The organism is Streptomyces sp. NBC_00076, from assembly GCF_045041235.1.
Classification (GTDB): Bacteria; Actinomycetota; Actinomycetes; order Streptomycetales; family Streptomycetaceae; genus Streptomyces.
Window position 1 is genome coordinate 57,672 of sequence record NZ_CP108242.1, and the last position, 228,464, is coordinate 286,135.

At 69.5% G+C, this 228,464-nt stretch carries 187 protein-coding genes, 1 tRNA gene and 28 pseudogenes (2 of these 216 cut by a window edge); 121 read left to right on the forward strand and 95 right to left on the reverse strand.

Annotated elements, in window-relative coordinates:
* Positions 1 to 1,812, forward strand: partial view of an SAV_2336 N-terminal domain-related protein gene (locus OHA64_RS00200; protein WP_405606342.1) — the end only. 3,054 nt of this gene lie to the left of the window's left edge; 1,812 of the gene's 4,866 nt are visible here — the last part of the coding sequence; its start codon lies beyond the left edge, outside the window; the stop codon is at positions 1,810 to 1,812.
* A 79-nt stretch (positions 1,813 to 1,891) separates the two neighbouring features.
* On the opposite strand, the gene OHA64_RS00205 is transcribed toward OHA64_RS00200, so the two are convergent.
* Both OHA64_RS00205 and OHA64_RS00210 read right to left on the reverse strand, forming a co-directional pair.
* Entirely contained in the window at positions 1,892 to 2,251 is a 360-nt protein-coding gene (locus OHA64_RS00205; protein ID WP_405606344.1) for a hypothetical protein, read from the reverse strand.
* 113 nt (positions 2,252 to 2,364) lie between these two features.
* On the reverse strand, positions 2,365 to 2,496 hold the full coding sequence (locus OHA64_RS00210; RefSeq protein WP_268978797.1) for a hypothetical protein: 132 nt from the start codon (positions 2,494 to 2,496) through the stop codon (positions 2,365 to 2,367).
* A 194-nt stretch (positions 2,497 to 2,690) separates the two neighbouring features.
* Here OHA64_RS00210 and OHA64_RS00215 point away from each other — a divergent pair, with 194 nt between their 5' ends.
* From OHA64_RS00215 to dmpG, 3 genes are read left to right on the forward strand one after another with little or no spacing between them, the layout of a single operon-like run.
* Positions 2,691 to 3,524, forward strand: a complete 834-nt coding sequence (locus OHA64_RS00215) for a 2-keto-4-pentenoate hydratase (protein ID WP_405606346.1) — start codon at positions 2,691 to 2,693, stop codon at positions 3,522 to 3,524.
* Complete coding sequence (locus OHA64_RS00220; RefSeq protein ID WP_405606348.1) at positions 3,521 to 4,516, forward strand: acetaldehyde dehydrogenase (acetylating); 996 nt, start codon at positions 3,521 to 3,523, stop codon at positions 4,514 to 4,516. The genes OHA64_RS00215 and OHA64_RS00220 overlap by 4 nt, the downstream gene beginning before the upstream one ends.
* Positions 4,513 to 5,529: a 4-hydroxy-2-oxovalerate aldolase gene (gene dmpG / locus OHA64_RS00225; protein ID WP_405606350.1), complete on the forward strand. Its 1,017-nt coding sequence runs from the start codon at positions 4,513 to 4,515 to the stop codon at positions 5,527 to 5,529. Before OHA64_RS00220 ends, dmpG begins: the two co-directional genes overlap by 4 nt.
* Before the next feature lie 175 nt (positions 5,530 to 5,704).
* Here the strand turns inward: dmpG and OHA64_RS00230 are convergent, their stop codons facing one another.
* Both OHA64_RS00230 and OHA64_RS00235 read right to left on the reverse strand, forming a co-directional pair.
* Entirely contained in the window at positions 5,705 to 6,355 is a 651-nt protein-coding gene (locus OHA64_RS00230) for an NAD(P)-dependent oxidoreductase (RefSeq protein WP_405606352.1), read from the reverse strand.
* Positions 6,319 to 7,011, reverse strand: a complete 693-nt coding sequence (locus OHA64_RS00235; protein WP_405606354.1) for a zinc-binding alcohol dehydrogenase family protein — start codon at positions 7,009 to 7,011, stop codon at positions 6,319 to 6,321. Before OHA64_RS00235 ends, OHA64_RS00230 begins: the two co-directional genes overlap by 37 nt.
* A 295-nt stretch (positions 7,012 to 7,306) precedes the next feature.
* Here OHA64_RS00235 and OHA64_RS00240 point away from each other — a divergent pair, with 295 nt between their 5' ends.
* The 12 genes from OHA64_RS00240 to OHA64_RS00295 all read left to right on the forward strand — a co-directional run bounded on the left by OHA64_RS00240 (position 7,307) and on the right by OHA64_RS00295 (position 20,261).
* Positions 7,307 to 8,158, forward strand: a complete 852-nt coding sequence (locus OHA64_RS00240) for an alpha/beta fold hydrolase (RefSeq protein ID WP_405606356.1) — start codon at positions 7,307 to 7,309, stop codon at positions 8,156 to 8,158.
* Positions 8,159 to 8,160: 2 nt separating this feature from the next.
* Positions 8,161 to 8,688, forward strand: a complete 528-nt coding sequence (locus OHA64_RS00245; protein ID WP_266802490.1) for a gamma carbonic anhydrase family protein — start codon at positions 8,161 to 8,163, stop codon at positions 8,686 to 8,688.
* A gap of 143 nt (positions 8,689 to 8,831) precedes the next feature.
* Positions 8,832 to 10,040, forward strand: coding sequence for an NAD(P)/FAD-dependent oxidoreductase (locus tag OHA64_RS00250; protein WP_405606358.1), 1,209 nt, complete (start codon positions 8,832 to 8,834; stop codon positions 10,038 to 10,040).
* 110 nt (positions 10,041 to 10,150) lie between these two features.
* Positions 10,151 to 12,454 carry a CoA transferase gene (locus OHA64_RS00255; RefSeq protein WP_405606360.1) on the forward strand — a complete coding sequence of 768 codons (2,304 nt, stop codon included), beginning with the start codon at positions 10,151 to 10,153 and terminating at the stop codon, positions 12,452 to 12,454.
* Entirely contained in the window at positions 12,451 to 13,980 is a 1,530-nt protein-coding gene (locus tag OHA64_RS00260) for an AMP-binding protein (RefSeq protein ID WP_405606362.1), read from the forward strand. Before OHA64_RS00255 ends, OHA64_RS00260 begins: the two co-directional genes overlap by 4 nt.
* Before the next feature lie 28 nt (positions 13,981 to 14,008).
* The gene (locus OHA64_RS00265) at positions 14,009 to 14,770 is read left to right on the forward strand and encodes a dienelactone hydrolase family protein (protein ID WP_405606364.1); all 762 of its coding nucleotides are present in this window, start codon (positions 14,009 to 14,011) and stop codon (positions 14,768 to 14,770) included.
* A gap of 113 nt (positions 14,771 to 14,883) precedes the next feature.
* Entirely contained in the window at positions 14,884 to 16,203 is a 1,320-nt protein-coding gene (locus OHA64_RS00270) for an SRPBCC family protein (RefSeq protein WP_405606366.1), read from the forward strand.
* A 30-nt stretch (positions 16,204 to 16,233) separates the two neighbouring features.
* Positions 16,234 to 17,337, forward strand: a complete 1,104-nt coding sequence (locus tag OHA64_RS00275) for an acyl-CoA dehydrogenase family protein (RefSeq protein ID WP_206341633.1) — start codon at positions 16,234 to 16,236, stop codon at positions 17,335 to 17,337.
* A 36-nt stretch (positions 17,338 to 17,373) separates the two neighbouring features.
* Positions 17,374 to 18,570 (forward strand): acyl-CoA dehydrogenase family protein, encoded by a 1,197-nt coding sequence (locus tag OHA64_RS00280; RefSeq protein WP_405606368.1) that lies wholly within the window; start codon positions 17,374 to 17,376, stop codon positions 18,568 to 18,570.
* Positions 18,571 to 18,601: 31 nt separating this feature from the next.
* Positions 18,602 to 19,129 (forward strand): aromatic-ring-hydroxylating dioxygenase subunit beta, encoded by a 528-nt coding sequence (locus tag OHA64_RS00285; protein WP_328643415.1) that lies wholly within the window; start codon positions 18,602 to 18,604, stop codon positions 19,127 to 19,129.
* Positions 19,126 to 19,950 carry an SDR family NAD(P)-dependent oxidoreductase gene (locus tag OHA64_RS00290; protein ID WP_165340141.1) on the forward strand — a complete coding sequence of 275 codons (825 nt, stop codon included), beginning with the start codon at positions 19,126 to 19,128 and terminating at the stop codon, positions 19,948 to 19,950. Before OHA64_RS00285 ends, OHA64_RS00290 begins: the two co-directional genes overlap by 4 nt.
* Positions 19,947 to 20,261, forward strand: a complete 315-nt coding sequence (locus OHA64_RS00295) for a non-heme iron oxygenase ferredoxin subunit (RefSeq protein ID WP_405606371.1) — start codon at positions 19,947 to 19,949, stop codon at positions 20,259 to 20,261. Before OHA64_RS00290 ends, OHA64_RS00295 begins: the two co-directional genes overlap by 4 nt.
* Before the next feature lie 78 nt (positions 20,262 to 20,339).
* Here the strand turns inward: OHA64_RS00295 and OHA64_RS00300 are convergent, their stop codons facing one another.
* A complete protein-coding gene (locus OHA64_RS00300) occupies positions 20,340 to 21,524 on the reverse strand; it encodes an FAD-dependent oxidoreductase (protein WP_405606373.1) in 1,185 nt (394 codons plus the stop codon).
* Positions 21,525 to 21,731: 207 nt separating this feature from the next.
* Here OHA64_RS00300 and OHA64_RS00305 point away from each other — a divergent pair, with 207 nt between their 5' ends.
* The gene (locus OHA64_RS00305) at positions 21,732 to 22,511 is read left to right on the forward strand and encodes an IclR family transcriptional regulator (protein ID WP_405606375.1); all 780 of its coding nucleotides are present in this window, start codon (positions 21,732 to 21,734) and stop codon (positions 22,509 to 22,511) included.
* 36 nt (positions 22,512 to 22,547) lie between these two features.
* On the opposite strand, the gene OHA64_RS00310 is transcribed toward OHA64_RS00305, so the two are convergent.
* On the reverse strand, positions 22,548 to 23,612 hold the full coding sequence (locus OHA64_RS00310) for an extradiol ring-cleavage dioxygenase (RefSeq protein ID WP_328643411.1): 1,065 nt from the start codon (positions 23,610 to 23,612) through the stop codon (positions 22,548 to 22,550).
* A gap of 391 nt (positions 23,613 to 24,003) precedes the next feature.
* Here OHA64_RS00310 and OHA64_RS00315 point away from each other — a divergent pair.
* From OHA64_RS00315 to OHA64_RS00325, 3 genes and pseudogenes are all read left to right on the forward strand, one after another.
* Positions 24,004 to 24,105 (forward strand): annotated as a pseudogene (locus OHA64_RS00315) (short-chain dehydrogenase); the annotation flags it as partial.
* Between the two features lie 88 nt (positions 24,106 to 24,193).
* A pseudogene (locus OHA64_RS00320) lies at positions 24,194 to 24,397 on the forward strand (hypothetical protein); the annotation flags it as partial.
* Between the two features lie 124 nt (positions 24,398 to 24,521).
* Positions 24,522 to 26,723: a SpoIIE family protein phosphatase gene (locus OHA64_RS00325; protein ID WP_405606377.1), complete on the forward strand. Its 2,202-nt coding sequence runs from the start codon at positions 24,522 to 24,524 to the stop codon at positions 26,721 to 26,723.
* A 46-nt stretch (positions 26,724 to 26,769) separates the two neighbouring features.
* Here the strand turns inward: OHA64_RS00325 and OHA64_RS00330 are convergent, their stop codons facing one another.
* Complete coding sequence (locus OHA64_RS00330; RefSeq protein WP_405606379.1) at positions 26,770 to 27,951, reverse strand: MFS transporter; 1,182 nt, start codon at positions 27,949 to 27,951, stop codon at positions 26,770 to 26,772.
* A gap of 135 nt (positions 27,952 to 28,086) precedes the next feature.
* On the opposite strand from OHA64_RS00330, the gene OHA64_RS00335 reads away from it, so the two are divergent.
* Positions 28,087 to 28,524, forward strand: a complete 438-nt coding sequence (locus OHA64_RS00335) for a MarR family winged helix-turn-helix transcriptional regulator (protein WP_405606381.1) — start codon at positions 28,087 to 28,089, stop codon at positions 28,522 to 28,524.
* Positions 28,525 to 28,619: 95 nt separating this feature from the next.
* Here the strand turns inward: OHA64_RS00335 and OHA64_RS00340 are convergent, their stop codons facing one another.
* Positions 28,620 to 29,003 (reverse strand): acyl-CoA dehydrogenase family protein, encoded by a 384-nt coding sequence (locus OHA64_RS00340; protein WP_405606383.1) that lies wholly within the window; start codon positions 29,001 to 29,003, stop codon positions 28,620 to 28,622.
* Positions 29,004 to 29,577: 574 nt separating this feature from the next.
* On the opposite strand from OHA64_RS00340, the gene OHA64_RS00345 reads away from it, so the two are divergent.
* On the forward strand, positions 29,578 to 30,480 hold the full coding sequence (locus OHA64_RS00345) for an alpha/beta fold hydrolase (protein WP_405606385.1): 903 nt from the start codon (positions 29,578 to 29,580) through the stop codon (positions 30,478 to 30,480).
* Positions 30,481 to 30,794: 314 nt separating this feature from the next.
* Here the strand turns inward: OHA64_RS00345 and OHA64_RS00350 are convergent.
* Positions 30,795 to 31,525 (reverse strand): annotated as a pseudogene (locus OHA64_RS00350) (IS6 family transposase).
* A gap of 45 nt (positions 31,526 to 31,570) precedes the next feature.
* Between OHA64_RS00350 and OHA64_RS00355 the strand changes: the two are divergent.
* The 6 genes from OHA64_RS00355 to OHA64_RS00380 all read left to right on the forward strand — a co-directional run bounded on the left by OHA64_RS00355 (position 31,571) and on the right by OHA64_RS00380 (position 37,334).
* Positions 31,571 to 31,867 (forward strand): TetR-like C-terminal domain-containing protein, encoded by a 297-nt coding sequence (locus OHA64_RS00355; protein ID WP_405606387.1) that lies wholly within the window; start codon positions 31,571 to 31,573, stop codon positions 31,865 to 31,867.
* Positions 31,864 to 33,477 carry a CocE/NonD family hydrolase gene (locus tag OHA64_RS00360; protein ID WP_405606389.1) on the forward strand — a complete coding sequence of 538 codons (1,614 nt, stop codon included), beginning with the start codon at positions 31,864 to 31,866 and terminating at the stop codon, positions 33,475 to 33,477. Before OHA64_RS00355 ends, OHA64_RS00360 begins: the two co-directional genes overlap by 4 nt.
* 46 nt (positions 33,478 to 33,523) lie before the next feature.
* Positions 33,524 to 34,156, forward strand: a complete 633-nt coding sequence (locus OHA64_RS00365) for an MMPL family transporter (RefSeq protein ID WP_405606391.1) — start codon at positions 33,524 to 33,526, stop codon at positions 34,154 to 34,156.
* Between the two features lie 305 nt (positions 34,157 to 34,461).
* Complete coding sequence (locus OHA64_RS00370; RefSeq protein ID WP_405606393.1) at positions 34,462 to 35,499, forward strand: amidohydrolase family protein; 1,038 nt, start codon at positions 34,462 to 34,464, stop codon at positions 35,497 to 35,499.
* A gap of 54 nt (positions 35,500 to 35,553) precedes the next feature.
* Entirely contained in the window at positions 35,554 to 36,333 is a 780-nt protein-coding gene (locus tag OHA64_RS00375) for an electron transfer flavoprotein subunit beta/FixA family protein (RefSeq protein ID WP_405623790.1), read from the forward strand.
* 32 nt (positions 36,334 to 36,365) lie between these two features.
* Positions 36,366 to 37,334, forward strand: a complete 969-nt coding sequence (locus tag OHA64_RS00380; RefSeq protein WP_405606395.1) for an electron transfer flavoprotein subunit alpha/FixB family protein — start codon at positions 36,366 to 36,368, stop codon at positions 37,332 to 37,334.
* Positions 37,335 to 37,401: 67 nt separating this feature from the next.
* On the opposite strand, the pseudogene OHA64_RS00385 reads toward OHA64_RS00380, so the two are convergent.
* Positions 37,402 to 37,632: pseudogene (locus OHA64_RS00385) on the reverse strand (pyridoxal-phosphate dependent enzyme); the annotation flags it as partial.
* Positions 37,633 to 38,452: 820 nt separating this feature from the next.
* Complete coding sequence (locus tag OHA64_RS00390; RefSeq protein ID WP_405606397.1) at positions 38,453 to 39,736, reverse strand: UvrD-helicase domain-containing protein; 1,284 nt, start codon at positions 39,734 to 39,736, stop codon at positions 38,453 to 38,455.
* Positions 39,737 to 39,799: 63 nt separating this feature from the next.
* Here OHA64_RS00390 and OHA64_RS00395 point away from each other — a divergent pair, with 63 nt between their 5' ends.
* The 3 genes from OHA64_RS00395 to OHA64_RS00405 all read left to right on the forward strand — a co-directional run bounded on the left by OHA64_RS00395 (position 39,800) and on the right by OHA64_RS00405 (position 41,838).
* Positions 39,800 to 39,985 (forward strand): hypothetical protein, encoded by a 186-nt coding sequence (locus OHA64_RS00395; protein ID WP_405606399.1) that lies wholly within the window; start codon positions 39,800 to 39,802, stop codon positions 39,983 to 39,985.
* A gap of 110 nt (positions 39,986 to 40,095) precedes the next feature.
* Positions 40,096 to 40,812, forward strand: coding sequence for a methyltransferase domain-containing protein (locus OHA64_RS00400; RefSeq protein WP_405606401.1), 717 nt, complete (start codon positions 40,096 to 40,098; stop codon positions 40,810 to 40,812).
* A 432-nt stretch (positions 40,813 to 41,244) separates the two neighbouring features.
* Positions 41,245 to 41,838 carry a hypothetical protein gene (locus OHA64_RS00405; protein WP_405606403.1) on the forward strand — a complete coding sequence of 198 codons (594 nt, stop codon included), beginning with the start codon at positions 41,245 to 41,247 and terminating at the stop codon, positions 41,836 to 41,838.
* Between the two features lie 37 nt (positions 41,839 to 41,875).
* Here the strand turns inward: OHA64_RS00405 and OHA64_RS00410 are convergent, their stop codons facing one another.
* Both OHA64_RS00410 and OHA64_RS00415 read right to left on the reverse strand, forming a co-directional pair.
* Entirely contained in the window at positions 41,876 to 42,133 is a 258-nt protein-coding gene (locus tag OHA64_RS00410) for a hypothetical protein (RefSeq protein WP_405606405.1), read from the reverse strand.
* A complete protein-coding gene (locus OHA64_RS00415; RefSeq protein ID WP_405606407.1) occupies positions 42,123 to 42,359 on the reverse strand; it encodes a hypothetical protein in 237 nt (78 codons plus the stop codon). The genes OHA64_RS00410 and OHA64_RS00415 overlap by 11 nt, the downstream gene beginning before the upstream one ends.
* A 406-nt stretch (positions 42,360 to 42,765) precedes the next feature.
* On the opposite strand from OHA64_RS00415, the gene OHA64_RS00420 reads away from it, so the two are divergent.
* Positions 42,766 to 42,993 (forward strand): hypothetical protein, encoded by a 228-nt coding sequence (locus OHA64_RS00420; protein WP_405606409.1) that lies wholly within the window; start codon positions 42,766 to 42,768, stop codon positions 42,991 to 42,993.
* Positions 42,994 to 43,378: 385 nt separating this feature from the next.
* Positions 43,379 to 43,948, forward strand: coding sequence for a DUF4232 domain-containing protein (locus tag OHA64_RS00425; RefSeq protein WP_405606410.1), 570 nt, complete (start codon positions 43,379 to 43,381; stop codon positions 43,946 to 43,948).
* A gap of 461 nt (positions 43,949 to 44,409) precedes the next feature.
* Here OHA64_RS00425 and OHA64_RS00430 read toward each other — a convergent pair whose 3' ends face one another.
* The 3 genes from OHA64_RS00430 to OHA64_RS00440 all read right to left on the reverse strand — a co-directional run bounded on the left by OHA64_RS00430 (position 44,410) and on the right by OHA64_RS00440 (position 46,115).
* The gene (locus tag OHA64_RS00430; protein WP_405606412.1) at positions 44,410 to 44,706 is read right to left on the reverse strand and encodes a hypothetical protein; all 297 of its coding nucleotides are present in this window, start codon (positions 44,704 to 44,706) and stop codon (positions 44,410 to 44,412) included.
* A gap of 30 nt (positions 44,707 to 44,736) precedes the next feature.
* Positions 44,737 to 45,417 (reverse strand): hypothetical protein, encoded by a 681-nt coding sequence (locus OHA64_RS00435; RefSeq protein ID WP_405623791.1) that lies wholly within the window; start codon positions 45,415 to 45,417, stop codon positions 44,737 to 44,739.
* 314 nt (positions 45,418 to 45,731) lie between these two features.
* Positions 45,732 to 46,115 (reverse strand): winged helix-turn-helix transcriptional regulator, encoded by a 384-nt coding sequence (locus OHA64_RS00440; RefSeq protein ID WP_405606414.1) that lies wholly within the window; start codon positions 46,113 to 46,115, stop codon positions 45,732 to 45,734.
* 105 nt (positions 46,116 to 46,220) lie between these two features.
* On the opposite strand from OHA64_RS00440, the gene OHA64_RS00445 reads away from it, so the two are divergent.
* Both OHA64_RS00445 and OHA64_RS00450 read left to right on the forward strand, forming a co-directional pair.
* On the forward strand, positions 46,221 to 46,841 hold the full coding sequence (locus OHA64_RS00445; RefSeq protein WP_405606416.1) for an NAD(P)-dependent oxidoreductase: 621 nt from the start codon (positions 46,221 to 46,223) through the stop codon (positions 46,839 to 46,841).
* Between the two features lie 81 nt (positions 46,842 to 46,922).
* On the forward strand, positions 46,923 to 47,321 hold the full coding sequence (locus OHA64_RS00450; protein ID WP_405606417.1) for a YybH family protein: 399 nt from the start codon (positions 46,923 to 46,925) through the stop codon (positions 47,319 to 47,321).
* Between the two features lie 130 nt (positions 47,322 to 47,451).
* Here the strand turns inward: OHA64_RS00450 and OHA64_RS00455 are convergent, their stop codons facing one another.
* The gene (locus OHA64_RS00455) at positions 47,452 to 47,847 is read right to left on the reverse strand and encodes a winged helix-turn-helix transcriptional regulator (protein WP_405606419.1); all 396 of its coding nucleotides are present in this window, start codon (positions 47,845 to 47,847) and stop codon (positions 47,452 to 47,454) included.
* Positions 47,848 to 47,901: 54 nt separating this feature from the next.
* Here OHA64_RS00455 and OHA64_RS00460 point away from each other — a divergent pair, with 54 nt between their 5' ends.
* The 5 genes from OHA64_RS00460 (at position 47,902) to OHA64_RS00480 (ending at position 52,765) form a co-directional block, all read left to right on the forward strand.
* The gene (locus tag OHA64_RS00460) at positions 47,902 to 48,534 is read left to right on the forward strand and encodes an NAD(P)-dependent oxidoreductase (protein WP_405606421.1); all 633 of its coding nucleotides are present in this window, start codon (positions 47,902 to 47,904) and stop codon (positions 48,532 to 48,534) included.
* Positions 48,531 to 49,532 carry an IS481 family transposase gene (locus tag OHA64_RS00465; RefSeq protein WP_405606423.1) on the forward strand — a complete coding sequence of 334 codons (1,002 nt, stop codon included), beginning with the start codon at positions 48,531 to 48,533 and terminating at the stop codon, positions 49,530 to 49,532. The genes OHA64_RS00460 and OHA64_RS00465 overlap by 4 nt, the downstream gene beginning before the upstream one ends.
* 546 nt (positions 49,533 to 50,078) lie before the next feature.
* Positions 50,079 to 50,867 (forward strand): HEAT repeat domain-containing protein, encoded by a 789-nt coding sequence (locus tag OHA64_RS00470; RefSeq protein ID WP_405606425.1) that lies wholly within the window; start codon positions 50,079 to 50,081, stop codon positions 50,865 to 50,867.
* Positions 50,861 to 51,898 carry a MerR family transcriptional regulator gene (locus OHA64_RS00475; RefSeq protein WP_405606427.1) on the forward strand — a complete coding sequence of 346 codons (1,038 nt, stop codon included), beginning with the start codon at positions 50,861 to 50,863 and terminating at the stop codon, positions 51,896 to 51,898. Before OHA64_RS00470 ends, OHA64_RS00475 begins: the two co-directional genes overlap by 7 nt.
* Positions 51,899 to 52,600: 702 nt before the next feature.
* A complete protein-coding gene (locus OHA64_RS00480; protein ID WP_405606429.1) occupies positions 52,601 to 52,765 on the forward strand; it encodes a hypothetical protein in 165 nt (54 codons plus the stop codon).
* Positions 52,766 to 53,113: 348 nt separating this feature from the next.
* Here OHA64_RS00480 and OHA64_RS00485 read toward each other — a convergent pair whose 3' ends face one another.
* Entirely contained in the window at positions 53,114 to 54,337 is a 1,224-nt protein-coding gene (locus OHA64_RS00485; protein ID WP_405606431.1) for an MFS transporter, read from the reverse strand.
* A 159-nt stretch (positions 54,338 to 54,496) separates the two neighbouring features.
* Positions 54,497 to 55,237, reverse strand: a complete 741-nt coding sequence (locus OHA64_RS00490) for a hypothetical protein (RefSeq protein ID WP_405606433.1) — start codon at positions 55,235 to 55,237, stop codon at positions 54,497 to 54,499.
* A 155-nt stretch (positions 55,238 to 55,392) separates the two neighbouring features.
* Between OHA64_RS00490 and OHA64_RS00495 the strand changes: the two genes are divergently transcribed.
* Positions 55,393 to 56,328 (forward strand): LysR family transcriptional regulator, encoded by a 936-nt coding sequence (locus tag OHA64_RS00495; RefSeq protein WP_405606435.1) that lies wholly within the window; start codon positions 55,393 to 55,395, stop codon positions 56,326 to 56,328.
* A 259-nt stretch (positions 56,329 to 56,587) separates the two neighbouring features.
* Here OHA64_RS00495 and OHA64_RS00500 read toward each other — a convergent pair whose 3' ends face one another.
* Positions 56,588 to 56,809, reverse strand: coding sequence for a hypothetical protein (locus OHA64_RS00500; RefSeq protein ID WP_405606437.1), 222 nt, complete (start codon positions 56,807 to 56,809; stop codon positions 56,588 to 56,590).
* A 280-nt stretch (positions 56,810 to 57,089) separates the two neighbouring features.
* Here OHA64_RS00500 and OHA64_RS00505 point away from each other — a divergent pair, with 280 nt between their 5' ends.
* The 3 genes from OHA64_RS00505 to OHA64_RS00515 all read left to right on the forward strand — a co-directional run bounded on the left by OHA64_RS00505 (position 57,090) and on the right by OHA64_RS00515 (position 58,189).
* On the forward strand, positions 57,090 to 57,368 hold the full coding sequence (locus OHA64_RS00505) for a hypothetical protein (RefSeq protein ID WP_405606439.1): 279 nt from the start codon (positions 57,090 to 57,092) through the stop codon (positions 57,366 to 57,368).
* 90 nt (positions 57,369 to 57,458) lie between these two features.
* Positions 57,459 to 57,608, forward strand: a complete 150-nt coding sequence (locus OHA64_RS00510) for a hypothetical protein (RefSeq protein WP_405606441.1) — start codon at positions 57,459 to 57,461, stop codon at positions 57,606 to 57,608.
* A 32-nt stretch (positions 57,609 to 57,640) separates the two neighbouring features.
* On the forward strand, positions 57,641 to 58,189 hold the full coding sequence (locus OHA64_RS00515) for a GNAT family N-acetyltransferase (protein ID WP_405606443.1): 549 nt from the start codon (positions 57,641 to 57,643) through the stop codon (positions 58,187 to 58,189).
* A gap of 45 nt (positions 58,190 to 58,234) precedes the next feature.
* On the opposite strand, the gene OHA64_RS00520 is transcribed toward OHA64_RS00515, so the two are convergent.
* Positions 58,235 to 58,633 (reverse strand): DUF4440 domain-containing protein, encoded by a 399-nt coding sequence (locus OHA64_RS00520; protein WP_405606445.1) that lies wholly within the window; start codon positions 58,631 to 58,633, stop codon positions 58,235 to 58,237.
* A 69-nt stretch (positions 58,634 to 58,702) separates the two neighbouring features.
* Positions 58,703 to 58,963 (reverse strand): annotated as a pseudogene (locus tag OHA64_RS00525) (ISKra4 family transposase); the annotation flags it as partial.
* 256 nt (positions 58,964 to 59,219) lie between these two features.
* Between OHA64_RS00525 and OHA64_RS00530 the strand changes: the two are divergent.
* Positions 59,220 to 60,008, forward strand: a complete 789-nt coding sequence (locus tag OHA64_RS00530) for a transposase family protein (RefSeq protein WP_405606447.1) — start codon at positions 59,220 to 59,222, stop codon at positions 60,006 to 60,008.
* 133 nt (positions 60,009 to 60,141) lie between these two features.
* Positions 60,142 to 60,681 carry a GNAT family N-acetyltransferase gene (locus tag OHA64_RS00535; protein WP_405606449.1) on the forward strand — a complete coding sequence of 180 codons (540 nt, stop codon included), beginning with the start codon at positions 60,142 to 60,144 and terminating at the stop codon, positions 60,679 to 60,681.
* Between the two features lie 33 nt (positions 60,682 to 60,714).
* Here the strand turns inward: OHA64_RS00535 and OHA64_RS00540 are convergent.
* Both OHA64_RS00540 and OHA64_RS00545 read right to left on the reverse strand, forming a co-directional pair.
* Positions 60,715 to 62,043 (reverse strand): annotated as a pseudogene (locus OHA64_RS00540) (NF041680 family putative transposase); the annotation flags it as partial.
* An 82-nt stretch (positions 62,044 to 62,125) separates the two neighbouring features.
* Positions 62,126 to 62,908, reverse strand: a complete 783-nt coding sequence (locus OHA64_RS00545; RefSeq protein WP_405606451.1) for a phosphotransferase enzyme family protein — start codon at positions 62,906 to 62,908, stop codon at positions 62,126 to 62,128.
* Between the two features lie 371 nt (positions 62,909 to 63,279).
* Between OHA64_RS00545 and OHA64_RS00550 the strand changes: the two genes are divergently transcribed.
* The gene (locus tag OHA64_RS00550; RefSeq protein WP_405606453.1) at positions 63,280 to 64,485 is read left to right on the forward strand and encodes an IS110 family transposase; all 1,206 of its coding nucleotides are present in this window, start codon (positions 63,280 to 63,282) and stop codon (positions 64,483 to 64,485) included.
* A gap of 44 nt (positions 64,486 to 64,529) precedes the next feature.
* On the opposite strand, the gene OHA64_RS00555 is transcribed toward OHA64_RS00550, so the two are convergent.
* Together OHA64_RS00555 and tpg are read right to left on the reverse strand one after the other, a co-directional pair.
* A complete protein-coding gene (locus tag OHA64_RS00555; RefSeq protein ID WP_405606455.1) occupies positions 64,530 to 65,054 on the reverse strand; it encodes a hypothetical protein in 525 nt (174 codons plus the stop codon).
* 85 nt (positions 65,055 to 65,139) lie between these two features.
* A pseudogene (tpg, locus tag OHA64_RS00560) lies at positions 65,140 to 65,653 on the reverse strand (telomere-protecting terminal protein Tpg).
* Between the two features lie 226 nt (positions 65,654 to 65,879).
* Between tpg and OHA64_RS00565 the strand changes: the two are divergent.
* The 4 genes from OHA64_RS00565 to OHA64_RS00580 all read left to right on the forward strand — a co-directional run bounded on the left by OHA64_RS00565 (position 65,880) and on the right by OHA64_RS00580 (position 67,992).
* A complete protein-coding gene (locus OHA64_RS00565) occupies positions 65,880 to 66,872 on the forward strand; it encodes a GTPase family protein (RefSeq protein ID WP_405606457.1) in 993 nt (330 codons plus the stop codon).
* Positions 66,869 to 67,174, forward strand: a complete 306-nt coding sequence (locus OHA64_RS00570) for a hypothetical protein (protein ID WP_405606459.1) — start codon at positions 66,869 to 66,871, stop codon at positions 67,172 to 67,174. Before OHA64_RS00565 ends, OHA64_RS00570 begins: the two co-directional genes overlap by 4 nt.
* Positions 67,175 to 67,186: 12 nt before the next feature.
* Positions 67,187 to 67,606: a hypothetical protein gene (locus OHA64_RS00575; protein ID WP_405606461.1), complete on the forward strand. Its 420-nt coding sequence runs from the start codon at positions 67,187 to 67,189 to the stop codon at positions 67,604 to 67,606.
* A 65-nt stretch (positions 67,607 to 67,671) separates the two neighbouring features.
* Positions 67,672 to 67,992 carry an MmcQ/YjbR family DNA-binding protein gene (locus tag OHA64_RS00580; protein ID WP_405606463.1) on the forward strand — a complete coding sequence of 107 codons (321 nt, stop codon included), beginning with the start codon at positions 67,672 to 67,674 and terminating at the stop codon, positions 67,990 to 67,992.
* A 132-nt stretch (positions 67,993 to 68,124) separates the two neighbouring features.
* Here OHA64_RS00580 and OHA64_RS00585 read toward each other — a convergent pair whose 3' ends face one another.
* Both OHA64_RS00585 and OHA64_RS00590 read right to left on the reverse strand, forming a co-directional pair.
* Positions 68,125 to 69,720 (reverse strand): NAD-binding protein, encoded by a 1,596-nt coding sequence (locus tag OHA64_RS00585; protein WP_405623792.1) that lies wholly within the window; start codon positions 69,718 to 69,720, stop codon positions 68,125 to 68,127.
* Positions 69,721 to 71,022: 1,302 nt separating this feature from the next.
* Positions 71,023 to 71,943: a LysR substrate-binding domain-containing protein gene (locus OHA64_RS00590; RefSeq protein ID WP_391171405.1), complete on the reverse strand. Its 921-nt coding sequence runs from the start codon at positions 71,941 to 71,943 to the stop codon at positions 71,023 to 71,025.
* A 98-nt stretch (positions 71,944 to 72,041) separates the two neighbouring features.
* Between OHA64_RS00590 and OHA64_RS00595 the strand changes: the two genes are divergently transcribed.
* From OHA64_RS00595 to OHA64_RS00605, 3 genes and pseudogenes are all read left to right on the forward strand, one after another.
* Positions 72,042 to 72,533, forward strand: a complete 492-nt coding sequence (locus tag OHA64_RS00595; RefSeq protein ID WP_361457111.1) for a GNAT family N-acetyltransferase — start codon at positions 72,042 to 72,044, stop codon at positions 72,531 to 72,533.
* A 27-nt stretch (positions 72,534 to 72,560) separates the two neighbouring features.
* Positions 72,561 to 73,400: pseudogene (locus tag OHA64_RS00600) on the forward strand (IS5 family transposase); the annotation flags it as partial.
* A 607-nt stretch (positions 73,401 to 74,007) separates the two neighbouring features.
* Positions 74,008 to 74,706, forward strand: a complete 699-nt coding sequence (locus OHA64_RS00605) for a transposase (protein WP_405606466.1) — start codon at positions 74,008 to 74,010, stop codon at positions 74,704 to 74,706.
* Here OHA64_RS00605 and OHA64_RS00610 read toward each other — a convergent pair.
* The 3 genes from OHA64_RS00610 to OHA64_RS00620 form a co-directional block, all read right to left on the reverse strand.
* A complete protein-coding gene (locus tag OHA64_RS00610; protein WP_405606468.1) occupies positions 74,627 to 75,349 on the reverse strand; it encodes a response regulator in 723 nt (240 codons plus the stop codon). The genes OHA64_RS00605 and OHA64_RS00610 overlap by 80 nt on opposite strands.
* Entirely contained in the window at positions 75,346 to 76,569 is a 1,224-nt protein-coding gene (locus OHA64_RS00615; RefSeq protein WP_405606470.1) for a sensor histidine kinase, read from the reverse strand. Before OHA64_RS00615 ends, OHA64_RS00610 begins: the two co-directional genes overlap by 4 nt.
* A 118-nt stretch (positions 76,570 to 76,687) precedes the next feature.
* Positions 76,688 to 77,203 carry a hypothetical protein gene (locus tag OHA64_RS00620; protein WP_266557461.1) on the reverse strand — a complete coding sequence of 172 codons (516 nt, stop codon included), beginning with the start codon at positions 77,201 to 77,203 and terminating at the stop codon, positions 76,688 to 76,690.
* A 588-nt stretch (positions 77,204 to 77,791) separates the two neighbouring features.
* On the opposite strand from OHA64_RS00620, the pseudogene OHA64_RS00625 reads away from it, so the two are divergent.
* Together OHA64_RS00625 and OHA64_RS00630 are read left to right on the forward strand one after the other, a co-directional pair.
* Positions 77,792 to 77,938: pseudogene (locus OHA64_RS00625) on the forward strand (IS5/IS1182 family transposase); the annotation flags it as partial.
* A gap of 272 nt (positions 77,939 to 78,210) precedes the next feature.
* Positions 78,211 to 78,717 (forward strand): NADPH-dependent FMN reductase, encoded by a 507-nt coding sequence (locus OHA64_RS00630; RefSeq protein ID WP_405623794.1) that lies wholly within the window; start codon positions 78,211 to 78,213, stop codon positions 78,715 to 78,717.
* Between the two features lie 65 nt (positions 78,718 to 78,782).
* On the opposite strand, the gene OHA64_RS00635 is transcribed toward OHA64_RS00630, so the two are convergent.
* Positions 78,783 to 79,400 (reverse strand): TetR/AcrR family transcriptional regulator, encoded by a 618-nt coding sequence (locus OHA64_RS00635; protein ID WP_405606472.1) that lies wholly within the window; start codon positions 79,398 to 79,400, stop codon positions 78,783 to 78,785.
* Positions 79,401 to 79,473: 73 nt separating this feature from the next.
* On the opposite strand from OHA64_RS00635, the gene OHA64_RS00640 reads away from it, so the two are divergent.
* The gene (locus OHA64_RS00640; RefSeq protein WP_405606474.1) at positions 79,474 to 80,430 is read left to right on the forward strand and encodes an NADP-dependent oxidoreductase; all 957 of its coding nucleotides are present in this window, start codon (positions 79,474 to 79,476) and stop codon (positions 80,428 to 80,430) included.
* A 57-nt stretch (positions 80,431 to 80,487) separates the two neighbouring features.
* Positions 80,488 to 80,919: pseudogene (locus OHA64_RS00645) on the forward strand (transcriptional regulator); the annotation flags it as partial.
* 97 nt (positions 80,920 to 81,016) lie between these two features.
* Here OHA64_RS00645 and OHA64_RS00650 read toward each other — a convergent pair.
* Positions 81,017 to 81,484 carry an ester cyclase gene (locus OHA64_RS00650; protein WP_405606476.1) on the reverse strand — a complete coding sequence of 156 codons (468 nt, stop codon included), beginning with the start codon at positions 81,482 to 81,484 and terminating at the stop codon, positions 81,017 to 81,019.
* A gap of 114 nt (positions 81,485 to 81,598) precedes the next feature.
* Between OHA64_RS00650 and OHA64_RS00655 the strand changes: the two genes are divergently transcribed.
* The 3 genes from OHA64_RS00655 to OHA64_RS00665 all read left to right on the forward strand — a co-directional run bounded on the left by OHA64_RS00655 (position 81,599) and on the right by OHA64_RS00665 (position 83,106).
* Positions 81,599 to 81,934 carry a winged helix-turn-helix transcriptional regulator gene (locus OHA64_RS00655; RefSeq protein ID WP_405606478.1) on the forward strand — a complete coding sequence of 112 codons (336 nt, stop codon included), beginning with the start codon at positions 81,599 to 81,601 and terminating at the stop codon, positions 81,932 to 81,934.
* A 73-nt stretch (positions 81,935 to 82,007) separates the two neighbouring features.
* Positions 82,008 to 82,196 (forward strand): hypothetical protein, encoded by a 189-nt coding sequence (locus OHA64_RS00660; protein WP_358620495.1) that lies wholly within the window; start codon positions 82,008 to 82,010, stop codon positions 82,194 to 82,196.
* A gap of 238 nt (positions 82,197 to 82,434) precedes the next feature.
* Positions 82,435 to 83,106: an ATP-dependent DNA ligase gene (locus OHA64_RS00665; RefSeq protein WP_405623795.1), complete on the forward strand. Its 672-nt coding sequence runs from the start codon at positions 82,435 to 82,437 to the stop codon at positions 83,104 to 83,106.
* Between the two features lie 554 nt (positions 83,107 to 83,660).
* Here OHA64_RS00665 and OHA64_RS00670 read toward each other — a convergent pair.
* Positions 83,661 to 85,130, reverse strand: coding sequence for an oxygenase MpaB family protein (locus OHA64_RS00670; protein WP_405606480.1), 1,470 nt, complete (start codon positions 85,128 to 85,130; stop codon positions 83,661 to 83,663).
* Positions 85,127 to 85,837 carry a polyprenyl diphosphate synthase gene (gene uppS, locus OHA64_RS00675; protein WP_405606482.1) on the reverse strand — a complete coding sequence of 237 codons (711 nt, stop codon included), beginning with the start codon at positions 85,835 to 85,837 and terminating at the stop codon, positions 85,127 to 85,129. The genes OHA64_RS00670 and uppS overlap by 4 nt, the downstream gene beginning before the upstream one ends.
* Positions 85,838 to 87,565: 1,728 nt before the next feature.
* Between uppS and OHA64_RS00680 the strand changes: the two genes are divergently transcribed.
* Positions 87,566 to 87,766 carry a hypothetical protein gene (locus tag OHA64_RS00680; RefSeq protein WP_405606484.1) on the forward strand — a complete coding sequence of 67 codons (201 nt, stop codon included), beginning with the start codon at positions 87,566 to 87,568 and terminating at the stop codon, positions 87,764 to 87,766.
* 191 nt (positions 87,767 to 87,957) lie between these two features.
* A complete protein-coding gene (locus tag OHA64_RS00685; RefSeq protein ID WP_405623796.1) occupies positions 87,958 to 88,050 on the forward strand; it encodes a DUF6207 family protein in 93 nt (30 codons plus the stop codon).
* Between the two features lie 35 nt (positions 88,051 to 88,085).
* On the opposite strand, the gene OHA64_RS00690 is transcribed toward OHA64_RS00685, so the two are convergent.
* Together OHA64_RS00690 and OHA64_RS00695 are read right to left on the reverse strand one after the other, a co-directional pair.
* The gene (locus tag OHA64_RS00690) at positions 88,086 to 88,466 is read right to left on the reverse strand and encodes a hypothetical protein (protein WP_405606486.1); all 381 of its coding nucleotides are present in this window, start codon (positions 88,464 to 88,466) and stop codon (positions 88,086 to 88,088) included.
* Positions 88,467 to 88,608: 142 nt separating this feature from the next.
* Positions 88,609 to 89,838: a serine hydrolase domain-containing protein gene (locus OHA64_RS00695; protein ID WP_405623797.1), complete on the reverse strand. Its 1,230-nt coding sequence runs from the start codon at positions 89,836 to 89,838 to the stop codon at positions 88,609 to 88,611.
* 226 nt (positions 89,839 to 90,064) lie between these two features.
* On the opposite strand from OHA64_RS00695, the gene OHA64_RS00700 reads away from it, so the two are divergent.
* A complete protein-coding gene (locus OHA64_RS00700) occupies positions 90,065 to 90,985 on the forward strand; it encodes a LysR family transcriptional regulator (protein ID WP_405606488.1) in 921 nt (306 codons plus the stop codon).
* 534 nt (positions 90,986 to 91,519) lie between these two features.
* Here the strand turns inward: OHA64_RS00700 and OHA64_RS00705 are convergent.
* The gene (locus tag OHA64_RS00705; protein WP_405606490.1) at positions 91,520 to 91,762 is read right to left on the reverse strand and encodes a hypothetical protein; all 243 of its coding nucleotides are present in this window, start codon (positions 91,760 to 91,762) and stop codon (positions 91,520 to 91,522) included.
* A 56-nt stretch (positions 91,763 to 91,818) separates the two neighbouring features.
* Between OHA64_RS00705 and OHA64_RS00710 the strand changes: the two are divergent.
* Positions 91,819 to 92,534 (forward strand): annotated as a pseudogene (locus tag OHA64_RS00710) (IS6 family transposase).
* 42 nt (positions 92,535 to 92,576) lie between these two features.
* On the opposite strand, the gene OHA64_RS00715 reads toward OHA64_RS00710, so the two are convergent.
* Together OHA64_RS00715 and OHA64_RS00720 are read right to left on the reverse strand one after the other, a co-directional pair.
* Complete coding sequence (locus OHA64_RS00715; RefSeq protein WP_405606492.1) at positions 92,577 to 93,557, reverse strand: tyrosine-type recombinase/integrase; 981 nt, start codon at positions 93,555 to 93,557, stop codon at positions 92,577 to 92,579.
* A 351-nt stretch (positions 93,558 to 93,908) separates the two neighbouring features.
* Positions 93,909 to 95,198 (reverse strand): MFS transporter, encoded by a 1,290-nt coding sequence (locus OHA64_RS00720; protein ID WP_405606494.1) that lies wholly within the window; start codon positions 95,196 to 95,198, stop codon positions 93,909 to 93,911.
* A 320-nt stretch (positions 95,199 to 95,518) separates the two neighbouring features.
* Between OHA64_RS00720 and OHA64_RS00725 the strand changes: the two genes are divergently transcribed.
* From OHA64_RS00725 to OHA64_RS00780, 12 genes are all read left to right on the forward strand, one after another.
* The gene (locus OHA64_RS00725) at positions 95,519 to 96,856 is read left to right on the forward strand and encodes an ACP S-malonyltransferase (RefSeq protein WP_405606496.1); all 1,338 of its coding nucleotides are present in this window, start codon (positions 95,519 to 95,521) and stop codon (positions 96,854 to 96,856) included.
* 120 nt (positions 96,857 to 96,976) lie between these two features.
* Positions 96,977 to 97,930, forward strand: a complete 954-nt coding sequence (locus tag OHA64_RS00730; RefSeq protein ID WP_405606498.1) for a 3-hydroxyacyl-CoA dehydrogenase family protein — start codon at positions 96,977 to 96,979, stop codon at positions 97,928 to 97,930.
* Positions 97,927 to 98,184, forward strand: coding sequence for an acyl carrier protein (locus tag OHA64_RS00735; protein WP_405606500.1), 258 nt, complete (start codon positions 97,927 to 97,929; stop codon positions 98,182 to 98,184). The genes OHA64_RS00730 and OHA64_RS00735 overlap by 4 nt, the downstream gene beginning before the upstream one ends.
* 17 nt (positions 98,185 to 98,201) lie before the next feature.
* Positions 98,202 to 99,344, forward strand: coding sequence for an acyl-CoA dehydrogenase family protein (locus OHA64_RS00740; RefSeq protein WP_405606502.1), 1,143 nt, complete (start codon positions 98,202 to 98,204; stop codon positions 99,342 to 99,344).
* The gene (locus OHA64_RS00745; RefSeq protein ID WP_405606504.1) at positions 99,344 to 101,332 is read left to right on the forward strand and encodes an amino acid adenylation domain-containing protein; all 1,989 of its coding nucleotides are present in this window, start codon (positions 99,344 to 99,346) and stop codon (positions 101,330 to 101,332) included. The genes OHA64_RS00740 and OHA64_RS00745 overlap by 1 nt, the downstream gene beginning before the upstream one ends.
* A gap of 12 nt (positions 101,333 to 101,344) precedes the next feature.
* The gene (locus OHA64_RS00750) at positions 101,345 to 102,703 is read left to right on the forward strand and encodes a class I adenylate-forming enzyme family protein (protein ID WP_405606506.1); all 1,359 of its coding nucleotides are present in this window, start codon (positions 101,345 to 101,347) and stop codon (positions 102,701 to 102,703) included.
* Positions 102,700 to 103,446 carry an SDR family NAD(P)-dependent oxidoreductase gene (locus OHA64_RS00755; RefSeq protein WP_405606508.1) on the forward strand — a complete coding sequence of 249 codons (747 nt, stop codon included), beginning with the start codon at positions 102,700 to 102,702 and terminating at the stop codon, positions 103,444 to 103,446. Before OHA64_RS00750 ends, OHA64_RS00755 begins: the two co-directional genes overlap by 4 nt.
* 48 nt (positions 103,447 to 103,494) lie before the next feature.
* Positions 103,495 to 103,851: an acyl carrier protein gene (locus tag OHA64_RS00760; RefSeq protein WP_405606510.1), complete on the forward strand. Its 357-nt coding sequence runs from the start codon at positions 103,495 to 103,497 to the stop codon at positions 103,849 to 103,851.
* On the forward strand, positions 103,848 to 109,373 hold the full coding sequence (locus OHA64_RS00765) for an SDR family NAD(P)-dependent oxidoreductase (RefSeq protein ID WP_405606512.1): 5,526 nt from the start codon (positions 103,848 to 103,850) through the stop codon (positions 109,371 to 109,373). The genes OHA64_RS00760 and OHA64_RS00765 overlap by 4 nt, the downstream gene beginning before the upstream one ends.
* Before the next feature lie 7 nt (positions 109,374 to 109,380).
* Positions 109,381 to 112,932: a non-ribosomal peptide synthetase gene (locus tag OHA64_RS00770; protein WP_405606514.1), complete on the forward strand. Its 3,552-nt coding sequence runs from the start codon at positions 109,381 to 109,383 to the stop codon at positions 112,930 to 112,932.
* Positions 112,925 to 117,097 carry an SDR family oxidoreductase gene (locus OHA64_RS00775; protein WP_405606516.1) on the forward strand — a complete coding sequence of 1,391 codons (4,173 nt, stop codon included), beginning with the start codon at positions 112,925 to 112,927 and terminating at the stop codon, positions 117,095 to 117,097. Before OHA64_RS00770 ends, OHA64_RS00775 begins: the two co-directional genes overlap by 8 nt.
* Positions 117,094 to 123,945, forward strand: coding sequence for an aminotransferase class III-fold pyridoxal phosphate-dependent enzyme (locus tag OHA64_RS00780; RefSeq protein ID WP_405606518.1), 6,852 nt, complete (start codon positions 117,094 to 117,096; stop codon positions 123,943 to 123,945). The genes OHA64_RS00775 and OHA64_RS00780 overlap by 4 nt, the downstream gene beginning before the upstream one ends.
* 94 nt (positions 123,946 to 124,039) lie before the next feature.
* Here OHA64_RS00780 and OHA64_RS00785 read toward each other — a convergent pair whose 3' ends face one another.
* The 5 genes from OHA64_RS00785 to OHA64_RS00805 are packed head-to-tail and all read right to left on the reverse strand — an operon-like array spanning position 124,040 to position 135,104.
* Complete coding sequence (locus tag OHA64_RS00785; RefSeq protein WP_405606520.1) at positions 124,040 to 125,137, reverse strand: beta-methylarginine biosynthesis bifunctional aminotransferase; 1,098 nt, start codon at positions 125,135 to 125,137, stop codon at positions 124,040 to 124,042.
* A complete protein-coding gene (locus tag OHA64_RS00790) occupies positions 125,134 to 126,150 on the reverse strand; it encodes a 2-ketoarginine methyltransferase (RefSeq protein ID WP_405606522.1) in 1,017 nt (338 codons plus the stop codon). The genes OHA64_RS00785 and OHA64_RS00790 overlap by 4 nt, the downstream gene beginning before the upstream one ends.
* Positions 126,143 to 126,445 carry a hypothetical protein gene (locus tag OHA64_RS00795; protein WP_405606524.1) on the reverse strand — a complete coding sequence of 101 codons (303 nt, stop codon included), beginning with the start codon at positions 126,443 to 126,445 and terminating at the stop codon, positions 126,143 to 126,145. The genes OHA64_RS00790 and OHA64_RS00795 overlap by 8 nt, the downstream gene beginning before the upstream one ends.
* Before the next feature lie 21 nt (positions 126,446 to 126,466).
* Positions 126,467 to 127,981 carry an amino acid adenylation domain-containing protein gene (locus tag OHA64_RS00800; protein ID WP_405606526.1) on the reverse strand — a complete coding sequence of 505 codons (1,515 nt, stop codon included), beginning with the start codon at positions 127,979 to 127,981 and terminating at the stop codon, positions 126,467 to 126,469.
* A gap of 28 nt (positions 127,982 to 128,009) precedes the next feature.
* Entirely contained in the window at positions 128,010 to 135,104 is a 7,095-nt protein-coding gene (locus OHA64_RS00805; RefSeq protein WP_405606528.1) for an amino acid adenylation domain-containing protein, read from the reverse strand.
* A 148-nt stretch (positions 135,105 to 135,252) separates the two neighbouring features.
* Here OHA64_RS00805 and OHA64_RS00810 point away from each other — a divergent pair, with 148 nt between their 5' ends.
* Positions 135,253 to 136,029, forward strand: a complete 777-nt coding sequence (locus tag OHA64_RS00810) for a thioesterase II family protein (RefSeq protein WP_405606530.1) — start codon at positions 135,253 to 135,255, stop codon at positions 136,027 to 136,029.
* A 48-nt stretch (positions 136,030 to 136,077) separates the two neighbouring features.
* Here OHA64_RS00810 and OHA64_RS00815 read toward each other — a convergent pair.
* Positions 136,078 to 136,227 (reverse strand): annotated as a pseudogene (locus OHA64_RS00815) (IS5/IS1182 family transposase); the annotation flags it as partial.
* Positions 136,221 to 136,916, reverse strand: a complete 696-nt coding sequence (locus OHA64_RS00820) for an ABC transporter permease (RefSeq protein WP_405606532.1) — start codon at positions 136,914 to 136,916, stop codon at positions 136,221 to 136,223. The gene OHA64_RS00820 and the pseudogene OHA64_RS00815, both read right to left, overlap by 7 nt.
* 53 nt (positions 136,917 to 136,969) lie before the next feature.
* On the opposite strand from OHA64_RS00820, the pseudogene OHA64_RS00825 reads away from it, so the two are divergent.
* The 3 genes and pseudogenes from OHA64_RS00825 to OHA64_RS00835 all read left to right on the forward strand — a co-directional run.
* A pseudogene (locus OHA64_RS00825) lies at positions 136,970 to 137,071 on the forward strand (hypothetical protein); the annotation flags it as partial.
* Between the two features lie 429 nt (positions 137,072 to 137,500).
* A complete protein-coding gene (locus OHA64_RS00830) occupies positions 137,501 to 139,300 on the forward strand; it encodes a S8 family peptidase (protein WP_405623798.1) in 1,800 nt (599 codons plus the stop codon).
* Positions 139,301 to 139,882: 582 nt separating this feature from the next.
* Entirely contained in the window at positions 139,883 to 140,206 is a 324-nt protein-coding gene (locus OHA64_RS00835) for a hypothetical protein (RefSeq protein ID WP_405606534.1), read from the forward strand.
* Between the two features lie 69 nt (positions 140,207 to 140,275).
* Here OHA64_RS00835 and OHA64_RS00840 read toward each other — a convergent pair.
* A protein-coding gene (locus OHA64_RS00840; protein ID WP_405606536.1) for an IS5 family transposase occupies positions 140,276 to 141,162 on the reverse strand; the annotation gives its coding sequence in 2 pieces (ribosomal slippage) (positions 140,276 to 140,773 and positions 140,776 to 141,162; 885 coding nt in all).
* Between the two features lie 143 nt (positions 141,163 to 141,305).
* On the opposite strand from OHA64_RS00840, the gene OHA64_RS00845 reads away from it, so the two are divergent.
* A complete protein-coding gene (locus OHA64_RS00845) occupies positions 141,306 to 141,962 on the forward strand; it encodes a hypothetical protein (protein ID WP_405606538.1) in 657 nt (218 codons plus the stop codon).
* Positions 141,963 to 142,009: 47 nt separating this feature from the next.
* On the opposite strand, the pseudogene OHA64_RS00850 reads toward OHA64_RS00845, so the two are convergent.
* Both OHA64_RS00850 and OHA64_RS00855 read right to left on the reverse strand, forming a co-directional pair.
* Positions 142,010 to 142,264: pseudogene (locus OHA64_RS00850) on the reverse strand (IS630 family transposase); the annotation flags it as partial.
* A 529-nt stretch (positions 142,265 to 142,793) separates the two neighbouring features.
* Positions 142,794 to 143,156, reverse strand: coding sequence for a hypothetical protein (locus OHA64_RS00855; protein WP_405606540.1), 363 nt, complete (start codon positions 143,154 to 143,156; stop codon positions 142,794 to 142,796).
* A gap of 530 nt (positions 143,157 to 143,686) precedes the next feature.
* Between OHA64_RS00855 and OHA64_RS00860 the strand changes: the two genes are divergently transcribed.
* Positions 143,687 to 144,466: a hypothetical protein gene (locus OHA64_RS00860; protein WP_405606542.1), complete on the forward strand. Its 780-nt coding sequence runs from the start codon at positions 143,687 to 143,689 to the stop codon at positions 144,464 to 144,466.
* A 393-nt stretch (positions 144,467 to 144,859) separates the two neighbouring features.
* A complete protein-coding gene (locus OHA64_RS00865) occupies positions 144,860 to 145,189 on the forward strand; it encodes a hypothetical protein (protein WP_405606544.1) in 330 nt (109 codons plus the stop codon).
* A gap of 156 nt (positions 145,190 to 145,345) precedes the next feature.
* Here the strand turns inward: OHA64_RS00865 and OHA64_RS00870 are convergent, their stop codons facing one another.
* The gene (locus OHA64_RS00870) at positions 145,346 to 145,654 is read right to left on the reverse strand and encodes a hypothetical protein (protein ID WP_405606546.1); all 309 of its coding nucleotides are present in this window, start codon (positions 145,652 to 145,654) and stop codon (positions 145,346 to 145,348) included.
* On the opposite strand from OHA64_RS00870, the gene OHA64_RS00875 reads away from it, so the two are divergent.
* Positions 145,574 to 146,200 carry an ATP-dependent DNA ligase gene (locus tag OHA64_RS00875; protein ID WP_405623799.1) on the forward strand — a complete coding sequence of 209 codons (627 nt, stop codon included), beginning with the start codon at positions 145,574 to 145,576 and terminating at the stop codon, positions 146,198 to 146,200. The genes OHA64_RS00870 and OHA64_RS00875 overlap by 81 nt on opposite strands.
* On the opposite strand, the gene OHA64_RS00880 is transcribed toward OHA64_RS00875, so the two are convergent.
* On the reverse strand, positions 146,188 to 146,778 hold the full coding sequence (locus OHA64_RS00880) for an HD domain-containing protein (protein WP_405606548.1): 591 nt from the start codon (positions 146,776 to 146,778) through the stop codon (positions 146,188 to 146,190). The two genes, OHA64_RS00875 and OHA64_RS00880, sit on opposite strands and share 13 nt — an antisense overlap.
* Before the next feature lie 173 nt (positions 146,779 to 146,951).
* On the opposite strand from OHA64_RS00880, the pseudogene OHA64_RS00885 reads away from it, so the two are divergent.
* Positions 146,952 to 147,379: pseudogene (locus tag OHA64_RS00885) on the forward strand (transposase); the annotation flags it as partial.
* A 795-nt stretch (positions 147,380 to 148,174) separates the two neighbouring features.
* On the opposite strand, the gene OHA64_RS00890 reads toward OHA64_RS00885, so the two are convergent.
* On the reverse strand, positions 148,175 to 148,930 hold the full coding sequence (locus tag OHA64_RS00890; protein ID WP_067023809.1) for a class I SAM-dependent methyltransferase: 756 nt from the start codon (positions 148,928 to 148,930) through the stop codon (positions 148,175 to 148,177).
* A 233-nt stretch (positions 148,931 to 149,163) separates the two neighbouring features.
* On the opposite strand from OHA64_RS00890, the gene OHA64_RS00895 reads away from it, so the two are divergent.
* From OHA64_RS00895 to OHA64_RS00905, 3 genes and pseudogenes are all read left to right on the forward strand, one after another.
* The gene (locus OHA64_RS00895) at positions 149,164 to 149,307 is read left to right on the forward strand and encodes a hypothetical protein (RefSeq protein WP_405606550.1); all 144 of its coding nucleotides are present in this window, start codon (positions 149,164 to 149,166) and stop codon (positions 149,305 to 149,307) included.
* A 51-nt stretch (positions 149,308 to 149,358) separates the two neighbouring features.
* On the forward strand, positions 149,359 to 150,636 hold the full coding sequence (locus OHA64_RS00900) for a Mu transposase domain-containing protein (protein ID WP_405606552.1): 1,278 nt from the start codon (positions 149,359 to 149,361) through the stop codon (positions 150,634 to 150,636).
* Positions 150,637 to 150,780: 144 nt separating this feature from the next.
* Positions 150,781 to 151,703, forward strand: a pseudogene (locus tag OHA64_RS00905) (acyltransferase family protein).
* Between the two features lie 103 nt (positions 151,704 to 151,806).
* On the opposite strand, the gene OHA64_RS00910 reads toward OHA64_RS00905, so the two are convergent.
* A complete protein-coding gene (locus OHA64_RS00910; protein ID WP_405606554.1) occupies positions 151,807 to 152,574 on the reverse strand; it encodes a FadR/GntR family transcriptional regulator in 768 nt (255 codons plus the stop codon).
* A gap of 313 nt (positions 152,575 to 152,887) precedes the next feature.
* Here OHA64_RS00910 and OHA64_RS00915 point away from each other — a divergent pair, with 313 nt between their 5' ends.
* The 8 genes and pseudogenes from OHA64_RS00915 to OHA64_RS00950 all read left to right on the forward strand — a co-directional run.
* Positions 152,888 to 153,784, forward strand: a complete 897-nt coding sequence (locus OHA64_RS00915; RefSeq protein WP_405606556.1) for a proline iminopeptidase-family hydrolase — start codon at positions 152,888 to 152,890, stop codon at positions 153,782 to 153,784.
* A 22-nt stretch (positions 153,785 to 153,806) separates the two neighbouring features.
* The gene (locus OHA64_RS00920; RefSeq protein ID WP_405606558.1) at positions 153,807 to 155,531 is read left to right on the forward strand and encodes an ABC transporter substrate-binding protein; all 1,725 of its coding nucleotides are present in this window, start codon (positions 153,807 to 153,809) and stop codon (positions 155,529 to 155,531) included.
* Positions 155,528 to 156,553, forward strand: a complete 1,026-nt coding sequence (locus OHA64_RS00925; RefSeq protein ID WP_405606560.1) for an ABC transporter permease — start codon at positions 155,528 to 155,530, stop codon at positions 156,551 to 156,553. Before OHA64_RS00920 ends, OHA64_RS00925 begins: the two co-directional genes overlap by 4 nt.
* A 6-nt stretch (positions 156,554 to 156,559) precedes the next feature.
* Entirely contained in the window at positions 156,560 to 157,528 is a 969-nt protein-coding gene (locus tag OHA64_RS00930) for an ABC transporter permease (RefSeq protein ID WP_405606562.1), read from the forward strand.
* On the forward strand, positions 157,521 to 158,579 hold the full coding sequence (locus OHA64_RS00935; RefSeq protein WP_405606564.1) for an ABC transporter ATP-binding protein: 1,059 nt from the start codon (positions 157,521 to 157,523) through the stop codon (positions 158,577 to 158,579). Before OHA64_RS00930 ends, OHA64_RS00935 begins: the two co-directional genes overlap by 8 nt.
* Positions 158,580 to 158,668: 89 nt before the next feature.
* Complete coding sequence (locus OHA64_RS00940) at positions 158,669 to 159,706, forward strand: ABC transporter ATP-binding protein (RefSeq protein WP_405623800.1); 1,038 nt, start codon at positions 158,669 to 158,671, stop codon at positions 159,704 to 159,706.
* Between the two features lie 97 nt (positions 159,707 to 159,803).
* Positions 159,804 to 160,344, forward strand: a pseudogene (locus OHA64_RS00945) (hypothetical protein).
* A gap of 81 nt (positions 160,345 to 160,425) precedes the next feature.
* A pseudogene (locus OHA64_RS00950) lies at positions 160,426 to 160,727 on the forward strand (DDE-type integrase/transposase/recombinase); the annotation flags it as partial.
* Here OHA64_RS00950 and OHA64_RS00955 read toward each other — a convergent pair.
* The 5 genes and pseudogenes from OHA64_RS00955 to OHA64_RS00975 all read right to left on the reverse strand — a co-directional run.
* Positions 160,727 to 160,934 (reverse strand): annotated as a pseudogene (locus OHA64_RS00955) (XdhC family protein); the annotation flags it as partial. The pseudogenes OHA64_RS00950 and OHA64_RS00955 overlap by 1 nt on opposite strands.
* A 160-nt stretch (positions 160,935 to 161,094) precedes the next feature.
* Positions 161,095 to 163,281: a xanthine dehydrogenase family protein molybdopterin-binding subunit gene (locus tag OHA64_RS00960; protein WP_405606566.1), complete on the reverse strand. Its 2,187-nt coding sequence runs from the start codon at positions 163,279 to 163,281 to the stop codon at positions 161,095 to 161,097.
* Positions 163,278 to 164,258 carry an FAD binding domain-containing protein gene (locus OHA64_RS00965; protein WP_405606568.1) on the reverse strand — a complete coding sequence of 327 codons (981 nt, stop codon included), beginning with the start codon at positions 164,256 to 164,258 and terminating at the stop codon, positions 163,278 to 163,280. Before OHA64_RS00965 ends, OHA64_RS00960 begins: the two co-directional genes overlap by 4 nt.
* A gap of 12 nt (positions 164,259 to 164,270) precedes the next feature.
* Complete coding sequence (locus OHA64_RS00970; protein WP_405606570.1) at positions 164,271 to 164,912, reverse strand: (2Fe-2S)-binding protein; 642 nt, start codon at positions 164,910 to 164,912, stop codon at positions 164,271 to 164,273.
* A 369-nt stretch (positions 164,913 to 165,281) separates the two neighbouring features.
* A pseudogene (locus tag OHA64_RS00975) lies at positions 165,282 to 166,414 on the reverse strand (hypothetical protein).
* A 244-nt stretch (positions 166,415 to 166,658) separates the two neighbouring features.
* Here OHA64_RS00975 and OHA64_RS00980 point away from each other — a divergent pair.
* Complete coding sequence (locus OHA64_RS00980; RefSeq protein ID WP_405606572.1) at positions 166,659 to 167,591, forward strand: NADP-dependent oxidoreductase; 933 nt, start codon at positions 166,659 to 166,661, stop codon at positions 167,589 to 167,591.
* 70 nt (positions 167,592 to 167,661) lie between these two features.
* On the opposite strand, the pseudogene OHA64_RS00985 reads toward OHA64_RS00980, so the two are convergent.
* Positions 167,662 to 167,972, reverse strand: a pseudogene (locus OHA64_RS00985) (hypothetical protein); the annotation flags it as partial.
* Between the two features lie 259 nt (positions 167,973 to 168,231).
* On the opposite strand from OHA64_RS00985, the gene OHA64_RS00990 reads away from it, so the two are divergent.
* From OHA64_RS00990 to OHA64_RS01005, 4 genes and pseudogenes are all read left to right on the forward strand, one after another.
* Positions 168,232 to 169,194, forward strand: a complete 963-nt coding sequence (locus OHA64_RS00990; protein WP_405606574.1) for an SDR family NAD(P)-dependent oxidoreductase — start codon at positions 168,232 to 168,234, stop codon at positions 169,192 to 169,194.
* A pseudogene (locus OHA64_RS00995) lies at positions 169,178 to 169,842 on the forward strand (IS5 family transposase); the annotation flags it as partial. The gene OHA64_RS00990 and the pseudogene OHA64_RS00995, both read left to right, overlap by 17 nt.
* Positions 169,843 to 170,028: 186 nt before the next feature.
* Positions 170,029 to 171,420 (forward strand): MFS transporter, encoded by a 1,392-nt coding sequence (locus OHA64_RS01000; RefSeq protein WP_405606576.1) that lies wholly within the window; start codon positions 170,029 to 170,031, stop codon positions 171,418 to 171,420.
* 314 nt (positions 171,421 to 171,734) lie between these two features.
* Positions 171,735 to 171,929: a hypothetical protein gene (locus OHA64_RS01005; protein WP_405606578.1), complete on the forward strand. Its 195-nt coding sequence runs from the start codon at positions 171,735 to 171,737 to the stop codon at positions 171,927 to 171,929.
* A 637-nt stretch (positions 171,930 to 172,566) separates the two neighbouring features.
* On the opposite strand, the gene OHA64_RS01010 is transcribed toward OHA64_RS01005, so the two are convergent.
* Positions 172,567 to 173,421 carry an alpha/beta fold hydrolase gene (locus OHA64_RS01010; protein WP_405606580.1) on the reverse strand — a complete coding sequence of 285 codons (855 nt, stop codon included), beginning with the start codon at positions 173,419 to 173,421 and terminating at the stop codon, positions 172,567 to 172,569.
* 79 nt (positions 173,422 to 173,500) lie between these two features.
* Between OHA64_RS01010 and OHA64_RS01015 the strand changes: the two genes are divergently transcribed.
* The 4 genes and pseudogenes from OHA64_RS01015 to OHA64_RS01030 all read left to right on the forward strand — a co-directional run bounded on the left by OHA64_RS01015 (position 173,501) and on the right by OHA64_RS01030 (position 176,000).
* Positions 173,501 to 174,043: a Mu transposase domain-containing protein gene (locus OHA64_RS01015; protein ID WP_405606582.1), complete on the forward strand. Its 543-nt coding sequence runs from the start codon at positions 173,501 to 173,503 to the stop codon at positions 174,041 to 174,043.
* Between the two features lie 562 nt (positions 174,044 to 174,605).
* Positions 174,606 to 174,947: a hypothetical protein gene (locus OHA64_RS01020; RefSeq protein WP_405606584.1), complete on the forward strand. Its 342-nt coding sequence runs from the start codon at positions 174,606 to 174,608 to the stop codon at positions 174,945 to 174,947.
* Positions 174,917 to 175,507 (forward strand): annotated as a pseudogene (locus OHA64_RS01025) (reverse transcriptase/maturase family protein); the annotation flags it as partial. The gene OHA64_RS01020 and the pseudogene OHA64_RS01025, both read left to right, overlap by 31 nt.
* Positions 175,508 to 175,790: 283 nt before the next feature.
* The gene (locus OHA64_RS01030) at positions 175,791 to 176,000 is read left to right on the forward strand and encodes a hypothetical protein (protein WP_405606586.1); all 210 of its coding nucleotides are present in this window, start codon (positions 175,791 to 175,793) and stop codon (positions 175,998 to 176,000) included.
* A 166-nt stretch (positions 176,001 to 176,166) separates the two neighbouring features.
* Here the strand turns inward: OHA64_RS01030 and OHA64_RS01035 are convergent.
* Positions 176,167 to 176,285 (reverse strand) — tRNA-Arg (locus OHA64_RS01035).
* A gap of 281 nt (positions 176,286 to 176,566) precedes the next feature.
* Between OHA64_RS01035 and OHA64_RS01040 the strand changes: the two genes are divergently transcribed.
* Complete coding sequence (locus tag OHA64_RS01040; RefSeq protein ID WP_405606588.1) at positions 176,567 to 177,088, forward strand: GNAT family N-acetyltransferase; 522 nt, start codon at positions 176,567 to 176,569, stop codon at positions 177,086 to 177,088.
* Between the two features lie 706 nt (positions 177,089 to 177,794).
* On the opposite strand, the gene OHA64_RS01045 is transcribed toward OHA64_RS01040, so the two are convergent.
* The 16 genes and pseudogenes from OHA64_RS01045 to OHA64_RS01120 form a co-directional block, all read right to left on the reverse strand.
* Positions 177,795 to 177,980, reverse strand: a complete 186-nt coding sequence (locus tag OHA64_RS01045) for a hypothetical protein (RefSeq protein WP_405606590.1) — start codon at positions 177,978 to 177,980, stop codon at positions 177,795 to 177,797.
* A gap of 12 nt (positions 177,981 to 177,992) precedes the next feature.
* On the reverse strand, positions 177,993 to 179,282 hold the full coding sequence (locus OHA64_RS01050; RefSeq protein ID WP_405606592.1) for a CaiB/BaiF CoA transferase family protein: 1,290 nt from the start codon (positions 179,280 to 179,282) through the stop codon (positions 177,993 to 177,995).
* 114 nt (positions 179,283 to 179,396) lie between these two features.
* On the reverse strand, positions 179,397 to 179,576 hold the full coding sequence (locus OHA64_RS01055; protein ID WP_405624434.1) for a hypothetical protein: 180 nt from the start codon (positions 179,574 to 179,576) through the stop codon (positions 179,397 to 179,399).
* Between the two features lie 167 nt (positions 179,577 to 179,743).
* Positions 179,744 to 180,235, reverse strand: a pseudogene (locus OHA64_RS01060) (enoyl-CoA hydratase/isomerase family protein); the annotation flags it as partial.
* A 76-nt stretch (positions 180,236 to 180,311) separates the two neighbouring features.
* Entirely contained in the window at positions 180,312 to 181,457 is a 1,146-nt protein-coding gene (locus tag OHA64_RS01065) for an acyl-CoA dehydrogenase family protein (protein ID WP_405606594.1), read from the reverse strand.
* Between the two features lie 91 nt (positions 181,458 to 181,548).
* Complete coding sequence (locus tag OHA64_RS01070; RefSeq protein WP_405606596.1) at positions 181,549 to 182,718, reverse strand: thiolase family protein; 1,170 nt, start codon at positions 182,716 to 182,718, stop codon at positions 181,549 to 181,551.
* A 1-nt stretch (position 182,719) separates the two neighbouring features.
* A complete protein-coding gene (locus OHA64_RS01075) occupies positions 182,720 to 184,483 on the reverse strand; it encodes a class I adenylate-forming enzyme family protein (RefSeq protein ID WP_405606598.1) in 1,764 nt (587 codons plus the stop codon).
* Between the two features lie 64 nt (positions 184,484 to 184,547).
* Entirely contained in the window at positions 184,548 to 185,738 is a 1,191-nt protein-coding gene (locus OHA64_RS01080; RefSeq protein WP_405606600.1) for a CaiB/BaiF CoA transferase family protein, read from the reverse strand.
* A gap of 7 nt (positions 185,739 to 185,745) precedes the next feature.
* Positions 185,746 to 186,510, reverse strand: a complete 765-nt coding sequence (locus OHA64_RS01085; protein ID WP_405606602.1) for a crotonase/enoyl-CoA hydratase family protein — start codon at positions 186,508 to 186,510, stop codon at positions 185,746 to 185,748.
* 64 nt (positions 186,511 to 186,574) lie between these two features.
* A complete protein-coding gene (locus OHA64_RS01090; RefSeq protein WP_405606604.1) occupies positions 186,575 to 187,339 on the reverse strand; it encodes an SDR family NAD(P)-dependent oxidoreductase in 765 nt (254 codons plus the stop codon).
* A 198-nt stretch (positions 187,340 to 187,537) separates the two neighbouring features.
* Complete coding sequence (locus OHA64_RS01095) at positions 187,538 to 188,194, reverse strand: TetR/AcrR family transcriptional regulator (protein WP_405606606.1); 657 nt, start codon at positions 188,192 to 188,194, stop codon at positions 187,538 to 187,540.
* Between the two features lie 109 nt (positions 188,195 to 188,303).
* Positions 188,304 to 189,545 carry an ABC transporter substrate-binding protein gene (locus OHA64_RS01100; protein ID WP_405606608.1) on the reverse strand — a complete coding sequence of 414 codons (1,242 nt, stop codon included), beginning with the start codon at positions 189,543 to 189,545 and terminating at the stop codon, positions 188,304 to 188,306.
* Between the two features lie 108 nt (positions 189,546 to 189,653).
* Positions 189,654 to 190,751: a branched-chain amino acid ABC transporter permease gene (locus tag OHA64_RS01105; RefSeq protein WP_405606610.1), complete on the reverse strand. Its 1,098-nt coding sequence runs from the start codon at positions 190,749 to 190,751 to the stop codon at positions 189,654 to 189,656.
* Complete coding sequence (locus tag OHA64_RS01110) at positions 190,744 to 191,634, reverse strand: branched-chain amino acid ABC transporter permease (protein ID WP_405606612.1); 891 nt, start codon at positions 191,632 to 191,634, stop codon at positions 190,744 to 190,746. Before OHA64_RS01110 ends, OHA64_RS01105 begins: the two co-directional genes overlap by 8 nt.
* Positions 191,634 to 192,452, reverse strand: coding sequence for an ABC transporter ATP-binding protein (locus tag OHA64_RS01115; protein ID WP_405606614.1), 819 nt, complete (start codon positions 192,450 to 192,452; stop codon positions 191,634 to 191,636). Before OHA64_RS01115 ends, OHA64_RS01110 begins: the two co-directional genes overlap by 1 nt.
* Positions 192,449 to 193,306, reverse strand: coding sequence for an ABC transporter ATP-binding protein (locus tag OHA64_RS01120; RefSeq protein ID WP_405606616.1), 858 nt, complete (start codon positions 193,304 to 193,306; stop codon positions 192,449 to 192,451). The genes OHA64_RS01115 and OHA64_RS01120 overlap by 4 nt, the downstream gene beginning before the upstream one ends.
* 194 nt (positions 193,307 to 193,500) lie before the next feature.
* On the opposite strand from OHA64_RS01120, the gene OHA64_RS01125 reads away from it, so the two are divergent.
* Positions 193,501 to 194,541: an LLM class F420-dependent oxidoreductase gene (locus OHA64_RS01125; RefSeq protein WP_405606618.1), complete on the forward strand. Its 1,041-nt coding sequence runs from the start codon at positions 193,501 to 193,503 to the stop codon at positions 194,539 to 194,541.
* A 260-nt stretch (positions 194,542 to 194,801) separates the two neighbouring features.
* Here the strand turns inward: OHA64_RS01125 and OHA64_RS01130 are convergent, their stop codons facing one another.
* The 3 genes from OHA64_RS01130 to OHA64_RS01140 form a co-directional block, all read right to left on the reverse strand.
* Complete coding sequence (locus OHA64_RS01130) at positions 194,802 to 197,426, reverse strand: right-handed parallel beta-helix repeat-containing protein (RefSeq protein ID WP_405606620.1); 2,625 nt, start codon at positions 197,424 to 197,426, stop codon at positions 194,802 to 194,804.
* 642 nt (positions 197,427 to 198,068) lie between these two features.
* Complete coding sequence (locus OHA64_RS01135) at positions 198,069 to 200,789, reverse strand: glycosyl hydrolase 2 galactose-binding domain-containing protein (RefSeq protein WP_405606622.1); 2,721 nt, start codon at positions 200,787 to 200,789, stop codon at positions 198,069 to 198,071.
* A gap of 136 nt (positions 200,790 to 200,925) precedes the next feature.
* Positions 200,926 to 202,107 carry an ROK family protein gene (locus OHA64_RS01140; protein ID WP_405606624.1) on the reverse strand — a complete coding sequence of 394 codons (1,182 nt, stop codon included), beginning with the start codon at positions 202,105 to 202,107 and terminating at the stop codon, positions 200,926 to 200,928.
* Between the two features lie 226 nt (positions 202,108 to 202,333).
* On the opposite strand from OHA64_RS01140, the gene OHA64_RS01145 reads away from it, so the two are divergent.
* Together OHA64_RS01145 and OHA64_RS01150 are read left to right on the forward strand one after the other, a co-directional pair.
* Positions 202,334 to 203,785 carry an APC family permease gene (locus OHA64_RS01145; protein ID WP_405606626.1) on the forward strand — a complete coding sequence of 484 codons (1,452 nt, stop codon included), beginning with the start codon at positions 202,334 to 202,336 and terminating at the stop codon, positions 203,783 to 203,785.
* Positions 203,786 to 203,945: 160 nt separating this feature from the next.
* Positions 203,946 to 204,053 (forward strand): annotated as a pseudogene (locus tag OHA64_RS01150) (IS5/IS1182 family transposase); the annotation flags it as partial.
* Positions 204,054 to 204,149: 96 nt separating this feature from the next.
* On the opposite strand, the gene OHA64_RS01155 reads toward OHA64_RS01150, so the two are convergent.
* Entirely contained in the window at positions 204,150 to 205,289 is a 1,140-nt protein-coding gene (locus tag OHA64_RS01155) for a PucR family transcriptional regulator (protein WP_405606628.1), read from the reverse strand.
* An 86-nt stretch (positions 205,290 to 205,375) separates the two neighbouring features.
* On the opposite strand from OHA64_RS01155, the gene OHA64_RS01160 reads away from it, so the two are divergent.
* The 3 genes from OHA64_RS01160 (at position 205,376) to OHA64_RS01170 (ending at position 209,057) form a co-directional block, all read left to right on the forward strand.
* Positions 205,376 to 206,431: a ferredoxin reductase gene (locus OHA64_RS01160; protein WP_405606630.1), complete on the forward strand. Its 1,056-nt coding sequence runs from the start codon at positions 205,376 to 205,378 to the stop codon at positions 206,429 to 206,431.
* Between the two features lie 7 nt (positions 206,432 to 206,438).
* The gene (locus tag OHA64_RS01165) at positions 206,439 to 207,557 is read left to right on the forward strand and encodes a fatty acid desaturase family protein (RefSeq protein ID WP_405606632.1); all 1,119 of its coding nucleotides are present in this window, start codon (positions 206,439 to 206,441) and stop codon (positions 207,555 to 207,557) included.
* A 276-nt stretch (positions 207,558 to 207,833) separates the two neighbouring features.
* The gene (locus tag OHA64_RS01170; protein WP_405606634.1) at positions 207,834 to 209,057 is read left to right on the forward strand and encodes a hypothetical protein; all 1,224 of its coding nucleotides are present in this window, start codon (positions 207,834 to 207,836) and stop codon (positions 209,055 to 209,057) included.
* Between the two features lie 24 nt (positions 209,058 to 209,081).
* Here the strand turns inward: OHA64_RS01170 and OHA64_RS01175 are convergent, their stop codons facing one another.
* Together OHA64_RS01175 and OHA64_RS01180 are read right to left on the reverse strand one after the other, a co-directional pair.
* Positions 209,082 to 210,065, reverse strand: a complete 984-nt coding sequence (locus OHA64_RS01175) for an NADPH:quinone reductase (protein ID WP_405606636.1) — start codon at positions 210,063 to 210,065, stop codon at positions 209,082 to 209,084.
* Positions 210,066 to 210,085: 20 nt separating this feature from the next.
* A complete protein-coding gene (locus OHA64_RS01180) occupies positions 210,086 to 210,664 on the reverse strand; it encodes a PadR family transcriptional regulator (protein WP_405606638.1) in 579 nt (192 codons plus the stop codon).
* 126 nt (positions 210,665 to 210,790) lie between these two features.
* Here OHA64_RS01180 and OHA64_RS01185 point away from each other — a divergent pair, with 126 nt between their 5' ends.
* Entirely contained in the window at positions 210,791 to 211,183 is a 393-nt protein-coding gene (locus OHA64_RS01185) for an ester cyclase (protein WP_405606640.1), read from the forward strand.
* A 688-nt stretch (positions 211,184 to 211,871) separates the two neighbouring features.
* Here the strand turns inward: OHA64_RS01185 and OHA64_RS01190 are convergent.
* Together OHA64_RS01190 and OHA64_RS01195 are read right to left on the reverse strand one after the other, a co-directional pair.
* Positions 211,872 to 212,310: pseudogene (locus OHA64_RS01190) on the reverse strand (transposase family protein); the annotation flags it as partial.
* A 160-nt stretch (positions 212,311 to 212,470) separates the two neighbouring features.
* Entirely contained in the window at positions 212,471 to 213,376 is a 906-nt protein-coding gene (locus OHA64_RS01195) for an alpha/beta fold hydrolase (RefSeq protein ID WP_405623801.1), read from the reverse strand.
* An 845-nt stretch (positions 213,377 to 214,221) separates the two neighbouring features.
* Here OHA64_RS01195 and OHA64_RS01200 point away from each other — a divergent pair.
* On the forward strand, positions 214,222 to 214,722 hold the full coding sequence (locus OHA64_RS01200) for a sortase (protein WP_405606642.1): 501 nt from the start codon (positions 214,222 to 214,224) through the stop codon (positions 214,720 to 214,722).
* 178 nt (positions 214,723 to 214,900) lie between these two features.
* Entirely contained in the window at positions 214,901 to 215,488 is a 588-nt protein-coding gene (locus tag OHA64_RS01205) for a class F sortase (protein WP_405623802.1), read from the forward strand.
* Positions 215,489 to 215,911: 423 nt separating this feature from the next.
* Here OHA64_RS01205 and OHA64_RS01210 read toward each other — a convergent pair whose 3' ends face one another.
* The gene (locus OHA64_RS01210; RefSeq protein ID WP_405606644.1) at positions 215,912 to 217,018 is read right to left on the reverse strand and encodes an IS110 family transposase; all 1,107 of its coding nucleotides are present in this window, start codon (positions 217,016 to 217,018) and stop codon (positions 215,912 to 215,914) included.
* A gap of 296 nt (positions 217,019 to 217,314) precedes the next feature.
* Here OHA64_RS01210 and OHA64_RS01215 point away from each other — a divergent pair.
* A pseudogene (locus OHA64_RS01215) lies at positions 217,315 to 218,516 on the forward strand (IS110 family transposase).
* Positions 218,517 to 219,007: 491 nt separating this feature from the next.
* Here the strand turns inward: OHA64_RS01215 and OHA64_RS01220 are convergent.
* The 4 genes from OHA64_RS01220 to OHA64_RS01235 form a co-directional block, all read right to left on the reverse strand.
* Entirely contained in the window at positions 219,008 to 219,199 is a 192-nt protein-coding gene (locus tag OHA64_RS01220) for a hypothetical protein (RefSeq protein WP_405623803.1), read from the reverse strand.
* Positions 219,196 to 219,897 (reverse strand): class I SAM-dependent methyltransferase, encoded by a 702-nt coding sequence (locus OHA64_RS01225; protein WP_405606646.1) that lies wholly within the window; start codon positions 219,895 to 219,897, stop codon positions 219,196 to 219,198. The genes OHA64_RS01220 and OHA64_RS01225 overlap by 4 nt, the downstream gene beginning before the upstream one ends.
* Positions 219,898 to 219,993: 96 nt before the next feature.
* Positions 219,994 to 220,185, reverse strand: a complete 192-nt coding sequence (locus OHA64_RS01230; RefSeq protein WP_405606648.1) for a hypothetical protein — start codon at positions 220,183 to 220,185, stop codon at positions 219,994 to 219,996.
* 330 nt (positions 220,186 to 220,515) lie between these two features.
* Positions 220,516 to 221,169: a class I SAM-dependent methyltransferase gene (locus tag OHA64_RS01235; RefSeq protein ID WP_405606650.1), complete on the reverse strand. Its 654-nt coding sequence runs from the start codon at positions 221,167 to 221,169 to the stop codon at positions 220,516 to 220,518.
* A 1,233-nt stretch (positions 221,170 to 222,402) separates the two neighbouring features.
* Between OHA64_RS01235 and OHA64_RS01240 the strand changes: the two genes are divergently transcribed.
* Positions 222,403 to 223,221, forward strand: a complete 819-nt coding sequence (locus OHA64_RS01240; protein ID WP_405606652.1) for an oxidoreductase — start codon at positions 222,403 to 222,405, stop codon at positions 223,219 to 223,221.
* A gap of 537 nt (positions 223,222 to 223,758) precedes the next feature.
* The gene (locus tag OHA64_RS01245) at positions 223,759 to 224,118 is read left to right on the forward strand and encodes a calmodulin (protein ID WP_405606654.1); all 360 of its coding nucleotides are present in this window, start codon (positions 223,759 to 223,761) and stop codon (positions 224,116 to 224,118) included.
* A 224-nt stretch (positions 224,119 to 224,342) separates the two neighbouring features.
* Here the strand turns inward: OHA64_RS01245 and OHA64_RS01250 are convergent, their stop codons facing one another.
* The 4 genes from OHA64_RS01250 to OHA64_RS01265 all read right to left on the reverse strand — a co-directional run bounded on the left by OHA64_RS01250 (position 224,343) and on the right by OHA64_RS01265 (position 227,055).
* Positions 224,343 to 224,801: a hypothetical protein gene (locus OHA64_RS01250; RefSeq protein WP_405606656.1), complete on the reverse strand. Its 459-nt coding sequence runs from the start codon at positions 224,799 to 224,801 to the stop codon at positions 224,343 to 224,345.
* Between the two features lie 380 nt (positions 224,802 to 225,181).
* A complete protein-coding gene (locus tag OHA64_RS01255; RefSeq protein WP_405606658.1) occupies positions 225,182 to 225,319 on the reverse strand; it encodes a DUF6207 family protein in 138 nt (45 codons plus the stop codon).
* A gap of 353 nt (positions 225,320 to 225,672) precedes the next feature.
* Positions 225,673 to 226,698, reverse strand: coding sequence for an MBL fold metallo-hydrolase (locus OHA64_RS01260; protein ID WP_405606660.1), 1,026 nt, complete (start codon positions 226,696 to 226,698; stop codon positions 225,673 to 225,675).
* A gap of 108 nt (positions 226,699 to 226,806) precedes the next feature.
* Complete coding sequence (locus tag OHA64_RS01265) at positions 226,807 to 227,055, reverse strand: abortive infection family protein (RefSeq protein ID WP_405606662.1); 249 nt, start codon at positions 227,053 to 227,055, stop codon at positions 226,807 to 226,809.
* A 120-nt stretch (positions 227,056 to 227,175) separates the two neighbouring features.
* Here OHA64_RS01265 and OHA64_RS01270 point away from each other — a divergent pair, with 120 nt between their 5' ends.
* Both OHA64_RS01270 and OHA64_RS01275 read left to right on the forward strand, forming a co-directional pair.
* Positions 227,176 to 228,027: a carbon-nitrogen hydrolase family protein gene (locus tag OHA64_RS01270; protein ID WP_405606664.1), complete on the forward strand. Its 852-nt coding sequence runs from the start codon at positions 227,176 to 227,178 to the stop codon at positions 228,025 to 228,027.
* Positions 228,028 to 228,153: 126 nt separating this feature from the next.
* Positions 228,154 to 228,464: pseudogene (locus OHA64_RS01275) on the forward strand (transposase) (its annotated part continues 15 nt past the right edge of the window); the annotation flags it as partial.

Consider the following 228,464-nt stretch of genomic DNA (forward strand, 5'->3'; position numbering starts at 1 on the left):
TGGCCTTGGTCGTCGGAGCCCAGGCCGGGCGATCCTCTTCCCCTGGACGTGGTGATCGGTGACTGGGCCCGCCCTTGGAATCTGCGCGGTGACCGTTCGGTGTCCGGGGCGCCTCCTGCCGCGCTGTGGGCCACCGATCCGGCCGGATCCGGTCAGGTGGGCACCATCTACACGGCGCAGGGCTTCGAGTTCGACTGGAGCGGAGTCGTCATCGGGCCCGACATGGTTTGGCGAGGCGATCGATTCGTCACTGACCGGAAGTCTTCCAAGGACCCGACGCTCAGGGGCGCGGCGGACGAGGAGACGGACCGGCTGATCCGCAACGTGTACAAGGTTCTGCTGACACGGGGCATGGCGGGGACTGTCGTCTACTCGACGGATGCGGAGACGCGTGCGAAGTTGCTCGAGCTGGGCGGTCGGGCACTGGGCGCGCACAGTCGCCGGACCGAGAAATTCGAGCACCTCAAGACCGTGCGGCCGGACCAGGACGAGTGGCGGACCACCCGTACGGGCAGTACCGCTCCCTTCACCCCGGCCCCGCGTTCCGACTGGGATGCGTACCCCGCACTCAGCGATCTCTTCCCCTGGGGAAGCCAAGGTGTGGCCACGCACCGGGCATGGGCCGTGTCGCCGGGCAAGCAGATCCTGGAGCAGCGCTGGAACCAGCTCGTCAGCGAAGAGGATCCCGCGGTCAAAGCCGAGCTGTTCAAGGAGACGAGGGACCGATCCACGGACAGAATCCGGGGCGGGCTGCCCGGCCGTTCCTCGCACGGCGTGCCGATCAGCCAAGAGACCTCCACGCTCGCGGAAGTCGTGCGCATCGGCATGCGCAGCTTCGACCGGCAATGGCTGGTCGCCGACGATCGTGTCATCGACCAGCCGCGCCCAGGGCTCTGGGCGGCATTGCAGCAGCCAGGTCAGGTCTTCCTCAACCAGCCATCGGGGCATCCGATCGAATCCGGGCCTGCTGTCGTCGCCACCAGCCTCCTCCCGGACATGCACCATTTCAACGGGCGAGGTGGCCGGGTGCACCCCGTCCTGCACCCGGACGGCACCAGCAACGTCCCACCGCGGCTACTGCCGGTCCTCTCAGCCCATCTGAATCACAGCCAGGTGAGCGCCCAGGATGTGGCCGCGTACGTCATGGCGGTGGCTGCACACCCCGGCTTCACCGAGCACTTCCAGGAAGAGCTCCTCACTCCGGGCGTGCGAGTACCTCTGACCCGCAATCCCAGGCTCTGGGAAGCGGCCGTGCGCCTCGGCGAGGAGGTTCTGTGGGCCTCCACCTACGGCGAGGTGTGCTTCGACTCAGCTTCGGGACGTCACCACGCCTCCGTCGCCTACGAGCCCGGTGACGCCCGGAGGGTCAGGTGTCTGGCACCCGTCGGTGACAACGTCCCGGGCGAGATGCGCTATGACGCGGACGCACAGACCCTTCACGTCGGTCACGGTGCCTTCGGGCCGGTGCCTGCCGAGGTGTGGTCCTATGACGTGGGCGGAATGAACGTCCTCAAGAAGTGGTTCGGTTACCGCAAGGCGCGGCCGGACAACAGGAAGACGAGCCCGCTGGACGACATCCACGTGAGGCGGTGGCCCGACGAGTGGGGCCTCGAACTCATCGACCTGCTCACAGTGCTCCGCCGACTAATGGAGCTCGCCTACACGCAGAGGGCGCTGCTCCACCGCATCCTTGCGGAAGCCATGGTGACGGACGCGGACCTCACCCAGGCAGGAGTCCTCCCTGTGGACGACAAGGCCCGCACACCGCGCCAGCCAGTCTCCCCGAAGGTGTTCGAGCCGAACGGCGAGTAGTCGGCGACCCCGCCAGACGAGTCCCTCGGCAACGCCCGAGCCCGGGACCGCTCTACCGCATCCCCAAAACTAACCCGGCTCACTCAGAGCCACGAGGCAATGTCGAGGTCGGGTCTCTCACCGGGTACACCAACACCTCGCGTCCTTCGGCCAGCTCGATGGCGAGGGTGCCGTCGTCCGTCACGTGGGCGCGGACCGGGATGCCGTCGTCGAAGACCGCGGTCACTGGGCCGCCGCTCAAGCGGAACTGCTCGACAGTGCCGCAGCCGGAAAGGTTTTCACCGGCCTCGACGGTAGGCAGAAACCGTCCAACCCGGATGCCGGTCCGTTCACCACTACTTCCCGCGCATGCCCTCTGGTGCAAGGCATGCCCGGAGAACAGTGCAATAGCCACACCTGCCATACCGGTCTGCACAATTTTGACCCGCGCCTTCGTCACCGGTGACCCTTGTACGACAGCGACGCGCTCCCCACGGACAACCCTTCCCAGGCTGATCAACCAGAAGATCATCCCACCGGTCAGCCAACGTGACAGTGCCTGGACGACAACATCTACGCCACCGCCACGTCGCTGAGCGGCACCTGGTCGTCGTTCCGTGACTTCGCCGCTCCCGGCACACGCACCTCCGGCAGGCAGACCGCGAACGTCATCACCGTCCAGTGCGCCTCCGGTACCAAGCACATCTACGCGGGCGACCGCTGGAACACGGCCGATCTGGGCGCGTCGAAGCTGATGTGGCTTCCCCTGACCATCAGGGGTACTGACCGAGAACTGAACTGTTCCGGTTAATGGAACATGTTCTGCCGTGCTCGGGGTGTGTCGTCTATCCAAGGAGTGCCGCATTCGATTGCTGCACCCGCGCTTCCGGAGGTCGCCCATGCCGTCCCATTCGTCCCGCACGCCCTCCCCGGAGACGAAAAAAACGGCCCACGCCCTCTGGGAGGCTGAGCAGTCCGGTACGCCATGTCCGCCGGTACGCGACCAGTTGCCTGCCGGAGATGTGAGCAGCGCCTACGCCGTGCAGCGCCTCAACGTCGAGCGCAAGCTCGCTCAGGGCGGTCGCCTCGTCGGTCGCAAGATCGGTCTGACCTCGCCTGCGGTGCAGGCCCAACTCGGCGTAGATCAGCCGGACTTCGGCGCGCTGCTGGCGGACATGGCGGTGCCCGACGGCGGGACGGTGCCCTACGGGCGGCTGCTCCAGCCCAAGATCGAGGCAGAGGTCGCGCTCGTGCTGGCGGCCGGCCTGCCGCACCCCGACACGACGGTCGCCGACGTGCTGCGAGCAGTGGACTTCGCCGTCCCCGCCCTGGAGATCGTCGACAGCCGGATCGCGGACTGGGACATCAGTCTGATCGACACGGTCGCCGACAACGCCTCCTCCGGCCTGTTCGTCCTCGGCGCAACACCAGTGCCGCTGACCTCTGTCGATCTGCGCGCCGTGCGCATGACGCTCAGCCGCGACGGCGAGGAGGTCTCGCACGGCACCGGCGCCGACTGCCTCGACGGCCCCCTGAACGCGGCCGTGTGGCTCGCGTCGACGCTGGCCGGGATGGGCGATCCGCTGCGCGCCGGCGACGTCGTGCTGACCGGCGCCCTCGGCCCCATGGCTGTCGCCACCCCCGGCAGCCGCTTCGAAGCGGTCATCTCCGGACTCGGCTCCGTACGCGTCGGCTTCGCACCCGCATCCGACCAGAAGGCAGGGCAGCAGTGACCACCACAACATCTTCTCCCCGTACCAAGGTGGCCGTCATCGGCTCGGGGAACATCGGCACCGACCTCATGATCAAGGTTCTGCGGCTCTCGGAGAGCCTGGAGATCGCTGCCATGGTGGGCATCGATCCGGATTCCGACGGTCTCGCCCGGGCGAAGCGCCTCAAGGTCGCCACCACGCACGAGGGCATCGACGGCCTGGTCGGCATGGACGAGTTCCAGGACGTGAGGATCGTCTTCGACGCCACCTCCGCCGGCGCTCACCGCCACCACGACGAGGTGCTGCGCGCGCACGGCAAGACGGTGGTCGACCTCACCCCCGCCGCACTGGGACCGTACGTCGTCCCGCCGGTCAACGGCGCCGCGCATCTGGACGCGACGAACGTGAACATGGTCACCTGTGGCGGCCAGGCCACCATCCCGATCGTCGCCGCCGTGAACGCCGTCACGCCTGTGCACTACGGCGAGATCGTCGCCTCCATCTCGTCCCGCTCGGCCGGTCCGGGTACCCGGGCCAACATCGACGAGTTCACCGAGACCACGTCGTCGGCCATTGAGAAGGTGGGTGGCGCGGCGCGCGGCAAGGCGATCATCATCCTCAATCCGGCCGAACCGCCGCTGATCATGCGTGACACCGTGCACTGCCTGGTCTCCGACTGCGCCACGGAGGCCGTCACCGCGTCGATCGAAGAGATGGTCGGGCGGGTGCAGGCGTACGTGCCCGGTTACCGCCTGAAGCAGAAGGTGCAGTTCGAGCGGGCGGCCGCTGACGACCCGCTGCACACCCTCGCCCGCGGCGGTGGCGACGCACTGAAGGTGTCCGTCTTCCTGGAGGTGGAGGGCGCCGCCCACTACCTGCCGGCCTACGCCGGCAACCTCGACATCATGACCTCGGCCGCGCTGCGCACCGCGGAGCGCATGGCCGGCCTCCCCCACTCTCGGCTTCGCTCGAGCGGGGGGACCCCCATCGCCCCGGAGGTGGCGTCCCGATGACCCGTCTGTACGTCCAGGACGTCACCCTGCGGGACGGCATGCACGCCGTCCGCCACCGCTACACCGTCGACCAGGCCCGCACCATCGCCGCCGCCCTCGACACGGCCGGAGTGTCCGCCATCGAGATCGCCCACGGCGACGGATTGTCCGGCTCCAGCATCAACTACGGCGTCGGCGCGCACACCGACTGGGAGTGGATCGAAGCGGTCGTGGACGCCGTACACCAGGCGACCCCCACCACTCTGCTGCTCCCCGGTATCGGCACCATCCACGAACTGAAGCAGGCCCACTCCCTCGGCATCCGCTCGGTGCGCATAGCCACGCACTGCACCGAGGCCGACATCTCCGCCCAGCACATCGCCGCCGCGCGCGAGTTGGGCATGGACGTCGCCGGGTTCCTGATGATGTCCCACATGGCCGAACCGGCCGAACTCGCCCGCCAGGCCAAGCTGATGGAGTCCTATGGCGCGCACTGCGTCTACGTAACCGACTCCGGGGGCCGCCTCACCATGGACGGCGTCCGCGACCGCTTCCGCGCCTATCGGGACGTCCTGGACCCGGCCACCGAACTGGGCATCCACGCCCACCACAACCTCGGCCTGGGCGTGGCCAACTCGGTCGTCGCCGTCGAGAACGGCGTCACCCGCGTCGACGCCTCCCTCGCAGGGCAGGGCGCCGGGGCGGGCAACTGCCCCCTGGAAGCCTTCATCGCGGTCGCCGACCTGATGGGCTGGGAGCACGGCTGCGACCTGTTCCCCCTGATGGACGCCGCCGACGACATCGTACGACCGCTGCAGGACCGCGAGGTGCGGGTGGACCGCGAGACCCTCACTCTCGGCTACGCGGGCGTGTACTCGAGCTTCCTGCGGCACGCCGAGAAGGCCTCCGAGCGTTACGGCATCGACACCCGCGCCATTCTCGTCGAGGTCGGACGCCGCAAGATGGTCGGCGGCCAGGAGGACATGATCACCGACATCGCCCTCGACCTCGTGTCCCAGGCGTCGTCGGCCTGACGGCGGGGAGGGCGGGGCGGCGGGTGCCTTTGCGGGACACGCTGAGTGATCTCGTGTCTTGTGCCTGCTCCTCATCGCTGTTGGCGCGGAAGCCCGGCAGGGGCCTGATCCACCGGGATCAGGCCCCTGCCCTGGTACTGGCTCCGGTGCCGGCCGTCGGCCCCTGATGCCTGCTTCAGTAGGCGACCGTGAATCGGTCGCGGATGTGTGAGGGACTCTCCAGCTCGTCGACGATCGCGATGGCGTAGTCGTCGAACGAGATCCCGGGCAGCGTCCCGTCCGGGGTTTGGAGCAGTTCCCGACCACCACGACGGAAACGGCCGGTGCGCTCACCCGGGCCGATTCCGGGCGGCGGAGCGAGGTAGATCCAGTCCAGGTCGTCGACCTGCTCCAACAGCTTCCAGAAGTGCGCCGCGGCGGCGGCCGATTTCGCGAATTCCGCGGGGAAGACGTCCGTGTCCATGACGCGTGTCTTCGTGCCCGGCACGAGCAGGGTTCCGCTTCCGCCCGTGACGAAGTAGAGCGGCGCCTTCGATTCCCTGACGGACGAGATCAGCCGGGCGTGGTCTGTTTTGGCGTACTGGATCGCCGTGACGACCACGTCGTGGCCCGTGATGACGGGCACGAGCTGGGCGGAGTCGTTGGCGTCGGCCTCGACGGTCCGTACCGACGGGTGGGATGCGACGAGCTCCGGATGGGTTGTCACGGCGGTGACCCGGTGTCCCCGTGCGATGAGCTCGGCGATCAGGGGGCGGCCGACGTTGCCGGTGGCACCCACCACCGCGACGTTCAACGACGGACCAGACGTGCTGTGTGATTCAGCCATGGACTTTGCTCACTTTCATCACTGCGACCATCGGCGCTCCGTAGAGCATGTCCACCCACCAGGTCGAATCCGCCCTGGCTCGCCTTGCGGAGCGCGGCGGGACAGTCGTCGTCCAGCCGGACGACCTCGTCCGCTCCCCGCTCCTTGAGGGCGTCGAGCACGGCGGGGTTGCGGCCCGCCACCACCCGTCCGGCACCGAGGACTTTGGCCGCCTGGATCGCAATCCGACCGACGCTGCCCGTGGCCCCGAGGACCAGAACCTGCTCACCCTGGCGGAGACCGGCCTTCCGGGTCAGGGACAGCCGCGCGGAGATTCCGGCCACGCCGATCGCGAGCGCGGCACCGTCCGCCAGCGCGTCCGGGATCTCCTGCACCGAGTCCGCCGAGGTGACCGCCCGCTCAGCGAACGAGCCATGTGGCAGGTGCGTGCGTCCGAAGTAGACGCGAGTTCCGTCACCGACGGTGCCGACGCCCTCGGAGCCCGGCACATAGGGAACCGGCGGAGGTTGGTTGACTCCGGCCGCGACCACCAAGTCATGCGGGTTGACCCCGGCGGCCGTGACGGTCACAACCGTGCCGTGCTCGGTCGGGCGGGGTTCGTCGACCTCCTGCAGCGCAGGGACCCCTCCGGCTTTTGTAATGACAGCTGCTCGCATGACGGCGACGCTAGGCCGGACGGCCAGAGCTGCCGAGCGCCGGTTTCGGCTGCTGGAACCCCGGAGGCGGCACGATGACGCCCGGAGCCCGTGGCGTGGCCGGGGCGGCGCCCGTGCGCTCGCTCGGTCGAGACGTGCTCGACATGTCCAGGGGGATCGGATTCAGCTTTGTTTCTGCCGCGTGGACGCCAACGCGCGAGTGACGGGGTTCCGGGGGGTGGAACAACCTCCTGCCGTCACAACGGTGGCGTGTGAATCATGGCGGTCTGCAGCACATGTCAAGTGAGGAGTGAGCATGGCCGACGCACCGATCACCACGACCAAGGTCGCGGTCGGAGAGTACGAATTCCAGCTGAACGCTTCCGGTGACAAGTCCAAGCCGGCCCTCCTGTTCCTGCACGGTTCCGGACCGGGCGCGACCGGCCTCTCGAACTGGGAGGCGGTGCTGAAGGATCTCGGGAACGACTACTACTGCCTCGCGCCGGACGTCATCGGCTTCGGCGACTCCAGCCACCCCGAGCCGCCGCCGCAGGGCATGGCGGCCTTCACCCAGCTCCGAGTCGACACCCTGATCGGGCTGCTGGACGAGCTGGGACTGGAGAAGGCGGTCTTCGTCGGCAACTCCATGGGCGGCATATGGTCGCTCGGTGCGACGCTGCAGGCGCCGGAGCGGGTCGAGAAGATCGTTCTCATGGGTTCCGGCGGTTCGCCGATTCCGCCCGGTGCCGCGATCCCGTCGCTGGCCCTGTTCTACGACAATCCGACGACCGAGGCCATGCAGCACATGCTGGAACAGTTCGTCTACGACCCGCAGCTGTTCGGCGGGGACCTGCGGAAGATCGCGGAGCAGCGGATCCCGCGCGCCGTGCGGCCGGATGTGGAGCGCTCCCACCGGGCCACCTTCGTAGACGTCCTCGACCGGCCGTGGGCGCTGACGCCCGAGGACGCGGCCAAGATCGAGCAGGATGTTCTCGTCATCCACGGGCGTGAGGACCGGTTCGTTGTCTTCGACGGCGGCAAGTGGTTCTTCGACCACCTCCCGAACGTGCGGCTGTACGGCATCGGGAAGTGCGGCCACTGGACGCAGATCGAGCAGCACGACCGTTTCGTGGCCGCCGTGCGCGGCTTCGTCAGCGGGAGCCTGTGACAGTGCCGCTGTACGAGCTCGACGGGATCGCACCCGCCGTCCACCCGGACGCGTTCGTCGCGCCCACCGTCGTACTGATCGGCGACGTTGTCATCGAGGCGGGCGCGTCGGTCTGGTACAACGCGGTCCTGCGGGGCGACTACTCCCGCATCACGGTGCGCCGAGGAGCCAATGTGCAGGACGGCAGTGTGCTGCATGGACCACCCGATCTGCCCACGGAGATCGGTCCCGGCGCGACCGTGGGGCATCTGTGCGTCGTGCACGGCGCGGTCATCGGGGAAGAGGCACTGATCGGGAACGGCAGCACCGTGCTCGACGGTGCGCGGGTCGGGGCGCGGTCGCTCGTCGCCGCGCATTCGCTGGTACCGGCCGGTTCGGACTTCCCGGCGGAGGCCCTGGTGGCGGGTATTCCGGCGGTGGTCAAGCGGTCCATCGTCGGAACGACCGCCGAGCAGTGGATACTGAACAACCCAGGTGTGTATGAGGTGTTGGCGCGAAGACACGCCGCGGGAATCAAACCAGTTCGGTGAGCATGGGCGGGAGCTGCCCCGGGATCGGCCCGATCAAGGCCGGTTCCGGGGCAACTGCCGTTATCGGTGGCGTTCATGGCAATGAGTTCCAGTGACCGGCACTCGACATTGTGGCCGCTGCCGGTAATTCCGACAGTGCATGCATGACTGTTCTGATCATCGGCGCCTCGGTGGCGGGCGTGCGTACGGCGCAGGCTCTCCGGCAGGGGGGCTTCCAGGAGCGCATCACCCTCGTCGGCGAGGAGCGGCACCAGCCGTACGACAAGCCGGCCCTGTCCAAGGAGGTGCTGGCCCCCGACCGTGCGGGCGAGCCTCCCGTCCTGCTGACGAAACAGGAGGCCGACGAACGCGGCATCGAGCTGATGCTCGGCGTGAAGGCGGTCGGTCTCGACCTCACCGAGCGGCGCGTGGCGACCGACGGGGGCGAGCGGTTGCCGTTCGACCGGCTGGTCCTCGCCACGGGGGTCACCCCGCGCACACTGCCGGGTACCGGCGACCTCTCGGGCGTCCACACCCTTCGGACGGCCGACGACGCGTGGGCGCTGCGAGCCGAACTCGACCGTTCGCCCAGGGTGGTGGTCATCGGGGCCGGCTTCATCGGCGCCGAGTTCGCTGCAGCGGCCCGGGCGCGCGGGCTGGACGTCTGTGTCGTGGAAGCGCAGCCGATCCCCATGGCCCATCTGTTCGGTGAGCGGGTAGGTCGGATGCTGGCGGGCATTCACGCCATGAACGGCGTCGCGGTCGAGGCCGGCGTCGGATTCAGCAGCTTCACCGACGACGGACGGGGCCGGGTAACCGGTGTCGTCCTGGCCGACGGCCGCACCCTCCCTGCCGACCTGGTCGTCGTCGGCATCGGCGCACGTCCCGCCACGGACTGGTTGGAGTCCTCCGGGCTCGATCTCGCCAACGGGGTGGCCTGCGACAGCCGGCTGCGTGTCACGGGCGTGGGCGTGGGCGCGGTCTACGCCGCAGGTGACATCGCTCACCGGTATCACCCGATGTGCGGCAAGTCGCTGCGCATCGAGCACTGGACCAATGCCGGGGAGCACGGGGAGATCGTCGCGGCCGACATCCTCGGGCAGCAGGCGCCACGGGCCCAGGTGCCCTACGTCTGGTCCGACCAGTACGGTCGGCGCATCCAGATCGTCGGCAGGCCCGCTGAGGGCCGGCTGAGCGCGCTGCGAGGCGGCATCGAAGACAGCGGGATGACCGCCGTCTACGCCGATGAGGCGGGGCGGGCCGTCGGCGCCCTGGTCGTCGACGATCCGCGCACCTTCATGTCCTGCCGCAAGGCGGTCGCCTCCGGGGCGCAGGTCAGTGACCTCGGCCTGGGCCTGCTGGAAGCCGCGTGAGTAGTGCGGGCCCACGAGGCCGCCGGGCTGTTCCAGCCGACGGAACCACCGCTGTCCGGTGGCCGCGGGCCGCGCGAAGGTGCAGGACACCGCTGACGGGAGGGTGAAAGATGCTTCACGATGTCACCGTGGTCGAGGCCGGGAGCCGGGTCTCGACCATGTACTGCGGCAGGTTGCTAGCCGATGTCGGCGCCCGCGTGGTGCGCCTTGAGCCGCGTGCCGGCGAACGGCCGACGGCGCAGGACGCCGGATACGAGGCCTACGTGAGTCATCTGCACCAGGGCAAGCGCGTGGTGCGGTGCGACTCCGATGAACTCGCGGACGCCCGGACCGCCGTCGCCCGGCTGGTGCCGGAACTCGCGACCGGCCCGGCCGTCGTGATCTGCGACGACGACCTGCCGGGATTCCGGGCGCTGGCGGAAGCCCTGCGCAGGGAGAATCCGCGGCTGGTCGTGGTCACCGTTTCCGACTACGGGCTCGACGGCCCGTTCGCCAAGTTGCCGGCGACCGAGTTCACACTCCAGGCCGAGGCCGGCCTCACCGTGCTCCACCCCAGAGGGGACCGTCCGCCGGTCGCCAGCGGCGTGGAGTTTGGCGAGCTCACGGCCGGAGCGTGCGCGGCCGTGGGTGCGGTGTCAGCGCTGTTGAGCACCGAGGCCGGGGCGGCCTCGGCGATCGACGTCGACGTCTCGCGTTTCGAGGCGCTGGTCGGACTGCTCCAGTTCCCCTGGCTGTTCTCCCAGCTCTCTCCCCACACGCGCTACCCGATCCCGCAGAACCCCGTTCCCGGTGTCGAACGCGCGAAGGACGGCTGGGTGTGCGTCGTCGCCGTCACGGACGCGCAGTGGAAGGCGTTCAAGGAGATGGCAAGGGTGCCCGAACTGGACGACTCCCGGTTCGACATGGTCTCGGACCGGCTGTACAACGGCACCGAGATCACCCCGTTGGTCCGGCGGTTCACCGAGCGCCACACGGTCGAGGAGCTGACCGAGCTCGGTGTGCTCCACCGTGTGCCCGTGGTCCCGCTGACCTCGCCCGACACGGTCGCCGAGCTGGCGCCGTACGCCGAGCGGAACTCCTTCGTACGGCATCCGGAAGCCGGCTTCCTACAGCCTGCACCGCCGTTCCGGATCTCGCGCCCGAGCGTGCGGACTCCCGCTGCGGCCACTGCCGAGGCGGACCCCGCGCAGCCTCTGAAGGGCCTGCGCGTCGTGGAGTTCGGCACCTTCCAGGCGGGGCCCCTGGCCACGGCCCATCTCGCCTCCCTGGGCGCCGAGGTGATCAAGGTGGAGGCGGTGAACCGCCCCGACGCCATGCGCTTCTCGGGCAATCCCATGACCGTGAACCGCTCGTGGGAGCGCGCAGGCCCCTTCCTCGGCCCCAACATCGGCAAGCGGGAGGTCACACTGGACCTCTCCGACGCCAAGGGCCTGGACCTGGCAAAGCGGTTGATCGCCACCGCGCACGTGGTGCTGGAGAACTACACGCCTCGCGTGCTTGACGACCGGGGACTGGACTTCGACGGCATGCGCGAGGTCAACCCGGACCTCATCGTCGTCCGCATGCCCGCATGGGGGCTCACGGGCAGCTGGCATAACCGCCCGGGGTTCACCTACACCGCCGAAGCGGCCGCAGGGGTCACCCAGATGACCGGGTACGAGGACGGCGAACCGGTTGTCACCGGCACGGTCACCGACCCGTTCTCCGCGCACCTGGCGTCGTTGGTACTGCTGACGGCGATCCGGCGGCGCCGCCGTACCGGCGAGGCCGTGTGCGCGGAGCTGGCGCTGGGCGATGTCGCCATACAGCTGACCGCCCGCCCGGTGATCGAAGCGTCGGCCACTGGAGAGCCGCGCACACGTGCCGGTAACAGATCCCCGCTCGCGATCCCGCAGGGGATGTACCCGTGCGCCGACGACGACTGGATCGCGATCTCCGTCACGACCGACGCGCAGTGGACGGCCCTGTGCCGTGTCCTGGGCCGCGACGACTGGGCCGCCGACGCGGAGTTCGCGACGGCCGAAGGACGCCGCGAACGGCATGCGCAGCTCGACGACGGCCTTGCCCACGCGTGTGCCGGGGAGCCCGCCGAAAAGATCGTGGCGGCCCTTCGTTCCGCGGGGGTGCCCGCGGCCGTCATGGCCGTCGGTCTGGATCTCGCCGACCACCCTCAACTCGTTCATCGGCAGCGGCCGTTCCCGGTGCACCATGCGGTCGCCGGTACGGTGCGACACCTCGCACCGGCCATGCGCTTCTCCCACGCCCCCCGTCCGCCGGCCGTGGGCCCCGCCCCGCTGTTCGGCCAGGACAACGAGGCCGTGCTGACCGAACTCGGGTGCACCGAGGCGGAGATACGGGAGCTCGCCGAAAAGCGTCTGGTGGGCGACAGCCCGTACGGAATCACGTACAAATGACGCACATTCCCGAAGATACGGCCGCACTTGCGGCGATCTGCCGCACGTGGGCGACACGCACACCCGAAGCTGCCTGTCTCACCTACGACGGTGTGACCCGGAACTGGCGCGAGGTGTACGAACGCAGTTGCCGTGTCGCACAGGGGCTCACCGGTTCCGCGCCGGGTGCGAGGGAGCGGGTGCTCTACCTGGGCCGCAACAGGCCCGAGTTCTTCGAGGTCCTGTTCGGTGCGTCGATGGCGGGTTGGGTGAGCGTCGCCGCGAACTGGCGGCTCGCCCCGCCGGAGTTGCTCTTCGTGGTCAACAACGCGCGCCCCAGAGTGCTGTTCGTCTCGGAGGATCTCGTCGGCAAGCTCACCCCTGTCCGGGACGAGCTTACGACGGTGGAAACCGTCGTGGTCATCGGGGACGAGACCGACGACTACGAGAAATGGCTTCTCTGCCGGGACCCGCAGGAGCCGCCTGCCGTGACCACGGACTCCGATCCCGCGTTCATGATGTACACCTCCGGCACGACTGGAGTGCCCAAGGCCGCGTTGTTCGACGGCCGGGCCGTGCGCGCGACGTTCAGCGCCGCCGGCGTCATGGGCGTCACCCAAAAATCCGTTCTGCTGGCGGCGCTTCCCCTCTTCCACGCCGCAGGGCTGAACACAGCGATCGCGGCACTGGCCGTCGGGGCACACTGCGTGCTGTCCGCCGATGCCAAACCCCGCTCGGTGCTGGAAGTCGTGGAACGCCACCGGGTGACCACGACCATGGTCGTGCCCGCGGTTCTGCAGGCCCTCCAGGACGAGGACGTCGACCACTACGACCTCTCCGCCCTCGACACCATCGCCTATGCCGGCTCTCCCATGGACCCCGACCTGCTGCGGACCTGCCTGCGCCGCTTCCGCTGCAAGTTCCTCCAGTTCTACGGATCGACGGAGACCATCGGCATCACGGTGCTGCCTCCCGAGGACCACGATCTGGCCGACACCGACGGCAGACTGGGCTCGGCCGGGCTCCCACTTCCCGAAGTGACGGTACGGGTCGTCGATCCCCTGACGGAGAAGGACGTCGCCGAAGGCGTGGTGGGCGAGGTCTGGGCGAAGACACCGACGGCGATGTCCGCGTACTGGGAGGCCCCGGAGGAGACGGCACACGTTCTCGCCCCGGACGGGTTCCTGCGCACCGGCGACGCCGGGTTCCTGCGCGGTGGCTATCTCCATCTGTGCGACCGGCTCAAGGACGTCATCATCACGGGCGGCGAGAACGTGTACCCGACCGAGGTGGAGCACGTCCTCTCGACTCACCCGGGGATCGCCGAGGTCGCGGTGATCGGGGCCCCCTCCCGCCGGTGGGGCGAGACGGTGCGGGCCGTCGTCGTACGGGCGCCCGCACAGCCCTCGCTGACAGAGGGCGAGGTCATTTCGTACGCCAAGGAATACCTCGCGGGCTACAAGAGCCCGACCGTGGTGGATTTCGTGGCGCAGCTCCCGAGGAACGCCTCGGGAAAAGTACTCAAGAGCAAGTTGCGTGAGCCATAGAACGTGGCCGCCATGGAGGTACATGCGCATGGACATCGCATTTCCGCGGATCGAGCCGAGTGTTGCGGAGGACTCGTTCAGGCATGGATCAGGTAGGTCGCTGCCGGTGGCCCGGATCGAGCTCGGCGGTGTCCCGAGAGGCGCGGCGATCGTGCTCTGCGACGCCGGCGCCCTGGAACGGGACGCCGCCGGGTTCATGAGCGGACTGGCCGAGCACGGATACGAGTCCGTCGCCGTCGACCTGTCGCCCACCGGTGGCGACCCGACCGGCACGACCGACCGGGATCTGGTGAGCGACGTCGCCGTGCTGGTGGGGCGGTTGGGTGAACGCGGCTGGTCGCCGGCGCAGGTGGGCCTCGTCGGCTACGGCTTCGGGGGCCGGACGGCACTCTTGGCCACCGCCGAGTTCGCACTCGGCGCGGCGGTGAGCATCGCCCCGTCCGGAGTGGCGGACGCATGGTCCGACGCCCTGCCGCCGCTGATCCAAGTGGCCCGGCACGTCCGGACGCCGTGGCTCGGACTGTTCGGTCAGCAGGACCCCGGTGCCCCTGCGGACGTCCTGGCCAGGCTGGGCTCGTACCTGGGCGGCTCGCCGGCCCACACGGAAGTGGTCACCTATCCGGGCGTCGCCCGGGATTTCTATCGCGACGCCCGCGAGACCCTGGCGCACGTGGCCTCTTTCGACGCGTGGCAGCGAACCATCGAGTGGCTCGATCGGCGCGTGGTGCCGCGGCCCACGCCATTGGCCGCGGAATGGCAAAGACGTGTCGCAAGCGCGGCCCGCGCGTAATTCCTTTCACTTCTGTGAATTCGACGCCCCGGTTCCAGCCGCCGGAACCGGGGGGAGCGCCACATGCAGCTCCACGGCACGGTGCCATTGGGACAGGAAAGGACGGACTACAGGTGTCTGAATACATCGAGGTCGACCAGGAAATCCCCCGCTTCAGGGTGAACCGGAAGGTCATGACGGATCCGGCTGTGTTCGCCGTGGAGCGCGAGCGCGTCTTCGACCACAGCTGGCTCTACATCGGTCACGAGACCGAACTCGCCAAGCCCAACGACTACGTCACCCGAACCGTGGCCGGGCGGCCGCTGATCCTGGCCCGGGACGCCAAGGGGAAGGTGAGGGTCTGGGTCAACTCCTGCCCCCACCGCGGTGCGATGCTGTGCCGTGAGCCGAAGGGCAACGCTCGCTTCATGACCTGCTTCTACCACGGCTGGAGCTTCAACAACTCGGGCGAGGTCGTCTCGATCCCCGACGACGCGGGCTACGGGGCCGGCTTCGAGCGACCGGGGCTGGCGGCTCCCGCGAAGGTCGGCTCCTACCGCGGTTTCGTCTTCGTCAGCTTCGATCCGGACATCGTCGATCTCCCCACCTACCTGGCGGGCGCCAAGGAGTACCTGGACCTGGTGTCCGACCAGTCCGAGGTCGGCATGAGGGTCCTGCCGGGCACGCACGAGTACTCGGTGAAGGCCAACTGGAAGCTCCTGACGGAGAACAGTTACGACGGCTACCACCTCGTCTCCACCCACCAACGCTATCTGGAGATGATCACCGCCGCCCACGGCAAGGCCGACATCTCCTTCGCCTCGAACTCCATAGCCGTCAACCTGGGCGGTGGCCACGCCGTCATGGCCGGCACTCCCGCGAGCGGCGCCGCGCTGGGACGGCCGCTGTCCGAGGAGGCCAAACACGAGAAGGCCGAACACTTCGAGCGGCTCCGTCAGACGCACGGCGACGCGTGGGTGGATCGCATGGGCGGCACCCGCAACCTGGTGATCTTCCCCAACCTGGTGGTCATCGACCTGGTCATGGGCGTGCTGATCCGCAGGATCGAGCCCGTCACGCCCGACTACATGGAAGTCAGTGCCTGGCAGCTGGTGCCACCGGAGGAGGGCGAGGAACTGCACAGGCAGCGCCTGGACAACTTCCTCACCTTCTGGGGTCCGGGCGGACTCGCCTCGCCCGACGACGTGGAGGCACTGGAGACGTGCCAGCGGTCCTACGCGGCCCAGCGGGAACTGCCCTGGTCCGACATCTCCCGTGGGATGCACACGCCTCACAAGGGGATGAACGGCGAATACCAGATGCGCACGTGGTGGCGCCGCTGGCACGAGCTGGTCGCGGGGGAGGCGCTCCCCGAAGAACCGCAGGCCCCGCTTCCGGACTTCTTCGCCGGACAGCGGCAGCGGCCGGCCTCCGCGACCGCAGAGGCCAAATAGCCCCCTCCAACCGAAAGCAGAGAGTCGATCATGGATCTGCAGCCCACTGAAGAGCATCTCGCCGTCGCCGAACTCACCCGCGCCATCGGACTCGACGTTCTGGCCCCCGCAGCGCGGACGGCGGAGGAGGAACGAGCCGTACCGGACGACGTGTGGCGGACCCTGGTGGACACCGGTCTGACCATGCCGCTGTCGGAGGAACTCGGCGGCGGGGGGATTCCGGACACCGTGACGCAGATGATCGCCATCGAGAACCTGGCGTACGGCGATCCCGGTCTCACGATGGCGGCCTTGTGGGGTGGCGCTCCCGCGCTGCTGCTGTCCCGTCACGGTTCGCCGGAGCAGACCGCCGGCCTTGCCCGCCTGAGCGAGGACCCCAAGGCCCGCGGCGCCGTCGCCCTCTACGAGGGATACGGGCGGGGCCCCGAGGACTTCACCACCACCATCAGCACCGCGCCCGACGGAACCGTGCGCGTCAAGGGCCGCAAGGTCGCCGTAGCGTTCGCCGAGACGGCCGACCCCCTGATCGTGGTGGGCCGCGACGCGGACACCGGGGCGCTGCGCGCCTCGCTCGTGCCCGTCTCGGCCGCCGGAGTCAGCGTGCGGGGAACGACACCCGGCCTCGCGCTGGATGCCGCCGCCCTGGCCACCGTGTCGTTCGACGTGACCTTGGCGGCCGCCGCGGCGATCGACGGCGAAGAACTCGCCGGAACCGTGCACCGCCTGCGTCTGGCCCTGGCCGCGGCTCAGGTGGGCACCGCGACGCGCGCGGTGGAGTACGCGTCGGCCTACGCCACCGAGCGTGTCGCCTTTGGAAAGCCGATCGCCGGATTCCAGGGCGTCTCCTTCCCGCTGGCCGAAGCGCTGATGCGGATCTACGAAGTGCGCGCTGAGGTGTTCGAGGCGGCTGTCCTGGTCGACGCGGAGCGGTACACCGAGGCCGCACCCGCCGTTACCCGAGCCGTGAACTACGCCAGTGAGGTGGCCGCAGAGGCGACGCGGACCGCCGTACAGACACTCGGCGGCCATGGCTTCATCGACGAGCACCCGGTCGAGCAGTGGTACCGGAGCGCGGCAGCGCTCTCCGCCATCGACTTCGACCCGCTGCGGTCGGCCTTCACCCCCGCGCTCTGAGCGCCCCACAGACCCGATCACAGAGAACGAGGAGTCATGAGCCTGCCCTTCGAGATCAGCAAGGAACTGGCCGACTACGCCAATACGGTACGTGAATGGTCGGTCGCCGAGTGCCGGCCATACGCGCGAGAGGCCGACGACCGGCACGCCCCGCCGGCGAACTGGGCCGAGATCCTCGACACCAGCCCGGTCCCGCTCGGCCGCGCCGACAAGCCCGAAGAGGGTTCCGTACCGGACTTCGAGGAGGGCGGCTATGTGTCCAAGGCGGTGATCACGGAAGCGCTCGTCTACGGCGACGTGTGGGTGCCGCCCGTGCTGGGCGGCGGCATCGGCGAACTGGTCGTGGAAGCCATGGGCACGCCCGAGCAGGTCGCCAAGTGGTACGACCCCATCGTGGAGGGGGGCGCCCCGACGGGCTTCGCACTCACCGAGCCGGGCTTCGGTTCGGACACCTCCCTGGTGTCCACCACCGCGACCCGCGAGGACGACACCTGGGTGATCAACGGCACCAAGATCTTCTGCACCAACGGAGCCACCGGTGAGTACGTCACCGTGTTCGCCACGGTCGACAAGTCGCTGGGCGCCAAGGGCATCAGCTCCTTCGTGGTGCCCAAGGGAACGCCGGGCTTCACCGTTCCCAAGGTCAGCGAGAGCAAGCTGGGCATCCGCAGCTGGGTGACGTCCGAACTGTTCTTCGACAACTGTGTGGTCCCGCTGGAGAACCGGCTCGGCTGGACGGCCGAGGGCGAAGCGGAGACCAGGGCCAGCGGCCGCAGCGGTGCGTTCGCCGCTCTGGTCCACAACCGTCCTCGCATCTCCTCCATGGCCATCGCCCTGGCCCAGGCGTCGCTGGATGTCACCAAGGGCCTCCTGGTCGGGCAGAAGGCGGGGTTCACTCCGCAGCGGTGGTCCCAGATCGAGACCGAGCTGGAGAACATGGAGCACACGCTGGAGCGGGGCCGCCGACTCGTCCTGCGCGCCCAGTATCTCGTCGACATCGGCAAGGACCGCAGCGACACCGCGGCCGCCGCCGCTGCCAAGGGCTACGCGCCGCAGTCCTGCGAGCGCGTGGTCCGGCGCTGCATCCAGCTCCTGGGGCCCGAGGGCTGGAGCAAGGAACTGCTCCTGGAGAAGTGGTACCGGGACATGAAGATCATGGACATCTTCGAGGGGTCGGGCCAGATCCAGCGCATCATCGCCGGCCGCTCACTCATGGGCCGACTGGTCGGCTGAACCGAGCGCAGACACGTAACAAGGAGTCGCAATGGCCACCCAAGCCCCCACCCCGCCGATCGCACCGGCGCATGTCCCCGACAGCCTGGTCCGCTCGGTGGAACGCTACCTCTACGAGGAGGCCGAGCTGCTCGACACATGGCGGCTGCACGAGTGGCTGGAGCTGTTCGCCCCGCACGGGCAGTACCAGGTTCCGTCCACCGACAAGCCGGACGGCGACCCCGCGCGGGATCTCTTCCTCATCCAGGACGACCGCTTCCTGCTGGAGCAGCGGGTGAACTCGCTGCTCACCCGCGCCGCACACGCCGAGTACCCGCACTCCCGTACCCGGCACCTGATCACCAATGTGCGGGTCACCGACGCCACCGACGGACGGCTGACCGTCACTGCCAACTTCGCGGTGTACCGGGTGCGTTCGGGCACGGTCGACACGTATGTCGGCCAGTACCGGCACATCCTGCTTCAGGACGAGGACGGATCTTTCCGCTACGAGCTCCGCAAGTCCGTACTCGACCTCGACGCGCTGCACCCGCACGGCAAGGTGAGCGTGATCCTGTGAACCGCCTGCAGGACAAGGTCGCGATCGTGACCGGTACCGGCCCGCTCATCGGCGGTGCCATAGCGGCGGGACTCGCCGCCGAGGGCGCCCGGGTGGTGTGCACCGGGCTCGACGAGGAGTCGGTCAAGCCGTCCGTCGCGGCCATCGAGGCGGCGGGCGGCGAGGCGATCGCCGCCATCGGCGACGTCACCGACCCGGCGCACGCCCCGGAGGTCGTGGAGCAGGCGGTGGCCCGTTGGGGGCGCGTGGACATCCTGGTCAACAGCGCCGTGTGGTTCCACAAGCGCGGGCTGCTGACGATGACCGTCGAGGACTACCGTCGGCAGCTCGACGTGATCCTTGGCGGATCCTTCCTCTTCACCCGCGAAGTCGCCATGCACATGATTGACGCCGGCACTCACGGTAGCGTGATCAACATCCTGTCCACGGCGGCCTGGCAGGGTGAACCGGGCAACATCGGCTACTCCACCGGCAAGAGCGGGCTGATCAACTTCACCCGCTCCGCCGCCATGGAACTGGCCAGGCACGGCATCCGGGTCAACGGCTTCACTCCCACCGTGACCCTTCCCGACGACCCTGAGCGGGCCCGTGAGCTCGTGGGACTGATGGCCGGGCCCAGCGAGTACCCGATGAATTTTCAGGGTCTTTTCCCGATGGGCCGGCTGCCCACTCCCCAGGACTACGTCCCCGCAGTGGTGTTCCTCGCCTCGGACGAGTCCTCGATGATCACCGGAAGCAACATCACCGTCGATGGCGGAGCCACGGCCAAGTACTGGCCCTGGCTCTCCGGCTCGGGTCAGGAAGGACGGCTTGGGCCATGACCACCGAACGCCGCTTCGCCTGCCTGGCCGAGGACGTTGCGCCGGGCACGGCCATCACCGTGCCCGGGGACCCGCCGATCGCCCTGTACCGCACGGAGGGAGGCGAGTTCTACGCGACGGCCGACACCTGCACCCACGAGAAGTGGTCGCTCGGGTCCGACAGCGACCTGGAGGGTTGCGAGGTGACCTGCCCGCTGCACATGGCGCGGTTCGACATCCGCACGGGCGAGGCACTCTGCTTCCCCGCCACCGTGGCGCTCCGGACGTACGCGACAGAGATCGACGACGGCAAGGTGTTCGTCGTCGGCTGAGCGCGAGCCGGCTCAGCGACGGTGAGGCCCACAGCGCAACGCTGTGGGCCTCACTGCCGGTCTCACGGCACAAACGTCTCATGGAAGAAACAACGTGCCGCGCAGTTCCAGGCTCTCGAGGAGGTGGCCGCGGAGCAGGTGCGGATCGGCGGCCATACGGCGGCAGTGCTCGACTCCCTCGGCGAACTGCTCCGGGCTCTCGGTGAGGAACAGCAGACGCATGGCCTGCGCCGACAGCGGGGACACGGACTCCTCGAAGACCTTGCGGCGGTCCTCCGCGTACTGGTCGAGAACCGTGTGTTCCGCGTCGCCGTGCACCACGGAGGCCAGCAGCCGGGCGAGTGCGAGGGCCTCGAAGACCCCGCAGGCCAGGCCGAAGCCACGGCTCGGGTTGGTGACGTGGGCGGCGTCTCCGGCGAGTACGACCCGTCCCGACCGGAAGCTCTCGGCCGCACGCTCATGGACCCGGGAGGCCGCCCAGCTCTCCAGCAGCGGGTCGGCCCCGTGCGGCAGCACGGCCTTGAACACGGCGGACATGCGGTCGGCGATCGTCTCCTCCGGCAGCAGCCGGCTCTCCGCGAAGGTGTACCGCCACAGGCCCGTGTCGTCGGCCAGACCGATCAGCGCGCCGTTGTCGAGATCGAGCTGCCAAGAGGAGGGAGACATCCCGAGCCCGGCGAGGTCGAACCGGATATCGGCGGCCACGAACCGCTTGGGCCAGGTCACGCCGGGGAAGCCCATGCCCAGCGACCGCCGGACCTGGCTGTGCGCCCCGTCGGCACCGACCAGCCACGCTGCCCGCAGGGTGGAGACGCCGTGCGGGGTATCTGCCGTCACAGTTACGCCGTGCGAGTCTTGCCACACGTCGGTCAGGCGTGTGCCCCATTCGAACCTGACCCGGGGGTGGCGGGCCAGCCGGTCGACCACGATCCTGGCCAGCACATGGGACGGGACGAGCAACTCGAAAGGATGCTCGACCTCGTCCGTGAGGGACCGCAGGTCGAGGACCAACCGCTCACCGGTGCTCGGAACGACGAAGGATCTGGTGTGTGCCACGACGCCGGCCTGGCAGAGCTCCTCCAGGAGGCCGAGGTCCTCCAGCCCGGGCAGAACCGCCCAGTGGTAGACCATGTCGTACGGTCGCGGCTCGATCCCGGACGCTGCTTCGAGCACCGTGACGTCCAGGCCTGCCCTGGCCAGTCCCAGGGCGGTGAGCAGCCCCACGGGGCCGGCTCCTGCGACGACGACCTGTGCGTCCTGCATAGCGGCTTCTCCTTTCCGCCTCATCGGCTGCGCGAGCGCAGAGCAAGCCGTCTACTTACGCTACGGACCGGTGACCAGGGATGACATGGAGTGTTCCAGTGGCTGGAACCTGGACCGCACGGCCTGGGTGGGGGTTTCATACTGCTGAGATGCGGACGAAACCTGGGTGTGCGGTCCGTCGTATGTGCCAGGCCGAACGGAGGGCTGATGCTGATCGCCGAGAATCCGCCGTCGATCCTCTCCAAGGCTTTCGACGTGCTGCGGGCGTTCAACAGTCATGAACGCGTGATGACCCTGACGGAGCTCTCCCGTGCCTCGGGGCTGCCCAAGTCCACCGTGCACCGGCTGCTGGCCCGGTTGATCGAACTGGGCGCGATCGAGCACCACCGCGCCGGGTACCGGATCGGGATCGAGCTGTTCCAGTTGGGCAGCACCACTCCGGCGGGCGTCATGCGGGATGCGGCCATGCCGCACATGGCCAGGCTTCACCGATGGACGGGACACACCGTGCAACTGGGGGTCCTGCGCCAGTTCGATGTCGTGTACCTGGAAAAGGTGGCGCGCAACAGCAAATCGTCCGACCCGGACGGTGTCGGTGTACGGTTGCCGGCCAGCTGCACTGCCGTGGGCAAGGCCATGCTGGCGCACGAGAACCTGGAAGACCTGAAGCACTTCCTGCCCAGCCCTCTCCCCGGCCTGACACCGCACACCATCACAGACGTCGACAAGCTGATCCCCGAGCTGCGGCGCATCCGCCAGGGCGAACTGGCTCGTGAACGCGAGGAGGCCAGGCTGGGCCTGGCCTGTGTCGCCGCGCCGATCGTGGTGCGGGGCTTTGCCGTGGGTGCGCTCTCCGTGGCCTATCCGTCCGACGTGGAGCTCGACCCCAAGACCGGGACCGTGCTTCGGGACACCACCGCACAACTGGCCAAGGAGCTCAAGCAGCAGTTGCCGGAACACGCCCGCTGGTTCCCGCGCGACGCATGACCCGCGGTGGCGGCCACACGTCGCGCGAGAACGTCGTCACTGGTACAGCGCGAAGACCTTGTTGGAGTTGAGGATCTCCGTCTGGACGAAGTCGCTCCACTGCAGTTCGAGACCGAGTTCCGACATCGCACCCAGCAGACAGAACCAGTTGAGCATCTCGTGCTGGCCGGCGTCGACCACCTCTCGCGTGGTCACCTTCTGCCAGGTGTCGTAGTCACCCGCGACGAGGGCGTCGTAGAGCCTGATATCGGCGTCGGAGTCCGGGCGCAGGTGCCAGTCCTTGTCGTTGAGGAAGGCATGGGACCAGCTCGCCGACGCGACCAGCGCCACACGCTTGTCGCCGGCCGCCACCGAACGCGCCACCGCCCGGCCCAGCTCGAAGCAGCGCACCGGCGACGGACCCGGCGGGTCGAGCTGCTCACCGGCCTTGATGTCGGCGAACTTGGCCATGCCGCCCTGCCGGGCGATGACGTGCTCGCCGTAACAGTTCACCGCGATGGGCACGATCGGATACGGGAATTCCTTTCCCACGTGCTCGTAGTCGAGGAAGATCTGCGTGTTGGCGAACGCGTGCGGGAAATGGACGCCCTTGCGATGCTCGTAGGAATAGGCGACGTCCACCCCTGAGGTGAGCACGTCCGTCGCGAGCTGCTTGGCGAAGGCCGGCAGGCCACGCATACGGTAGGTGGTGTCGTTGGGCAGGCCCCAGGCGTTCGGCACCTTGATCATGTCCAGTACGGCGAATGCCTCGACCTCGGTGTCGTCGTAGGCCAACACGCAGAATGAGGGGATGACTTCCTCGCGGAAGTTCTCGTACTGGTCGTCGCCCCAGACCACGACGACATCCGGACGGAACTCGTCGAGTGCCTCACGGCAGCGGGTCAGACCGCTGAGCAACCGGGCCCGGTGGGCGGCGGCAGCGGCGACACCCTGGTCGTCTCCCCATTCACGCTGCGCGAGCTCGGGCCAGTTGCGGACGTCCTTCCGGTCGGCGGGGATGTCGGGATCCTTCAGGGTGCTCTTGAGCAGATTCGCCATATGCGTGTCGGCACCCGCCAACATCGGATAGTGCGTGATGCCGAGACCAAGCACCTCAGCCATGGTCGTTCCTCCCGAAGATCCATACGGGGAGGCGTAGGACACCTCCGTCGTATCGGCCGCGGTGCGGCCTCGAACTCCGGTCTACCTGTCAGCAGCTCCTACGCCGATGGTGAGTTCTACTGCCCGGAACCGTTCGTTGGCGGGGTACGTGGCGGTGCACAGGATAAGGGCATGCCTGGTCGTCCGGCCGGGCACGGTCATCCGGCCGCCGGACGCAGGGAGGCCGGAAGGTGGTGGGCACGGAAATCTACGGCCCGGCGTAGTCGCTACCGTCGCCGCAGCGGCCGACCAGCATGTCCTCGGCGAGTCGCAGGCGGACCGCGTCCTCGGACGAACGAGCTTGATTTCCTGGGCCTGTGAGCCCGGCCTCACGACGACGAAAGGAAGAATGATGGACCTTCAGCTCGGCGGCAGGCGGGCGATCGTCACAGGAGGGAGTCGTGGAATCGGCTTGGCGGCAGCCCAGGCGCTTGCCGCTGAAGGAGTCCGTGTCGCCTTTGCCGCCAGGGACGAGTCCGTCCTCAAGTCGGCCCGTGACCAGGTGGCGGCACACCGTGCGCGGCACGGTGCAGGCGGACATGAAGCGCAGCCAGCTCAAGCGCGTCCAGGACTTTCAGGCCCGCCACCAGGAGCCGGCGCACACGGCCCTGACCGCCCTCAAGGACGCGGCGGTCAGCGGCGACAACGTCTTCGCCGTCCTCATGGACGCCGCCCGGGTCTGCTCGCTCCAGCAGATCACCGACGCCTTCTTCGAGGTCGGCGGCCAGTACCGCCGTAACGTCTGAAAGGTAGGACCCCCGTGGATTCCGTCACCCGCCCGGCCCGGCGTGGTCGGCTGCGGCCTCATGGGATGATGTCAAACAGGAGCAATATAAAGCAAAATGTAAATTTTTGCCTTATATTGCCAAGATGGGGACGAATCTCGATACCTTTCTTTGTGATCTTGCTCGGAGTCTCCGCCAACGAGCTGATCGAATGGCAGCCCAACTGGTCGAGAGCAAGCGCATCCACACCCCGACCATCTGGGAGTACGACGATTTGGCCGCTCTGGCGGCGCTGGAGGTGCACGAGCACGTCGCTCTGATGTTGGACGTGCTGGAGAGTGGTCGCGGTGTCGCGGACGCGACCGTGCCGCCGACCGCCGTTGAGTTCGCCAGACGTGTCGCCGAGCGCGGGATTCCGATCAGCGAGCTCCTGCGCACCTATCGGATCGCCCATGCCGGTGCTCTCCAGACGGCCCTGGAAGAGGTGGCCCGTCTCACCCGGGACGCGGAACTGCGCACCGCGGCGGGCGTTGAGTTGGTCCAGCTGACGTTCGACTACGTGGACCGTGCATCGGAACAGGTCGTCGCGGTGTACCAGGAAGCGCGCGATCGCCGACTTCAGCGGCGTCTGCTCGTGATCAATGAGGCGAGCAGACGGATAGGGGGCACTCTCGATGCCGTCCGAACGGCTCGCGAACTGGCAGAAGTGGGCGCCGACCAGCTTGCCGACCTGGTCACTGTCGACCTGCTTGACTCCGCGCTGCAGGAACAGATCCATGCCCACCCGGAGCCCGAAGCGTTTGTGCTGCATCGAGTTGCCCGGAAGTCCGCGTCCGGAGGGAGGCCGGATCCGCCTGCCGTGGGGACGGTCTATCGATTGCCTGATGGATCGGAGCCGGCGCGCGCGATGGCGCAGGGCCGGCCTGTGCGTTACGCCATGACCTCCTCCGATCTGCCGGAATGGGCTGCGAGGCCCTTTGCCGACAGTAACGACATGGGTACATCACGCATTCACTCGATCCTCCTGGCGCCGCTATGGGCCCATGACGGTCCGCTGGGGCTGGCACAGTTCGTTCGCCATCAGACACATGCGCCCTTCGATGATGACGATCTGCTCCTCGCTCAGGAGATCGCATCCCGAGCTGCGGTCCACATCGACAATGCGCGCCAGTTCGCCCGCGAGCGTTCGACCGCACTGACTCTCCAGCACAGCTTGCTGCCAAGGCACGTGCCCCAGCACTCGGCTGTCGAGACCGCGGTCCGCTACCTTCCCTGTGAGGCCCGGGCCGAGGTGGGCGGCGACTGGTACGACGTCATTCCCCTGTCCGGAGGCCGTGTCGCCCTGGTCGTCGGGGACGTGGTCGGCCGTGGTCTGCGTGCCTCAGCCACCATGGGCCGACTGCGTACGGCCGTTCGTACCCTTGCGGACATCGATCTGATGCCGGACGAACTGCTCACGCATCTCGACGACGTCGTCATTCGCCTGCAGAAGGAGGAGGAACAGGGCACTGACGAGACCAGCGCCACATGCCTGTATGCGGTGTACGACCCCGTGTCCCGTGTGTGCTCCATGGCCAGTGCCGGGCACCTTGTACCCGCGGTGGTCACTCCTGCGGGGGTGTCCGACGGTCTCGCGGTCTCCCGTCGGGCGCACTTCCCGGAGCTGCGGGTCGGTCCGCCACTGGGACTGGGCGGTCTTCCCTTCGAGATGAGTCAATTCCAACTCCCAGAAGGCAGCTTGCTCGCTCTGTACACGGATGGGCTCATCGAAAGCCGCACTCGTGACGTCGACACCGGCCTGGACCTGCTGCGTCACGTTCTCGAAGAGGCCTCAACGGAGCTGGAGGACACCTGTGACCAGCTGCTGTCGGAGCTCAGGCCCGTCCGGTCACCCGACGACGTGGCACTTCTGGTCGCCCGCACCCGGGTGCTCGATGCCGATCATGTCCTCACGCTGGACCTCCCCTCCGACCCGGAGATCGTCGCCCAGGCCCGTGCGTGCGCAGTCGGACAACTGACCTCCTGGGGTCTGGTCGAGATGGCGTTCGCAACCGAGCTCATCGTCAGCGAGCTGGTGACGAACGCGATCCGGTACGGACGGCCGCCCATTCAACTCCGACTGATCCTCGAGTCCACTCTCATAGTCGAGGTCTCCGACTCCAGTAGCACAGCTCCGCACCTACGCCGGGCCCGTGTTTTCGACGAGGGCGGCCGCGGACTGCTCCTGGTCGCCAAGATCGCGGGTCATTGGGGCACGCGGCACACCCGCGAGGGCAAGGTCATCTGGGCCGAAACATCGCTTCTCACCGGGGATCGCTCCGCGGAGGCGGCAGCAGTCCGGGCATAGCTCAGGCTGCACGGACTGCTCGGGGCAAGCCGTCCGGACGGCACTGTCACGTTGTTGGGTGCGTGAGTGCCTGACAGCGTGCTGGGGTGTGACAGGCCCGGTTGCCGGCGAGTACCAGCAGGGCGGATGCGGTAAGTGCGGCGCCGGCCCAGATGGGTGAGGTGTAGCCGAAGCCGGCGGTGATCGTCAGGCCGCCAATCCAGGCGCCGAGGGCGTTGCCGAGGTTGAATGCGCCGATGTTGGCGGCCGAGGCCATTGTTGGTGCCTCATCGCCGAATGTCATGACACGCATCTGCAGGGCAGGGACACTGCCGAAGCCGGCGGCTCCCATCGCCAGCAGCGCAGCGATCGTGGCGGGCTGGCTGTGCGCAGTGAGCGCAAACGCCACCAGGCTCACGGTCAAAGCGGCGATGAACACGATCAGGGCCCGGTCGACCGACCGGTCTGCGGCCTTGCCGCCGACGACGTTTCCGACGAAGCCCCCAACACCGAAGAGCACCAGCAGCCACGGCACGGTCGAGGAGGCGAAGCCCGAGACTTCGGTCAGGGTGTAGGCGATGTAGGTGAACGCACCGAACACGCCGCCGAATCCGAGGATGGTCACTGCGATCGACAACCACACCTGCAGGCGGGTGAACGCCCCCATCTCGCGCCGCAGGCTAGCGGTCGACTCGGCCTGCGGATCATCGTTGGGCGCCAGGACGGCGATGCCGGCCGTGGCAATCACCCCGATGAGCGTGATCGCCCAGAACGTCGCTCGCCAGCCGAACTGCTGCCCCAGCAGCGTTCCAAACGGCACCCCTAGAACGTTGGCCGCGGTGAGCCCGGTGAACATGAGAGCAATGGCACCGGCTTTGCGATGGGCAGGAACCATGTTGGCCGCGAACACCGACCCGATACCGAAGAACGCTCCATGACACAGTGCCGCCAGAACGCGACCGCCCATCAGAACCGCGTAGCTCGGGGCCAGCGCCGACAGCAGGTTGCCGGCGATGAACAACCCCATCAACCCGATGAGAACCGGTTTGCGTGGAAGGCGCGTCACCGCCGCCGTCACGACGAGTGCGCCCACGACGACCGCCAGGGCGTAGCCGGAGATCAGCCACCCCGCGACGGCTTCTGGCACGGCGAACTCCGTGGCAATGTCCGGTAGGAGCCCCATGATGACGAATTCGGTCAAGCCAATGCCGAATGCCGCGATCGCCAGCGCGATTAGTCCCTTGGGCACGGGACCCCTCTCAGTAGTGTCGCGAGCGCTTATAGCGCGCATGCAACTAATTTAGATACGGCTGATAGTTGCACACGCGCCATATCGGCGCAAGCTGGTAGTGTGTGACGGGATTAACGCAGCTGGAGGTGTTGCATGGGTATCGCCGATGACGCCGTTGAGATCCGCGCTCGAGGTTGGCGGACTCTCGCGGCCCTGCACGGCCGTCTGGAAGCTGCGTTGGAAAAGGTGTTGCAGGCCGAACACGAGTTGTCCGTCGTCGAGTACACGGTCCTCGATACACTGGGTCGCCAGGACGGCTGGCACATGAGAATGCAGCAGCTTGCCCGCGCGACGGCTCTGAGTTCGAGCGCCACGACTCGACTGGTCAACCGCCTCGAAGAGCGCGGGCTTCTGGGGCGTTTTCTATGCCCGGACGACCGCCGGGGGATCTACACCGAGCTGACGCCCGAGGGACAATACCTGCTCGAACTTGCCCGCCCCCATCACGATCGTATGCTGAAGGAGGCACTCGGGGCAGCCGCCGACCACCCGGAACTCGCACCCCTCGTCGAGGCATTGAACAGCCTCTAGCCGGTTCAACGCCGTTCGACGATGTCCCAGCCGCGCACAAGATTCCGACTGAGCCCCTTGTCGGAGCTGGCCGAGATCGGCTCACCGCGCTCAACTCAGTGGCAGTTGATCTGCCGTGCGGAAACGTCAAGATCACCAGCGGACGCCAGCAAGGCCGACAGCTGCGCAGGCGTGCCGTGTTCCGAGATCAGCAGCGACGGCGCACCGCCCCACAGTGCCGCCAGCGTTATGCCGGCATCGCCGTAGGCCAGGCTTTCCACCGCGGCCATCTGGGTGACGACTCCCGGCACGCCACCGCCGCCGAACTCCTCGCTCACCGGCGCTGTCAGTCCGGTCTCGACGATCGTCTTCCACACCGCGGGCGGCACGGCACCTGCCGCTTCGGTCTCCTTCGATGCCGGATACAGGACGTCGAGCCCCAGGCTGCGCGTCATCTCGGTGACGGCTTCTTGTTCGTCGTCCAGTGCCAGGTAGATCATGAACCCTCCTCGATGAAATCCGCGAGACAGCCAACGCTCGTCATCGATCGTGCGGTCGAGTGACCGCGGCGACAATCTGCTGTTCGATTCGTTGGAACCAGACTCGTCAACGAACTCCACACGGCCGAAGGCGCCGTGGCACCGCGGCGTTCCAGCCATCGGAACCGGCAACTGACGATCCCCTGTGCTACTGCCTAGGCTCGCGTCGGCCACCCAGCTTCACCACTGAACAGATCAGTCACCTCAGGCAGGAGTTCATGAAGGTCGAAACCACCGGCGAGCTCGGGACGCCCCTGACGGGCGAGCTGGTGTCAGACGGCCACGGCGATCACGATCATGGACACCGGCCAGTTCGCGGCCGACGTGGAGATGTCCGCCGCCGAGGTCGCCCAGATCGTCGGGCGCATCAAGCAGTACACCGAGCGACACGCTGGATCCTCAGAGAGGAGCACTATGCGCTGTTGTCAAGGAGTCTTGCGCGGCGGCAGATGACGATCGCCCCGCAACTGATGGGTCACTTATCCAGCTTCGTGGTTGAGGTCAGCCGCGAGTATTCCTACCAATTCGAGGCCTAATGGACATCCGCACCGGCATCGCCAAGTCCGGCGAGCTTGACATCGCGTACGAGGACATGGGCGACGTGAACGACCCCGCCGTTCTATTGATCATGGGGCTCGGCGCGCAGTTGGTGTACTGGCGCAAAGGTTTCTGCGAGCGTCTGGTGAATCAGGGGTTGCGCGTCATCCGCTTCGACAACCGCGACATCGGGCTCTCCAGCAAGCTCGAGGGCCGTGACACGGGCGCGAAACTACTGCCGCGACTGCTGCGTTTCCAGGTCGGGCTGCGAAACGCAGCCGGCTATACGCTGGAGGACATGGCCGACGACGCTGCGGCGCTGCTCGACCACCTGCAGATCGAGAAGGCGCACGTCGTCGGCGGGTCGATGGGCGGGATGATCGCGCAGATCTTCGCCGCCACGCACCAGCACCGCACCAAGACGCTGGGCCTCATCTTCACGAGCAACAACCGGGCGCTGCTGCCCCTGCCGGCCCTCAAGCAGATGCGGGCGGCGACGACGCGGTCCAAGGACACCTCGCGCGACGGCGTCATCGCCAACGCTGTGCGCACCGCAAAGATCATCGGCAGCCCGGGCTACCCAGCCTCCGAGGACCAGATGGTGGCCGATGCCACGGAGTCTTACGACCGTTCCTACGACCCCGACGGGGAGGCGCGCCAGTACAGCGCCATGCTCGGCAGCGGCAGCCTGCTGCGCTACGACAAGCAGATCACCGCTCCGACGGTGGTGATCCATGGCCAGGCGGACAAGATGATGCGCCCCACGTGTGGCCGTGCGGTCGCCAAGGCAATTCGTGGGTCCCGGTGGGTGACGTTCGCTGGAATGGCCCACGACATACCCGAACCGCTGTGGGATGACATTCTTGGCGAACTGAAGACCAACTTCTCCAAAGTGCCGTAAGCAGCGGAGCCACCTCGGATTCGGTCGACCTGGCACTTGGCAAGATCGGCCACTCACTCGAACAGCACTGAGCCGGGGGGTGGATTACCCGTTTCGTCGAAGTCCGCCGAATACGCTGTAGGACAACATCGATGCCGCGACGAGCACCTCAACACTGCTCATGCGATGGGTGGACACCGCAGTCGGGGCCAGCTACGGACCCCGCGTGGCCCCGATTCCGTCCCGGTAGGCCTTCGGCCGGCGCTGTCACGTTGTTGGGTGCGTGAGTGCCTGACAGCGTGCTGGGGTGTGACAGGCCCGGGTGTCGGCCTGGGTCAGGTTGTTGCGGGCAGGCCGGTGATGCCGGTGATGTGGTCCCAGACGGCGAAGCGGATGATCATCTCGGCTCGGTAGTGGGTAGCGGACAGGCTGTGGCGGTGGGGTCGGAAGTGGGGTGAGATCCCGCTGAACGCGGCGAGGAATCTCTGCGCTCCGCCGGTGCTGCGGAAGCCTTTCATGGCCCGTTCGCGCTGCCGGGTCGGTTGGTGGGAGTTCTCGGCCCGGTTGTTCAGGCCTTTGTGGGAGCGGTGCTAACCGAGGGCATGACCTCGCGGTGGGCGGCTCCGTAGGAGCGGAGCTTGTCGGTGACGACCACCCGCGGCACCATGCGCGTCTTTGTGAGAAGGCCACGAAAGAATCGCCTGGCCGCGGCCTTGTCGCGTCGGTTCCGCACCAGAATGTCCAGCACGTTGCCGTCCTGGTCGACGGCCCGCCACAGGTATTTCTGCTCGCCGTTGATCTTGATGAAGACCTCGTCGAGGTGCCACTTGTCGCCGGGGCGAGGACGCCGGCGGCGCAGGGAGTTGGCGCAGGCCTGCCCGAACTTCAGGCACCAGCGGCGGATGGTCTCGTAGGACACGACGACGCCGCGCTCCAGCATGAGCTCCTCGGCCTCGCGGAAACTGAGCGGGAACCGGAAGTACAGCCACACGCAGTGCGAGATGATCTCGACCGGGTACCGGTGCCCCTTGTGCGACGGCGACGCGGACGACACGGGCGATCCCATCCAGACGCGATCAACCACAAGATCATCTCATGCCGCTCAGTCAACGTGACAATGCCCTTCGCCGGGCACCAGAAGTTCTACCGCGCCCTGCTGACCGGTTCCTGCGCGTTCGCCCTGAGCCGCGGGCTGATCAGCCTGCTCCTGCCGATCAACCGGCGGGTCATCGAGCGCATGCACGGCCACCGGCTCACGACCCAGGCCGCCGACGACCTCGCCGCCTTCGTCACCGGCGGCGCCGGCTCGTTCGTCACGGCCTGGGTCGTCGACGGCGCGCACGACCCGGAAACGTTCACCGACCGGCTGATGAACGTGATCGGCCGGTTCGCCGAGGAGGACCGATGATCAGCCGCCTGATCCTGCGCAAGCTCGAGCGCAAGCTCCAGCTCGACCCGCCGCTGACGCGGAGGATCACCGTCCAGCGGAACCTGCGCATCCCGATGCCGGACGGCGTCGAGCTGCTGGCGGACCGGTGGCTGCCGCGGTCCGGTGGCGACGGGCTGCCGACCGCGTTGCTCCGCACCCCCTACGGCCGGGGCACGTACGGCGCGATCCTGGCCAGGCCGCTGGCCGAGCGCGGATACCAGGTCGTGATCCAGAGTGTGCGCGGCGGGTTCGGCTCCGGTGGCACGTTGGACCCGATGCGCCAGGAACGCGCGGACGGGCTCGCGACCCTCGACTGGCTGGTGGCGCAGCCGTGGTCCGACGCGATCGTGCTGTACGGCCCGAGCTACCTCGGATACGTCCAGTGGGCGGTCGCCGACCAGTTGCCGCCCCAGGTCAAGGCGATGATCCCGGTGGTGACGGAGTCCGCGCTGACGCTGGAGTCCCTGCGTCCCGGCGGCATGTCGCTGGAGGCGTCGTTCGAGTGGAGTGTGCTGATCGGCACCCAGGAACGTCCGCTCTCGGGGCTGCGCAAGATGTCGCAGGACAAGAAGACCGCGCGAGCACTGTGGACGCTTCCGCTGGCCGAGGCCGACATCGCCGCGTTCGGTGAGCGTTCCCCGTACTTCCAGGACACCCTCACCCACGACGCCACCTCCCCGCGGTGGGACGGGATCGACCACAGCCACCGGGTCGCCGACGTGACCGTGCCGGTCAGCTCGGTCGGCGGCTGGTACGACATCTTCCTGCCCGGCCAGCTGCGCGACTTCCAGGTGCTGCAGGAGAAGGGGCGTTCCGCACGGCTGACGGTCGGCCCGTGGACGCACGCGGAGTTCACCGGCACGCCGGTCGAGGAGGCGGTGGACTTCGGTCTCGCCCACGCCCGCGGCGTCCAGCCGCCACACCGCGCGCCGGTCCGGCTGTACGTGATGGGCGAGGACGCGTGGCGCTCGTTCGACTCCTGGCCACCGGCCGGGTACTCGCCACAGCGTTTCCACCTCGGTGCCGCGGGTGCGCTGACTTCGGAGCCACCTGCTGAGTCCTCAGTGGACACTTACCGCTACGACCCGGCCGACCCCACCTGGACGGCCGGCGGCGTGCGGCTGGCCGTGGGCGCCGCCGGACGGGCCGAGAACACCGAGCTCGAGGCCCGCCCGGACGTGCTCACCTACACCACACCGGTACTCGGCCAGGACGTCGAGGTCGTCGGTGAGGTCAGCGCCGAGATCTGGTTCTCCTGCAGCCTGCCGCACGCCGACGTGTTCGTGCGGCTCTGCGACGTCGACCAGGAGGGCCGGTCGTGGAACGTGTGCGACGGCCTGGTGAGCCTTACCGACGCCGCCGAACCACAGGGCGTCTGTGTGACGTTGTGGCCGACGGCGTACCGCTTCCGGCGCGGGCATCGCATTCGCGTCCAGGTCGCCAGCGGCACTTTCCCGCGGTACACCCGCAATCCCGGCACCGGCGAGTCTCCAGCCACCGCCACCACGCTGCTCGCCGCCGACCAGAGCGTCCGCTTCGGGCCAGATCGGCCGTCCGCCATCACGCTTCCGGTCCTCGGGTCAGCCTGAGGACAGCTGTCACGCGGTCCGGCACGGCGACACCGTCCGGACCGCGATGCCGGCCGACCGCGACAACGCCCAGGGCGCTGGGGCGACAGAGATTGTCAGTGCCCGGCGCCACGGTTTTCGAGTCACTGACCGAAACGAGGGGATCGTCGTGGACAAAGTGACCAAGGCCGCCGACTCCTCGCAGGTCACCGCCGCGACCAACCCTGTCGAGACAGGGACGATCAGCCGGGACGGCACCACGGTCATCGCCACCGTCAACTACAAGGTGGCGCACGACAAGCTCACCGACGCCACCAGGAACACGCTCCAGGAGGCAGCCCAGCAGGGCCGGGACGGGGGCCTGACGGTGGAGATCGAGGGCGATGCGCTGCACGAGTCGGCGTCCGACAAGGCGGTGGCGGTCAGCATCGCCATCGACGCGCCGGTGCTCCTGATAACGTCCGGTTCACTGGCCGCGGCAGGCATGCGGTCAACGCGGCCGTCGGCGTGGGACTGCCTCGGATCAGGGACGGCCCTTCAGCGCCTGCAGGCCGCGTCACCGGAGCGCGCTGATGCCGACGATGTGTCTGACCTGCAGCACCACCTGCACTGTGGCGGCCACGCGAAGACCGGGCACGGCGACGGAGTGTCTCGCCGCCATCCGTCGCGGCTAATCCTGCCGATCATCGACAGGAGATGAGCGGCCCCTCGCTCGGCGACGACACGGCCTGAACCGGATTGCCACCGTCGAGTCCCAGCCTCCCCTTGGTCCATGTCAGCTCCGTCGCCGTGACCGCCGGTCTCTGCGTTGTCCGGTCGAGGAGCCCGGGCACGCCAGAGCACATCTCTGTCTGGCGACGGCGCTGGTTGCAACAGGTGGAGACTTCCTTTGTACCCGGCGTCGGGTGGCCGGACGAGTGCGTTCGGGACCCCGCGGCGACGGGGAGTTCTACTGCCCGGAACCGCTTGTTGGCGTGGTGTCCGGGGGGCGGGAACATAGCGGGCATGCCTGATCTTCCGGCCGCTCACGGTCACCCGGTCGTCGATATCCACGCTCATTACTTCCCGTCCGCGCTGCGTCCGCCGACTCGGGTGGCTGACGATCCGCGTTGGCCGTTCCTGGCCATCGACGAGGGCGGCGGGGCGGGGCGGATCATGCGCGGCACCGAGGTCTTTCGGCGTGTGAAGCCCGCCCTGTGGGACATGCAGGCCCGGCTGGCCGAGCTGGATGCGGCAGGCGTCGGCATGCAGGTGATCTCGCCGGTGCCGGTGACCTTGTCGATGTGGGCGGAGGGCAAGGACGCCGCGGAGTTCCTGCGCCGGCAGAACGACCTGTTCGCCGAGGCCGTGTCCGCGTCGGGGGGCCGGCTGCGCGGTCTGGGTGCCGTACCTCTGCAGGATGTCGACGCGGCCATCACCGAAATGCTGCGCGTCAAGCAGGAGCTGCGGCTGGACGGAGTGGAGATCGGCACCCGCATCGGTGATCTGGAGCTGGATGCTCCGGTGCTCAGGCCGTTCTTCGCGGCGGCGCAGGAGGCGGGGGTGCCACTCTTCGTCCATCCCACGGACGTCGCGCACGCGGTACGCCGTGCGGAGCCGATGTACTCGTTCGGTGTCGGCATGCTGACGGACACCGCTCTGGCGGCGACCGCGCTGGTCTTCGGCGGGGTGCTGGAGGAGTTTCCGGAACTGCGGGTCGCCCTGGCACACGGTTGCGGCGCGTTCCCCTGGACGTATCCGCGTACGGCGTACGGGGACGCGCTCCTGCGGGGCGGCCCCGATCCCGAGCGCACCGCCCAGCTCAACCGGCTGGTTGGCTCGTTGTGGGCGGACGCGTTGGTCTTCGACCCGGAGCATCTGCGACTGGTGGCCGAGCGTGTGGGTGCCGGCCACCTGATGCTCGGCACCGATCATCCCTTCCTGACGGCACCGTTGGAGACCGCCCTGACCACCGTCACCGGGGCAGCCGAGCAGAACGTGCTCAGCGAGTCAGAGACGGCACGTGTCCTTGGCCGCAACGCCCTCGAATTCCTGGGTCTGTGAGCCCGATGCACCGCAGGCCGGAGACGACCGAGCAAGGAGAAAAAGCGCGTGAGCATGAAGATCCTCACCCTCGTGAAGTACGTGCCGGATGCGACGGGTGACCGGCGGTTCACCGAGGACATGACGACTGACCGGGACGCCGTGGACGGGCTTCTCTCGGAGCTCGACGAGTACGCGGTGGAACAGGCACTGCAGATCTCCGAGTCGCACGGGGACGCCGAGGTCATTGTTGTCACGATGGGGCCGGCCGACGCCAAGGACGCCTTGCGCAAAGCCCTTTCCATGGGGGCGGACAGGGCCGTCCACACGGACGACGAAGACCTTCACGGCACCGACGTTTTCGGTACCTCGTCCGTCCTGGCCGAGCTCGTCCAGCACGTCGGCTTCGACCTGGTCGTCTGCGGTATGGCCTCGACCGACGGCGGCATGGGCGTCGTCCCGGCGCTGCTTGCCGAGCGGCTGGGCGTCCCCCAGGTCACTCTGCTCTCGGAGGTGGCCGTCGATGACGGCGTCGTCAGCGGTCTGCGGGACGGCGACACCGCTACGGAGCGGCTCCAGGCGGAGTTGCCGGCGGTGGTGTCGGTGACCGACCGCTCGGGCGAGGCTCGTTACCCCTCTTTCAAGGGCATCATGGCCGCCAAGAAGAAGCCGGTGGAGTACCTCGACCTGGACGACCTCGGCATCGACGCCGCCACCGTGGGCCTGGCAGGCTCCTGGACGGCCGTCGACACCGCCACCGCCCGTCCGCCGCGGACCGCGGGGTCGGTCGTCAAGGACGACGGCGACGGAGGAACCCGCCTCGCGGAGTTTCTGGCGTCCCAGAAGTTCATCTGAGCCGGCCCCACGAGATTCAGGAGAGTAGATCAATGGGTGAGGTTCTCGTCCTGGTCGAGCACGCGGACGGTCGCGTTCGCAAGCCGGCCCTCGAACTGCTGACACTGGCCCGTCGTATCGGCGAGCCGTCCGCCGTAGTCCTCGGAGCCGGCGAGGCCGCCGACAGCATCCGGGCCAAGGCCGCCGAGTACGGCGCGGTGACGGTGTACGTCGCAGACGCGCCGCAATTCGCCGACTACCACGTCGTCCCCAAGGTCGACGCGCTGGCGCAGATCGCCCGGGCTGCCGATGCTGTCGCCCTTCTCGTCACTTCCAGTGGTGAAGGCAAGGAGATCGCCGCGCGAGTGGCACTGCGCCTGAACTCCGGCATCATCACAGACGCGATCAATGTGCATGCCGGGGAAAGGGGCCCGATCGCCACTCAATCGGTGTTCGCCGCCTCCTACCAGGTGACCTCCACGGTGACCGAAGGGACCCCGGTCATCACGGTCAAGCCCAATGCGACCAGTCCGGAACCGGCACCTGCCGAAGGTACGGTGGAGAACGTCTCCGTGACCTTCTCCGCGGCTGCCACTGGTACCAAGGTCGTCTCGCGTGTGGCGCGAGTGTCGTCCGGCCGCCCGGAGCTGACGGAGGCGGCGATGATTGTCTCCGGCGGCCGTGGTGTCGGGGCCGCCGAGGGCTTCTCGGTCGTGGAGGAACTCGCCGACTCGCTGGGCGCGGCCGTCGGCGCCTCGCGAGCTGCGGTGGACGCCGGCTGGTATCCGCACAGCAACCAGGTGGGCCAGACCGGGAAGCAGGTCTCGCCGCAGCTGTACATCGCCAACGGCATCTCTGGGGCGATTCAGCATCGCGCGGGTATGCAGACGTCCAAGACCATCGTCGCGGTGAACAAGGATCCGGAAGCACCGATCTTCGACCTCAGCGACTTCGGTGTCGTGGGTGACCTGTTCGATGTGCTGCCCCAACTGACCGCCCAGATCAAGGCACGGAAGAGCTGACGTGCGGGTGCTACGAGCCCGGCGGTGAAGTGCCCTGTATCGGTTCCCTGCGAGAGGGGAGCAATTGTCAAGACCTGTGGATGGGAGCTGTGCCGACCCAGCGGTGGTAGGCGTCTACGTCGACGTTGCTGCCGCACACGATGGTGAGAACGTGTCGGCCGGCGAAGCGGTCGCGGTCTTCGAGGATCGCTGCGATGCCGAGCGCGGCCGAAGGTTCGACGACGAGGCCGGCGTGGTCAAGGAGCATCCGCATACCGGAGATGATCGACGGCTCCTGGACCAGGACGGCGTCGTTCTCATACCGCTGAGCTTGTCCTACCTGACCGTCGCCCTACCGCGCGGGGTGCGGCGCGCAGGCGCCGGATGCCGCCCCGAACGGCGTCGACGGCGACGACGACGTGCAACGCACGAACCCTGCCCCGCACATCGCGGGGGCGGGTACGTATCCGAGCGCCGGGCCGGCCTTGCACCTGCATTTCCCCGCAGGAAGCGGGGCATCTTTCCTTGGACCACCGACGCAGTACCAGTCGACCGGAGTTGCGGCGACCAGCTCAAGATCCCCGCGCGGGCGAGAACCAGAGCGCCCGGGCGCGGAAGCGGTTGAGGTGGTACACCATGCGGGTTCCGCGTCCGTCTGTGCTGCCTGCTGGGAGGCGGTGGCCGCCTCCCAGCAGGCACCGACCGCCTCGTTGAAGAACACGTGCGAGGACGCAGGCTGGTCGTGGTCTTGGCGACGGTGACTTCCACCAGCAGCCGCTCCCCCCTTGGCAGGGCCGGGGTGCGCTCATGACACGCGCCCGAGAGCCGAGATCTCGCACCAGCGGAGACCAGACCTGATCAGTTCACGGTCGTGGGCCCGCTCCGTACGGTCATCCCGGCCTGGCATCCGTAGAAGGGATCCACCCTGAAGTGTGCTCTCGTGCGCCCGGGTGTCTCACGACTGGTTGCTGCTCCGCCGTCGGCGGCATGAGGCGGACGCCGGTGGACGACAACCGACGTGTACACCAAACGATGCAGGCATTTGCCCGTTCATCACATAGCAAAGAGTACTTGATCACTCTTTCGTTTCCAGTTTGCCTGGTTTCCCTGACGCTAAAGGCGGCTTCGCCGGGGACACGTCAGGGCGTTCCGTGTGGGTGGTGGTGGATCCAGGACAGGCCTCCGAGGTCGAGGCGGGTGCGGGTGACGGCGACGTAGGCGAGGCGGGCCTCCCCGTCGTCGATGGGACCGGGTACGGCCTGGCCCGCGTCGTCGTGCTGGTCGGAATCTTGGGGTGGGGTGAAGTCGTCCGCGATTTTCACGCGGGGCCATTCGCGGCCTTTGGCCTTGTGGGCGGTCGAGACGGTCACCTGGGCGTGCTGCTCGGGGGCGAGTTGAGCGACGGCGGTGAGGATGGCGTCGGTGCCGTGGGTGTCGACGAGGTCGACCAGGGGCTGCAGGTCGCGGCCGGCCGGGTCGTGGGCGGCGTAGTCCTGCAGTTCGCCCCAGGACGGGAACAGGAGCAGTTCGGGGTGGGTGGTGTGGCGGCCTTCTTTGAGGTCGCGGGCGGCGAGTGCCAGGGTGCGCAGGCTGTCTCCTCCTCCGGCCAGCGCCACCCGGCATCCGGCGGTCATCAGGCCCATGACGTGGGACATGGCGCCGACGTTGGTGCGGCACAGCACCGCGTCGGGCCGGGTGAGGGGGCCGAGTTCGGTGGGGACGGTCTCGGTGCCGGTCAGGCGGAGGGGAGCGTCGGCGATGGCCAACCACCGATTGGCTTCCTCGGCGAGGTGGGGGCCGAAGCGGAATGACTTCGACAGGGCGAGCGGGGTGCCGTCGAAGCCGGTCATGATGTCCTTGGCGCCGCGCCAGTGGTAGATGGCTTGGGCGGAGTCACCGACCATGACGAGTTGGGCGTGGTCGCGCTGGCTGAGGAAGATGTGTTCGACGACGGGGTTGGTGTCCTGGGCCTCGTCCAGCAGCAGGAAGTCGGCGTCGATCCTGGGCTGGGTGAGGGCCCACATTCTCAGGTAGTGGTCGTGGTCGAAGCGGACCGCGCCAGCGTCGGGGTTGTGCAGGTCGCTCCAGGCTTTGCGGGCGAAGGGCACGATGTGGGCGGCGAGTTGGGTGTGGAGATCGTTGTTCTCCAGGCCGCGCAGGCGGGGTACGTGGTGGCGGGTGATGGCCTCGTCGGCGGTGTGGCAGAAGCTGGCCACGGTGCGCAGCAGGGTGTGGCAGAGGGCTCTTTGGGAGATGTCGCGCTCTGCGATGCGGATGGCCTTGGTGACGCCGAGGGCCTGGCCGGTCTGCCAGGCCGGGCGGCGGGGGGCGTTCAGGCGGCGGGTGTAGCCGTGGCCGATGGCCGCGTAGGCAAGGGCGTGCGCGGTGCCCCACAGCTGAACACGCCCTTCCGCAAGGACCACCGGAGATGTCCCCGCCGGCACGACGGTGGCGGGGACAGGAAACCCTCAGCCGCGCCAGCCAGGTTGCTGTGCGAGAAGTTCAACGGCGGCGAGTTCCTGCACCACGTGCCGAAGGTCGAGTTCAAGAACGACGGCTCCGTCATGAAGACGGCGCACCTGGTCGCGGCGGAGGGCTGGGAGGTCGACCTGCACCTGTGGCAGGACGCCGCCGACTGCGGGCCGTGCCACCCGGGCAGCGACTCGCACTGATCCTGCGGCCGGGGGCCCGGCACGTTCGGGCCGGGCCCCCGGCCACGCCGTGGAGTGGACTTTGACCGGTTCCGGACCGCTGGTAGGCGGGCCGGGCCAGGATGGGGCGGGTGACAACGACCACCCCCGATCTCTGGCATCACTACGGCCGCTCCCGCTCCGAGTCCGACCGCGACGTTCCCGACCGTTTCCACTGGACCTGGGGCCAGGACTCCGGGCCCGGTACGGAGGTCCTGGGCGGCCTGGACGGGGCGTGCGTGGCAGACCTCGGCGCTGGGGCCGCCCGGCACGCCGCGCACCTGGCCACTCGTCACCGGCTAGCCCGGGTCGACGCGGTGGACTCCTCGCCCGCGCAGAGCGCGATGGCCACCGATCTGTTCGGGCACCTCGCACCGCGCCTTCAGGTCGTGTCCGGCGATGTGACCGCGCACCTCCAGGCCGTGCCCTCCACCTATGACGTGCTGTACTCCGTGTTCGGGGCGATTGACTTCACCGATCCGCGGGAGCTGCTGCCGGCGGCCGCGGCGGCGCTGCGGCCGGGCGGGCGGCTGGTGTTCTCCACGCTGGCCCACTACCTGTCGAGGTCGCCTGCGCAGGCGGACGTGGTCGCCGGGAGGGTCGGCGCGAAGACGCCGGACGGGGAAGCGACCACGATGCCGCGCTGGGTGCTGGAGGAGCAGGTGTGGGTCAAGCTCCTGGACCTGGCAGGGTTCACGGACATCGCGGTAGAGCTGTGGCCTGCGACGGGTGAGGGGCCCCGTACGGCGGCGACGCTGCTGGTGTCGGCCCGCCGCGCCGCGGGGGGCGTCCCGGGACAGAACAGCTAGCCTAGCCACGCAGCTCGGTGTTGCACTGCGCTGCGTCGCGCAACTGCGCGCCGACGGGGCAAGCACTGAACACCTGGAGAGGGCTATCGTGGTCGTCACCGGCCTGATCGAGCGGCTGGAGGGCGTCCGGGACGCCGCAGTACGCCAGCACGCCGCACAGAGCGGCTCGTACGGCGCGCTGGCGAGCTCCATGGGCGTCACCCGGGCCCACCGCGCAGTCCCGCCGCGACACCCTGGTGAAGAAGGACCCGAGCCCGATGGAGCAGTGGGCCACCGGCAGCAGCTGACCCCGTGCAGCAACCGGTCCGCTACCCGTGCAGCGCCCTTGTCCCGCTTGGCCCGAGGGCGGAAGTGTCATCGCCCTCCGGTACCTGGGACCGGCGCGAGACCGTTCGCCTGGTGCCGGGAGCAATAGGGATTTACGTTCCATAAATGAACCTGTGGACTCTGGTTGCTGCCGTTGCAGCAGCCCTTGCTTCCATCGTTGTGGCCCGCTGGGAATGGTTCGATCGCCCGCAGCACGGGTGGAACGTCCATGTGTCCAGCGATCACGGGACGGACGAACCGCGTAAGCGGGCGACGTTCTCCGTGCACGCAGTAGGCACAGCGGTCGTACATACCGTGAAGGTGAAGGCGCCCGGGGCCTTTTATGTCGGGAAACCTGAGACGGGCGAGACTGCCGAGGAGGCTGAGGAGCGCCGCAGCATGTACCGGCCGACGATGGGCGTCGGGTCAAAACCGATCGAGTTCATGGCCTTATTTCCCGCCTCAGGGAAGGTCTACATCGAGATCACCTGGATCAGGCTGCGCCCGTACCGGATGTTCGGAGAACGCGTCAACGCCAGGGCTCTGGCTGACGGCGAATCCACGGACTGGGAGCGGTGGCAGTGGAGTTGGCGAAGCCTTCGGCCACGATCCCGTGCTGGAGGGCGGTGGTGGATGGTCTGGCCGATCCGAACTGACGGCCGATGGGTGTCTACCGAAGAGCCCTCACGCATCAAGATCCCAGAGACGAAGCTGCCCTAGAGATTCAGCACGGGCTGCCACGCACAGCGCCGCCCGGTCAGGCTTCGACGTACGCGACGATCGTGATCTGCCGAAGGACCGTGACGTAGTAGATGACGCGGACCCCGTCGATGTCGTCGACGTAGTCGCGCAGCAGGGTGTCGGGCACCGGGGTGCCCAGCTCGGGGTTGACGCTGATCGCGACGATCGCGCGGTCCAGGCGGTGCGTCTCGCGCGCCGTGAGCTTCGCCAGCTGGCTCAGCTCGGGCTCCACCAGGACGACCTGGGAACGGCGCGGTGCGTGCTCAGGCGACACGGGGTTGCTCACCGGCTAGGCGCTCCAGGTGGGCGTCGCGGGCGTCTTCCCACAGCACGCCCGTCTCCGGGGACGGGTAGCCGTTCTCCGCGATGTCTTCCAGCACCGAGGCGAGGACGTCGACCTTCGCGCGCTGGTCGGCCGCGTACGCGCGGGCGGAAGCGGCGGCGTGCTCATCGAGGGGCTGACGGTCGGGCACGGGCGCGGGGGCCGGCTGCTCGCTCATCCGGGGCTCCTGGGCTGTCATCTGGCGTGTGTCACCACGGTATCGCCGTGGCGGGGCGCTCCGGGACGGTACGGGCGAAACCCGCCCGATGACACAGCTGAACAGTGACACAGATGGTCACGACGACCTGGGGAAACGGGGGGTCGATGACACAGGTCGGACTGTTCACGGCTGGCTGTTCAGGCGCCGGGACACGGCCGAGAGCAGGCTGGAGGTATGCGCACCAAGGACGTTCAGGTGGGGCAGACGTACCGCTGCGAGGTGCCGTTCGCGCTGGCGTACCGGCGGTACCGGCCGGAGACGATGGGCGACTTCTGGTGGGCCCTGAGCTGGCTGCGCGGCACGTACTTCCCGCTGTCCCGTCACGGACGTCGACACCGAGGCCCGTACCGCCCAGGGCCTGCGGATGGGCTCCATCACCCGCGTCACGGTGGAGCTCACCGAGGACCAGGTCGAGGCCGCCGGCCTTCCGCCCGGCCACGGCTACCAGATCACCGGCATGCTGCTCGATGCCGAGGGCGAACCTGTGCCGCTCCCCCGGGTCGCCGCGCTCACCGTTCCGCTCCGATGGCTGCACCCCATGGACACGCCCGTCTCCGGCGGTCACCACGACGCCTCACTCAGGGGCTTCTGACCTGCCGGAGCACCGGTCGAACTTCGGTGAGACAAACCCCCGGGTGGTGTTCCGTGCCACTGGATCTTGACCGTTTTGCCATCGGACTTTGACCGACGCGAGTTTGTGTCATCGGAGTTTGATCACCGCAGGTCAGCGACTCAGCGCATCTTCGGTGCGCCGGGGGCGTGGTGAAACCCGTGGCGCGCTGGAGGTGCTTCTGTCTGCCCTGACGGCCATCTGCACGGGTGCAGCCTGTCGTCACCGTTCCGTCACGAGTAGTCGCCGCACGGAACCCTGCCGCTCTCCCGCCCTGTCTGCACTCACGTACCACGACCAACGCGTACCGCGGGGCAACAACCGACGACCGAAACCCGCGGACGAGACGACTCAGGGGGACGACAGCATGCGGCACAGCAACGGCATTCGCAGGACGGCTCTGGCGACGACGGCGGTCACGGCCGTCGCAGCGGCGGTGACCGGCATCCTGCCCGGCACCGCCATGGCGGCGAGCACCACCGCCTCCACCCCGCCGCCCGCCTGCCCGGCCTCCGCCCTCCAGGTCAGCGCCTGGCAGGCCGTCCACCGGCCCGTCGGGACCGGGACCGGGGCGGCGGTCGTGCAGTTCACCAACGTCTCCCGGAAGACGTGCGTCCTGAAGGGCCATCCGACGGTCGCGGGCGCCGGCAACGGCTCCCCCGCCCACAACACCCCGCTCAAGGTCACCCCCACCGGCAGGGCGGCCGCCGTGACGGTCCGGCCGCACGGCAAGGCGTGGGTGAAGCTGACCTTCGTCCAGGTCCAGGGGGAGGCCGACGGCTACTGCGTGTCGGGCAAGGACCCGGTGACGTATCCGACGATGGTCATCGGGCTGCCACACTCCGGGAAGCACCAGGTCGCCCTGAACGACGGGGTGTGGGCCGAGTGCGACGACAAGGTGACCGTCACCCCGGTCTCGGCGGTCAAGCCTTCCTGACCCCCCGTCCCCACAAATCGAGCAGCCTGCATGACGATCGCAAGGCTCTGACCTACACGTTTTCGAGGAACTGCACATAAGTGCAGGTCGGCGACTCGGCGCACCTTCGGTGCGCCGAGTCGCCGACCTGCGGTGATCAACCTCCGATGACACAAACTCGCGTCCGTCAAAGTCCAATGGCAAACGGTCAAGATCCAGTGGCACGGGACAGGTGGGAGCGCCGTCGCCGTCGTTACGTTCTGTGCTGCTCGCGAGTGCGGGCGATGCATGATCACAAGCGTCACGCTCCGCCCTCGAATCCGCCTGGAGAGGCTCACGGGATCCAAGAACCGGACATAAGGGAGCATATTTAAGGCAGCGTGACACTTTTCCAGGGGAGCGTGACAGGCAGTGTCACGCTCACGCTCTGTCAGCGTGACACCTTGCCGAATGAGACGGCCCGCTCGGGCAGCAGATCTGCTTCACATGCCCCGGACCGAGATCATCTGGTCCACGGCTTTCTGAACCCTCGGCAGGAACGCCGCGATGGTCTCGCCACTGGGTTCCTCGCCAAGCTGGTCCAGGGCGGTCGCGTGGGTGAGGACGATGTCGGGCTGGTAGACCAGGCCTGCGGCCCACACGTCCAACTCCGCTTCGGTGTCGTCGTCGCCGGGACCGTAGTTGATGTACAGAACGGGGAGCTCAGCGGAAGAGTCCAAAAGGGTACGGATGTCTGTGACGGTGACCTGCGGCGCTGGCCTGTCGACGGTCGGTTCCATGGTGTGACGCTCCTCCGGCTGATAGTTGAGTCAGCCTATGTCCGCTGCGGCGGTCAAACCGATGGGATCAGCCCCAGGCCGGGCGCGGGCAAGGAACGCGGCGAGGTCGCCGGTGGCCTCGGGGTCGGCGGCGGAGAGCCGGGCCGCGAACGCCAGCTGGTCGACGCCGGCGCCCGGCGCGAGGTGCGCGAGTTCGGTGAGCAGCGCGGCGTGGGCGAGCAGATGCGTCGGGTGCAGATCGGCGGCGGCCTCGCGGGCGTCCGGGTCCCGGTAGTGCCCGAGGTGCGCGGCCAGGGCGTGGGCGAGCCAGGCGTCGACGTCCTTCTGTACGTACGAGCCGGCCCGCCGGGTGAGTTCGTCCCGGGCGGCTTCGTCGCCCTCGCGGGGCTCGGTCTGCTCCAGGGTTCCGAGCTCGCGCAGCGCCTGGAGTTCATCGGCGCGGGCCGCGATCCGGGCGGCTTCGCGCTGCTCGGCTTCCCGGGCGGCGGCGTCGGCCGCGGCGTCGGCGGCGAGCTCCGCCTGGACGACGTCGTCGGCGTCCGGGTCGTAGACGGTGTCCGGGGCCGCGTCGGCGAGCAGCTGCTCGATGCGCTCCCATTCCGCGAGCTCCGCCCGGCCGTGGACGTCTTCGGCCAGGTCCTCGTGCCGCGAGTCCTGCCGTGCGTCGAACCGGGCGTCCTCGAGGGCCTGCGCGACGGCGCCAGAGTCCATGCCTTTCGCGCGGCGGCGCACCACGTGCCGTCCGATGCGGGCGGGGTCGACCGGCTCGCGGGGCGGGGCGAGCGGTCGGCGCAAGGTGCGCCGGGGCGTGGCCGTCTTCGGCCTCGCATTCGTGGTGCGGATTCGGAGCGGACCGCCGCCAGAGCGCTGTGCGACGGCCCGCGAATGAGCCGAAGCTCAGTAGCTGTCAGCTGAATAAGACCGGTCGAAGCAGCCTGGTTGTCACCAATGAGGCACGCGACTTGTCGCAAACGCTCATTCAGCGTGCCTGGCGGGCCGTATCTCGCAGTCGGGCTACTCGGTGATCAGCCCGCGAACTCGTCCGCGGAGCGGGTGTCGTGGGCCTTGCGCAAGGACAGGACCTCGCCCACGTGCTCCTCGGCCCAGGTGGTGATCGGCTCCATGACGGGCCGCAGGGAGTGGCCCAGCGGGGTCAGTTCGTACTCCACGCGGGGCGGGACCTCGGCGAAGACCGTGCGGGTGAGCAGGCCGTCGCGTTCCATCCCCCGCAGTGTGTAGGTGAGGACCTTGGGCGTCACGTGATGAAGCACCCCCCGCAGTTCGCTGAACCGCTTGGGGCCGTCGCCCAGGTTCAGCACGATCAGCACCGACCACTTGTCACCGATGCGATCGAGCACCAGCCGGGACGGGCAGCAGATCTCGGAGTCGTCAGCAGCTTCTTTCACCATACCCAAAGGGTACCTAAGTATCTTTGAAGTAACCAGTATCTCATTGATACCTTCCCGGTGACGGCGTGTGTGCGGTACACGCGATGACTACAAGGAGGCCATGGGATGCGCATCTTGCTGTTCGGAGCCACCGGGATGATCGGCAGCCGGATCGCTGCCGAGGCGGGCCAGCGGGGCCACGAGGTGACCGGTGCCACGCGCAGCGGGAAGGACGGCACCCTCGCGGCGGACGCGAGCGACGCCGACACCGTCGCGCGCCTGGCGGCCGGCCACGACGCGGTGGTCTTGGCGGTGTCACCGCCACGAGGCGGCACCGAGGCCACCGAGTCACTGCTGGAGGTGGGCCGCGGCGTACTGGACGGCGTACGCAGGGCCGGGGTTCGTCGCCTGGTGGTGGGCGGCGCGGGCATCCTGGAGGTCTCCCCCGGTGTACGGGTCGTCGACACCCCCGGGTTCCCCGAGGACTTCCTGCCGCCGGTTCGCGCCCAGGTGGCGCTGTTCGAGCTTGTCCGGGACAACGCCGACGACCTGGAATGGACCTACCTCTCCCCGCCCTCGATGGTCGAGCCCGGCGAGCGCACGGGCTCGTACCGGACAGGCGATCACCAACTGCTCAGCGACGGCGAGGGAAACAGCCACATCAGCACCGAGGACTACGCCGTCGCGCTCGTCGACGAGTTGCAGCGGGGCGAGCTCACCCGCCGCCTCGTCCACGTCGCGTACTGACCGGCTCACACAAACGGAAAAGTTGGCACGTCACCGGCACGTGTTGTGTTGGTTGCCAACCAAATATCAGAGGAGCACCACATGACGAACAACAACAGCACCGCCGACGCGGTCGGCGTAGTCGAGGCGTACATGCAAGCGCTGCAGATCAAGGACACTGACACGATCTTGCGGCTCTACGCCGACGAGGCCGAGATCATCCCCGAGAACTTGCCCAGCCTGCGCGGCCGCGACGCCGTTGACTCCTTCTACGCCAGCACCTTCGCCGCCATCGGGATGGAGGTCAACGTGGAGGTGGTCTCGACCGAGGTCTACGACGAGATCGCGATCGTCCGATCCGAGCAGCCCGTCACGGTGATTGCCGTGGCCGACGGCACTCGCACCCAGGCCTACTTCCGCGAGCTGTTCGTGCTGCGTGGCACCCCGGACGGGTGGCGCATCCACAAGTACATGTTCTCCCAGAACCCGGCGCAGGCCTAGAAGCCGGCGGTCACCGACCACGGTCGCGAAAGGCGCACAAGCCCGAGGATCTGGGCCGACTGTGGCTCGAGCGCTCCTGGCCGGCACCCCGAAGATGCCCTCACATCCCAATAGCGAACCGCTGCTGGAGCTAGGTGTTGCGGGCCAGGACGTTGTTGACAGGGGAATCGTTCTCTGAACGGTCTGCGCGTTCGCGGGCGTCGACGATTTCATCCCAGTGCGCGGCAGTCCACGCGTAGACGTTCAGGAGGACGGCGAGGAGGCTTTGCCCGAGTGGGGTAAGGCGGTAGCCAGCGGAGTCCGAGTCGGCGTCGCGTGTGACAAATCCGTCGCGGTCGAGTGACCGCAGTGCTCGGGTGAGCTCCTTCGGGCTCGTCCTCGGCAGCGCCCTGCGCAGCTCGCTGAACGGCTGAGCTCCCTCGCCGAGCAGGCGCATGATCAAGGGTGCCCACTTGTTCTGCATCCGAATCGGCAGCATCGAAGAGGGACAAAGTTCGTCAAACGTCTCAGGCGAGAGCCGGCTCATAGCCCAAGGGTAGGTACCCAATCGGTAACCGGAGGCTCGCCTAGCGTCGAGCCCATGATGACGATCGTGACCTTCGGAGCAGGCGGAAAGACCGGCAGCAGCACAGTGGCCGAGGCAGCCTCACGAGGGCACCACGTGACCCCGTTGAGAAGTGCGGACGCGGACATCACCGACCCGCAAGCGGTGGCACGTGCCGCATCAGGTCACGCTGTCGCGATCGCCGCCGTGGCGCCCGCCGACGCCGACCCGGGAGCCTTCTTCCCCGCTGTGGCAAACGGCCTGGTGGCCGGGCTGCAGGAGGCGGGAGTCACCCGGCTGGTCTGGGTGAGCATCGCCTCGCTGCTGCCTGATGCCTCAGGGGTCCCGCCCGTCGACACCGACGGCTTTCCGGCGGAGTACCGACCGTTCTCGCTGGGGCACCGCACCGCGCTGGAGACGTTCAAGGCATCTGGTCTGCAGTGGACAGCGGTGAGCCCCGCGGGAGACTTCGCCCCGCATGGAGCGCCCGTCGGCGGATACGCCCTCACCGAGGTCGGCGACCTGACCACTCGAATCACCCATGCTGACCATGCCCGGGCGCTCGTCGACCTGGCTGAGCAATCCCGCTTGCGCGGAGCGCATCTCGGTGTGGCCCCCCAATCTCCCGGCGCGGCGGTATCCATTGCCGGCAGGGCGGGCCGTCGGTGACCCATCGCAACGCCCCTCTGTCGCCCGAGGGCCGCCGCCGTCTGATCGAACGCTGCGCGAATCGGCCGATCGCCCACGTGGCAGCCGAGATGGGGATCTCGCGGGCCTGCGCCTCCAAGTGGGTGAACCGCCATCGCCGCCACGGTGAACTCGGCTTGCTGGACCGTTCCTCAACACCCAAGCAACAGCCCACGGCGACGGCCACCGACGTGATCGCCCGCATCGAAGAGCTTCGCCGCAGCCACAAGTGGTCGGCCGCCCGGATCGCCTTCGAGCTCCAGGCAGAGGGCATAGCCATCAGCCGGCGAACGGTGTCACGGCATTTGAACACCCTGGGGCTGAACCGCCGTAAGTTCATCGACCCCAGCGGCGACACCAATCGGCAGCCGCGCCAGATCATCGCGCGCCGGCCCGGGCACATGGTCCACGTCGACGTGAAGAAGGTCGGTCGTATCCCTCACGGTGGCGGTTGGCGCTCGCACGGACGAGGAAGCGAGCAGGCAAAGGCTGTGGGGCGCCGCAAGAAGCGAACGGAACGCGGCGGCTACGTCTATCTCCACTCCGCTGTCGACGGGTTCAGCCGCCTCGCGTACACAGAAGCTTTGCCGGACGAGAAGGCCGTCACTGCTGTCGCGTTTCTCCACACGGCACGAGCCTGGTTCGCGGCCCACGGCATCGCCCGGATCGGTCGCATCGTGACCGACAACGGCAGCTGCTATCGCGCGGACACGTTCGCGCGCTCACTCCTCGGCTCACGACATCAACGGATCACGCCCTATACGCCGCGCCACAACGGCAAGGTGGAACGCTACAACCGGATCCTCGCCGAGGAGTTCCTCTACGCCCACTCATGGACCTCCGAAGATCAGCGACGTGGAGCCCTCGCCGTCTGGAACATCCACTACAACTACCACCGGCCCCACAGCGGAGCAGCCAGCCAGCCGCCGGCCACTCGACTACCCCAGAGCGTCACCAACGTTCTGGCCTCGCACACCTAGGGCTGCGAAGGCTGCCTCCGAGATCGTGCTGCCCCCGGACCCGATACCGGCTCGAAGGTGCCGCATCGACGCGTTGAGGTCGATGCCACCCCACTCCCCCTCGATCAGGAACTCTTCCTTCAAGAAGGCGAACTTGCCCGCCATGCCATCCCCATCGCTCAGGCGCGCTCCCTGACTGGATGGTCGAACCGCATCAACGACCACTGCCATGGGCGGGTTCTGTGTGTTCAATCCAACGAGCGACGCAGGCGGCGACCGCTTGAGATGTGACTTGGCTGCCGAGACATCGTCAGCTCCGGGCTGGCTGTCTGAAACGGCCGTCCGTCGTACAGCGACGGGGCACGAAGTAGGACCGGGAGAAGCGGGGGCTCCCGTCAGCGTGCATCTTGTCAACCGCCCACTCACAGCGTCAGCGTGAGCTTCCGTCTGCCGATCTCCGCCTCAAGTTGGCCAGCCTGAGAGGATCCCGGGACCAGCAGATTCCCGATTCGCCGGTCACGAACTTGACCTTGACACGGTGACAAGGTTTTCACTTGGGCCCAGGAGGTGGTCCCGATCAACACGATCGACGTAACCGCGCAGAACACCCGTGTGACCAACGCCCTGGGCGCCGAGGACTCGTCGGTCCGGCTTCGGACGGCCCTGGCGGTCGGCTCGAACCCCGACCCTGTGTTCCTGGAGATGCTCGTCGAGCGGTGCGCGGTCGAGCCGGACTTCTTCGTACGAGACATGCTGTCCTGGGCACTGACCCGCCTCCCGCCGGAGATCACCCTGCCCCGGATCCGCCAGGAGCTCGACTCCGAGCGTCCCCAGGCCCGCAGCCAGGCGCTGCACACGCTCTCCAAGATCGGCGACAAGAGCACGTGGGCCTGGATCACCCGCGACATGCTGCGGGACGCCGACACCGAGGTCGCGCGGACTGCGTGGCGCGTCGCGGTCGTCCTCGTGCCCGAGGACGAGGAGAAGGACCTGGCCGACGAACTGGTTCTGCAGCTCGGTCGTGGCGACCGCAATGTGCAGCTGAGTCTGAGCCGGGCCTTGGTCGACCTCGGTGACGTGATCAAGCCCGCTCTGGAGAGGGCCGCGGAGAGTTCCGACCCGGCGGTGGCCGCGCACGCCCGTGCCACCGAGCTGCTCCGGCAGAACCCGGAGACCGGTTTCGACGTGGCCCTCGACGAGGCGAAGCGGGTGGTCGCACTCGGCCCGGAACGAGCTGCTTCCGCCGCGGCTGCGTCAGCAGTTACCGAGACCTCGGAGACCGCCGAGACCTCGGAGACGACCGAGCCGATGGAGGCCGCGAAGGCTGCAGAGGCCTCGGAGGGGGCGGATTGCTGATCGGCGATGTGGCCCGCCGCTCCGGGGTGAGCACCCGGATGCTCCGGCACTACGACACCCTGGGGTTGGTGCGGCCCACGGGCCGCACTGTCGGCGGCTACCGCGAGTACTCCGCCGAGGATGTCCGCAGAATCTTCCACGTGGAGAGCCTGCGGACCCTCGGGCTCTCGCTCAAGCAGATCGGGCGAGCGCTGGAGGACCCCGCCTTCACACCGTCCGACCTGGTCAGCGACCTCATCCAGCGGACAGAGGACCGCCTGGCGCGAGAACAGGAGCTGCTCGAGCGGCTCCGTGCGATCGACGCCTCGGCGCCCACCGACTGGCAGTCAGTGCTGCGCATCGTCGAACTCATGCGGGAACTCAACTCGACCAGCGCCGCGCGCAGACAGCAGGCCGTCCTGGCCCGGCCGGAGGACGTGTCGGTACCCGCCGAACTGCTGGCCGGGGCGGTCCTGACCGAATCCGACCCGCACGTCGCAGGCGCCCTGCGCTGGGCGCTCGCCCGATCGGGCGGCGACGGCGTGGCGACCCTGCACGCCGGCGCGCACTCGGAGGACGCGGACATCCGGCGGCGCGCGGTGCTGGCGATCGCCGAGATGCCCGAGGCTCCGGGTGCTACCGCGGTGCTCGCGGATGCCCTCGGGGACCCGGACACGACGGTGCGCAGGCACGCTGCTCTGGCTCTGGGCAGGCAGGGCGTGGCCGCGGCCGTGCCCGTACTCGTCAGCATGGTGGTGGAGGGCACCAACGACGTGGACGCGGCGGAAATTCTGGGAACGCTGTCCCTGAACCCCGGGTGCACGGACCGGATCACGACCGCCCTGGTCGACGAACTGGCCGCGCCCACCGCGGACTCCGCGACGCGGATCCGCCTTACCCAGGCGCTGGTCGAGCTCGCGGGAACCACCGCGCAGGAGGTCCTGCGTCAACTGGCCCACGACGACGACAGCGCTGTCGCCCTCGTCGCCTCGGCCCTTGTCAGAGTTCTCAAGGAGCAGTCCCTCGAAGACCAAGCTGACGAGCATTCCTGAAAACGCGATCTACCGTCCGCGCTGCTCGTGGCCGTAACGATGACTGGTTGCACCACGTTCCGCCCAAGGTGGCGGCGCAGCCGAAATCGGGGCGGCTAGTGGGCGCGGCGCCGCGCCCTCGTAGGATGCGCTCCACGTCGGTGAACTCCACTCCCAGGCCGTGGGCGCGGGTGTTCCGTCCGCCGGCGCACAAAGGTCACTATTAGTGGCGGCCCGTGCCCTGATTTCGGCCCGACCCGGCGCCGGCGCCGCAGGTCCAGCTCGCCGCCGAACGCCTGCCCGCCGTCCCGGCCGCCGCCGAGCCGAAGCCCGCGCACCCGCTCTCCGAACGCCGTGTGCTCGGGGCCGGCCCCGCCGCACCCGAGCCCTGACTGCGGCCGTGACCGACGCGCTGACACGGGCCGTGACACACCCGCCGAGCCGACCCGGGCCGGGGCGCGCCCTCACGCATGCACTGCGTGTGCTTGAAACCGCGCCACGCCCGCCACGCGGCACGCGTCGGGACCCTCCTGGGCACCATCGACGGGTCCTGCCGTCACGTCTCGTGTGCACGCGTGTGCTCGCGCACGTGTGCACGCTTTTCGCGTCCGCGAGGCATCCCGGGCCGTGACAATCGAAGTTGAACGTGTTCAAATACCTGCCGTGCGAGTGACCGTGCAGCAGTTGGCGCGAACACGCCGCAGGCACCGCTAGGAGGGCATCGTGGGCGCAGGCGTCATCATCTTTGTGTTTTTCTTCTACGTGCTCCTCATGGCACCGTTCTGCATCCTTGTCGGTGCGAAAACGTCCTCGCGCATGGGCTGGGTGATGGCAACTCCCTTAATTTTCCTGCCCCTCACCCTATTGATCGCCGCTCTGATCCCTTGAGTGGCTCACCAACTCCCAGGCGGGCGCGTCGACCTGGCGAAACGGGGTTTGAGCCTCATCCCTCACAGGGCCGCGCGGCCTGGGTCGCGCTCCGGCCGTCACGCTCGCCCACCCGCCGAGAACTCCTGCGTCCCCACGTAGCTGATGCTGGAGGCGCCGATGAAGCCTGTGTCCGGTTCGTCGGGTGCGGGGCGGTACTGCGCGCTGGCTCGCCCCTCACGCTGAGGTAACGCGGGTCGGGGTAGGACATCGTAGTTCCTTTCGCGAGGGCGGTTTGACGCCGTGACGAGTAGTCGCAGGTAGTTGCGCTGGGCCGATTGGATTCGCCTGACCGTGGTGCGTGCGCTGTCAGCGGAGGACGAGCATGGTGGCGAAGGCCGGGCCGAGGGCTCCGCCCATGAGGTAGCTGAGCTGGAACAGGCCGATGCTGGTGGGGCGTTGTCGGTCAGGGACGGCGGAGGCGGCGGCCATGGACTGGGTGGCGTTGGCGGCAGTGGCGCTGAAGACGGCGAGGCCGATCGCCGCCAGGAGCGCGATCGCGCTGTGGGCGAAGACGGCCGCCGCCGCGGCGAGTGCCCCGGTCGTGAGCAGGATCGCCCGCACGTTGGTCTGGCCCAGGCGGGCGGCGAGGGCAGCGAAGACGAGGGTGAGCACGGATCCGGCGATCATGGCGGTCATCTGGCCGACGGCCACCGGGCCGGTCGACCAGTCGGCCCGATCGGTGATCAGCTGCGGGATCGCGAACAGCAGGGTGAAGTACGACACGGACAGGGCGAGGGCGGTCAGGACGGAGCTACGGAAGAGGCGTGAGCGCAGGGCGGCTGCGGGGACGTAGCCGTTGGGGCGGTGCCGGATGTGCGTGGCCAGCAGGACCGCGGAGACGGCGGCCACGGCCAGGGCGGGCAGCGGGTTCGACGGCAGCAGGACGAGCCCGCTGGACAAGAGGGCCAGCAGGACTGCGCCGCGGGCGTCGAAGCGGCCTTCGGCGGGCGGCGCCTGTGTGGTGTGGCGGCTGACCGCGGGGACGGCCAGGAGGGTGACCACCAGGGTGGACAGCGCCGCCCGCCAGGAGAACGCGTCGGTGAGGCGATCGCCGAGCAGTGGTCCCACCGCGCCGAGCATTCCGAACCCGGCGCTGATCACGCCCATGCGGCGGGCGGTACCGGCCAGGTTCATGGCGATGGCCATCATGCCCGCGCCGCCCGCGGCTTGAGCGGCTCGCCCGACCAGGGTGAGCGGCAGCCACGGCGAGAGGGCCACCAGCAGGGTGCCGACGGCGACGAAGGCGGCGCTGGCCCACAGGGCGGTGCGCGTGCCGCGGCGTCGCAGCAGTGTCGCGATCAGCGGCGTCGCGATGGCCAGTGCCAGGGCGAACACGGTGACCAGCCACGATCCGGTGGCTGTGGTGATCCCGAGGGAGCGGCTCATATCGTCGAGGATCAGGACGGCCGCGTTGTTGGCGGCGGCGACCGGTGTGGCGAGCAGTGCCAGCCACAGGACGGGGACGCTGCGGGAGGGTTCGCTCACGGTGGAGTGGAGGCGCGTGGCGGCCACCCTGAAGGTGGGGGACATGACTCTTTCTGTGCCTGTCGGCTGTTGGTGATCTCTGGCGGTGAGGGGGCGGGGCGTGGTGGGATCGCGCCGTGGTTGCGGCCGGGTTGTTCGAAAGCCGGCGCCCTGTGAGCAGCCGGCAGGGTGCGAAGCCGCAGCCGACTGCTCACGCGGTATGGGTCAGTTCGCCGCGCTGTCGTTCAGCAGCCGGGGGGCGTCGCCGGTGAAGTCGATCCACGGGTTCGTGCCCAGGACCTCCGCCCCTTCGGCGGTGGAGTCTGCGTAGCGGATGACGAACTTCTCGGGGCCGTGGGCGTAGGCCACGGTCAGGCCGTGCTCGGCGTCCAGGAACGCGGCGTGCGGCCGGATACCGGGGTAACTGATGCGCCAGGCCAGGTCGCCGATCTCCACTGCGCCCACCGACAGCTTCGCCACCATGCCGTCGGGAAGCCGGTAGAACCACGTCCAGGGGCCGCCGGACACCACGGTCATCACTTCGTCGATGCCGACGCCGTCGTCGGAGCGGTTGACGTGGAGCTTGCCGAACCGCTGCTGCACGCAGTGCCGTGCGGTGGCATCCATCGTCTTCATGTCGTACACCTTCGGGTAGGGCGGCACCCCGTGCTCGGAGGTGTTCACGAAGCCGCCGCGGTCGGCCTCGGGCTTGCGGCCGGCCAGATCGATCTGCTGCAGGAGCTGCTCTCGGTCCAGGCTGAACAGCGCGATGAGGTCCACGTGCTCCTCTTCGGAGAGCACCCGAGCCTTCGACGCCTCCAGAATCGGGTGGGCTTCAGCGGGGACCGGAACCTGGCTGATGCGAACACCCACGGTGCGCAGGACCTGGTTGACGGCCTCGACGCCGATGGTGTCCGGCCTCCCGTCGGTGTAGGAGAGCTTCAGTGCCTGGTCTGCCTTGGTCATTTCTGATCATCCCTGAGGTGAGTTGCACGTGATCGAGCGCGGCGCCGCCGCTGCTGCAACGCCGTCCCCGGCAGGGCCGGCGCTCCGCCACTTCGACCATCCGGCATCAGGTTTACTTATGGAAATGCTTTGTGTGCATCTCTACTATTCGCGGCATGGATGAACTGCATCGGATCGACCTCAACCTGCTGCTGACGTTGCACGCCCTGCTGGCCGAGAAGCACGTCACGCGAGCCGCGTTGCGGCTGAACAAGAGCCAGCCGGCCGTCAGCCACGCGCTCGCGCAGCTGCGAACCCAGTTTGATGACCCCCTGCTGGTGCGGCAGGGCGGCCGTATGGTCCTCACGGCACGGGCTCAAGGGCTTGAGCGGCCGCTCGAAGACGCTTTGGCCAGCCTCAACGGGCTGCTGAGCGCATCCGACTTCGACCCCTCACTGACCCACAGGCGTTTTCGGCTCTCGTTATCGGACTACGCGTCGCGCCTTGTACTGCCCCCGCTGGTGCGGCATGTCCGCGGCGAGGCGCCCGGGCTCGACCTCGCGATCAGCCAAGCCAGCCGGGAAGCGATTCTGGCGCAGCTCTCGGACGGCGAACTCGACCTTGCGCTCGGAGTCTTTCCCCACGCGCCCGAGGACCTCGAGGTTCAGGACCTTTTCGAGGAAGGGTTCGTCAGTCTGGCGGACAAAGCGGTGCTGCCTGCAAAAGGCGATCTGCTACTGGAGGACTGGCTTCAACGGCCGCACATCACCCTGGCCATGCGCCCCGATGCGAACGACGAGATCGAGACGGCCTTGGCTGCCCGCGGGTTGCGGCGGCGTCTCGCCGTGACCCTGCCCCACTGGAGTGCGGCAGTGGATCTGCTCGAAGGCACCGATCTCGTCCTGACCGTCGCCGGCCGGGCGGTGGGGCCGATGCGGCGGCACAGGACGCTGCGGAAGTTCACCCCACCCCTGGACCTCCCCCGATTCGCGTACCAGCAGGCATGGCACGTTCGACGAGCCAACGATCCCGCGCATCGTTGGCTGCGTGAGGCCGTGCTGATGTGCAGTCAGCCCGGCCGCTCTCAGAACTCGCCCGTGCGGGCCACCTGATAGATGAGGCGGCGCAGCAACACATGGGCGAGATCGCTTGCGCCGCGACGCCCTGCCCGCCGACCTCCACCCCATCCAGGGTGACGCACCGGACACGGTCCTCATCGGCGGCGGCTCCGTCATCGTCTCCCCACTCGGTGATACCGGCCACTGCGCGACGGCGAGGGCATCCTGACCACCGAGCTTGACCTCGACGAACTCGCCCACGCCCGCCCCGATGTCTTCACTCTCCACGTCGACGGGTCACCCCGAACTGGCGTCACCGGCGGCTGACCGGCACCGGATCACCGACGCCACCGGCTCGGGTGAGCACGCCTGCGGCAGCATCGGTGAGCGCGGCAGGCGGTGGATTCTCCGGCACCCACCGGGGCGGGTTGAACGCCGCGGCCGCCAACCGGCCTGAAGGTAGCCCGGCCCCGTGGTCCGGGCGGGCGTCCGGCGCCGTGAACACCCGCACCTGGGCGTCGGGGTCGGTCGACATCGTCTGAACCGCCCGCAGCCGGACGAGCCTCCGGGAGCCAGCCCCCAGACGGCTCGCAGCCGCCGGATCAGCTGCGGCCCCGTTGGTGCATCGGAGGCCCTCAGGGGCCGAGGATGTACCGACCCATGGGCGCGGAGAGCCGCACTTGTCTGCTGCGCCGCGATGCCGACCTGGTAGCCGTCCAACCGCTGCCGACCGGACCATGCAAATGCTGCGCTGCATCCGCACCCCTCGCCGCAGTCCCTCACCTCACGCCTCCGCCGCCCTCTCTCTACCGGGCATGCCCGAAGGCGATGAGTTCTGGGGCGCGCTGGGGGATGCGGGAGGCGATGCCGCTCTGTACATCGACCCCGGCAACATGGGCGGTCCGTCCTTCGATCGCCTGGCCGGGGGGAACGAAGCGGGCATTGCCGACCGTGTGCTCAGCTTCCTGGCGGAGCTCGACGACCAGCAGCGCGACGCCGAGACCACTGCCTGGCATGTTCTGCTCGCCAGGCGCCGGCTGCACCAGACAGAGGACGACCGCAAGCGATTCCTCGATGCGTGGGGCAACGCCTGAGCGGCACGGCCGTGGCTACGATGCGAAACGCCCCGCCCCTGGCGGCTCTGACCGGTGGCGGGCGGATCGCATCAGCCTGATGGTGGATGCATGATCGAAGCAAAGGGGCAGGGCGGACAGGTCAGCTTCGACGGTGAGTACGTGACGATCACTCGCAAGGGGCCGCTGGCGCGCACGGGTGTGGGTAAGGGCGAGAAACGCATCCACATTGGGTGTAGCTCTTCTGCAGGGACGGGCTGATCTGGGAGAACGACCATGGCATGATGCGGCCCATGGCAGGAAGAGACCGCGAGGCCGGGCGTCGTGCCGTCGACGGGCTGGTAGTACGCACCGGCCGCAAAGATGATCTTCCTGAGCTGGTGCGGATCTACAACCACTACGTCACCCACTCGATCATCACTTTCGATACCCAACCGGTCACGGTAGAGAGCCGCTTGCAGTGGTTCGAGAGATTCTCCGACACGGGCCCGCACCAGCTGTTTGTGGCCACTACCGGCGATCGGGTACTCGGGTGCGCCTCAAGCAGTCCCTACCGGACGCATCCGGCCTTCGATCAAACGGTTGAACTGGGCGTCTACGTGGATCCCGATGCGCGGGCCGCTGGGATTGGTTCGGCTCTGTACCGCACCCTCATCGCAACGCTGCGCTCGCAGCCGGTCCATGTCGCGCTGGCTGGTATCGCACTTCCCAATGATGCTTCGGTGGCTCTGCACCGTAAGTTCGGCTTCACCGACGTGGGCACCTTCGACGAGTACGCCACGAAGAACGGCGATTACATCAGCTCGGTCTGGATGCAACTGCGCCTGCCCCCTTCGAGCTGACCCTGGAGGGGTACTCCAGATCGTGCGGCGGTGCCGCTTTGAACCTCAGGGCCGGTCGCACCAGGAGACCGCAGCGATCCGCCAGCCATCCGGGGTGAGTACGAACTGCATCGTCTTCGTCCCGCCGCCCTCGAAGGGCACGCCGTCGAGGATCCCGGATTTCCGGCACTCGCTGAACCGCGATGCGATGGCGCCGACGGTCTCGGTGCGCTCCGCAGTCTCCCACTCGTTGAAGTTCACCAGTCGGCCCTCGACCAGCAGTTGTTGGCGTGGCTCGATGAATTCCTCCACGGTGTACACCGTGAACTCCGGCCCTGCCTTGATGAGGACGCCCCCAGGCACTACCAGTCGACGGACCCGATCCACATCTGCGGCCTTGCCGCCCCTGTTGTCGAACGCACTGAAGAACTCGGCGGCGACGCCGTCGATCTTGGCCTTGGACATACTGGGACCGTAGCACCGGCACCGGTTCGCCCTTGCGTGATGTGTGCGTCTTTCCTGAGCTCCTCATATTCAGGTGGTCAGGTCGTATTCGGCCTGGTCGGGGGCGGGGTATAGGCGTTCGCGTTCTCTGCGGGTGTGGAAGGTCCAGTACTGCGGGAAGTCACCGTTGCTGATGACGGCACGGAGGGTAAGGACGGCTTCAGCTCCGCAGACGCTCCATCGGCTGCCAGTGATGTCGAGTCGGTCGGCGATCAGATGGCGGGCTGCTCCTTCGACGGTGCCGCTGGCGATCGGCCAGCCGGCATCGAGGGCCTTGTCGTAGTGGAGATAGGCGGCATTGTTCTCCAGGTAGCGGCAGGCCCTGTCCGCCGCGGCCCGCTGATCTGGGGACAGGCCCGTGCGGTCGGCTTCGGCGTGGATGGCGCCGACGGCTCCGGGGGCGTCACCGGCCAGGATCCGGGCGGCCTTGAAGGTTTGCCCCACCGCTGAGCACGGGGTGGGGACTTTCAAGGCTCTGTCCGCAGTTCCGTGAATTCCCAGGTCAGCGGCAGGAACGCGGGATCGTTTCGGCAGCGTGCTTCCTGCCATGGCGAGCAAGACGGTTGAGGATGTGCTGTTTCCCGGGATCGATGTGGGGGTGGAGGGAGTGAGTGACGCCTCCGGCATCCTGGTGGTGGAGGCGGTGTCGACGGCCCGCCCAGGCAGGTGCCCGAACTGCCGCAAGCAGGCCCGCCGCGTACACAGCACGTATCAACGCACCCTGGACGAAAGGCCGTTGGGATCGCGCCGGGTCGTCATCCGGCTGCGGGTGCGCCGGTACTTCTGCGACGTGGTGGCCTGCAGCGAACGCTACGAAGCTGACCACCCCCGACGGAGATGGCCTTCGCCGGGGGTGTTTTTCAAGAGCACAAGGCCCTGCAGAAGGTCCAGCGACTGCTGGGCGACCTCGCGGAACAAAAGCGCCGCAGGTTTCCGGGCGTCACGCCCCACCAGCGCCGCCAGCTCGTCCGGGCCGCAGAACAGGCTTCCGCCTGGCTCACCGACACGCAGCGCTCCCAGGTCCAGGCATGGCAGACAGCTCCGACGGAGTCCGCACCCGTGCCGCGTGCCCCTCAGCATCCGGTGCGTACCCAGGCGCCGCGCATTCCTCCTGCGGCTCACCACTCCGCGCGCTTCGACGCGGCCGGCCTCGCCGACGTGGTCCGGGACGTCCTGGAGCACGCAGCCCGTGCGAGACCCTCGCCCAGCGCCTGTAGCCGCGGGAGCGGTCGGACGATGTCGGGCTGGTGCCGCGCTCGGAGGCCGACCACCGATAAGCCGGGAGCGACTACCGCTTGGTGCGACGAGCCGCCGGAGCCGGTACCTAGTGCTCTGACCGGGAAGGTTTGCCGGGGCGCTGGTCGTTTCGTCAGTCTTGGAGCCAGCCGTGCATTCTCCTTCTGACCGGCGGTAGCAGTGCCGAAGAAAATGGATTGCCTTGGGGGCAGCGCTCACGTTGGCTGGGCAGCATGGCTGAACTGCGTACCGATCGCCTCGTGCTCCGTCGATGGCAAGACTCCGACCTTGAACCGTGGGCGGCGATGAACGCTGATCCCGAGGTTCGGGAGCACTTGGGCGACCTGCTCACTCGTGAACAGAGCGATGCCTCCGTGGCGCAGTTCCAGGCCGAGTTCGACCAGCGAGGCTACGGATGGTGGGCAGTTCAATTGCAGGCCACGGGCGAGTTCATCGGCTTCGCGGGCTTGGACCAGGTGGATGATGGCATGCCGTTCACGGGGGTTGAGATCGGTTGGAGGCTCGCTCGCTCGGCCTGGGGCCAGGGTTACGCCACCGAGGCCGCCCTGGCTAGCCTGGTCTTCGGCTTCGAAACGCTTGAACTCCCCGAGATCCTTGCAGTGACGACTGCTACCAACCTCCGTTCCCAAGCAGTGATGCGCCGGATCGGAATGACCCGCGACCCGGCTGACGATTTCGATGACCCCACCGTGTCCGAAGGGCCACTGCGTCCGAACGTGCTGTACCGAATCGCGCGTGGTGTGAGGGTCTGACGCTCTCGGCTCGGTCACTTGTCAGCTTGTTCTTTATGGTCTGAGTTGGTTTCGTTCGGTGATGCTCTCGGGTCGTTTCACGGTCTTGCCCACGTCGTAGCGGGTGGCGGGTCGCCGGTTTTTCGAGCCGAGTGGCCTTCCAGGGCCGGGAGTTGAGGGTTTCGGTGCCCGGGCCGGACAGTGCAGGTGCGGGCGGAGGTTCCGAAACCCTCGGCGGACTCGGGCCGGGGTGAGCCGGCCGGGCTCGGCGGGCTTCTCCCACGGCCGCCGCAAGTCGGCGGCGGCGTCGCGCAGAAGACGGATCTGGGTGTGCGCGGCGATGAGCAGCCAGGTCCAGCGCTCGCCAGCCTCGGGGGTTCGCAGCTTCGGACGGGTCCACCCGAGGGTCTGTTTCATCATCCTGAAGAGATGTTCGATGTCGAATCTCCTCAGGAACGCCTGCCAGCGCACGTCGACGTCCTCGTTGTTCAGGCCGGTGGCGGACGACCAGAGCCAGAGCGGGAGCGGGTCGCCTCCGCCGGGCAGTCGGTCGACCTGGAGGCGGATCAGCGTGCCTTCGATGACGGGGAGTTCGCCAGTGTGGTCGATCCACGCGGAGCAGGTGGTCAGGCGGGGGTGGATGCGGTCCCAGGCCCTCGCGCGGGCGGTGCCGTACCGGTCGGTGACCTGCACGGTTGCCGCGTCCGGCTCGCCCCAGGTGTCCGGCTTGGCAAAGCGGAACTCCTTGCCGTGCTTCGGCGGGCGCCCGCCCTGGGGATAGGCCAGGGCGTACTCCTTGAGCGAGGGCGTCGGCCGTCGCATCACCCGGTCCGAACGCATGCGTCCAAGGACCTCGACGGGGAGCCCGTCGAGGAGGTGGGCCATGCGCGGGGCGTCGTAGCCGGCGTCGAAGACGATGAGGATGTTGCGGTCGCCGAAGTGCCAGCGGCCCATCTCGACGAGGTCGGTGACCACCCGGCGGAGCTGGGCAACGGTGACCTCGGCGACGTCGTCCTCGGGTCCGAGACGAACGGCGTCCAGGAGCTGGCACCAGGACGTCCGGCCAGATTCGAGGGCGGCGACGAACGAGTACGGCCAGCCAGGGATGAACTGATCCGAGGACCGTCCGCTGCGGCCGTAAACATGGCAGAACAGGCGGTCCGCGCTGGTCGGCGCGTCGGGTCGGAGCCAGTTGTTGACATCGATGGCCAGGACCAGGCGCCCGTCGGCGGCCCGCGGCATCGGCAGACCGGCCAGCACCTGCCGCAGCCGGGGCATGTCCACGTTCCCACTGTTCAACGCCTCGTACATCGCGCCGTGCCCACGCCGGTGCTCGGCCACCAGCGTCAGGTCCACCGGCGACGTCACCGGGCCGTCCGCGCACGGCCGCTCCAGCGTCCGGTGAACGCCTAGGTGAGCGGACTAGTTCGAGGCCCAATTCGACCTCAGACCATGAAGAACAAGCTCAGCCGGCGAGCAGGGCGTGCACCCACTGCTCTTCGCGTTGCTCGATGTATTCGGCGTCGTTTCGCCAGGCGTCACCGTGGCCTTCAGCCCACAGCCTTGCCCAGGGTTGGACACCTTGGGCTGCCTGGTCTCGCAGGAAGTCGTGCATGGAACGCGTACGGCGCCCCAGCAGGGGGACCAACCGACGACGTTCGGACTCATCGAGACCGTACGCGTCGGCGAAGACCCGCAGTCGTTCCGCCGCGTCCGGGCGCTGCCAGTCTGGATGCGCGGACAGCGGGATGAACCCGTGAATGGCGTATGCGACATCCCACAGGAGGGAGCCGGGACCTGCTGCGTCCCAGTCGATGAGGGCCCACCGCGTCTCGTCTGCGACCACGAGGTTCCAGGGGGCCAGGTCGTTATGGGCGATGATGTCACTGCCCTCGGGAGGGATCAGGGTCTGCCAGTGCGCGTCGGACGGGGGCGTGAAATCCTGCACGGCATCGTGGAAGTCTCGGATGAGGCTTGCAACGCGAGCCAACTGTCGAGCAGGTTCCATCAGCGAGAACCGGTCGGGCCAGACCACATGTCCCGGCATGAAGGTCAGGACCTCACGTCCTTGATCGTCAATGCCGAGTGGGCGAGGCGCCGCGCTGAATCCCACCTCGTTCAGGTGGGCAAGCAGGGCATGCACGGAGGGAGTCCACGGTCCTGCCGGACGGCGAACGGTGTCGCCGACGCGAACGACACCATCACTGACGTTGCCCCCAGGCAACGGCTGTTCATCATCGTGCTGCATCGAACCAGTGTGTCGGACCAGCTCGCCATGATCACCCCATTAACAGGGGAACGTCAGAGTGCGGGCAGAGGTTAAAGAACAAGCTGAAAACTGAACGCTCAGCTCGGCAAGTGTCGCGCTCACTCGCCAAGTGAAGCGCTCCTTACCTTGTTGGCGGGTTGATTCCGCTCCTTCGTACGATCGGGAGACCCAGGGGCCTGGGTGTGGCTGAAAGCGCTCATGCCGTCCGTGTGGCTTTGACTGATAGGCCGCCCAGCGCCCCGCGACGACACGGCCACTCATTGGGATGCGCGAACAGAGATCGCTTCGTAAGGACACGTCGGCGTGGTCGTCTGCAGGGACCAGTCAACTGATCGACGAGGGAGGCTCGGGTGCCCGAGCTCTGGGCGGGGACGGATGCCGGCAAGGCCGCGCACCACTGCACGGTGATCGACACAGACGGGGCGAAGGTGCTCTCACGCCGAGTACCAAACAACGAGGCGGAACTGCTGGAGCTGATACGCGACGTCCTCGCTCTGGCTCAGGATGCCCCGGTGACCTGGGCCGTCGACCTGAACGCGGGCGGAGCCGCCCTGCTGATCGCATTGCTCACCGGTCACGGCCAAAGGCTCCTCTATATCCCTGGCCGCACGGTTCACCACGCCTCCCACAGCTATCGAGGGGACGGCAAGACCGACGCCAAGGACGCCTACGTCATCGCCGACCAGGCCCGGATGCGCAGGGACCTGCAACCTCTGCAGGACTGGGATGAGATCGCGGTGGACCTGAAGATTCTCACCGCTCGCCGCTACGATCTGGCAGCCGACCGCACGCGGGCCATCAACCGAATGCGGGCTCAGCTGCTGGAGTACTTCCCTGCTCTGGAGCGGGCGTTCGACTACGCCGCATCCAAAGGTGCTCTCGTGCTGCTGACCGGCTACCAGACACCGGCTGCCTTGCGACGGATCGGTCCGAGCCGACTGGCGAGTTGGTTGAAGAACCGCAAAGTGCGCGGCACGCAGGCCCTGGCCGACACTGCCGTCGCCGCGGCGCAGGCCCAGCACACTGCTGTCGCCGGGGAGACCACGGCCGCAGCTGTGGTCCACACCCTGGCCAAGGCCGTACTGGCGCTGGACGAGGAGATCTCCAGCATCGACCTGAAGATCGCTGCCCGCTTCCGTGAGCATCGCGACGCGGAAGTGATCGTCAGCATGCCCGGAATGGGCCCGTTGCTGGGGGCGGAGTTCATCGCCTGCACCGGAGGGGACATGGACGCCTTCGGGAGTGCGGGGCGCCTCGCCGGAGTCGCTGGTCTCGCCCCGGTCCCATGGGACTCAGGGCGCATCAGTGGCAACATGCGCCGGCCATATCGCTACCACCGCCGGCTCCTGCGCGTCTTCTATCTCTCCGCTCAAATCGCCGCTCGCTTCTGCCCCACCTCGAAGACCTTCTACGACCGAAAACGGTCCGAGGGCAAGAGCCACAAGCAGGCGATCCTCGCCCTCGCCCGTCGACGCCTCGACGTCCTGTGGGCCCTCATCCGCGACCAGCGAACCTTCGACGTCCTACCACCTCAGCGCGGTCTCGCGGTGGGCTGATCCCTGTCGCCTGGGACGGCGCGTGCTTGCTGCCGCGGTGTGTCTCAGTTCCTGATGAGAGGCTCGTAGGAGTGGCCCTCCGGCGTGAAGATGAGGACGAAGTCTTCTCCCATCCGAACAGCTACCTCCCGCAAGCGGGCCAAGACGTCTGCCTGGGCCGGCAGGTCGAGGCCCACGGCCGCCGCGGCACTGTCTCTCCGGGCCACGAGATCCGGCATGTCCTCCAGGTACTCGGCCGCGAGCTCGAGACTTTCCTCCTCCGTGAACGCTTGGCAGTCGCGCCACCAAGGGGCGACCAGCAGCAGCCGCAGGAGCTCGGGCAGGCCGATCGCAACCAGCGCCGCACCTCCTTCGGAGTCGGCATAGAGGATTGGACGTTCCTCGCCACCTTCACCGCAGAAGAAGTACGTGCCCCCAGCGCCGTCGCCGGCGAAACCCTCGAGCGCAGCCCCCGAGGCGAGGCGGACTTCCTCGACATGGTCGCCTCGGTCCAGGTCGAAGTCGCCCGGCCAGGCGAGAAAGCCGGCAGCCTCGTCCTGTTCACGGACGGCAGCGATCAACGAATCCATGAGCCGCACCCTACGGCTCACTGGTTGACAAGCATCATTGGGAATCAGTCACAGACCGATGGGTGGGCCACACAGCCGCCTCTGCCTACAGGTCGAACTCGACGTGCTCGACGTCCGTGAACTCCACGTCCAGGCCGTGGGCGCGGCGGCCGCCGTCGCGGAAGTACATCTCCCCCAGGCCTTCGGCGGCGATGTCACGCAGCTGCCGCTCGCTCGCGCCGGCGTCCTGGGCGTCGAAGAGGCGGGCCGCGTACTGCGGGGGCAGGGCGATGGTCAGGTGGCGGATGCGGGCGTCGTCGGTGGTGCCGGGAGCCGCGGTGAAGCCGAACCGGGCGCGGGTGTCGACGACCAGGCCGGTGCTGGTGGCTGCCTGCTTCCTGGCTTCGGCGCGGATGCGGGGCTGCCAGCGCGCGGACGGCGTCCTCCAGGCGCTGCGCGAGGTCGGCGCGGGGCCGGCGGATCTGGTCTTTGACGTACCGCTCCACGGTGCGCTGCGAGACGCCGAGCGCGTAACGCATCTGCGCGCCCGCCGACTTGGGGATGGGGCGGGCGAACGCCCGTTGGACGGCGCGGTCGAGGCCGTCTCCGAGGATGCCCACTGGGCGTCCTCCGTTCATGATCGGCCGTGTGGGCCGCTGAGGGGCGATCACGCCCGGCCAGGGGAGTTGCCCGGCGCCGGGCGGTTGACCGCTTGTGGCGAGCGGGTGACCGCGAGCTGGCCGGTTAGAGCCCCTTAATCGGATCAAGATCATTAGTTGTTTTTCGCACCAAATGCGTATCTGCTGTGGAACGATGCCTCATCTCGACGCAAGGGGGGCGGATCGCATGGCTGGATTACGCAAGGACATCGTCGCTCGGGTGCAGGCCGCGGTGGCTCGTTCGGGACTCTCGAAGGATCTAGGAGCGCAGTTGGTGGCCGAAACCACCGAGGCCCTTCGCCGGGAGCCCCCGCCCGTCATCGCCCTCATCGGCGAGAGCGGGGTCGGCAAGTCGGCGACGATCAACGCCCTTTTCAACGCTGGGCAGCAGGTCGGGCACACCAGGGCGACGACCGAGCGGGCCTACCGCATCCCGATCGTCTACAAGGAGTACGCCAGCGACAAGGGACACGGCGTCCTCAGCGTCATCGACATGCCGGGCATCGGGGACGACGAGCGGAACCAAGAGGCATACCGCTCCCTCTATCTGCAGGTGCTGCCCCAGGCCGACGTGGTGCTGTGGGTGCACGCGGCGGAGGACAGGACCATCCAGCTCACCCAGGCCATGGTCCGCGAGATCGTGAGCACGCATCCGCAGATGCTGGACCGACTGGTATTCGGGCTGAACAAAGCCGACCAGATCAGCCCCCGGGACTGGAACCCCCAGTTCAACGTCCCCTCAGACGAGCAGCTGCGCCATCTCGCCGACCGGGAGCAGGACTTCACCCAGCGCATGTCCTATGTGCTGCCGAACTCGTCAAGCAAAGTCGTCTGCTACTCCGCCACCCAGCGCTACAACCTGACGGCCCTGTTCAAGGCGATGATGCAGGCGGTCCAAAAGGAACGCCGCTGGGTACTGGAGAGCCGGATGGACATCGCCGACATCAAGGAGCTGATCGACCGCAAGAGCCTGGCGGCCGCTGCGGCGCAGGACCATGTCGAGGGCTGGTCGGCGAGCAGCGCCCAACATCTCGGGCAGCCGCCAGCCGCTCCCCGGTCGCGGGAATCGGCCGTCTCCGCGGCGCTGGCATCGTTGCCGCCAGAGGAGAGGCTCCGCCTGATCGGGGACGAGCATCTGCTGATGCGTTTCATCAAGGACGTCGAAGCGGGGGGACGATGACGGACGCGGTGCCCTCGGATGACGTCAGCGTCGAGGCGGTCGCCCAGCGGCTGCGGCAGATCCTCGACGAGGCCGGTCAAGACCGGGCCGATATCGCGCAGATGGCGGACGCGTCGCTCAGGCAGTGGCTGTCCGGGGTCACCAGCCGTATCGCCGCGAGTCTCGGGGTCGCCGCAGCCAGCGTGGCCGCCGTCTTCACCGACGCCTGCACCATGGCGCTCAACGCGAAGGACGCCTTCCTCAGCTCCTATGAACGGGAGCGGTCGAAGAGGCGTCAGGTACAACGCCGCCCGCGCGCATAGCCGGGGGGCGAGATGGCCTGGCTGGACTTTCCCTTCCCTTCCTGCCCCGGCTGCGCTCGGTCCTGGGAGACCAGTGCCCACCGGGACTGCCCCGCTGGCGGCAACCTCAACGTGGACCCGGACACCGAGCGGGTCCGGTGCGAGGGCTGCTCGGACGTCTGGGACGTCGCCGACAGCCGCTTCTACTGCCTTTGCCGGCACCAGTTCTCGGCCGCGGAGGTGGCGGACGCCCTGGCGGAGATGATCAGGGCCGCCGCGGTGCTCGACCGGCTCCTGCGCCAGAACGCCGCGGAACTGGCGCGGATCCAGGACATGGGCCGCGGCTCCATGGCCTCCTGGCTCGAACGGCTGGTCTCCGGATTCGCGGGAGGCCTCGGCAAGGCCATGGGCTTCATCGTCGGTTCGGTGCTGAGGGGGTGGGACAAACTGTGAAGCCGGTGACATGGACCTGGGGGCCAGCGGATGGCGGATGACCGCCGGTTCACAGGCGCACTGCGGTGCACACCCGCGCCCGGCCTGCTGGCTACCCCTTCACCCCCGGCCTCGACGTGTACAAGGTCGCGGGCAAGGTGTTCCTGATCGTCACCGACGACCCGGACGATCCGATCATCACGGTCAAGTGCGAACCCGAACACGCCCGCGCTCACGTACGCGGATACGCCTCGATCACACCGGGCCACTACCTCGACAAACGCCACTGGATCTCGCTTGGGCCTGGCCCCGGCATCACCGAGCGGCTGATCACCGACGCGGTCGAGGATTCCTACGACCTGGTCGCCGAGCGGCTGCCGCGACGCGACCGCCCCGGTGCCCGATGAGCGCCGCGAGCTTCCCCACGATCGGCTGAGCCGACGCCTGTCAGCCCCGTGCACAGCTCGCCACGTCCGCACACGTCCGCCTGCGGTCCGAGAGACCGATGGAACCCGACGGGTAGTGTCCCCGGTTCTTTCTCAGAGGCCGGGTGGAGGCGCAGGCGCTCCGACACTGCTGCCCGCGCCGGGGTCTTTCTCCTGTGCATGGTCGCACCGCCCCGCTTGCGGCCAGGGCACGAACACTCCATCCTCACACTCCACAAGGAGCCGCTTTCCGTAGGCCAGCACACCGCGCGGTCGCAGTCCCAACAGACTCGCAGTGGTGTACGCGGCGCTCAGGCCGCCCAGGTCGTGGACGAGACCGATCTTGAAAAGCGAGCGCGTTTCAGCGATGGCCTCGTGGTCCCCCGCGCGTATGACCACGCGCAGTTCGGGCGCGACGGCCAGGGCTGTCACCGCGACCGCGATGTTGTCCAGATCGTCCGACGCCACGGCCGCCAGAGCTTGGGCCTTGTGCAGGCCAAGTCTGCGCAGGACGAACCTGTCCTTCGCATCGGCTACGACGACCGGAACACCCAACGCCCTTGCCAGCCGGAGGTTCGGGGCTGCTGGATCCCGCTCGATCGCGACCACACCTATGCCCAGTGCCTGTAGCCGGGTGCACAACCGCAGACCCACTTGCCCGAGTCCGACGACGACTACATGGCCGGCTCGAGGTAGGGTCCGCGGGCCTACCAGGCCGACGGAGCGCGGGGCCAGCAGACGGTCGACCACCCCTGCCGTAAACACGGCGGTGAACACGATGGTGATGAGCATCGCGATGCCGGAGTACACCAAATACGTGTGCGAGCCATGATCGGGCGCCGGGCCGACGGTGGCCACGGTTCGCGCTGCTTCGAAGAACGCCTCGACGGGCGGCCGATGCCGGCGAGTCACCAACCAGGCCCAGTCCGACAGCAGCACGGCGAGCAAGCCGACCAGACCTGTCAGCATGATCCTTGAACTACCGTCGTGCGGTCTCAGCTGCCCCCGGACCTTCCCCATCCAGGCGCGGTATCTCAGAGTGCCCGGTGGCCGATAGGCCTCAAGGCGCACGGTCTCCCCGTCCCAACGGGCACCGAGGTTTCCTTCGGGCGCCCGGGTGACGGCGAGCAGGTCGGGCTGAAGGCAGGCCGCCAAGAGGACCGGCGCGGCGACATCGGCCGGCGACGTCACCCGGCAGTTCGGGACCACCCGCACAAGCTGTTCCGCGACGGTCCGGTCGAAGATCGTCACCACGAGTGTGACATTGGGGCGGATGTGCTCCACTGCGAGCGCGTAACGCAGCGACTCGACGTCGTCGTCAAGCAGGATCGCGACCCCCGCCACCTGTCGGTCCAGAGCCTGACGCAGGTCCTCGTCCGTGGGGTGCGTGAAGTGGCGCACACAGTGTCCGGCCGATTGCAGGGAACTGCAGACCTTCCGCGCAACATCGCTGCCGATCACGACGAAGTACTGCTCCGGTGTTCCCGACCCGGACATCGCAGCGGCAGGGTGCGACACGGCGTCGTGCGTGGACAGGGCGGCGGAAGTGGACTGGTCAGAGGCTGAAGATGCAGTCATCGGAACGATAGGGATCGCAGTGGAAGCAGCGGACTGTTCGGCATCCGTCGCAGAGGGACAGCGCATGGCCACAGTGACATCTGGAGCCCTTTGCACCACTGCTCGGGCCGCCGTCAGAACTGCCGGTGGCATCGTCAAGACTTCGAGTATCCACGTCGGCTAGCGCAAGGCCGCAGCCCGATCCTTCGGTATCCGGCTGCTCCGTGGCACGCCCCGGCCCGTCGGCGCGGTGGCTCGTGCTCGTATGGCGGCTCGGGCTGTTGGTGCTCGGGCCGGTCCTCCCAGAAGTGCTCATGACCTCACTCTCAATCGATGGTTTCGTGCGCGCCGCTTCCTGGCTCGATCACGCCTCTGCTGACCGAGGGCCGGGGCACGCTTGAACTGAAGGAACAGCTGCCAGAGGCCTTTGCGGAACATGCGTCGGCACCGGACCGCGGACAGTCCTCCTCCCCGACGGAACAGACAGAGGTCGAACCGATGCTCACCCTGTCGGCAAGTCAGCCACCGCTCCGTCCGAGCACGCGCGGTCCAGCGCCAACAAGCCCTGTTCCAGGGCTGGACCTGCCGCTGCGGTGCTGCTGAGCGGTCGAGCGCCGAAGATCGCCCGGCGCGAGGAACCGCATGTCCGCACACGCTAGAAGCATCCTGGCCGATGGTCCATGGACAGATGCCACACGACAGACCCCGGGCGATCAGACAGATGCTCAACGGCCAGGCACCTGAGCTGTACCGAGATTCGTGGAGTCCGCCTGATGCCAGGGTTACGGGCCTGGCGAAGGAGAACCACCAGCACCATGGCAGGACCCCGCCCGTAAATACCCGGGGCTGGGCGGCGTTCACCAATACCGGCTGCTAAAGAAGGCCCTGGGATCCTCGCAGCCCACTGCATCCGCAGATCAGCCGCGGGAGTGATGACGCGACCTCCTCCAGCTACGGTCACTGTCTGTGTTCACACAATAGAGGCATTCGGTAAAATCGAGTATTGCTCACCGCCAGCATCCGCCCTTCCGGACAGTGCTGGCCAACTCCGCGCGGATCGTGGATGAATGGCTGCCCGTCAAAGACTGGCCGACTGATGCGGTCAAAGAGTGGCACGCCAGCGCGCCGGTGCCGTACTGCTGGTCGTACGACTCCGTACCCGGTGCCGGTGACTGGCGGGGCAACTCGCGCTGCTCCTGTGCACTGTGTACCTACGCATCCCTCCCCGACTTGCTGCTCTCCTCCGGACGTCGGCCGCGGCTTGCCGCATCATGAATTCGACCAAGCGGCGCCCCCTCCGGTTCGCCACCTTTTAAGAGGCTGCGCGGATAGGGGCGGTTTCGGGGTCGTCGGCTTGGGCTGTTGTTGCAGCGGTGGGTGCTGCAGGCCCGGCGGATGAGGCTGCGCACGGTACGCCTTCGAGTGGCCCTTGCTTGGAGGCGCTCGCTCCGCAAGTCAGCGCACGCTCATCGTCCGGTCGTGGTCATGGACTGTCATGGACTCAGATGCTGCGATGAAGGCTTGCAGGAGAGGACGGTCGTCTCCTCGGCGGGTGGCCATGAAGATCCGGCTCACTGTGGGAGGCCCGTCGAGTTCGAGCCTGCGGGCGCCTGCGGGGAGCAGCGTCGTGACGCTGTAGGGGGCGATGCTGACGCCGAGGCCGGCCGCGACGAACATGATGATGGTGTGCCAGTTCGAGCACTCCTGCGCGACCTGGACGTCGATGCCGGCGTTCCGCAACGGCTGCGTGTTCATGTCGAACGCGTGAGTTCCTGCTGAACGCGGGAACAGGATCAGCGGGTCAGCGGCCAGCGCCCTTGCTTCTACACGGTCACCCCTTGCGGCGGGGTGCTCTGTGGGGATGACGGCGACGAACCGTTCCGATGCCAGCAGGGAAAGGTCGATGTCGTCGCGCTCCTCGGCGTCCCGCACGATCCCGACGTCGGCCGTACCCCGCTCCAGAGCCGCCAGGACGTCGGTGGTGAAACCGTCGTGAAGTTTCACCTGGACGTCCGGGCGGCGGCAGGAGAACGCACGGAGGTGTTCGCTGACGATCGCGGTGGCGGAGGTGATGAAGGCGACATCCAGACGGCCGGCCTCGCCTCGGCCGACACGCCCGGCCTCGTCGAGGTCGGCCGCCAGACGGTCCAGAAGGTTCCGGGCCCTTGGCTGGAACGCCGCTCCCGCCTCTGTGAGGCGGACACTTCGAGAGGTCCGCCGGAACAGCTCAACGCCGACGATCTTCTCAAGCTGCCTGATCTGCTGGGACAGGGCGGGCTGGGCGATGTGCAGCCGCTGGGCGGCGCGGCCGAAGTGCAGTTCCTCAGCCACAGCCAGAAAGTACCGCAGATGACGGAGCTCGATTCGCTGATCCATAGTTCGAGCTTATTGATAGAGGTCAAGGTGTGTATTGGACATATGAGTGAGTGAAGCCGGAGGCTACGGGAAGCCACACCGGAAAGGGAACCCTTCTCATGCCGCACACCTCTGCCCCGACCATGGTCTCCTCGATCGGCTCACAGAGTGACGCCGACGCGTTCTACGCGCTGAACGAGGAGTGGATCTCGCGCCTGTTCACCCTGCAGGAAGAGGACCGGGCCGTTCTCGGAGATCCGTTTGGCCGCATCGTGGGCCCGGGCGGCGACGTGCTCATGGCGCGCGAGTCGGGCAGCGGCACTGTAGTTGGGTGCGTCGCACTTCTGGCCTATCCGGACGCCGTGTTCGAGCTGGCGAAGATGGCCGTGGCTCCCGCCGCGCAAGGACGCGGCATCGGCCGCCGACTCATAGCCGCAGCGATCGACCGCGCCCGGGCACTCGGTGGGGCCCGGCTGTTCCTCGGCACGAACAGCAAGCTGGCCCCCGCCCTTCACCTCTACGAGGACGCGGGGTTCGTCAGGATCACCCGCGACCGTCTCCCCGTGGCCGACTACTACGCCCGCGCCGACATCCTCATGGAACTGCAGTGATGGCACTCCGTGATCACTGGGAGACCTGTGCCTGCGCTTCCCTCATGGCTAACCGAACCGCTTTGGGACCAATTCGCGACCCTGCTGCCGGTGCGGCCGGTCTACGATCCGGCCCACCCGCTGGGCTGCCACCGCCGCCGGGTCAGCGACGGATCGTCTTCGACAAACTGCTGCAGGTGCTGCGTTTCGGCTGCTCCTACCAAGCCATCGCCGATTCCACCTGCTCAGCCACCACTATCCGGGGCCGTCGCGACGAGTGGATCCGGCTCGGCGCCTTCGCCCAGCTCAGGGAGATCGTCCTGAACGCCTACGACCGAATCGTCGGTCTCGTGCTGGAGCAGATCGCCATCGACGGGTCGATCACAAAGGCCCCCGGAGGCGGGGAAGCCGCCGGACGCTCGCCCGTCGACCGAGGCAAACGGGGGATGAAACGCTCAGCCATGACGGATGGTTACGGCATCCCCCCTGGGCCGGGTCCTGGCCGGGGCTAACTGCCACGATTCCCCGTTGCTCGCTCCCACCCTGCACCTCCTGAACGACCTCGGCCCGCTGCCCGACGCCATCACCGTGCACCTGGACACCGGCTACGACTCGGCCAAAACGCGTGCAGTCCTCGACGAACGCGGCCTCCGCGGCCAGATCGCCCACAAAGGCGAGAAGGCGCCCTTGCAGGCCACTCAGCGCTGGCACGTCGAGCGCACCCACGCCTGGCAGAACGCCTTCCATCGGCTCGCCCGCTGCTACGAACGCCGTCTCCACGTCATCAACGCCTTCTTTGACCTCGCAGACGCCGTCATCACCGTACGTAGCCTCATCCGCCGCGCCTGGACCACTCACCGCTGGGACAACCGCCCAACCCGACGCCCCTGCTGCCCTATCCGTGCGGCCTCTTACTCCAGAGGGGGCACTTCCATGGTCCATTTGTCGGCATTGCATGACGGTGCGTTGCCTGCGGGGGGTGCTGCACTGCTCTACAGCGCAACCATCACCGTCAGCGCCCTCGTCGCGGTACTCGCGCCCACGCCGGCCCGTCGCCGGGCGGCACGCGACGTCCTCGGCATCCTGCTGCGGCGGCCCCTGATGCTCAGGCGGAACCGGCGGCGTGAGCGGCGCGCCGGTCCCGGACGATGAGGCGCTGCGGAGCGCCGCATGGCGTGAGGGGAGATCCACAAGTGGCCGTGGGTCCCGGTACATGCCTGCGGCCGGCCAGCCGAGAGCGCGTGCGGCGCGGCCTCGTGTCCGCCGCTGCGGGCCGTTCGCCGCCCGAATGAACGGCGGGGACGCGTCGTCGGAGCGCTCCGCGGAGACGAGCCGCTCGGAAGGCGATGGCCGTCAACACGAAGATATTCAAGAAGGCCAACGTCCCCCTGCCCGCGGCCGACAGCCCGATGACGCCCGAGCAGTTCGCCACGACGGCAGCCACGCTCACCGGGCGCTGCCGGCGGACTTGGAAACGGCCAGGCCGTTTATCTCCATGGGCTCACCGCGGCCGGGGACCGGCACGATCAGCGTCACCACCACCGCCGGAAAACACACCGGCCTCTACCGGCTGGCCACCACCCTGCTCGACCACCACCGCCACCCGGCAGCCGAACTGACCGCGCTCTACCACCAACGCTGGGAGATCGAAACGGCCTACCTGGAACTGAAGTCGACCATCCTCGGCGGCCGGGTCCTGCGGGCGAGCACCCCCGAAGGCATCACCCAGGAGATCTACGCCCTGCTCGTCGTCTACCAGCTGCTGCGGACCGCCATGGCGGACGCCACCAGCACCCGGCCCGGCACCGACCCGGACCGGGCCGGCTTCTCCATCGCCTGGCAAGCCGCCCGCGACCAGCTCATCCTGGCCACGGGCATCATGACCGGCACCGTCATCGACCTCGCCGGCACCATCGGCCGACACGTCCTGGCCAGCCTGCTGCCCCAACGGCGGCTACACGTCAGCCCCCGCATCGTCAAACGCGCCATCTCCAAGTACCAGGCCCGAGGCCCCCACATCGACAGCACCAGCTACAAAGCCACCACCAGCATCGACATCCTCACCCGCAGGCCCTTGACGGCACGACCCCGCCGCAAACTTGACGACCTTGCTACTAGTCCCAGGGCTCGACCAAGTTGTTGCGATAGGCGTAGCCGACGGCCTGGGCACGGTCGGCTGCGCCGATCTTGGTGAAGATGCGGTTGATGTGTGTCTTCACCGTGGCCGGGCTGACGACGAGCCGGGCACAGATCTCCGCGTTGGACAGGCCGCGGGCGATGAGGGTGAGTACCTGGGTCTCGCGCGAGGTCAGAACGTCGGAAGGTGCGGGAGTTTGCGGCGTGTGGGCCTGTTTTCGCTGCGCGGCGGGCGGTGCGACCTCGCTGGTCTGCACGGCCGCGACCAGGCGGGCCTGTACCTCAGGATCAAGCCAGATACGGCCTTCGTGGACGCTGCGGATGGCGTCCTCGATCGCGTCGTCGTCGGCATCCTTGGTGAGATAGCCCCGCGCTCCCGCCTGCAGTGCCGGGAAGACGGAGTCGTCGTCGGCGTAGGTGGTCAGCACGAGTACCTTGCAGCCGGGTACCTGCTCACGCAGTGTCGCCGTGGCCGCGACACCGTTGAGGACCGGCATGTTCAGGTCCATCAGTACTACGTCCGGGGCCAGTTGTCCGGCGAGCAGCACCGCCTCCGCACCGTCACGGGCTGCGCCGACCACCTCGATGCCGTCCAGCATGTCGATCAGCAAGACCAGGCCCTTGCGGACGATCTGCTGATCGTCCGCAACCAGTACTTTGATCTTCTCGCCGTCAGATGCCGTCTCGCCGGGCTCCGTCACGCGGGTATCTCCATCCGTACTTCCCATCCATTCGCTGTCGGCCCCGCGTGCAGGGTGCCGCCGACCCCGGTCACGCGTTCGCGCATGCCGGTCAGCCCCAGGCCGGAGCCTTCGGCCAGTGCCGCCCGGACCGGTCCCGGCCCGGGGCGGCGGTCTTCGACGGTCAGGATTGTGGCCCTGGGCTCATAGACGAGCGTCACCGTGGCCTGTGCGTCGCGTGCGTAGCGGACCGTATTGGTCAACGCCTCCTGCACACCGCGGTACAGGGCTTCACCAACGTCGGGCCGCAGCTCCCGGTGCGTCCCGATCACGGACAGCGTCACGTCGAGCTCCAGGTCCACCCGATAGCGTTCGACCAGTTCGGGCAGCCGCTCGAGAGAGGGCACGCGCTCGCCGCGCAGCGCCCGCACAGCCCGGCGCGCATCGGCCACACCCTCCTTGACCAGCTCACCGGCCCGGTCCAGCAGCCCCCGCAGATCCCCGCTCGCCTGGTCGCGCCGGGTCATCCGCCGGGCGGCCTGTATCTGCACGGCCAGTCCGGACAGGGTATGGGCGAGCACGTCGTGCAGATCCTGGGCGATACGGGTGCGTTCGGCCAGCGCCGCCGCCTCGGTCTCCGCCTCCCGGGCGTCCTCGAGCTGGGCCAGCAGCACGGTGACGGCCACCTCGTTGATGATCGACTGCCGCATCACGATGCCCACGACGGCCAGCAGGACGCCGAACAGGACCTGATGCAGGAAGTTGTCGGTACCGCCGTCCAACCCGGCGGCCGCCGCGCCGGTCAGACAGCCCATGACGACGACCGCGAGCACGGTGGCCGTCCGTCGCTCCAGGATGAGGAAGGCCATCAGGACCACGACGGACGGTGGCAGGGTGGACATCGAGCCGGGCTGCAGGATGCCCAGCGCAAACCCGAAGCCGTCCACCAACACGCAGAACACCAGGCAGCCGGCAGGACGACCGGTGAGGGGCCACAGGTTCGACGCGACCGCGGCCATGGGCAGCAGACAGCCGACGAGCACCAGGGTGACTGCCAGGTGCCTGCCTCTGACGCCGGGGGCGGGGGAAGCGTGCAGGGACTGGACGGCGATGGCGGCCATGACCCCCCACAACACGGGCTGCATACGCCGGCCCCTGCCTTCGCGTCGCTCCCGGGCACTGGCAAGAGCCACGGCCAGCCGTGGACTGACCGGGCCCGTCGGCTGAAGTATGTCCGTCACTTCTGAAGAATAGATGCACGCTGCGCCGCTGATCGCAAAGCCCGGCCCGGGCCCGCGAACGCGGAACCGGGCCAGGGGCGGAGTGTGTTGCGAGCGGCGGTCTGCTGGGTGCCACGCTTCAGGCTACGGCGGGGGTGACAAGGGGGGAGGTGAGCCGGTAGGCCCGGACGCGCACCACCACCAGGCGGCACACCACCTGAGTGACGGCCATCAGCAGCAGCGCGGCGGTCCAGGCGGCGGTGCCGGTGATCAGGTTGTCGCGGCTGAACTGAGCAATGCTGTGAGCGCCGCTGTGCTCGGCCCAGTACACGAAGGCCGAGCGCGCGCCCATGCCCAGCACCCACAGAAGGGCGGCCAGCCACCCGGCTTTGGAGTACGCGGCGCCGTCCTCGGTCACGCTGACGCGGGTGGCCAGTCCACTGGCCAGTCCGAGCACTATGCCCATCGTGACGCCGAAGAGGTCCAGCTGGACGTCGTGGCCCTCGGTCGGGAAGGAATGCAGGTAGTGCGCGGCCGCGGCGCTGACGGACACCAGCGGCAGCAGGAGTGTGCGGGGCGTCAGACGGCCGCCGCGCATCTGCGGAATCACCAGAAGGATCAGGGCGGCGGAGATGAGGTAGTCAGTCGTCGTCATGGGGAAGAGCTTGCCGCCCGCGGCGCCGCACGGCCTCGGCCCGTGGGTTGACTCCTGGTTTGATACCTGGCGTCAACCCACGGGTTGACGCACGAGACCGCCCGGGTTACGTCAGCCCGTGGCCGAGCGGGTAGAGCTCGCGGGCCGGGTCGTCCGCCCGTGGCACCGGCACCGGGAGCCGTCCTCGCGGCCGTACCGTCCCCGCGATCACCCGTGCGGAGTCGCGCAGTTCGGCCTCTGGACCATGAATGAGTGGTCTGCATTGTGAAGTTGCAGATCATGGGGCTGGTGTGCGCGAGCTTCGGGATACTCGGGCTGGTCGGCGGCCGGTGTCCACGGTGGAGATCGTCTGACTGAGCTTCTTCAGATCGGCCACCGATCGGGTGACGGGTCCCGTCTGCGGATGCGGGGCTCCGCCTCAGGCAACGGGCCGGTCAACCGCAGAGTATTGATCACCCCGAAGAGTGGCCGCTGAATAAGCTCACTGGAGAGCCGGGTGACAGGAAACCGTCATGTCCGGTTCGGCGGGAGGCCGTGCGGAAAAGGACTCGCCTTCGGCGAGCACCTCGCCGCGCGGCCCACCCATCCGGCTGGATCATGATGCACCGCCGGCTCGCCCGCGACTACGAGACCCTCCCCGTCAGCTCCGAAGCCATGATCCACGTCGCATCGATCGACAACCTCGCCAAGCGCATAACGGACGAGACCACGCCAACCTGGCGAGGAACTTACTAGAACTTAAAGGGCAATTCGTCTAGACCGAACGCCCTCACGCCCTCTCAGTCATCGCCCGGGGGAGCCGACATGCAGAACGCGGCTCGGACGAATTCAGCAGCTCAACGCGGCCCCGAGATCACGCAAGTTCGATGGCTCCACCCGCCGCGGCGCTCACCCGCGGAGCGGCACTCTCCCGGGAACATGCATGACGTGCCAGAGAGCAGCACAACCACGGACCGCCGCATCGCGGTCGTCATCGGCAGCACCCGACCGACCCGCATCTGCCCGAGATCGCCGGGTGGGTACTCAAGACAGCCCAGCAGAACAGCCGTCTCACCTACGAGCCCGTGGACCTCGCCGAGGTCGCGCTGCCGTTCCTGGACGAGCCGCGCAAGCCCGCCCTCGGTCAGTACGAGCACGAGCACACGCGCCGCTGGAGCCGGACGGCCAGCGGCTACGGCGGGTTTCTCTTCGTCTTCTCGCAGTACAACTGGGGCTACCCCGCGGTTCTGAAGAACGCCCTCGACTTCCTCTACGCGGAGTGGCGCGACAAGCCCGCCGCCGTCGCCAGTTGCGGCACCCGCGGCGGCAACCGGGCCGTCGCCCAGCTGCGCGGTGTGCTCCAAGGGCTGCACATGCGCATCATCGACCAGAACCTCGAGCTGGTCGTCACCGACGCCGACGTCGACGAGGACGAGCAACTCACTGACGTCGCCGCCACCTTGCAGCCGTTCACCGGACAGGTACGACTGGTGGACGCCCAGCTGACCGAGCTCCTCACCGACGACCAGCAGTAATCGTCGGTCAGCAGCCACCTGGCGCCAGTCGGGCAGAGCCCAGATGCGTCGGCCTCGATCCGGGCTCAGGCTGGCCGGTCCGTGGCCCGGAGGCCGTCCATCAGGAGGTTCAGCAGGCGACCGGCCAGAGCTTCGCGCTCGGGTCGGGGGGCCACGGTGAAGATGCCGATGAGGGCGGCGGCGATGTCTTCGGCGGTGACGTCGGAGCGGAGGTCGCCCGCCGCGCGGCCGGCGTCGAGCATCCTGGTGATGGCCGTCAGGAGCTCGGTCCGAGTCTGCGCATGGGCGATCTCACCCGACTCGATCATCGCGAGCAGCGTGTCGAGCATGCCGTTCTTGGTCGCGATCCAGTCCCCGAACAAGTCCATCCAGCGCCGCATTGCCGCAGCCGGGGCCAGCCGACCGAGCAGCTCGTGGGCGCCGGTTGTCAGCCGCACGACCTGGTCCCGGTAGACCGCGTCGACCAGTGATTCGCGGGTCGGGAAGTGCCGGTAGAGCGTGGCGATGCCGACCCCGGCCTCGCGGGCGATCGCGCGCATCGACGGCTCGGCGTCCGCCGAGGCGAACACGCGAGTCGCCACCGCGAGCAGCTGGTCACGATTGCGGGCCGCGTCCGCCCGTGGCGCGCGTATCTCCGCGCCAGTCGAAACGGAACGCGCTCCATTTGTGTTACGGTCATCCATGCAAACGGAGCATAGTCCGTTTCAGTGCGTCCGTGCGTCCACTGCGTACGCAGGCCCAAGGAGACAGAGGAACATGCAGGAACAGAGCAATCAGACGCCGACAGGTCGCAGCAGGGCGGTCCAGCTCGATGCATTCGGCGGCCCCGACGTCGTGGACGTCCGCGAGGTTCCCGCACCGCAGGCCGGCCCGGGACAGGTCCGGGTGCGGGTCACCGCGGCCGGTCTGAATCCGATGGACTGGTTGATGACCGCCGACGCGGACACCGCCGCCCGGTTCGGCCTGACCCTGCCGGTCGGCTTCGGGACCGACTACGCGGGAGTGGTCGACCAGGTCGGCGACGGGGTGAGCGGCTTCACGTCCGGCGACCGGGCGTTCGGGGGCGCCCTGTCCCGCGCGGTCGCCGACTTCGTGGTGGTCGACTCATCCGGGGACACCGCGGCGAACGAGGCCCACCACACGCCCGACGGCGTCGACGACCGCATCGCCGCCACCCTCACGATCGCGGGCCGCACGGCATCCGCCGCCCTCGCCACGATCAACCCCGGTCCGGACGACACCGTGCTGATCGGCGGCGCCGGAGGCGGAGTCGGGGTGTTCGCCGTCCAGCTCGCCCGGATCGCCGGAGCGCGCGTGATCGGGACGGGATCGCCGTCCTCGGCCGACTACCTGCGCGAACTCGGAGCCGAACCGGTCGTCTACGGCGACGGCTTGGCCGACCGGGTCCGTGCCCTCGCTCCCGACGGCGTCACCGCCGCCATGGACCTGCACGGAGAGGAGACCGTGCACGTCGCACGGGAACTCGGCGTCCCGGACAAGCGGATCTGCACCATCGCAGCACAGATCGACGGCGTGACGGCGGCCAACGGCGCGAACGCGGCTCCCGGCACCCTGGAAGAGATCGCGCGCCTGGTTGTGGCGGGTCGAATCCGCGTGCCTATCGAGGCGAGTTTCGCGATCGAGGAGATCCGCCGCGCGGTCGAGCTCCAGGCCGGCCGGCGCGTGAAGGGCAAGGTCGTCATCGACCTCTGAGAGGGCGTTTGATCTAGGTGGATTGCCCTTTATCTCCTAGTAAGTTCCTCGCCAGGTGGGTGTCGTCTCGTCCACCTGCGGCAGCTCGCCATTCACGGCTTCATCAAGGACGCCCCCGAGCACGGCAAGGGCCGGGAGCGGTGGTGGAAGGCAGCCCACCAGGGCCTGCGCTTCGACGACACACTGCTCACGGACACCAGCCCGGACGTGCGCGGGGCTGCCGACATGTATCTCCACGAGGTCGCCACCACCCAGACCCGGGACCTGTCGACCTGGCTCGGCAACCGCCAGGCATGGCCGGAGGAATGGAACCGCACCTGGGACATGAGCAGCGCGACATTACGGCTGACACCCGAGCTCACCCAAGAGCTCGTCGAGAAGATGCACGCCCTCGTCGACACCTACCGCGACCGGGCCGCCGACGAGGACGACGCCAACACCGCCCAGGTGCGCATCCACACCCACGCGTCTCCCCTCACCACGGAGTGACCCAAAGAGATAGGGGCCCCCGGCCGGACCAGCTCGCCCAGGCCGCCTGAACAGCAACGGCCTCACGGGCGGCCGTCGCCCGAGAAGATCTCGACCATCACGCAGGCTGCGTGCCCGTGCTGATCTGCTGGGTGAGCTTGAGCATTTCTTCGATGTGGTACATCTCGCTGATCTTGCCGTCGACAATGCGCACGATGTTCTGGCCCTGGAAATCGACCGGGTTGCCGCTGGCGGCGAACCCGAACTCGTCTCCGGTGTGGGTCGCGGTCAGCTGCCACTGGAGGACGACCCAGCCGCCAGGCAGCTCCTCCTGGAACAGGATCCGGATCTGCCTGTTGGTGAATCCGTCACGGGTCGCGGCGATCAGCGCCCGTATGCCGTCGACGCCCGAGACGGCATCGAAAGCGGGGTTGTGATCGATCAGATCAGGGGCGAACACCTCATCCGCCCCGGCGGCGTCCCCGGCGACGTACAGCTCCAGCTCGCGCGCGGCGACCCGCAACGCGGTGGTCGTGGCCGAGCGCACCATCTCGCTTGCGGTGTTGGCCGTAGTGATCGCGGGCATGTCGTCCTCCATGGTGTGTGGTGCGGGCTGACCACGAAACGCGTAGGTCATGGACCTATTAGTGCACACACCGCACCAGTTACATCAACTGCACTAATGGCATAAACTCGAACCATGACTGCTGACCGTCTTCCGGAGTGCGGCGTCCCCCGGTTCATCACCCTGCTCGACGGGCCGTGGGCCACCCTTATCGTGCGCGAACTCCTGCGCGGCCCCCACCGCTTCACAGAGTTGCGCGACGCCCTGCCCGGCATCAGCCCGCACACCCTGACCAGCCGGCTGCGCCGGTTCGAGCGACACGGCATCGTCCTGCGCACCGCCTATTCGGAGATTCCCCCACGGGTCGAGTACCGGCTCACTCCCCTCGGTGAAGGACTGCGCGCTGTCCTCGACACCATGGCCACCTGGGCCCTGACAGTCCCCGAGGGCGAGCCAGCAACCACCGAGTGACCGTAGAAGTCGACTGACAGGCGGTTACTCAGCGTCGCCACATCATCAGCCAGGGCTTAAAGGCCACAGTCCGATGCACCCCGAGACTCACCTCGCACTGCACCATGTCCGCGCCGCCGAACTCCGCGCCGAAGCCGCCGCGTACCGCCTCGCCGCAGCGGCCAGACACCCCCGAGACCTCCGTACCCGTCTCGGCTGGACCCTCGTGGAAATCGGCCTGCGGCTGGCTGCCACCCCCAAGACAGCAGCCGCCATTCCATAGCCCTCTTCCGCGACCGCCGCCCCCGGCTACCGCGCCCAGCTCGCCGCGCACGCGGGCGGGCGCGTGCTGCTGCGCTCACGGCGCGGTACGGACATGACGGCCTCGTTCCCCGAGATCCGGGCGGCGGCCCTGGCGCAGCTGCCGGAGGACACCGGGCTGGACGGCGAGTTGGTGGTGTCGGGACCGGCTGGCATTCGAGCGGCTGCAGCAGCGGCTCGCCCGGCGCGGAGCCGGTGCGATCGAGGCGTCGCGCCAGTGGCCAGCTCACTACGTGGTCTTCGACCTGGTCCACGCGAGCGAGGACGTGACCGGTTGGCCGTACGAGCGGCGGCGCGCGGCGCTGGAGGCGATGTTCGCGGACCTGGGCCTGGCGGCGCCGTTGACGTTGTGCCCGTCGACCACCGACCCGGCGGTGGCGAGGGGGTGGCTGGCGTGGACGGCGGCCGGGGTGGAGGGGCTGTGCTTCAAGCGGCTGGAGGAGCCGTACGTTGGGGGCGCTCGGTCGTGGCGGAAGTACAAGGTGCGGGTCACCACCGAGGCCGTGATCGGTGCGGTCACCGGCTCTCGCGCCGCTCCCCGCACGCTGTTGCTGGGGCGCTACGACGCCGCGGGCCGCCTGCAGTACGTCGGGCGCAGCACCACGCTGTCCCGGGCCGCCGGCCGCGCCCTGTCCGACCGGCCGGCCGCGCCGGCGGGCACGCATCCGTGGACCGGGTGGTCTTTCTCCGTCGGGTGGGGCAGCCAGGAAAAGCTGAACGTCACGCTGGTGGAACCCGAGTTGGTGGTGGAAGTCGGCGTCGATGTCGCCCGTGATTCCTCCGGCCGGTGGCGACACCCCGCACGCTGGCACCGCGCCCGCCCCGACCTCTCCCCCGCCGACGTCCCCCGCCTGACGTCACCGCCGCCCTGACGCGGTACGGGCGCGGCGGCGGCCCGGCCGACGCACAACCGGCTGAGCGCGCCTCGACCCCCGGGGCGTCCGCGCCGCCCATCCCGACCTCCCTCTCCTCAACTCCAGCCAAAGACATGGGCAAAAGCGGCCACAACGGGGATGTCAGCACCCCGACCACGCCCGCGCACTGGCGCTGACCTGGGCGAACTCCAGGACGCCGTGCAGGCTCGCGCAACACCTACCGCAACACTCAGCGCAACATCCGCCGCAACGCCCTGACGCAACGTCTGGCGCAACAAACCCATGTGCAGTGGGCTGGCCCGCCGACCGACTTCCAGCCGGGTGGCTCCCTCACCGGCTCCGCTTGGCTGGCCCGGCATCCTGACAGCCACCGCTTCTGCGGACAGTTTTCACGTGTTGCCGCCTAGCCGCCGACGCTGCCAGAGCGACGAGTGTGTGGACGAGAAGCGCGCCCAGGAAGTCCTGCCGCTCGAGGAGATTTCGCGGCCCCCTGAGCCACAACTCCGGACGTGGGTACGAACGTGCCGTGGCCGCCAACATGCACGAGTTCGTCAGGCGTCGGCGAGAAGGGAGTCATACGCGGTGTTCCTGCGGCGGCCGGACATGAAGGAAAGGAAGTCGCCCACGAAGGCGCTGCGGCCGTAGGTGCTGTCGGTGGTGGTGAGGTCGCGGTGGAAGGCGGTGCGGAAGAGCGCCCGGTGTTCGTCCGCGTTGATGGTCCCGCTGCCGTCCTTATCGGTAGCGTCGAAGAGCACCTCGGCGACGCGGATGAGCGCAGGACCGGCGAGGGAGGGTACGGCGGCGGCGTACTCGTCGGCGCTGACACGGCCGTCGCCGTCCGTGTCGAGGGCGGCCTGGAGCTCGCGCCACCAGGCGGCGAAGGCGTCGTAGAGCCGGGTCTCCTCGGGTTCGTCCAGGTCAAGGCGGGTGGCCAGTTCGCGTGCCATGGCGGCGAGGTCAGGCCAGTCGAGGTGGCCGTCGCCGGTCTGGTCCAGCACCTGACGGAAGAACTCCTCCGCCGAGCGCCGGCCCTCTCCCGTGGTCGGCGAGGTAGCCGGGACCGGGTCGGGGTCGGTGTCACCGCTCTGTGGTGTGAGGAGGCGGAGCAGGGCCGATGCCCGCTTCATGCGGGCGCGCAGCGCGGTCACGTTCCGGGCGCGGGGGTCGTCGCTGTCGGGCGAGAGGGAGAGGGCCTCGATGATTGTTTCGGCATTGATCCAGCCCTCGGGCAGGAAACGGGTGAGCCCCGCGGCGAGGTAGGCGCCCTGCATGAGGGTCGGGGCGCCGGGCGTCTCGGGCAGGCCGGCCCTGCGCCGGTAGGGCTCGGGAAGCGAGGCGACGGTGATCGCGCCGAGGAGCGGACCGACGACGGCCCGGCTGGCCGCCCACAGTGTCGGCGCGCCGTCGAGCAGTGCCGGGGCGGGCAGGTGGTCGAAGAGCCGGTAGAGGATGATGCGGGCTGCCTCGGTGTTCTCCAGCTCGTCCTCGACGACCCTGTCGAAGTACTGCCAGAAGTCGTTCAGGTCCTCGGGGAGTTCCCCGGCGTCGCCGTCGAGCGCGGCGAGGAACGCGCGGTACTCGCCGTACATGCGCTCCATAGTGTCCTGGTCGAGCGGCTGACCGCTCAGCCGGCACATGGTGACGGCGCTCTCGTAGAGGGTGGCGACCACCCAGGCGCGGGTCGCGCGGTCCATGGCGTCGTAGGCGCGGCCGCGAGAGTCGGAGCCGCTCATGCGGGCGTGCAGCCTGTTGAGCCGGGCGGCCTCCCGTTCTCGTACGGCTGGGTCGGCGTCGAACATACGCCGCATGCTGAGGAAGGTGTTGCGCAGCCGACGCCAGGGGTGGGCGACGAAGGTGGAGTTGTCGGCGAGGGCGGCGCCGATCTGTGGGTGGGCGGCCTCCAGCACGGTGGCGCGGATGATGGCCAGCGCCCAGCGCGGGTCATCGAAGAAGGCGCAAAACCGCGATTCCGGGCCGAACAGGAAGGCCTCGTCGGCCGTTCCCGTGGTTCCAGTCGTCATGACGGGTCTCCGTTCGTCTGGGGCTGCACGCCGCCGAAGCGGCGGTCACGGCGCCGGTAGGTGTGCAGGCAGGCGAGGAAGTCAGGGGCCCGGAAGTCCGGCCAGAGCACCTCGGGGAAGACCCACTCGGCGTAGGCGACCTGCCAGAGCATGAAGTTGGAGATGCGCTGCTCGCCGGAGGTGCGGATGACGAGGTCGACGTCGGGGGTGTCGGGGAACGGCAGGTGGTTCGCGAAGAGCCGCTCGGTCACATCATCGGCGGGTGTCCCGCTGCGGATCAGCGACCTGGCGGCCTCGACGATGTCTCGGCGTCCGCCGTGGTCGAAGGCGACGGTGAGCGTCATCCCCTCGTTGTCGGCGGTCAGCGTCGCCAGATCGTCGAAGTCCCGGGCCAGTTCACGGGGGATGCGCGGGTCTGCGGCCCCGAGGAAGCGGCAGCGGATGCCGCGGGCGAGCAGCAGCGGCGCATGCTTGCGCACAACCCGGCGGACCAAACGCATCAGGTAGTCGACCTCGGTGCCGGGACGGTTCCAGTTCTCGGTGGAGAAGGCGTACAGGCTGAGCCACTCGACTCCGGCCGCCCGGGCCGCCTCGATGATGTCGATGACGGTGGTCTCCGCAGCCCGATGGCCCGCCGTCCGTGGAAGCGAACGCCGTTGAGCCCAGCGGCCGTTGCCGTCCATCACGCAGGCTACGTGCCGCGGCACCGCACGCGCCGGCCCGTCGTCTCGCCGCTGCTTGTCGCTGCTTTGTCGCCCACCCGGTCGGTCCCCGATCGCCGCGCGTGCGCGATGGACGCCGTGGTCCGTCACACCCAGCCCCGTCTCGCCCGGAGCGGCACGGTCTGCCCTGCCGCGCTCTGTCACGCCCACCCCGTATCGCCCATACGCACGCCCCATCGGAGCGTTCCCTCCTAGGAGTCTGACGGCCCGGAAGGGTCCTGACCGGCCAAACGGGGGGCCGTCACCCTTGGCTCATATGCCCTATTCCCTTCGGCATCAGCAGCTTTCTCCGGTGACCACGATCGACAACCTCATCCGCCTTCGCCTCCGCTTCCTGCGCCTTCGCCGCCCCGTCGAGCCACCGTCGCCCCCTGGACTGGGCGTGAGCAGAACCCGCCCTCGGCGTACCGCGACCTGCCTGTTGGTGCGGCCGTCCAGGGCGCGTGCCCCTGGGGCCGCCTGTGCTGGATCGCGGTCTGGGGTGCACAGCGTGGTGGAAGCGTCGTGGACACAGCCCTCGTTTTGCCGAGGCAGGCCCCGGTGTAGCGGTAGGAAAACTCGGCGCCCTCAGTGCGGTAGCGGTCGGCGGCCGGTCCGCCGACCGTCTCGCCAGCGGAGATGCGCTCGCCGGCCTCGGCGAGCGCATCGGCCAGGGCCAGGCCCTTCTTCTGAAGATGAAGCCACAGACTCACCGACTGCATGCGCGGCGGACCCGCGCGACCACCGCCCCACCGTCAGGCGGCTCTCGTCGCGCGGGTTGGAACGAGACCGCATCCAGGGATCCGCGAACCTGCGCGCTTCCGCCCAGGCCGCGCAGAAAATCCGCATCCGGGAGCAGGCGCACCAGTACGCGGTCGGCCAGCGCGTCGCGCTCGAAGCGCCGCGGCCGCGGCCCGGCTGCGACCCCGCCCTCTGGCGCGGCCGGAGCCCGCAACATAGGGCACCGCGGCGCGCACCGCGCTGTTGGCCGGAACGGCAGCCACGGAGGCGAAGGCGCACATCGAGCAGCGCAACGAGACCCAGCGGGCGGTTCACCGCGGCCCAAGTCGAGCGGGAGCGGATCCGTCGGCCCAAGGTTCCGACGGCCCCGACCACAGCAGTCAGGTGGGGGCAGGACCAGCACCTGCCTGCACTGGTCCCTACCCCGGCGCCTCCGGTGCCGGGTGGCAGGCGTCGCATGCTGTGGCCCACACCTCGCGGAGGAAAATGCGAGTACCCACTCCGGCCCGGCGGCGCGTTCGGTGGGGACGTGACTGTAGTCCTCGCCGTCTTGGGGATGGACGACTGTGGCGGGCATAGGCAGCGAGACCTCCTACCACCAGGGGCCGTCGGTGTCCTGTCGGCGGGCGTGGAGACGGCCGTGGGCGACACGGCCCCCGGGGAGGGTGACGGTCACACGCGGAGCCGGTTTTTCGAGCATGCGTTCGATAGTAGTGGCGAGATGGCAGGCTCCTCCACTGGCCAGGTCGGCGGAGAGGTGCGGCAGCGTGCTGACCTGTCACGGTCGGGCCCTGGTCGGGGTGCCCAGGTCATGGTTGGGCCCGCTGGTACCACGCCACCGACAACGTCCCTCTATTCGGCGGCTGACGGGCAGCACGACGCCATCGGCTCCGTATGCCGGATCACACCCGGGCGCGGCTCGAACATTCGTGTCATTCGCCGGATATCCTGCGGGTGAGGTGCCTCGTGGTCGTCACCAGAACAGGACCCAAGATGTCGATGCCCGCGCCCCCGGTCTCCGAGCCGGACCCGTCCGCGCTGACCTGCCCCGGTGACCGGGTCGGCCTGTGTGCCAGGTGCCAGCGCAAGACCCACAAGTACGGCAGCGGCGGCAGTCCCCTGTGTCAGTGGTGCATGGCCCCAGTGCTGGAACAGTGGGGGACGGCCGTGCGCTACGTCAGCACCCGCACGTAACCGCGTCCCCGGCCGGGTGAAGACGTCCGGACGGAGGAACATCCCGGGGCGTCGGCACGTCGTGCCAGGCATGAAGCAGATCAACGACGCCCACGTCGCCGTGCCGGGCCTGGCCGTGGTGGAGGTCGGCCGCGGCCGCGGATGACGAGACCGCCTTCGCGGTCCAGGAGCTGCTCGCCGCGCGGTGTGCCATCGCGCCGGCGGAGCGCACGACCCGGGAACCAGGCGAGCCCGGCGTGCGGCTGCGATTCTTCCTGGACCTGCGCCAGGAACCCGACGCATAGCTCTGCCCGCAGATGCCAGCGTCCCACTCCCGTGGTCAGGCGCTGCGCGGTCGGTGACCCGACGTCTTCTTCGTAGACTTCTTCGCCGTCGCCTTCTTGGCCCTGGCCTTCTTCTTCGGCAGCTCGCGCACCGCCCCCTCGGTGTCCTCGCCGCGGAAAGCCTTGGCCTTGTTCACGGACTCCGTCAGCGCGGCCATCAGATCGAGCACCTCGCCCGGCTTCTCGGGCTCCGGCACCTCGGGAAGCTCACAGTCCTCCCGCTTCGCCTGGATGATCTTCGCCATGGCGTCCGCGAACTCCGGCCCCTCGAGGTCATCGCGGGTCATCGATTCAATCAGCGCGAGCGCGCCCTCGATCTCCTCCTCGGAGACCTCCGTCGGCGGCGGCAGTCGGGGTCGCCCGAGGGAATCTCTCACCCTCGGGCGACCTGGCCTTGGTAGACGGAGCCAGGGTCAGGAGCAGACCTTGCGGAAACTCCGACGGTTCGGCCGCCATGGACTGACCGTTGGATGTCGCGGGTTAGGGCGCACCTACCGGGACCGGGAAGTCAACTCGGTGTCAGTCGTCGAGCGCCTGGTAGACCGTGGTCCAGAAGTCGTGAAAAAGCCGCGCCGGATCCGGGACGGACGCCCCGACCTGGGTGAGCAGGATTCCGGTGAGCTGGTTGTCCGGATCGGCGTAGGTCGAGGTGCCGCTTCCGCCGTCCCATCCGAACTGGCCGATGGGCGCGTAGTCGCCGCGGTAGGTGCGCACCGCCATTCCGAAGCCCCAACCGCCGTGCTGTCCTTGGCCGAATGAAATATGGACGTTGTTGACGGCCATGTCGTATCGGGCTGCTTGCTGCTCGGCGGTGAGGCGGTTGGTAGTCATCAGCTGGACGGCGGGCCGGGACAGGATCCGTTCGGACCCGTGCATCCCGTGATTGAGCAGCATCCGGAAGTAGGCGTGGTAGTCGTCGGCGGTGGAGGCCAGTCCGCCGCCGCCGCCCTGGAACGCAGGAGGCTGGCTGTGGCGTCCACCCTCGGCCTCGTCCCACACGATGAACTCTCCGGTACGCGGGTCGGGGGCGTAGAGGGGCGGCAGCCGGTCGATCTTGTCGGCGGGCACGTGGAAACTGGTGTCTTTCATGCCCAGGGGGTCGAAGATGCGTTCACGCAGGAACGTCTCATACGACTGGCCCGTGACCCTGGAGACGAGCACGCCGAGCAGATCGCTGGCGATGTGGTACTGCCAGCGCTCTCCGGGCTGGTGCATCAGTGGAAGCGCGCCAAGGCGGCGCATCCACTCGTCCGGCTCGGGCATCGGCTCCGGAAGATTGGGCGTCAGTCCCTGCTCGAAGACCGCATTCATAATGGGAGTGCCCAGCGACGTCATATCCATGCCGAGCCCGAACGTGGAGGTCAGAACGTCCCGTACGGTGATCGGCCGCCGCGCCGGCACGGTGTCGTCCAGCGGACCGTCGATTCGCTTCAGCACCTGACGGTCGGCGAGTTCGGGCAGCCACGGATGCACTAAATCGTCCAGCCGCAGCCTGCATTCGTCGAGCAGGATCATCGCCGCCGCCATCGCGACCGGCTTGGATGTCGAGGCCATCCGGAAGATCGTGTCTCGGAGCATCGGCGGGCCGCCGTCGTGCCGCATCGTCCCGATCGCTTCGACGTGCGTCTCCTCGCCCCGGCTGACCAAGGCGACGACTCCGGGAATTTTCCCCGACTCGACATGCCGCGCCAGCACGTCGCGGATCCTGCGCAGCCCTGCTTCGGAGTAGCCGCTGTTTCTTTTTCCCATATCTCCTTGCCTCCGGTGTTCGATCTCCAAGATCCCGGCGTGGCACTCATGGCCCCGGCGAGCTGAAGCTCGGTCAGCTCACCCGACGTGAGCGCGTGGTATCAGCGTGTCCGGATGGGCTCCTGCGAACAACGGCGAAGTCAGGAAGGCAGCGTTGCCCGGTAGGTCATCGATGCGAATTGTGTCAACGCAGCAATGACCGTTAGGTTTACGATCAGGAGGGGGCATGGAGTTACGTGACATCGAGATATTCCTGACACTGGCGGAGGAACTGCACTTCGGGCGCACTGCGGAGCGGCTGCACATCACCGCGTCCCGGGTCAGTCACGCCATCAAGAAGCAGGAGCGGCGTATCGGGGCGCCGCTGTTCGAGCGCACCTCCCGCACCGTCAGCCTCACCGCGGTCGGTGATCGGCTCTACCAGAGCCTGCGCCCGGCCTACCGGCAGATCGTCGACGGGATCGACGAAGTGGCGGCCGCCGCTCGTACCAGCGGCGGCAGGCTCACCCTCGGAACCATGGGGCCCCAGGGCTGGATGATCCACGACATCGTGGGACGGTTCCAGGCCAGCCATCCCGGCGTGCAGTTGCTCCATCGCGACCTCAACCCCGTGGATCCGCTCACCCCCCTGCGTTCGGGCGAGATCGACGTGGCCCACCTGTGGCTGCCGGTGCGCGAGCCCGACATTGTCATCGGCCCGCTCACCCACACTTCGCCCGTCGTGCTGGCCGTGGCCAGCACCCACCCCTACGCCGACCGCGACTCGGTGTGTCTGGAGGATTACGGCGATCTGACGTTCGTCGCCCCCCAGTCGCCGGTTCCGGCGTCCATGGAGGAGGCGTTCCAGCCCTTTCGCACTCCTTCGGGGCGCCTGGTCGCGCGCGGCCCTGTGGTCGCCAACTGGGACGACCAGCTCAAGGCGGTCGCCGCAGGGCAGGCCGTCATCGCCTGCCCTGCAGAGTCCGCCCGTTTCTACCCCTGGCCCAACCTCGTCTACATCCCCGTCCGCGACGCCCCGCCCTGCCGCTGGGCCTTCGCCTGGCACACCGCCAACAACAACCCTCTGATCCGTGCCCTCACCGCCGCGACCAACCCGGACGCGCCTCATCAGAACCCGGCGCAAGGGGAGCGGGACCTGCCCGTCTGAACGGTGTGGTGCCCGGGAAGGCAGATTTGGCAACTGGTCATATACCGGATTAGTACTAAATGACGTCCCGTAAGCCGACGTGGGGTTGTGCAGCGGGCGTCGCCGCCGCTACCCGTCCGACACGACTGTTGCCGAGTGGGCCCTGCTGGAGCCTCTCCTGCCGGTCCCGGCGCCTGCCAGACCAAGACCGGCGGGCACCCGGAGAAATGGCCACGGAGAGATCGACGGTGTCAGCGCACTGTGCGACGCCATGTCTTCCCCGCCGACGCGGGGGTGTCCCGCCGGGGCCGACGACGGACAGCCGGGGCCCACGGCACCGCAGCCTGCGAGAATGCGCGCCATCCCGCTCCGGCTCAAGGTAGAGGATCGTCATGTGCGCGGCGAGCCGTTATCCAGCACCGGCAACCTCCGCAGCAGGACCGCTGAGTAGGCCCGGAGTGCGGTGCCGGGATTGCTCCCGGTCCGTTTCTCCGAACCTCTCGCCGAACCCGCCGTGCGTCTCTCAACGCAACGGGCTCTCCACGGTTTCTGCCGTCAGACGGGGTTCGCAGGCTGCCATGGGTTGGGGATCGTGCTGGCCCGGTATCGGTAGCGGCTGACCGTGACCGATGCGATCCGGAACAGCTCGATCCCGTCTGCCGCGATGGGTCGCCACCGCCCGGTGGCGGTGGTGAATCGGCGGCGGACGTCGCCCCAACTCCATCGGTGACGTTCCCGCAGCATGCGGATGAGCCGCCACCACACGAAGGCGTCGAGCTTGTCGAAGGGTGCTGTCACGTTGGCTGACAGGGTGAGATGATCTTCTTCGTGATCGTGGTGGAGGGGGATAGTCCTTGGCGAGCACGTCGCCGTCGTACAAGGGGCACCGGTACCCGGTCGAGGCTCCCACTGTGTGTGGCTGTACTTCCGCTTCCCGCTGTCATTCCGGGAGGTGGAGGAGCTGATGCTCCAGCGCGGCGTGATCGTCTCTTATGAGACGGTCCGGCGGTGGTGCCGGAAGTTCGGGCAGGCCTACGCCGACGGACTGCGTCGCCGCCGGCCCCAGCCCGGGGACAAATGGCATCTGGACGAGGTGTTCATCAAGGTCAACGGGGAGCGGAAGTACCTGTGGCGGGCCGTCGACCAGGACGGCAACGTGCTCGACATCCTCGTGCAGAAGCGCCGGGACAAGGCCGCGGCCCGGCGCTTCTTCCGCCGTCTGATGAAGAAGACGAGCGCGGTGCCGAGGGTGATTGTCACGGACAAGCTCCGCTCCTGCGGCGCCGCTCACCGTGAGGTCATGCCCTCGGTCGAGCACCGTTCCCATAAGGGCCTGAACAACCGGGCCGAGAACAGCCACCAGCCAACGCGGCAGCGTGAACGCGCTATGAAGGGCTTTCGCAGTATTGGTGGCGCCCAGCGGTTTCTCTCCGCGTTCAGCGGGATCTCGCCCCATTTCCGGCCCCGACGCCATCGGATGACCGCCCACGAATATCGAGCCGAGATGACCGTCCGCTTCGTGATCTGGGACCAGATCACTGGCGCTGCTGGCCGGCCCACCACGGCCTGAATATAGGCCTGGACCGCAAGCCCACCACGCCCCGACGCACCGTCAGACGCTGGCACACCCAACAACGTGACAGCGCCCCTGCTCGTAGTGGTGGGTCGCGCAGGCGCGGCGCAGGTCGTGCGGGGTGAACCGGTCGTCCTGGGGGCGGCCTTCCAGGTCCAGAAGGTGGGACAGGCGATCCCGTACGGTGTCCGGCTTCAGGGCCCGCCCGTGGATGTCGCAGAACAGCGGGCCGGTGTCAGGTAAGAAGGGGCGGACATCGTTCTGGTACCAGGCAAGGATCCGGTCCAGCCCATCGAGCATGGGTGTCCATCTCGGGCGCGGTCCCGAGGCGTTGGCCGCCTTGCCGAACCGCACGTGGAGCTTGCCCGATGGGCCCAGTTCTGGATAGACGTCGCACTGGGCGAGGCGGACGGCTTCACTCACCCGAGGCGCGCAGTGGTACAGGGTGCGCAGCAGTGCGTAGTCCCGCGCCGCAGCCGGATAGTCGGACGCGGCCGCCAGGCGCGCGCGGGCGAAGGCGAAGAACGCCGTCAGGCGCTCAGCCGTGGGCGGCAGCCGACGAGGGGTGTCGTCCCAGACATGCCGCAAGCGGTTGAACCGGTCCAGCGGATCTCCCACCGCCATGCCGTACAGGGCGCGAATCTCGGTGGCGTAGCGGTCCCGGACGAAGCCATGGAACGTACGAAGCATCTGCAGATACTGGCGCCTGGTCCCCGCGGCCCGGCCCTCCAGCAGCAGTCGGCGGAGCATGGCGTCCACATCGGCGGGCTCGATCTGCCACACCGGCCGGTCGAAGTGGTCCAGCACCCGTTCCAGCAGGGACCTGTAGCAACTGATCGTCGTGGCGGCGAAACCCCGTACCACCCACGTTGAGACGAACGCCTCTGTACAGCGGGCCTGGAAGACCCACACATCCCGCGCCTGGCCGCAATCAGATACCGAGGCGGCAAGCCCGCCCTCGACCAGCCGAAGAGAAGGCCTCTCCCCCACGCCCCACCACCATCCCGCGACAACCGTCATTCAGGTGGCACCTGAACCATGCGCGTGCCACCGAAGCCATCAACGAGACACCCGAAGAAAAGCAACCCCTGCCTTACACATACCCCTCCAATCCACACGCCGGCACGGACACGAGGCGCAGCCATCCGGGCGCGCCCGTAGCGGTGCGGGCCGGGGCACCTAGGGTGCGCCCGGCCCAACCCCAGAACTCCCCGCCCGGCTCCGCCTGCGTTGCCGTTCCCGACGGCCTCGTCCACGTACTTGAGCTGGCGCTGCGTGCTCCAGCGGCCGCAGACATCGTTCGGGGCCAGCCCGTGCTGTGTCGCGAGATCCCTGATCTCCTGGACTCGTTCCGCGTGGGTCCTGGCGGTCTCAGTCGGCCTTGGCCGGTTCCGGCAGGGTGCGGACGCCGGGGGTCAGGAGCACCAGGAGCTGGGGGAGGAAGAAGCCGGCCGCGCACAGCCACAGGGTCTGCCGGGCGCCGATCACTCCGATGAGCGCGCCCCCCATGACCGCGCCGACCGGCGTCGCGCCCCACATCAGGAAGCGCATGGTGGCGTTGACCCGGCCGTGCAGGCGCTGCGGCAGCACCGCGAGGCGGTAGCTGAACTGGGCCACGTTGAACACGCTGCTGAACAGTTCGAAGACGCCGGCGCCCAGGACGAAGAACGCCATCGCCCAGCCGTTGCCGGTGAAGGGGATGACCGCGATGGCGGGGATCGACAGCGCCGACGCCCACCACATCGTGCGGCCGGTGCCGATCCGGCCCACCACGCGCGCGGCCGCCATCGCGCCGAGGGCCCCGCCGATGGACACGCCGATCAGCAACAGGCCGTAGACACCCGGGGAGATGCCCAGCTCGCGAATCATGAACACGATGCTGATGGCGTTCCAGGCGCCGAAGAACAGCATGGTGAGCGCGCCGTTCATGGCTGTCAGCCGGACGATCCGGTTGCCGGCCACACAGCGCAGGCCCTCGGCGATCTGCACCCGCAGCTTCTCGTGCCCGGTCCGCTCCGGCTGTTCCTCGGTGGCGCGGATCCGGCCGAGCAGCAGCCCGGAGAGCAGATAGCTGACACCATCGACGAGGAGGGCGAACGGCGCGGTGAAGGCCTGCACCAGCAGGCCGCCCAGGCCGGGTCCGCCCAGTTTGGCGACCTGGTAGACGCTCTCCAGCGCCCCGGCACCGCGGGTGAGTTCCTCGTCGGACACCACGGTCGGCAGATAACTCATGTGGGCCACGTCGAAGAAGACGGTCCCGATGCCAATGACGGCCGCCACACAGAACATCTGACCGATGGTGAGCGCGTCGAAGGCCCAGGCGAGCGGAACGGAGAGCAGAGCCACGCCGCGCACCACATCACTGACCACCTGAATGGGCCGGCGCCGCATACGGTCGACCCACACCCCCACGGGAAGCCCGAAGAAGACGAACGCCATCATTTCCACGGCGTTGAGCAGGCCGATCTGGAAGGGATTGGCATCCAGCGTCACAAGGGCCGCGACGGGCAATGCGATAAGAGTGACCTGGGTGCCGACCTGGCTAACGGTGTCGGCGCCGAGCAGGAGCAGGAATTCGCGGTTTCGAGAAAGGCGGGAAGTCGGCTTTTCGTCGAACTCGTCGGGCGGCCTGGAGGCGGTTTGCAGGTTCCGGTCAGCCATGAGTCGCAAACTTTGCCAGGGGGCGGGGGCCACGTCAACATTTTGGCCGTCGGCGCACGTAATTGACCGGAAATACCCGCTGCCGGCACCACCCGCCGGTCCAGGCTCCGCCCGCTCACCGCACCTGACAACCGGGAAGACCCCGGATAAGGCGGCAGGTCCAGCTGTTATATGGCCAACTTTGCGCCAGCTAGCGGAAGTTGATGATCTTCCCTGGAGGGCGCGTGCGTCACCTGCGCCACCTCGACGGCCGGCCCAAACCCCCTCATCGCGGCGTGATCCACCTGTTCCGCGCCACGTCATTCTGATTCCTTGCCTCCATGTCGGCCCTATGGCATATTCGATCGACGCCAGGCCAAAAGCCCGTGCCCTGCCAAAACATCCAGGGAACGGGCCGGTTGACGGGGAACCAGCTCAAGGCAAACGGGGGCGGCGTGACCAGTTCACCTCCGGCGATTGCTGCCGTATTTCCGGGCGTTGGAGCGCAGTACACCGGAATGGGCGCAGATCTCCGGGATCGCCACAAGACGTACCGCAGCACACTCGACGAGGCGTCCGACTTATTGGGTGCGAACTGGACCGACATCATCTTCGATCCGCAGCAGAAGGCCACGCTCAGACGCCAGGAGGAAAGCCAGCTCGCGGTGCTGGTGACCGGCGTGGCCATGTTCCGTGTGTTCCAGGAGGAGATCGGCATTCCGGTCTCGTTCTGCGCCGGCCACAGTCTCGGCGAGTACACGGCGTTGTGCTGTGCCGGCGCCCTGACGCTGGCCGACGCCATCACGCTGGTGCGCCGGCGCGCCGAACTCATCCGCGAGGCGTCCCGTGCCCTGAACGGCACCATGATGTGGGTCATCGACCTCGACGCGGACGTCGTCCACGCCGCGTGTGCCGCCGCCCGTGACGAAGGCCTCGACGTGCACGTCTCGGCACACGACGCGCCACGCCAGGTCGCCGTCTCAGGCTCCACCGACGACGTCACCGCGGTGGCGGGGGAACTCGAGGCACGTGGCGCGGTGGTCTACCCGCTGCGCCTGGAGGGGCCGTACCACAGCCCCCTGATGCGCGCGGCGGCGGACGGCATGGCCCGGGTGCTCGACGAAACACCCGTGGGCACGCCGGCCGTGCCAGTGCTGTCCGGCGTGCACGCCGAGCGCCACGCGGGCGGAGCCCGGAGCGCTCGGCTCCTGGTCCGGCAGCTGGTCGAACCGGTGCGCTGGCTGGACGTGCAGCGCACGCTGCTCGACGCGGGCGTGGGCCAGGCCGTGGAGTTCGGCCCGGGCACGGTCCTGACGTTCCTGGCCGAGAAGGCCGCCCCGTCCCTGCGTGTCGTCCCCTTCGACCGGCTCACGGCGGAGAGCCAACTGGCGGCGGCCCTGTACCTTGCCGAGGAACAGTACCCCGCGGTCCTCGACCGCTGTCTGCGCACGGCCGTCAGCACCCGCACCCGCCTGGCCGACGACCCCGTGCGGCACCAAAGGGTGGTGGCGCGCTACCGCGAGCTGGAGCGGCTGCGCGAGAGCGCCGCGCCGGCCGGCGAGGACGTCTCGCAGGCGCTCGGTCTCCTCGACGAGCTGCTGGATTCCAAGGGTGTTCCCGAGCGCGAGCGCGCCGTCGCGCGCCATCGCGTGCTGGACGGGCGGCTCTGGCGGCGCTGACCGGCGCTCGCGCGCACCACCACGAGCAGCATCAGCCCGTCCATCACCGCAGGCAGACGAAGAGAGGGGGCGAGTTGCGCATGCGCACCGCCACGCAGCGTGTCGTGAGGAGCCGGGGACGTGAGTGACAGCAAGCGCACCGTCGGCGTGCTGGGGGCCGGGGCGATCGGCAGCACGGTCTGCGCCGACCTCGTCCTGCACGGCTTTGGCGTGGTACTCGTCGACGTCGACCCGTCGGCGCTCGAGCGGGCCCTGGACACCGTCGCCCAGGCCGCGCGCTTCGGCCCGATGCTGCGCCCGGCCCTGCCCCGCGTGGACCCCGACGACGCGCTCGCGTCCGTGGTGGTCTCCGAGGACCTCGCGGACCTGGACGCGTGCGAGTTCGTCGTGGAGAACGTCAGCGAGCGCTGGGAGGTGAAGGAGCAGGTCTACCGAGCGCTGGACAAGGTCCTGCCGCCCGGGGTGGGCATCGGCGTGAACACCTCCAGCATCGGCATCGGCCGGCTCGCCGCGACGACCGGCCGTCCGGAGCTGGTCGTCGGGGTGCACTTCATGAACCCGTCCCATCTGACGGACACGGTGGAGGTGATGCGCGGGGCGCAGACCTCCGAGGAGTGCATGGCGTACGTCCGTGGGCTGCTCGGCGCACTGGGCAAGGAGGCGGTCGTCGTGGGCGACTTCCCCGGCTTCGTCAGCAACCGCATCTCCCACCTGTTCTTCAACGAGGCCGCCCGTCTCATCGAGGACGAGGGCCTCGACCCCACGGTCGTCGACACCATCTTCAAGAAGTGCTTCGGGCACCGGATGGGCCCGCTGGAGACGATCGACCTCATCGGGGTCGACACCGTGGCCCTGACCCTCGACAGCCTCTACGACAGCTACCAGGACCCCCGGTTCCGGGCCAGTGGCCTGTTGCGCTCCCTGATGGCCGAGGGCCGTCTCGGCCGCAAGACGGGCGCGGGGTTCTACGACTACGGCGGCGCCCCGCACGGCGACGGCGGCGCCCCCGAAGGCTCTTCCGGCACATCGCACGACTCCACGGCCCCTGCGACGGACACGAGGAAGAAAGCATGACGACGTCGGTTCGCGAAGAAATAGACCAGATCGTTCTGGAGTTCCTGGCTCGGCACGACCCGGGGCCCGCACCGGACCGGGACGAGGACATGTTCGAGACCGGCCGGGTCAACTCGCTGTTCGTGATCCAGCTCATCGGCTTCGTGGAGAACCGCTTCGACATCAAGGTCAAGCTCGACGACCTCGCCCTGGAGAACTTCACCACGGTGAACAAGATCGTCGACTTCGTGCTCCAGAAGAAGACCCTCGGCTGAGCGGCGGCAGTTCGACCATGGAACATCTGCTGACTGACGAGCAGAGCGCACACCACGCCGCTCTGCTCAAGGAACTGGACCGGTGGCACGGCGAACCCGCCCGCTGGGACCAGGCGGGTCGTCTCACCCAAACGGTGATCGACTGGTGCCGGGAGCAGCGGCTGATCGGCGCCGCTCTGCCCGCCGAGGCGGGCGGGGGCGGCTGGGACGCCGTCCGCACGGGGCTGCTGTACGAGGCGACGGGCCGCGTCAGCGCCTCCCTGGCCTCTCTGGTGAACGTGCACCACATGGCCGCCCAGGTAGTGGCGCGCTGGGGCACCGACGAGCAACGCAGAAACGTCTTGCCCCCGTTGGCCGACGGCAGCCGGATCGCCGCCATCGCGATGACCGAACCGCAGTCCGGCAGCGATCTGTCCGGGATCCGGACCAGCCTGGAGGAGCGCTCGGGCCGGCTGCTGCTGAACGGCTGCAAGGTCTTCATCACCTTCGGCGGACAGGCCGACGTCTTCCTCGTCTTCGTCCAGCGCGCGGGCCGCTCCGTCGCCTGCCTCGTCGACCGGGACCATCCCGGGCTCACCATCACCCCCATGGGCGAGACGCTCGGCCTGCGCGCGGCGGCGCTGGCCCGACTGGAGTTCCGGGACTGCGAGATCAGCCCCTCCGCCGTGGTCGGGCGGGACGGCTTCGGCCTCGCCGTACTGGTGCCGCTCGCCCTGGAGCACGGCCGGCACGCCGTGGCCTGGATGGCCGCGGGCATGCTGCACGAGGTGTTCGCCGCGGCAGCCGCTCACGCGCTGGAGCGGCATGCGTTCGGGCAGCCCCTCATCGAGCACGGGCAGGTGCAGTCCCTGATCACCCGGATGGCCACGGACCTGGAGGCGGCGCGGCACCTGTGCCTGGCCGCGTCGCGGGCGCTGGACGCGGGCGACGCCGCCGCCACCGACCGGGTGCTGTCCGCCAAGTACTTCGCCTGCCGTGTGCTGGAGGAGCACTCCGCGCAGGCCGTGCAGGTACTGGCGTCCGGCGGGGTCCTGGAGTCCGGGGTCACTGCCCGGGTCTACCGGGACGCCAAGGTACTCACCATCCTGGAGGGCACCACGCAGATCCTGGAGCGCATGCTGGCTCCGCGGCTCGCCCACGCGGCCCGGCGGGGGGTCTGATGGCCCTCGTCCGCGCCGCACTCGACGACGGCCTTCGGCACGGGCCGGTCGTCACCACCGCGTCCGCGCGCCCCGGCGCCGAGCGTGCCCTGGTCCTGGCGACGGCGGCGGTGGCCGTGCACTACACCGACGCCGATCCGCTCAGCCGGTTCGACGCCTTCCGGCGCACCCACGACGTCACGGTCGACCCGGACGAGCCGCTGGACGCCCTCGCCGGCCGGATCGCGGCCGCATCGGACGAGACGCCCGCCGACGCTCCCGCATGCCTGTTCCGGCTCGCGCTGGAGGCGGACCACGTCCGCGTGGAGCATCCCGACCCGGTGACGGCCGACGCGACCGCGCGGATCTGGGCGACCCTGCTGGCGCAGGCCGTACGCGACGCCTCCCGCCCGGTGTCCGGCTATCCGGTGCTGCGGGACGAGGACCGCGACCAGGTCCTCGTCGGCTTCAACGACACCGCCCGGCCCTTCCCCTCCGGCGCGACCCTGCACCAGCTTCTACGCGAGCAGGCCGGGCGCACCCCGGACGCGGTCGCCGTGAGCTCCGACGCCGAATCACTGACCTACCGCGAACTGGACCAGCGCAGCGACGCCCTGGCGGCCCGCCTGGTGGCCGAACTGCCCGCCGAGTGCCGGATCGTGGGCGTGCTGGCGGAGCGGACCACGCAGCTGCCCGTCGCCCTGTTCGCCGTACTCAAGGCCGGGCGTGCCTATCTGCCGCTCGACCCGCACGCGCCCGAACTGCGCCACCGGCGGATCGTCGCCCACAGCGGCGCCGACGTCGTCCTGACCGCCACCGACACCTCCGTCGACTTCGGCGTGCCCGTGTGGGACCTGCGCGACGAGGTGCATCTGCGGGGGCCCGGCGGTCCGCTGCCCACGACGTCCCCGCAGGACCTCGCGTACGTGATCTACACCTCCGGAACCACCGGGGCGCCCAAAGGCGTGATGGTGGAACACCGTTCGGTGGTGAACCGGCTGGCCTGGATGCAGCGGCGCTACCCCATCGGCCCCGGGGACACCCTGCTGCAGAAGACACCGGTGATCTTCGACGTGTCGGTATGGGAGCTGTTCTGGTGGGCCCTGACGGGCAGCCGCATGCACCTGCTCGCGCCCGTCATGGAGCGCTTCCCGCTGGCCGTCGTGGAGACCGCTGAACGCGAGGGGGTCACCGCCCTGCACTTCGTGCCGTCCATGCTCGCCGCGTTCCTGGCCCATCTGCGGGCCACCGGCGACGCACCGCGGCTGCACGCGCTGCGCTGGCTGTTCTCCAGCGGCGAGAGCCTGACCGGCACCTGTGTCGCGGAGTTCGGCGAGCTCTTCCAGGGCAAGGCCACCCTGGTCAACCTCTACGGCCCGACCGAGGCGACCGTCGACGTGACCAGCTACGACTGCCCCCGGCAGCCGCGCGCCGAGCGGGTGCCCATCGGCGCGCCCATCGACAACGTCCGCTGCTTCGTGCTGCGGCACGGCAACGCGCTGCCCGTCGGCGCGTTCGGCGTGCTGCACCTGGCAGGCGCGTGCGTCGCCCGCGGCTACCTGGGCGACGCGGAGCTGACCGCCCGCAGTTTCCTGCCCGAACACGGCGGCGGCGCGGGCCGAATGTACGACACCGGCGACATCGTGCGCTGGCTGCCCTCCGGCGAACTCGACTTCCTGGGCCGGCAGGACACCCAGATCAAGATCCGGGGCATCAGAATCGACGTCACCGAGATCGAGAGCGTGCTGCAGCAGGTGCCCGGCGTGCGCGAGTGCGCGGTCACCGTGCACCAGGCCGGGACCGTCATGGCGACCCTGCGGGCCGCGGTGACCGGTGAGGGGCTCACCCGCGAGGCGCTGCGCGACCACCTGGCCCGCCGGCTGCCGCCGTACCTGGTGCCCACCGGCTACGACCTGCTCCCCCGGCTGCCGCGCACCGGCAGCGGAAAGATCGACCGCCGGCTGCTGGCCGACGCCGCCCATGTGCGGGCCCACCGGACCGGACTGTAGAGAAGCGAGACGATGGACTGGCTGCTGACACGACTGGCCCGGTTCGGCGACCGGGAGGCCCTCTGCGGGCCGGACGGCACGGCGACGTACGCGGACCTCGTCGCGCGGACGGAGGACTGGCACGCCCGGCTGGAGCGGATGGGGGTTGCCCCCGGCGAGGCGGTGGCCGTCGTCGGCGACACCACCACGGGCCGTGTCGCGCTGCTCCTGGCACTGACGCTGCGCGGCAACACGGTGGTGCCGCTGGCCCGCACCGATCCGCCCGCCGAGCAGCGCCCGGCCCGGCTGGCGACGGCGCACGTCACCCGCGTCGTGGAGTTCACCTCCGGGGACCTGTTCACCGCCTCGGAGGTGACGGCGCCCGACGCTCCCCCGCCCGCGAGGCTGGCGGAGCTGCGCACCTCGGGCGACGCGGGCCTGGTGCTGTTCTCGTCCGGTTCCACCGGCGAGGCGAAGGCCGCCCTGCTGTCCCTGCCCCGGCTGCTGGCCCGGTTCCGCGACGGCGGGGGACGGCCGCTGCGCACGGTGCAGTTCATGGGCCTGGACCACATCGGCGGGATCAACACGCTGCTGCACACCCTCGGCTCCGGAGGCACGGTGATCAGCGAGCCGAGGCGCAGCCCGGAGCACATCTGCCGCGCCGTCGAACGCCACCGCGCCCAACTGCTGCCCACCACACCGTCGTTCCTGACCATGCTGCTGATCTCTGGGGCACACCGGAAGTTCGACCTGTCGTCGCTGGAACTGATCACCTACGGCACCGAGCCGATGCGCGAGGTCACCCTCGCCCACCTGGCCGAGGAACTGCCGGGGGTGCGGCTGAAGCAGACGTACGGCCTGACGGAGACCGGCATCCTGCCGACCCGGTCCCCCTCCCCCGGCTCACTGCGGATGGACGTGGGCGGCAAGGGCTTCGACACGAAGATCGTGGACGGCGTGCTGTGGATCAAGTCGCCGACGGCCATGCTCGGTTACCTCAACGCCCCCGATCCGTTCGACGCGGACGGCTGGCTGAACACCGGCGACGCCGTGGAGCCGGCCGAGGACGGCACCCTGCGGGTGATCGGCCGTGCGTCGCGGCTGATCAACGTGGGCGGCGAGAAGGTGCACCCCACCGAGGTGGAGAACGTGCTGCTCGCCGCGGACAACGTGCGGGACGTGGTGGTCGAGGGGCGGGCCAACCCGGTGACCGGGCAGGTGGTCGTGGCCACCGTGGAACTGCTGGCCCCGGAGGACCGCGCGGACCTCACGCGGCGGTTGCGCGCGCTGTGCGCGGCCCGGCTGGCGCCGCACAAGGTCCCGGCCGTCTTCCTGGTGGCGGACACCCCCCTGTACAGCGACCGGTTCAAGCGCCGAGGAGGCCACGCATGACCACCACCCCCGACGACCGGCCGGTGGCCGTGGTCAGCGGCGGCAGCCGCGGACTGGGGTTCGCGCTGGTCGAGGACCTGATCGGGCGCGGCTACCGCGTGGCGACCTTCAGCCGGTCGGAGTCCGGGCAGCTGGCGGAGCTGCGCAAGCGCGTCGGTGACGACACTCTGGCGTGGTCCGCCGTCGACGGCGCGGACACGGCTGCGGTCGAGGCGTTCGCCCGTGACGTCGTGCGGGCCCACCGCCGGGTGGACGTCCTGGTCAACAACGCGGGCGTTGGCCTCGAAGGGCTCCTCACGCTGACCACGGCAGCGGCCGTCGAGGACGCGCTGCACCTCGACGTGACCCTGCCCGTACTGCTCACCCGTGCATGTCTCAAGCCGATGCTCGCGCGGCGGGCCGGTGTCGTGGTCAACATCTCGTCGATCAACGCGCTGCGCGGCCAGACCGGAGTGGCGGTCTACAGCGCGGCCAAGGCAGCGCTCGACGGGTTCACCCGGAGCCTGGCCAAGGAGGTGGGCCCGGCCGGGGTGCGGGTGGTGAGCGTCGCCCCCGGCTACTTCGACAGCGAGATGACGGCCGGCATGAGTGAGGACCAGCGGCGCCGCGTCGTGCGCCGCACCCCGCTGGCCCGGCTCGGCACCGTCGAGGACGTGGTCGGCGTGGTCGGGTTCCTCATCTCGCCGGCCGCGGGGTTCATCACCGGCCAGACCATCGCCGTGGACGGCGGCTACACCTGCTGAGCCCCGGTCGACGACGACCGGGGCGGACGAAGAGGGAGTTGACAGCCAGTGGACAGGCACGAGGTGATCAAGGCCACCGTGCTGGAGATCGTCAATGAGGTCGCCGGGCCCTGCGACCGGCTGGACGAGGACCAGCTGCTCGTCGACCAACTGGGGCTCTCCTCCCTGCACTTGGCCCGGATCGTGGCGGTCCTCGAACTGGAGCTGGACCTGGACCCGTTCGCCGAGCGGGAGTCGGTCACCAGCGTGCGCACGGTCGGCGACCTGCTGCGCGTCTACGACGCCGCGCAGGACGGGCCGGGCACCGAGGAGGAGCGGGACGGCCCGCGGGAGCCGGACACCCCGCGGCGTGCGGTGGCCCGGGGCAACCGCGCCGCCCGGCTCGGCGCGCGGACCGAGTCGTGACGGCGCCGGACTCCCCGCCCCCGGAGGGGCAGGTCGCCGTCGTCGGCATGGCCGGCCGCTTCCCCGGCGCGCCGGACCTGGATGCCTACTGGCGGATGGTCGCCGAGGGCCGGCCCGCGGTGCGCGACCTCAGCGACGCGGAGCTGCGCCGCAGCGGTGTCGACGAGGCGTGGATCGGCCACCGCGACTACGTCAAGGCCGCCGCCGTGCTGGACGACATCGACCGGTTCGACGCCTCCTTCTTCGACATGTCCCCACGGGAGGCGGCCGTCCTCGACCCGCAGCACCGGCTGTTCCTGGAGACCTGCTGGCACGCGCTGGAACACGCGGGGCTGCTCACGCCCGACGCGGGCCCCTCGCACGTCGGCGTGTTCGGCGGGGCGGGCGGGGTGATGGCCGGCTATCTGCCGGAGGTCCTCCGCGCGTCCGGCCGGCTGCCCGACCCCACCGCCTCCGTAGAACACCTCGGCGTGGACAAGGACTTCCTGGCCACGCGGGTGTCGTACAAGCTGCACCTGACCGGGCCCGCGCTGACCGTGCAGACGGCCTGCTCCACCTCCATGGTCGCCGTGCACCTGGCCTGTCAGAGCCTGCTCAACGGGGAATGCTCGGTGGCGCTGGCCGGCGGGGTGACCGTGCGGGTGCCCGCCGCGGCTGGCTACTTCCACCGCGAGGGCGGGATCCTCTCCCCCGACGGGCGCTGCCTGCCGTTCGACGAGAACGCCTCCGGCACCCTGTTCGGCAGCGGTGTGGCTGCCGCCGTCCTCAAGCCACTGGAGGACGCGCTGCGGGACGGGGACACCGTCTACGCGACGATCCTGGGCACGGCCGTGAACAACGACGGCGGCGGGAAGGCGAGTTACGGTGCGGCTAGCGTGACCGGCCAGCTGGGCGCCATGCGGCAGGCCCTGGCCGTGTCCGGCATCGACCCGGCGACCATCGGCTACGTGGAGGCGCACGGCACGGGCGTGCCCATGGGCGACCCCATCGAGATCGCGGCGCTGCGCCGGGCCCTGGGCGCGGACACGGCGAGCGCGATCGGGTCGGTCAAGGCCCTGGTGGGCCATCTGGAGGCGGCGGCGGGGGTGGCCGGTCTCGTCAAGGCCGTGCTCGCCCTGCACCACGGAGTCATCCCGCCCAGCCCGTACTTCACCCGGCCCAACCCGCAACTGCACCTGGACCGGACCGCTTTCGACGTCAACCGGGGACCCGTGGAGTGGGCCGGGGCTCCGCGCCGTGCGGCGGTCAACAGTCTCGGGATCGGCGGCACCAACGCCTTCGCCGTCCTCCAGCAGGCCCCCGCGCCCGCCCCGCGGCCCGACGCACCGCGGCCCCAGGGCGAGCTGCTCACCGTGTCGGCCAGGACCGCCGAGGGCCTGCGCGACCTGGCCCGCGCCTGGGCCGACCGGTTGCGCGAGCCCGGGGCCGACCTGCCCGACCTCGCTCACACCAGCCAGGTCGGGCGGCGCCGCTTCCCGCACCTGGTCAGCGTCACCGCCGACTCGGCCGCGACGGCGGCGGACCGGCTCGACTCCTGGCTGGCCGGCGGTCTGGCACTGTTGCACCGGGAGGAGGCCGCGCAGGGCAGGCCGAGGATCGCCTTCCTCTACTCCGGCCAGGGTTCCCAGTACCCGCGGATGGCCCTCGGGCTGTACCGGGACCAGCCGCTCTTCAAGGCCGCCGTCGATCGGTACGTGCCCGAGTTCGTGGCGCTGACCGGCGTCGATCCGCTGACCGTGCTGGCGGACGCGGAGCTGCTCGGCCGGGCGGAGCTGCTCCAGCCCGCGTTCTTCCTGATGCAGGTGGCCCTGACGGAGCTGTGGGAGCGGCTCGGCGTCCGGCCCGACGCGGTCGTCGGTCACAGCCTCGGCGAGTACGCGGCGGCCTGCGCCGCCGGGGTGTTCGACGCGGCGGACGGTCTGCGGCTGGTGGCCCGGCGCGGCCGGGCCGTCGCGGATCTGCCTCAGGCGGGGCGCATGGTCGCGGTCGGCGGCGCGGACCTCGCCGAGGTGGAGGCCCTGGTCGCCGCGTGCGACGGCCCGGCGGCCGTGGCCGCCCACAACGCCCCGGACCGGCTGACCGTCTCCGGCAGCGAGTCGGCGATAGCCGCCCTGGAGGAGGAGTTCGCGGCGCGCGGCCGGCACACCCGCCCCCTGGACACCACACACGCCTTCCACTCACCCCTGATGGAACCGGCTGCCGCCCGCCTGCGTGCGGCGGCGCGGGAGATCGCGCACGCCGCCCCGCGCCTGCCCTTCGTCACCAACGTCACCGGCGCGCCCGCCGCCCCGGACGAGATGGGTCCGGAGTACTGGGCGCGGCAGCTGACCGCGCCGGTGCGCTTCGCGGACGGCATCGCCGCCCTGCTGGAGGGCGGCGCGACCCACTTCGTGGAGATCGGCCCGGCCGGCACCCTGGCCGCGCTCGGCCGGCTCCAGTCCGCCGGCCACGCGGGCGCCTGGCTGCCCACCCTGGGGCGCAAGGAGCCCGACACACAGTCCCTGCTGGCCGCGGCTGCCCGGCTGGTGGCCGACGGCGCGCGCATCGACTGGCCGGCGTACTTCCGGCCGTTCGGCCACCGCAGGGTGGCCGCGCCCCTGTACCCGTTCGCCCGGCAACGGCACTGGGTGGACGGCCGTGCCGGTACGGCCGCCGCGCCCACCACGGGCGGTGACGCCCTGGCGCTGCGCCGGCTGGCGCTGCCGCAGTCGTCCGAGCGGCGTTTCGAGACCCGGGTGGGGACCGCGGCGCTGCGCTGCCTGGACGACCACGTCATCCTGGGCCGGCCGGTCGTGCCCGGGGCCTACCACACCGCCTGCCTGCTGGAGGCCGCCACGGACGTGGCCGGGGCGGTCGTGGAGGACCTGGTGTTCCCGCGCGCCCTGCTGCCGGGCACCGGCGAGCACACGCTGCAGGTCGTCGTCCAACCGGCCGCCGACGCCTGGTCGGCCGCCCGGGTGCTCGGCCTCGACCCGGGCGCCGCCCCGCACGGCGAGGGCTCCTGGCAGGTGCACGGCGAGGGCCGCGTGCGCGCCCTGGATCCGGCCGGGGCGCGGCGGACGCCGGAACGGGCCGGCGTTCCGGGTGACGGGCAGCGGCCGTACGACGTCGACCGGCTGTACGCGGATCTGCGGGACGCCGGCTACCGCTTCGGTCCCTCCTTCCGGTGGATCGAGCGGCTGGCCCTGCTGGAGCAGGAGACCTTCGGCGAGGTCACGCTCACCGCGCCGAGCGCCCGGGAGCGGACCATGGCCCTGCTCGACTCCTGCATCCAGACGGCCATCGCCGCGGCGGCGGTTCGGGAGCCGTTCGGCGGGCGGGTGCTGCTGCCCTTCCGCGTCGAGCGGGCCGTCTTCCACGCCCTGGGCGCCGAGGCCCCCGACTGCGGCCGGGTGCGCGTGGCCCCGCGTGTCCTGGACGGACACCGGATGGTCGCGGACGTGTGGCTGACGGACCGGGACGGCCGTGCGCTGCTCGAGCTCACCGGCCTGGAACTGCGGTTCCTCGACGGCGCCCAGCTCACGGGCACGGACATGGTGGGCCTGGTGCACACCGACGGCTGGGAGGAGTGCCCCGCACCGGCTGCGGGGCGCCTCGACGGCAGCCGGTGGATCGTGCTCGGCGACGGCCACGGCTACGGCGGGCACCTGGCGGCTGGGATCCGCGAGCGGGGCGGGCAGTGCACCGTCGTCGAGACGGGCACCGCGTTCGTTCATGACGGCGACCATTGCGTGCTCGACCCGGCCGAACCGGACCAATGGGCCCGCCTGTTGCGGGAGACCGGCGAGGCCCGGCTCGTGCACTGCCTCGCGCTGGGCAGCACCCGGTACGACGACGCCGGAACGCGTGCCCTGTGCGGCAGCCTCCCGGCCGCGGTGCAGGCCGCGGACCGGGTCGGGCGGCCACCGGCCGGTATCACGCTCGTCACCTGCGGTGCCGTGCCGGTGCTCGACGCGGCCGAGGTCCGCGACCCGCATCCGGCGATGGTGTGGGGCCTCGGCCGCAGCCTGGCCCTGGAACTGCCCGAACTCGACGTCACCCTGTGCGACGTGGACCCCGGCGACCCCGTCGCCTCGCTCCGCCTGCTCGCCACCACCCTCGCGGACCCGGGCCTGCCCGCCGAGACGGCCGTACGACAGGGCCGGCTGTACCGCACGGCGTTGCGCCGCGACACCTCCGCCGGACGGGACACGGCCCGGCTGAGCGGCCGGGGATGCCATCTGGTCACCGGCGGTCTCGGGGCGCTCGGGCTGCGCACCGCCGCCTGGCTCGCCGGACGCGGCGCACGCCATGTCGCCCTCGCCTCACGCGGTGAGCCGGACCCCGAAGCGCAGTCCGCCGTCGCGCAGTTGCGGAACTCGGGTGTCGAGGTCACCGTCGTCGGGCTGGACGTGACCGACGAGGCGGCGGTCGGCGAACTGGTCGCGCGCGCCGAGAAGGAGTGGGGCGGGCTGCGGGGCGTGGTGCACGCCGCCGGGGTCGTCGACGACGCCGTCGTCTCGCGGCTGGACTGGGCCTCCTTCGCCCGGGTCCTCTCCCCCAAGGTCACCGGATGCCTGAACCTGCACCGGGCCACCCTGGACTGCGAGCTGGAGGAGTTCGTCCTCTTCTCGTCCACGGCCGCGCTGCTCGGCTCGCCGGGGCAGGCGCACTACGCGGCGGGCAACGCCTTCCTCGACGCGTTCGCGCACTACCGCCGGGCGCTCGGCCTTCCGTCGCTCAGCGTCGGCTGGGGCCCGTGGAGCATCGGCATGGCGGACCGCATGGACCGGCATCTGCAAGACCGTCTGGCCTCGTCCGGTTTCACCCCCCTCGAACCCGAGGCCGCCTTCGCCGCGCTGGACCGGGCGCTGGCCGGCGGGCAGGCCCAGGTCGGTGTGTTCCGGCTCGACTGGGACCGCTACCGGGACCGGTACCCGACGGGGCGGTCCCCGCAGTCCCCGTCCCGCCCCGACCGGTCGGCCGGGGAGGGCACGCACGGCGCGGGCCCGGGGCTGCGGCACGACTGGGCGTACGCGAGCGCGGAGCAGCGCGCCGAGCGCGCCGCGGGCTATCTGCGGACCGTGCTCGCCGACCGCCTCGGCGTCTCCCCCGCAGCGATCCGGCCGGAGGTGTCGCTGACCGGGCTCGGCCTGGACTCGCTGCTGGCCGTCGAGGTCCGCAGCCGGATCCGCCGTGACCTGGACGTCGACCTGCCGCTGACCGGGCTGCTCGACGCGGACGCCTTCCACCACTTGGTGCAGGTGCTGCTGCAGCGGCTCGACGAGTCGGGGGCCGGGGCCGACGTGGCCGGGCCGGCCGCTGGGGACCCGGCACGCCCCGGTCCGCACCCCGCCGGGACACCGCTCGACGCCGCACCGGCCGGGGCGGCCGGTACTGAGTCCGGTTCGGGGGCCGGTCCTGGTGGTGCGCTGTCGCCGTCGGAGGCGGAACGCCTCCTGTCCTGTCTGGACACGCTGGACGACGCGGAGATCAGGGCGCTGGAGCAGCTGTTGGCAGACCGAGAAGCCGAGGAAGAGTGAGCACGGCATGACCCACTACGCAACGCGCCGGCGCCTGGAGGAGCTGCTCCGGCGCCGGGCGAGCGAGGCGCGCACCGAGGTTCCGCTCTCGTACGGCCAGCACTCGCTGCTGCTCCTGCACCACCGGGACTCGGACAGCGCGGCCTACCACGTGGGGTTCGCCGCCCGCTTCACCGGCGGGTTCGACGCCGGGGCGCTGCGCGGGGCGCTGCGCTCGCTCGTCACCCGGCACGAGATGCTGCGCACCACGTTCCGGGGCTGGGACGTCCACGGCCGCCAGACCGTCCACGGCTGGCTGGAGCCCGGCTTCGAGCAGACCGACGCCACCGGGTGGGACGAGCGCGAGCTGCACGAGCGGGTGCACGCGGATTACCGCCGCCCCCTGGACGTCCTGGCTGGACCGCTGGTGCGCGCCCACGTCTACGACGTGGCACCGGGCGAGGCGGTGGTGCTGCTGGTGCTGCACCACCTGGTCGTCGACTTCCACTCGCTGGGCGTCCTGCTGCCCGAGCTGGGCGAGCTGTACGCGGGCGAGGTGCGCCGGCAGCCGGTGCCGCTACCCGCCCAGGTGGTCGGGTACGCCGACTTCGTGCGCTACCAGCAGGAACTGCTGGCGGACGAGCGCGGCGCCCGGGCGCGCGCCTACTGGCACGAGCAGCTCGCGGGGGACCTGCCGGTGTGCGAGTGGCCGGCGTTCCGCGTCGACCCGGGGGAGGCGCAGGGCGGTGCGTCGGCCGACTTCGCCCTGCCGGCCGAGCTGGCGCGGGAGGTGTTCGACTTCGCCAGGGCCGAGAACGTCACGCCGTATGTGCTGCTGCTGACCGTCTACCAGGCGCTGATCAGCCGGAACACCGGCGACGACGAGGTGCTGGTCGGCACCCCGGTGGCCGGCCGCACCGACGCGGCCTTCGACGGTTGCGTCGGCTACTTCGTCGACCCCTCGGTGCTGCGGGCCGACTTCAGCGGCGCGCCCTCCTTGCGCGACGCGCTGCGCGCCACCCGGCGCCGGGTCGCCGAGGCCCTGGAGTACCAGGACTACCCCTTCGAGCTGCTGGTCAGGGAGCTGGCCCCGCGTCGGTCGGCCGACCGCAACCCCGTCTTCCAGACCATGTTCATCTACCAGAAGCCGCAGCGGTTCCCGGAACTCGCCTCGCTGTACATGGGCGTCCCGTACGCCACGCCCGTGTCCTGGGGCGGGTTGACGCTGCGTCCGTTCCGGCTGGCGCAGCAGGAGGATCAGCTCGACCTCATCCTGGAGATCGTCCAGGACGCGGAGCGGCTGCTCGGGGTCGTCAAGTACCGCAGGTCGGTTTTCTCCAGAGGAGCGGCCGAACGCGCGGTGGCGCACTTCGAACGGCTGCTGCGCGCCGGCATGGCGGAACCCGACCGGCCGATGGGCGAGTTGCCGCTGGTCACGGAGGCCGAACTGGCGCACCCGCGGAAAACCGCGCCGGTGCGGATCGACGCCTCGGACAGCCTGGTGCGCCGCTTCGAGCGGACGGCGGCACGGCGCGCCGGGCACCCGGCCGTGCGGTGTGCCGGCCGTGGGCTCACCTACGCGGAGCTCGACGGGCTCGCGGACGTCTGGGCGGCACGGCTGCGCGCCGAGGGCGTCGGGCCCGGCGACCGGGTGGCGGTGCTCGTCGAGCCGGGAACGGACCTCGTCGTGGCGATCCTGGCGGTGCTGAAGGCCGGCGCCGCGTACGTGTCCCTGGACCACCGTCATCCCACGGCGCGCTGGGGAACGCTGCTGGCCGACTGCGGGGCCGGGGTCGCGCTCACCCAGTCCCGGTTCGCCACGACGATCCGCGCACTCGGGTCGCGGCCGCTGTGCATGGACGACGCGGACCCGCCCGGCGCACCGTCGGCCACCGCGCCGGTGGCCACCCGGCCGGTCGGCACGCGGAACCTGGCGTACACCGTCTACACCTCCGGCTCGACGGGCGTGCCGAAGGGCATCGACGTCCTGCACGGCAATGTGCTCTCGCTGCTGGACGCGGCCGCCGAACTGGTGCCGCCGGACGAGGACGCGGTGTGGACGATGTTCCACTCCACCGCCTTCGACCTGTCGGTGTGGGAGCTGTGGGCGCCGCTGCTGTCAGGGGCCTGCCTGGTGGTGGTGCCCGACGAGACGGCGAAGGCGCCCGACTTCTTCCACGACCTTCTGCTGGCCGAGCGCGTCACCCGTCTCACCCTCACCCCGTCCGGGCTGCACGGCCTGGCCGCCGTCCTGCGCGAACGCGGCGATGACGGGCTGGCGCTGGAGCACGTGTTCTCCTGCGGGGAGCAGCTGCCGGCGCCGCTGGCCCGCGCGTTCCTCGACTGGTGCGGCTCGTTGTGGAACCTGTACGGGCCCGCGGAAACGACCGTCTTCGTGACGGCGCAGCGGGTGCGTCCCGAGGACTGCGCGGATGCGGGCGTCCCGGTGGGACGGCCGCTGGCCAACGCCCGGGTGCACGTCCTGGACCGGCACGGCCGGCTCGTCCCGCCGGAGGTGACGGGTGAACTGCACATCAGCGGCCCGGCCGTCGCCCGGGGCTATCTGCACCGGCCCGAGCTCGATCGGGAGCGGTTCGTCGCGAGCCCGTTCCACGCCGGCGAGCGCATGTACCGCACCGGGGACCTGGCCCGGCTCACGCCCGACGGCCGCGTCGAGATCCTGGGACGCATCGACCACCAGGTGAAGATCAACGGGTTCCGGGTCGAACTGGAGGAGGTCGAGGCCCAGTTGGACGCGCTGCCGGGGGTGGCCCGGGCGGCCGCCCTGTTGGCGGGCGGCGCAGCGGACGACCGGCGGCTGGTCGCCTGCGTCCTGCCGGAGCCGGGTGCCGAGTTCACCGAGGCGGACCTGCGTGCGGCGCTGCAGTCCCGGCTCCCGTCGTACATGGTGCCCGCGGCCGTCCTGCTGGTCGACGAGGTGCCGCTGACCGGGAACCGGAAGGTCGACCGGGCCGCTCTCGCCGACCGCGTGGCACAGGCCGGCGCAGCGGCCGGCCGGCCGGCCGCCACCGACGTGCCGGGCGGTACCGAACGCGCCGTGGCCGGGATCTGGCAGCAGGTGCTGTACCGGCGGGACGTCGGACGCCACGACAACTTCTTCGACCTGGGCGGCAATTCCATGCTGCTGCTCCAGGTGCACCGCCGGCTCGGCGAGGCCTTCCCCGGCCGGCCCCTGTCCGTGAACGAACTCTTCCGGTTCACCACCGTCGCCGATCTGGCCCGCCGTCTGGGCCCCTCGACGGCCGGCGGAGGCGGGCGGGCGGCGGTCGGTGAGGAACGGCAGCCGGAACGGCACGACGCCGTTCAGGGCACCATGCAGGGGGCCTCGCGAGGAGTGGCGCACGCAGCCGCGGACGACGTCACGCACGGGGACGTACACGACACGGCACACCACGAGGAGCACCAGGACACGCGCGGGGAGCAGGACGGCCCGGACGCGGACCGGGGCCGGCGGCGGGCCGCGAAGCGGAACCTGCTGGCGCCGGGGCGGACCCGCGCGCAGGCGCGGCGCGGCCTCGACAGGCGCACTTCCGACCCATCGAAGGACGGGGATGACTGACCAGTACGCGGAGGACCACGAACCACGGCCGAACGACGTCGCGGTGATCGGCATGGCCGGCCGGTTCCCGGGAGCGCCGGACCTGACCCGGTTCTGGCAGCGCCTGCGGGCCGGACACGACCTGCGCACCTTCCACACCGACGAGGAGCTGGCCGCGGCCGGCGTCCCCGAACACCTGCTGAGCGATCCGCGGTTCGTGAAGGTGTCGGCCTCGCTGCCCGACGCCTACGTCTTCGACCACGAGTTCTTCGGGTTCAGCCGCCGCGAGGGCGAACTCCTCGACCCGCAGCACCGGCTCATGCTTCAGACGGCCTGGGAGCTGCTGGACAGCATCGGGTACGCGGGCGAGCAGGGCGACACGGCCGTCGGGGTCTTCGCCGGGGCCACGATGAACACGTATCTCACCAACGTCGTGGCGCGCGGCTGCGACCTGCTGTCGTACGACGGCACCGAGATCATGCTCACCAACGACAAGGACTACCTGCCCACCCGCGTCTCGTACAAGCTGGGTCTGAAGGGGCCGAGCGTCAACGTGCAGACCGCGTGCTCCACGTCGATGGTGGCCGTGCACCTCGCCGTGCAGAGCCTGCTCACGGGCGAGTCCGACATCGCGCTGGCGGGCGGTGTGTCGGTGGTGGCCAACCCCTACCCCGGCTACCTGTACCGGGACGGGATGATGATGTCGCCGGACGGGCGCTGCCGCCCGTTCGACGCGGCCGCCGCCGGGACCACCTTCGGTGACGGCGTCGGACTGGTCGCGCTGAAGAGGCTCGCGGAGGCCGTCGAGGACGGCGACCGGGTGCTGGCCGTCGTCAAGGGGTCGGCCGTGAACAACGACGGCTCCGACAAGATCGGTTACACCGCGCCGAGCATCGCCGGTCAGCGCGCGGTCATCACCGAGGCGCACGCGGTCGCCGGGGTGGACAGCGGCAGCATCGACTACGTCGAGGCGCACGGCACCGCGACCGCGCTCGGTGACCCGATCGAGTTCACCGCGCTGCGCGAGGCGTTCGCGGACGGCGGTGAGCGCCGCGCCCCCCGCGTCCTCGGCTCCGTCAAGGCGAATGTCGGCCACCTGGCGGCCGCCGCGGGCATCGCCGGGTTCATCAAGACCGTGCTCGCCCTGCGGCACCGGGAGATCCCCGGCCACCCGTACTTCGAGCGCCCGCATCCGGAGACGGACCTCGCGGGCGGCGGCTTCACCGTCAACACTCTGCCGGTGCCGTGGCCGCGCGGGCGCACACCGCGCCGGGCCGGCGTGAGCTCCTTCGGCGTCGGCGGCACCAACGCCCATGTGGTGCTTGAGGAGGCCCCGCCGCTGCCGCCGGCTCCCTCGAGCGGTGGTGACTGGCAGCTGCTCGCGGTCAGTACCCGCACCCCCGAGGCGTTGCGGGAGCAGACCGGCCGGATCGCCGACGCACTGACCGCACCGGACGCGCCGGACCTCGCGGACGCCGCGCACACCCTGCGGGTGGGCCGCCGCGCCTTCGGTCACCGCCGGGCGGTGGTCGCGGCCGACGCCGGCCGGGCAGCGGCGGCGCTGCGGGCCCCGGCGGCACCGGCCACGGCCGCGCCGGGACCGGTGTCCCTGCTGTGCGGCACCGCGGTCGCCGAGGATGTCGAGGAGCTCGCCGGCGCCCTCGCGGGGGTCCGGGAGGCACTGCGGCGCTCCCGCAAGCGGCTCGGGCCGCTCGCCGAACGGCCGGAGCTCGCGGACTTCGTCGCCCAGCACGCCCTCGCCACACTGTGGTTGCGCTCCGGCGTGGAGCCGGGCGCGGTCGGCGGTCAGGGTGCCGGGGAGCTCCTCGCCGCCTGCCTGGCCCACGTCCTGGAGCCGCACGAGGCGCTCACGCTGCTGGCGTGGCGGGCCGGTCTCGTCCCTCAGGCGCCCGAGGTCGGCCCGCGCGCGCCGCGGATCCCGGTCCTGTCGGCCGTGACCGGCACGGTGCTCGACGAAAAGCGGGCGCTGGATGCCGGACACTGGACGCACGACATCTGGCAGGGCGAACGGCTCCCGCAGGCGTACGGCGCGGAGGTGGCCGCCGGGCCCGTCCTCGTCGTGGGCCGGCCCCCCGCAGCGCTGCACGGCGACCCGCGGCTGCTCACGGCCGAGGGCCGGGACGCCGGGGACGACACCGCGGCGCCCCGGTCGGCGGCGGCACGGCTGCTGGAGGTCGCCGGCCGGCTGTGGGAAACGGGCACGCCGGTGGACTGGACCGGCTGGTACGGCACGCCGCGGCGTCGGGTCGCGCTGCCCCCGCACCCGCTGCACGGCCAAGAGCTGCGGCTGGCCCCGCCACCGGAGCGCGCGGCGCGGGGCCAGGGGCGCATCCCGGCCAACTGGATCCACGCCGAGACCTGGCAGCGGATCGAGTCCGCGCCGGCGTCCGCCGCACCGGCCGGGCACTGGCTGATGTTCGCCGACCGTACCGGCACCGGAGCGGAACTGGCGGCCGCGCTGCGCGAGCGCGGGGTGAGCGTCACCGTCGTCCACCCGGGCGACGGCTTCCACCGGACGGATCCGCGGGCCTTCACCGTCGACCCGGCCGACCCGGACGGCTGCGGCGCCCTGTTCGACGCGCTGCTCGCCGACGGGCCGCCCCCGGACCACGTCGTGCACCTGTGGACCCTGGACACCGACCCGGCCGCGCCGCTGGACGGCGGGTCGGTGGAGTCCGCCACGGAGCGGGGCCTGTTCAGCGTCCTGGACCTGGCCCGGGTGCTGGCCCGGATCCCGGCCGCCGACGCGCTGCGGCTGACCGTCGTCACCCGGGGCTTGTTCGACGTGCTCGGTGGCGAGCCGGTCTCCCCCACCGCGGGCATGGTCGACGCCGCCTGCACCGTCGTACGGCAGGAGTCGGCCCGGCTGCGCTGCCGGACGGTGGACCTCCGTCCCGGTGACGTCCCGGTGGACGCGCTGACGGCCGAGCTGCTCGCCGACGACGAGCCGTCCGTCGCGCTGCGCGCCGCCTGCCGCTGGATCCCCGGCTTCGCGCCGGTGCCCGCCGCCCGGCTGGACGGCCCGGGACGGCTGACGCCCGCGGGGGTCTACCTCGTCACGGGCGGCCTGGGCCGGATCGGGCTGACCTTGGCCGAGCACCTGGCCCGGACCGTGGGCGCACGGCTCGTCCTCACCGGCCGCTCGGCGTTCCCCGCGCCCGAGGACTACGACCGCTGGATCGCCGAGCGCGGGCCCGAGGACCCGGTCAGCCGCACCATCGCACGCGTCCGCGCCGTCGAACGGCTCGGCGGCGAGGTCCTGGTCGGGACGGCGGACGTCACCGACCCCGACGCGATGTCCGCGCTCGTCGACGCCGCGGAAAGCCGCTTCGGGCGCGTCAACGGCTGGTTCCACGCGGCCGGACTGCCCACCGACGAGGTGATGCGCTGGATCGACGGCACGGACCGGGCCGGCTGGCGGGAGGTGCTCGCACCGAAGGTCACGGGGGCGCTGGTGCTGCGGCAGGTCTTCGCCGGCCGGCCCGTCGACTTCGGCTGCATGGTCTCCTCGGTGTCCTCCGTCGTCGGCGGCGTCGGCTACGCCGGGTACGCCGCCGCCCACCGCTTCCTCGACGCCCTCGCCCAGCGGGACCGGGACACCCTCAGCGTCGCCTGGGAGGGCTGGGACTTCCCCGACTCCGCCGCACGGGCCGGCGACCCGCGCTCGCAGGCCTGGCAGGAGGTCCGGCAGCTGGCCCTGACCCCTGAGGAGGGCGCCGAGGTCTTCGACCTGACCCTGCGCTGCACCGCGCACAGCCGGCTGGTGGTGTCCACCGGCGACCTCGGGCGGCGGATCCGGCGCTGGACACGGCCCGCGGCCGCGACGCCGCCCGCCCGGCGGGACCCCGTGCGGCAGAGCGGCAAGGACCTGCGCGCCACGCTGGCCGCGCTGTGGTCCGAGGTGCTGCGCACCGACGTCGACCGCTTCGACCGGAGCCTGTTCGACCTGGGGGGCGACTCGCTGCTCGCCGTCGAGCTCGCCCAGCGCATCTCCGACGCGCTCGGGATCGCGCTGAGCACCACGGACCTGCTGGAAAACCCGACGATCGACCATCTCGCGGCGCACCTGGAACAGCGGGCGCCGGAAGACCAGGGGATGTCCGCCCAGCGCGCGGCCCGGCGGGCCCGCGGCCGCGGCATTCGCCGAAGGGGTACAGAGGCATGAACAAGGAAACAAGCATCGCCGTCGTCGGGATGGCGGGACGCTTCCCCGGCAGCGACACCCTGGACGCGTTCTGGACCGCCCTGGACGAGGGCCGGGATGCGGTGCGGGACTACGCGGAGCTGGAGTTGCGGCGCACCGGCGTGGACCCGGCGCTCCTGGCGGACCCCGGCTACGTGCGGCGGGGCGCGCATCTGCGGGACATCGACCGCTTCGACGCGTCCTTCTTCGGCTACACCGGCCGGGAGGCCGAACTGATGGATCCGCAGCAGCGGATCTTCCTGGAGCTGTGCCACGAGGCGCTGGAGCGCGCAGGACACGGGCCGGGCACCTTCGACGGGGTCGTCGGCGTGTGCGCGGGCACCCGCCGCAGCGGATACGGCGACCTGCTGAACCGTCCGGAGTACGACAACGTCACCGACGAGTTCATCGCCTCCGGCAACGAGCCGGACGCCCTCGCGACGAAGATCGCCTACAAGCTCGGCTGCACCGGGCCGGCCTTCACCGTGCAGACCTACTGCTCCAGTTCGCTCGTCGCCGTCCACCTGGCGTGCCGCCAACTGCTGTACGGCGAGTGTGACATGGCGCTCGCGGGCGGCGTCGCGCTGCGCATCCCGCAGCACACCGGCTATCTGTGGCGCCCCGGCGGGACCCGGTCGCGCCACGGTCGCTGCCGCCCCTTCGACGCCGCCGCCGACGGGCTGATCTTCGGCGACGGCGCCGGGGTCGTCGTCCTGCGCCCGCTGGAGGACGCCGAGGCAGACGGTGACCCCGTGCTCGCCGTGATCCGCGGCTCGGCCGTCACCAACGACGGCGCGCGGCGCGCCGGTTACGCCGCACCCGGGGTGGCCGGGCAGGTGCGGGCGCTGCGCGAGGCGCTGGAGGCCGCGGACGTCGATCCCGCGGAGGTGTCGTACGTCGAGACGCACGGCGCCGGCACCCCGCTGGGCGACGGCATCGAGATCAAGGCGCTGTCCCAGGTCTTCGGCGGCCGGCGGCGCGGACACTGCGCGATCGGCTCGGTGAAGGCCAACGTCGGGCACCTCGACGCGGCGGCGGGCATCACCGGGCTGATCAAGACCGTCCTCGCCCTGCGCCACCGGCGCATCCCGGGGACCCTGAATTTCGAGTTGCCCAACCCGGAGATCGACCTCATCGACTCGCCCTTCTACATAGCCGCCGAGTCCGCCGACTGGGAGTCCCCGTCGGGCCCGCGCATCGCGGGGGTCAGCTCACTGGGCATCGGCGGCACCAACGCCCATGTGGTGCTGCAGGAGGCCCCCGAGGTCCCCGACGAGCCCTCGGTGGCGGTCCGGCACCTGTTCGTGCTGTCCGCCAAGAGCGGGGAGGCGCTCGACGCGGCGACCGTGGAGCTGCGCCGGCACCTGGAGGAGCACCCGGAACTGAACCCGGCCGACGTGGCCCACACCCTCCAGTGCGGCCGGCAGGCCCATCGCCACCGGCGGGCGCTGATCGCCGGCGACTGCGCCGAAGCGGCGCGCGGGCTGCGCAACGGCACGTACCGCGACGGTGACGCCATGACGGGAGGGGAGCCCCGGCTCTCCGGCGACCCGCTGGAGGACCTGGCCGCCCGCTGGCTGCACGGGGACGCCGTCGACTTCGGCGAGCTGTACCCCGGTGAACGGCGGCGCCGCGTGCCGCTGCCGACGCAGCCGATGCTGCGCAAGCGTCACTGGCCGGACCCGGTGGACCCCGAGTTCCCGCCGGCCGGCCCCTCCGCCGGGACTTCCCCGGCCGAGGTCCCGACGGCCCAGTCCGCCGAGGTCCCGTCCACCGAGGCCCGCACCATCGAGGTCCCGTCCACCGTGGGCGTACCGTCCACCGAAGAAGCGAAGAGCGAGGCACCGTACGTGGATCCCATCCTCCCGGAACTCATCGCCATCGTCGCGGAGCGGTTCAAGGTCGCTCCGGAAGACCTCGACCCGGACGTGCCCTTCCTGGAACTGGGCGGGGACTCGATGCTGCTGCTGAGCGTGCTGCCCGTGCTGGAGGACCGCTACGGGTGCCGGCTCTCCCTGCGGCAGTTCTTCTCGGAGTTCCAGACTCTCACCGAACTCGCCGGCTATCTGCGCGGCAACGCCCCGGCGGAGCGGCTGGCCCCGCCCGGTACGGCGTCCCCGGCGACGACCGCTCCGGCACCGGCGGACGGCGCGGTGCACCCCGCCATACCCGCCAGCGCACCGCCGGACGGCGTCGCCACCCCACCCGCCGAGCCCGTCGCCGCACCCGGCGCGCCCGTGGTGCCGGCCTCGGCGGGCGCCCCGGTGGCCCAGAACCCGGCCGCACTGTCACAGCTGGAGCGTCTCGTGACGCAGCAGCTGAGCGTGATGCAGCGTCAGCTGGAGCTGATGGCCGGCCAAGGCGCCACCGTGACCGGGCCCGCGCCTGCCGCCCCCGGGAACAACACGGCCGTGGGAAGCACCGCCGCCGTTCCCGCTCCGGCCGCCGGGGTGGACCCGCTCCCGACCGGGCCCGCGTCGGCCCAGCAGCTCGCCCCGGCCCCCGGGCAGGCGTCGGCGCCCACCGTGGACAAGCCCCGGGTGCCGCTCGCGCCGGGCAAGCGGGCCACCGCGACCGCGCCGGCCGAGTCCGCCCGCCGGGCGCGCTACCTTCAGACGCTGGTCAAGCGGTACAACGACCGGACCCGCCGTTCCAAGGAGTTCGCCCAGCGCTTCCGGCCCATGGTGTCCGACAGCCGGTCCACCATCGGCTTCCGGCTCTCCACCAAGGAGCTGCTCTACCCGCTGGTGGCCGAGCGGGGCCGCGGATCCCGGCTGTGGGACGTCGACGGCAACGAGTACGTCGACCTCACCCTCGGCTTCGGCGTCCACCTGCTGGGTCACAACCCGCCCGTCGTCATGGACGCCCTGCGCGAGCGCATGGCTGACGGCTTCAGCCTCGGACCACGCACGGCGCTCGTCGAGGACGTCGCCGCGAGCATCCTGGAACTCACCGGGATGGAGCGGGTCGCGTTCGTGAACACCGGGAGCGAGGCCGTCATCACCGCGCTGCGCCTGGCGCGCGCGGCGACGGGACGCGACAAGATCGTCCTGTTCAGCACCGGCTACCACGGCCACTCCGACGGCGTGCTCGCCGCGCCCCGCTACGACAACGGCCGGCTGCGCTCGCAGCCCATCTCGGCCGGTATCTCGCCCAGCGCGGTGGAGAACGTCTACGTGCTGGAGTTCGGCTCGCCGCAGGCGCTGGACTTCATCCACCAGCACGCCTCCGAGCTCGCCGCCGTGGTCACGGAACCGGTGACCACCCGTCACCCGGGCGAGCAGGATCCCGGGTTCCTGCACCGTCTGCGGGAGATCACCCTCCACCACGGCATCAAGCTGATGTTCGACGAGATGGTGACCGGCTTCCGCTGCCACCCGGCCGGAGTGCAGGGCCTGCTCGGCATCGAGGCGGACCTGGTGACGTACGGGAAGGTCATCGGCGGCGGCATGCCGCTGGGGGTGATCGCCGGGCGCGGCGGGGTGATGGACGCGATCGACGGCGGCGTATGGAATTTCGGCAACGACTCGTACCCGTCGGTGGAGTCCACGTTCTTCGGCGGCACCTTCAACCAGCACCCGCTGTCCATGGTGGCCTCCAAGGCCGTACTGGATCATCTGCGGGCCGAGGGCCCCGCGCTCCAGGAGCGGCTGAACGACCGGACGGCCCGCTTCGTCGACCAGCTCAACCAGGACCTGCGCGAGCTCCAGGCGCCGATCGAGATCCGGCGCTTCTCCTCGCTGTTCCGCTTCGAACACGACGTCAACGCGGACCTCTTCTACTACAACCTCATCGACCGCGGCGTCTTCATGTGGGAGTGGCGCAACTGCTTCCTGTCCACGGCGCACGAGGACGCTGACCTGCTCCGCGTGCGCGAGGCCGTGAAGGACTCCGTGCGCGAGCTGCAGGACAACGGCGTACTGGGCACGGCGCACAGCGTCGCCTCGGGCCGCGGAGCCGCACCGGCCACCGCGGGCGCACCCGCGACCGAGCCCGAACCGGTCACCACCGGCGCACCCGCGTCCGGGGCCGCGTCGGCACCCGCCGCCGTCCCGGGCGCGCCCCGGGCGGCACTCGCCCAGAAGCAGCTGTGGGCCCTGGCGCAGACCGGCGAGGCCGGGTCCCTCGCCTACAACCTGTCCACGGCGCTGTGGCTGGAGGGGCCGCTCGACTCCGCCGCGCTGCGCACCGCCGTCGCGGGTCTGGCGGCGCGGCACGAGTCGCTGCGCACCACGTTCAGCCCCGACGGGGAACGTCTGGTCGTCCACGAGGCGGGCCGGACGGCGCCCGACGGGATGATCGACGAGCGGTTCTGCACGGGCGAGGAGGACCTCGCCGAACTCCTGGCGAGGGAGGCGGACCGGCCGTTCGACCTCGAACGCGGCCCCGTCTTCCGGGTGGTGGTCGTCCGCACGGACGCCGAGCGGCATCTGCTGCTCCTCGTGGTGCACCACGCCGTAGCCGACGGCTGGTCCACGGTGACGATCGTGCGCGACCTGTTCGCCCTGTACGGCGCCGCCGCCACCGGCGGCACCGCCGAGCTGCCGCCCGCCGTCCCATTCCGCGCCTTCCTCGACTGGCAGGAGGAGTTCCGCGCGGGTGCTCAGGCGGCACGGCAGCGCGACTACTGGCATCAGCTGCTGGCGGGCGCCCCGGAGCCGGCCCTGCCGACGACCGCCGCGGGCACGCCTCCCCACCGGGCGTCCCGGCGCAGCGTGAGCGTCGGCCCCGAGCTGGCCGAGCGGCTGCGCTCGGCCGCCTCGGCCGCGGGCGTGACGGTCTTCGCCCACCTGGTCGCCGCGTGGGCGGCGACGCTGCACCGGCTCACCGGTCAGCAGGACCTGGTGCTGCCGGTGGCCGCGGCCCGCAGGCCGCCTCGGTTCGACGAGGTGGTGGGCTACTGCACCAACGTGCTGCCGCTGCGGCTGCGCACGCCCGGGGACACCACCGTCGCCGAGCTGCTCGGGCAGGTCCAGGGCGCGCTGCTCGACGCGCTGGAGCACCAGAACCACCCCTTCGCCGAGCTGGTCTGCGAGCTCGGGAGCACGGGCGGTGAGCTGCGCAGCGGGCTGCTCAGCACCTCGATCGCCTTCGACCGCGAGCTGGCCCCGCCGCCGCTGCACGGGCTACGCGTGACGCAGGCCGAGGCGCTGCCGATCCGGTACACGGCCTACGCCGTCGCGGTGAACGTGCTGGAGACGGCGGACGGTTACCGGTTCGACTTCGACATCGCCGAGGAGCTCTTCGCGGCCGAACTCGCCGAGCGGCTGCCGCACTACTGCCTGGCGCTGCTGCGGGCCATGATGGACGACGGCGGGCGGCGCCTGGACGAGCTGGATCATCTGACCGACAACGACCGGGCCCAGCTGCTGTCGTACGGCACGGGTCCGCGGGGCGCGGAGCCGTCCGACGGCCCGGTGCACACGCTGCTCGCGGCCCAGGCTCTGAAGAACCCCGACGGCATCGCCCTGCAGTGCGGCGACCGGTTGGTCCCCCACGCGGCGCTGGACTCGGCGACCAACCGGATGGCCCGCGCCCTTCGCCGCCGCTACGACGTCGGAGCCGGAGCCGTGTTCGGGATCGCCGTGGCCGATCCGATCGAGCGGTCGGAGGCGGTCCTCGCGGTGTGGAAGTCCGGTGCCGCGTTCGTCGCCCTGCCCCCGGGCGCGCCGGGCGGCGTCCCGGCCACCGGTCCGCTCACCGCCGTACTCGGCACCGGCGAGGGCCCGGACGGCAGCGGTGTGCCGTGGCTGTCCGTGACGGGGCTGCGCGCCGACGCGGAGCGGGAGGAGTCCGAGGCCCTGGAGCCCGTCGCGCTCACCGCGCCCGCCCAGGCCGTCCCGGCCGGCGACGACGGCTCGGTGGCCTGGGTGAGCGACCACCGCGCGGTGCTGAACGCGGCGACCGCGGAGGCCGAGCTGCTGTCCCTGGACCAGGACACCGTGCTGTACCGGGCGGTCACCGACGCGCAGTCATCCGCGTGGAGCGTCGTCCTTCCGCTGCTGGGCGGCGGCCGGCTGCGGCTGCCGGAGGACGCCGACCCGCTCACCTCTCCCGCGTGGGACGGGGGCGGCGCGGACGTCACGGTGCTGGAGACCGACGTGCGGACCCTGACCCGGCTCGTCGAGCTGGCCGACGGTGGCTCCGCGCCGGCGCTGCCCGCGCTGCGACACGTCCTGGTGCGCGGTCTGGTCGACGCCGCGCTGGCCGCCCGCTGGTCCGGGCACTACCCGGGCGCCGTGCTGCACGGTTCGTTCCAGACGGAGCGCACGGCCGGTCCTGCCTTCCACCAGCGGCCCGCCGCGGAGCGGGATCCGGCCGCGCCGGGCATCGTGGTCGGGGCCGTACCGCATGCGCGGGTGTCCGTGCGGGACGACGCGTCGCGGCCCTGCCCGCCCGGTGTGCCCGGTGAGCTGTGCGTCGAGGGTGCGGCCGCGGCGCGGGAGCTGCGGTGGGACGCGGATCGGGGCTGGAGCGCGCGCGACGGCGAGGACGCCCCGGTGGGCACCGGGCTGTGTGCGCGCTGGCTCGACCAGGACGTCCTGGAGTTGCTGCCGGAAAGGGTCGGTGCCGAGGAGCGCGACGTCACGGCGGGGCGGCGGGGCGAAGTGGCCCGGGTGGTCCTGACCCATGTGCGCGAGCTGCTCGGGATCGAGGAGGTGAGCCTGGACGACGACTTCTTCGAGCTGGGCGGCAACTCGGTGTCCGCGGTGCAGCTGGCCCAGCGGTTCCGCAAGGAGGTCGATGTGGAGCGTCCGGTGCGAATGGTGTTCGAGAACCGGCCGCTGCGGGCGCTGGTCGAGACGCTGACGGTGCGCTCGTCCGGCTGACCGGGCGGCCGTACGGGGACGGCGGTCGGGCTACCTGTGCGGGGGCCCGACCGCCGTCTTCCGTGTGCCGGCCCGCTGTGCCGGGGGGGCCGGGTCAGCGGCGCAGGCGCTGGCTCACGTCAGCGATGGTCGCCAGGGACCGGGTGAGGAAGTCCGGGTCGGCGCCGGTGGGGACCCTGAGGTGGCGCGGGTCCGCGGGGTGGTAGTTGGCGCCGGTAGTGACGACGAGCCGGTGGCGCGCCATCAGGGTGTCGGCCAGTGCCTCGGTGTCGGGGACCCCGGGGTCCACCCACACGTGCGTCCCGCCCTGCGGCGCGGACACCTCCATGCCGTGCGTCCGGGCCCAGTCGAGCACCAGCCGGTGGCCGTCGCGCACCCGTTCCGTCAGTGGCCGGTTGCCCCATTTGCACAGCTGGGCGGCCTGGTTCTGGGCGCGCGTCGACACGGCGATGCGTTCCCACTCCATCCGCGCGGTGAGCAGGGCGACGTCCTGCGGGTCGGTGGTGACCCAGCCGACCCGCAGCCCGGGGGCGCCGTAGTTCTTGGAGAAGCTGTTCAGGCCGTAGACGCCACGCCAGTCGTCCACCAGGGCCAGCGGTGTGGCGAGCGCCAGGGGGTCCTGGACGAAGGAGTCATAGACCAGGTCGAGCACCAGCGTGAAGCCGAGCCTGTGCCGGGCGTCGAGCAGGGAGCGTGCCGCCTCCTCGTCGAGGCAGGCACCGGTCGGGTTGTGGGGTGAGTTGAGGTAGACCAGGTCCCGCGGGCCGAGTCCGAGCGACGTCCAGGCGCGTTCCTGCACGAGGGCCGGCCAGTCCAGCACCTGAAGGTCCAGGCCGACGGAGCCCAGCAGGTCGGCGACGCTCAGCAGCACGGGCCCGCTGCACACCGCGCGCCGCACCCCCTGTTCCGCGAGGTGCCGGGCGACGAGGCCGAGCCCGTCGAAGGCGCCGTTGGTCACCAGGAGCGAGTCGGCGCCGATGTCGACGCCCTGCTCGCGTTGGCGGAGCCGCAGTGCCTCCAGGAGTTCGTCGGTGCCCTGGCTCGGCGCGTACTGCCCGTCCAGTTCCCAGCCGGGTGCCTGGAGGGTGGGCGGTTCGGGCCAGACGGGCACGTTCTCGGCCAGGATCTCCCACCTCTCCTCGGGGGTGGCCGCGGCCTGCGCGAGCCGTCGTCCCAGGGGCGTCAGACTCACTGCGCGGCGCCTTCCTGCCGGGTCAGCAGATATCCGACCTCCAGGCCGGTGGAGTCGACGCGCGGGTCGACCACGCGCCGGGACACCACCCGGGCGCCCGCCTCCTCGAACAGGTCCTGCCAGAACCGCTCGGTCTCCAGCCGCTGTTCGGTCAGGACGTGCAGCAGGTAGTACGGGTTGTAATAAGCCAGGCCGAGGCCGTGCCGCATGACCTGCGGATCGTCCGGACGGTGGTCCACCTCGACGACGGCGAGGTGGCCGCCCTGGGCGAGGGCCGACCGGACCAGTTCCACCACGGCCGGGCGACCTTCCTGTTCGAGGACCTCCTGGAGCAGGAAGGCGGCGAGGAAGAGCCGCGAGGGGTCCCGCTCCACGTCGGGCGCGGCGGCGCTCTGCCGGACGTAGTCGGTGGCTCCGGCGCGGACGAAGCGCACGGCGCCGGCCGTCGGCTCCTGCGGGGCGTACGGGTCGACCCCGATGCCGGTGACGCTGCCCGAGTCGCCGACCAGACTGGTCAGGAAGGTGCCGTCGCCGCAGCCGAGGTCCACGACGGAGGTCGGCGGGGCCGGCAGGTCGGTCAGGAGGCCGCGGACGAGCGGCAGTGCGTCGTAGGCGCTGATCCCGCAGCTGCCGATGCCCACGAGCCGGCCGTCGCGGCTGGCGTAGCCCTTGCCTCGCAGCACGTCCGTGACCTGTTGGAACGTTTCCGCATAGCCGCCGACGAGCAGCTCGTACCAGGGCCGGTACGGGCCGAGGGCGCGCCCCTTGTCCGTCAGGGCCACGGTGTCGCCGCCGAGCGCGACGAGGTCCTCGTTGGCGAGGTAGCGCAGAAAACCGCTGGTGCGCGACGCGTCGAGCTCCAGCGCCTCGGCCAGTGCGCCGATCTGCTGCGGCCCCTGCGCGATGCGTTCGTACAGGCCGCTGCCGAACAGGTGGTGGATGCCCTGCGCCAGCGCGAAGCCCCGGACGGGCTGCAGCGCCTCGATGAGCCGGAGCTCGAATCCCTCATCCACTGTGCTTCTCCTCATCCGGTGAACTGTCGGCCATGGGTTGGAAGTCGATTCGGACGATTTCGAGGTCGCAGGTGTCGCGCAGCAGTTTCCGAAATCGCTCCGCGCGCTGCTCGGAACGGGTGCTGACGCGGACGAACGGGCGGCTGCGTCCCTGCCAGTCGAGCACCCGGGAGCCCGCCGCGGTGACGAAGACGCAGTGCTCGCGGAACTCCTCCTCGGCGAGGAGCTCGCGTACCCGTTTCTCCAGCGCGTCGCGTTCCTCGCGCTGCATGCCGAAGAACTCGATCGTCGGCACTGTTTCCCCCTTACGCGCCCCTCAGGGGGCTGGTCGGTGTTCCTGGGTGGCGCTCTCCTCCAAGCGCGCCCGCGCCTGGCGCCGGTCGGCCTTTCCGTTCACCGTGTTCGGCAGGTCCGCGAGCCACAGCAGCCGGTCCGGCACCATGTAGGCGGGCAACCGGCTCCTCAGCCGCTCCCGTGCGCTCGCCGGGTCCGCCGGCGTGGCGGACGTGGTCGTGTACACGCAGCCCAGGCTCTGTGCCCCGGCCAGCGTGAAGACGGTGGCCACGGCACCGGAGACGTCCGGCAGGTCCAGCAGCGCGGCTTCCACCTCGGCCAGTTCGATGCGGTAGCCGCGCACCTTCACCTGGTCGTCCTTGCGCCCCATGTACGACAGGACACCGGCGGGGTCCCGCTCCACCAGATCGCCGGTGCGGTAGTGGACCTGTCCGTGCTCGGTGACGAAGCGCTCCGCGGTCAGCTCCGGCCGGTTGAGGTACCCGCGGGTCACCTGGGGCCCGGCCAGCAGCAGTTCACCCGCGTCGGCGTCCTCCCCGCGCGCGTCCACGATCCGGGCGCGGAATCCGGTCAGGGGGCGCCCGATGACCGACCGGGAGCGGGCCATGTCGTCCTCGCCGATCCGGTGGAAGGTGGCGTGCACCGTGGTCTCGGTGATGCCGTACATGTTGACCAGCGCCGGCCGTTCCAGCCCGTGCGCCCTCGCCCACGGCGCCAGGTTCGGGACGTGCAGGCGCTCGCCGCCGAACACGACGTACCGCAGGGTGTGTGCGTCCGGGTCGCGCGCCAGCTCGGGGGCGAGCACGCCGAACGCGGTCGGCGTCTGGTTGAGGACGGTGATGCCCTCCTCGCGGATCAGCTGGGCGCACTCCTCCGGATCCAGCAGCCGGATGCGGTCGGGGACGTACAGCGCGCCGCCGTGCAGGAGGGCGCCCCACATCTCCCAGACCGAGAAGTCGAAGGCGATGCCGTGGAACAGCAGCCACCGGTCGTCCGGCCCGAAGTCGAAGAGGGGGCCCGTGGCCTCGAAGAGGGCGAGCACGTTGGCGTGGCCGACGGCCGTTCCCTTGGGGCGGCCGGTGGTGCCGGAGGTGTAGATGACGTACGCCGTGCCCTCGGGGACGCGGCCGGCCGCTTGTGTGTCCAGCACCCGCAGCCGGGTCGTCCCGGTCGGCGTCAGGCCGTCCCCGGGGCCACCGGCGTCCTCGATGAGCGCGGCCGGGCGGGCGTCGGCCAGGATGAACGCCTCCCGCTCGGCGACGGCGGGCTCGTTCAGCGGCAGGTACGCCGCTCCGGTGGCGAGGACGCCGAGCAGGACGGCGACCAGTTCGGCGCGCGCGGCCATGCGCACGGCGACCACGGTCCCCGGGCCGGCTCCGTGGCGGCGCAGCGCCGAGGCGACGTCCGCGGCCCGGTCGAACAGTTCCCGGTAGGTCAGTCGCTCCTTGTCGTCGGCCACCGCCAGTGCGTCCGGCGCGGCCCGGGCCAGGGCGTCGAAGGCCCCGGAGAGCGTCGCAGGGCCTGTCGAACCGGTCATGTGTGCTACCCCCGTTCCGTGGTGCTGGTCAGTTGGCCGGGTCCGCGGCCTGGCCGAGCGGGCCGGCCAGGTGGCCGGCGATCCGGCGCAGTGGATCCGGTGCGGTCATCTCGACGTGGTGCGCGTCGATCGGGTACGTGGTGATCTCCCCGGCGACGTACGGGCGCGCGGACGTCAGCGGATCGGTGTCCGGCCCCGCCGGTTCCGTCTCCCGGTCGGCCTGTGCGGTGAACAGGTGGACCTCTCCCCCGAAGACCCGGGGCCGGTGCTCGCCGAGCAGACGCGCGGTGTGCAGGTACGTGTCGAGCACCCGGTCGACGACGGCCTCGCTCAGCGACGCGAGCGGTCCCTCGGGCCCGCGGGCCCAGGCGCCCAGCTCCTGCCGGCTCCCGGCCGGCTCCGGCCGACCCAGCTCTTCCGCGAAGTGCCGCAGCAGGGTCGCCTCGTCGCGGGCGGGCCCCGCCTCGGGGGTCAGGTACGAGTCCAGCAGGGCGAGCAGCGCGACGGTCTCCCCCTCCTCCCGCAGCCGTACGGCCAGTTCGTGGGCCAGCACGCCGCCGAGGGACCAGCCGAGCAGGTGGTAGGGGCCGTCCGGCTGCACGGACCGCACGGCGTCGAGGTACCGCTGTGTCATCTCCCCGAGTGTGCCCGGCAATTCCTCCGCCTCGGTGAGGCCGGGGGCCTGGAGCCCGTAGACGGGCTGGTCGGCGTCGAGGTGGGTGAGCAGCCCGGCGTAGCTCCAGCTCAGGCCGGAGGCGGGCGCCACACAGAACAGCGGCGGGCGGTGTCCACCCCGGCGCAGGGGCAGCAGGACGTCCAGGGAGTCGTCCTCATTCCCGTCGCCGAGGCGGGTGGCGAGGGCGGCGGGAGTGGGCGCCTCGAACAGCGACCGCAACGGCAGACGATGCCCGAACACACTCTGCACACGCCCCGCCAACCGCGTGGCCATCAGCGAATGCCCACCCAGATCGAAGAAACTGTCCTGCGGACCCACCCCCGGCACACCCAGCACCTCGGCGAACAACCCGCACAACACATGCTCCTGCGGCGTCCGCGGCACCCGCCGCCCCACCAAAGCAACCGGCGCCGGCAACGCCCTGCGATCCAGCTTCCCGTTCCCCGTCAACGGCAACGCATCCAACACCACCACCTGCGACACCACCATGCACGACGGAACGAACCGCCCCAAAAACTCCCGCACCTCCCCCGGCCGCACCACCACACCGGCCTCCGGCACCACATACCCCACCAGCCGAGCACCCCCCGGCCCGTCCTCCCGCACCACCACCGCCGCCTGCGCCACCCCCGGATGACGCGACAACACCACCTCCACCTCACCCGGCTCGATCCGATACCCACGGATCTTCACCTGGTCATCCACCCGACCCCAGAACTCCAGCTGCCCATCCCCCCGCAACCGCCCCCGATCCCCCGACCGGTACATCCGCTCCCCCGGACGGTCCGCGAAGGGGCAGTCCAGGAACCGTTCAGCGGTCAGGCCGGGCCGGTTGAGGTAGCCGCGGGCCACCCCCGCGCCGGTGATGTACAGGTCTCCCACCACTCCGGGCGGTACGGGGCGCAGGCGTGCGTCGAGGACCAGCACGCGGGTGTGCGGGATGGGCCGGCCGATGGGCACGGGTCCGGCCGGCAGCGGGTCGCCGGGGTCGATCCGGTGGGTGGCGCAGCCGACGGTGGCCTCCGTCGGGCCGTACTCGTTGACGAACGCCACCTCGGGGTTGCGGGCCTGGAGCCGGGCGAGCTGCTCCCCGGTCAGGGCCTCACCGCCGATGACGAGTTCCCTGGTGGGGGACGGCAGTTCCCCAGGGGTGTCGAGCAACTCCAGGTGACTCGGCGTCACCTTGCCGAAGGTGGCTCCGCCGGGGTACGCCCCGGGTTGCGGCACCAGGATGTGACCGCCGCACACCAGGGTGCCGAGCAGTGCCGTCACGGTGAGGTCGAAGGCGACCGAGGAGTGCAGCACCGCGCTGCCGGCGAGGCTCGGGTAGGCGTGACGGCACCAGGCCAGGTAGGCGGCCAGCTGGCCGTGCTCGATCTGCACACCCTTGGGGCGGCCGGTGGAACCCGAGGTGTAGATGACGTAGGCGAGGTGGTGCGGTTCGGGGTCCGCCAGGGTGCCGTCCGGCGGTGTGGGGCCGTCGGGTTCGCCGACGAGGAGCCGCGGGGTGCCGCTGTCCGGCAGCAGGCCAGCGGTGGCGTGGTCGGTGACCAGGCACACGGGGGCGGCGTCGGCCAGCAGGTGGGCGATGCGCTCCGCGGGATGGTCGGGGTCGACGGGCAGGTACGCGGCCCCGGACAGCAGGACGCCGAGCACAGCGACGACGAGGTCGGCCGAGCGGGGCAGGGCGAGGGCGACGATGCGCTCCGGGCCGGCGCCGAGCGCGCGCAGCCGGGCAGCCAGGTGCCGAGCGCCTTCGGCGAGTGCGGCGTAGTCGAGGGTGGTGCCGTCGAAGGTCACGGCGGGAGCGTGCGGTGCCTGCGCGGCCTGCCGGGTGAACAGCCGGACGGCGGTCAGGGACGGGTCGAGCGGGTAGGGCGCCTCGGGTGTGGCGAGCAGCCGCTCCCTCTCCTCGGGGCCGAGGACGTCGATGGCGGCGACGGGGCGTGACGGGTCGGCGGCCACAGACGCCAGCAGCCGCTGGAAGCGCACCGTCATGTCCCGGACGGTGTGTTCGTCGAACAGGTCGGCGGCGTATCCCAGGGACCCCTGGACGCCGGCCGGGCCGCCGTCGCCGTCCGTGGTCTCGGTGAGGTCCAGCTGCAGGTCGAACTTGGCGGCCTCGGACGGCGGCGGCTGGTGGGAGACGGTCAGGCCGGGCAGGTCGAGCGTGTCCAGGGCGTCCTTGCCCCCCGCCTCGCTGGTGAACACGATCATGACCTGGAACAGCGGGGTCCGGGAGAGGGACCGTTCGGGGTTGAGCCGTTCGACGAGCTGCTCGAAGGGCAGGTCCTGGTGCTGGTGCGCCTGGAGGTGGTTTTCCCGGACGCGCGCCATCAGCTGGTCGAAGGTGACCTCTCCGCTCAGGTCGGTCCGCAGGACCAGCGTGTTCACGAAGAAGCCGACGAGGTCGGCCAGGGCGTCCTCGGTACGGCCGCCGATGGGCGTGCCGACGGGGATGTCGTCGCCGGCGCCGAGCCGGGAGAGCAGAGCGGCGAACGCGGCCTGGAGCACCATGAAGAGGGTGGCGTTGTGCCTGCTCGCCAGCTCGGTCAGGTGCCGGTGCAGGGAGGCCGGGATGTGGAAGGCGACCTCCCCGCCGGTGTGGCTGGGAACCGCCGGTCGCGGACGGTCGTAGGGCAGGGTCAGTTCGGCGGGCAGTCCGTCGAGCATCGTGGACCAGTAGCGCAACTGGCGGCCGAGGAGGCTGTCCGGGTCGTCGGCGCTGCCGAGCAGGGCCCGCTGCCACACGGTGTAGTCGACGTAGCTGACGGCCGGCGGCGCCCAGGACGGTGCCGTGCCGGATGTGCGGGCGCGGTAGGCGGTGGCGAGGTCGCGGGCCAGCGGGTCCATGGACCAGCCGTCCGCGGCGATGTGGTGCAGCACCAGCAGGAGCAGGTGATCCGTCGGCGACACCTTGAACAGGTGGGTCCGCAGCGGCGGGTCCGCGGTGAGGTCGAATCCCTGCCGGGCGGCACCGGCCACGGCGGCGGCGAGCTCCCCGCTCGTGGTCGGCACCACCTCCGGCGTCGGGCACGCCGCTTCAGGGGAGAGGATCACCTGGTGGGGTATGCCCTCGGTGGCGGGAAAAACGGTCCGCAAGGTGGCGTGCCGTGCCACGAGGTCCCCGAGCGCAGCGGTCAGCGCCGCGTGGTCGAGCTCGCCAGTCAGGCGCAGGGCGACCGGGATGTTGTAGGTGGGGCCGTGGCCCTCCAACCGGTTGAGGAACCACAGCCGCTGCTGTGCGTAGGACAGCGGCGGCCGCTGCGGATGCGGCACGGGTACCAGTGCGGGCTGGCCGGGTTCCTCCTGGCCGCCGAGGCGGGTGGCGAGGGCGGCGGGAGTGGGCGCCTCGAACAGCGACCGCAACGGCAGACGATGCCCGAACACACTCTGCACACGCCCCGCCAACCGCATGGCCATCAGCGAATGCCCACCCAGATCGAAGAAACTGTCCTGCGGACCCACCCCCGGCACACCCAGCACCTCGGCGAACAACCCGCACAACACATGCTCCTGCGGCGTCCGCGGCACCCGCCGCCCCACCAAAGCAACCGGCGCCGGCAACGCCCTGCGATCCAGCTTCCCGTTCCCCGTCAACGGCAACGCATCCAACACCACCACCTGCGACACCACCATGTACGACGGAACGAACCGCCCCAAAAACTCCCGCACCTCCCCCGGCCGCACCACCACACCGGCCTCCGGCACCACATACCCCACCAGCCGAGCACCCCCCGGCCCGTCCTCCCGCACCACCACCGCCGCCTGCGCCACCCCCGGATGACGCGACAACACCACCTCCACCTCACCCGGCTCGATCCGATACCCACGGATCTTCACCTGGTCATCCACCCGACCCCAGAACTCCAGCTGCCCATCCCCCCGCAACCGCCCCCGATCCCCCGACCGGTACATCCGCTCCCCCGGACGGTCCGCGAAGGGGTCGGGGATGAAGCGGTCGGCCGTGAGCTGCGCGTCGGTGTACCCGCGTGCCACGCCGGTGCCGCCGAGGTGGATCTCGCCGACGAAGCTGGGCGGGAGCAGCCGCTGCCGGGCGTCGAGGATGTACATCCGGGTGCCGCCGGTGGCGCGACCGGCGACGGGGTGCGGCGACCGGCACACGTCGACGGCCGTCGACTCGACGGTGCACTCGGTGGCCCCGTACACGTTGGAGGCGTGCAGCGGTGCCGCGCGCAGCGCCTGCCACACCCGCTCCGAGCAGCTCTCGCCGCCGAAGATGACGAGCCGGGGCGGGTGCGGCCGGTCCAGCAGGCCGAAGTCGACCAGGGCCTCCAGCTGACTGGTGGAGCAGTCCAGGATCTGGATGGCGGTGTCGGCGTCGTCGGCACGGCTCAGCAGGCGGGGCAGGTCCTGCCGCTCCTCCTCGTCGATCACCAGCAGCCGGTGGCCGAACGCCAGCATGCCCAGCGTCTGGTTGATGAAGACGTCGAAGCTCACCGAGGCGAGGCCGGCGACGTTCAGGGGGGCGTCGGGGGCCACGTGCCCGTACATCGCCGCGAGGTGGCTGGTGGTGTGGGTGACCAGGCCGCCGTGCTCGACCAGGACGCCCTTGGGCCGGCCGGTGGAACCCGAGGTGAACACCACGTAGGCGAGGGCGCGGGAGCGCGGCGGCGGCAGGTGCGGCGCGGGGTCGACGGGTGCCGGCGGTTCGTCGAGCTCGGCGGGGGTGACGTGCGGCGGGGCACCGTCCGGGGGTGCGGTGTCGGTGATCATGAGCGCGGCACCGGAGTCGGAGAGCAGGACGCGCTGGCGTTCCTCGGGCTGGGCGGGGTCCAGCAGGACGAAGGCACCGCCGGCCCGCCAGACGGCCAGCATCGTGGTGACCAGCAGGGCCGAGCGTGGCAGCCGGATGCCGACGACCACGTCGTGGGACACGCCGTGCGCCGACAGGGCCCAGGCCCAGCGCACGGCCCGGTCGTGGGCCTGCGTGAAGGTCAGCCGCTCGGTGGCGCAGCGCAGCGCCTCGCGGTCCGGGTGGGCGCGCACCATCGCCTCGAACAGCCCCCACACCGTGGCGGGCGCGTCCGGATCCGCCGCCGCGGCCGCGGGTCCCCGGCCGAGCGCGAGGACCTCGTCCCGCTCGCGCTCGGAGAGCAGTTCGACGTCTCCGACGGGTGCGTCAGGTTCCCGGCACAGGTGCCGCAGCAGGGTGGCGTAGGTGGTTGCCAGCCGCTCCACCGAGGGGCGCGAGAACCGGGCGGTGCTGAAGGTGAACTCGCCCGTGGTGCGCGGCCCGCTCCTGAGTCCGAGCGTGAGGTCGAAGTGGCTGACGTCGAGTTCGAGCGGAACCTCGGTGATCTGCAGGTCCTTCAGCGCCCAGCTGTCGGCCAGGTCGGAGGTGTCGTACACCATCCCGGCCTGGAACAGCGGGTTGCGTCCCGGTTCGCGGTCGGGCTGTACGGCGTCGACCACGGCGTCGAAGGGGATGTCCTGGTACTCCAAGGCGTCGTACACGGCGTCGCCGGTCCGAGACAGGACCTGCTTGAAGCTCAGGTCCGGGGTGATCTCGCAGCGCAGGACCACCGTGTTGGAGAAGAAGCCGATGACGCCGTAGGACTCGGGGCCGGGCCGTCCGGCGACGGGCACGCCGACCCTCAGGTCGGTCATGCCCGACCAGCGGTGCAGCAATATCAGATAGGCAACGAGAAAGCCGGCGAAGGGACTGGTTCCGCACCGGTCGGCCAGGTCTTCCAGGGTCCGGACCGCCTGCGGGTCGAGATCGAGCCCGACCTGGTCACCGGCCATGTCGTCCGGCGCGTCGGCCAAGCCGTCCTCGGGCAGGACCAGCGGCTCGGCGCCCTCCAGCCGCCGCTTCCAGTACTCCAGCCCCTGGGCGTACCCAGGCTGGGTCGCGGGGTCCGCGCAGTGGTCGGCGTACTGCGGGGCGGGGTCGGCGTCGAGGAAGACCAGGGGATCGCTGTAAGCCTGTTCGAGGTCCCGGGAGAAGACGGTCGAGGACACCTCGTCCATCACGATGTGGTGGAAGACGAAGGCCACCAGGTGCTCGTCGGCTGCCAGTTCGATCACGTGACAGCGCCACAGGGGTCCGGAGGTGAGGGAGAACGGCAGCGCGGCGAGGCGGCGTAACTCCGCCCGGGCCCAGCTGTCCCGTTCGGCGCGCGGTCCGTCCGGGGCGTCGGTCACCGACGCGCGCACCCGGTCGAAGGCCTCGATGCCCTGCACCCGCTGGAGCACGTCGCCGTCCCGCTCCTCGAACGTGGTACGCAGCGATTCGTGCCGCCACTGGAGCGCGCCCAGGGCCGCTTCCAGCCGCCCGACTTCCAGTCCGCCCCGGACGGACAGCCCTCCCGCGACGTTGTACACGGCGCTGCCGGGAGCCAGCGACCACAGGAAGAAGAGTCTGCGCTGCGCGGATGACGTCGGAACCACTCGTCCACCGATCTGCGCAGCGGGGTCTGTCATCCCTGCGGTCTCCTTCGACACCCAGTTCGATCACCGGCACACCACGCTAGAGTGGACGGAGGGACTGCCGCAGCGCAAGCAACTATCGGGAAGTGGTGGCCCGTTGGGCCACTTGCCGTTCCGGTCCTGCGAGCCGGGGGGAATCGCCATGCAGACGTGGATCCGGACGTTCCATCCCGCACCGGGTGCCCCGACGCGACTACTCTGCCTCCCGCACGCGGGCGCCGGCGCGACGGCGTACCACGCGTTGTCGGCGGCCCTGCCGGACGGCATCGAAGCACTGTGCGTGCAGTATCCAGGCCGTCTGGACCGCATCGGCACGCCCTGCCTCGACAGCATCGACGCCCTGGCCGACGGCGTGTGCGCGGAACTCGCCCATCCGGGGAACGGCTCGCTGCCGGTCGCAGTGCTCGGACACAGCATGGGAGCACTGGTCGGCTACGAGGTCACACGGCGCCTGGAGGCCCAGGGGCAGCCGGTGGCCGCCCTGTTCGCCTCCGCGATGCAGGCGCCGTCCCAGCGCTCGCTCCCCTTCGGCACGCCCGGCGCTGACTTCCCGACGGACGCGTGGATCCTCGCCAAGATGGGCCGCCTGGGCGGTACGGCCGCGGAGCTGCTCAGCAACCCGGACGTCCTCGACTTCGCGCTGCCCGCCCTGCGGGCCGACTTCCGCGCCATCCACACCTATCCCCGGCAGCCCGCGGCACAACTGCGCTGCCCCGTCGTGGCAGTGACCGGCGACAGCGACCCGGACGTGACGGTTGAGGACGCCCGGGCCTGGCGCAACGAGACCACCGCGCCCTTCGGGCTGCACGTCCTGCCGGGTGGTCACTTCTACCTCTACGACCGGATCGAGGAGCTGACCGGGATCCTCACCCGCTCCCTCCTCACCGGTCCGCTCCCGGCCGGCGCCCACCCCTGCTGACGCGTTCCCGTGCCGTCCTAGGATCGGAGGATCCGGTGAGCTCTTTCTACGCTGACGCTCCAGGGTGAGGACGGCTGCGGCGATTGACGACAGGCGGTTCGGGCTGCAGCGGGCTGTGCGGAAGATCCGCCAGGACTTCAGCCTTGCGACACCCCGCTCGACTGGTGCTCGTGCCGCTGACAATGCCCGGTTCATCGTGACGCGTCGCGCCTGTGCAGCAGCAGGCTGCCGACCAGCAGCGCGGCCGCGGCCCACGTGGCGAGCACGCCCAGGCCGGCCCATGGACCGATGGGCAACTCGTGCAGATGGACGGTGGCTTGGACCGCGAGTCCGGCGGTCATGGGCGAGATCTGCTGGAGGTGGCGCTGCCACTCCAGATCGTTGACCACCCGGGTGACGACCGGGAAGAGGTAGAGCAGCCCGAGCACGATCCCGATGGCGCTCGCCGCGTCCCGTACCGCCGTCGCCACGCCGAGGCCCATCAGGGCGACCAGGACGAGGTAGAGGACCGAGCCCACGGCCGCCCGCAGGGTCGGGCCGTCGGCCAGGGAGAGCGGGGCATAGCCGTGCGCCTCGGTGAATCCGTTGCCGGGCAGGATGTAGCGGCCGGCGAGGAGGGAGGCCAGGACGGCAGGCGTCCCGGAGGCGAGGACGACCGTGGTGTGGACCGTCGCCTTGGCGGTGAGGACGGTGATCCGGTTCGGAACCGCCATGAACGTGGTGCGGACCAGCCCGGTGCCGTACTCGCCGCTGACCGCCAGCACCGCGAAGACGGAGATGACCGCCTGCCCGACGGTGACGCCGGTCAGGGCGAGCTTGACGGCGTCCTGGCCGCACCCCGTGTCCGGGCACTTCACGGCCTTGGCGGTGCCGCAGCCGACGGCCACGGTCAGCGCGACGGGCCTCCCGGCGCCTGGCTGGCTGGGCGATAGCCGACCACATGCGCGCCGACCTGGTCAACGACGCCCTGGCCGCCGCCGAGCGGTGCCGCGGCAGCCTCGCCGGCGCCGTCATACACACCGACCACGGCGCCCAGTACACAAGCCGGGCGTCCGCCGAGGCGTGCCGCCGGGCGGGACCGCTGGTGTGCGTGTGCCGCCAACGTCCGCGTCAATCTGGCGACGAACGCAGCCCTGAAGCCGGGCAAGGGCAATGCCGGGCACGTCGCCGACGGCCACCAGGGCGCGGGCGGTGTCGGTCGCCGCGCGGGTCCGGCGCTCTGGTGCGGGCAGCACGGCCCGGCACCAGGCCGGCGGCATACGCCAGGGCGCGGTCGACGTCGCCGAGCTCCCGGTGGATCCCGACCTACCGATGCCCGGAGTATGTCTCTTTTCAGCCATGCCTCTATGGCGTCCCTGGACGGAAAGGTACTTCCGTACAGGAGCATGCACCTGACATTTTGCATCCACCACTCGTTTCGTACGACCTGGCCGCTGCCCTCAGCACGGCTGGGCCGTCTCCGGAGGACGCATTGATACCGCACATATCCAGCCGACCTAGACGCACGCTGGTTCTGGCAGCCACCCTCGGTGCCGCCCTCACGTTCGGCGCCCCGGGCGCCCTCGCGGGCACGCTCCCCGTCGTCCCCTCCACCGCGCCGGCCGCCAAGGCCCACGCTCCGGCCGCCGTGCCGGCTTCCCAGAGTGCGACCTGGGTGGCCGGCACGCGTGCCTACCTCGTGATCACCGCCCCCGGTGACAGTTCGGCGGTCCGCTCCGCGATCGCGGCCAACGGCGGCACCGTCTTCTCCAACTTCGACGCCATCGGCGTGATCGTCGCCCACTCGGCGTCCAGCGGATTCGCCGCCACCATGCGAGGCGTCGCCGGCGTGCAGCAGGTCGGTGCCACGCGCACCTCGGACGTCCCGGCCGACGCCTACAACCCGGCGCTCCCGGCAAATCCGTCCCAGGCCTCGACCCCGGCCGGAGAACCGGTCCGGGCCGACATGAGCCAGATCAAGGCCGACCAGGCCTGGGCCGTGAACCCAGGCTCCGCGTCCGTCACGGTCGGCATCCTGGACACCGGTGTGGACGACCAGCACCAGGACCTGGCGCCCAACTTCAACGCGGCCGACTCGGTCTCCTGCGCCTACGGCAAGCCCGACACCCGTGCCGGCGCCTGGCGGGACGTCGACACGCACGGCACCCACGTGGCGGGCACCATCGCCGCGGCCAAGAACGGCAAGGGCGTCGTCGGCGTGGCCCCCGGGGTGAAGATCTCCGCGGTCCGGGTCGCCGAGCCGGGCAACTCCTTCTTCTTCGCCGAGAACACCATCTGCGGCTTCGTCTGGGCCGGTGACCACGGCTTCAAGGTCACCAACAACAGCTATTACACGGACCCCTGGCAGTTCAACTGCCCGGACAACATCGACCAGGCCGCCATCATCGAGGGCGTCAAGCGCGCCCAGGAGTACGCCGAGGGCAAGGGCTCCCTCCAGATCGCCGCCGCGGGCAACGAGAACTACGACCTCGCCCACAAGACGACCGACGCCGCGAGCCCGAACGACTCGACGCCGGTCACCCGCACCATCACCAACGCCTGCCTCGACATCCCGACCGAGCTGCCGGGCGTGGTCACGGTCGCGGCCAACGGCACGGGCGTCACCAAGGCCTCGTTCTCCAACTACGGGCAGGGCGTCATCGACGTCGCGGCACCGGGCAGCAACGTGTACTCCACCGTCCCCGGCGGCGGCTACGGCAGCAAGAGCGGCACCTCGATGGCCACCCCCCACGTGGCCGGCGTGGCGGCACTCATCGCCAGCGCCAACCCGGGCATCACCCCGGCGCAACTCCGCGCCAAGCTGGCCGAGCAGGCCAACGACATCGCCTGCCCCTCGGACGGCCGCTGCACGGGCACGACGGCCAACAACTCGTTCTTCGGCGAAGGACAGGTCGACGCCCTCAAGGCCGTCGGGACCACCCCGCCGCCCGGCAAGTACTTCGAGAACCTCGCGGACTTCGCCATCAACGACAACGCGACCGTGGAGAGCCCGATCGCCGTAACCGGTGTGACCGGCAACGCCTCGGCCACCCTCAAGGTGGGTGTGGACATCAAGCACACCTACATCGGTGACCTGAAGGTCGACCTGGTGGCGCCGGACGACACCGTCTACACGCTGCACAACCACGCCGGCGGCAGCGCCGACAACATCGCCCAGACCTACACCGTGAACGCCTCCTCGGAGGTCGCGAACGGCACCTGGAAGCTGCGCGTCAACGACAACTCCGCCTCCGACACAGGCAAGATCGACGCCTGGAACCTGACCTTCTAGCGCAGGGCCCAGCAACGCCCGCATACAGCACGCACAGCGCCGGCGACAGCTACCCGCCCACGGCCGCGGACAAGGCGGGCTGCGGTATGGTCGGCCAGGGCTGCGAACTGCTGGGCGGCAGAGGGCAGATGGGCCCCGGCGGCAGTGTACGCCGCGGTCGGGGCCACCATGCCGGAGACGTCCAGGAAGGCCGCAGACGGCCTGGAGCCGGTGTCCGGCTCACCGTGCGCCTCCCTGAGGAGCTGCAGGGCCGTGTCCGCGCTGACCGTACGGGCAGCGCGGACACGGCTGCGCGCGCCGCGGCCCCGAGGAGTGCCAGCCGGCTCGAGCGGCGGGCCGCCGTCCCGGCCCGGACCGCGGAGGCGGCCTCGCCGCGGGAGGCCTACGCCTTGCGCACCGACTCCTGCTCGGCGGCCGCGAGTGACCCTGCCCGCGGCATCTTCCTCTGGTTTGTACCGATGCTCCAAGCGCCGCCGATCTGGGCGGCGGCTAGGAGCTGTCCGGCCGATCATTGATGGCGTGCGTCTGGCTGCTGCTTGAGGCGCCTATGGCGACGGTCTGAAGTCGATTGCCGGGCGCCTGATGCTGCGCGACCATCGTCGGATGAGTACGGATGAGGGTCGGAAGCTGACGCGGGTTGTGCAGACGTGTTCCGCATACCCGTCGCAGTGGGATGCCTGGACGGCGGACGGCCAGTACCTGTATCTCCGATACCGGCATGGCGAGGGCTGCGTCGAGTGGCATCCCGGCCCCGAGGATGACGCCGACACGTCGGAGTCTTGGAACGAGGGCCTCTCCGGACTCCTGATCGAATGGGACGACGGCAGCAGCAACGGTGTCATCAGCCTTGAGGACTTCCTGGCGGCAGCGGGCTTGGTGTTGGCGCCGGGTGCCTCGGTGAGTTGAGGTCCTGGCACGCGGTCAGGTGCGGAGCCAGATGACGAGGGCGGCTGCGGTGACAGTGCCGAGGAAGACCTAGCCGCGCTTGTCGTAACGGGTCGCGACGGCGCGGGAGTTCTTCAGCCTGTTGATGGCCCTCTCGACGGTGTTGCGCTTCTTGTACCGCTCCTCGTCGAGCCCCGGTGGCCTGCCGCCTCGCGATCCTTTGCGCAAGCGGGCGGCCTGACTGTCGGCCTTCTCCGGAATCGTGTGGCGGATGCCGCGCCGCAGGTACTGGCGGCAAGGACCGTTGCTGTAGCCCTTGTCGGCTGCGATGCTGTCGGGTTTCTTGCGAGGCCTGCCAAGTCCGAGCCGGGGCACCCGGATCTTCTCCAGCACCGCTATGAACTGGGTGCAGTCGGCCCGCTGCCCCGGCGTGATGATCAATGACAGCGGGCGGCAGCGGCCGTCCGCGCTCAGGTGGATCTTGCTGGTGAAGCCGCTGCGCGAACGCCCCAGGCCCTCGCCTCCCGCACCACCTCCACCAGCCGGCCGACGAGACTCTGCCACGGAGTTTCGTCCTGGTGTTCCAGCGGCTCGTCCCCCTTTGAGCCGGCAAGAGCCGGTGGTGGATCGATGCGGGCGCCGGCCGCGTGCTGGTGCGCGCGCACGATGGTGGAGTCCACCGCGATGTCCCAGTCGATCGCCCCTGCCGCGTCGGCCGCGGCCTGGACCTGCTGCAGCAGCCGTTCCCAGGTTCCGTCGGCAGACCAAAGCCGATGGCGCTCGTAGACCGTCTTCCACGGCCCGAACCGCTGCGGCAGATCACGCCAGTGAACCCCGGTTCGAACCCGGTGAAGAATCCCGTCGATCACCTGCCGATGATCACGCCACCGCCCACACCGACCGTTGCTCACCGGCAGGAACGGCCGCAGCCGCTCCCACTCGGCGTCCGACAGATCGCCGCGTTCTCCCCGCCCCATAACGGAAACAACGAGCAGATCAGGCGACAGTCACATGATCGGCCGGACAGCTCCTAGTGCCCTGACCACATAGGTTCGCCGGGATGCGCGGTCTGTGATCAAAGGGAGGGCGTGACTCCTTCCAGTCCGGATACGGTCCTGCCATGTCCCGATCAGCTGAGATTGGCCCTTCTCCGTCCCCCGTCACCGCGGACGACCTCGACCTTGCCGTGCAGCTCGCTGTGGCAGTGCTTCGCAAGGCGCCCCCAGCCGTGTGGGGCGGAAAGGCGGGTTCGCTGGAATGGGACTGCTGGGAGACTGTCGAGCATCTCAGCGACGACCTCTTCGCATACGCTGCGCAACTGGGTCCCAGAACACTGCCCTTGGACGGTGAGGTGCCGTTCGTGTGGGAGAGCCGGCGGCCCGGCGGTCCTGCGAACGCCATTCACGCGGACCGTAAGGCAGGGCCTACCGGCCTGTTGCAGGTGCTGGAGGCTAGCGGCGCGCTGCTGGTCGCCATGGTGCGCACGAAGCCCCCGCAGGTTCGCGCCTACCACGTCTTCGGCATCTCCGACGCCGAGGGCTTCGCCGCGATGGGGATCGTGGAGACCCTGGTGCACACGCACGACCTGGCCCAAGGGCTCGGGCTTGCCTGGAACCCACCCGCCGATCTGTGCTCCCGGGTGCTCGCCCGTCTGTTTCCGAACGCCCCGGGGTCCACGGATCCCTGGCCCACCCTGCTATGGGCCACCGGACGCGCCGAACTGCACGGGCGCCCTCGTCTGGCCACATGGCGCTGGGACGGCACACCCCGGGCATAGGACTCAGGTGTCTCTGGCGAAGAGAGAGCGGTTCGTCAGGTTGGTGGTCAGGCCGCTGCTGAGAGCGGTCGGCCGCCCCAGCGGATGCCTTTCTCGCTTCGGATGCGAGCACGTTCCTTGCGCTCGGCGGCGAGGACATCGCGGTGACGGGTGTTGGTGTTGCGCCAGCGCAGATAGGCATGCAGTGCCCGTGTCTGCACAGTGTGATTGGGGTGGTTCGAGTTGGCGATGGTGAACTGCCTAAGCGGTCCGAAGTGCGCCTCGATCGGGTTCGCCCACGAGGCGTAGGTCGGAGTGAAGCCGCCGACCGCTTCCCGCTGCCGGTCGGCCGCCGCCCGCACGACCACGTCCAGGACGCCGTCCAGGGCGAGGCGCACGACCCGCCCGTCCTCAGCTGCCGCACCGCCGGGCGGCCCCGGCGCGGCGGCCCCGCCCGGCGCGCAACACCAGCGAGCGCGCCCCGATGCCCGGCAGCGTCCGCGCCGCCCATCCCGCCCTCCCGCACCCTTCAACTCCAGCCAAAGACAGGGGCAAAGCGGCCGCAACGGGGATGTCAGAAGCCCGACCACGCCCGCACACCGTGCCGACCTGGGCCAACTCAGAGACGCCGCGAAGGCTCACGCAACATCTACCGCAACACTCAGCGCACCATCCGCCGCAACACTTTGGCGCAACATGGCGCCAGCATGCCGGTCACGGTGATCTGTCGCAGTGAATGTTGAGCATTCTCATCGAAGCCTGAGTGACGTGAGCCATGCTGTCTCATCGCCTGCTGCCTGGGGAACGGCGAGCCCCGGCGCAGGACGAAGGCGCCGGGGCTCAGCGACGGGCTCAGTGCCGCGTGGGGAACAGTTGGAGCCTGGCCTTGTGGCCGGAGACCGACTTAACCCAGATCTTCAGGTTGTTGAACTGAACGGTGCCACCGGGGCTGGTGCTGCCGGTGAGGCTCCCGCCGGCGGCCGACATCCTCACGGATCGGGAGCTGATGCTCGTGATCTTCAACGCCCCGAACCCGAACTTGCGGCTGCTGACCTTGATGGTCTTGGGCGCCGTTACGGTGATCTTGCACCGTCCGTCGTAGCAGGGTCCGTTGGCGGCAGACGCCACCGGCGTCATGAGTCCGAATCCGAGCGTGCCCGCCATGGTCACCGTCAGGACAGTCGACGCGGTCCGCCGACGCATACCGACACTCATCAGTAGGGTCTCCTGTTCTCAAGGGGTCCAGCTCGGCATTTCTAGCCCGCCGGTCCCGGGACCCCTCCCGAAGAGCCCAAGCGCCCCTGGCCAACACAACCTTCGGTGACAACGCTCAACCTTCACTGCGAGAGGTCATTGGCGCGGACCAGATACGCGACGAGCCGGCTGACCGGCCCTGGCGTGTCACTAACCCGAGAACCTCACCGACAGGGGCGCGTGACCGGACCGGCACTCTCTGTCACATTGCGCGATGATGGTCCGCATACGACCCCGCTCCTCCGGCGCAGTGTCACGACGTATGAGCAACATGGCCACTGGCGCCGTGAAGTGGTTCAACACCGCAGGACCAGGGCCGCACACCACGGCCCACACCGCCCCGGGCACCGGCGGCGGGGTGCCGCACATCCGCCCCGGACACGACGAAAGTGGCCGGATCGGCGGCCTTTCGGTGCCAGGGCATCGCCGGGTACGCCTGGGCCATCGAACTCCGCCCGGATGTCCGCCGATCGCCATGGAGGCGCGCCCTGATGAGCTCAGTCGGCATGACCAGCTTCGAGGGCGTCTACGCCCTCCCCGACCCCCGTGGGTACTTTGCCGCCCTCGCGCCGTACGCCTACCAGACCCCCGGCCACGCCCAGCCGGTCTTCCGCGCGCTCGCCGCCGAACTCGGGCCGGGCCAGCGCACGGTCCTCGACGTGTGCTGCTCCTACGGAATCAACGCCGCCCTCCTCAACCACGACGTCACCCTCGACGAGCTCTTCGCGCACTACACCTCGGCCCGGGTGGCCGAACTCACCACCGCTGAACTCGCCGACCTCGACCGTGACTTCTACTGGGCCCGCCGCCGTCCCGACGCCGTACGCGCCATCGGCATCGATGTGTCACGGCCGGCCCTGGCATACGCGGTGGGCGTCGGGCTGCTCGACGAGGGGCACTGCCTGGACCTGGAATGCAACGAACCAACGGAGCGGCTGCACCGCTCACTCGCCGGGACGGGCCTGATCACGATCACCGGGGGCACGAGCTTCCTGACCGAGACAACCTTTGCCCGGCTGTTCAGCGCCATCGGCCACCCCGTGCCAGTGGCGGCCTTCGTCCTGCGTACCCACGACTACGGGGCGATCTCCGCCTGCCTGCACTCGTACGGCCTCACAGTGGACCGGGACGCCGGTACCCACCGGCAGCGGCGCTTCACCGACCCCCAGGAACAGCAGCGCGCGGTGGCCACCGTCACCACCCTCGGCGAGGACCCGGCGGGGAAGGAGTCGGCGGGCTACTTCCACACCAGACTGCACCTGGCCCGCTGAAACCCACTCGGAGGGCCCTGTCCCCGGACGTGGCAGAGCCCGCACGGGCACCGCAGTGGAGTGCGGGATCGTGTGCGGGCTCTGGAGTAATCCTGTGGCTGTCAGATCAGGCGCAAGGCGCTGACTACACCCCACGGAAGAGACGACACGACACTCCCTCCCGCCGAAACGCCACCCCTGCACCTGACCAGCGGAAACACACCCGTCTCTCTCGGAAAGACAACGGCTTCTTTCGCCTTCTCCGCGTGGATGAACCGGCACAACGCGCTCACAGGTCGCTCTCCTTCACGAAGAAGGCGGTCGCTTTTTTCAGGATCTCGATCGTCTGCTGCTGCTCGCGGTTCTCCCGCCGCAGCCGCTGGAGCTCCTCGCGCCATCGGCATAGCGACAGGGTTGGACGGCGAAACGCAGGAAGGCCTGTACCGCGGTGACAAGGAGCTGCTCGACCTCAGCGACGTGCCGCCATGCAGCATCATCACGATCCCGCAGAGCCAGGCGCTTGGGAACGCGCAATACTTCGCCATCGCCGGGTTCTCGTTCGTCGACGTGCGCGGCCAGCGGTGGGGCCGCGACCGGTACAAGCCGCTAAAGATCATGGACCTCCCCGCCGCCAAAAACAACACGCGAGACAGCGAGAACGGTCGGCTGCCGGCCACCTGGAAGCTCCTCTTCGGACGCGCCAGCCCGGATGATCACGGCCAGGCCGGGCTCGGCATTCAGTGACATCCCGGGCCCAAGCCGCTGAAGGACTGCGGAGCCGACAAGAAGTGAACCGCGTTGCGCCCCTGAGTGGTCAGCGGCGCCCAACTCTCTGTCTCATGAGACACATCAAAGTCTGGAGAAGGATGGGTGGCGGGCCCTGGTCTCGGTGGAGGCCGGTCACTTCATGCTGCGCTCGCGGAGGGGCACGGACCTGGTCGCGTCGTTCCCGGAGATCGAGTCCGGGAGTCGGCAGTTGCCGGATTCCACGGCGCTGGACGGGAGTTGATCGTGTGGGAGTCCGGGCGGCTTGCGTTCGAGCGGCCCCAGGGCCGGCTGCAACGGCGTGGCGCGGGCGCGGCCCGGCTCGCTGCGGAGTAGCCCGCCCACTTCGTCGCCTTCGACCTGCTGCGCCTCGCGGGCACCGACACCACCGGGTGGCCGTACCGGCGGCGCCGGGCCGCACTGGAGGATCTGTTCACCGAGCACACGCTGACCGCGCCGTGGGCACTGTGCCCCTCGACCACCGATGCCGGCACCGTGAACGAGTGGCTGTCGTGGTCGGCGGTGGGCCTGGAGGGGATCGTCTTCAAGCTGCTGGAGAGCCGGTATGAGCCGGTGCGCGGGTGGCGCAAGTACAAGGTGCGCGAGACAAAGGAGGCGATCGTCGGCGCGGTCACCGGAGCGTTGACAGGAGTGCGGACTCTGCTGCTGGGGCGTTACGCCACGGGTGGGCGGCTGCAGTACACCGGCCGCACCACCACGCTGCCGCAAGCGGCCGACGTTGCTCTCGCGCCGCTGTTGGCCGCGGCCGGAGACGAGCACCCGTGGACGGGCTGGACGTTCTCCGCCGGGTGGGGCACGAAGGAGACCTTGAACGTCACCCTCGTGCGGCCCGAGCTGGTGGTGGAAGTCGGCGTCGACGTCGCCCGGGACAGTGCCGGGCGCTGGCGGCACCCTGCCCGCTGGTACCGCGCCCGCCCCGACCTCTCCCCCGGCGACGTCGAACTCGTCACGAGCGGCTACCCCTTGTAGGACATTTGGAAGGCGAGGCGTTCATCAGCCTCGTCACCGATGCGAGCGAGCACACTGTCCAGGTCGAGGAACTCTTGCCAGACCGGTCTTCCGCTCGCCGCTGTGAGTCTGGCGACGACAAGGTCTTCGAGCTCGGGGACCCGCTTGTTCTTCCAGATCTTGTCGGCCAGGCTGACAAGGAGGTCTTCCATCCCGGCCTCTTCGCTGGTCCAGGCGGCGTGTGTTCCGGCGAAGCGTGCCATGGCGGAATCGACACCTCGGGTCATAAGCAGCTCACGGCCTGATTCTTCGTGCTGCGCACCGGGAGCGGACAACTCGGCGGGGTGCAGAGTCTTGCCGATGTCGTGGGTGGCGGCTCCGAAGAGAACCGCCTCCGGGTTGATGCCCAGATCGAGATTGCGTGTGGCAATCCATTCGAGGAGTTGCCCTGCAACGTCGTGGACTGCTCGCAGATGGGCGACCAGACGCGGCGGAGCGTCAACACTGTGAAGCAGTTCGGCTACTTCGATTGGCAGTGGACGCAGCGGGGGCCGACCGGGGTCCTGGAGGGCAATCGACAGTACTCGCGAGGTCGTCACCGCGACAGGGTAGTCGTTGCGGTCGCAGTAGGGACGCGGCATTCAAGGCCGGTTCCCGTCGGTTGGCCCTGGCCCGCTTCGGACCCTCGTACTCCCCTTTCTGTAGATATGCTCCGTGACTCCGTCCGCCAGAGGGCCGCACTGGATTGCCGAGCTCACGGGCCCACTTGGCCACCGACTACGTCTACGTCTGGGCCGACGGCGTCCACCTGCGCATCCGCCTGGAGGAGGCGAAGGCCGCGGTGCTGGTGTTGATGGGCGTGCGCGCCGATGGCACCAAGGAGCTGATCGCGATGAGTGACGGCTACCGCGAGTCGTCAGAGGCGTGGGCTGGTCTGCTCCGCGACTGCGCCCGCCGCGGCATGCGCGCCCCGGTGCTGGCCGTCGGCGACGGTGCACTCGGCTTCTGGAACGCTTTGAGCGAGGTCTTCCCCACCACCCGCCACCAGCGGTGTTGGGTTCACAAATCCGCCAACTGTCTGGATGCGCTGCCGAAGTCCGCGCAGCCGGCGGCCAAACGCGCGATCCAAGATCTCTCCAGTACATTCGAGAAGCTCATGCTCGACACCGTGGAGGGGCACCTCGAAGCAGGTATGGAGCCGTGGAGGCGGCTGCTCGCGACCCCGGTGAGCCCGCAAGACGAAGCCGACACCAGGTCCTTGGGCCTTGTCCGGGTGCTGCTCCTCGAACCGGAAAGCGGTGTGGCAGAGGCGACCGAGGAGTTCCTCTCCGCGAATCCGGATCACGAGGAAATTACCGATGCGCTGGCCTATCTGACAGAGCTGACTGCCGTGGGAGATGGGGTGGCTGATCGCGCGCGGCAGTGCCGCCAGCTGATCGTGGAGCGTGCTGCGGAATGAGCCGACTGTCGGCGTAGCAGTAGATGTCATGCGTGGTCAGGGGCGCGCCAGGCCTACGGAGGTGCTTCACCTGTCAGGAACAGCCAGCCCCACGACAGGCACCAACCCGCCTACAGCCACACCGCAACGGCCACCCAGTCACTCCATGACAGCAGCCACAGCCCAACCTCAGCCCCTTATCCAGGGCGTTCACTCCCATATCTGGCTGACGCCCACCCGTTGCCACCCCACCGCCCAGTCACAAGCACGGTCAACAAGGCCCTGACCTCGGCTTGGCCGCAGCCACGCACGACAACCGCTTCGGCGCGGCCGTCGAAGCTGGATCCGTTCACGCTGCTGATCGACGAGATCCTGCTCATTGATCTGGACGCGACCAGGAAACAGCGCCACACCGTCACCCCGGATCTACCGCCGTCTGATCGACGAGCACTCCTCGTCTGGGGCGTTGCGTTGACCACTTGAACCCGCACCGATGAGAGGGCGCAAGCGTCCTGCGAGCAACCGCGCGGTCCGGCCAGGGACTGAGAGTCCGGTGTTTATACCTTGCTCGCGACCACCATGTAGTTCTCGGCCTCAAGATCGAACGTGCTCAGTTCCGTTTGGAGTCCGACCCGGTGCAGCTCGACTTCGAGTTCCTCGTACCGGTAGGGCCAGCAGGACAGCAGTTCCGAGCGGACAAGAACCAACCCGGTCGCATCAACTTGCGCGATCGCAATCTCGATGTGGTGCTCCTCCTCCCAATGCGGCGCAATCTCCCAGCGGTAGACCACGACGGCATCGCGACCGTTCCGGCGGACGAGTCGGTCACTGATCTCCAGCCGGGAACCTCTGGCCCTCACGAGTTCCCAAGTGCGGGATGTGAGTACCAAGCGCCCGCCGGGGCGCAGAAGCCGTGACATCGACTCCAGAGCAGCACCCCTGCCTGTCGCGCCCGCGGCATGGTGAAGCGAGTTGCCAACGCAGAACACCATGTCGAACGTGTTGTCCTGGAAATGGTCGGGCAACTCTTCCCAGTTCGCCCGTACGGCCCGGACGGATGCCCCGAACTCCTCAGACAACTCTGCAGTCCGACGAACCATCGCCTCGCTGGCGTCAGTTGCGACAACCTGCATGCCACGACCGGCGAGGCCAACCGCCAACTGTCCGGTTCCGCACGAACAGTCGAGGACGTGAGCGTTCGACGGCAGGAGATTGAGGACGTCGTCGAACGACGCAGCGAACTCGGCTGGAGGCAACTTTGCATCCGAGATGAGCCATTCGTACACCTCGGCAAGCACGTCATAGCCTGTCACAACCACTACCTCCGTCACGCGGCAGACTCACGGTAGGACGTCAGTCCATCAGCGGAGCAAGCCCGGGCACCAATGGTTTTCGCAAGGATGGCTCTGACGGTGTTTGTGGGTTGTCAGTTGTCCGTCTGAGTGGATGTCACCGGCTGGTTAGCGGGAAGTCGTTCGTGAGAAGTAGTGTCACTCGCGGGGTTGCGGTGGCAAAGGTGAATGTGCTCAGTGAAGGAGCACCGCCGATGCCGCCTGGTCAGTCGAAGGTCGAGTTGTATGCCGCGCTGCGGCATGACGCTCGCGAGGGCATGTCGAACCGGGCGCTGGAGCGCAAGTACCGGGTGGGCTGGCGGACTGTTCAGAAGGCGCTGAGTTCGGCGTGGCCGTAACCTCGGGAACCGTACGCGCCTCGCCGTTCCAAGCTGAATCCGTTCAAGCCGGTGATCGACCAGATGCTGCTGGCTGATCTGGATGCGCCGAGGAAGCAGCGTCACACGGTGGTCCGGATCTATCGCCGGTTGATCAACGAGCACGCGCTGGACGACGTGTCCTACCAGGTCGTGCGCGCCTACGTCGCCAAGCGGACGCCGGAGATTCGGGTCGAGGCCGGCCGTGGCCCGGCGCAGGTGTTCATCGAGCAGTCGCACCTGGCCGGCGCCGAAGCCGAGTTCGACTTCGGCGAGGTCGCGGTCCGTTTGCGGGGCGAGCTGGTGAAGTGCCATTTGTTCTGCCTGCGGTTGTCGTTCTCCGGGAAGGCGGTGCACCGGCGCGTCGGTGCTCGGCTTCACGCGGCGCCGGGTCGAGACGACCGGTGGACCCCATTTCGGTCCCACTACGGCATCGAGCCGTTCTACTGTACGCCGGGAATCGAGGGCGCCCACGAGAAAGGCGGCGTCGAGGGCCAGATCGGCTGGTTTCGCCGCAACCACTTCGTTCCCGTCCCCGAGATCGACTCGCTGGCGCACTTGAACATGCTGATCGACGAGTGGGATCTGGCCGACGAGGCCCGGCGGATCGGGACCCGTCCTCGCACGATCGGCGAGCTGTCCGCCGTCGAACGGCCGTCGTTGAAGCCGTTGCCCGTCGAAGCGTTCGAGACCGGTCGCTGGTTCACCCCACGGGTCGACCGGTTCTCCCAGATCACCGTCCGCACCAACCGTTACTCGGTCCCGACCCGGTTCATCGGCCGCCAGGTCCGGGTCTTGCTGCACGCCTCCGAGCTCGTGGTGTTCGACGGCCGCACCGAGATCGCCCAGCACGAACGGCTGCTGACCAAGAGCGGATCACGGCTCGAGCTCGATCACTATCTCGAAGCGCTGCTGCGCAAACCGGGCGCGCCGCCCGGCGCCACGGTCCTCGAACAGGCCCAGGGCGCAGGCCAGTTCACCCCGATCCACGAAGCCTGGTGGACAGCCGCCTGCAACGCCCACGGCGACACCGCCGGCACCCGCGCTCTGATCGAGGTTCTGCTGCTGCACCGGCACATGCAGCACGACCACGTCGTCGCCGGCCTGGCCGCCGCGCTCCAGGTCGGAGCGCTCACCGCGGACGCGGCCGCGCTGGAAGCCCGCCGCATCGCCGACAACGACGAACCGACCTCGGCCAAGCCACGACGCCGAGCCACTACCGAGGCAGACCGGGCCGTCGCAGCGACCGTCACCTCGCTGACCCAGCGGCGCCTGGCGCAACTACCCAAAGACACCCGCCCCCATGCCTGACGTGTCGATCTACGACCAGCTGCTTCCCAGCCGGCGAGCCGCCGTGGCCGCCGCTGGGCACGCGCCGGCCCCGAGACCTACCCAGAAGCCGAGCAGGAAGAAGCCGCCGCCTCGACGCCCTCGCCGTGCCGGTGGGCCCGGCTTGTGGGCGCGCGCCGCGGATGCCCTCGTTCCGACTACATGTTCGTCTACGCCTTCCACATGTCGGCGTTCATCATCATTTCCGGATACTTCTCGCGATGTTGGGACGGCAGCCCGGAACGAATCAAACGGCTGGTGACCCAACTGGTCGTGCCGTACGTGGAGTTCGAGACGGCATACACCCTGTACAGCCGGTGGACCGACAACGCCCCCGACCGTCCGATCAGTGCTGGACCCGCTGTATCTGACGTGGTTCCTGGCGGCGTTGTTCATCTGGCGGCTGACCACCCCGCTGTGGCGGAACCTGCGGTGGCCGCTCCCGGTCGCCCTCACTGTCGCCGCGCTGGCCACCGTGGCGCCGATCGGACGATCTCGCCCTGCAGCGTCCCCTGCGGTTCCTGCCGTACTTCGTGCTGGGCCTGTCTCTGAAGCCGGAGCACTTCCGGCCGGTGCGCCGCCGACGGGTACGTCTGCTGGCGGTGCCGGTGTTCACCGGCGCGCTCGGGGTGGCGTACTGGGCGGTGCCGCGGATGGCCGGCGCCTGGCTCTTCCACGACGACAGGGCCGTGGAACTGGGCGCACCCGTCCGGGCCGGGCCCGTGATGACGCTGGCGCTCTTCGGGTGTTCCCTGCTGCTGGTCGCCTGCTTCCGCTCCTGGGTGCTCGGCCGGCGCACCTGGTTCACCGCGCTGGGTGCGGGCACGCTGTACGCCTATGTGCTGCCCGCCTGGGTCCACGGGCGGCTCGGCGAGATCACCACCACCGTCGTGGCCGCCACGGTCGTGACCGTGCTGTGCAGCCCGCCCGTACGGCGGGTCTTCCGGTTCGTGGTGGAGCCGCGGACGGACTGGGCGTTCCGCCGGACCGACGCCGCGGAATCCGCCCCGCGGCTGAGGCACCCCGCCTCACTCTGGGCGCATGGGTGAACCGGGGGACGGCACAAGGCCGTTGTGGCGCGACCGGACTTCCTGCTGCCGTACCGGCCGGTCCGCACTCGTCGATCGGTGGGACGGCAGGCGGGACAGAGGGTCAGGGTGACTCCGCGGCCCGGACGCGGGCCAGTACGTCCCGGATCATCCCGGCGCTGATCATGAAGTGTTCGCGGGCGATCTCCTCGGCACGCTCCGGCTCGCCCGCCGCGATGGCCTCGTACAGGGCCGTGTGTCCCTCGCCGGCCCGGTGGAAGTGCGTCCGCTCGCCCCGACCCCAGGGTTCGACCGGGAAGCCGAGGCTGATCCGGGTCAGCAGGTCCCGGCTGAGCAGGGTGATCTGCGGGTTGTGAGTGGCCGCGCAGATGCTCCGGTGGAACGCGCTGTCGGCGGCCTGTTCCTCACGGGGGCTGCTCGCGGAGAGGTGAGCGGCCAGTGCCTCGCGCATCGGCTCCAGGTCCTCGGGCTTCCGGCGCCGGGCGGCCGTCGCGGCCACCATGCCCTCCACCAGCCCGCGCAGGTCGAAGAGTTGCTCGAACTCCTCCCACCGGGGCAGCAGCGTACGGCGGACCGCGGCCCCGGAGGACGCGGTCCAGCTGTCGCGGACGAAGGCGCCGCCGTTGCGGCCCCGTCGGGTCTCGATGACACCGAGGGCCTGCAGGCGGGCGACGGCCTCGCGCACGGTGGGGCGGCTCACCTGGAGCAGCCCGGTGAGCTCGCGCTCTGGCGGCAGCCGTTCGCCCGGCAGGAAGTCCCCGACGGCGATCGCGGTGAGCAGCCGGTCGGAGACCTCGTCGACCGCCGAGGCCACGCGGACCGGGCGCAGCGAGGACGTCGGTGTACCGCCGAGCAGGACACGGTCGAGCACGCGGGAGAACTCGTCCTCCGGTTCCGGAGACGTGGGCTGTGACGTGGGCTCCCGTGACGCGGGCTTCGGTGCTTCACGTTCCCGTGACCCGGGTTCCGGTGACTCAGATACGGATGTCAGGAGTCCTCCCCAGCAAGCGACGCCTCTGTAAACGCGCGGGCTCCACGTGAACTCGCCGTTACGTCTCGCCCAGCCTCGACCAAAAGGTCTTGTGCGCTGACCTTTTACCCCTTCACTATCTCATCCATCCGTCACACCCATCTCGTTTCAGACAGAGGTCGGCTGATTCCCGGCCGGTCTGGGAGGCTTCTTCGTGGCGATCCCCGAACCGAACCACACCGGAACCGTCGACTTCAACGGCTGGTCCACCTGGTACCGGATCACGGGCGAGCCGGGCAGGACACCCTTGGTCGTCCTGCACGGCGGGCCCGGCGCCGGTCACGACTACACGCTGAGCATCGCGGGCATCGCCCGGCAGGGCCGCCCCGTGGTGCACTACGACCAGCTCGGCACCGGGCTGTCCACCCACCTGCCCGACAGGGGCGCCGACTTCTGGACCGTGCAGCTCTTCCTCGACGAGCTGGACTGCCTGCTCAAGACGCTGGGCATCGCCGACGGCTACCACCTCCTCGGCCAGTCCTGGGGCGGCATGCTGGCCGCCGAGCACGCCGTACGCCGGCCGCCCGGCCTGCGCGGCCTGGTCATCGCCGACTCCCCCGCCTCCATGGAACTGTGGCTGGCGGCGGCGCACGAGCTGCGTGCGGCCCTGCCCCCTCAGGTGCAGCACACCCTGCTGGCCCATGAGACGGCCGGGACCACCGACCACTCGGACTACCGGGCCGCCGAGCAGGTGTTCAACGAGCGCCATGTGTGCCGTCTGGTCCCCAACCCGCCGGAAGTGCAGGCCACCTGGGACAACATCGAGTCCGACCCGACCGTCTACCACACGATGAACGGGCCCAACGAGTTCCATGTCGTCGGGACGTTGAAGGACTGGTCGGTCATCGACCGGCTGCATCTGATCGAGGCGCCGACCCTGCTGGTGTCGGGGCGGTACGACGAGGCGACTCCCGAGACCGTCAAGCCCTTCGCCGACCACATCCCCGACGTGCGCTGGCACTTCTTCGAGCACTCCAGCCACATGCCGCACGTCGAGGAGGAGGAACTCTTCCTCCGGGTCGTGGGCGCCTTTCTCGACTCCACCGACTGATCCTCCGACGGGAGTTCCCTCGATGTCCCGCACCACAAGACGCAGCGCGGTCGCCGCCGCCACCGTCGTCCTCGCCCTGACCGCCGCCGCCTGTTCGTCCTCCGACGACGGCTCCTCCTCCGGCCCGACCGCGTCCACGTCGGGTTCCGGTTCCGCCGCGTTCCAGCGGCAGCACAAAGGCGGCACGCTGAAGCTCGTCGCCCACGCGGCCGCGGGCAGCCTCGACCCGCAGGTCAACTACACACTCCAGTACTGGCAGTTGTACCAGTCGATGTACGACGGGCTGCTCTCGTTCAAGAAGATCGGCGGCCAGCAGTCGTTCACCGTGGTACCGGATCTCGCCACGGCGATGCCGAAGGTGACCAACGGCGGCAAGACGTACACCTTCACGCTGCGCAAGGGCATCACCTTCTCCAACGGCAAGGCCCTGACAACCGACGACGTGGTGGCGTCCTTCCAGCGCATCTTCAAGGTCTCCAGTCCCACCGCGGGCACCTTCTACAACGGCATCGTCGGCGCCGACGCCTGTCTGAAGACGCCTGCCTCCTGCACGCTCAAGGGAGGCGTGATCGGTGACGCGACGGCCAACACCGTCACCGTCAACCTCACCGCCCCGGACTCGGAGTTCCCGTACAAGCTGGCCGTCCCGCACGCCAGCGTCGTACCGAAGGACTCGCCGGCGAAGGACGCCGGCACCACGCCGCTGCCGACGACCGGCCCGTACATGGCCGCCTCGTACGACCCGAACCGGGCGCTGAAGCTGGTGCGCAACCCGCACTTCAAGGAGTGGTCGCGCCCGGCCCAGCCCGAGGGCTATCCCGACGTCATCGACTACGCCTTCGGGCAGACGGTGGAGTCCGAGGTCACCGCCGTCCAGAACGGCCAGGCGGACTGGATGTACGACCCGCCGCCCGCCGACCGGCTCAACGAGATCGGCACCAAGTACGCCTCCCAGGCGCACGTGAACCCGCTGACCGCGTTCTGGTACGCGACGCTGAACGTCAACATGGCCCCGTTCAACAACAAGCTGGCCCGTCAGGCGATCAACTGGGCCGTCGACCGGTCCGCCGTGGTGCGGCTGTACGGCGGCAAGAACCTCGCCTCTCCCGCGTGCACGATCCTGCCGGCGGGCTTCCCCGGGCACGTCGACACGTGCGCCTACACCAAGGGCGGCGGCACGACCTGGTCGGCCGCGGACCTGGCCAAGGCCAAGGATCTGGTGAAGCAGTCCGGTACGGCGGGGCAGGAGGTCGGCATCGTCGTCCAGGACGACGACGTCAACAAATCGATCGGGCAGTACCTGCAGAGCCTGCTCACCCAGCTCGGCTACAAGGCGAAGCTCAAGCCGCTGTCGGGGAACATCCAGTTCACGTACATCCAGAACACCAAGAACAAGGTGCAGCTGGCGCTGACGTCCTGGTACCAGGACTATCCGGCCGCCTCCGACTTCCTCAACGTGCTGCTGTCCTGCGCCTCGTACCACCCCGGCAGCGACTCCAGCATCAACATCGCCGGGTTCTGCGACAAGGGCATCGACGCGAAGATGCAGACCGCGCTGAAGACCGCGCAGACCGACCAGAAGAGCGCCGACCAGCAGTGGGGCACCATCGACCAGGAGCTGATGGCCCAGTCCCCCGTCGTTCCGCTGATCAACCCGAAGCTGATCGACTTCACGTCGAAGCGGGTCGGCAACTACCAGTTCAGCAAGCAGTTCTACATGCTCGTCGGGCAGACGTGGGTCAAGTGAGCCGCACGCTTCCCGCTCCGTCGACCGAGGCCCGGCGTTCGCCGGGCCCCTGGCGGACGGCCGCCACCGACCTGGTGCGCAACAGGTCGGCGGTGGCCGCGGCCGTCGTCCTGCTGATCGTCGTGGTGGCGGTCCTGTGCGCGCCGCTGTACGCCGGCCACATCGCCCACACCGACCCGTTCCAGTCCCACGTATCCGGCACCACGGTCGTCGACGGCAAAGCCGTTCCGGTGCTCACCCCGAGCAGCACCGGGCTCGGCCTCGGCGTCACGCCCATCGGCCCCACCTGGGACCCGGCCCACTACTTCCTCGGCGCCGACAACCAGGGCCGCGACGTGCTGGCCCGCCTGCTGTACGGCGGCCGGACGAGCCTGTTCATCGGGTTCACGGCGGCCCTGCTCACCTGTCTGCTCGGTACGGCCGTCGGAGTGGTCGCCGGGTACGCGGGCGGTGTCGTGGACGCGGTCATCTCCCGGATCCTGGACGTCGTCTGGGCGTTCCCGGTGTACCTGCTGGCCATCTGCCTGTCGGTCGTCCTGCTCACCGACGGGCTGCGTCTGGGGCCGCTCACCGTGGACGCGGGGAGCCTGTGGCTGCCGGTCACGATCATCGCGGCGATCTATGTGCCGTACATCGCCCGGCCGTTGCGCGGCCAGGTGCTGGTGCTGCGCAACAAGGAGTACATCCACGCGGCCGTCGGCTCCGGCGCCCCGACCTTGCGCATCCTGCGCCGGGAAGTGCTGCCGAACGTGCTGCCCACGGCGCTCGTCTTCGTTCCGCTGATGACCGCTCTGGCCATGCTCACCGAGTCGGCGCTGTCCTTCCTGTCCGTCGGCGTCCAGCCGCCGGACGCCAGTTGGGGCACGATCATCGAGGACGGTCTGGGGCTGCTCTACACCCGCCCCGCCGTCACCATCGCCCCCGGCCTGCTGATCGCCCTGACCACGGCGGCACTCAACGTCCTCGGCGACGGAGTGCGCGACGCGCTCGACCCGGGCGCCCGACTGCGCGGAGGGGTGTGACCGGCCATGCTCCAGTTCGCGCTCAAGCGCTTCGGCTCGGCCCTGCTGGTGATGTTCGCGATCAGCGTGCTGGTGTTCCTGATCTTCTTCGCCACCCCGGGAGTCGACCCCGCGGCCCGCATCGCGGGACGCAACGCCGACCCGGCCACGCTCGCCCAGGTACGGCACTCCTTCGGACTCGACCGGCCGATGCCCGTCCGCTATCTGCTGATGATGCGTCACCTGCTCATCGACCGGGACCTGGAGTCGTTCGTCAACCGGGGCTCCCGCGTCATCCCCCAGATCCTGCAGGCCACCCCGGTCACCCTGTCACTCGTCATCGGCGCGGCGCTGATCTGGATGACGGCCGGCATCATCATGGGCACGGCCGCGGCGGCCCTGCGCGGCAAGGCCGCCGACCCACTGATCATGCTCGTCGGCGTGGTCGGCGTCTCCCTGCCGGCGTACTGGCTCGGTGAAGTGGTCAATCTCATCACCCAGAAGCAGCTGCACGACTCGGTGTTCTCCTGGGTGCCGCCACCGGGATACGTCGGCCTGAGCCAGGACGCGGGCCAGTGGGCGCTGCACATGCTCTTCCCCTGGCTGACCCTGGCGCTGCTGTACGCCGGGATCTACGCCCGGCTGCTGCGCGGCGAGGTCGTCACCGCGCTGAACGAGGACTACGTCCGCACCGCCCGCGCCAAGGGCCTGTCGGAGCGGCGCATCCTGGTCCGCCATGCCCTGCGCTGCTCCCTCATCCCCATCGTGTCGCTGTTCGGCCTGGACTTCGGGGCGCTCGTGGGCGGCGCCGCGCTGCTCACCGAGGTCGTCTTCGGTCTGCCCGGCATCGGCAAGCTCACCTTTGACGCCCTGCAGAACCTGGACCTGCCCGTGATCATGGGAACCGTGCTGTACGCGGCGTTCTTCGTGGTCCTCGCCAACGCCCTGGTGGACATCCTGTACGCGCGACTCGACCCGAGGGCCCGCCATGCCTGAACCCCTGCTGGACGTACGTGACCTGCGGGTGTCCTTCCGCACCCGCCAAGGCTCCGTCACCGCCGTCGACGGCCTCTCCCTCTCGGTGGCGCCCGGCGAGATCCTGGGCGTGGTGGGCGAGTCGGGCTCCGGCAAGAGCGTATCCATGCTGGCCGTGCTGCGGCTGCTGACCAACCCGAACGTGACGGTGTCGGGCGAGGTCCGCTTCCGGGGCCGCGACCTGCTCGCGCTCCCCGGCAAGGAGATGCGTGCGGTACGGGGCCGGGAGATCGCCATGGTCTTCCAGGATCCGATGACCGCGCTCACCCCCGTGTACACGGTCGGCTGGCAGATCGCCGAGCAGATACGGGCCCACGACCAGGTGTCCCGGCGGGAGGCCCGGGCGCGGGCGGTACGGCTCCTGTCGGACGTCGGCATCCCCGACGCGGCCTCGCGGGTGCACGCGTACCCGCACGAGTTCTCCGGCGGCATGCGCCAGCGCGCGGTCATCGCGATGGCCCTGTCCTGCGATCCCGCCCTGCTGATCGCCGACGAACCGACCACGGCCCTCGACGTGACCGTGCAGGCGCAGATCCTCGACCTGATGCGGGAGCTCAACGGGCGCGGATCGGCGGTCGTGCTCATCACCCACGACATGGGGGTGATCTCGCAGATCGCCGACCGGGTCCTGGTCATGTACGGCGGCCGGGCGGCCGAGGAAGGCCCGCGCCGGGCGGTGTTCCACGGCCCTCGGCACCCGTATACCTGGGGCCTTCTCGACTCGGTGCCGCGGGTCGGCGGTGCCCGGCTGCGGCGGCTGCCCACCATCGCGGGCGTGCCGGTCTCTCCGGGCGCGCTCCCGCAGGGATGCGCGTTCGCGCCGCGCTGCCGGCTGCGCCACGACCGCTGCGCCGAGCCGCCCGCGCTGGCCGCGGGCGACGGCGACGCCACCCACCGCGACGCCTGCTGGCTGCCTCCGGACGACCGCGGCTCGCTGCGCCTGACGGCGCGGGCGGCGGCGACCGGGGGTCCTGCCCTGGAGCCCGACATGGAGAAGGAGGCGACACCGTGACGGCGCAGAACATCGCGGCGGCGGACGACACCAGGGACGCCCGGCCCGACGGGGTGGACGCCGCCAGTAACGCGCGGCTCGACGGGGACGTGCTGTTGCGCGCCACGGACGTCACCAAGCACTACCAGTTGCGGGCCGACGGACTCACCCGGCGGCGCAGGGTGCTGCGCGCCGTGGACGGGGTGTCCCTGGAGGTCCGCGCCGGAGAAACACTCGGCATCGTCGGCGAGTCGGGCTGCGGCAAGTCCACCCTCGGCCGCTGTCTGGTCCGTCTCACCGACCTCACGGGCGGCCGGGTCGAGTTCGACGGGCAGGACATCAGCACCCTGTCCACGCGCCGGCTGCGGCCCGTGCGGCCCGGGATGCAGCTGGTCTTCCAGGACCCGCAGGCCTCTCTCAACCCCCGCCGCCGGGCCGGGGACATCGTGGCGGAGCCCCTGCTGGTGCACCGCTACGGGGACGCGGCCGCGGTCCGCCGCCGGGTCGCCGAGCTCTTCGACGTCGTAGGGCTGGCGGCCGGGCATCTGGACCGGTATCCGCACGAGTTCTCCGGCGGCCAGCGCCAACGCATCGGCATCGCCCGGGCGCTGGCCACCGACCCGAAGCTGATCGTCGCCGACGAACCGGTGTCCGCCCTCGACGTGTCGATCCAGGCCCAGGTGCTGAACCTCTTCGCCGACCTCCAGGAGGAGTTCGCGCTCACCTACGTCTTCATCGCCCACGATCTCGGCGTGGTCCGTCACGTCTCGGACCGGATCGCCGTCATGTACCTCGGCGAGATCGTCGAACTCGCCGAGACCGAGGCGCTGTACGAGGCTCCCGACCACCCCTACACCCAGGCCCTGCTGTCCGCGGTCCCCGACATCGACGACGGTAGCCCGGCGGCCGACAGCCCGCGTCGGAAACGGATCGTCCTCACCGGCGAGGTGCCCAACCCCGTGGACAAGCCCACGGGGTGTCCCTTCCGCACCCGCTGTCCGTACGCCCGCGAGCGCTGCGCGCTGGAGCGTCCCCGGCTCACCCCGACCGGCAACGGCCGCCAGACCGCCTGCCACTACCCGTTGACGAGCGCGTCACCCGACGTGGGAGATGCGGCCGACGCCGCATCTCAGCAACCCCGTATATGAAGGAAATCGTGAACCTGCGCCGGTGCTGAGTTGGCCTCCAAGATCCACGCGCCGAATCTCTAAGCCCCCGGAGACTGCGTGTTCTACGTTGATCGACATGAGCGCGTTGGGACGGGGGTACCGCTATGTCGGGCCTCACCATGTGATCGCTGCCGTCAAGGCAGCGGACGGTGGTGCCACGATCCGCGCAGCCGCCGACTTCGTGGACTGGGTGGCAGCCCGGACCGCCGAGGAACTGGACGAGCCCTTCACCTTCGTCGTCGGCACGGACGGTGCTCTGCGGTTGGCCCCACGCCGCAGCGAACACGTCGCCTGCGCGGGCGACGATCGGGTGCTGGGCGCTGGCCGAAATCAGCTTCCACCCCGAGGCCGGACGCTGGGCGGTGAACGAGGTCAGCAACCAGTCGGCCGGCTACTGCCCGGACGTTTCCTCATGGCCGGCTGTCGCACAGGCACTGGATCAAGCCGACCTCGACCATCCGGACTGCTTCACATACGCAGTGGTCTTCCGTCGGTGTCCCACCTGCCGGGAGCACAACATCGTGCGAGAAGGCCACTTCGTCTGCGTCTTCTGCGACGCAGACCTACCCCGGCGATGGAACGTCGATCCGAACGTGGACGACTCAGACGGGCCCTGATCTCGTCCACCGCGGTGCTGCCACCAGCTCGGCCGACCGGCTTCGGGCCTCGGCTGCCCGGGTCGAAAGACGCCGAACCCGCGAAGAGGAAGACCGCGCGGCGGCTACGTCTACCTCCACTCCGCGATCGACGGCTACTCCCGCCTCGCCTACACCGAAGCCCTCCCGGACGAGAGAGCCGCTACCGCGATCGCGTTCATGCACCGAGCACGAGCCTGGTTCGCCGCCCCCACATCGAGCGGATCGTCACAGACAACGGTGCCTGTTACCGAGCCGACGCGTTCGCCCGGGCTCTCCTGGGGACACGGCATCAACGGATCACTCCATACACGCCCCGGCAGAACCGGAAAGCAGAGCGCTACATCCGGATCATCTCCGAGGAGGGCGGCCCGCCGTGTGCGAGGACGTGTTGGCCCAGTTCGTAGACCGCCGCTTCGACACAGCCGCCGAAGATGCTGCCGACCGCGGTGCCGTCCGTGTCGACAGCAAGTGCGGTGCCGACGGGCAGGGGTGCACTGCCGCTGGCGTGGACGACGGTGGAGGGGGGCCTCGCGGCACCACTTGTGCAATGTGTCCGCGATGTACAGCACGGCGGGCTTTCCCTGAGGTGGATGACTTCCGGGGACCGCCGCCGCGCCCCAGGGGAGGAGGACACGGCGGCGGCCGCTGGTGCCGGCGGTGTGGCGTGGCAGGCCGCCGTGCACCGGTGGAAGCGCCCGGGTGGCCGTGGCGGACCGGTCACCCGGGTGCTCAGAGCAGGGCTTCGGCGGTGATGGGGAGTTCGCGGATGCGGCGGCCGGTGGCGTTGAACACCGCGTTGGCGATCGCGGGCGCCACTCCGACGATGACGATCTCACCGAGTCCCTTGACGCCGATGGGGTCGGCTTCGCGGTCCTCCCCGTCGATGAAGATCGCCTTCAGGTCGGGCATGTCGGCGTGGGTCGGCACGAGGTAGTCGGCGAGGTTGGCGTTGACGATCCGGCCGTCGCGGTGGTCGGTGACCGTGTGCTCGAGGAGGGCCTGACCTATGCCGCCGGTCATGGCACCGATGGCCTGGCTGTCGGCGAGCCTCGGGTTGATGATCCGGGCGGCGTCGTACACGCCGACCATACGCCGCACCCGTACCAGGCCGAGACGGGCGTCGACGGCCACCTCGGCGAACAGCGCGGCGTACGCGTAGAGAGAGAACTTCTCCGTTTCCGGCGCCCCGGCGTACGAGCCGAGCACTTCGAGGTGCGTCCGGCCGTTGCGGGCCAGGAGCCGCTGGTATGTCTCCCCGCGGGTGGGCTCGTCCTTCACATACAGCCGACCGCCTCGTACGACGATGTCGGCGGCGTCGGCGCCGTACAGCGGTGATCCCTCGTCCTTGACCGCGAGGGTGATCGCCTGCTTGCGCAGCTTGTCGCAGCCGTCCTGGACGGCGGATCCGACACTGGCCATGGTCATCGAGCCGGCGTGGACGGGGGCCGGGGGCATGAGGGAGTCCCCGAGCCGGAAGGTCACCTGGCGCATGGTCAGGCCGAGGGCGTCGGCGGCGACCTGGCTCATGGACGTGGCCGTACCGGGCCCCATGTCGCTGGTCGAGGACTGCACCAGGGCGGTGCCGTCGGCGTCGAGCCGGACCGAGGCCTGGGCCTCGCTGCGCGCGGTGTCGTAGACACCGGCGGCCATGCCCATACCGATGAGCCAGTCGCCGTCACGCGTCGAGCGCGGCTTGGGGTTCCGCCGGTGCCAGCCGAACTCGCGGGCGCCCGCGCGGTAGCAATCGCGCAGACGACGGGTGGAGAACGGCAGGTTGCTGGACTCGTCGTCGGCCGGTTCGTTGCGCAGCCGCAGCTCGATCGGGTCCACGCCCAGTTCGTGGGCGAGTTCGTCCATGGCCGACTCGACGGGGTAGGCGCCGCTGGAGTAGCCGGGACCGCGCATGAACCACGGCGTGCTCACGTCCAGCGGAACGTGGTCGTACGCCTGGCGCACGTTGGGCGTGCTGTAGAGCATCCGGCCGGGGACGAGAACGCTTTCGCTGTACGTCTCGTAGCGGGAGGACTCGGCGCGGACGTCGTGCGTCGACGCGGTCAGGCGGCCCCGCCGGTCGGCGCCCACGCGCAGTTCGTACTCGTATGCCGGCCGATATCCCACGGCGAAGTACATCTGCCTGCGGGTGAGGACGAGTTTCACGGGGCGTTTCACTTCGCGCGCGGCCATGGCCGCGATGACGGAGTGCACCCAGGTGCGGGCGGCGTTGCCGAAGGCGCCGCCGACGAACGGCGAGATGACGCGGATGTGGTCCGGCGGCATGCCGAACTCGCCGGACAGGTTGAACACGGTGCCCTGCACATACTGGGTCTTCTCCCAGACGGTCAGCCGGTCGCCGTCCCAGCGGGCGACGATGCCGGCAGGTTCCATCGGGTTGTGATGGTTGCGGGCCGTCCGATACGTGCTCTCCAGCCGGACAGCGGCGGAGTCCAGGGCCCCGTCGGCGTCGCCGCGTGCATAGGTCTGGGTTTCGCCGGCGGCGTCGGCGACCCTCAGGTCGGTCGAGGACGTCTCGGCGGCATAGGAGACCTTCACCAGGCTCGCGGCATGCTGTGCGATCTCCAGCGTGGTCGCCACCGCGACCGCGACCGGCTGTCCGAAGAACTGAACCCGGTCGTCCTGGAAGGCACGCAGCGGCTTGCCCGGCGGGAACCGCCCTTCGACGGGCGGAAGCTTGGGCGCGTTGAGGTGGCTGATCACCTTCAACACGCCGGGCTGGGCTTCGGCGGCGCGGGTGTCGACGCCGGTGATCCGACCGCGGCCGATGCTGCCTTCCACGATGACCGCGTGCACGACTCCGTCGGGGCTGTTGTCGGCAGCGTACTTCGCTCCCCCGGTCACCCTCAGCCGTGCGTCGACCCGGGGCAGCCCCGCGCCTACTGCTGCCTGCGGCTGGCTCATTTGATGCCTCCCACGGTGTGCAGCTGGCGCTCGACGGTGCGTTTGAGCAGCTCGGGCTTGAAGCCGTTGTGCGTGAGGGCGTGGGCCCCGTCGACCGCGTGCTCGGCGGCCTCGGCCCACAGCCGGTCGGCGGGGCGTTCGCCAATGAGGTGACGCTCGACGGTCGGCAGCTTCCACGGCACGGTACCCACACCGCCGGCGGCGACCTTCGCCTCGCGGATGACGCCGCCGCGGACGTGCAGGGCAACGGCCGCGGAGGTGAGCGCGAACTCGTAGGACTGACGGTCGCGCACCTTCAGGTAGCCGGACTTCAGCGGGCGCGGAAGAGCAGGGATCTCCACAGCGGTAATCAACTCGCCTTTGCGCAGGGCCTGTTCGCGGTTCGGGGTGCTGCCCGGCTTCAGCAGGAAGTCGGCGAAGGGCAGGGTGCGTTCGCCGTCCGGGCCCAGCAGACGGACGGTACTGTCCAAGGCAGCGAGGGCGACCGCGAGGTCGGAGGGGTGCGTGGCCACGCAACTGTCGGAGGTGCCGAGGATCGCGTGGCTGCGGTTGTAGCCGTGCAGCGCGGCGCACCCGGAGCCGGGTTCGCGTTTGTTGCAGGCGGCGGTCACGTCCCGGAAGTAGCTGCACCGGGTGCGCTGCATGATGTTGCCGCCGATGGTGGCCATGTTCCGCAGTTGGGCCGACGCGCTCAGCTCCAGCGCCTCGGAGATGACGGGATACAGGGTGCGCACCTTGGGATGGGCGGCGGCCTCGGTCATACTGACCAGGGCGCCGATGCGCAGGCCCCCGCGCTCGGTGACGGTGACCTCGCGCAGCGGCAGGGCGCTGATGTCGACCAGTGAGCTGGGCCGTTCGACGGTCTCCCTCATCAGGTCGACGAGCGTGGTGCCTCCGGCGATGTAACGCCCGCCGCGCCGACCGGCGTTGAGGGCCTCACGCGTGTCCGCGGCCTTGGTGTAGGTGAAGGGATGCATGGGGATCAGCCCTCACTTCCGGCCGGCGGCCTGCTCGACCGCTCGCTCGATCTTCACGTAGCAGCCGCAACGACAGAGGTTGCCGCTCATCCACTCCCGGATCTCCTCCGTGGAACCGGTGTGACCCTCCTGGATGCACCCGACCCCGGACACGATCTGCCCCGATGTACAGAAGCCGCACTGGAAGGCGTCCTGGTCGATGAACGCCTGCTGCAGGGGGTGGAGCCGGTCGCCCTTCGCGAGGCCCTCGATCGTGGTGACCTCGGCACCCTCCAGGCGCACCGCCAGCGTGAGACAGGAGTTGACCCGACGTCCGTCGACCAGGACCGTACAGGCGCCGCAGGCACCGGCGTTGCAGCCCTTCTTCGAACCGGTCAGGTCGAGATGTTCGCGCAACAGGTCCAGCAGCGAGGTGCGGTTGTCGACCGTGACGGTGCGCCGGACGCCGTTGATCGTCAGGGAGACACGGCTGTCGGGGGGTGCCCCCTCGACAGCGGTCACTTCCTCGGCGGCAGCGGACGACCCCGCGCCCAGGCCACCGAACGCGGCGGCTCCTCCTAAGGCGGTGGTCGTGGCGATGAAGGTGCGCCGGTTGGGTGGTGTCGGAAACTCACCGGGGGACGTCACGGGATGGAAGGGAGGTTCGGTGGACATGTCCACTCTCTCTCAGTGGTGGCGCGGGTGGTTGTCAGAGGCGTCCCATGGCCTTCCCGCTCCGGAGGCGCGGTGTGCCCGTTGCCCACGGGACCAACTGCTCCCGGTGACGTCAGGGCAAGGAAGGGTGGCTGCCACCGGAGGACAGGACGGATTCGACTCCCAGGAGTGCGTCGAGCGCCCGCTGACCAAGCAACCGTCAGCGATCGGAGCCCGGGTTCGGGACACCTGCCAAGCATTAACCTCTTGGTATCTCACAAGCAAGCGTTATTGCATCAAGCATCTTTACACTGGCTTTTTTGCACCGCCAGGTCGGCTCCCCTTGCCAATCCGGAGCCCGCATCACGCCGATCCAACGACGTCATGGCATCAGGATTGAGCTCGGCGAGCACGCGGAGCAGCAGGGAATGTACGACTTCCCGCCCGGCCGGGGGCGAGGACCTCGAGTGCTTCCTCGTCGAGTCGTTCCACCACATCCCGCGCCCGCTCGGCGAGCTTCCCGCCGCTGTCGGTGATGGCCGGCTGGACGGTCCTGCGATTCGAAGGGGCTTCACGGCGAACCAGAAGGCCGAGCTCGACCAGCGCGTTGACCGGTGACCCTCTCCCGCCGGCCGGGAACCAGAGCCGGCAGGAGAGTTCTGTCAGCGGCAGCAGCCGGTCTCGACGCCGAAGCTGTAGGACCCCGTTTCCGCCGGGCACCGGAGCGATCCGGGAGCGCTTGTAGCCGGGGTCGATCGCGGAGAGGCCGCCGATGTTCTGGGACATCCAGTCACCCACGGCGCCGTAGGCGTAGTGGTTGAAGGAGTTCATGTCGACCGGGCCGAAACTGCCGTCGGGCATGATCGAGTTCCAGCGCTCCCACACGGTGGTGGCACCGTTGACGACCTCGTACCCCCAGGACGGGTAGTCCTTGTGCAGCAGCATCTTGTAGGCCAGGTCGTCCCGGCCGATCTTGCTCAGAGCGGGCAGCAGCGGTGTGCCGATGAAGCCGGTCCGCAGTCGGCTGCGACGTAGGCCTTGGTGAAGGCGTCGCGGATGTCGGTGGAGAGCTTGCTGTAGTCGGACGCCGCCGTGTCGTCGCCCAGGGCCTTGGCCATTTCCGCCATCATGCGGGCATTCTCGGCGTAGTAGGCCGTGCCCAGGATGCCCTGCTCGGTCGGGTCGTCCAGGTTCAGCCAGTCGTTGGTGAAGAAGGTGGTGCGGCCGGGCTCGAGAAGGTCCGGTCCGGCACTGTCGCGCACGAACTGGAAGAACTTCTGCATGGCGGGGTAGTTCTCCCGCAGGATGCGGGTGTCGTCGTAGGAGCGCCACACGGAATACGGCACGGTGATCATCACGTCGGACCACCCGACACCGCTGTCGCCGAACTGGCCCTGAGGGGTCGGTACGACCGCCGGGAGGTCACCGCCCGCGTACTGGGAGTTGCGCACGTCCGCCATCCAGTGCGATAGGAACGCGCGGGTGTCGACGAGGTAGTTGGCGGTCGGCGCGAACAGGCTGATGTCTCCGGTCCATCCTGTCTACGGCCACGCCTCAGACTGCCCCACGCGCCCGCTCCCATCGGCATGCCCGATCGCAACCGCGAGGAGCATGGCACCTCCCGCCGGTGCCAGCGTCATGGGGGGGGAGAGATGCGTCCCCCTTATGGCCGCATCCCAGCCAAGAACCTTCCCCTTTTCCAGGTGCGCGCGAGACGGAAGGGTCGGACCCCTCAACGACCGCACGCCGAGCAATGAGGTGCTTCGATTGAAGGCTGTAGGTTTCACGGAATTCGGCGGGCCGGAAGTGCTTCAGGTTCTTGAGCTGCCTGCCCCCGAGGCCGATCCGGGTGAGGTGCGCATCAGGGTGCACGCCGCGACTGTCAACGCGGTCGACGCCCTCCAGCGCAGCGGACCCGCCCGGTCGCCGGACGTCCAGCCGCCGTTCGTTCCCGGCATGGAAGCCGCCGGCGTCGTGGAGCAGATAGGCACGGATACGGACACGGATCTCAGCGTCGGTGACCGTGTGATGGCGATCGTGGTCGCCGACGGCTCCCGCGGTGCGTACGCCGAGCAAGTCGTGGTCCCAGCGGAGTCGGTCGTCCGCGCTCCTCACGGCGCGAGCCATGTGCAGGCCGCGACTCTCCCGATGAACGGCCTGACCGCGCGCCTGGCCCTGGACACGCTCGCCCTGAAGCCCGGCCAGACCGTCGCGATCACCGGAGCCGCGGGGGCGGTGGGCGGCTACGCCGTCCAGCTGGCCAAGTCGGACGGGCTGCGGGTGGTGGCCGACGCCTCGGAGCAGGACGAGACCCTGATCAAGGAGCTCGGTGCCGACGTCGTGCTCCGTCGCGGCGCCGAGTACCCGGACCGGGTCCGCGCAGAGGTCCCGGAGGGCGTCGACGGACTCCTCGACGGCGCGTCGCTCGGCGCTCTCACCGCTCGGGCGGTGCGTGACGGCGGCCGGGTGGTGACACTGCGCGGCTTCGACGGTCCCGGCGAACGGGGCATCGCCTACGAGCCGATCGTCGTGTTTCGTTACGCCCGGGAGCGCACCAAGCTCGACCGGCTCCGGCAGCAGGCGGAGGACGGCCTCATCACACTCCGGGTCGCCAAGACGATCCCGGCGGAACAGGCCGCCGAGGCGCACCGGCTCCTCGCCGCGGGCGGCGTGCGGGGCCGCCTGGTCCTGACGTTCTGATTTGAGGCTCGTACGGGCACAGGGGCGGCAACCCTCAGCGCCACCTCACGGCTGCGGCCGGACATCGAACGACGTTCGGTCGCACTCGCGCCGCCTTGAGCAGCCAGGCCAGCGCGAAGGGGAGCAGGAGGATCAGGGCCGCGTAGAGGAACACGTCGGTGATCGAGGTTGCGTACGCGTGCAGCGCCGAGGGGCGCTGTTGCGGGATCTCCGAGGAGAGCATGAACGTGCGGAGCCGGAACAGCTTCAGCGGAAGCACCGGTTCGACGGCTCCGCGCTCGACGAACAGGAACGACACGAGCAGTACGGCGCCCAGGACCGCGGTCCCTGTCAGCTGGGCGAGGACCACCCCCAGGTCTTGCCGCCGAGCGAGGTCACCAGGGCAGTGCCCTGTCGGGTCTCGGGCGTAGGAAGCGAGTCACAGACGACCAAATCCACACCCCCGCCGCACAGAGCCGTCAGTCCTCCGGCAGCCACGGCACAGGCCGGCGCATTACCTCCCGTCGGGCTGGTCGCCGTTCCCGGACGACCCTCTCGACCCGCTCATCGGCACCGCCGACGACGCACGGCCCGCCGAGTTGGACGCGGCAGGCATCGAACGTCAAGTCTTCTTCGCTGCTCTAGTTCGGAGCGTTTGGCCATGACCACTGCACAGCACAAGTTCGGCTCCGGTTTCGACGCCACGAGCACCGCCGACGACGTCCTCCAGGGCATCGACCTGAGGGGGAAGCTCGCGATCGTCACCGGCGGCTACTCGGGCATCGGCGCGGAGACCACCCGTGCGCTCACCCGGGCCGGCGCCCGCGTAGTCGTCCCCGCGCGTCGGCCGGACGATGCGCGAGATGCGCTGGACGGGGTTCCCGGCGTCGAGGTGGACGAGCTGGACCTCGGCGATCTGGGGAGCGTGCGCGACTTCGCGGAGCGGTTTCTCGCCTCCGGCAGGCCCGTCGACTTCGTCATCGACAGTGCCGGGATCATGGCATGTCCCGAGACTCGGGTCGGGCCCGGCTGGGAGGCGCAGTTCGCGATCAACCACCTCGGCCACTTCGCCCTCGTGAACCGTCTGTGGCCTATCCTCCACCCCGGTGGCGCACGCGTCGTCTCCGTCTCCTCCGGCGGTCACCACATGTCCGGCCTCCGCTGGGACGACATCCACTGGGAGCAGGGCTACGACAAGTGGCAGGCGTATGGGCAGGCCAAGACGGCGAACGCGCTCTTCGCCGTGCACCTGGACAGACTCGCCAAGGACTTCGGCGTCCGCGCCTTCGCCGTCCATCCGGGCGTCATCATCACACCGCTCCTGCGGCACGTGGCCGAGGAGGAGAAGGTGGAGTTCGGCTGGTTCGACGAGGACGGCGACCTGCGGAACCCCGAGTTCTTCAAGAACCCGCAGCAGGGCGCGGCCACGCAGGTCTGGGCGGCAACCTCACCCCGGCTGGTCGGCCTGGGCGGCCTCTACCTGGAGGACTGCGACGTCGCCGAACCCGCTCCCGCCGACGGCGAGATGCGCGGTGTGAAGGATTGGGCGATCGACCCCGGACAGGCAGCACGCCTGTGGGAGCTGTCGGCGGAGCTGACGGGCGTGAATGCGTTTGCCGCATAGGTCGTGTCCGCAAAGTAGCGGCGTCGTTGGTCTGTTCGTGGTGCGTCGTCATGAGCTGACTGATGAGTCGTGGGCGGTGATCGAGCCGTTGCCGGCTCCGCCGCGGATGGGCCGTCCGGTGCGGGACCGCCGGCAGGTGGTCAACGGCATCCTGTGGAAGCTGTCCACGGGTGCGGCCTGGCGGGACCTCCCCGAACGCTACGGGCCGTGGAAGACGGTCTACGAACGCTTCCGCCGCTGGTCTGCCGACGGCACCTGGGACCGGCTCCTGGCCCACGTCCAGCAGCACTCCGACGCCGTCGGGGCAGTCGACTGGACGGTCGTGTGCGTGGATTCCCCGACCGTGCGGGCTCACCAGCACGCGGCCGGGGCTCGAAAAGGGGGCTCTGGCCGGGCGAGGCGATCGGCCGGTCCCGCGGCGGGCTGACCACGAAAATCCACCTCGCCTGTGACGGACAGGGCCGACCGCTCGCCTTCACGATCACCGCTGGCAACGTCAACGACTGCACCCAGTTCGAGCAGGTCATGGCGCGCATCAACGTCAGCCGGTGCGGGCCGGGCCGCCCCAGAACGCGGCCTGAGCGGGTCGTCGCCGACAAGGGCCACTCGTCCACGAAGATCCGCTCCTACCTGCGCAGGCGAGGCATGATCCTGCGTTTCACCATCTCCAACGGCCTGATCACCGACTACCGCGTCTTCGAGGACTCACTCGGAATCACCCGTACCCACCTCGGTGAGCCGCTCACCACCACTCCCGCCTGACGCCCTGTCTTTCGGCGCCGTCCACGACAGCTACGCCTGCCCTACGCCCTGCCTGGCCTGAGGAGTTCAAGCATGTCCGCCCCGCTCGCCGCCTCCTCAACGACCATTGGTGGCGCCCAGCGCCGCAGTCCCACGCCGGTCTTCGCGCTCTCGGCCGCTCTGCTCGGCTTCTTCGTCATCACCCTCGACGCCTCGGTCGTCAACGTCGCTCTGCCTGCCATCCGCAGCGACCTCGGCGGCGGCATGAGCGGCCTGCAGTGGGTGATGGACGGCTACACACTGATGTTCGCGGCGCTGCTTCTGTCCGCAGGGTCCCTGAGCGACCGGGTCGGCGCACGTCGTGCCTTCGCAATCGGTCTGGTGGTGTTCGTGGCCTCCTCGACGGCCTGCGGTCTGGCACCCGACCTGGTGACGCTGATCATCGCCCGCATGGCGCAGGGATTGGGGGCGGCGATGATGACGCCGTCGTCCCTGGCATTGATCCGCGAGGCCTACGACGACCCGGTCAAGCGGGGCCGGGCGATCGCGCTGTGGACCATCGGCGGCGCCGTGGCCGCGGCCGCCGGCCCCGTCGCGGGCGGGGCGCTGAACCTGGTCAGCTGGCGAATGATCTTCTTCATCAACCTGCCGGTCGGTCTGGTCGCGCTGTTGTTGCTGGTGCGTGTGGCGCACTCGCCGCGGCGTGACGTGCCGTTCGACTGGATCGGGCAGATCGCGGCCGTACTGGCGATGGGCGCGCTGACCTTCGGCGTGATCGAGGCCGGCGCCGAGGGTCTGGGTGGGCCTCGGGTGCTCGTGTCCCTGACGATCACCGGGCTGGCGCTGCTCGTCTTCGTCACAGCTCAGGCTCGCGGAAGGCACCCTATGGTTCCTCTGGACCTGTTCCGCTCCCGCACCGTGGTGATCGCCTCGGGTACCGGCTTCGCGTTCATAGCCGGCTTCCAGGGAATGGTGTTCGTCTACAGCCTCTACTACCAGCAGCAGCGTGGGCTGTCCTCCTTCGCCACCGGCTTGGCCTTCGTGCCGATGACCGTCCTGTCCGCCTTCATCAGCGTGCTCGCGGCCAGACTGGCCGAGAGGTTCGGCCCCCGCGTTCCCATCGTCGGCGGCATGCTCCTCATGGGCACCGGCACGGCAACGCTGGCCTTCCTTCCCGCCTCCACTCCCGTCTGGGCGCTGTCCCTCGTGATGATCCCGGTGGGCGTCTGCGGCCCGCTGGCCATGGCTCCCACGACGGCAGTTCTCCTGGAGAGCGTTCCCACCCACCGCTCCGGTGTGGCCAGCGGCGTGTTCAACACCAGCCGCCAGCTGGGCGGGGCCCTGGCCGTCGCTGTGTTCGGCGCCCTGCTGGCCGGCCGCGACGGCATCGTGCACGGCCTGCGCGAAAGCCTGGCCATCACCGCGGTGATGGCCTTCGCCAGCGCCGCCGCGAATCTCCTCCTGAAACCCGCACGACGGCCTTGACGAGCTTCAGGGCCATATCCAGCAGGGTGATCTGGAGCGACAGTCGAGCCAGCGCCCATGGAGTGGCTGCGCCAGGAGTACGAAGCCAACCCCTGACCGTACGAGAGGTCCCGTTCGCGGACGCCGCCGGACTGACGCTCGCAGAGGCACTGCGCACCCCGCAGCCACTGCCCGGAATCCAGTACGCGATCCCCCGCCGGGAGCAACAGGCGTGGAACTTCCCTCAGGGCCCTCTCGCCGCTACCCCCCGATGGACGTGCCGACGCTGTGTCGCCCGCAGGACCGGCGCCCCCAGTCAAGGCGTCATGGTCTGGATGTCGAAACACCACGACCAGGTCTGCATCCCGCATCGCCTCTGGATCGGCCAGGCCGTCGAAGCCCCCGCCAACCAGTTCGACCTTGCCGATCTATCGGAGATCGTAGCCGCCCAGAAGCACCACTACCGGCCCCTTCGCCGCTACTGCCCCGACGTGATCAACGCGTGCTCCGGACAGACCTCCAGCTTCTGAACCACCCTCCTCCAGCACGGCTACCGGATCAGCGACCTCAGGAGGCCGTCCGAAGAGGTGAGAACGGCGGCGTTCAGACTGCCGGCTTAGCGTCGTCATCCATGCAGGACCCTCTCATCCGGGCTCCCTCGAAGCCCATCACGCTCGGGTCGCTGACTTCGTTGCCGCAGACACTGTCGGCCTTCCCCCTTTGGGCAAGGTCAAGAGTTTCGAGCGGCGACACGGCGGTCACGCCGCGAACGCTTGGCCGGACGATCCTGCTCCGCAGCACGACCCGTCGTGGGCCCGTCGCAGAATCGCTGCGGCGAAATCCGCGATCTGTTCCTCGCTGCCGCCGGGGACCTGGGTGCGAGCGTGATCCCAGGCCAGCTCACCGAAGGGGACGCCGACGACGCCAGTGCACCGTGTCCACGCACGACGACTCGGGTTCGCTGAGACCGAAGCCCGAACGACTCGCTTCGTTGAGTAACGACTCGATTGAGTGAGACAGGACAACCGAGACTGGCCCACCTTCAGCGAGATAGGTCAGCGGGACACGGTTGTTGTCCGCGGACAACAACCGTGTCCTGCCCCAGGTAACTGTGGGCATGGCTGGCATCACTGCCCCTGCAGCACCGACCGATTGCCTGGTGGAGTGTCAGCGCGCTGCGAGGTTTGCGAGCAGCTCGGCGGCGGGCTTCGGGTGGACGAGCCAGCGCAGGTGGCTCCCCTCGAGTGTCCGGACGTCGAAGGGGTTGTCGGGTGTGAGCGCGTCAGCTTCGCGAATCATGCGGTCCTGCGCGGCGAGCGGAATGCTGGCATCGTTGGCCAGGCGCACATAGGTCTTGGGAATCCGGCCCCAGGTCGTGGCCTGTGCCCGGTCGGCAGACGTACCGGCATCCAGGTTCTCATCGGGCTGGAAGGTGTTCAGGAAGATCCGGAACTCGTCATCGGTGAGGTCGGCGGCGAACGCTCGCTTGAACGCGGCGAGCGCTGCCGGGTCGGCGGTGCGGAAGTTGGTCCGGAGCAGACCGAGTTCGGCCGGGTTCCCGACGAGCGTGGCAGCGAAGGCTCCCGCGTCGACGTCCGCCATCTCCGGCTGGGCGTAGTAGTCGCTCACGTCCAGATCGATGGGGCACCAGGCGGAGACGTAAGCGATCCGGTCGATCAGCTCGGGCCGGGCGTTGGCGACGGCGGTGGTCGTGATGCCGCCCCTGCTGTGGGCGACGAGGATGGTGGGCCCGTTCCGCTTGGCCCGTTCGAGGACTTCGATCACGCGGGCGGCGTTGTCGGCGAGCGTGATTCCCTTGATGCTCCCCGGTTCTGCGGCGAGGGCGTCGAGATCCTGAGGAGCCTGGTAGGTCGCGGGGAAGGTCGCCTCGAATCCGTGCCCCGGAAGGTCGACCGCTACCGAGCGGTGCCCGAGTAAGGCGAGCTCGGCCTGTAACGGCGCGAACGAGAACGAATTCGCGAAGGCCCCATGAACAAAAACGAATGTCGGCAGATTCTGCATATCTCAGCCTCCAACAGAACGATCTCCGGAGCAAGATCAAGGGTTCAGAAGGGCATCGATCTGTCTGGCTGTGGCCTCGATGGTGATGCTGAGCCATGTGCGGCTGGTGCCTCGCAGGGACGCCTGCAGGGAACGCCCACTGCTGCGGCCACTGCCGGACGAGCCGTTCGAGACTGGCCGGCTGCTCAGCCTGCGAATGGATCGATACGCGCAGGTCAGCATCCGCACGAACCGCTACTCGGTGCCCGTGGGGCTGATCGGCCGCACCGTCGGGGTGATGCTGCACGCCTCCGAGGTCGTCGTCTACGACGGCCGCAAGGAAGTGGCCCAGCACGAACGGCTGATCGTCAAGGGTCAGGCCCGCCTGGAACTGGACCACTACCTGGAGGCTCTGGTCCGCAAGCCCGGCGCCTTCCCCGGCGCGACCGCGCTGGAACAGGCCCGTCCCGCAGGCAAGTTCACACCCGTCCACGACGCGTGGTGGGCGGTGTCGGCGTACTCGCGGAAATGGCTCTGGCAAGACTTTCGTTTGCGCCGTGAGGCGCTGTTGGTTCGAGTGGAGGTGGAAGACCTGCACCAACCCGCTGTCGCAGCAGTCGGGTTGAAGCTGAGGGCAGCCTGATCCGGGTGATGCCGGGGAGGGCGAGAGCGGCCCTGACAAAGCCGGGACGTATCCAGTACTGCCAGATGGGGCGGGCCCGGCAAGCGTGAGGGAGAGGAGCACGCGAGGAACCGGCGTTCTACGTCTCTTAAAGTGCCTCCGGCTCGAACCTGGCGGATCAGGGCCGGTAGCGGTGCGTATGCAGGTCATCCTTTCGGGTGGTCTGACAACTCCTGGGTTGGTCTACGAAAGCTGGCCGGGAGGCCACGAGGAAAGCCTGCGGCGTACTCGTGGCGATGCCGCAGGGACACAGTCGGGCTCCTCCTTCGTCGAGCGAACCACAGTGACCACGGGAACCGTCCCGAACCTCGCCCTGTCGTCTGCTGCCAGCAGGCTGCTCGGGCTGGGCGCATCGACCGCCGATCGGTGCGGGACGGGGCGGAGCCGCCGTAGTACTCCGAGGCCGGGAGAGCCGGCCGCATGGGGAAGGGCGGCAGCGGTATCGAGAAGGGAAGGACGCTGCAATGCCGGAAGACGCCCCCCGAATGGCGGAGCTCTGGGCCCTCGGGCCCGGGTACTGGAGATGCAGACCAAGCTTCACCGTTGGACGGTGGCCGATCCCGGCCGCCGGTTCGATGACCTGTTCAACTTCGTGCACGACCCGGCGACGCTGCTGGCGGCGTTCGACCGGGTCGCGGGCAACCGGGGAGCCCGGACTCCCGGCGTCGACGGCCTGACAGCCACCGATGTCGAGGAGTCGATCGGTGTTCCCGGGTTTCTGAACGACCTGCGGGCCACGCTCAAGGACGGCTCGTTCCGTCCTCTGCCGGTGCGGGAACGCAGATTCCCAAGCCGGGAGGCTCGGGGAAGGTCCGCAAGCTCGGGATTCCGACGATCGCGGACCGGGTCGTTCAGGCAGCGCTGAAGCTGGTGTTGGAACCGATCTTCGAGGCCGACTTCAAGCCGGTCTCCTACGGGTTCCGGCCCCGACGGCGGGCCCAGGACGCGATCGCCGAGATCCACTATTTCGGCACCCGGGGATACCGCTGGGTGCTGGATGCGGACATCGAGGCGTGCTTCGACTCGATCGACCACACGGCCCTCATGGACCGAGTGCGTCACCGGGTCAAGGACAAACGCGTCCTGACGCTGGTCAGAGCCTTCCTTAAAGCCGGAGTCCTCACGGAACTCGGCCAGAACAAGGAATCACTGACCGGCACCCCGCAAGGTGGCATCCTGTCCCCGCTGTTGGCGAACATCGCCCTGTCGGCGCTCGACGAGCACCTGCACGGGCCCTGGGAACCAGGCGGGGCAATGGCCACCGAAGGCAAACGCGCCTATCGGCGCCGCAAAGGTCAACCCACGTGGCGGGTCGTCCGTTACGCGGATGACTTCGTCGTCCTGGTGCATGGCACCGAGGCCGACACCGCGGCACTGCGCGAAGAAGTCGCTGGCGTGCTCGAACCTCTTGGTCTGTGTCTGTCGCAGGCCAAGACCCGGATCGCGCACATGAGCGACGGGTTCGACTTCCTGGGCTTCCGCATCCAGTGGAAACGCAAAGGTGGCACGACCAAATGGCACGTCTACACCTTCATCGCCGACCGGCCCATCCGGTCGCTGAAGGCGAAGGTCCGTGCTCTGACAGGCAGGACATCGCAGCAGGATCTTGCCACCGTGCTGAAGAGACTCACTCAGATCATGCGCGGTTTGGGCCAACTACTTCAAGCACGCGGTCGCCAAGCATGTCTTCGACAAGCTCGACGCCTTCGTGTGGTGGCGGCTCATCCGCATGCTGCGGGAACGTCACCGATGGAGTTGGGGCGACGTCCGCCGCCGATTCACCACCGCCACCGGGCGGTGGCGACCCATCGCGGCAGACGGGATCGAGCTGTTCCGGATCGCATCGGTCACGGTCAGCCGCTACCGATACCGGGCCAGCACGATCCCCAACCCATGGCAGCCTGCGAACCCCGTCTGACGGCAGAAACCGTGGAGAGCCCGTTGCGTTGAGAGACGCACGGCGGGTTCGGCGAGAGGTCCGGAGAAACGGACCGGGAGCAATCCCGGCACCGCACTCCGGGCCTACTCAGCGGACCTGGACCGACGTCGCAGTGCTTGCGCTGCACAAAGTTCCAGGTCGGCTGCGGTGCCGACGGGATTTGAACCCGCGGACAGATAGGGGCAGGCCCGCCCCGTCTCCGTCAGTCGCCGTGAGCGGGACCTCGCCCACGGCGATCGCAATGGGCCGCTCTGCCACGGCACCGCAGCCTGCGAGTATGCGCGCCATCCCGCTCCGGCTCAAGGTAGAGGATCGTCATGTGCGCGGCGAGCCGTTATCCAGCACCGGCAACCGCCGCAGCAGGACCACAGAAGTTGAGCCAGAGCCCCAGCTTCGACAGCACTTGTTCAGCGTTTCGGGAGGCACCCCAGCCACGTCATGTTCGATGTTCACCACAAGCGGCAGCGACGCCGGCGAGCCCGGTCGGCGCCGCCGTAGGGCACCAAGCCGGTAGAAATCCGTTGTCGTGCCATCGCCGCGGTCGCATGCTTCAGAGCGTGACCACTGAAGACGACTCCACCGATGCCACCGTCACCATGCCTGTCACCGTGCGCGATCTGCTGCCCCAGGATTTGCCGGCGTGCACCTGGTCCGGCTCGGCCACCCACCTACGCCACGTAGAGCGTGAGCTGGCGCGAGCTGTGTCGGGCGAGGTGGACTACCTGGCTGTCTGCACTCCCGTGGATCTGCCGGTGGCGATCGGCGGCATCGACTACGAGGTCTTCGAGGAAGCCGGAACTTTGTGGCAGCTCGCCGTGCTGCCGGCGCTGCAGTCCTGCGGCTTGGGAACGCTGCTCGTCCGCGCTGCCGAACAGCGGATCCGGCACCGCGGGCTGCGCAGGGCCGAACTCGCGGTGGAGGAGGCCAACCCCCGGGCGCGCGCCCTGTACGAGCGCCTGGGCTACGTCGCACACGGCCGCGAACCGGAAGCCTGGGACGAGGAAGGGCCCGACGGGTCGATCCGTCGCCACGAGACGATGTGCGTTCTCATGCGAAAGGGCCTCTGAGCCAGCGTCCAGCGGCGCTTGCGCAACGGGCGCCAGCCAGGCAGTCGTCGCCCAGCGGCCTGTCCCAGGCGCCGTTGAGTACCCGGCGGGTCGGTGCAGGTGCTGTCGAAACTGGTGAATGTTCGATTCGCACCCACCGCCGTCTGCTGCCCGAAGCGTTGACAAATGCTGTCCGCTCTCCTGGACAGAGCCACATGACCGTAGGAAACAACGACGGCGCCCGGACCGGGTGGTCGGCTACAGGACGGCGACGGTGAAGGGGAAGTCGCTGAGGTTGTTGTTGTAGTCGGTGGTCACGACGGTGATGGTGCGGGTGTAGCCGTTGCAGTTGCAGTTCGGGATGGCGGTGATCATGGCGCGGCGGTTGTTGATCGTGGCGAGGACGGCGGCGTTGCGCAGGTCGATGCTGGGGGGCGGAGACCCGCACGCAGTAGTAGCCCGCGGGCTGTCCGTTGAACCGTTCCGCTGAGGCCACGTTCTTGGTGGCCAGGAGTGTTCCGTCCGCGCCGACCTTGGCGGCGGCGCGGGCGTAAGGGGCGTTCAGGTCTGCCGGGCTGCAGACGCCGTGCCGGCCAGGACCGTCATGGACGCCACGGCCGCGGTGACGAGGGCGAGGATTCGAGTGCGCATGGTGTTTCCCTTCCCGGCGGCATCCGGCGTGGACTGCGGCCCTGTTGGATGGAAAGCAGGGATCGGCCAGCTGGTGTCACTCCGCGCTGAAGCTGCCGACGTGTGCGACGTGCAGCCCGCCGAGACGCGGGAGTTCCTCGCTCACCTTGTCCAGCCGGGCCTGGATGCCGGCGCCGAGGGCGTCCTTGCACGGGGTGCCCTCACCGTTGCTTTCGCCGCCCAGCTGCGGGCACTTGGCGTGCCGATGCCGCCGTCGAGGCATGGATCCGGCACCTCAGCGAGGGGGCGGGGCCACCGCACCTTGTGCGCGCAGCACGGCGATGTCGTCCTCGGTGACGCCGAGTTCGGTGAGCAAGGCATCGGTGTGCTGGCCGAGTCCGGGGATCCCACCCATCGGTGGCTCGTAGCCGGCGATGACCGGAGGCGGAAGCAGAGCGGGCACCTGACCGTGAGGTGTGTCGATCCGGCGCCACCGGTCGCGGGCCATCAGATGCGGATGGGCTATGACCTCGCTCGGTGTGTTGAACCGGGCATTCCCGATCCCGGCGGCATCCGCGTCGCTCTGCACCTGCGTCAGGTCATGGCGCGCGCACCAGTCGGCGATCTCCGCGTCCAGGAACTCACGGTGCTCCGCCCGGCCGGAGGTGGTACGAAAGCGTTCGTCGTCGGCCAGGTCGGGCCGGCCGAGAAGGTCACGCGCGAATCGCTGCCATTCGCGGTCGTTCGTCGTGCCCAGGACGACGGTCTGGCCATCCGCTGTGCGGTAGGCACCGTACGGCGCGACCGCGGGCGAGCCCATGCCGACCGGTTGCTGGTCCAGACCCGTGTGCAGCGTGTAGGTGAGCTGATACCCCATCAACTCCGTCATCGTGTCGAACAGGCTCACCGCGACCGCGGTGAGGCCGCGGCCATGGCCACGCTCCTTGCCGCAGAGCAGCGCCAGAACCGACAACGCGGCATACAGGCCGGAGCACACGTCGGCCATCGGCGGACCGGGCTTGGCCGGCGCACCGGGGAGGCCCGTCGTCGCGCATGCGCCCGACTCCGCCTGGGCCAGCAGATCGTAAGCACGCTTGTGGGACAGGGGGCCCCCCGGCCCGTAGCCGTCGATCTCCACGGCGATGAGTTCGGGGTGGCTGACGGCCAGGTCGGCGGGCGCGATACCGAGCCTCGCCGTGGCACCGGGAGCAAGATTGGAGACCATCACATCGGCGCGGTCGAGCAACCGGTGGAGTACCGCCATCCCGGACGGATTCTTCAGGTTCAGCGTGATGGACTCCTTGCCCCGGTTGACCCATACGAAGTGCGCCGCCATGCCGCCCACCACGTCGTCGTAGTGCCGGGCGAAGTCACCGCCTTCCGGGTTCTCCACCTTGATCACCCGAGCCCCGAAGTCACCGAGGGTGCGGGTGCAGATGGGAGCCGCCACCGCCTGTTCCAGGGACACCACCGTGATGCCCGCCAGTGGCCCGGCCGGCTTCGCCGCGTCACCAGCGGTCCGTCCCGGATCGGAGTGTTCTGCTCGCTCGGTGTCTGCCGCCCGCTCGGTGTCTGCCACGTTCACCCGATCACCCTTCGGGTTCCGGGGAGGAAAGCCGGCCCTCGCCATAGGTTTCTCCTCGACCTTGTCGTATCTGCTGTGCCGGGCGTGTCGGTGCTGTGGCCCGCGCCGCCCGCCTCATGCCCGCTCCGTCGTGGTAGGTCCGGTGAACCACCGCGGAGCGCGTCCGGCCAAGAACGCGCGGCTGCCCTCGGCGAAGTCCGCGCCGACCGGCAGTTGCGGCTGTGCCCGTACATCGTCGGCGAGTACGGCGTCGAGTTCCGCGGGCCGGGACGCCAGGGTTCGCTTGGTCTCCACGATGCAGAACGAAGCGCCTTCGGCGAGCCGCCGCGCCCAGTCGTACCGCTTCCTGCCATGCGGATCCGGGCTCGCAGAGGACGTCGGCCAGACCGAGCGCGGCCGCACTCCCCCGAGTCCAGCGCGTCGCCGAACAGCAGCAGGCGCTTCGCCGTGCCCGGCCCGACCCGCGCCGGCAACGACCAGAGCGGTCCGGCGTCCGCGATCAGCCCGATCCTGCCGAAGACGCGGCCGAACCGGGCGTCACGGGCGGCCACCACGTGGTCGCAAGCCGCCGCGAGCGACATGCCGAGCCCGAACGCGACACCCTCGACCGCCACGAGCACGGGCTCGGGACCCCGAACGACCGCCCGTACGATGCCCGCGACCACCTCCGTCCGCGCGGCGGACTCCTCCGGGACCGGTGTCATGGAGCGGATGTCGCCGCCCGCGCAGAAGCTGCCTCCCGCGCCGGTCGGCACCACTGCCCGGCACCGCTCGTCGCGCGACGCGTCCCGCCGTGCGGTGAGGAGTGCCTGGCGGCCGGTCGGGTCGAGGGCGTTGTGGTGACCGGGCTGATGGAGCGTCAGTGCCCGTATCGGCCCGTCGTCCTCCACGAGCACGGCCGTGCCTGGCGTCCGGTCGCTCATGGCGGCCCCGTTGCCGGCCCACGTCCGCATGGTGACGGCCGGTCGCCTTCCCCGTACGGCCCGGTGACCTCGCGCGCCTCGCTCATCGGGCCGCCCGCGCCGCCCGTCACGCGTGCTCCCGCAGCAACTGCCTGCCCACGATGAGCTTCTGGATCTCGCTCGTCCCCTCGTAGATGCGGAACAGGCGCACGTCCCGGTAGAAGCGCTCGACGGGAACGTGGCGCATGTATCCCGTGCCCCCGTGTATCTGGACGGCACGGTCGGCCACCCGGCCCACCATCTCGCTGCAGAACAGTTTCGTGGAGGACGGCGCCAGCCTGCGGTCCTCGCCCGAGTCGTACGCGCGGGCCGCCTCCAGCACCATGGCGCGGGCCGCGTACATCTCGGCGTGCGACTCGGCGAGCATGGCCTGGACGAGCTGGAACTCGCCGATGGGACGTCCGCCCTGCCGGGTGACCGAGGCGTGCGCGACGCTTTCGTCCAGGATGCGCCCGGCCAGCCCCACACACATCGCCGCGACGCTCAGACGTCCCCTCGCCAGCGATCGCATGGCGGTGCGGAACCCCTCTTCCTCGCGTTCTCCGACGAGGGCACTCGCCTCAAGGCGTACGTCGTCGAAGAAGACCTCCGCGCTCAAGGCCCCGGACTGGCCCATCTTGTGGTCCCTCGGTCCCACGGTGACGCCGGGGCTGTCCGCGTCGACGGCGAAGACGGAGATCCCATCGGCGCCCGTGCTCTGCGGCCCGGTGCGGGCGAACACCATGAAGACACCGGCGAGCGGGGCATTGGTGATGAACCGCTTGCTGCCGTTCAGGACATAGCCGGCCCCGTCGCGTACGGCACGGGTCCTGATACCGCTGGGGTCCGAGCCCGCCTCCGCCTCCGTGAGCGTGAACGCCGCGATCAGCTCGCCGGCGGCCATCCGCGGCAGATAGCGCCGCTTCTGCTCCTCGGTGCCGGAACTCGCCAGGAGCTGGCCGGCGACCCCGTTGTTGATGCTGAACATCGAACGGAACGCGGGCGTGGTGTAGCCGATCTCCAGGGAGAGGCGTACGTCCTCCGTCATGGAGAAGCCCAGCCCGCCGTACTCCTGGGGCAGCGCGTAGCCGAACAGGCCCATGGCCGCGGCCTTCTCACGGAGGTCCGCCGGGATCTCGTCCTTCTCCTCGATCTCGTTCTCGCGCGGGACGACCTTCTCGCGCACGAAGGCCCGCACCGCTGACAGAACGGCGTCGAACTCGTCTGGTTCCATTGGCTTTTCGCACTCCTCGGTTGTGGGCGCCTTGTCGAGCGGGCCCAAGCTCGGGCTGCTTGGGCCGCTTGGCAGCTCCGGCTGCTCCGGCTCAGCGGGGAAGGAGTTCCAGGACGGTGGCGTTCGCCATGCCGCCGCCCTCGCACATCGACTGCAGGCCGTAGCGGACGCCGGCGGCTCGCATGTGGTGGAGCAGCGTCGTGGTCAGCCGGGCGCCGGAGGCTCCCAGGGGATGGCCGAGGGCGATGGCGCCGCCGTCGGGATTGAGCCGGTCCGGATCGGCGCCGGTCTCGGCCAGCCAGGCGCAGGTCACACTGGCGAACGCCTCGTTGATCTCGAAGGCTCCGATGTCCTCGATGCCCAGACCGGCGCGCTTGAGGACCTTCTCGGTGGCCGGGATGGGGCCGGTCAGCATCGTCACGGGGTCGACTCCGACGACGGCGAAGGAGTGAAAGCGGGCGATCGGGCGCACACCGAGTTCGCGCGCCTTCTCGCCGCTCATGACCAGCAGCGCCGACGCACCGTCCGATATCTGCGAGGAGTTGCCGGCCGTGACCGCGCCGTCCTCGGTGAACGCGGGCTTCAGACCCGCCATCGTGGCGGCCGTGCCGCCCCGCCGTACTCCCTCGTCCGTGTCGACGGTGCGTACGGAGCCGTTCTCATCCGTCACGTCCACCGGCACGATCTGGGACGTGAACCGCCCCTCGTCGATCGCGGCCGCCGCGTTGGCGTGGGACCGCAGACTGTACGCGTCGAGCTGCTCCCGGCTCAGCCGCCAGCGCCGCGCGAGTTCCTCCGCGCCCAGCCCCTGGTTGAACCGTGAGACGCCGTACCGTGCCCGTACGGCCGGGCCGAACGGTTCGCCGGGGCCCCGCTCGCGGCCGGAGCCCAGCGGAACGCGGCTCATCGACTCCACGCCGCCCGCGACCACGACGTCGTACTGGCCGCTCATCACTCCCGCTGCCGCGAACTGCGCCGCCTGCTGCGAGGATCCGCACTGCCGGTCGATGGTGACGCCCGGCACCTCCTCCGGCCATCCGGCGGCCAGGACGGCGAAACGGCCGACGCAGCCGGCCTGCTCACCGGTCTGCGAGACGCAGCCCCAGATCACGTCCTCGACCATCGCCGGGTCCAGGTCGTTGCGTTCGGCCAGGGCCCGCAGCACCACGGCGGACAGGTCTACCGGGTGCACATCGCTGAGCGAGCCGTTCCGCTTGCCCATAGGGGTACGGACGGCGTCCACGATGACCGCGTCACGCATGTCAGACCTGCCTTTCCGCCGTGTCCGGCGCGCCGGTTTCCTGTGTGTCCGAGGGGGGTTCGGCCGGGCCCCGAGTCGTCCGGGCCAGGCGGCGGAGCTCGGTTTTCAGCACCTTTCCGGCCGGGGACAGGGGAAGTTCGTCAACGAAACGGATCTCTCTGATCCGCTTGTACGGCGTCACGCGCTCCGCGACGTACTCCATCAGCTCCTCGGCCATCGCGCCCGGCTCAGCGGCGGGGACCACGAAGGCGACGGGGACCTCGCCGACGGCAGGCACCGCTCTCCCGACGACCGACGCCTGGAGCACTGCCGGGTGTCCGCCGAGGATGTCCTCCAGCTCGCGCGGGTACACGTTGTAGCCCTTGTAGATGAGCATGTCCTTCGACCTGCCGGAGACGTACAGGAAGCCGTCCCCGTCGAGGTGGCCGGTGTCACCGGTGCACAGCCAGCCGTCGACGAACTGCGCGGCGGTCTCGTCCGGGCGGCCGAGGTAGCCCGAGGCCACCTGAGGGCCCCGCACCCAGATCTCGCCACGCTCGCCCCGCGGCACCTTCCGGCCGGGATCCAACGGGTCCCGGATCTCCAGCTCGGTGTCGAACAGGGGAACCCCCTGGCTGCCCGGCTTGCGCAGCCCGGCCTTCGCGATCGGGCCGCTGGACACGGTTGCCGTCGCCTCCGTCAGGCCGTAACCCTCGATGACGGCGGCGTTGGGGAATACCTCTGTCAGTCGCTCCAACGAGTGCGTGTCTATGGGGGCGCCACCCGACACCACGGCCTTGACCGAGCTGAGGTCCCGCGTGCGGATGCCCGGTGCCGCCAGCAGGGCGTGATAGAGCGCCGGGGCGCCCGGGATGTACGCGATCCGGTGCCGTTCCGCCTGCTCCAGGTACGACTCCGCATGGAAGCGGCCGCTCAGGATGGTGGTGGCGCCGCACAGGAGGAAGAAGTTGAGGCTGATTAGGCCAAGGGCGTGGAACAAGGGCGAGATGCACAGCGTGGCGTAGGTACCCGGTGCCAGGGCATAGTCGCCGGAGGTCTCCAAGGGGCTCAGCACCACACCGCCTTCGCTGTCGAGCCCAGGGAGCGCCCCGGAGCGCCAGCAGGCGACCTGGATGGTGTTGGCGACGATGTTGCGGTGCAGTATGCGCACTCCCTTGGGTGCTCCGGTGGTTCCGCCGGTGTACCCGTACTGGGCGACGGAGTCGGTGGGGACCAGCACCTCTGGCGGGTGGGTGCTCTGGCCCGCGACGAGGTCCTCCAGGGCGGTGCCCGCCTTCCCGAACAGCTTTGCGCAGTCGTCCGGCCTGTCGGCCGGGGCCGATGCGCTGGGCGGCACGATGACGACCAGCCGGACCGGCAGCCCGTCGATCGCCTCGGCCAGCACCGGTGCCGGCTCCGGATGGGTCACCACGGCCGCCGCGGAGCAGTCGGCGAGCTGGGCGCGCAGGGCCCTGGCCGGCTGGGCGGGGTTGGCCGGGCAGACTGTCGCGCCGGCGAGTGCGATGCCGTAGTAGGCGACGGCGAACCACAGGGTGTTCGGCAGGTGCAGGGCGACCACGTCACCCTGCCGTATGCCGCGCGCCCTGAGGCCGTGGGCGAACGCGGCAGCCTGTTCGTACAGGCCGGTGAAGGTGAGAACCTGGTCACCGTCGCGTACGGCGGCCCGGTCGCGGTAGCGGCGGGCCGAGCCGGCGAGCACGGCGCCGAGCGGGACATCGGGGTAGTCGAGGCGGCGAGGCAGTCCCGCGGGCCAGTAGTCGGTCATGTGCCGCTCCTTTCACGCGTCGGCCTGCGGCCTGCCATGCAGGGCTTACGCGCGGTACGCCGGCTCATCGCACGACCTCCGCGTCGAAAAGCTTCTTGATCTGCTCGGGGCTCCGGCCCGTCTCGGCGAGGACCTGCGCTGTGTGCTCGCCCGGTAGGGGGGCCGGCCGGACGTGCCGGCGAGGGGTGGAGGAGCCGAACCGGGGGGCCGGGGCAGGCTGGAGGACTCCCGTGCCGTCGGTGAGGAAGGTGCCGCGTGCCGCGTTGTGAGGATGGCGCGGTGCCTCCACCAGCGACAGCACGGGGGTGACACACGCGTCGGCGTCGGCGAACACGGCGGCCCAGTCGTCGCGGCTCCGGGCGGCGAAGACCGCCGCCAGGCGCCGCCTCATGACCGGCCAGCGGGAACGGTCCCACTGTTGGGTGAAGTCGGCATCCGCGACCAGGCCGAGCCGTTCCAGGAGGGTGGCGAAGAAGGGCGCCTCGATCGCGCCGACCGCGACGTACTCGCCGTCGCGGCAGCGGTAGACGCCGTAGAACGGGGCTGTGCCGTCCAGGTAGTTGACGCCCCGGTGGTCGGTCCATCGCCCCTGGTGCAGACGGCCGTAGATCATGGCCAGCAGCTGAGCCGACCCGTCCACCATGGCGGCGTCCACGACCTGGCCCTTCCCGGTGGCGCGTGCCTGCACGATGGCGCACAGCACACCGAAGGCGAGCAGTGCGCCACCGCCGCCGAAGTCGCCGAGAAGGTTGAGCGGCAGGACCGGCGGGCCGTCGGCCTCTCCGATGGCCCCCAGGGCCCCCGACAGGGCGATGTAGTTGATGTCGTGCCCGGCCCGCGGCGCGAGCGGTCCGTCCTGCCCGAATCCCGTCATCCGTCCGTAGACCAGGCGCGGGTTGCGGTCCAGGCACGGGCCGGGGCCCACGCCGAGCCGTTCGGCCACCCCCGGCCGGAAGCCCTCCAGAAGGACATCGGCATCCGCGACCAGGTCGAGGACGGCGCCGACGCCTTCCGGGTGCTTGAGGTCGATGGCGGCCGAGCGCCGGCCCCGGTGCAGGACGGGGTCGGGTTTGCCGGCCACGTCCGACGGGCGTTCGACACGGATCACGTCCGCACCGGCGTCGGCGAGGAGCATGGCGCAGAACGGCCCCGGCCCGATGCCCCCCAGCTCGATGACCCGCACTCCGGTGAGCGGCCCCGGGGCCGCATCGGGTACGTCGCCGTTCGCACGTTTCTGGTCTTGTTCTTCGTTCACCGGCCGCTCACCGGCCTCGCCAGACGGGAGCACGCTTCTCGGTGAAGGCCGAGGCGCCTTCTCGAGCGTCTTCCGAGTTGAACACCAGCTCGGTGATCGGCTTCTGACGGCCGAACAGCTCGTCGCGTGGCCAGCCGGGAGACTCCACGAGGATACGTTTGGTGACCCGTACGGCGAGCGGACCGTTGGCGGCGATGGCGGAGGCCAGCAGCCTCGCCTCCTTCAGCGCGCCGCCGGGCGGAGTGAGCCGGTTGACCAGCCCGAAGTGGTGAGCCCGTGCTGCGGTGAGGAGGTCACCGGTGAGGGCGAGTTCCATCGCGATCTGGTACGGGATCCGGCCCGGCAGCCGCAGCAGTCCCCCGGCCACCGCCACCAGACCGCGCTTGACCTCGGGCAGCCCGAACTTGGCGTCCTCGGCGGCGACGACCAGATCACTCGCGAGGGCGATCTCGCATCCGCCTGCAACGGCGTAGCCCTCGACGGCGGCGATCAGCGGCTTGCGCGGCGGGGTCTCGGTGAGGCCGGCGAAACCGCGCCCCTGCACGTGGGGGCGCTCGCCCCGCAGGAACGCCTTGAGGTCCATGCCCGCGCAGAAGGTGCCGCCGGCGCCGGTGATGATGCCGACCGCGAGGTCGTCACGCTCGTCCAACTCGTCCAGCGCGGATGCGATCGCCTCCGCGACGGCTCGGGTGACCGCGTTGCGGGACTCGGGCCGGTTGATGGTGATGACGGCGATGCCGTCGCCGTACTCGACCAGTACTTCGTCTGCCACGGCAGCTCCTTTACGGTGGCCAAGCGGTGGTCGCGGTTGGGGAGTAGCGGTTGAGCGCCGGCCTTCAGCGCGGGGCCAGGCGGATCGCGCCGTCGAGGCGGATGGTCTCTCCGTTGAGCATCGAGTTGTCGATGATGTGCAGGGCGAGTTGTGCGTACTCGTCCGCCGCGCCGAGGCGCGGGGGGTGCGGCACCGCGGCAGCGAGCGCGTCGAGCTTCTCCTTCGGCCTCCTGCCGAGCATCGGTGTGTCGAACAGGCCGGGCGCGATGGTGACGACCCGGATGCTCTTGCTCGCCAGATCCCGGGCCGCACACACGGTGAGGCCGGCCACTCCGGCTTTCGACGCCGCGTACGGGGCCTGTCCGATCTGCCCCTCGAATGCCGCGACCGACGCCGTCATGACAACCACTCCGCGGTCGCCGTCGAGCGGTTCGTTGCGGGCCATGCGGGTGGCGGCGAGCCGGAGCACGTTGAAGGTGCCGATCAGGTTGACGTCGACCACGGCGCGGAAATGGTCGAGGTCACCGGCGGTGCCGTCCTTGTTGACCACGCGGAGCGGACCGCCGCGGCCCGCGCAGTGGACGACCGCGCGCAGCGCTCCTGTCCGCTCGGCGGTGTCGAGGACTGCGGTCATGTCCTCGGTGCTCGTCACGTCGGCGGGGACGAAGACGGCCTCGGGGCCGAGGTCGCGGACGGCGCGGTCGCCGTCCGAGGAGGGCAGGTCCGCGATGGTGACACGGGCGCCGGCTTTGAGGAGCCGCCGCGCCGTCGCCAGGCCGAGCCCCGACGCGCCGCCGGTCACCACTGCGGATATTCCGCTGGTCTGCATGGACACTCCAGTCGGTCGAGTCGGTGTCGGATCTGCCGCCGCCGGTGTCGCGAAGGCTCGGCGACTGCCGTCGTGCGCCGGGCCACGGCCGTGGTGGTGGGGACCGCAGCCGATGGAGAGAAGTACTTGTCGAACGATCGTTAAGTTAGGCCGCCGCCTGACCCACTGTCAATGACCGCGACGAAAAGTGGGGGCGGCCTACCGGGCCGGGGCCTCGCCGTGCCCGACCATGGCGAACGCCAGCCGCACGTACCGGTCGCACAGCTCCGTGGTCCCGAGGTCGCCGGACGGGTCGTACCACTGGGCGACGGCGTTGCACATCGCCATGATCGCCCGGCGGGCGTCGTCCGGGTGCGGGGTCCGGAAGATCCCGGCGGCCATGCCGTCGTCCATGGCCTTCTGGAAGAGTCCCGATACGGCGTGCCGTCTTTCGATGATGGGGTTGCGGTACTCGGGTTCGAGGTAACGGAGTTCCTGGAGGGTCAACAGACTTTCGACCTGCCGCCGTACCCGGTAGTCGACCGTCACTCTGACCAGGGCGGCCAGCCGCGCGGCAGGGTCGTCACCGGCCTGGGCCAGTTCCTTCTCGCAGTGACGGAAGTAGTCGTTCAGCGAGTCCTCGATCAGGGCGTGGAAGAGCTCGGCCTTGCCGGAGTAGTAGTAATAGAGGGCGGACAGACTCATGTCGGCCCGCTTGGCGATGTCACGGATGGAGGCGCCGAAGTAGCCGCGCTCCGCGAAGACGTCTCGTGCGGCGTCCATGATGGCGTCCCGGCCGTTTCCCCGGGGGCCGGAGGGACTGTTGTCCGTCCCCTTGCCGCTCTTGCCCGCCGCTTTGCCGCTCGTCGTATCCATGGCCCCAGCCTCCCAGAACGAACGAACGATCGACAAAGCCGCCCCCTGCCATGCGGAGCCGAGGGCCGGCGCACCGCCACCGCCGGCCCGCCGGGCACATTCCCCGGTGTCATCCGACCGACGGAACCTTGTACTCCTTCGCCAGGTCGGAAGCGAAGAAGTCACCAAGTGGTTCGACTCCGGCGAAGACACCCTTGTCCACACCCAGCACCTGCGCCTCGCGCGAACTGGGCTCAGCGGGATCGGAGAAGTCCTGAGGCGGGAGCAGGCCGGGTAGCGTGAAGTCGGTGACAGCGCTGCGGGCCTTGAGCACGCCCGGGCGGGTGAGATCATCACAGCTCTTGCCGAGGATCTCGGCGTACAGCTTGGTCATGGCGTAGGCGTGGACGACTCCGCTGCTGGCCTCCGGGGCCTTACCGTACCGGTCCTTCCAGGCAGCGGCCAGCTTGCGAGCGGAGGCGGTGTCCGCGCCGAGGGCGCCCAGCCCGGAGAGCCTGGTGTAGTGCTCGGTGAGCGCGGGCGCCGCTGACGTCGTGAGCAGGCTGGTGGCGAAGGTCGACACCCCGCCCATGATCGGCACCTCCATGCCGGCCGCCTGCGCCACTGCCGCCACCGAAGCCGCCTGCTTGGGCGTCGAGTCGACCAGGATCGCCTTGACCTTCGCCGACTTGAGCGCGTTGACCTGGCTGGTGAGGTCGGTCGCGGTGGGGTCGATCTGCTGGCCGACGACCTTCAACCCCAGCTTCCCCGCGGCGAACTTGCCGCCCCGCAGGCTGTTCTCGCCGATTTCCCCCTGGAGGTAGATGTGCCCGACGGAATCGCCGCCGCGCAGTTCGCCCTTCCTCACGAGCCAGTCCAGGCCGTTGATCGTCTGGATGTCGTACGTGGCGCCCAGGACGATCAGATTCTCGTCCCCGAGCAGGGTCGACGCGAACGTGGTCAGGCCGGCGAGTTCGTCCTTCGCCTCCATCTTGTCCCGCAGCGCCGTGACGACCGGTGTGCCGAGGATGTTCAGATAGCCGAGGACCTGCGGATCCATCTCGTCGTACGCGGCGACGGCCCTCTGCGGGTCGTAGCCGTGGTCGCGGGTGACGAGTGCCAGTTTCCGGTCGCAGACACCGCCTGCCGCGTTGATCTCCTTCACGGCGACGTTGCTCGCGTCGAGGATCGTCTTGCCGGTGCCCGCGAACGGGCCCGACAGGTCCATCAGCACCCCGAGCTTGATCGTGGAGTCACTGACCCCGGGCGTGGCGGCGGTCCCGGCCGTTTCGGCCTTGGTGGAGCAGCCGGCAACCGCCAGCGTGAAGGCCAGGGCCGTGGCCGCCAGGCCGACTGTGCGCGATTTGTGCATCGGTGTGTCTCCTCGCTGAGAAGCGGATGAGGTGGCTGACAGCACACGTCCGGCAAGGTGGGGGTCGGGTCTGGATGTCTGAGGCGACGGACGCTTGGGGATCGCGGTTCAGGGAGTGGCGGCCTCGGCCGGGCGGCGGCTTCGCAGCGGTCGAACGGCGCCGGCCAGCGCCGCCAGACCGCCCGGCTGGACGATCACGGCCACGATGACGACCGCGCCGTACACGAACTGTGCCGCTGTCGACGCGTCCAGTCCCTGCCCGCCGGCTCCGGTGACGAACGGCAGGGAATCCGCGTAGCGGGAGAACAGCAAGGGCAGCGTCACGACGAAGACCGCACCGGCGACCGCGCCACCCACTGATCCGAGGCCGCCCAGGATGACCATCACCAGATAGTTGACCGACAGGTTGAGGCTGAAGTAGTCGGGGACGGTGCGCTGGAAGGCCAGTGCCGTGAGCACACCGGCAGCGCCGGCATACATCGACGACAGTACGAACACGGCTGCCTTGGTGCGTCGTATGTCGACGCCCATGGCGCTCGCGCCGATCTCGCTGTCCCTCATGAGCCTCAGCGCCCTGCCGGGCCGGCCGCGCAGGACGTTGCGCCCGAGCAGCGCCGCCCCGACGGTGACGACGAGGAACAGATACCACTGGCTCTCGGCGGCACCGAACGGAACGCCCAGGACGGTGATGTCCGCCCGGTCGGAGAAGGAGAACCCGCCGATCGACATCGGCACGACGGTCCGGCCCTCGTAGCCTCCGGTCACCGGCTTCATGTTCTGCAGCAGATGGTGGCCGAGGAACACCAGACCCAGGGAGGCGATGCCCAGGTAGATGCCGCGCAGGCGGCTGGAGACCGGGCTGAACAGCAGGCCGCAGACGCCCGCCAGCAGGACGGCCAGGACTGCGGCGAGAAGCGGGGGGAGGCCGAGACCGGACACCCCGCCGTCGCTTTCTCCGGCCAGGAAGGCATAGCCGTATGTGCCGACGGCGACGAAGAAGGCGTGTCCCAGGGACAACAGTCCCGCCGCGCCGAGCAGGATGGTGAGGCCGATCGCGCCGACCGCGGCCGCCATCGCGAACAGGCCCATGTTCAGCCAGAACGCGGAGACATACAGGGGCAGTGCCAGGAGGACCACCAGGGCGACGATCAGCGCGCACAGGACCGGTACACGCCCTGCCGCAGGGAGCCGGGACGTCTCAGGCACGGCTGACCTCCTTCGCGCCGAACAGGCCCGAGGGCCGCCACAGCAGAATGCAGATCATGATCACGTAGGCCACGACGTCCCCAAGCCCTCGCCCGAGGAAGGAGAGCGCGTCCTGGTATTCGGCGACGGTCACCTCGGCGACGCCGATGACCAGGCCGCCCACGACCGCCCCGCCGAGCGAGTCGAGGCCGCCGATGATCGCGGCGGGGAGCGCCTTGACGGCCGCGGTCCCGGTACTCACGGCCACGCCGGGGCTGGGGAACGACGCGAGACCGATGCCGGCCGCGACGGCGAGGATGCCGGCCGTGATCCAGGCACCTGCCGAGACCCGCTTCAGCCGGACACCGGCGAGCGCCGCGCCCTCCCGGTCCTCGATCGAGGCGCGCATGGCCAGGCCCCAGCCGGTGTGGCGGAGGACCGCGGCGAGAGCTGCGATCAGCAGGGGCACGGTGACGATGGTGATGATCACGGACAAGGGCAGTACCACTGAGCCGAAGTGGATCACGTGTCCGTCCCAGGGAGCGCCGAGTGGCAGCACGCTCTCCCCGATGCGCCAGCTCAGTTCCGCGGTGAGCACCACGTTGACCCCGATGGTGAGGATCGCCAGCGCGTCATGCTTGCGGCCGTCGACCCGGGACAGCAGCAGTCGCTCCACCGCCAGCCCCAGCGTCCCGGCCGCCACCAGGCCGAGCGCCACGGCGGCCGCGAAGCCGATGTGCGGGCTGGTCTGCGCCACCACCCACACGCCGAAGAGCACAAACGAGGCGTGCGCGAAGTTCACCGTGCGGGTCGCCTTGAAGACGATGACGAAGCCCAGGGCGATCAGGGCGTACAACAACCCCAACGACACACCGTTCAGCAGGATTTCGACTCCGCGGGTCATCACGACAACCTCTCCGCCACCTGGTCGTTTCCGGATTCCATGGGCGCTCCCAGATAGGCGCTGATCACTTCCGGATGCTGCCTTACGTGTTCCGGCGTGCCGTCCGTGACGACCTTGCCGAAGTCGAGGACGGTGATGCGGTCGGCGATCGACATGACCACTCCCATGTCGTGCTCGACGAACACCACGGTCAGACCGAGCGCGTCACGTGCCGCGGAGACCAGCCGGGCTAGTTCCGCGCTCTCCGCGGTGTTCATCCCGGCGACCGGTTCGTCGAGGATGAGCAACCGCGGCTCCAGGCACAGGGCCCGCGCGAACTCCAGGCGCTTGAGGTCCCCGTAGGCGAGGCTCGCCGCCGGGCGGTGAAGAACACCGGACAAGCCGGCGAACTCCGCTATGTCGCGCACCCGCGCTTCGTGGACACGCTGTTCACCGCGGCCCAGTCCCAGTGCGCTCGCGGCGATGCCGGACCGGGTCAGCCGATGCCGGCCGACCATGAGGTTGTCGAGTGTGGACTCGACAGGTGACACGACGATGTTCTGGAAGGTGCGGGCGACTCCCCTGCGTGCCACCCGGTCCGGACGCAGGCCCGTCACCTCCTGACCGTCCACCATGATGCGGCCCGAGGAGACACGGTAGATCCCCGACAGGGCGTTGAGCAGCGTCGTCTTCCCGGCACCGTTGGGACCGATGACGGCATGGATCGTGCCGGGCCGCACGGTGAATGACACACCGTCAAGCGCGCGCAGTCCGCTGAACACCACGCTCACGTCCTCGACACGCAGTTCCGGTGCCGTTTGCGTTTGAGTCGTCGTCATCCGGACCACCTGGTCAGCGTCGGCGCTTTTCCGGTTTCGGCCCCGGGCCGCGGCGCGGATCCTCCGGCGCCCTGGTCGGCGTCCGCGTCCGCGCCCAGGTAGAGGCGGCGCACATCGTCGCTCTGCGCCAGTTCGTCCGTCGGTCCGCGCAGCACGACCCGGCCGAGATCGAGCACACAGGCCGAGTCGGCGACCGACAGCGCCATCGCCGCGTTCTGCTCCACCAGCAGGACGGGGACCCCTTCCCGGCTGATCTCGCGGATGGTCTCGCCCACGAGGTGCACCAGCCGCGGCGCGAGGCCGAGGGACGGCTCGTCGAGAAGCAGGAGTCTCGGCTGCGCCATCAACGCCCGGGCGATGGCGAGCATTTGCTGCTCGCCGCCGGACAGCGTCCCGCCACGGGCGCGTCGCCGCTCGGCGAGCCGCGGGAAGAGTTCGTACATCCGACGGCGTGTGCGCTCGCGCACCGCCGACGACCGCACGGTGAGCGCACCGGCGTTGAGGTTTTCCTCCACCGTCAGACCGGCGAAGATGTGCCGTCCTTCCGGTACCTGCACCAGTCCGCGCACCACGGTACGGGCGGTGTCCGCGCCGGTGATCCGTTCGCCGCGGAACCGGACGGAGCCTTCGGTGACCCCGCCGCCGTACAGGCCGAGCGTGCCGGAGACGGCGCGCATGAGCGTCGTCTTGCCGGCGCCGTTGCTGCCGAGGAGCGCGACGACGCCGCTGCCGCCGACGTCCAGGGACACCGCCCGCAGAACGGGTGCGCGAGCGCCGTACCGGACGACGAGTCCATCGATTTCGAGCACTTCGGCCTCCCTTGCCGCCCTGAAGCGACGCCACGTGTCACTCATCGATCGTTCGTTAAGGCCAGCGCGAACGTAGGGTGAGCCACGTCACTCGGTCAAGGTCCCTGCACATGATCCCTTGTAGCGGAACTGAGTTAAGCGCTACGAGATTGCACGGTTCCGCCTGGACAGCGGGGCCGGTACGCTGCTAAACGATCGTTCGATAAATCTGAGTCGGTCGGAAGACGAGGGGCCCTTGCATGCGTATCGGTATGACACTGGATTACAGCGGCGACTTCATCGGATCGGTCGGTGCCGCAAAGGATTTCGAGGCGGCAGGGGTCGAGATCGCCTTCGTGCCGGAGGCCTACTCCTTCGACGCCGTCAGTCGGTTGGGCTACCTCGCGGCTCGTACCGAACGCCTGGAGATCGCCTCCGGAATCCTCCCGATCTTCACCCGTACGCCGTCGCTGCTGGCGATGACCGCCGCTGGTCTTGACGAGCTCTCCGGTGGCCGGTTCACGCTGGGCCTCGGAGCGTCGGGTCCGCAGGTGATCGAGGGCTTCCACGGGGTGCCGTACGACGCGCCACTCGGCCGCACTCGCGAGGTGGTGGAGATCTGCCGCCAGGTGTGGCGGGGCGAACCGGTGGTGCACCCGGGCCCGAAGTACCCGCTTCCGCTTCCCGCCGAGCGGGGTACCGGGCTCGGCAAGCCCCTGAAACTCGTCAACAAGCTGGTCCGCTCCCGCATCCCCATCACCCTGGCGGCGATCGGACCGAAGAACGTCGAACTGACGGCCGAACTCGCCGAGGGCTGGCTGCCCGTGTTCTTCCATCCCGGAAAGGCCGCGGAGGTGTGGGGAGCGGCACTGACCGCGGGGAAGGCCCGCCGCGATGCGGCACTGGGCACGCTCGACATCACGGTCACGGCGCCTCTGGCCGTCGGCGACGACGTGGAACACCTGCTGGACCGAGCTCGGCCACAACTGGCCCTCTACATCGGGGGGATGGGCGCGAGGAACAAGAACTTCTACGCCCGGCTCGCCGGTCGGTACGGCTACGAACGGGAGGCGGCGCACATCCAGGACCTGTACCTGGCAGGAAAGAAGCGGGAGGCCGAAGCCGCCGTTCCCGAAGACCTGTTGAGGGCCATATCCCTCGTGGGGACGAAGGAACAGATCGCCGGGCAGCTCGATGCCTTCGCTGCCGCTGGTGTGACCACCCTGTGCGTGAAGCCGCTGGCCGACACGCACGGGGAACGCCTCAACGCAGTCGAGCGACTGCGCGACATGCTGGGCTGACGCCACGCGCGTGGCACGATGCGGGCGGGAGCCCTCAGCTGGGAAGGTCCGGTAGTTCACTTTCCGGGGCTTTCTCACCGTCGAGCCGACGTGACCGGTCTCATGAGCCCCCTCCCCCCAACGCCCACCGTGGAGGTGGGCGTTGGGGTTCGGATGCGGGATCAGCCTCAGATTCTGGCAGCAGCCTCAGCTCGACTGTCCTCGACCGTCGGCGGAGGCGGCCGGCGTCGGGCTGCGAGGTCCTGGCCGGCTTCGGTGGGCTACCCGGCGGTCGTGGTCCCGCTGACCGTGGCCGCGGGACCGGTACCCGCCGCCGTGACCGCGGCGACCGTAACGGTGTAGGCCGTGCCGGGCTTCAGTCCGCCGATCACCCGGAACATGCCCTTGGCGGAGGGCTGGGTGACCAGGACGTCCCGGCCGGTCACCGCGATCGGGTCGCGTCCGTCGGAGACGGTCACCCGGTAACCGACGATCTTCGCGTCACCCGTACCGGTCGGCGGGGTCCAGGCGAGGGTGGCGGCCGTGGCCGCGGTGCGCAGCTTCGGGCTCGTCGGTGCGGCGGGCAGCGCGCTCGCGGCCGTCGGGCTCAGCGGTGCCGAGGCGAGCGAGGGAGCGCTGGTGCCCCGGTCGTTGCTCGCGGTGACGGTCACCGTGAAGGGGCCACCGCCCCCCGGCAGTCCGCCGATGCGCAGCAGGGCGCTGCGCTTGAACTCGGCGGCGCCGACGGACTCATGGGCGACCTGACGGCCCGCGGGGTCGTACGCCCGTGCCGTGTAACCGGTCACCGGCGAACCGCCGTCCGCGAAGGTGGGGTTGAAGGTCACGTACAGCGCGTCGGCTCCCGCCGTGCTGGTGCCGACCCGGGCCGGCGCCTCGGGCACGGAGACGCCGCCGACGCGCGGGGTCAGCAGGTGCCGGTATGCGGGTTCGAGTCCCGCGTTCGCGAGGACGTCCGGCGGCACGTCGGACAATCCGGTCATGATCTTGTTGCCGCTGGTCACCAGACCCTTGTTGTCCCCGTCGGCCGTGCCTTCCTCCCACCAGTTGTCCTTGATCAGGGTGGGGTCGTTGTTGCCGAGGCCGTCGCGGTAGTCGGTGTGCCGGGAGGCGACGTTGGCGTAGGAGGCGCGGTACAGGACATTGCCCTCGACGGTCTCGTAGGTGCAGCCGTTGTCGGTGTAGACGCTCTTGCCAAGTCCCCACTGGTCATGGATGACGTTGCCGGTGACCTTCTCACCGTCGGTCAGGGAGGTGCCGGTCAGGCCCTGGGTGTAGACGCCTCCGCCGTCGTCGAGCAGTTGCATGTAGTCGAAGACCAGGTTGTCGCGTACGACGTTGTCATGGCTGGGATTCGGGGTCGCGGGGTCGCCGATCTTGTCGGGCCAGCCACCCCAGCCCATCGAGATCGCCGAGTAGGCGACGTGGTCGATCTGGTTGTGGGCGATGGTGGTGTGCTGGGTGTAGCCGTTGAGGATGCCCACCCCGCCGTGGTACTCGCGGGGCAGCCCGTACAGGTGGTTGTCCGTCACCCGCACGCCCGACGCCGGGGTCTGCCCGTCCACTCCCCCGATCTCCAGCCCGTTGCCGGACACGTCGGTGAAGACACTCCCGCTGACCGAGGAGTCCGCGCTGCCCGCGCCCAGTTCCAGTCCGGAGGCGCCGAGATGGGCGAAGACGTCGTCGGTGAACTCCACGCGCCGGTCGTGGGCGAAGGAGACGTTGCCCGGCATCCTGGTCCAGGAGGCGAACGGGCAGGTTCCGCCCTGGACGTACTGGCACAGGCCCTGTGTGGCCCAGCCGTGGTCGCCGGTGATCGTGTAGCCGGCCTGGATCTCGGAGAAACCCTCCGGCCGGGACGGAGTCAGCCAGGTCGCGTAGCTGAACCGGATGCCGCGGAAGGAGATGTCGTGGATGGGGGCGTCCGCGGTGCCGCGTCCGTCGAGCAGTTTCTCGGCCGCGGCTGCCTCGACGTCGGCGCGGCCAAGGTCCTCGCCCTTGCGGGGCAGGTAGTAGACCGTGTGGTCGCTCTTGTCGAGGTACCACTCGCCGGGCTGGTCGAGGAGTTCGTAGGCGTTCTCGACGTACGACGGCTTGCCGCCGTTGGTGAGGCGGCCGGGGCCGACCATGCTCACCGTGCGGCCGGGGATGTCGGGGAACTCGACCCGCTTGTTGGAGTTGTCCCAGCAGGGCTGCGCCATGGTGATGGTGGTGCCGTCGGCGGAGGCGATCGGGCAGCGCGGCTCGGTCCACTGGCCGAGCCCGTTGCGTTCGATGTTCCACAGAGCTTCGCCGCTGGTGTAGACGAACTCGGCGTCCTCGGGGTGCTTCCAGTGGGCAAAGGCATCAGAGGAGGCGGTGTAGCCGGTCGCGGTCTGGGTCAGCGTGACCGGCACGGCCCCGCGGGCCCGCTGGGCGCGTACTCCGTCGACGTACAACTGCCGTGTGTCGGTGAGTCCTCGGGGAGCGGGAGCGGCCCACAGGCCCTTGTGCCCCGGGGCCCGGTGCCATCCGGCCACCCGGAGCCCGCCGCTGATGACCGAGTCGCCGGCGCCCTGCCAGATCACCCGGTGCCCGTTCGCCCCCGAGTCGCGGGCGTCCAGCACGAGCGGGCCGGTACGGCGATAGGTGCCCGGCGCCAGATGGACCGTCAGGTCGGCGCGCATGCCGGCGACCCGGGCCCGCACCACGTCTCGGGCCCGGTCCAGCGTGCGGACGGGGTGCCGGGCGCTGCCGTCGGCGTGGTCGTCGCCTCGGGGTGCCACGTAGACGTCCGCGGAGGCGGCGGGGCCCGGAGTGCCGAGCGCGTGAGCGGCGAGCGCCGGTGGGCCGAGGGTCAGGACGGTGGATACGAGGGTGACGAGGGCGGCTCTGCGGCGCGTGGGCATGGACCCCTCCCGTGGGATCACCGGAACTCAACCCAGGGAAAGGTAGGACCACTTAGACCTTAGGTCAATGCAAGCGGCAGAATTATGGGCCGCGGGTGGACGTTTCTCAATAATTCATCGGGCCACTTCAGTCGAAGCGAAGGGCGCCCCGGGTGTGGATGGTGGGCCGGTCGGAGGAAGCGATGCCGCCGCAGCCACCCCGCGGCACCTCGCCGTGGGCCGGCAGCACCCCCGCGGCGGTGGGCGCGCACCGCGAGCTCGACGTCCGTGCTCAGCGCGGGCAAGACGTCGGCGACCTCGATTGACGGGTTCTCGGAGGACTGCCAGGTCCGCCACATGCTTTCCACCCGTTCACGCAGCCGGACCGGACTGAGGACGGCGGCGCTCGCCGGCGGGACGTATTTCGGCGGTTACGGGGTCGGCACCGCCGCTACCCCTCCCCGCCCGGTCCTCGAACCGTCTGCATCGACACTCGCGGGGTGGGACCCGAACTGTCCGCCTGGCCTTCGAGCAGACCCTCCGTCAGCTCGTCCTCGTGGCAGACCAGAGTCAGATACGAGACACCGGCCGCGGCCTTCATGCCGCTCCGGCTCAACGTGAGCTGAACCCCCACGGGGGTGGTCCGGGCCGCCCCCCGTGGGATCAGGCCGCCGGAACCGTGCGCTCCGGCGTGTTCCACCCGGAGACCCGCACCCGCGGCCGGGACCCGTGCAGATCGGTCGTCCGGTACGTGGCCGTCAGGGTGACCGACTCGCCCGGCCAGAGACTGACCTCGTTGTCGGACCACCGCACCGGCAGCACCGGCTTGCCCGCCCCGTCCACCAGATGCACGTCCGTCAGCAGCGACGGCGTCCTGCCTCCGTCCGTGTTGCGCACGGTGACCGTCGTGGTCGACGTGTCACCCGACGAGGTCGTCGACGCCGTGGCGGACACCGGCGCCTGCGCCATGGCGCTCAGCCCCTTCAGGTCCGCGTAGCTCGTCGTGGGCGTGTAGTACCAGTCGGTGTTGTCCCAGTCGAGCGTGTCGGGCTTGGTGGAGAGCCAGTAGACGTTGCGGCTCACCTCCTTGCCCGTGGAGTCGCTCAGGACCAGGCGTGCGAGGTATGTCGTCGACAGACCGCTCACCGTCGAGGGCAGCGTGAGCGCGGTGCCGCGCGCGCCGTCGCCGCCCACGGTCACTCCGGTGACGGTCTTGTCGTACTTCTGCGTGCCGTCGGTGCTGAAGAGCGTGGCGCGGGCGGTGAGGCCGGACGCGGAGGCGTGCCGGTTGTTCACCACGACGACCGACCGGTTGTCGTACGAGTACTGGACGTGCAGCGGCTCGTTCGCCTTCTTCGCACCGAAGTACGCGCCGCCCTGGTCGAGGTAACGGTCCATCAGCTGCCAGTGGAGGGAGGTCCAGCCGCTGTTGAACATCCAGTAGACAACCCCGGTCGAGGGCTTGGAGGAGTCGGTCGCGTTGCGTCCGTACGCCTCGAACTGGGCCCGGGTGTTCTCGTACTGGGCCAGCTGCGCCTTGCGTACGTAGTCGGTGAGGCTGCTGGGCGCTCCGTAGCGTCCGGTCAGCGCGTCGTCGTAGAGCTTCAGGGTGCTGAAGGTCGACGACGGCGACCGGTGATACTGCTTGGCGCTGGGGTTCTTCCATAGGGTGTCGAGTTCTGCCGGGCTCATCATGCGGCGCAGTGTGTCGAGTGTGGGGATGTCGGGGCCCGCGCTGGTCTCGGAGTTGAAGCCGGTGGCGCCGCCCTCGCGCTTGGCGTACCAGTAGTTCGGCGGGATCCAGTCGTAGGGGCCGGACATCTTCATTCCCGAACGTCCGCTGACAGGTGAGGATTTGTCGGAGGCGGCCGCGACCACCGGGGTGGGCCAGTCGGCGGCCTTCAGCGCGTCGAGGTAAGTCTTCTCGATGGTCGCGTCGGGAGCGAAGTCGCTACCGATGAGGAAGGAGATGACACTGGGGTGGTCGCGCAGCCGGGCGGCCTCGGCGGCCATCGACGCCCCTGCGACCGGGTAGTCCTCGGCGGTCCACTTGTCGCCCGGCTCGCCGCCGTTGCCGTTCCCCTCCCATTTGTCGCAGCACTCCCAGCCGGGCAGCGTGAGGATGCCGTAGCGGTCCGCGAGGTCGAAGAACTCGTCCGGCTCGATGTGCCCTTCGAGGCGGATGGTGTTGAGGCCGAGGTCGAGCGCGTACTTCAGGCGGTCCTCGACGTATGTCCTGTCCCAGCGAAGGAACTCGTCGGGCGACCAGCCGCCGCCCCTGATGAGCAGCTTGCGTCCGTTGACGCTGTACTGCCGGGCGCCGTCGGAGTTGAGGGGGGCCTTCACGTCGCGGATGCCGAAGTTGTCGTGCGCCGCGTCCGAGACGGTGCCGGCGACGGACGCGGTGAGGTCGAGGGCGTACAGGGGCTGTCCGCCCATGCCGGCGGGCCACCACACCTTCGGCGAGGTCAGGTGCAGCCCGGGGACCTCGGCCGGAGCGAAGGTGACCGTCTTGGTCGCGTGGGCGGCCAGGGAGACGGACTTGCTGAACGAGATCGCGCCGATGCTGCCCGAGACGGTGGTGGTGACGGGCGAGTCCGAGTCGTTGCGGGCCCGGGCCTTGACCGTCAGGTCCGCGGTGGAGAGGGACGGCACGTCGAGTCCGGTGACGACGTGCGCGTCGCGCAGGGCGACCGGGCCGCCGCGCCGCACCAGCACATCGCGGACGATCCCCATGTTCTCGTCGGGCGGCGGCTGCAGCCAGTCGATCCAGCCCATGGTGAGGTTCCTGCGGGGGTCGTTGGGCTGGATGCGGAAGGCCACCGTGTTGGTGCCCGCGCGCACCAGTGAGGTGACGTCCAGCTCGTGGTGGGTGTACGCGCCCGCCACGTCGGCGGCCTTGGCAACCTGCTGCCCGTTGACGTAGACGTCGGCCGCCGAGATCACCCCGCTGAAGTCCAGATACGTGCGCTCGGAGGTGTCGGCGACCGTGAAGTCCGAGCGGTACCACCAGGGAACCTGGAAGTCGGCCTTGGGGATCTGCTGCTGGTTGGTCGAGTAGAACGGGTCGGCGTATTTCCCGTCCGCCAGCAGCGCCGCGAGCACCGTGGAGCGGGAGCCCGCCGGATACCAGCCGCTCGCCGGATACCCCGGGGAGGAGACGGCCGCCGCGGAGTCGGTGACCTTCGCGGTCGACTGGATGGCGTAGCCGGACAGTCCGGTGGCACTGCCGGCGCGGGAGGCGACAGCGGTGGTCTGCGTCCGGTGGCGGGGCGGTGACGCGTCGCGGGCGCCGGCCCACGCGCTCGTGGAGAGCGTACAGAGCAGGCCCAGGGCGACGGCTGCCGTGGCGAGGCGGCGTCTGGCGGCAGGGCGGTGGAACACGTCTGTCTCCTAGGGAGGTGGGGGGAGCATCCGCGCTACGGCACTGCACGTGCAAGTTAGGAAACTTTACTAACTTGGCCTCAAGGTAGGGGGCCGGACGAGACGTGTCAATCACCGTTGCCGGTATGCGAGTTGGTCAGGACGCCGATCGGCGCTCGAACACCACGTCCCGCGCGGTCCCCAGAGCCGTGGCCACCGCGCCCAGCAGCACCGCGTCCTCGCCGAGCCGGCCGGCCACGATCTTCGGCCGCAGGGGGGTGAGCGCGCGCAGGTTCTCCCGTACGGGCCGCAGCAGCAGGTCCACGCTGTGCCCCACGCCGCCGCCGAGGACCACGAGATCCGGGTCGAGCACGGCCGCGGCCGCCGCGACCGTGTGCGCGATCCGCTCGCTCTCCAGCTCGACCGCCTTGACCGCGGCGGGATTTCCCTGCCGGGCCGAGTCGAAGACCGCCTTCGCGGTGAGCTGCCCGGTCATCCCGAACCTACGCGCCGACTCCACGACCGCCACCCCCGAGACGGCGTCCTCCAGCGTCCGGGGCCGCTGCTGCCCGGGCCACGGCAGGAACCCGATCTCCCCGGCACCGCCGTGCGCCCCGGGGAAAACCCGGCCCTCGCTGACCACGCCCATGCCGAGCCCCGTACCGATCATGATGTACGCGAAGAGCCTGCTGCCCCCGCCGACGCCGTAGGTGTACTCGCCGAGCGCCGCCAGATTGGCGTCGTTGTGGACCTCCAGCGGTACGCCCAGCTCCTCACGCATCCGGTCAACCAGCCCGGCCCGCCCCCAGCCCGGCAGATGCATCGCGAAGCGCACCCGCCGCCGCTCCGCGTCGTACACGCCCGGCGTGCCCACCACGGCGTGGGCCACCTCGTCCTGGGCGACACCGGAGTTCGCGACCACCTGCCGTGCTGTGGCGACCACGAGATCGGCCAGGGCGCCGGAGGAGCGGGCCCGGTTGCGCACGTCCGCCCGGGCCACCAGCTCGCCGTCCAGGTTGGCGACCGCCACGCGCAGCCAACCGCGCCCGATATCGATGCCGAGCGCGTACCCGGCGGACGGGTCCGGGGCGTAGAGGACGGCGACCCTGCCGCGTTCCGGCGTGTGCGTGCCGACCTCGCGCACCAGGCCCGCCTCCGCCAGGGCCGCCAGCGCGCTGGAGACGGTCGGCTTCGACAGGCCCGTATCCCGGGCGAGTTGCGCGCGTGAAGCGGCGCCGGCGGAACGCAGCCGGTCCAGGAGCAGGCGCTCGTTGGTGCTGCGCAACCGCTGACGGTTCCACGGCTGATCCGGCTGCTCGGCGGCGTCACTGGCGGGCATCGCACCATTCTCACGCATGTGGGACACCCTCTTGACGCATCTAGTAAGGCTCCTTAACTTTATCGCCCAAGCGAGAGTCTGTGCCTGAGAACCGGCTCTCAGCCTCGCCGGGCGAGCCAAGGGGAGCCCAGCGTCGGCCGGATACCCGCCGCCCTTGATCCGTCGGCCGCCGAGTGGCGTCGGTCGGCACGTCGTACCTCTCCCCGCGTCCGCTTCAGGAGGACCCATGTCCGGTAGCCCGCCACCCGAGGGCGGCTTCGTCCGCCGTGTCGGCCTGTTCCAGGCCACCACCATCAACATGAGCCAGATGTGCGGCATCGGGCCGTTCGTGACGATCCCGCTGATGGTCGCCGCGTTCGGCGGCCCGCAGGCGGTGATCGGCTTTCTCGCCGGCGCGTTACTGGCCCTCGCCGACGGCCTGGTCTGGGCCGAACTGGGCGCGGCGATGCCCGGCTCCGGCGGCAGCTATGTGTATCTGCGCCAGGCCTTCCAGTACCGCACCGGACGGCTGATGCCGTTCCTGTTCGTCTGGACGGCGATGCTCTTCATCCCGCTGATCATGTCCACCGGCGTGGTCGGCTTCGTGCAGTACCTCGGCTATCTGGCACCGGACATGGGCAGGACGACCGGCGACCTGGTCGGCCTCGGCATGATCCTGCTGGTGATCGTCCTGCTGTGGCGGGGCATCGAGCACATCGCCCGGATCACGGCCGTGATGTGGGCCGTCATGATCACCTCGGTCCTTCTGGTGATCGTGGCCGCGGCCACCGACTTCAGCGCGGACCTGGCCTTCACCTACCCGGCGCACGCCTTCGACCTCACCAGCAACCACTTCTGGCTGGGTTTCGCCGCGGGCCTGACGATCGGCATCTACGACTACCTCGGCTACAACACCACCGCGTACATGGGCGCCGAGATCAAGGACCCGGGCCGTACACTGCCCCGCTCCATCATCTTCTCCATCCTCGGCATCATGGCCATCTACCTGCTGCAGCAGATCGGCACGCTCGGCGTCATCGACTGGCACCGGATGACGGACGCGGGCGACATCGCCTCCACCTCCGTCGCCTCGGCGGTCCTGGAGGAGACCTGGGGCAAGGGGGCGGCCGACACGGTCACGGTCCTCATCCTGATCACCGCCTTCGCCTCCGTCTTCACCGGCCTTCTGGGCGGCTCCCGGGTACCGTACGACGCGGCCCGCGAGCGGGTCTTCTTCCGCCCGTACGCCAAGCTGCACCCCAGGCACCGCTTCCCCATGCTGGGGCTGGCCACCATGGGGGTGGTGACGGCGATCGGTTTCCTCATCGGCCGCCACACCGACCTGGCGACGCTGATCCAGCTCCTCACCACGGTGATGGTCCTCGTACAGGCGCTCGCCCAGATCGCCGCGGTGACGGTCCTGCGCAGGCGGCAGCCGAACCTGCGCCGCCCGTACAAGATGTGGCTGTACCCCCTGCCCAGCCTGCTCGCCCTGGTCGGCTGGCTGGTGATCTACGGCTATGCCGACAAGAACTCGCCCGGCCGCCATCCCATCGAATGGTCGCTGGCCTGGCTGGCTCTCGGCATCGTGGCGTACCTGCTGTGGGCGCGCTTCGAGAAGGTCTGGCCGTTCGGACCGAAGGAGATCACTGAGGAATACCTCACCGCGCCGGTCGGCCGGCCGGCCGGGGCTCCATGAGGAGCAGTACGAGACGACGTTGCGTTGACGGTAGATCTGCCGGTCGAGCGTCGGTGGCCGCCCCCGCGGCTGCCGCGGTTCGTGCCAGTGTCGGTGCTGGTCGGTCTTCTCTGGGATGGTGTAAAGGGGGACCAACAGGCCGGACGAACCGGATGATCACGCCCTCGGCCGATCCCGAGGCGGACTGACGACCAACATCCACCTCGCCTGCGACGGCAAGGGGCGCCCGCTCGCAGTCCTGGTGACGCCAGGGCAACGTCACGACAGCATCTGCGGCGCGACCTCTTCTGGAGTGATGGCACCGAGAACGAGGCACCATTCCTTGACCGCTCGCGGACGCGGTCGTGGACGGTCGAAGTACGCGTCAGCTGACCCGAAGACCGACCGCCAGCGTCAGTTCAAGGACCCGGTGTGGCGATGCGAGATCCGGAAACAGCTCCCGCAGCTGCGACATCCGGTACCGGACCGTCTGGGGATGGACGAACAACGCCGCCGCCACCTCGTCCCGCCTGCCCTGGTGCAGCAGCCACTCCCGCAACGTCTCCTCCAGCCGCCGTGCGGTCGCGACAGGCAAGGTACGCAACGGTGCGAGGGCTCGGGTACGCAGGTCTGCGAACGCGTCCACGTCGGCGCTCAGCACCAGTTCGGGCAGATGGTCCTCGGTGTCGCGAATATCAGGGGAGAGGGAGCGCGCGCGTACGGCTCGTGCGTACGAGGCGGACGCACGAGTCCATGGCCGGGCCGGGCCGACCACGGCGGTGCGGTCGGTCAGCTGCCGCAAGAGATGTGATCGGTCGGCATCGGGGACGAGCAGCACACCGGTGGCATCCGGCAGATCGTCGAGGACGAGGGTGCTCGGGTCGAGCGTGCGGTAGGCAGGCCGGGCCTGGGCGGCGGGCAGCAGGACCGCGGTCAGAGAAACCGGAGGCTGCCACCCGGCCCGTTGAACTGATGCCAGCAGCACGTCCGGGCTCGCGCCGGCGAGGAGGTCGCGGGCCAGGTGTTCCAGGTGGCGCTCGTGGGCCCTGCCCCGGGCGGCCAGTTCGTCGGCGTGGCCCGCGGCGCTCGCGGCGGAGAGCTCGTCGATGTAGGCGAAGGTCAGCTCGGCGAACTTGGCGACCTCGGCGGCGGGCAGACCTGCGGGCACGGCACCCGCTGCCAGGCATCGCCAGGCCACGCGGGCGCCGACGCGGTAGGCGCTGAGCAGGGCGTCCATCGAACGGCCGTCGCGCACCTCGCCGCGGCCCAACTCGTAGGCTGCGTCACCGGCGTCGCCGCCTGTGGCGTTCCCGCTCGCGAGGTCCAGGTAGTGCCCCAGGGCGGTGCGGACGGCTCGGCGGATGGTGCCGCCCATGCGGCCCGAAAGGGCGTTGGCGTAGGTAGGGACCTCGTCGATGATCGCCTGGACGACCTCGTCGGCGGTCGTCTTCAGCGCGGCCCGAAGTGCGGTGACCGTCGTCTCATCCAGGGCCAGTTCGCTGGCCCTCCGGATTGCATGGTTCACGTTTTGTTCCCTGCGAACAATTCAGCCGACCAGATTTACGTCCTGCGGTCAGGACTTTACGCCTTGAGGCGCAGCAAGCTGGAGTCATGACGAGTGCAGCCCTCCGCAGCAGGGCGTGGAAACTGCTGGAGATGGTCACGACGCCGCTGCTGCCGTCGGACTACCTCGACCTGGTCAGCCCGCTGCGTGCGGGCGCTGACCTGCGTGGGCGCATCGAGGCCGTGCACCCCGAGACGGGGGACGCCGCGACTGTCGTGATCAGGCCGGGACGGGGCTGGCTCGGCCACACAGCCGGTCAGTACGTGCGGATCGGGGTCGACGTCGACGGGGTGCGCCTGTGGCGTGCCTACTCCATCACCTCGCCGACAAACCGCCAGGACGGCCGCGTCACGATCACCGTGAAGGCGATCCCGGACGGCAAGGTCAGCAACCACCTGGTCCGCAGGGTGAAACCGGGCACGGTGATCCAGCTCGACCAGCCGACCGGTGACTTCGTGCTGCCGCAGGCCAAGCCCGCCAAGGTGCTCTACCTGACGGCCGGCAGCGGCATCACGCCCGTGATGGGCATGCTGCGTGACATCGAGTTCGACGACGCCGTCATGGTCCACTGCGCGCCACAGCCGCAAGACGTGATCTTCCGCAACGAACTGCACGACTTGGTCGCGGACAAGAAGCTGCGGCTCACCGAGGTGCACACCGACACAGACGGCATGCTCGACATCGCCCGTCTCGACGAACTCGTACCCGACTGGGCCGAGCGCGAGACCTGGGCCTGCGGGCCCGCGGGCCTGCTCGACGCCGCCAAAGAGCACTGGACCGAGCACGGCGTCCAAGAGCGCCTGCACACCGAACGCTTCCGCCCCAGCATCGTCGTCACCGGCGACGGCGGCGAGGTCACGTTCAGCGCCACCGGCAAGACCGTCGACGCGGACGGCGCCACGCCGTTGCTGGACATCGGCGAGGAGGCCGGCGTGCTCATGCCCTCCGGGTGCCGCATGGGCATCTGCTTCGGCTGCGTCACGCCCCTCAAGGCGGGCGCCGTCCGCGACCTGCGCACCGGCGAGATCACCGAGGCCGAGCCGGGCGTCCTCATCCAGACCTGCGTGTCCGCCGCTGCGGGCCCCTGCGACATCGAACGGTAGGAGCACCTTGACCGCCATCGACCCCACCGCCCACCTGACCGCGGAGCAGATCGAGGAGCTGGGCCGCGAGCTGGACGCGATCCGCGACGAGGTGATCGCCGGCCGCGGCGAGAAAGACGCCGCCTACATCCGTAAGGTCATCTCGGCGCAGCGCAAGCTCGAGCTGGTCAGCAGGGGCGTGCTGCTGTTCTCGATCTTCCCGCCCGCGTGGCTGCTCGGCACCGCCGGGCTGTCCGTGGCGAAGATCATGGACAACATGGAGATCGGCCACAACATCCTGCACGGCCAGTGGGACTGGATGCGGGACCCGAAGATCCACTCCACCACCTGGGAATGGGATCACGTCTCGCCGGCCGACCAGTGGAAGCACTCGCACAACGAGCTGCACCACACGTACACCAACGTGATCGGCAAGGACAACGACCTCGGCTACGGCATCATGCGCGTCGACGAGGACCAGAAGTGGCACCCGTTCCACCTCGGCCAGCCGCTGTGGAACTTCATCAACGCCTGCTTCTTCGAGTACGGCATCGCAGCGTACGACCTGGAGCTCGGCAAGAACCTGCACAAGCGCCGCCGCAACAACCCGGAGTTCCGCGCGCGGGCCAAGGCCGTGGGCCGCAAGATCCGCAAGCAGGTGCTCAAGGACTACGTGATCCACCCGCTGCTGTCGGGCCCGTCGCTCCTCCCCACGCTCGCCGCCACGTTCACCGCGAACCTGGTCCGCAACATCTGGACCCACTCGGTGATCATGTGCGGGCACTTCCCCGAGGGCGTGCAGGTCTTCGAGCGCCGCTCGATCAAGGGCGAGACGCGCGGCCAGTGGTACCTGCGCCAGATGATGGGCTCGGCGAACATCAGCGGCAGCAAGGCAATGCACTTCATGACCGGCAACCTGTCGCACCAGATCGAGCACCACCTGTTCCCGGACCTGCCGAGCAACCGGTACGCCGAGGTCGCGGTGAAGGTGCGCGCTCTGTTCGAGAAGTACGAGCTGGAGTACGTCACCGGCCCGCTGCCCAAGCAGGTGTTCTCCGCGTGGCACAAGGTCTTCCGGCTCTCACTGCCGAACAAGAAGCCCAAGGTCAAAACGCAGGACCGCGAGCGGGAGCTCGTCGCTGCCTGATTCCCGGTATCGGTCCAGATCTCTCGGCCGTACCGGCGGCACCGCCGGGTTCGGTGAAATCCGTTGCGGACGATGGGCGACCGCGACGTCAGACCGTACGACACGGGAACAGCGATCGCGCCGCCCCCATCCCGCTTCGACCACCTCGTCGACGTCGAATCCGTCCACCATCCCGAAGCCGAGGCCTGGGCGCCTTAACCACTCCCGGCGGTGATCTGCCGACGGATAGGAGGCTGTTGGTGGGACACATGTGGTAGCTCACGTAAACGGCGAGCTGTGGTGTGGGAGCGAGACCGGCTGGCGTTCGAGCGGCTTCGGCAGCGGCTCGCCCGGCGCGGAACCGGTGCCGGAGAGGCGTCGCGCCAGTGGTCGGCGCACTACGTGGTCTTCGACCTGGTCCACGCGAGCGAGGACGTGACCGGGTGGGCGTACGAGCGGCGGCGCGCGGCGCTGGAGGCAATGTTCGCGGACCTGGGCTTGGCGGCACTGTTGACGTTGTGCCCGTCGACCACTGACCCGGCGGTGGCGAGGGGGTGGCTGGCGTGGACGGCGGCCGGGGTGGAGGGGCTGTGCTTCAAGCTGCTTGAAAATCTCGCCCTCCTCACCAACTGGGTCGCACGGACCGTGGCCGAACTGCCAGCGCGGCACGCCAACCTCATCCGTCCGTTCGCCGAGTGGCACATCATCCGCGACGCCCGCCGACGCTCATCCCGCGGCCGTTACACCTACGCCGCACACAAGGGTGACTGCGGCAACGTCCTCGCCGCCATCAACTTTCTGAACTGGCTCGGCACCCAGCACCTGAGTCTCTCCCACCTCCAGCAGCGGCATCTGGACACCTGGGCGATCGAGCGGCCAACCCTGCGCTCCCGTTCCATCCCCTTCCTCCGTTGGAGCACTGCACGACGCCTCTGCCCGCCCGATCTGGTCATCGAGCGCTCAGCCGCCCAACTCCCGGGCCACTTCCAGGCCGAGGAGGAGCACCGAAAAGAGCTGCTGCGCTGCTTCAACGACACCGCTTTGCCTCTGGAGGTCCGCGTCGCGGCTGCTCTCGTCCGCCTCTACGCCCTCCCCCTGACCCGCATCGTCGAACTCACCGACGACCACATTCGCCGCGACCAGGGGCAGACCTACCCGACGGTCAACCACCACCCCTTCGTGCTCCCGCCCAAGCTCGCCCGCCTCATCGACCATCAGCTGCAGTACAGCCCCCGGCACAGCAACGCGGCCGGATGCAGATACCTCTTGCCCGGTCACAGCCCTGGACGCCCGCGCAACCCCCTCGGCCTCGCCGACACCCTGAGACACCACGGTCTGCCCGCCCGCGCTGCACGGAACACCGCCATGATGGACCCCCTGGTAGACCTGCCGCCCATGGTCATCGCCGACCTGCTCGGCATCCACCCCAAGACAGCCGAACGCTGGGCCACCCTCGCCGGCGGGAACTGGGTCCGAATACTTGGCAGCGCGACGGGCCGACCCGTAGGGCTAGGCAGTTGAGCAGGGCAGTGTTCCGAGTCTGCGCTATTGGGGGATGGTGAGCAGGATGCGGCCGTGGCCACCGCCGGCGTCGACGTGGTCGTGGGCCTTGGCGATGTCGTCCAGCGGGTGGCGGTCGCCGACGGCGACGGTGAGGGCGCCGACGGCGGCGGCGGAGGTGAGGTCGCGGGCGGCCTGGCGCTTGGCCTCGGCGGGGAAGTCGTCGCTGCCGAGCAGCCTCAGGGTGACGTTGTTGAACAGCAGAGGCCAGAAGGGGATCTCGGTGCGGTCCGTGCGGGTGGCGTAGGCGGCGATGACAGCGTTGTTGGCGGCGACGGCGTTGTCGAGATCGGCGTTGTCGGACAACGCGACCTCGATGATCCGGTCGACGCCCCGCGGCGCGTACGAGCGGATTGCCGCGGCGGGCTCGCCGATATCCAGGGCGACGGCGTGGGAGACGACGGCCGGGTCGACACGGTCGAGGTCCGCAGTTCGGCGGACGGTGGCGATCACGGTGGCGCCGGCCCAGTGGGCGAGCTGGGCGGCCAGGGAGCCGACGCCGCCGAGGACTCCGTGGACCAGGACCAATTGGCCGCCGACCGGGCCGTCGGCGAAGACGGTGCGGTGGGCGGTGATGCCGGGGATGCCGAGGCTCGCGCCCAGCTCGTCACTGAGGTGGTCGGGCAGGAGTGCGGCCTGGTGGTCGGGTACGACGGTGTACTGGGCGGCGGTGCCGAAGGGGCGGTAGGACTGGGCGCCGTATACCCAGACCCGTTGTCCCACGCGGTGGACGTCGACCCCGTTGCCCACCGCGTCGATGACTCCCGCGGCGTCGCTGTGCGGGATCACCCGCGGGAAGGGCATGGACGAGCCGAGCCAGCCGCGCCGTTTCTTGGTGTCGCCGGGGTTGACGCCCGAGACGGTGACGCGGACGCGGACCTCGCCGGGGCCGGGGACGGGATCAGGGAGTTCACCGACGTGCAGGACATCGGCGGCGGGGCCCTGGTCGTCGTACCAGGAAGCAAGCATGGGGGTACCTCCGTGGGCAGTCAGCTCGCGGGAGCGGCGGGCGCATGCGGATCACTGTCGGAGCGTCCGGTGTCGAATACGGGCGGCTTCTCCCCGAGGGTCTCGCGCAGCCAGGTCCGTTCGGCGCGGCTGGTGGCGCGGGCGGTGAGCAGCATGCCCCGCCGGTAGGGGTCGGCGATCTCCTCGGCACGCAGGGGCCGCTCGTTGTCGTAGAAGAAGCTCGCCGGCTCTTCCAGGAACTCCAGCCGTCTGCGCAGCACCGCGTGCTGCTCGGCCACGTCGGGCAGGTGGGAGAGGAAGGCCAGGACGACGTAGAACCGGGTGAAGTCGGTGATCTCGTGGTCGGCGGGCTTGCGCAGACGGTGAAGCATGTCGGCCCGCCCGGCCGCGGTCAGGCTGAGCACGTACCGGGCCGCCCCCGCGGCCGGGTCGGCGTGCCGCTCGATCAAGCCCGCCCTGGTCAGACGGCTGATCGCCGGATACAGGCTGCCGTCACTGACCGGCCGCGTATAGCCGGTCAGCTGTGAGACGCGGCGACGCAGCTCGTGTCCAGGCAGGGGTCCCTCGGCGAGGAAGCCGAGGATCGCGAGTTCCAGCATGAGTCCATCGTCGCACGCGAACATCGAATCGATGTGAACATCGATTCGATGTTACGCTCGCAGGCACCCGCCCAAACGTCTCTGGAGAGGCACAGCAAGATGCCATCGCAGTCCACCGAGTCAGTGATGAACCGCTTCGTCGAGTTCATCAACACGGGCAACGAGGATCTCGCCCACGAGGTCATTTCTCCGGACGCGGTGTTCCACGCGCCAAGCCACCCGGAACCACTGCGGGGGCCCGATGGGTACATGGAAGTCCTCGGGATGATGCGCAGCGCCTTCCCCGACGTCCAGTGGACGCTGGAGGAGACGGTCACCGAAGGCGACACGGTCGCCGCGCGGTTCACCATGCGGGGAACCCACGACGGTGAATTCTTCGGGATCCCGGCGAGCGGCAACAAGATCTCGGTGCAGGCCATGAACTTCTACTACCTGGCCGACGGCCGGATCGTCGGCGAACGGGGCCAGCCCGATCTCCTCGGGGTGATGCAGCAGATCGGTGCCGTGCCGGCGCCGTGAACCTCGTAGCGCCGGGTGAGCCTTCTGCCGCGCGGGATTGCCGCTGCCGGGAGGGGGCCGTATGGCGCGGCGGCAGAGCGCGAAGGCCCGCACCGGAGCGCGGGCGGCCGACGCGGGTTCACCGCAAGAGGTCGGTCTTCTTCTTGATCCGGCGTTTTCGCTCAGACAGCGCCCGTTGCGGCGAGAGTTGTACGCCTCGTCACCGCTGACGTGACCGGGCCGAGTGTGGGTGCTCGCCCAGCGGGCGAATACTGCAGCCCTCGAATACCGACACTCCACCAGTTGGCGCGGGCGACCACCGAGGCCGTGATCGGTGCGGTCACCGGCTCTCACGCCGCTCCCCGCACGCTGCTGCAGCGCGGGCGCTCCTGACCCCGGGACCGCGAGCGGAACGTGCGCGGTCCTCGTGTCGACGGTCGGGCAATTCATTCCCCATCCCGAACGTCACGTAATTCCCCAGCCTCGATGTTCTCGGCCGACTTCGTGAGCCATCCGTTGGGAACCGTTGGCGTCGACAGCGTTGTGAAGGCGTGGAGCGGGCTCCACGCCATGTTCTTCCGGGTGCGGGACGGGCGCATCACCGAGCTGTGGGGCCTGTCTTCACTCAGCCGCCCCGGGCGCTGAGTTCAACGTTCAGCCTCCCTGGGAACGGTGCGCGGGGACAAGCTGATGGGGCTGGTGAACGTCAGCGGTCCGTTCTCACGACCAGGCGGCTGTTGGCGTCGATGACGACCTGCAGGTTGGTTTAGCGCTAGTTCTTGCTTGAAGCGGCGACGCTGCGGTCACGGGTGGGCACCAGGGTGCCGTCGACGATGTAGAAGGTGTCCTTACGCGGCCGGCGAGCCGGGGAGATCGCCAACAGCGGCGCAAGGTGATCGAGAATGCGGTTCGGCCGCGGACTTCGAGACCCCGAACGGTGGCGCCACCTGCCGCGATGTGAGATTCGTGCGCCAGTACGTCGCCACCAGCAACACCCGGTCCTCCAAGGACAACCGCCACGGCCGACCACGCTGCACGTCACCACCGCGACGCCGCACCAACGCCACCAGCCTGGCGAACTGCACCTCGGTCAGACCCGAGAACGGCTCGATCCACTTCGGATCATCTGCTGAGATCACCCCACCCATGCCCAGCCAACGCACCAACCGCACCAACCGCACCACCAGTTACAGGACAACCTCTAGGACGGCACACCATGCGCCGCCAGCACCCAGGCCGCCGCCAGCTGACGAATACGCCTGGATCTTCCTCGCCAGGTGCCGCGCTCAGCCGACCAGGAGATCGAGGCTATGTCCCCGCCCCTGGTCGGGCGCGGGCGTCCGTGGCCAGAGTGTGGTCGAGAACGGCCGCGGCCAGGGGTGCGTGGACGGCGCCGGGCAGGGCGTGCCCCATGCCCGGTATCTCCACCAGCCGTGCCCCGGCGATCACTTGGGCGAGATGGTCGGGGTGCGGCGGTGGGAAGACGGGCTCGGCCGGGGCGGCGATGACCAGGGTCGGCACCTCGGTGCGCGCAAGTTCCTCGGTGCGGTCCATGCCGGAGTGGTCCGCGCGCCCGTGGGTCATGGGCGCCTCGTAGCGCCCGGCGTGCTCGATGATGCGGCGCTCCGAGGCCCGGAACTCCTCGGAGTCGAAGGGGATCTGATCGCCGTTGAGCAGCCGCCAGTGCTCCACGCGGTGGTCCAGCTCGCCCTCCAGGCCACGGTCCTCGTGGGGGTGGGACCACAGTTCGAGCACCCGGGCGTCGATGGGCGGGAGTCGGTCTACGGGAGTTCGGGAGCCGTCCGGGTGCGACAGTGGGGTGCTGCTGAGAGCGCCGGTGCCCATCACTGTCGCGCTGAGCAGCCGTTCGGGGTGATCGGCGATCAGCAGTTGGGTGAGCATGCCGCCCAGGGAGTGACCGACGATGTGCGCCCGCTCCACTTCGTACGCGTCGAGGACGGCGATCGCGTCCGAGGCGAGGTCGACGACGCGGTACGGGTGCGTGTCGAAACTGAAGCTGGAGCGGCCGGTGTCCCGGTGGTCGTAGCGGATGACGCGGTGGCGCACGGCCAACGCATCAACCAGTCCCTCCGGCCAGCCCAGCCCAGACGCCCCGGCCCCCATGATCAGCAACAGGGTGGAATCCCGGGGGGCGCCGCGCACCTCGGACCACAGCCGCACCGCCGGATCGACCTGGACAAACCGCTGACTCATGGCACCGCTCCCCACATCCACGATGACGAGACGAGCCGTCTCGTCGTCTTGCGTCATCATCATGATGCACACCTCCGGAGTAATGCAATACGACTCGTCTCGTCTCGCTGCCGACCGGACACTCGAAGGGTTGCCAGAACTCATCTCGATACCTTCTGAACCCCGGCGCACACGAGCCACGTGCGGCACCCGGTCCGCTCCGGCGGCGACAAACCATGTGTCCGGCGCAGACGAGCAAGGTATTACTCTGCGTGACGCCCGAAGATAAAGCACAAGCACAGGAAGCTGTGCCAGATCCGCCTGTCCGTCAGCTCCATGCTCACTGACCGGTCGGTGGAGAAGCCAGGAATACCAGGGCAGCCCGTTGCGAGACCAGCGGTTCGTCGTCGGGCGCGGAGGGAGGAAGAGGAGACGGAGGTCGCTCTCCTGCTGCGCCACTCCGACGCAGCCGCACCAGGAACGGCTACCTGGCAAACGCGCAGGACACCGCCCACCTGGAGACCGATGACGCGTTCCGGGGATCAACCGATCCACGGCTCTTGTCGGTCACTCGCCGCGCAGGAGGATGAATCGCGGCGACAGAAGCCACAGGGCGTCGGGCGTTTCCCAAGATCACCTCGGAGGCGGCCGCTGGTCCGTTCATCGCCTGTCCGGTGCATTTTTTCCAATCTCGCCCTCGGGTGGCTCACCTGCGTAAATGATCAAAGAAATGCGGTCGCTGGACCTGGCCCGGTGACCCATTCGTCCGTATGTCGTGTTGCAGCCCTGACGGTCTGTCGGTTCCCTCATGAGCGGAGCACTACAAAGGTGCCGCGCATTCCGGCTGGCTTCCTCGGAGGAACTTCATGCGTATCAAGTCTGTAGGCACCGGCATCGGTCTGGTTCTCGGTGCCGTCTGCCTGTCAAGCTCAGCCGCAGCGGCCGCGAGCGGCCCCACCGGTGATCCAGGTATCCACATCAGCCCGAGACACGCCGCCCCAGGCTCTACCGTCACCGTCAGCACGACAGCCTGCGGTGCGGAGACCTACGGCAAGGGCGAGTCTGAGGCAGGAGGCAAGTTTCACCTCCTCCCAGGCGACCGCGAGGGCGTACTGACCGGTGAATTCAAGGTGCCGGGTGGAACCGAGGCCGGTGGTTACACCGTCACCCTGAAGTGCCCGCCCCGAGTCAAGATCACGGGCGAGTACTGGGTTGGCACCGGCAACCCCAGCGGCGCGATCGACGCTGGTTTCGGGGCGGCGAACGTCAGGGGCACGCAACTTGCCCTCGGGACGGTGCTGCTCGCCGGAGCCGCCGCCGGGGTCGCGATCAAGATGCGCCGCCGCCCGGCCGGTGCCCGCACTTGACGCTCTGCCATGCCGACAGCCCCCGGGCCCGTGTCGGTCCGGGGGCTCGAGGATCACCCCGCCTCATTCGGCCCGAAGCGGAGGCTCTACAGCGATGAAACCCGGGTACGAGTCCGTCGATCCTTCTCCCTCGTTCAGCCCCTCCACCAAGTTTCTCGCCTGGGCTCTGGTGACGGGCATGGTGCTGGTGAGCACGGCGCTTCGGGGCGAACAGCCTCCACAACCTTCGACCGCGCAGTCCTTCTCCCCCTCCGTACGACCCGGCCCCAGCAGCACCGCATCGGCCCAGTACCCATCTGTGCCGGCGCTGCCCCCGTCGGATCCGGTTCGGCTGTGGGTCCCCGCCATCGGCGTGAATGCCCCAATGACGGGATTGACCCTCGACGAGACAGGGGCACTGCGTCCCCCATCAGACGATATGCCAGGCTTTGCCGGGTGGTACGGAGACGGCACGACTCCTGGCTCAGTGGGGACAGCCGTCACGACGGGACATGTCGACACGCCGGAAGGCCCCGGGGTCTTCTACCGCCTCGGGGCTCTGGCCAAGGGCGACACCATCGAGATCACGCGGGCAGACCAGCGAACAGCCGTCTTCACCGTCGACGCTGTGGAGCTCTACGACAAGGAGGCGTTTCCAGACGAGAAGGTCTACGGCAGTTCCCACCGGCCCGAACTACGGGTGATCACCTGTGGGGGCGAATACGCCGAAGAGACCGGCTACCAAGGCAATGTCGTGGTCTACGCGACCCTGACCGCGGTGACGTGACAAGACAGCCGCTCACCTTGACTCTGTCGGGGGTCTTGGAGTTCCCGGTGTGCCAGCATGATCAGCGGGCCGGCTCGGGGCTGTTTCGGAGATCGACGCAGTTGTCGAGGTGTTCGTTGTCGCTCCACCCCCATTCCGGTGAGCAAGTCCCTTCTCCGACCGCGCAGATCGCGCGGGCGGGCAATCCGGGCGGTACGACGGCGATGTGGGTGCGAGACCGGTTGGACGGGCTGTGGTGCGAGAAGGACTTCACGGTCTGGTACCCGCGCGACGGCCCTCCGTTATCTTCTTCGCGGTCCTGCAAGAGGGCCGCTGGCCTCCGGGCCCGGCATGGCTGTTCCCCCCTGTCGAAGGGATGACCTGGGGGTGGTGTCACCGAGGCCGGGAGGTGCCGTCAGAGACGCTGATGAGTGCCTCTGTGTGTCAAGCGGCAGCAGGGAAAGTCCTGTGGCGGTCGCGTTTGAGGGTGCGGTAGACGACGTTCGACAGGCGCCGCTTGAGGGCCCTGCGGGCCTCCGCAGGCGTCTTGCCTTCGGCGATTTTCCGCAGGTAGTAGTCCTGGCCTCGGCCGCCGTCGCGGATCTGGCAGACCGCGATGATGTGCAGCACGCAGTTCAGCGCGCGGTTGCCTCCGGTGTTGAGGCGGTGGCGGGTGTTCTTGCCGCTGGAGGCGTCCAGGGGTGCTGTGCCGGTGTAGCTGGCGAAGTGGTGCTCGGTGGGGAAGCGGGTGACGTCGCCGACGTGTCCGAGGAGCTTGGCGGCGAACACAGTGCCCAGACCGGGAAGCGCGGTCAGCGCGGTGCGGGCGGCGGCCAGCGCGTCGCGCATCTGGGCTTCGTTGTCACGGACTTGCCGGTCGACGCGCCGCAGGTCGGCAAGCAGATCCCGAGCGAGGTCGCGGCGGCAGCAGTCGGTGGCGGTGGCTGGGCGGATGCCCTTCATGAGGGCGGCGGCCTTCTCCGCGGACAGGCGGGTGGAGGCACCCCCGGGCAACAGGTCTCGCAGCACGGCGTGGAGGCGATTGATGATGCGGGTGCGTTCGTTGACCAAGTCGTCGTGCCGCTCGGTCAGCAGCCGCAGGATCGTCGACTGGTCTTCCGGTTCGACCTTGCGCAGGTCGTGGCGGAAGAGGGCGACCTGGGCGACGTGCAGAGCGTCTGCTGCATCAGTCTTGCGGTCCCCGCCGGTGGCCAGGAGCCGGGCCCGGGCGGAGAGGGTAGAGGGCACGTCCACCACGTGCTCGCCGGCGCAGGCCAGCTGCTGTGCGAGGCTGCGGCCGAGTCCCTTGGCGCCCTCGACGGCGAAGCGGCGTTCCGGCCACCGCTCGCACCAGCTCATCAGCTGGCCGACGGTTCCGGCGTTGACGACGAAGCGCCGCTGGGCGAGCTGGTGTCCGGCGGTGTCGACGGCGACGGCGGTGTGGGACGACTTGTGGGGATCGATACCGATGGTGATCACGTGCACCTTGCCCAGGTCGAACGGGATGGGATGGGTGCGGTGGGCACTCTGACTTGAAGTCTCAGCGTCCATTTGGTCACGCCTCTGTCGAGCCACACCGCGCGGGTGCCGGCCGGCGGCGGCAAACTCATCATGAGCCAGCCCGAGTTGGGGCGGCATGAGGTCACGCGAGCCCGTGCCGGTCGGCACCCTGGACGCTACGGCTGCAGACCGCGCGTCTGGGGTCGATTCAACAAGTCAGAGGCCCGGCCACCGCCCGGTCCGGCGCAATGCCGGACAGCTCGCGGGCGACAGGTCTGCATAACGTGGATGCGCGAGTACGACACCACTGCCAAGGCCAGCACGTACAACTCTGCCGAAAGGGCGCGATGTTCGACACCGAAGACGTGGGCGTGTTCCTCGGCCTGGACGTCGGCAAGACCGCTCACCACGGCCACGGACTCACCCCGGCCGGGAAGAAGGTCTTCGACAAGCAGCTGCCCAACAGCGAGCCGAAGCTGCGGGCCGTCTTCGACAAGCTCGCCGCGAAGTTCGGCACCGTCCTGGTGATCGTGGACCAGCCCGCCTCGATCGGCGCCCTGCCCCTGACGGTCGCCCGCGACGCAGGCTGCAAGATCGCCTACCTGCCCGGACTCTCGATGCGGCGGATCGCCGACCTCTACCCGGGCGAGGCGAAGACCGACGCCAAGGACGCCGCCGTGATCGCCGACGCAGCCCGCACCATGCCGCACACACTGCGCTCGCTGGAACTGACCGACGAGATCACCGCCGAACTGACCGTGCTGGCCGGCTTCGACCAGGACCTCGCGGCCGAGGCCACCCGCACCTCCAACCGGATACGCGGCCTGCTCACCCAGTTCCACCCCAGCCTGGAGCGCGTCCTTGGCCCCCGACTGGACCACCCCGCCGTGACCTGGCTGCTGGAACGCTACGAATCCCCGGCCCACTGCGGAAAGCCGGCCGCCGCCGCTCGTCGAGGTGACCCGGCCCAGGGCCCCGCGCATGGCCCAGCGGCTGATCGACGAGGTCTTCGACGCGCTCGACGAACAGACCGTAGTCGTCCCCGGGACCGGCACCCTCGACGTCGTGATCCCGTCGCTGGCCCGTTCGCTCGCCGCTGTCCACGAGCAACAACGAGCTCTGGAAGCGCAGATCGGGCAGCTGCTGGAGGCTCACCCTCTTTCCCCGGTCCTGACCTCGATTCCGGGAGTCGCGGTCCGTAGCGCCGCCACCTTGCTGGTCACCGTCGGCGACGGCACCAGCTTCCCCACCGCCGCCCACCTGGCCTCCTACGCCGGCCTCGCCCCCACGACGAAGTCCTCGGGAACCTCCATCCACGGCGAACACGCCCCCCAGAGGCGGCAACCGACAACTCAAACGCGCGATGTTCCTGTCCGCGTTCGCCGCCCTGCACGACCCCGCCTCCCGCACCTACTACGACAAATGCCGAGCCCGCGGAAAGACCCACACCCAAGCCCTCCTCCGCCTGGCCCGCCAGCGGATCAACGTGCTGTTCGCGATGCTCCGCGACGGCACCATCTACGAACCCCGAACCCCACGCCTCACTTGACGAAAGACATAGACGCACCCCCCGGCCCCCCGGCCCATGCCAGGACTTCGCCGTCCGGGTCGGCCCCTTCGTAGAGCGCGCTCACCCACGCCCGGGCGACGACCACGGACCCGACGTCATCGCCGTCGCCCTGCAACACCCCCGCGGCTCGCACACGCCCTACGGCGAGCACCACCGGAAACTGGGCTGGCTGCGCTGCGAGACGACCGCGATCCTCGGTGCGTGGAATCCGGCCTACGCGCCGCTCACCCACGCCGCGGCGGGCCGGGACCTCCCCGACGACGTCGGCGTGGCGCCGGCGGACCACGGCGTCCACGTCGAAGCACGCCGCAGCGACGCTGCTCCGTATCGGCCCCTACTGCCAGACCTGGCTCGCTCCGTCCCCGCCGAAGGCATCTGGACCCCCGAGGGCCAGCCCGCGGTCGACAACGGGTTCGTCGTCTACCGCGGGCTGTACATCACCGGCATGAAAGCTCCGAACGAGGACGTCCCTACCCCGACAGGTTCGTCGTCCTTGGCCACCAGCGGTGGGAAGGGTGGACAGACAGAGTTGTCACGACGCCGAGGGCGACGTTCGAGGAGGTCCAGACGTCCAGGGCCGCCCCTTCCGGGTCCAGGCGGGCAACGAGAGCCGGGTCCTTAACCGCCCGTACGCCGTGGGCGATCCGTCGCCCGCTGATCACGTCGAGTGCGGCGCGCAAGCTGGCGCGTCACCGGGCCTCCGATGGGCCGGGCGGCGGGCGTAACAGAACAGGTGCTCCTCGGGCACGGCGAGTTCACCGGCCGGCACGAACGCCGAGACGGCGTGGTGCAGGATCTCCAGCCCGCATTCCTCCCGAAGCATCCGGAGGTAGTCGTCCGCGGCGAAGCTGGAGACGCGGACCGGCCGACCCATGAACTCGATCTGCACGCCCTCGACATCGGCCGGCACGGTTGCCGTCACGAGGTAGCCGCCCGGGGCCAGCCACCCGGCCATCCGCCGTAGCGCCGCCGTGGCCTGCGCCCGCGTCATCATCAGCAGCGGGAAGAACGCGCAGACCGCCTCGAAACCGCCCTCCGGGGTGAACTCCCCTACGTCGCACTGCTCGAACCGGGCGCTTGGCACCTGTTCCCGGGCCAGCGCCACCATCACCGGGGACACGTCGATGCCGGTCACCGAGCAGCCCGCCGCCGCCAGCCGCTCGGCGACTGGCCGCCCGGTGCCGCTGCCTACGTCCAGTACTCGGGCGCCCGACGGTAGCCGCCCGGCCAGCCAGTCGACCGCCTCCCACTGGGCCGGCAGCCGGCCGAACGCCTCCTCGTACGCGAGCCCCAGCCCGTCGAACAACTCGGCTGCCGACACGCTCCCGTCCCCGCCCGACCTGCGTTCCGTACCTGCCATGCCGTCCACGGCACCCCCTGTCCGCCGGCCCGGGACCACTTGCGGGCCACCACCAGCCCTACCCCGCCCGCGTGGCCCGCTATCCCCGGAGTGGAGTCAGCCCGGCCGCCAGCCCGGGGGAAGGGGGACCACGCCGACGAAGAGCGTCCGTTCCTGGAGTTCGGCGGGCACGGCCGAGGAAGGCGGCAGGGCGGGGATCCGTTCCGCCTCGCGGACCCGGAGCCGCACCGGGGCGGTGCCGGACGGCATGCGCAGAACCGACGGGGCCTCGGGGCTGTAGCTCGTCACCTGGCGGACAGCGGACGCCAGGCTGGCACAGCGGCCCGCGGCCGGTGAGCCCGATGTCGACGAGGTCCGTGGCGCCCGGTGCCGGCCGGGCCGTGCGCCTCTTCCAGGACGGCCTTCAGCGGGTTGGGAGGCCGGGACCCTCCTCAGCAGGGAGATGCGCAGGTCGGGACTGGTCCGCCCGATGGCCAGCCGGCGGCAGGGCAGCAGCCGGCATCGGATCCGCCACGGGCAACTGAGACACTCATCCGGTATCTGCACTCTGCCTCAGGTGGTCTGGTCCGATTCGCCTACGGTCTCAGGTGATCTGGTTCGCCTGCGTGTTGCCGCTTCTCAGCCAGGGGTGGGCGGCGGTTCGGCAATGCCGATGAAGTTCCCGGCCATAGACCGGATGCGGACCGACCACCCCAGAGCTGTGAGGTCGTCTGTGAGTGTCTGGGCATCGTGGAAGACCTTCACGATGCGGTACTGGCTGCCGTCGTCGAGCTGGCGAAGCGCGGTCGGGGTCGGCTGGTCCGCGAGGACCTGCTCGTAGGCGGCTGCGGCGGGGCCGTCGTCGATGAAGATTGCTTTGCCGCCCGGCGCGAGCGCGGTGGCGACGGTGTTCCAGAAGTCGGGTAGCTGTGTCGGCGGGACGTGGGATAGCCAGAAGGCGAAGAACACGGTGTCGTAGCGTCGTGGTGGCTGCCACTCGAACAGGTCGGCCTCAAGAAACTGGACGGTGGGGGATGCGGTGCGCGCACGGGCGAGGGCCAGCACTTCGGGTGACGCGTCGACAGCCGTCACGGAGTGAGCCCGCGCGGCGAGCCTCGAGGTCCATTGGCCCGTTCCGCAGGCCAGCTCCAGCACGTCCCCGGCGATCGGGAGGTCATCGACGGCAGCCAGTAATGTCTGCAGGTCTTCGTACTCTGCGTAGGGCCGGTCGTACTCGGCCGCGCCAGCCTTGTAGTAGGCCATTTGCTCTGCCAGGAGAGCGTCGTCGTTCATGTGGGTTCCTCTCGTCCGGGTTCGGTCAGAGCCAAGTGCGCTCAGCTCGTCGGCTTGGTCGCCACTGACACTGTCGGCCTTCACCTCTGGGCAAGGTCAAGTGTCCTGAGGGCGTGGCAAAGTCCTCGCCGACCGGCGGGCGTCGCTCATTTGGGTGACGTCTTCCGCGTCCACGTAGTCCTGCAGCCGCCTCCTCGGGTGCCGAGATACTTCGCGCTCGTTGTCTTCCCCACTCAGTCACCGTCTGAGCAGTCGAGGAGGGCGTGGACGAGGGCGTGACGTTCACGGATGCGGGCTTCGATCGGCGACATCTCCTTCGCCGACGGCGGTTCGGCGGCGAAAGGACGGTCCGGCAGGTCACCGGGACACGAGCCGGGTGGTCGCAGGCATTCGTTGTGCAGACGCACGCATTGTCCCATCGCGGTTCCCAGGTTTTGCCACAGGTGAGAGCGGTCACCGACCTCGACCGCCTGTGGAGCTCCGAGGCGGGCGCCTTCAGCGTAGGAACCGGCGCGATCTCGGCAGATCACCTCGACGCCAGGGTGTTCGCTGAGCCATGCGGCCAGGAGGGATCAGGAAGCGCCATCACTAGCGGCAGCAGTGTCATACGACTGACCGCACTGTGCAGCATTACGGCCAGCCGGCGCGAAGCAGGCGTCCGTCTTCCGTACCGAAACGTCAGCCCCCCCGACCTGCTCGACGAACGTACGACGCCCACACGGGGCGTTATCGCAGTACAACCGCCGCACGGTCAGCTCAATCAGCACCGGCTGGTCGCCGACCGGTATCGGCCAGCCGACGCTCGTAGCAGCTGTGCACACGACTCGACGGAAGCTCACAGTCCGGGCACCTGCAGAGCCGGGTGTTCCGCCGGTGACCCGGTCCTGCACCCGGGAGGGCGACCAGCAGGGCGTACGGGCCGGGTACGAGCGCGAGTGCGGCTGCGGTCATAGCGCCGAGCGCGATCAGTGCGGGGTCGTGCCGCTGCCCGGTGCGTCGCCCAATGGTGGCGTACAGGGTGCAGGAGCGGGACCAGCCCGACGACGACGGAGGCGGCGAACGCGGGAGAGGGCCAGCTCGTCGTCCGCTCGTGGTCTTCCCCTACCGCACCCCACACTTCCCGGATCTTTCTCGAATCACAGGACGTGACCACTTGCCATCGGCAGCCGACCCCCATATGGTCGTACGAGCGTAAGGCATACGAATGTAATTCAATTGGCTCTGGAGGCCATCATGACAACAACAGCCCGACCGGTGGCCCTCGTGACAGGCGCGTCCACCGGTATCGGAAAGGCGGCCGCCCTCGCGCTCGCCGCAGCGGGTTTCGAGACAGTGGGAACGAGCCGGAAGACATCGGGAGCCGACCGTCGCGACGGCGTGACGTTCCTCGCCCTCGACGTGGGCAGCGACGACTCGGTCGCCGCCGCGGTCGAGCAGGTGATCGAGCGGTTCGGGCGGATCGACATCCTGGTCAACAACGCGGGCATCGGCTCCTCGGGCGCCGCCGAGGAAAACTCTCTCGCCCAGGCCCAGCACCTCTTCAACATCAACGTCTTCGGTGTGATGCGCATGACCAAGGCCGTTCTCCCGCACATGCGCGCCCAGGGAAGCGGGCGCATCATCAACGTCTCGTCGATCCTCGGGTTCCTCCCCGCGCCCTACATGGCCACCTACTCGGCGTCCAAGCACGCGCTCGAGGGGTACACCGAGTCCCTGGACCACGAGATCCGCGAACACGGAGTCCGGGCCCTTATCGTCCAGCCGGGCGGTACCAAATCCTCGTTCGAGGCGAACACGGTCGAGCCCGACATGCCCATGCAAATCTACGCGGAGCAGCGGCGCATCGCCGACAAGCTGGCCTTGGCGGTCAACGAGGACGGCGACGACCCCGCCACCGTCGCGGAGGCGATCGTCGCGGCCGCCACCGACTCCAAGCCGAGGGTGCGGTACACCGCCGGCCGGAGCGCCCGGCTCCTCAGCGCGGCGCACCGTATCCTTCCCGCCGGGGTCTTCGACGGACAGGTCCGCAAGACCAACAAGCTCGCCGGCTGAGATCTGCAGACAACGCGCCGGGACCATCCCCGCAGGCGGGGAGCAGCTGAAGCCGGTGGACGAGGAGGGCGGGCAAGGCGGGAGGCGCCCTGCCCGCCGGGCCACGTGAGGTGGTCGTGCAGGGCGAAGACCTCGGAGCCTGGATCGTCGGGCAGCGGCCCCACGGTGCCCTGAGCTCCCGACACCCATTCAGGCTGGGCACCAGAAGCCCAGTTGAGACTCAGTCGGCTGGTAGGCCAGGGTTCCACTGCTGGTGAGAGCTCCTCCACTGACCTGGCGTGTGGTCAGGAAGGGACAGGTCGGCGACCAGACCGTAGTGATCGCTTGCGTACAAGCCGTTCACCGGGCCCGCCAGCACGCGCTGGCAGGAGGTGATGCGCAGCGTGGGCCCGTGAGGGCCGCAGCGGAGCATGATGTAGTCGATGCGGATGCACACGCTCACGAATGAGTGCTCAAAGTGATTATTTGCATACTTTGCGTAAGTATTGCCTGGCGTGCTCGAACCCGGCACCCCCGTCGACGATGAAGCGCATCACCATGGCAACCGCTCGTTTCGCGTTCCAGACGCCGCCCGGCCAGGGCAAGGAGTTCATCTTCGAACTGACCAATGACACCCTGATCGCCCACGCCCGCAAGGTCCTGAGCGGTGCGGAGAGGAGCAAGCCCCACGTCGCGGGCAGAATCGTGAAGAAGAAGGCGTCCTACAACCCGGACTTCAGCTACCACCTCGACCCAGCCACCATCAGCTTCTTCGACGTGGGGACGGACACGCGTGAGGATTCCGACGCCTCCGCGGGCTACGTCGAGGACCATTTGGATGAGGCCGGCGGAGCGTTCCTCCCCGGCTCCAACTGGTGCCCGTGGGAGTCAAAACTGACTCGTGAGGTCAAAGCCTGACCCAACCGCAACGGAGCCCCCGGCGCTGCAAGAGGAGCGCCGGGCGCTCCGTCGTGGCACCAGGGCTCAGCAATCCGCGGCACTCAAAGCACTAGCGAGCAGCACGACGTCATCGGTTCCGTATGCCGGATCACGGCCGGGGCGTTGATCGAACATTCGTGTCATTCGCCGGATCGCCCGCTGCGGGCCGGACGTACAAATCCGTCCGGCCCGCACCATGCTGGCTACAGCTGTGGCCAGAACTGCGCCGTGTACCGTTCCACGCCCTCCGGCACCTCGCGTGCAGCGAGCTCAGCGACCTGACGACGCCCAGCGCTCACCACACGCACACTCCACGTACCCGGCCCGTCCGACAGCTCGATACTGCCGGGCATAGGACCACCCGCCACGCTCCGCGCGCGCAACTTGCCCGACGAGCAATACACGCTCGCCTCGGCCGTCACCTCCCACAGACCGGCAGGAACGGCCGGATCGGCATCCCAGACCTCCACGGTGAGACTGGCCGTGTGGGTGTGCCCCGCACTCGTGAAGTCCAAGCCACCCTCCCGGGCGGAGAGAAACGGGCCTCGCTCGAATCCACCGGGAAACGTGACAGGCACCTGCGTGTCATCGCAGTCCTGCAAGGCCCATACACCGAAGTCGACCTCCGCGGACACCTCCTGACGCCTGATCAAATTCGGCATACCCCTCCTCATAAGACGCCCCCAGCGTCTGCCATCCCGAGGCAGTTGGCACGCTGCTGCGGGGCCGCTACGACCCGGCGGGCCGCCTGCGGTACGTCGGCCGCACCTCCACTCTGTCCCCGGCCGCGCTGTGGCGGACAACTGGCCCCGCCGCGCGGCGCGCATCCGTGGACGGGCTGGATGTTCTCGGCAGGGCTGGGGAACGCAACGCACCCTCGATGCCGTCCTGGTGCGGCCGGATGTCGTGATGGAAGTCGACGTCGATGTCGCCCGCGACCGCACGGGACGGTGACGGCATCCGGCCCGCCCCCACGGCATCCGCGCGGACGTCGACGTCCAGGAGGTGCCGCTGTTCGGCGAAGGCGGCGGCCAGTTATAAGTCAGGGCCGGGCCGGGGTCGGCGCCATGGTCGGGCAGACCACGGCGGCCGCGGTGAGCTGCCGGAGCGGGTCCAGGTAGCAGCGCAGCCGTACGCCGGGCCGACCGGCGTCCCGCATCGTCTGCTCCGCTGTGGTCACCCTCGTACGGCCCGAAATGGTGGTGGAGGTGGACGTCGCCAAAGACAGTGCCGGACGCCGGCCGCACCCGGCCCGCTGGTGCCGCGCCCGCCCCGACCTCTCCCCCGGCGACGTCGAACTGTTCGGCAGCCCTGGATGGCCGGATGGCCGCCGCTGCCGTCCGTGCTCAGCGCGCCTTCGGCAACGCGTCCAGGGCGCGGGGGTCCTCGCCCCGGCCGACGACCCGCCACACCGGCTGGTCGGGTCCCACCCCTCGCCGCAGCGACAGTGTGACCGACCTCAACCGACCCACAGGTGGTCTCTGGGCCTCGCCCATGTCGTGTGCCCCGACACAGTGTGTGGCAGAGCGGCAGTCATCGGGGGTGGTGGCGGTCAGCCTGGAGGAGGGCGCCGCCCAGGGGTTCGGCCGCTTCGGCATCGGCGATCCTCCCGCGCAGCATGAGGTCCATCACCGCCATGTACCGCTGCGTCCGCGGTCGGCCCAGTACGAAGGGGTTGAGTCCGTCGGGCCGGTTCCGAAGCTGCTCAGCGCGTTGGAGGCCGTAGTCGTTGGGGTGGTTGGACAGTTCCACGTCCACGTTCGCCTGCCGGATCCGTTCCCGGAAGGAGTGGACGGACGCCAGGTAGATGCGCAGGTCCGTGAGTGCGGTGGGCGGGTTCATGCCGCCCCACAGCATGGCTGTGTGGCGCTCGCGGCCCGCCCGCACCGGGATGATCGGTGAGACGGTACCCGAGGTGTGGCCCGGGGTGCAGTGCAGTTGGATCGTCGTCCCGCCGAGCGTGAGCTGTTGCCCGTCCGCGATCTCCAGGTCCCGGGTGGGGGCATTGTCCGGACGGGTTCGGGCGATGAGGTCCCAGTCGGCCGGCGTCATCAGAACACGTGCTCCGTAGCGGTCGGCGAGGTACTGCGCGCCGCCGAAATGGTCATCGTGGCCATGGGTGACAACGACGTACTTGATCGTCTCCGGATCGGCTCCCAACTCGCGCAACCCGGGTACGAGAATGCTCTCGGCCTCCCCGGGGGAGGTGAGTGCGTCAATCAGTACGATCCCGTCGTCGGTCAACACCGCCATGGCGGAGATCCAACCCGCGCTCAGAAAGGCCAAGTTGTCGAAGATCTTCAGCGGCTTCGGCGCGGGCGGGCTGGGAAAGTCGATGTCAGGGGTCAGAGCCCTCACGAGGGCGAGGAGGACCGGATCGCTCCCGGCCAGCCTGCGGGCCCGGTCGTAGTACTCCTGTGCTTCCGCTCCGACGGCCACGGCTGGTGAGGCGAGAGCTGCCGAGCCGGCAGCGGCAGCCAGTCCGAGGGCGGCTAGTTGGCCGAAGCGACGCCTGGACGGGTGGCCGGCTAAGTCGTCGTGTCCCGGGACATTTGTCATGGTGAGTCTCCTGGTTACGGTTCTGACACGTGAGCCCAATCGCGATCACGATAGCCCGCACGGCGAGCATGCTGTTCGAGTTGTGAGTCGATGTGAGTCGGGGGCCGCTCATGCACTCTGTGCTGCTCTGGGTGCTGGTCTGGGGCGTGCGGCTGTGCGCGCTGGTGGGGTGGGTGGCGACGGCGGTCGCGGTACGTGGCTGCTCGGCGTCGCGCCGAGCTGGTTGCGCAGTTCGGCCAGGCCCTGCACCGTTGTGGTGAGTGTGCGCAGGATCTTGACGACCGTGGCGCTGGCCTCGGCGTGGTCGGCTACGGCGTCGGTGTTCAGGCCCAGCAGCGTCGTGACGCGCTTTAACATGATCCGCCGGGGCCCTGACATGAGTCTCGAAGAGGATCCGGGCGACGGGCTGCTCGACCGCGTGTTCCTCAGCTTGTTGTTTGACCTCCCGGGCTGGTGACGATGGGGTACAACTGCTTTGTGTCAGACGGCATTCGGATAGCAGTCGCGCAGAGCCCGGTCACCTGTGACCCTTTGGCCAACGGGGCGGCGGTCCGTGAGTTGATGGTGGCGGCCCGGGAGGCGGGTGCCCGACTCGTGCACTTCCCAGAGGGTGCGATCTCGGGCTATCCCTCGGGTGCTGAGGCGAAACAGGCACTGGCGGGCTGGTTCATCGACTGGGCGGCGGTACAGAACCAGCTGGAGCTGACCACCAAGGCGGCGGCCGATCTCGGCCTCTGGGTCGTTGTGGGCTCCAGCCACCGTCTGACCCCGCCGAACCGGCCGCACAACAGCATGTACGTGATCTCTGACGGGGGACAGCTGCGCGGCCGCTACGACAAGCGCCGGTGCTCCCACACGGAGATCACCGGCTGGTACTCACCCGGGTTCACACCCTTCACCTTCGACATCGACGGCTTCCGGTTCGGCAGCGCCCTGTGTATAGAGGTCACCTTCCCGGAGCTCTTCATCGAGTACCGCGAGCTGGGAGTGGACTGCGTCCTGCTCTCCTCGTTCTCAGAGGACCCGGTATTCGGCGTGCTGGCCCGTGGACACGCAGCCGCACACACCTACTGGGTCAGCGTGTCCGTCCCGGCGCAGTGCAGTGCCGCGATGCCCGCAGGCGTCATCGGTCCTCACGGATCCTGGCTGGCCCGCTGCCCGGCCGATGGCACGGCTGCCCTGGCCTGCGTGGACCTCGACCGGGCCGACCCGAACCTCGACATCGCGCTGAACAAGGCGCGCCCCTGGCGGGAGTCGGCCCGGGCCGGCCAGATCTATGAGGATCGTCGCGTCGCGGATTCGCGGAGCACGGACCGCACCCGCTTCTGAGTTTGCGGATCTGTTCGGCTCGTGGGCCACGGGGTTGGTCGTTCGCTTGGCCAGGGGTACGGCTTTGCGTGATCATGTGCGTTGTCGAGACGCTGTTGCTCATGTCAAGGCCGCGAGGGTGAGTTGCTGCACGACGCTGTCCGCGTCGAGTCCCTGACCGTGTTGTCTCGGTTCCGGACCGACTTCTACGACTGCTTGACCGCCCGCGCGGACGCGCTCTTCGAGCTGACCGACGCCGTGCTGTGTACGGACGGACCGGTGCGGTCGCTGGTCGACCTGGCCCTGGCGCCGGAGCACCGTCGGGGACACGGCGCCCTCTACGCCGGCCTCAACCGCGGCGGGGTAGATGTCGCACGGCTGCGGCGGGGTCTGGTCGGGTTCCGTTGCCTCGGGCGGCTGATGGCCGGCTGGTCCTGGCGGTGGACGTCTCGCCGTGG

Excerpts from the sequence above, each read along its gene's own strand:
- OHA64_RS00230 (WP_405606352.1), bottom strand. The coding sequence starts at position 6,355 with ATGGCTGAATCACACAGCACGTCTGGTCCGTCGTTGAACGTCGCGGTG.
- OHA64_RS01140 (WP_405606624.1), bottom strand. The coding sequence starts at position 202,107 with ATGCCCGCCAGTGACGCCGCCGAGCAGCCGGATCAGCCGTGGAACCGT.
- OHA64_RS00620 (WP_266557461.1), bottom strand. The coding sequence starts at position 77,203 with ATGACGACGACTGACTACCTCATCTCCGCCGCCCTGATCCTTCTGGTG.
- OHA64_RS00255 (WP_405606360.1), top strand. The coding sequence starts at position 10,151 with ATGCTTCACGATGTCACCGTGGTCGAGGCCGGGAGCCGGGTCTCGACC.
- OHA64_RS01225 (WP_405606646.1), bottom strand. The coding sequence starts at position 219,897 with ATGGCAGGTACGGAACGCAGGTCGGGCGGGGACGGGAGCGTGTCGGCA.
- OHA64_RS00555 (WP_405606455.1), bottom strand. The coding sequence starts at position 65,054 with ATGGATTCGTTGATCGCTGCCGTCCGTGAACAGGACGAGGCTGCCGGC.
- OHA64_RS00770 (WP_405606514.1), top strand. The coding sequence starts at position 109,381 with ATGACCCACTACGCAACGCGCCGGCGCCTGGAGGAGCTGCTCCGGCGC.
- OHA64_RS00595 (WP_361457111.1), top strand. The coding sequence starts at position 72,042 with ATGCCGCACACCTCTGCCCCGACCATGGTCTCCTCGATCGGCTCACAG.
- OHA64_RS00720 (WP_405606494.1), bottom strand. The coding sequence starts at position 95,198 with ATGGCTGACCGGAACCTGCAAACCGCCTCCAGGCCGCCCGACGAGTTC.
- OHA64_RS01090 (WP_405606604.1), bottom strand. The coding sequence starts at position 187,339 with ATGCAGACCAGCGGAATATCCGCAGTGGTGACCGGCGGCGCGTCGGGG.
- OHA64_RS00275 (WP_206341633.1), top strand. The coding sequence starts at position 16,234 with ATGGATCTGCAGCCCACTGAAGAGCATCTCGCCGTCGCCGAACTCACC.
- OHA64_RS00965 (WP_405606568.1), bottom strand. The coding sequence starts at position 164,258 with ATGCATCCCTTCACCTACACCAAGGCCGCGGACACGCGTGAGGCCCTC.
- OHA64_RS00725 (WP_405606496.1), top strand. The coding sequence starts at position 95,519 with ATGTCGGCCCTATGGCATATTCGATCGACGCCAGGCCAAAAGCCCGTG.
- OHA64_RS01235 (WP_405606650.1), bottom strand. The coding sequence starts at position 221,169 with ATGAACGACGACGCTCTCCTGGCAGAGCAAATGGCCTACTACAAGGCT.
- OHA64_RS00545 (WP_405606451.1), bottom strand. The coding sequence starts at position 62,908 with ATGCAGCACGATGATGAACAGCCGTTGCCTGGGGGCAACGTCAGTGAT.
- OHA64_RS00440 (WP_405606414.1), bottom strand. The coding sequence starts at position 46,115 with ATGGTGAAAGAAGCTGCTGACGACTCCGAGATCTGCTGCCCGTCCCGG.
- OHA64_RS00455 (WP_405606419.1), bottom strand. The coding sequence starts at position 47,847 with ATGAGCCGGCTCTCGCCTGAGACGTTTGACGAACTTTGTCCCTCTTCG.
- OHA64_RS00635 (WP_405606472.1), bottom strand. The coding sequence starts at position 79,400 with ATGGATGACCGTAACACAAATGGAGCGCGTTCCGTTTCGACTGGCGCG.
- OHA64_RS01245 (WP_405606654.1), top strand. The coding sequence starts at position 223,759 with ATGGCAACCGCTCGTTTCGCGTTCCAGACGCCGCCCGGCCAGGGCAAG.
- OHA64_RS00745 (WP_405606504.1), top strand. The coding sequence starts at position 99,344 with ATGGCCCTCGTCCGCGCCGCACTCGACGACGGCCTTCGGCACGGGCCG.
- OHA64_RS00235 (WP_405606354.1), bottom strand. The coding sequence starts at position 7,011 with ATGCGAGCAGCTGTCATTACAAAAGCCGGAGGGGTCCCTGCGCTGCAG.
- OHA64_RS01075 (WP_405606598.1), bottom strand. The coding sequence starts at position 184,483 with ATGACCGACTACTGGCCCGCGGGACTGCCTCGCCGCCTCGACTACCCC.
- OHA64_RS00370 (WP_405606393.1), top strand. The coding sequence starts at position 34,462 with ATGCCTGATCTTCCGGCCGCTCACGGTCACCCGGTCGTCGATATCCAC.
- OHA64_RS00590 (WP_391171405.1), bottom strand. The coding sequence starts at position 71,943 with ATGGATCAGCGAATCGAGCTCCGTCATCTGCGGTACTTTCTGGCTGTG.
- OHA64_RS00435 (WP_405623791.1), bottom strand. The coding sequence starts at position 45,417 with ATGGACTCTGGCGCCGTCGCGCAGGCCCTCGAGGACGCCCGGTTCGAC.
- OHA64_RS00670 (WP_405606480.1), bottom strand. The coding sequence starts at position 85,130 with ATGACGACTGGAACCACGGGAACGGCCGACGAGGCCTTCCTGTTCGGC.
- OHA64_RS00215 (WP_405606346.1), top strand. The coding sequence starts at position 2,691 with ATGCCGTCCCATTCGTCCCGCACGCCCTCCCCGGAGACGAAAAAAACG.
- OHA64_RS00655 (WP_405606478.1), top strand. The coding sequence starts at position 81,599 with ATGACTGCTGACCGTCTTCCGGAGTGCGGCGTCCCCCGGTTCATCACC.
- OHA64_RS00340 (WP_405606383.1), bottom strand. The coding sequence starts at position 29,003 with ATGATCTACCTGGCACTGGACGACGAACAAGAAGCCGTCACCGAGATG.
- OHA64_RS00295 (WP_405606371.1), top strand. The coding sequence starts at position 19,947 with ATGACCACCGAACGCCGCTTCGCCTGCCTGGCCGAGGACGTTGCGCCG.
- OHA64_RS00325 (WP_405606377.1), top strand. The coding sequence starts at position 24,522 with ATGGGGACGAATCTCGATACCTTTCTTTGTGATCTTGCTCGGAGTCTC.
- dmpG (WP_405606350.1), top strand. The coding sequence starts at position 4,513 with ATGACCCGTCTGTACGTCCAGGACGTCACCCTGCGGGACGGCATGCAC.
- OHA64_RS00345 (WP_405606385.1), top strand. The coding sequence starts at position 29,578 with ATGGACATCCGCACCGGCATCGCCAAGTCCGGCGAGCTTGACATCGCG.
- OHA64_RS01045 (WP_405606590.1), bottom strand. The coding sequence starts at position 177,980 with ATGCCTCGACGGCGGCATCGGCACGCCAAGTGCCCGCAGCTGGGCGGC.
- OHA64_RS00650 (WP_405606476.1), bottom strand. The coding sequence starts at position 81,484 with ATGCCCGCGATCACTACGGCCAACACCGCAAGCGAGATGGTGCGCTCG.
- OHA64_RS01125 (WP_405606618.1), top strand. The coding sequence starts at position 193,501 with ATGCGTATCGGTATGACACTGGATTACAGCGGCGACTTCATCGGATCG.
- OHA64_RS00310 (WP_328643411.1), bottom strand. The coding sequence starts at position 23,612 with ATGGCTGAGGTGCTTGGTCTCGGCATCACGCACTATCCGATGTTGGCG.
- OHA64_RS00895 (WP_405606550.1), top strand. The coding sequence starts at position 149,164 with ATGCCGCCTGGTCAGTCGAAGGTCGAGTTGTATGCCGCGCTGCGGCAT.
- OHA64_RS00265 (WP_405606364.1), top strand. The coding sequence starts at position 14,009 with ATGGACATCGCATTTCCGCGGATCGAGCCGAGTGTTGCGGAGGACTCG.
- OHA64_RS01020 (WP_405606584.1), top strand. The coding sequence starts at position 174,606 with ATGCAGACCAAGCTTCACCGTTGGACGGTGGCCGATCCCGGCCGCCGG.
- OHA64_RS00695 (WP_405623797.1), bottom strand. The coding sequence starts at position 89,838 with ATGGGAAAAAGAAACAGCGGCTACTCCGAAGCAGGGCTGCGCAGGATC.
- OHA64_RS00735 (WP_405606500.1), top strand. The coding sequence starts at position 97,927 with ATGACGACGTCGGTTCGCGAAGAAATAGACCAGATCGTTCTGGAGTTC.
- OHA64_RS00755 (WP_405606508.1), top strand. The coding sequence starts at position 102,700 with ATGACCACCACCCCCGACGACCGGCCGGTGGCCGTGGTCAGCGGCGGC.
- OHA64_RS01095 (WP_405606606.1), bottom strand. The coding sequence starts at position 188,194 with ATGGATACGACGAGCGGCAAAGCGGCGGGCAAGAGCGGCAAGGGGACG.
- OHA64_RS01210 (WP_405606644.1), bottom strand. The coding sequence starts at position 217,018 with ATGGACGCTGAGACTTCAAGTCAGAGTGCCCACCGCACCCATCCCATC.
- OHA64_RS00800 (WP_405606526.1), bottom strand. The coding sequence starts at position 127,981 with ATGACCGGTTCGACAGGCCCTGCGACGCTCTCCGGGGCCTTCGACGCC.
- OHA64_RS00970 (WP_405606570.1), bottom strand. The coding sequence starts at position 164,912 with ATGTCCACCGAACCTCCCTTCCATCCCGTGACGTCCCCCGGTGAGTTT.
- OHA64_RS00495 (WP_405606435.1), top strand. The coding sequence starts at position 55,393 with ATGGATGAACTGCATCGGATCGACCTCAACCTGCTGCTGACGTTGCAC.
- OHA64_RS00300 (WP_405606373.1), bottom strand. The coding sequence starts at position 21,524 with ATGCAGGACGCACAGGTCGTCGTCGCAGGAGCCGGCCCCGTGGGGCTG.
- OHA64_RS00805 (WP_405606528.1), bottom strand. The coding sequence starts at position 135,104 with ATGACAGACCCCGCTGCGCAGATCGGTGGACGAGTGGTTCCGACGTCA.
- OHA64_RS01040 (WP_405606588.1), top strand. The coding sequence starts at position 176,567 with ATGCTTCAGAGCGTGACCACTGAAGACGACTCCACCGATGCCACCGTC.
- OHA64_RS01130 (WP_405606620.1), bottom strand. The coding sequence starts at position 197,426 with ATGCCCACGCGCCGCAGAGCCGCCCTCGTCACCCTCGTATCCACCGTC.
- OHA64_RS00445 (WP_405606416.1), top strand. The coding sequence starts at position 46,221 with ATGCGCATCTTGCTGTTCGGAGCCACCGGGATGATCGGCAGCCGGATC.
- OHA64_RS00575 (WP_405606461.1), top strand. The coding sequence starts at position 67,187 with ATGGCCTGGCTGGACTTTCCCTTCCCTTCCTGCCCCGGCTGCGCTCGG.
- OHA64_RS01180 (WP_405606638.1), bottom strand. The coding sequence starts at position 210,664 with ATGCTGGAACTCGCGATCCTCGGCTTCCTCGCCGAGGGACCCCTGCCT.
- OHA64_RS00740 (WP_405606502.1), top strand. The coding sequence starts at position 98,202 with ATGGAACATCTGCTGACTGACGAGCAGAGCGCACACCACGCCGCTCTG.
- OHA64_RS00380 (WP_405606395.1), top strand. The coding sequence starts at position 36,366 with ATGGGTGAGGTTCTCGTCCTGGTCGAGCACGCGGACGGTCGCGTTCGC.
- OHA64_RS01175 (WP_405606636.1), bottom strand. The coding sequence starts at position 210,065 with ATGCTTGCTTCCTGGTACGACGACCAGGGCCCCGCCGCCGATGTCCTG.
- OHA64_RS00490 (WP_405606433.1), bottom strand. The coding sequence starts at position 55,237 with ATGACCAAGGCAGACCAGGCACTGAAGCTCTCCTACACCGACGGGAGG.
- OHA64_RS00750 (WP_405606506.1), top strand. The coding sequence starts at position 101,345 with ATGGACTGGCTGCTGACACGACTGGCCCGGTTCGGCGACCGGGAGGCC.
- OHA64_RS01070 (WP_405606596.1), bottom strand. The coding sequence starts at position 182,718 with ATGCGTGACGCGGTCATCGTGGACGCCGTCCGTACCCCTATGGGCAAG.
- OHA64_RS01160 (WP_405606630.1), top strand. The coding sequence starts at position 205,376 with ATGACGAGTGCAGCCCTCCGCAGCAGGGCGTGGAAACTGCTGGAGATG.
- OHA64_RS00485 (WP_405606431.1), bottom strand. The coding sequence starts at position 54,337 with ATGTCCCCCACCTTCAGGGTGGCCGCCACGCGCCTCCACTCCACCGTG.
- OHA64_RS00700 (WP_405606488.1), top strand. The coding sequence starts at position 90,065 with ATGGAGTTACGTGACATCGAGATATTCCTGACACTGGCGGAGGAACTG.
- OHA64_RS01005 (WP_405606578.1), top strand. The coding sequence starts at position 171,735 with ATGTCGAAACACCACGACCAGGTCTGCATCCCGCATCGCCTCTGGATC.
- OHA64_RS01195 (WP_405623801.1), bottom strand. The coding sequence starts at position 213,376 with ATGAGTCAGCGGTTTGTCCAGGTCGATCCGGCGGTGCGGCTGTGGTCC.
- OHA64_RS00430 (WP_405606412.1), bottom strand. The coding sequence starts at position 44,706 with ATGGAACCGACCGTCGACAGGCCAGCGCCGCAGGTCACCGTCACAGAC.
- OHA64_RS00565 (WP_405606457.1), top strand. The coding sequence starts at position 65,880 with ATGGCTGGATTACGCAAGGACATCGTCGCTCGGGTGCAGGCCGCGGTG.
- OHA64_RS01250 (WP_405606656.1), bottom strand. The coding sequence starts at position 224,801 with ATGCCGAATTTGATCAGGCGTCAGGAGGTGTCCGCGGAGGTCGACTTC.
- OHA64_RS00775 (WP_405606516.1), top strand. The coding sequence starts at position 112,925 with ATGACTGACCAGTACGCGGAGGACCACGAACCACGGCCGAACGACGTC.
- OHA64_RS01200 (WP_405606642.1), top strand. The coding sequence starts at position 214,222 with ATGCGTATCAAGTCTGTAGGCACCGGCATCGGTCTGGTTCTCGGTGCC.
- OHA64_RS00210 (WP_268978797.1), bottom strand. The coding sequence starts at position 2,496 with ATGTGCTTGGTACCGGAGGCGCACTGGACGGTGATGACGTTCGCGGTC.
- OHA64_RS00505 (WP_405606439.1), top strand. The coding sequence starts at position 57,090 with ATGCCCGAAGGCGATGAGTTCTGGGGCGCGCTGGGGGATGCGGGAGGC.
- OHA64_RS00715 (WP_405606492.1), bottom strand. The coding sequence starts at position 93,557 with ATGACGGTTGTCGCGGGATGGTGGTGGGGCGTGGGGGAGAGGCCTTCT.
- OHA64_RS00530 (WP_405606447.1), top strand. The coding sequence starts at position 59,220 with ATGGCGAGCAAGACGGTTGAGGATGTGCTGTTTCCCGGGATCGATGTG.
- OHA64_RS00450 (WP_405606417.1), top strand. The coding sequence starts at position 46,923 with ATGACGAACAACAACAGCACCGCCGACGCGGTCGGCGTAGTCGAGGCG.
- OHA64_RS00260 (WP_405606362.1), top strand. The coding sequence starts at position 12,451 with ATGACGCACATTCCCGAAGATACGGCCGCACTTGCGGCGATCTGCCGC.
- OHA64_RS01260 (WP_405606660.1), bottom strand. The coding sequence starts at position 226,698 with ATGACAAATGTCCCGGGACACGACGACTTAGCCGGCCACCCGTCCAGG.
- OHA64_RS01100 (WP_405606608.1), bottom strand. The coding sequence starts at position 189,545 with ATGCACAAATCGCGCACAGTCGGCCTGGCGGCCACGGCCCTGGCCTTC.
- OHA64_RS00280 (WP_405606368.1), top strand. The coding sequence starts at position 17,374 with ATGAGCCTGCCCTTCGAGATCAGCAAGGAACTGGCCGACTACGCCAAT.
- OHA64_RS01015 (WP_405606582.1), top strand. The coding sequence starts at position 173,501 with ATGGTGATGCTGAGCCATGTGCGGCTGGTGCCTCGCAGGGACGCCTGC.
- OHA64_RS00930 (WP_405606562.1), top strand. The coding sequence starts at position 156,560 with ATGCTCCAGTTCGCGCTCAAGCGCTTCGGCTCGGCCCTGCTGGTGATG.
- OHA64_RS00375 (WP_405623790.1), top strand. The coding sequence starts at position 35,554 with ATGAAGATCCTCACCCTCGTGAAGTACGTGCCGGATGCGACGGGTGAC.
- OHA64_RS00660 (WP_358620495.1), top strand. The coding sequence starts at position 82,008 with ATGCACCCCGAGACTCACCTCGCACTGCACCATGTCCGCGCCGCCGAA.
- OHA64_RS00990 (WP_405606574.1), top strand. The coding sequence starts at position 168,232 with ATGACCACTGCACAGCACAAGTTCGGCTCCGGTTTCGACGCCACGAGC.
- OHA64_RS00845 (WP_405606538.1), top strand. The coding sequence starts at position 141,306 with ATGTCCCGATCAGCTGAGATTGGCCCTTCTCCGTCCCCCGTCACCGCG.
- OHA64_RS00425 (WP_405606410.1), top strand. The coding sequence starts at position 43,379 with ATGCGGCACAGCAACGGCATTCGCAGGACGGCTCTGGCGACGACGGCG.
- OHA64_RS00460 (WP_405606421.1), top strand. The coding sequence starts at position 47,902 with ATGATGACGATCGTGACCTTCGGAGCAGGCGGAAAGACCGGCAGCAGC.
- OHA64_RS00335 (WP_405606381.1), top strand. The coding sequence starts at position 28,087 with ATGGGTATCGCCGATGACGCCGTTGAGATCCGCGCTCGAGGTTGGCGG.
- OHA64_RS00285 (WP_328643415.1), top strand. The coding sequence starts at position 18,602 with ATGGCCACCCAAGCCCCCACCCCGCCGATCGCACCGGCGCATGTCCCC.
- OHA64_RS00250 (WP_405606358.1), top strand. The coding sequence starts at position 8,832 with ATGACTGTTCTGATCATCGGCGCCTCGGTGGCGGGCGTGCGTACGGCG.
- OHA64_RS00415 (WP_405606407.1), bottom strand. The coding sequence starts at position 42,359 with ATGAGCGAGCAGCCGGCCCCCGCGCCCGTGCCCGACCGTCAGCCCCTC.
- OHA64_RS01205 (WP_405623802.1), top strand. The coding sequence starts at position 214,901 with ATGGTGCTGGTGAGCACGGCGCTTCGGGGCGAACAGCCTCCACAACCT.
- OHA64_RS01000 (WP_405606576.1), top strand. The coding sequence starts at position 170,029 with ATGTCCGCCCCGCTCGCCGCCTCCTCAACGACCATTGGTGGCGCCCAG.
- OHA64_RS01065 (WP_405606594.1), bottom strand. The coding sequence starts at position 181,457 with ATGGAACCAGACGAGTTCGACGCCGTTCTGTCAGCGGTGCGGGCCTTC.
- OHA64_RS00780 (WP_405606518.1), top strand. The coding sequence starts at position 117,094 with ATGAACAAGGAAACAAGCATCGCCGTCGTCGGGATGGCGGGACGCTTC.
- OHA64_RS00835 (WP_405606534.1), top strand. The coding sequence starts at position 139,883 with ATGCTGCGCGACCATCGTCGGATGAGTACGGATGAGGGTCGGAAGCTG.
- OHA64_RS00500 (WP_405606437.1), bottom strand. The coding sequence starts at position 56,809 with ATGTCGACCGACCCCGACGCCCAGGTGCGGGTGTTCACGGCGCCGGAC.
- OHA64_RS01265 (WP_405606662.1), bottom strand. The coding sequence starts at position 227,055 with ATGTTAAAGCGCGTCACGACGCTGCTGGGCCTGAACACCGACGCCGTA.
- OHA64_RS00510 (WP_405606441.1), top strand. The coding sequence starts at position 57,459 with ATGATCGAAGCAAAGGGGCAGGGCGGACAGGTCAGCTTCGACGGTGAG.
- OHA64_RS01120 (WP_405606616.1), bottom strand. The coding sequence starts at position 193,306 with ATGAGTGACACGTGGCGTCGCTTCAGGGCGGCAAGGGAGGCCGAAGTG.
- OHA64_RS00935 (WP_405606564.1), top strand. The coding sequence starts at position 157,521 with ATGCCTGAACCCCTGCTGGACGTACGTGACCTGCGGGTGTCCTTCCGC.
- OHA64_RS00535 (WP_405606449.1), top strand. The coding sequence starts at position 60,142 with ATGGCTGAACTGCGTACCGATCGCCTCGTGCTCCGTCGATGGCAAGAC.
- OHA64_RS00920 (WP_405606558.1), top strand. The coding sequence starts at position 153,807 with ATGTCCCGCACCACAAGACGCAGCGCGGTCGCCGCCGCCACCGTCGTC.
- OHA64_RS01145 (WP_405606626.1), top strand. The coding sequence starts at position 202,334 with ATGTCCGGTAGCCCGCCACCCGAGGGCGGCTTCGTCCGCCGTGTCGGC.
- OHA64_RS00605 (WP_405606466.1), top strand. The coding sequence starts at position 74,008 with ATGGGCTCACCGCGGCCGGGGACCGGCACGATCAGCGTCACCACCACC.
- OHA64_RS01110 (WP_405606612.1), bottom strand. The coding sequence starts at position 191,634 with ATGACCCGCGGAGTCGAAATCCTGCTGAACGGTGTGTCGTTGGGGTTG.
- OHA64_RS00240 (WP_405606356.1), top strand. The coding sequence starts at position 7,307 with ATGGCCGACGCACCGATCACCACGACCAAGGTCGCGGTCGGAGAGTAC.
- OHA64_RS00810 (WP_405606530.1), top strand. The coding sequence starts at position 135,253 with ATGCAGACGTGGATCCGGACGTTCCATCCCGCACCGGGTGCCCCGACG.
- OHA64_RS00360 (WP_405606389.1), top strand. The coding sequence starts at position 31,864 with ATGATCAGCCGCCTGATCCTGCGCAAGCTCGAGCGCAAGCTCCAGCTC.
- OHA64_RS00365 (WP_405606391.1), top strand. The coding sequence starts at position 33,524 with ATGCCGGCCGACCGCGACAACGCCCAGGGCGCTGGGGCGACAGAGATT.
- OHA64_RS01185 (WP_405606640.1), top strand. The coding sequence starts at position 210,791 with ATGAACCGCTTCGTCGAGTTCATCAACACGGGCAACGAGGATCTCGCC.
- OHA64_RS00515 (WP_405606443.1), top strand. The coding sequence starts at position 57,641 with ATGGCAGGAAGAGACCGCGAGGCCGGGCGTCGTGCCGTCGACGGGCTG.
- OHA64_RS00680 (WP_405606484.1), top strand. The coding sequence starts at position 87,566 with ATGTCGATGCCCGCGCCCCCGGTCTCCGAGCCGGACCCGTCCGCGCTG.
- OHA64_RS00960 (WP_405606566.1), bottom strand. The coding sequence starts at position 163,281 with ATGAGCCAGCCGCAGGCAGCAGTAGGCGCGGGGCTGCCCCGGGTCGAC.
- OHA64_RS00405 (WP_405606403.1), top strand. The coding sequence starts at position 41,245 with ATGAACCTGTGGACTCTGGTTGCTGCCGTTGCAGCAGCCCTTGCTTCC.
- OHA64_RS00570 (WP_405606459.1), top strand. The coding sequence starts at position 66,869 with ATGACGGACGCGGTGCCCTCGGATGACGTCAGCGTCGAGGCGGTCGCC.
- OHA64_RS00520 (WP_405606445.1), bottom strand. The coding sequence starts at position 58,633 with ATGTCCAAGGCCAAGATCGACGGCGTCGCCGCCGAGTTCTTCAGTGCG.
- OHA64_RS01115 (WP_405606614.1), bottom strand. The coding sequence starts at position 192,452 with ATGACGACGACTCAAACGCAAACGGCACCGGAACTGCGTGTCGAGGAC.
- OHA64_RS01240 (WP_405606652.1), top strand. The coding sequence starts at position 222,403 with ATGACAACAACAGCCCGACCGGTGGCCCTCGTGACAGGCGCGTCCACC.
- OHA64_RS00860 (WP_405606542.1), top strand. The coding sequence starts at position 143,687 with ATGAGCTCAGTCGGCATGACCAGCTTCGAGGGCGTCTACGCCCTCCCC.
- OHA64_RS00640 (WP_405606474.1), top strand. The coding sequence starts at position 79,474 with ATGCAGGAACAGAGCAATCAGACGCCGACAGGTCGCAGCAGGGCGGTC.
- OHA64_RS00855 (WP_405606540.1), bottom strand. The coding sequence starts at position 143,156 with ATGAGTGTCGGTATGCGTCGGCGGACCGCGTCGACTGTCCTGACGGTG.
- OHA64_RS00420 (WP_405606409.1), top strand. The coding sequence starts at position 42,766 with ATGGGCTCCATCACCCGCGTCACGGTGGAGCTCACCGAGGACCAGGTC.
- OHA64_RS00585 (WP_405623792.1), bottom strand. The coding sequence starts at position 69,720 with ATGCCACCGGCAGTTCTGACGGCGGCCCGAGCAGTGGTGCAAAGGGCT.
- OHA64_RS01010 (WP_405606580.1), bottom strand. The coding sequence starts at position 173,421 with ATGCAGAATCTGCCGACATTCGTTTTTGTTCATGGGGCCTTCGCGAAT.
- OHA64_RS00305 (WP_405606375.1), top strand. The coding sequence starts at position 21,732 with ATGCTGATCGCCGAGAATCCGCCGTCGATCCTCTCCAAGGCTTTCGAC.